Annotated in this window: 149 protein-coding genes, 1 rRNA gene and 4 pseudogenes; 72 read left to right on the top strand and 82 right to left on the bottom strand. The window is 66.5% G+C overall.

Going from position 1 to position 182514, the window contains the following annotated elements; translation table 11 throughout:
• From AC3FJ6_RS22800 to tnpC, 6 genes and pseudogenes are all read right to left on the bottom strand, one after another.
• Positions 1–380 (bottom strand): TetR/AcrR family transcriptional regulator (locus AC3FJ6_RS22800; RefSeq protein WP_488773335.1); only part of this gene is annotated, 380 nt, incomplete at its 3' end.
• 123 nt (positions 381–503) lie between these two features.
• On the bottom strand, positions 504–2150 hold the full coding sequence (gene actP, locus AC3FJ6_RS22795) for a cation/acetate symporter ActP (protein ID WP_488771344.1): 1647 nt from the start codon (positions 2148–2150) through the stop codon (positions 504–506).
• On the bottom strand, positions 2147–2530 hold the full coding sequence (locus AC3FJ6_RS22790) for a DUF485 domain-containing protein (RefSeq protein ID WP_488771345.1): 384 nt from the start codon (positions 2528–2530) through the stop codon (positions 2147–2149). The genes actP and AC3FJ6_RS22790 overlap by 4 nt, the downstream gene beginning before the upstream one ends.
• A gap of 31 nt (positions 2531–2561) precedes the next feature.
• Positions 2562–3782 carry an FAD binding domain-containing protein gene (locus tag AC3FJ6_RS22785; protein WP_488771346.1) on the bottom strand — a complete coding sequence of 407 codons (1221 nt, stop codon included), beginning with the start codon at positions 3780–3782 and terminating at the stop codon, positions 2562–2564.
• Positions 3779–4258: a VOC family protein gene (locus AC3FJ6_RS22780; RefSeq protein WP_488771375.1), complete on the bottom strand. Its 480-nt coding sequence runs from the start codon at positions 4256–4258 to the stop codon at positions 3779–3781. The genes AC3FJ6_RS22785 and AC3FJ6_RS22780 overlap by 4 nt, the downstream gene beginning before the upstream one ends.
• 194 nt (positions 4259–4452) lie before the next feature.
• Positions 4453–5162: pseudogene (gene tnpC / locus AC3FJ6_RS22775) on the bottom strand (IS66 family transposase); the annotation flags it as partial.
• A gap of 544 nt (positions 5163–5706) precedes the next feature.
• Between tnpC and AC3FJ6_RS22770 the strand changes: the two are divergent.
• Positions 5707–6951: an alkaline phosphatase family protein gene (locus tag AC3FJ6_RS22770; protein ID WP_488773861.1), complete on the top strand. Its 1245-nt coding sequence runs from the start codon at positions 5707–5709 to the stop codon at positions 6949–6951.
• 188 nt (positions 6952–7139) lie between these two features.
• On the top strand, positions 7140–7346 hold the full coding sequence (locus AC3FJ6_RS22765) for a hypothetical protein (RefSeq protein WP_488773860.1): 207 nt from the start codon (positions 7140–7142) through the stop codon (positions 7344–7346).
• A 538-nt stretch (positions 7347–7884) separates the two neighbouring features.
• Here AC3FJ6_RS22765 and AC3FJ6_RS22760 read toward each other — a convergent pair.
• A complete protein-coding gene (locus AC3FJ6_RS22760) occupies positions 7885–8817 on the bottom strand; it encodes a LysR family transcriptional regulator (RefSeq protein ID WP_488773859.1) in 933 nt (310 codons plus the stop codon).
• 112 nt (positions 8818–8929) lie between these two features.
• On the opposite strand from AC3FJ6_RS22760, the gene AC3FJ6_RS22755 reads away from it, so the two are divergent.
• From AC3FJ6_RS22755 to AC3FJ6_RS22745, 3 genes and pseudogenes are all read left to right on the top strand, one after another.
• On the top strand, positions 8930–10096 hold the full coding sequence (locus tag AC3FJ6_RS22755) for a mandelate racemase/muconate lactonizing enzyme family protein (RefSeq protein ID WP_488773858.1): 1167 nt from the start codon (positions 8930–8932) through the stop codon (positions 10094–10096).
• A gap of 33 nt (positions 10097–10129) precedes the next feature.
• Positions 10130–11122 (top strand): tripartite tricarboxylate transporter substrate-binding protein, encoded by a 993-nt coding sequence (locus tag AC3FJ6_RS22750; protein WP_488773857.1) that lies wholly within the window; start codon positions 10130–10132, stop codon positions 11120–11122.
• A 157-nt stretch (positions 11123–11279) separates the two neighbouring features.
• Positions 11280–12269 (top strand): annotated as a pseudogene (locus AC3FJ6_RS22745) (cation:dicarboxylate symporter family transporter); the annotation flags it as partial.
• Between the two features lie 92 nt (positions 12270–12361).
• On the opposite strand, the gene AC3FJ6_RS22740 reads toward AC3FJ6_RS22745, so the two are convergent.
• The 9 genes from AC3FJ6_RS22740 to AC3FJ6_RS22700 all read right to left on the bottom strand — a co-directional run bounded on the left by AC3FJ6_RS22740 (position 12362) and on the right by AC3FJ6_RS22700 (position 19754).
• On the bottom strand, positions 12362–12739 hold the full coding sequence (locus AC3FJ6_RS22740; protein WP_488773856.1) for a response regulator: 378 nt from the start codon (positions 12737–12739) through the stop codon (positions 12362–12364).
• 68 nt (positions 12740–12807) lie between these two features.
• The gene (locus AC3FJ6_RS22735; RefSeq protein WP_488773855.1) at positions 12808–13269 is read right to left on the bottom strand and encodes a nuclear transport factor 2 family protein; all 462 of its coding nucleotides are present in this window, start codon (positions 13267–13269) and stop codon (positions 12808–12810) included.
• Positions 13266–14054 (bottom strand): SDR family NAD(P)-dependent oxidoreductase, encoded by a 789-nt coding sequence (locus AC3FJ6_RS22730; RefSeq protein WP_488773854.1) that lies wholly within the window; start codon positions 14052–14054, stop codon positions 13266–13268. The genes AC3FJ6_RS22735 and AC3FJ6_RS22730 overlap by 4 nt, the downstream gene beginning before the upstream one ends.
• 10 nt (positions 14055–14064) lie before the next feature.
• Positions 14065–14601 (bottom strand): DUF3833 domain-containing protein, encoded by a 537-nt coding sequence (locus AC3FJ6_RS22725; protein WP_488773853.1) that lies wholly within the window; start codon positions 14599–14601, stop codon positions 14065–14067.
• On the bottom strand, positions 14598–15896 hold the full coding sequence (locus tag AC3FJ6_RS22720) for an MFS transporter (protein ID WP_488773852.1): 1299 nt from the start codon (positions 15894–15896) through the stop codon (positions 14598–14600). Before AC3FJ6_RS22720 ends, AC3FJ6_RS22725 begins: the two co-directional genes overlap by 4 nt.
• Positions 15893–16432 carry a chalcone isomerase family protein gene (locus AC3FJ6_RS22715; RefSeq protein ID WP_488773851.1) on the bottom strand — a complete coding sequence of 180 codons (540 nt, stop codon included), beginning with the start codon at positions 16430–16432 and terminating at the stop codon, positions 15893–15895. Before AC3FJ6_RS22715 ends, AC3FJ6_RS22720 begins: the two co-directional genes overlap by 4 nt.
• 1 nt (position 16433) lies before the next feature.
• A complete protein-coding gene (locus tag AC3FJ6_RS22710) occupies positions 16434–17591 on the bottom strand; it encodes a class I SAM-dependent methyltransferase (RefSeq protein ID WP_488773850.1) in 1158 nt (385 codons plus the stop codon).
• 115 nt (positions 17592–17706) lie between these two features.
• On the bottom strand, positions 17707–18465 hold the full coding sequence (locus AC3FJ6_RS22705) for a DUF1365 domain-containing protein (RefSeq protein ID WP_488773849.1): 759 nt from the start codon (positions 18463–18465) through the stop codon (positions 17707–17709).
• A complete protein-coding gene (locus tag AC3FJ6_RS22700) occupies positions 18462–19754 on the bottom strand; it encodes an NAD(P)/FAD-dependent oxidoreductase (RefSeq protein WP_488773848.1) in 1293 nt (430 codons plus the stop codon). Before AC3FJ6_RS22700 ends, AC3FJ6_RS22705 begins: the two co-directional genes overlap by 4 nt.
• A gap of 110 nt (positions 19755–19864) precedes the next feature.
• Here AC3FJ6_RS22700 and AC3FJ6_RS22695 point away from each other — a divergent pair, with 110 nt between their 5' ends.
• Positions 19865–20479: a TetR/AcrR family transcriptional regulator gene (locus AC3FJ6_RS22695; RefSeq protein WP_488773847.1), complete on the top strand. Its 615-nt coding sequence runs from the start codon at positions 19865–19867 to the stop codon at positions 20477–20479.
• Between the two features lie 182 nt (positions 20480–20661).
• On the opposite strand, the gene AC3FJ6_RS22690 is transcribed toward AC3FJ6_RS22695, so the two are convergent.
• The 4 genes from AC3FJ6_RS22690 to AC3FJ6_RS22675 form a co-directional block, all read right to left on the bottom strand.
• Positions 20662–20853 (bottom strand): J domain-containing protein, encoded by a 192-nt coding sequence (locus AC3FJ6_RS22690; protein WP_488773871.1) that lies wholly within the window; start codon positions 20851–20853, stop codon positions 20662–20664.
• Positions 20854–22232: 1379 nt separating this feature from the next.
• Positions 22233–22676: a cupin domain-containing protein gene (locus AC3FJ6_RS22685; protein ID WP_488773846.1), complete on the bottom strand. Its 444-nt coding sequence runs from the start codon at positions 22674–22676 to the stop codon at positions 22233–22235.
• A 410-nt stretch (positions 22677–23086) separates the two neighbouring features.
• The gene (locus AC3FJ6_RS22680; protein ID WP_488773845.1) at positions 23087–24187 is read right to left on the bottom strand and encodes a branched-chain amino acid aminotransferase; all 1101 of its coding nucleotides are present in this window, start codon (positions 24185–24187) and stop codon (positions 23087–23089) included.
• A gap of 90 nt (positions 24188–24277) precedes the next feature.
• Positions 24278–25201, bottom strand: coding sequence for a LysR family transcriptional regulator (locus AC3FJ6_RS22675; RefSeq protein WP_488773844.1), 924 nt, complete (start codon positions 25199–25201; stop codon positions 24278–24280).
• Positions 25202–25375: 174 nt separating this feature from the next.
• Here AC3FJ6_RS22675 and catA point away from each other — a divergent pair, with 174 nt between their 5' ends.
• The 5 genes from catA (at position 25376) to benD (ending at position 30090) form a co-directional block, all read left to right on the top strand.
• Positions 25376–26311: a catechol 1,2-dioxygenase gene (gene catA / locus AC3FJ6_RS22670; RefSeq protein WP_488773843.1), complete on the top strand. Its 936-nt coding sequence runs from the start codon at positions 25376–25378 to the stop codon at positions 26309–26311.
• Between the two features lie 101 nt (positions 26312–26412).
• Entirely contained in the window at positions 26413–27771 is a 1359-nt protein-coding gene (locus tag AC3FJ6_RS22665) for an SRPBCC family protein (protein ID WP_488773842.1), read from the top strand.
• Entirely contained in the window at positions 27768–28256 is a 489-nt protein-coding gene (gene benB, locus AC3FJ6_RS22660; protein WP_153947017.1) for a benzoate 1,2-dioxygenase small subunit, read from the top strand. The genes AC3FJ6_RS22665 and benB overlap by 4 nt, the downstream gene beginning before the upstream one ends.
• Before the next feature lie 38 nt (positions 28257–28294).
• Positions 28295–29317 (top strand): benzoate 1,2-dioxygenase electron transfer component BenC, encoded by a 1023-nt coding sequence (gene benC / locus AC3FJ6_RS22655; protein WP_488773841.1) that lies wholly within the window; start codon positions 28295–28297, stop codon positions 29315–29317.
• The gene (benD, locus tag AC3FJ6_RS22650) at positions 29314–30090 is read left to right on the top strand and encodes a benzoate diol dehydrogenase BenD (RefSeq protein WP_488773840.1); all 777 of its coding nucleotides are present in this window, start codon (positions 29314–29316) and stop codon (positions 30088–30090) included. Before benC ends, benD begins: the two co-directional genes overlap by 4 nt.
• A gap of 23 nt (positions 30091–30113) precedes the next feature.
• Here benD and AC3FJ6_RS22645 read toward each other — a convergent pair whose 3' ends face one another.
• On the bottom strand, positions 30114–35330 hold the full coding sequence (locus AC3FJ6_RS22645; protein ID WP_488773839.1) for a trifunctional serine/threonine-protein kinase/ATP-binding protein/sensor histidine kinase: 5217 nt from the start codon (positions 35328–35330) through the stop codon (positions 30114–30116).
• A 296-nt stretch (positions 35331–35626) separates the two neighbouring features.
• Here AC3FJ6_RS22645 and AC3FJ6_RS22640 point away from each other — a divergent pair, with 296 nt between their 5' ends.
• The gene (locus AC3FJ6_RS22640) at positions 35627–36610 is read left to right on the top strand and encodes a Bug family tripartite tricarboxylate transporter substrate binding protein (RefSeq protein WP_488773838.1); all 984 of its coding nucleotides are present in this window, start codon (positions 35627–35629) and stop codon (positions 36608–36610) included.
• A 30-nt stretch (positions 36611–36640) separates the two neighbouring features.
• Here AC3FJ6_RS22640 and AC3FJ6_RS22635 read toward each other — a convergent pair whose 3' ends face one another.
• Positions 36641–36886: a hypothetical protein gene (locus AC3FJ6_RS22635; protein ID WP_488773837.1), complete on the bottom strand. Its 246-nt coding sequence runs from the start codon at positions 36884–36886 to the stop codon at positions 36641–36643.
• 237 nt (positions 36887–37123) lie between these two features.
• Here AC3FJ6_RS22635 and AC3FJ6_RS22630 point away from each other — a divergent pair, with 237 nt between their 5' ends.
• Both AC3FJ6_RS22630 and AC3FJ6_RS22625 read left to right on the top strand, forming a co-directional pair.
• Positions 37124–41299 carry a chemotaxis protein CheB gene (locus tag AC3FJ6_RS22630; protein ID WP_488773836.1) on the top strand — a complete coding sequence of 1392 codons (4176 nt, stop codon included), beginning with the start codon at positions 37124–37126 and terminating at the stop codon, positions 41297–41299.
• A 75-nt stretch (positions 41300–41374) separates the two neighbouring features.
• Entirely contained in the window at positions 41375–42361 is a 987-nt protein-coding gene (locus AC3FJ6_RS22625) for a chemotaxis protein CheB (RefSeq protein ID WP_488773835.1), read from the top strand.
• A gap of 58 nt (positions 42362–42419) precedes the next feature.
• Here the strand turns inward: AC3FJ6_RS22625 and AC3FJ6_RS22620 are convergent, their stop codons facing one another.
• The 6 genes from AC3FJ6_RS22620 to AC3FJ6_RS22595 all read right to left on the bottom strand — a co-directional run bounded on the left by AC3FJ6_RS22620 (position 42420) and on the right by AC3FJ6_RS22595 (position 48594).
• Entirely contained in the window at positions 42420–43232 is an 813-nt protein-coding gene (locus AC3FJ6_RS22620) for a MetQ/NlpA family ABC transporter substrate-binding protein (RefSeq protein ID WP_488773834.1), read from the bottom strand.
• Between the two features lie 23 nt (positions 43233–43255).
• Positions 43256–44623: an LLM class flavin-dependent oxidoreductase gene (locus AC3FJ6_RS22615; protein WP_488773870.1), complete on the bottom strand. Its 1368-nt coding sequence runs from the start codon at positions 44621–44623 to the stop codon at positions 43256–43258.
• 5 nt (positions 44624–44628) lie between these two features.
• On the bottom strand, positions 44629–45879 hold the full coding sequence (locus tag AC3FJ6_RS22610; RefSeq protein WP_488773833.1) for an SfnB family sulfur acquisition oxidoreductase: 1251 nt from the start codon (positions 45877–45879) through the stop codon (positions 44629–44631).
• Between the two features lies 1 nt (position 45880).
• Positions 45881–47149, bottom strand: a complete 1269-nt coding sequence (locus AC3FJ6_RS22605; protein WP_488773832.1) for an SfnB family sulfur acquisition oxidoreductase — start codon at positions 47147–47149, stop codon at positions 45881–45883.
• 238 nt (positions 47150–47387) lie between these two features.
• A complete protein-coding gene (locus AC3FJ6_RS22600) occupies positions 47388–47531 on the bottom strand; it encodes a MarR family transcriptional regulator (RefSeq protein ID WP_228770844.1) in 144 nt (47 codons plus the stop codon).
• Between the two features lie 10 nt (positions 47532–47541).
• Positions 47542–48594, bottom strand: a complete 1053-nt coding sequence (locus AC3FJ6_RS22595; protein ID WP_488773831.1) for an alpha/beta fold hydrolase — start codon at positions 48592–48594, stop codon at positions 47542–47544.
• A gap of 397 nt (positions 48595–48991) precedes the next feature.
• On the opposite strand from AC3FJ6_RS22595, the gene AC3FJ6_RS22590 reads away from it, so the two are divergent.
• Together AC3FJ6_RS22590 and AC3FJ6_RS22585 are read left to right on the top strand one after the other, a co-directional pair.
• On the top strand, positions 48992–49231 hold the full coding sequence (locus tag AC3FJ6_RS22590) for a hypothetical protein (RefSeq protein WP_153947029.1): 240 nt from the start codon (positions 48992–48994) through the stop codon (positions 49229–49231).
• A 263-nt stretch (positions 49232–49494) separates the two neighbouring features.
• Positions 49495–50187, top strand: a complete 693-nt coding sequence (locus AC3FJ6_RS22585) for a response regulator transcription factor (RefSeq protein WP_488773830.1) — start codon at positions 49495–49497, stop codon at positions 50185–50187.
• A 27-nt stretch (positions 50188–50214) separates the two neighbouring features.
• Here AC3FJ6_RS22585 and AC3FJ6_RS22580 read toward each other — a convergent pair whose 3' ends face one another.
• From AC3FJ6_RS22580 to AC3FJ6_RS22515, 14 genes are all read right to left on the bottom strand, one after another.
• Complete coding sequence (locus AC3FJ6_RS22580) at positions 50215–51381, bottom strand: FAD binding domain-containing protein (RefSeq protein ID WP_488773829.1); 1167 nt, start codon at positions 51379–51381, stop codon at positions 50215–50217.
• Positions 51382–51439: 58 nt separating this feature from the next.
• Complete coding sequence (locus AC3FJ6_RS22575) at positions 51440–53713, bottom strand: xanthine dehydrogenase family protein molybdopterin-binding subunit (RefSeq protein ID WP_488773869.1); 2274 nt, start codon at positions 53711–53713, stop codon at positions 51440–51442.
• The gene (locus tag AC3FJ6_RS22570) at positions 53713–54201 is read right to left on the bottom strand and encodes a (2Fe-2S)-binding protein (RefSeq protein ID WP_488773828.1); all 489 of its coding nucleotides are present in this window, start codon (positions 54199–54201) and stop codon (positions 53713–53715) included. Before AC3FJ6_RS22570 ends, AC3FJ6_RS22575 begins: the two co-directional genes overlap by 1 nt.
• Entirely contained in the window at positions 54198–55430 is a 1233-nt protein-coding gene (locus tag AC3FJ6_RS22565; RefSeq protein WP_488773827.1) for a cytochrome c, read from the bottom strand. The genes AC3FJ6_RS22570 and AC3FJ6_RS22565 overlap by 4 nt, the downstream gene beginning before the upstream one ends.
• 251 nt (positions 55431–55681) lie before the next feature.
• Positions 55682–57415, bottom strand: coding sequence for a ubiquinone-dependent pyruvate dehydrogenase (gene poxB / locus AC3FJ6_RS22560; RefSeq protein WP_488773826.1), 1734 nt, complete (start codon positions 57413–57415; stop codon positions 55682–55684).
• Between the two features lie 138 nt (positions 57416–57553).
• Entirely contained in the window at positions 57554–63136 is a 5583-nt protein-coding gene (locus AC3FJ6_RS22555; protein ID WP_488773825.1) for an AAA family ATPase, read from the bottom strand.
• Between the two features lie 40 nt (positions 63137–63176).
• Positions 63177–63557, bottom strand: a complete 381-nt coding sequence (locus AC3FJ6_RS22550; protein ID WP_488773824.1) for a response regulator transcription factor — start codon at positions 63555–63557, stop codon at positions 63177–63179.
• Positions 63558–63800: 243 nt separating this feature from the next.
• Positions 63801–64895 carry a porin gene (locus tag AC3FJ6_RS22545; protein WP_488773823.1) on the bottom strand — a complete coding sequence of 365 codons (1095 nt, stop codon included), beginning with the start codon at positions 64893–64895 and terminating at the stop codon, positions 63801–63803.
• Positions 64882–65160 carry a XapX domain-containing protein gene (locus AC3FJ6_RS22540; protein ID WP_400394581.1) on the bottom strand — a complete coding sequence of 93 codons (279 nt, stop codon included), beginning with the start codon at positions 65158–65160 and terminating at the stop codon, positions 64882–64884. The genes AC3FJ6_RS22545 and AC3FJ6_RS22540 overlap by 14 nt, the downstream gene beginning before the upstream one ends.
• Positions 65161–65222: 62 nt before the next feature.
• Positions 65223–66839 (bottom strand): MFS transporter, encoded by a 1617-nt coding sequence (locus tag AC3FJ6_RS22535; protein WP_488773822.1) that lies wholly within the window; start codon positions 66837–66839, stop codon positions 65223–65225.
• Complete coding sequence (locus tag AC3FJ6_RS22530; RefSeq protein WP_153947040.1) at positions 66836–67270, bottom strand: DoxX family protein; 435 nt, start codon at positions 67268–67270, stop codon at positions 66836–66838. Before AC3FJ6_RS22530 ends, AC3FJ6_RS22535 begins: the two co-directional genes overlap by 4 nt.
• A 48-nt stretch (positions 67271–67318) precedes the next feature.
• Positions 67319–69265, bottom strand: a complete 1947-nt coding sequence (locus AC3FJ6_RS22525) for an amidohydrolase (RefSeq protein ID WP_488773821.1) — start codon at positions 69263–69265, stop codon at positions 67319–67321.
• A gap of 13 nt (positions 69266–69278) precedes the next feature.
• Positions 69279–70193 (bottom strand): alpha/beta fold hydrolase, encoded by a 915-nt coding sequence (locus AC3FJ6_RS22520; protein WP_254775882.1) that lies wholly within the window; start codon positions 70191–70193, stop codon positions 69279–69281.
• 249 nt (positions 70194–70442) lie between these two features.
• Positions 70443–71129, bottom strand: a complete 687-nt coding sequence (locus AC3FJ6_RS22515) for a hydrolase (RefSeq protein ID WP_153947043.1) — start codon at positions 71127–71129, stop codon at positions 70443–70445.
• Positions 71130–71719: 590 nt separating this feature from the next.
• Between AC3FJ6_RS22515 and AC3FJ6_RS22510 the strand changes: the two genes are divergently transcribed.
• A complete protein-coding gene (locus tag AC3FJ6_RS22510) occupies positions 71720–72379 on the top strand; it encodes a response regulator transcription factor (protein WP_487522699.1) in 660 nt (219 codons plus the stop codon).
• Positions 72380–72453: 74 nt separating this feature from the next.
• Here AC3FJ6_RS22510 and AC3FJ6_RS22505 read toward each other — a convergent pair whose 3' ends face one another.
• Complete coding sequence (locus AC3FJ6_RS22505) at positions 72454–73707, bottom strand: Hsp70 family protein (protein WP_488773868.1); 1254 nt, start codon at positions 73705–73707, stop codon at positions 72454–72456.
• Positions 73708–74256: 549 nt separating this feature from the next.
• Between AC3FJ6_RS22505 and panE the strand changes: the two genes are divergently transcribed.
• A complete protein-coding gene (gene panE / locus AC3FJ6_RS22500) occupies positions 74257–75180 on the top strand; it encodes a 2-dehydropantoate 2-reductase (protein ID WP_153947045.1) in 924 nt (307 codons plus the stop codon).
• A gap of 2 nt (positions 75181–75182) precedes the next feature.
• Here panE and AC3FJ6_RS22495 read toward each other — a convergent pair whose 3' ends face one another.
• Both AC3FJ6_RS22495 and AC3FJ6_RS22490 read right to left on the bottom strand, forming a co-directional pair.
• Positions 75183–77324 (bottom strand): putative bifunctional diguanylate cyclase/phosphodiesterase, encoded by a 2142-nt coding sequence (locus AC3FJ6_RS22495; RefSeq protein ID WP_488773820.1) that lies wholly within the window; start codon positions 77322–77324, stop codon positions 75183–75185.
• 339 nt (positions 77325–77663) lie between these two features.
• Entirely contained in the window at positions 77664–79241 is a 1578-nt protein-coding gene (locus AC3FJ6_RS22490; protein WP_488773819.1) for an EAL domain-containing protein, read from the bottom strand.
• A 233-nt stretch (positions 79242–79474) separates the two neighbouring features.
• On the opposite strand from AC3FJ6_RS22490, the gene AC3FJ6_RS22485 reads away from it, so the two are divergent.
• The 4 genes from AC3FJ6_RS22485 (at position 79475) to AC3FJ6_RS22470 (ending at position 83371) form a co-directional block, all read left to right on the top strand.
• Positions 79475–80698, top strand: a complete 1224-nt coding sequence (locus AC3FJ6_RS22485) for a cytochrome P450 (protein ID WP_488773818.1) — start codon at positions 79475–79477, stop codon at positions 80696–80698.
• 21 nt (positions 80699–80719) lie between these two features.
• Positions 80720–81076 (top strand): antibiotic biosynthesis monooxygenase family protein, encoded by a 357-nt coding sequence (locus tag AC3FJ6_RS22480; RefSeq protein WP_488773817.1) that lies wholly within the window; start codon positions 80720–80722, stop codon positions 81074–81076.
• A 145-nt stretch (positions 81077–81221) separates the two neighbouring features.
• The gene (locus AC3FJ6_RS22475) at positions 81222–82349 is read left to right on the top strand and encodes an extracellular catalytic domain type 1 short-chain-length polyhydroxyalkanoate depolymerase (RefSeq protein ID WP_488773816.1); all 1128 of its coding nucleotides are present in this window, start codon (positions 81222–81224) and stop codon (positions 82347–82349) included.
• Between the two features lie 89 nt (positions 82350–82438).
• A complete protein-coding gene (locus AC3FJ6_RS22470; RefSeq protein WP_488773815.1) occupies positions 82439–83371 on the top strand; it encodes a LysR family transcriptional regulator in 933 nt (310 codons plus the stop codon).
• Positions 83372–83462: 91 nt separating this feature from the next.
• On the opposite strand, the gene AC3FJ6_RS22465 is transcribed toward AC3FJ6_RS22470, so the two are convergent.
• Positions 83463–83789, bottom strand: coding sequence for a 2Fe-2S iron-sulfur cluster-binding protein (locus AC3FJ6_RS22465; protein WP_488773814.1), 327 nt, complete (start codon positions 83787–83789; stop codon positions 83463–83465).
• Between the two features lie 4 nt (positions 83790–83793).
• On the bottom strand, positions 83794–84399 hold the full coding sequence (locus AC3FJ6_RS22460; RefSeq protein ID WP_488773813.1) for an IMPACT family protein: 606 nt from the start codon (positions 84397–84399) through the stop codon (positions 83794–83796).
• 195 nt (positions 84400–84594) lie between these two features.
• On the opposite strand from AC3FJ6_RS22460, the gene AC3FJ6_RS22455 reads away from it, so the two are divergent.
• The 3 genes from AC3FJ6_RS22455 (at position 84595) to AC3FJ6_RS22445 (ending at position 87984) form a co-directional block, all read left to right on the top strand.
• Positions 84595–86580: a PhoX family protein gene (locus AC3FJ6_RS22455; RefSeq protein ID WP_488773812.1), complete on the top strand. Its 1986-nt coding sequence runs from the start codon at positions 84595–84597 to the stop codon at positions 86578–86580.
• A gap of 120 nt (positions 86581–86700) precedes the next feature.
• Positions 86701–87324 carry a DUF938 domain-containing protein gene (locus tag AC3FJ6_RS22450; RefSeq protein ID WP_488773811.1) on the top strand — a complete coding sequence of 208 codons (624 nt, stop codon included), beginning with the start codon at positions 86701–86703 and terminating at the stop codon, positions 87322–87324.
• Between the two features lie 120 nt (positions 87325–87444).
• Positions 87445–87984, top strand: a complete 540-nt coding sequence (locus AC3FJ6_RS22445; RefSeq protein ID WP_488773810.1) for a hypothetical protein — start codon at positions 87445–87447, stop codon at positions 87982–87984.
• A gap of 200 nt (positions 87985–88184) precedes the next feature.
• Here the strand turns inward: AC3FJ6_RS22445 and AC3FJ6_RS22440 are convergent, their stop codons facing one another.
• The 6 genes from AC3FJ6_RS22440 to AC3FJ6_RS22415 form a co-directional block, all read right to left on the bottom strand.
• A complete protein-coding gene (locus tag AC3FJ6_RS22440) occupies positions 88185–88949 on the bottom strand; it encodes a sulfite exporter TauE/SafE family protein (protein WP_488773809.1) in 765 nt (254 codons plus the stop codon).
• Between the two features lie 235 nt (positions 88950–89184).
• Complete coding sequence (locus AC3FJ6_RS22435; RefSeq protein WP_488773808.1) at positions 89185–90153, bottom strand: tripartite tricarboxylate transporter substrate binding protein; 969 nt, start codon at positions 90151–90153, stop codon at positions 89185–89187.
• Between the two features lie 124 nt (positions 90154–90277).
• Positions 90278–91699, bottom strand: coding sequence for an efflux transporter outer membrane subunit (locus AC3FJ6_RS22430; RefSeq protein ID WP_488773807.1), 1422 nt, complete (start codon positions 91697–91699; stop codon positions 90278–90280).
• Positions 91696–92895: an HlyD family secretion protein gene (locus tag AC3FJ6_RS22425; protein ID WP_488773806.1), complete on the bottom strand. Its 1200-nt coding sequence runs from the start codon at positions 92893–92895 to the stop codon at positions 91696–91698. Before AC3FJ6_RS22425 ends, AC3FJ6_RS22430 begins: the two co-directional genes overlap by 4 nt.
• The gene (locus AC3FJ6_RS22420; RefSeq protein WP_488773805.1) at positions 92892–94550 is read right to left on the bottom strand and encodes an MFS transporter; all 1659 of its coding nucleotides are present in this window, start codon (positions 94548–94550) and stop codon (positions 92892–92894) included. The genes AC3FJ6_RS22425 and AC3FJ6_RS22420 overlap by 4 nt, the downstream gene beginning before the upstream one ends.
• Before the next feature lie 105 nt (positions 94551–94655).
• Positions 94656–95600 carry a LysR substrate-binding domain-containing protein gene (locus AC3FJ6_RS22415; RefSeq protein WP_488773803.1) on the bottom strand — a complete coding sequence of 315 codons (945 nt, stop codon included), beginning with the start codon at positions 95598–95600 and terminating at the stop codon, positions 94656–94658.
• A gap of 156 nt (positions 95601–95756) precedes the next feature.
• Here AC3FJ6_RS22415 and AC3FJ6_RS22410 point away from each other — a divergent pair, with 156 nt between their 5' ends.
• From AC3FJ6_RS22410 to AC3FJ6_RS22390, 5 genes are all read left to right on the top strand, one after another.
• Positions 95757–96929, top strand: a complete 1173-nt coding sequence (locus tag AC3FJ6_RS22410; RefSeq protein WP_488773802.1) for a CaiB/BaiF CoA transferase family protein — start codon at positions 95757–95759, stop codon at positions 96927–96929.
• Between the two features lie 9 nt (positions 96930–96938).
• On the top strand, positions 96939–97781 hold the full coding sequence (locus AC3FJ6_RS22405) for an HpcH/HpaI aldolase/citrate lyase family protein (protein WP_488773801.1): 843 nt from the start codon (positions 96939–96941) through the stop codon (positions 97779–97781).
• A gap of 374 nt (positions 97782–98155) precedes the next feature.
• The gene (locus AC3FJ6_RS22400; protein WP_488773867.1) at positions 98156–99439 is read left to right on the top strand and encodes a TolC family protein; all 1284 of its coding nucleotides are present in this window, start codon (positions 98156–98158) and stop codon (positions 99437–99439) included.
• Positions 99423–100622: an efflux RND transporter periplasmic adaptor subunit gene (locus AC3FJ6_RS22395; protein ID WP_488773800.1), complete on the top strand. Its 1200-nt coding sequence runs from the start codon at positions 99423–99425 to the stop codon at positions 100620–100622. Before AC3FJ6_RS22400 ends, AC3FJ6_RS22395 begins: the two co-directional genes overlap by 17 nt.
• Positions 100623–100632: 10 nt before the next feature.
• Positions 100633–103755 carry an efflux RND transporter permease subunit gene (locus AC3FJ6_RS22390; RefSeq protein ID WP_488773799.1) on the top strand — a complete coding sequence of 1041 codons (3123 nt, stop codon included), beginning with the start codon at positions 100633–100635 and terminating at the stop codon, positions 103753–103755.
• A gap of 87 nt (positions 103756–103842) precedes the next feature.
• Here AC3FJ6_RS22390 and AC3FJ6_RS22385 read toward each other — a convergent pair whose 3' ends face one another.
• Positions 103843–105102 carry an MFS transporter gene (locus AC3FJ6_RS22385; protein ID WP_488773798.1) on the bottom strand — a complete coding sequence of 420 codons (1260 nt, stop codon included), beginning with the start codon at positions 105100–105102 and terminating at the stop codon, positions 103843–103845.
• Positions 105103–105213: 111 nt separating this feature from the next.
• On the opposite strand from AC3FJ6_RS22385, the gene AC3FJ6_RS22380 reads away from it, so the two are divergent.
• Positions 105214–106158 carry a LysR substrate-binding domain-containing protein gene (locus AC3FJ6_RS22380; RefSeq protein WP_488773797.1) on the top strand — a complete coding sequence of 315 codons (945 nt, stop codon included), beginning with the start codon at positions 105214–105216 and terminating at the stop codon, positions 106156–106158.
• Between the two features lie 26 nt (positions 106159–106184).
• Here the strand turns inward: AC3FJ6_RS22380 and AC3FJ6_RS22375 are convergent, their stop codons facing one another.
• The gene (locus AC3FJ6_RS22375; RefSeq protein WP_488773796.1) at positions 106185–106541 is read right to left on the bottom strand and encodes an ElaB/YgaM/YqjD family protein; all 357 of its coding nucleotides are present in this window, start codon (positions 106539–106541) and stop codon (positions 106185–106187) included.
• A gap of 359 nt (positions 106542–106900) precedes the next feature.
• Between AC3FJ6_RS22375 and AC3FJ6_RS22370 the strand changes: the two genes are divergently transcribed.
• Positions 106901–107362: a hypothetical protein gene (locus AC3FJ6_RS22370; protein WP_488773795.1), complete on the top strand. Its 462-nt coding sequence runs from the start codon at positions 106901–106903 to the stop codon at positions 107360–107362.
• 31 nt (positions 107363–107393) lie between these two features.
• Here the strand turns inward: AC3FJ6_RS22370 and AC3FJ6_RS22365 are convergent, their stop codons facing one another.
• Together AC3FJ6_RS22365 and AC3FJ6_RS22360 are read right to left on the bottom strand one after the other, a co-directional pair.
• On the bottom strand, positions 107394–107915 hold the full coding sequence (locus tag AC3FJ6_RS22365; protein ID WP_153947070.1) for a MarR family winged helix-turn-helix transcriptional regulator: 522 nt from the start codon (positions 107913–107915) through the stop codon (positions 107394–107396).
• Positions 107916–108138: 223 nt separating this feature from the next.
• The gene (locus tag AC3FJ6_RS22360; protein ID WP_488773794.1) at positions 108139–108879 is read right to left on the bottom strand and encodes an SDR family oxidoreductase; all 741 of its coding nucleotides are present in this window, start codon (positions 108877–108879) and stop codon (positions 108139–108141) included.
• 114 nt (positions 108880–108993) lie between these two features.
• Here AC3FJ6_RS22360 and AC3FJ6_RS22355 point away from each other — a divergent pair, with 114 nt between their 5' ends.
• The 3 genes from AC3FJ6_RS22355 (at position 108994) to AC3FJ6_RS22345 (ending at position 114185) form a co-directional block, all read left to right on the top strand.
• Positions 108994–109917, top strand: coding sequence for a LysR family transcriptional regulator (locus AC3FJ6_RS22355; protein WP_488773793.1), 924 nt, complete (start codon positions 108994–108996; stop codon positions 109915–109917).
• Positions 109918–109957: 40 nt separating this feature from the next.
• Complete coding sequence (locus AC3FJ6_RS22350) at positions 109958–112867, top strand: HD domain-containing phosphohydrolase (RefSeq protein ID WP_488773792.1); 2910 nt, start codon at positions 109958–109960, stop codon at positions 112865–112867.
• Between the two features lie 100 nt (positions 112868–112967).
• Complete coding sequence (locus AC3FJ6_RS22345; protein WP_488773791.1) at positions 112968–114185, top strand: bifunctional alpha/beta hydrolase/OsmC family protein; 1218 nt, start codon at positions 112968–112970, stop codon at positions 114183–114185.
• A gap of 22 nt (positions 114186–114207) precedes the next feature.
• Here AC3FJ6_RS22345 and AC3FJ6_RS22340 read toward each other — a convergent pair whose 3' ends face one another.
• Entirely contained in the window at positions 114208–115158 is a 951-nt protein-coding gene (locus AC3FJ6_RS22340; RefSeq protein ID WP_488773790.1) for a LysR family transcriptional regulator, read from the bottom strand.
• Positions 115159–115251: 93 nt separating this feature from the next.
• Between AC3FJ6_RS22340 and dsdA the strand changes: the two genes are divergently transcribed.
• The 5 genes and pseudogenes from dsdA to AC3FJ6_RS22315 all read left to right on the top strand — a co-directional run bounded on the left by dsdA (position 115252) and on the right by AC3FJ6_RS22315 (position 120292).
• Positions 115252–116580, top strand: a complete 1329-nt coding sequence (gene dsdA, locus AC3FJ6_RS22335) for a D-serine ammonia-lyase (protein ID WP_488773789.1) — start codon at positions 115252–115254, stop codon at positions 116578–116580.
• Between the two features lie 54 nt (positions 116581–116634).
• The gene (locus tag AC3FJ6_RS22330; RefSeq protein ID WP_488773788.1) at positions 116635–117615 is read left to right on the top strand and encodes a Bug family tripartite tricarboxylate transporter substrate binding protein; all 981 of its coding nucleotides are present in this window, start codon (positions 116635–116637) and stop codon (positions 117613–117615) included.
• A gap of 74 nt (positions 117616–117689) precedes the next feature.
• Positions 117690–119165: an amidase gene (locus AC3FJ6_RS22325; RefSeq protein ID WP_488773866.1), complete on the top strand. Its 1476-nt coding sequence runs from the start codon at positions 117690–117692 to the stop codon at positions 119163–119165.
• A 2-nt stretch (positions 119166–119167) separates the two neighbouring features.
• A pseudogene (locus AC3FJ6_RS22320) lies at positions 119168–119359 on the top strand (hypothetical protein); the annotation flags it as partial.
• 18 nt (positions 119360–119377) lie between these two features.
• Positions 119378–120292, top strand: a complete 915-nt coding sequence (locus AC3FJ6_RS22315) for an alpha/beta fold hydrolase (protein WP_488773787.1) — start codon at positions 119378–119380, stop codon at positions 120290–120292.
• 99 nt (positions 120293–120391) lie between these two features.
• Here AC3FJ6_RS22315 and AC3FJ6_RS22310 read toward each other — a convergent pair.
• The 3 genes and pseudogenes from AC3FJ6_RS22310 to AC3FJ6_RS22300 form a co-directional block, all read right to left on the bottom strand.
• A pseudogene (locus AC3FJ6_RS22310) lies at positions 120392–121204 on the bottom strand (YoaK family protein); the annotation flags it as partial.
• Positions 121205–121321: 117 nt separating this feature from the next.
• Entirely contained in the window at positions 121322–122275 is a 954-nt protein-coding gene (locus AC3FJ6_RS22305) for a tripartite tricarboxylate transporter substrate binding protein (RefSeq protein WP_488773786.1), read from the bottom strand.
• A gap of 107 nt (positions 122276–122382) precedes the next feature.
• Entirely contained in the window at positions 122383–123516 is a 1134-nt protein-coding gene (locus tag AC3FJ6_RS22300) for a TauD/TfdA family dioxygenase (protein WP_488773785.1), read from the bottom strand.
• 140 nt (positions 123517–123656) lie between these two features.
• On the opposite strand from AC3FJ6_RS22300, the gene AC3FJ6_RS22295 reads away from it, so the two are divergent.
• Positions 123657–124541: a LysR family transcriptional regulator gene (locus tag AC3FJ6_RS22295; protein WP_488773784.1), complete on the top strand. Its 885-nt coding sequence runs from the start codon at positions 123657–123659 to the stop codon at positions 124539–124541.
• 202 nt (positions 124542–124743) lie between these two features.
• Here the strand turns inward: AC3FJ6_RS22295 and mdcH are convergent, their stop codons facing one another.
• Genes mdcH through mdcA form a run of 7 tightly spaced genes read right to left on the bottom strand, consistent with a single transcriptional unit; the run spans position 124744 to position 130874 of the window.
• Positions 124744–125667 carry a malonate decarboxylase subunit epsilon gene (gene mdcH / locus AC3FJ6_RS22290; protein WP_488773783.1) on the bottom strand — a complete coding sequence of 308 codons (924 nt, stop codon included), beginning with the start codon at positions 125665–125667 and terminating at the stop codon, positions 124744–124746.
• The gene (locus AC3FJ6_RS22285) at positions 125652–126302 is read right to left on the bottom strand and encodes a malonate decarboxylase holo-ACP synthase (RefSeq protein WP_488773782.1); all 651 of its coding nucleotides are present in this window, start codon (positions 126300–126302) and stop codon (positions 125652–125654) included. The genes mdcH and AC3FJ6_RS22285 overlap by 16 nt, the downstream gene beginning before the upstream one ends.
• A gap of 1 nt (position 126303) precedes the next feature.
• Positions 126304–127146, bottom strand: coding sequence for a biotin-independent malonate decarboxylase subunit gamma (gene mdcE, locus AC3FJ6_RS22280; protein ID WP_488773781.1), 843 nt, complete (start codon positions 127144–127146; stop codon positions 126304–126306).
• A complete protein-coding gene (locus AC3FJ6_RS22275; RefSeq protein ID WP_488773780.1) occupies positions 127143–127997 on the bottom strand; it encodes a biotin-independent malonate decarboxylase subunit beta in 855 nt (284 codons plus the stop codon). Before AC3FJ6_RS22275 ends, mdcE begins: the two co-directional genes overlap by 4 nt.
• Complete coding sequence (locus tag AC3FJ6_RS22270) at positions 127994–128302, bottom strand: malonate decarboxylase subunit delta (protein ID WP_488773779.1); 309 nt, start codon at positions 128300–128302, stop codon at positions 127994–127996. Before AC3FJ6_RS22270 ends, AC3FJ6_RS22275 begins: the two co-directional genes overlap by 4 nt.
• Entirely contained in the window at positions 128302–129216 is a 915-nt protein-coding gene (locus AC3FJ6_RS22265; RefSeq protein ID WP_488773778.1) for a triphosphoribosyl-dephospho-CoA synthase, read from the bottom strand. Before AC3FJ6_RS22265 ends, AC3FJ6_RS22270 begins: the two co-directional genes overlap by 1 nt.
• Positions 129216–130874 (bottom strand): malonate decarboxylase subunit alpha, encoded by a 1659-nt coding sequence (gene mdcA / locus AC3FJ6_RS22260; protein WP_488773777.1) that lies wholly within the window; start codon positions 130872–130874, stop codon positions 129216–129218. Before mdcA ends, AC3FJ6_RS22265 begins: the two co-directional genes overlap by 1 nt.
• A gap of 261 nt (positions 130875–131135) precedes the next feature.
• Here mdcA and madL point away from each other — a divergent pair, with 261 nt between their 5' ends.
• On the top strand, positions 131136–131531 hold the full coding sequence (gene madL / locus AC3FJ6_RS22255) for a malonate transporter subunit MadL (protein ID WP_153947089.1): 396 nt from the start codon (positions 131136–131138) through the stop codon (positions 131529–131531).
• 14 nt (positions 131532–131545) lie between these two features.
• Positions 131546–132328 carry a malonate transporter subunit MadM gene (gene madM, locus AC3FJ6_RS22250; RefSeq protein WP_175459870.1) on the top strand — a complete coding sequence of 261 codons (783 nt, stop codon included), beginning with the start codon at positions 131546–131548 and terminating at the stop codon, positions 132326–132328.
• 13 nt (positions 132329–132341) lie between these two features.
• On the opposite strand, the gene AC3FJ6_RS22245 is transcribed toward madM, so the two are convergent.
• Positions 132342–133268 carry a LysR family transcriptional regulator gene (locus AC3FJ6_RS22245; protein WP_153947090.1) on the bottom strand — a complete coding sequence of 309 codons (927 nt, stop codon included), beginning with the start codon at positions 133266–133268 and terminating at the stop codon, positions 132342–132344.
• 236 nt (positions 133269–133504) lie between these two features.
• Between AC3FJ6_RS22245 and AC3FJ6_RS22240 the strand changes: the two genes are divergently transcribed.
• The 6 genes from AC3FJ6_RS22240 (at position 133505) to AC3FJ6_RS22215 (ending at position 138330) form a co-directional block, all read left to right on the top strand.
• Positions 133505–134437, top strand: a complete 933-nt coding sequence (locus tag AC3FJ6_RS22240) for a hypothetical protein (protein WP_488773776.1) — start codon at positions 133505–133507, stop codon at positions 134435–134437.
• A gap of 83 nt (positions 134438–134520) precedes the next feature.
• Positions 134521–134820 (top strand): EF-hand domain-containing protein, encoded by a 300-nt coding sequence (locus AC3FJ6_RS22235; RefSeq protein ID WP_488773775.1) that lies wholly within the window; start codon positions 134521–134523, stop codon positions 134818–134820.
• A gap of 62 nt (positions 134821–134882) precedes the next feature.
• Positions 134883–135596 (top strand): response regulator, encoded by a 714-nt coding sequence (locus AC3FJ6_RS22230; protein WP_488773774.1) that lies wholly within the window; start codon positions 134883–134885, stop codon positions 135594–135596.
• Positions 135596–136903 carry an ATP-binding protein gene (locus tag AC3FJ6_RS22225; protein ID WP_488773865.1) on the top strand — a complete coding sequence of 436 codons (1308 nt, stop codon included), beginning with the start codon at positions 135596–135598 and terminating at the stop codon, positions 136901–136903. The genes AC3FJ6_RS22230 and AC3FJ6_RS22225 overlap by 1 nt, the downstream gene beginning before the upstream one ends.
• A 110-nt stretch (positions 136904–137013) precedes the next feature.
• Positions 137014–137775: a DUF4410 domain-containing protein gene (locus tag AC3FJ6_RS22220; RefSeq protein ID WP_488773773.1), complete on the top strand. Its 762-nt coding sequence runs from the start codon at positions 137014–137016 to the stop codon at positions 137773–137775.
• Between the two features lie 114 nt (positions 137776–137889).
• Positions 137890–138330, top strand: coding sequence for a MarR family winged helix-turn-helix transcriptional regulator (locus AC3FJ6_RS22215; protein WP_249640907.1), 441 nt, complete (start codon positions 137890–137892; stop codon positions 138328–138330).
• A 15-nt stretch (positions 138331–138345) separates the two neighbouring features.
• On the opposite strand, the gene AC3FJ6_RS22210 is transcribed toward AC3FJ6_RS22215, so the two are convergent.
• Together AC3FJ6_RS22210 and AC3FJ6_RS22205 are read right to left on the bottom strand one after the other, a co-directional pair.
• The gene (locus AC3FJ6_RS22210; RefSeq protein WP_488773772.1) at positions 138346–139608 is read right to left on the bottom strand and encodes a YbfB/YjiJ family MFS transporter; all 1263 of its coding nucleotides are present in this window, start codon (positions 139606–139608) and stop codon (positions 138346–138348) included.
• 93 nt (positions 139609–139701) lie between these two features.
• The gene (locus AC3FJ6_RS22205) at positions 139702–140307 is read right to left on the bottom strand and encodes a TetR/AcrR family transcriptional regulator (RefSeq protein ID WP_488773771.1); all 606 of its coding nucleotides are present in this window, start codon (positions 140305–140307) and stop codon (positions 139702–139704) included.
• Positions 140308–140545: 238 nt separating this feature from the next.
• Between AC3FJ6_RS22205 and AC3FJ6_RS22200 the strand changes: the two genes are divergently transcribed.
• From AC3FJ6_RS22200 to AC3FJ6_RS22170, 7 genes are all read left to right on the top strand, one after another.
• Positions 140546–141316: a substrate-binding domain-containing protein gene (locus AC3FJ6_RS22200; RefSeq protein WP_488773864.1), complete on the top strand. Its 771-nt coding sequence runs from the start codon at positions 140546–140548 to the stop codon at positions 141314–141316.
• Positions 141317–141616: 300 nt separating this feature from the next.
• Positions 141617–142189 (top strand): hypothetical protein, encoded by a 573-nt coding sequence (locus AC3FJ6_RS22195; protein WP_249640910.1) that lies wholly within the window; start codon positions 141617–141619, stop codon positions 142187–142189.
• A gap of 98 nt (positions 142190–142287) precedes the next feature.
• Positions 142288–142491, top strand: a complete 204-nt coding sequence (locus AC3FJ6_RS22190) for a CsbD family protein (RefSeq protein ID WP_153947099.1) — start codon at positions 142288–142290, stop codon at positions 142489–142491.
• A gap of 400 nt (positions 142492–142891) precedes the next feature.
• Entirely contained in the window at positions 142892–143848 is a 957-nt protein-coding gene (locus tag AC3FJ6_RS22185) for a DUF535 family protein (RefSeq protein ID WP_488773770.1), read from the top strand.
• A 156-nt stretch (positions 143849–144004) separates the two neighbouring features.
• Positions 144005–144754, top strand: a complete 750-nt coding sequence (locus AC3FJ6_RS22180; protein ID WP_488773769.1) for a GntR family transcriptional regulator — start codon at positions 144005–144007, stop codon at positions 144752–144754.
• A 44-nt stretch (positions 144755–144798) separates the two neighbouring features.
• Positions 144799–146340: an acetolactate synthase large subunit gene (locus AC3FJ6_RS22175; RefSeq protein ID WP_488773863.1), complete on the top strand. Its 1542-nt coding sequence runs from the start codon at positions 144799–144801 to the stop codon at positions 146338–146340.
• 132 nt (positions 146341–146472) lie between these two features.
• A complete protein-coding gene (locus tag AC3FJ6_RS22170; protein ID WP_488773768.1) occupies positions 146473–147879 on the top strand; it encodes a DUF1996 domain-containing protein in 1407 nt (468 codons plus the stop codon).
• Here the strand turns inward: AC3FJ6_RS22170 and AC3FJ6_RS22165 are convergent.
• The 3 genes from AC3FJ6_RS22165 to AC3FJ6_RS22155 are packed head-to-tail and all read right to left on the bottom strand — an operon-like array spanning position 147876 to position 151331.
• A complete protein-coding gene (locus AC3FJ6_RS22165; RefSeq protein WP_488773767.1) occupies positions 147876–148742 on the bottom strand; it encodes an HTD2 family dehydratase in 867 nt (288 codons plus the stop codon). The two genes, AC3FJ6_RS22170 and AC3FJ6_RS22165, sit on opposite strands and share 4 nt — an antisense overlap.
• Positions 148743–148765: 23 nt before the next feature.
• Positions 148766–150139, bottom strand: coding sequence for an MmgE/PrpD family protein (locus tag AC3FJ6_RS22160; RefSeq protein ID WP_488773766.1), 1374 nt, complete (start codon positions 150137–150139; stop codon positions 148766–148768).
• A 22-nt stretch (positions 150140–150161) separates the two neighbouring features.
• A complete protein-coding gene (locus AC3FJ6_RS22155; protein ID WP_400394484.1) occupies positions 150162–151331 on the bottom strand; it encodes an acyl-CoA dehydrogenase family protein in 1170 nt (389 codons plus the stop codon).
• Positions 151332–151596: 265 nt separating this feature from the next.
• Here AC3FJ6_RS22155 and AC3FJ6_RS22150 point away from each other — a divergent pair, with 265 nt between their 5' ends.
• Positions 151597–152601 (top strand): tripartite tricarboxylate transporter substrate-binding protein, encoded by a 1005-nt coding sequence (locus AC3FJ6_RS22150; RefSeq protein WP_488773765.1) that lies wholly within the window; start codon positions 151597–151599, stop codon positions 152599–152601.
• A gap of 78 nt (positions 152602–152679) precedes the next feature.
• Here AC3FJ6_RS22150 and AC3FJ6_RS22145 read toward each other — a convergent pair whose 3' ends face one another.
• Complete coding sequence (locus AC3FJ6_RS22145; RefSeq protein WP_488773862.1) at positions 152680–153582, bottom strand: LysR substrate-binding domain-containing protein; 903 nt, start codon at positions 153580–153582, stop codon at positions 152680–152682.
• 135 nt (positions 153583–153717) lie between these two features.
• Here AC3FJ6_RS22145 and AC3FJ6_RS22140 point away from each other — a divergent pair, with 135 nt between their 5' ends.
• The 4 genes from AC3FJ6_RS22140 (at position 153718) to AC3FJ6_RS22125 (ending at position 160337) form a co-directional block, all read left to right on the top strand.
• Positions 153718–154632, top strand: coding sequence for an SDR family NAD(P)-dependent oxidoreductase (locus AC3FJ6_RS22140; protein WP_488773764.1), 915 nt, complete (start codon positions 153718–153720; stop codon positions 154630–154632).
• An 829-nt stretch (positions 154633–155461) separates the two neighbouring features.
• On the top strand, positions 155462–157384 hold the full coding sequence (locus tag AC3FJ6_RS22135; protein ID WP_153947107.1) for a PrkA family serine protein kinase: 1923 nt from the start codon (positions 155462–155464) through the stop codon (positions 157382–157384).
• Between the two features lie 72 nt (positions 157385–157456).
• Positions 157457–158734 (top strand): YeaH/YhbH family protein, encoded by a 1278-nt coding sequence (locus AC3FJ6_RS22130; RefSeq protein WP_400394709.1) that lies wholly within the window; start codon positions 157457–157459, stop codon positions 158732–158734.
• A gap of 64 nt (positions 158735–158798) precedes the next feature.
• Positions 158799–160337: a SpoVR family protein gene (locus AC3FJ6_RS22125; RefSeq protein ID WP_488773763.1), complete on the top strand. Its 1539-nt coding sequence runs from the start codon at positions 158799–158801 to the stop codon at positions 160335–160337.
• A gap of 49 nt (positions 160338–160386) precedes the next feature.
• On the opposite strand, the gene AC3FJ6_RS22120 is transcribed toward AC3FJ6_RS22125, so the two are convergent.
• Together AC3FJ6_RS22120 and AC3FJ6_RS22115 are read right to left on the bottom strand one after the other, a co-directional pair.
• A complete protein-coding gene (locus AC3FJ6_RS22120) occupies positions 160387–161541 on the bottom strand; it encodes a helix-turn-helix transcriptional regulator (protein ID WP_488773762.1) in 1155 nt (384 codons plus the stop codon).
• 386 nt (positions 161542–161927) lie between these two features.
• Entirely contained in the window at positions 161928–164168 is a 2241-nt protein-coding gene (locus AC3FJ6_RS22115) for a mechanosensitive ion channel family protein (protein ID WP_488773761.1), read from the bottom strand.
• 369 nt (positions 164169–164537) lie between these two features.
• Between AC3FJ6_RS22115 and AC3FJ6_RS22110 the strand changes: the two genes are divergently transcribed.
• Together AC3FJ6_RS22110 and AC3FJ6_RS22105 are read left to right on the top strand one after the other, a co-directional pair.
• Entirely contained in the window at positions 164538–164948 is a 411-nt protein-coding gene (locus tag AC3FJ6_RS22110; protein WP_400393055.1) for a hypothetical protein, read from the top strand.
• 277 nt (positions 164949–165225) lie between these two features.
• The gene (locus tag AC3FJ6_RS22105; protein WP_092597303.1) at positions 165226–165507 is read left to right on the top strand and encodes a DUF7696 family protein; all 282 of its coding nucleotides are present in this window, start codon (positions 165226–165228) and stop codon (positions 165505–165507) included.
• A 26-nt stretch (positions 165508–165533) separates the two neighbouring features.
• Here AC3FJ6_RS22105 and AC3FJ6_RS22100 read toward each other — a convergent pair whose 3' ends face one another.
• A complete protein-coding gene (locus AC3FJ6_RS22100; RefSeq protein WP_488773760.1) occupies positions 165534–167702 on the bottom strand; it encodes an alpha/beta hydrolase domain-containing protein in 2169 nt (722 codons plus the stop codon).
• Between the two features lie 192 nt (positions 167703–167894).
• Between AC3FJ6_RS22100 and AC3FJ6_RS22095 the strand changes: the two genes are divergently transcribed.
• Positions 167895–168521, top strand: coding sequence for a LysE family translocator (locus AC3FJ6_RS22095; RefSeq protein WP_488773759.1), 627 nt, complete (start codon positions 167895–167897; stop codon positions 168519–168521).
• 11 nt (positions 168522–168532) lie between these two features.
• Here AC3FJ6_RS22095 and AC3FJ6_RS22090 read toward each other — a convergent pair whose 3' ends face one another.
• The 3 genes from AC3FJ6_RS22090 to AC3FJ6_RS22080 form a co-directional block, all read right to left on the bottom strand.
• On the bottom strand, positions 168533–169207 hold the full coding sequence (locus AC3FJ6_RS22090) for a histidine phosphatase family protein (protein WP_488773758.1): 675 nt from the start codon (positions 169205–169207) through the stop codon (positions 168533–168535).
• A 144-nt stretch (positions 169208–169351) separates the two neighbouring features.
• Complete coding sequence (locus AC3FJ6_RS22085) at positions 169352–170350, bottom strand: Bug family tripartite tricarboxylate transporter substrate binding protein (protein WP_488773757.1); 999 nt, start codon at positions 170348–170350, stop codon at positions 169352–169354.
• A gap of 118 nt (positions 170351–170468) precedes the next feature.
• On the bottom strand, positions 170469–171152 hold the full coding sequence (locus tag AC3FJ6_RS22080) for a TetR/AcrR family transcriptional regulator (protein ID WP_488773756.1): 684 nt from the start codon (positions 171150–171152) through the stop codon (positions 170469–170471).
• 170 nt (positions 171153–171322) lie between these two features.
• Here AC3FJ6_RS22080 and AC3FJ6_RS22075 point away from each other — a divergent pair, with 170 nt between their 5' ends.
• The 7 genes from AC3FJ6_RS22075 to AC3FJ6_RS22045 all read left to right on the top strand — a co-directional run bounded on the left by AC3FJ6_RS22075 (position 171323) and on the right by AC3FJ6_RS22045 (position 180269).
• On the top strand, positions 171323–172129 hold the full coding sequence (locus AC3FJ6_RS22075; RefSeq protein WP_400393069.1) for an IclR family transcriptional regulator: 807 nt from the start codon (positions 171323–171325) through the stop codon (positions 172127–172129).
• A 76-nt stretch (positions 172130–172205) separates the two neighbouring features.
• On the top strand, positions 172206–174347 hold the full coding sequence (locus AC3FJ6_RS22070; RefSeq protein ID WP_488773755.1) for an acetate--CoA ligase family protein: 2142 nt from the start codon (positions 172206–172208) through the stop codon (positions 174345–174347).
• 36 nt (positions 174348–174383) lie between these two features.
• Complete coding sequence (locus tag AC3FJ6_RS22065; RefSeq protein WP_488773754.1) at positions 174384–175379, top strand: Bug family tripartite tricarboxylate transporter substrate binding protein; 996 nt, start codon at positions 174384–174386, stop codon at positions 175377–175379.
• Between the two features lie 32 nt (positions 175380–175411).
• The gene (locus tag AC3FJ6_RS22060; RefSeq protein ID WP_488773753.1) at positions 175412–176758 is read left to right on the top strand and encodes a DUF1254 domain-containing protein; all 1347 of its coding nucleotides are present in this window, start codon (positions 175412–175414) and stop codon (positions 176756–176758) included.
• Positions 176759–176819: 61 nt separating this feature from the next.
• Positions 176820–178169, top strand: a complete 1350-nt coding sequence (locus tag AC3FJ6_RS22055) for a DUF1254 domain-containing protein (RefSeq protein WP_488773752.1) — start codon at positions 176820–176822, stop codon at positions 178167–178169.
• Positions 178166–179143, top strand: a complete 978-nt coding sequence (locus AC3FJ6_RS22050; protein WP_488773751.1) for a Bug family tripartite tricarboxylate transporter substrate binding protein — start codon at positions 178166–178168, stop codon at positions 179141–179143. Before AC3FJ6_RS22055 ends, AC3FJ6_RS22050 begins: the two co-directional genes overlap by 4 nt.
• A gap of 136 nt (positions 179144–179279) precedes the next feature.
• The gene (locus AC3FJ6_RS22045; protein ID WP_488773750.1) at positions 179280–180269 is read left to right on the top strand and encodes a Bug family tripartite tricarboxylate transporter substrate binding protein; all 990 of its coding nucleotides are present in this window, start codon (positions 179280–179282) and stop codon (positions 180267–180269) included.
• A 58-nt stretch (positions 180270–180327) separates the two neighbouring features.
• Here the strand turns inward: AC3FJ6_RS22045 and AC3FJ6_RS22040 are convergent, their stop codons facing one another.
• Positions 180328–181956: a 3'-5' exonuclease family protein gene (locus AC3FJ6_RS22040; RefSeq protein ID WP_488773749.1), complete on the bottom strand. Its 1629-nt coding sequence runs from the start codon at positions 181954–181956 to the stop codon at positions 180328–180330.
• 484 nt (positions 181957–182440) lie between these two features.
• Between AC3FJ6_RS22040 and AC3FJ6_RS22035 the strand changes: the two genes are divergently transcribed.
• Positions 182441–182514, top strand: a 16S ribosomal RNA gene (locus tag AC3FJ6_RS22035); the annotation flags it as partial.

Here is a 182514-nt window from a genome sequence, read left to right as displayed (position 1 = left end):
TTGATGCCTTCGTGAGTCAGGCCGGCGAAGATAAAGAGCCGGATCCATTCCTCGCGCAGGATCACCGACGAATAGTCCAGATAGAAGGCGTACAGCCGTTCGGTCAGCGGCAGGGAGCGGTCCGTGATCTGGCGATCCCAGTCCGGACGCCATTGGAAAACCTCGTTGTAGACACGCTCGATCAGCGCGTCCTTGCTGGCGAAATACCGATAGAGAAGGGGCTGTGTGACGCCGATCTGCTTGGCAAGCTCACGTGTGCTGCCGCCGAAGCCATTTCGCGTGAAGTGTTCGATGGCCTTCTCGACAATCTGCTGCTCCCGCTCCTCAGGCAGCAGGCGCCGCGTGGATTTTTCGATGCCTTCGGTGGCGCTTCGTTCCATGGCTGTCTCTCTCGGGCCTGCTGTTCGGGTAATGGCCCGATTCTACCAATCACCCGATCAATAAGAAAAGGCGACGCCCCAGCGCGCTGGCTGCCGCCTCGAAGCGAGGTCGGCAGCCACGCGTCAGTGGCCGGACTTGGCCGTGATACCGAGTTCGCAGTCCACGCGCTGGTTCTGGTAGGCGTTGCGTTCCCACGCGCCGCGCGCTGAGCGATCGGTCACCGAGAACACGTAGATGCCTGCAAACGCCACCAGCATCGAGAACAGTGCCGGATACTCGTACGGATAGATGGCCGACGCGTGCCCGAGCACCTGCACCCATACCGTCGGGCTCAGGATCGTCAGCACCACGGCGGTAATCAGGCCCATCATGCCGCCCATGACCGCCCCGCGCGTAGTCAGGCCGCGCCAATAGATCGACAGCAGCAGCACGGGGAAGTTGGAACTGGCAGCAATCGAGAATGTCAGGCTCACGATGAACGCAATGGTCTGCTTCTCGAACAGGATGCCCAGCAGGATCGACAGCACGCCCAGTACCAGCGTGGTGATGCGCGACACACGCATCTCGTCCTTGTCCGACGCGCGGCCCTTGCAGATCACCGTGGCATACAGGTCGTGCGAGATGGCGGAGGAGCCCGCCAGCGTCAGGCCCGCCACCACGGCGAGGATTGTCGAGAACGCCACCGCACAGATGAACCCCAGGAAAACGCTGCCGCCCACGGCGTGGGCCAGGTGTACGGCCACCATGTTGATGCCGCCAATCACCGCGCCAGAAGGCGTGTGATAGAGCGGATCCTTGGCGACCAGCGCAATCGTCCCGAAGCCGATGATGATGATCATTGCGTAGCCCATGCCGACGATGCCGGTGGCATACAGCACGCTCTTGCGCGCGGCCTTGACGTTACTGACCGTGAAGAAGCGCATCAGGATATGAGGCAACCCCGCCGTGCCGAATATCAGCGCCAGACCGAGCGACACCGCCGAGACCGGATCGGAGACCAGACCGCCCGGGCGCATGATGGCTTCCTGCTTCCCGTGGGCGGCGATGGCATGGTCGAACAGGCTGTTCAGGCTGAAGCCAAAGCGGCTCATCACCATGAACGCCATGAACGCGCAGCCGGCCAGCAGCATGACCGCCTTGATGATCTGGATCCAGGTGGTGGCCAGCATGCCGCCGAAGAACACGTAGACGACCATCAGCACGCCAACCAGCACCACAGCCGACGTGTAGTTGAAGCCGAACAGCAGTTCCACGAGCTTGCCGGCACCGACCATCTGCGAGACCAGGTACAGCAGCACGATCACGATGGAACTCGACGCCGAGAACGCACGTATCGGCCGTTGCCGCAGCCGATACGACAGCACGTCGGCCAGCGTGTAGCGCCCCAGATTGCGTAAGGGCTCGGCAATCAGGAACAGGATGATGGGCCAGCTGGCCAGAAAGCCGATGGAATAGATCAGGCCGTCATAGCCGCTGGTAAACACCAGCGCCGAGATGCCTAGCAGCGAGGCGGCGGACATGTAGTCGCCGGCGATCGCCCAGCCGTTCTGCATGGCGGTGATCTTGCCGCCGGCGGCATAGTGGTCGGCCACGCTGTTGTTACGACGGGCCGCCCAGCGAGTGATGGCCAGCGTGGCCACCACGAAGACGACGAACATGGCGATGGCGATGCCGTTCAGGCCCTGGCCCACCGGCGGCGTGGCAGCCAGGGCGGGCGTGGCAACCGTCAGTACGGCGCAGAAGGCAAAAGAGGCGCGCGTGCGATTCATGACGGCTCTCCGTCGCGGATGTCCGCGATCATCCGGTCGTAGACCGTGTTGGTGCGATACACGTAGATGGCGACGAGCGCGAAGGTGAACGCGAACATGCCGAAACCGACGGGAATGCCGATGCTCATCGGCTGGTCCGGTACCAGCCGCATGGCGAGCAGGTCGGGACGGAAGGCCAGCGTCAGGATGAAGCCGAAGTACACCAGCAGCATCGCGGCGGTCAGTGACCACGAGAAGCGCCGCCGGGTGCGGTGCAGTCGCTCGAAATCGGCGCGGCCCAACATTGGATGCGGTGCCAGCGGGGCGTCGATGGCCTCCGGGTCTTCATGGGTGTTGTAAGGCGCGACGGGGGGCGCGGTCTGTGGGGCGGCTTGAGGCATGGTTGTCTCCTTGTGTTGTTGTCCTTGGCGGTCAGAACCGGCGCGACACGGCGGTCTCGCGCATGACCGCTTCCGGGGTTCGGTAGCGTTCGGCCATGGCGCGGTCTTCGTCGCTCTTCAGTTGGGCCTGCATGTAGGCGCCAAGGTGGCGGGCGTGCTCGACAATGGCCTGGCCCACCTGCACGCGTTCGGCGCTGTAGGCTTCGAGCCCGGCCTCGATGGTCGGCGCGTCCGACAGCGCGCGCGCGAGCGCCATCGCATCGCCGGCCGCCTTGGTGACGCCCATCCCGCAATGGGGCCGCGCCACGAAGGCGGCGTCACCCAGCAGGGCCACGCGACCAAACGCCATTTGCGAAACGGTGAGGTCATAGATCGGCTGGAACAGCGGGTGTGCAGTCCGCCTCACCACTTCGGCAAACTGGGGCGCTAGGAGGTCAGTCGCTGCGCTTTCCATGTCGGCGATGACCTCGGGACGGATCAGGCCCGGAGGAATGCCGGTGGACCAGCATTTGCCGTTGGCATCTGTGAGCAGATCGGCTAACTGGTTGGCACTGGTGGCGCGGTACCACACGAAGTTGAACCGTCGCTGGCCCAGCGTGGTGCTGTTGCGCTCGCCAGCCACCGGGTAGCCGAGAATCTGTTCATGCGGCGGCAGGCAGAACGCGAACTTGTCGAATATCGCGGCGTGCGTCGCCGGTGTCAGGTCGGTCTCGTCGACCAGTCCGCGCCAGGCGATATAGCCTGCGTATTCCAGCTGAGCGGCCGGCAGCAGTTGTTCCCGGATAGTGGACCGGAAGCCATCGGCGGCGATCACCATGTCGGCGCGGTGTATCGAGCCATCCTGCAGCGTGACTTCCGCATGGCCGGTGTGCGATGCCACCGCCGTGACATGCGCGCCGGTGCGATAGAGATCCGGAAACGCCTTACCCAGTACCTCGTACATCTTGCCCCAGGCGGTCAGCGTCTGGGGCAGCTCACGATCCGAAACCGCACTACCATCGCGAGCCAGCGTCACGCGGGTATTGACCGAGACGCCGATGCTGTCGTCGACGGTCACGCCGGCAGCGGCCAAAGCTTCGAACAGTTCCGGGTGCGTGACGATGCCGGCCCCACGACCGGTCAGCGCTTCGGGCGTGCGCTCGAAAATCTCGACTTCCCAGCCAGCCCGTGTCAAAAGGTTGGCGGCAAACAGCCCGCCTACGGAGCCGCCGATGATGATGGCCTTGCGTGGGGATGATGGGATGGGCGTCATGCTGTGGCTCCTGCTTCGGCTTGCGATTGCTGCGGCAGTGCCAGGCCTGCCACTTCTTCGGCGGGGTAGTTGAGTTCGATGGTGACGCCGGACGGGTCTTCGATGAATACCTGGTGCAAGCCCAGGCTGGGGACGGTGCGGTCGCGCCAGGCGATGCCCTCGGCGCGTAGCGTCTGCCACATGGCAGTGACGCCAGTCGCCAGGAAGGCAATATGGTCGACGGTGCCCGTGCCGGCTTCCGGCAACGCCTTGTCGCCGAGATAGGCAGTCAGCCCCGCCGGATTGCTCGGGTCGATGCCGATGATGTGCACGGTGCCGAAGTCCCGTTCGTCGTCGCCCATGTAGAGCCAGGCGCCGGGGAAGTCGAACGGCGGCCGGTACCCACGCCGGAACCCGAGAATGCGTTCGTAGAATGCGCACGACCGTTCGAGGTCCGCCGTGCGGATTGAATAGTGTGCGAGCTTGGTGATCGCCATGCTGTCTCCAGCAAATTATCGATCGATTAGTGATCGTGTGATAAATGTAGTGCGGAAGAGGGACGCAGCCAAGCTCCGGAACGGTAGTGTTTACCCTTGCTCACCGTCCAGCCGGCGCCTTCACGCGAAGGCGTCGGCGACTCTGCAGCGGACCTAGCATCTCTCTTGCGAGTTGGTACGTACGTTCAGCGCGGTCACAGAACCCTTGGCTCTGGGGACGCCAGGTCAGCCGCAACGGCCCAAGGCAGGAATTCGTCGTTCCGGTTGATCGGATGATCGACAATGCGCAGCACTTGACGCAGGTATGCCTCTGGGTCGAGGTCATTGATCTTGGCGCAGCCGATGAGGGGGTACATCGCGGCAGCCCGTTCGCCACCGCTATCAGCGTCAGCGATATACAGTTTTTTCGGCCCAAAGCGACAGCGCGAAGCGCGCGCTCTGCACTGTTGTAGTCGATCTCCAGGCACCCATCGTCCGCATAGCGTGTAAACGCCTCCCAACGCTTGAGCGTATAAAGGATGGCCACCGTAGTATCGGACTTGCGCGAGAGCTGGGCCGCCGTCTCTTCCAGGCAGGTCTTGAGCGTTTTTAGTCGCCGTACAGTCTCGCGTTGCCGGATCTCCCGGCGCAGGTCCGGTGGTTGCCTGCATCTCGCGTTCGATGTCATAGAGTTCGCCGATGCGCGTCAGCGCCTGTACGGTCTCAGCATTGGGCCTCACCGTATGCAGCTCGTAGAATTTGCGTCTGGCGTGAGCCCAGCAAGCGCCCTCTTGCACTCGCCCCATGTCATAGGCAGCGTGAAGCTAGCATAGACATCGGCTTGCAAGGTGCCGGCGAAGGACCTGAGATGGTGTATTGGATGTTCGCCCTTGCGATCGGGCGAATAGGCAAGCCATACCGCCGGTGACGCGCCATGGTCGATGACCGTAGCGCGCGCCACAATGATCGACGGGGAAGGGGTACCCATTTCCCTGGCAGAACTTCGCCGCGCCGCTTCCGGCAGAACGGAAAGCTGGCATCTCGACTTCTCCAGCATTGCAGCCCTCCCAAAAGCGGGTTAGCGCACCAAGCGCAAGAAACCGACAATTCTGCGAGAAGCCGTGCGAGGCCGAAGGCAGAATCGAGATCCCCGACACCGGTGCTCATAGACCTGCCCTTTGGCAGGTGGCCATGATTCCCTTCACCGTACGCGTTGGCGACTTCGCGCGAAACGGGGCGCTGGCTTGCCTCCTGTGTTATCCAGCGCACGCAGGGCGCAGGCCAAGCTTCGGTAAGCTAAAAATACCACCGTATGTTTGGATAACAGACTGCAAGTGCCACGCGGCCCGCGATCGTGTCCGCCCCTGCGGACCGTCGCATGCTCTTGTCATGCAGGCGTTGGGGCATTATCAGCGCCTGCCGACCATGTCGTAATATGAGCTCTGAGGCCGCCGATCGGAAGGCGAGAGATGACGAAAAAGCTAGTTGACCTCAAAATTTACTTCGTCAGCGTGCTAGCAACGGGTTTGATGGGCGTAGGATTGATCTTCCTGGGGGCGGGCACTAAAGAAGGCAGCGCCGATCCAGCGCCCCGGCCTTCAAGCGCGGTGATACCGTCGGGGGCGCTGCGTATACGTCACGTTTTCATTGTGGTGCTGGAAAACAAGGACTATAAGGAGACCTTCGATTCGAGCTCGCAGGCGCCATATCTGCAGAAGACCTTACCGGCAATGGGAGCCAAGCTAACGGAATACTATGGTACGGCTCATGCCAGTCTGGGTAACTACATCGCGATGATCAGCGGCCAGCCAGCGACGGCAGATACGCAGGAGGACTGCCCGGTCTTCAAGGACTTTGTTCAGACGGGGACTTCCTCAGATGGCTTTCCCGTGGGCAATGGCTGCGTTTATCCGCCCATTGTCAAAACCTTGCCCGATCAATTGAAGGCCAGGAACCTGACGTGGAAGGGATATATGGAGGACATGGGAAGCGATCCGGCGCGTGAGAGCACGACCTGCGGGCACCCGGTGATCGGCACCGCCGACCTTACCAACATGGCAGTTGCGCCGAGCGCAAAGGTACCGAGCGGCGATCAATATGCGACTCGCCACAATCCTTTTGTGTACTTCCACTCCATCATCGATTCGCCTGACTGCAATACGAATGTGGTGGCGCTAAACGAACTCGAAGCTGATTTAGCATACATAGAGACTACACCCAATTTTGTCTTCATCACGCCGAATCTGTGTTCGGACGGTCATGACGGCGACGGCACCGGGATGCCTGGCAGGGGCTGTGTGGACGGCAAGCCCGGCGGCCTAACCTCGGCCGACGAATTCCTCAAGACCTGGGTGCCTAAGATAATTGCGTCATCCGCTTACCGGCAGGACGGATTGCTGATTATCACCTTTGATGAGGGCGAGGCGTTCAAAGGAGATGCATGCTGTGGCCAGCAGATGGGCCCCAACGCGAAACGCCCGTCCTCACTGCGGAGCGTCCTCGCGCATACACTGATGCAACAAAGCTACGGCGGCGACCGGACCGGGGCGGTACTGATCTCCCCCTTCATTAAACCGGGCACGGTGAGCGACACTCCTTATAACCACTACGCCCTGCTCAAGAGTATCGAGAATATTTTTCAGGTAAACGAATACCTTGGCTATGCCAGCCAGCTCGGCCTCGTTGCTTTCGGTTCTGATATTTTCGCAGACTGACGCATAGCTCGAAGCTTCGGCCCGCGATATTGAGTCCAGTCAGAATTGTTCCGTAGCCTTGGCCGATGGCTGGGCGTAAGAACAGTTCGCTCCCCACTCGGGCGGCGAAGGGTAGTTTATGAAAATGCGCTGCGCGCAATTTTTCTCAGTTCATTCCCAGTCCATACGATGGATCTGTGTCGTTTCGCGTGACGGCGATCGTCTTCTTCGTGCGCGTACTGGCTCGTCGTGTTGATGGAATCGTGCCCGAGATTGTCGCGCACGGTTCGCAAATCCTTCTAGCTGTCCAGCATGTGCGAGGCAGCGGTATGTCGCAGCCAGTGAGCGGACGCTTCGCGAATATGGGCGGCATGCTCGACGTATTCCTCGCCCTTGTCTTCGGTCCAGTCGGCTGAGCGCTCGAAAACGTCCTTTATTGCGTTGTGAACGGTTTTGCGATTGACGCCTTCGCAGGGAGGACAATATGCCGCGACCAATGGCTTGAGACGTGGGACAACGAGCACCGACCTGGCGCGCGTGAAGCTTGTCCACTCCAGCAGGCGACCCCAGCGTGACCTAGCAACGACGCAAACAACCGCAAGAGCAGTCTTTCGAAAATGCGGCCGCAATGGCGCTTCATGACCGCATTCGGTCTTCGGCCCACGTTCCGCAGGCCGGCTCAGTCCAGTCGGCGGCTCGCGACCCGTCTGAGACATCCGACCGTCGAAACACCAGCGGCTGCTTCCGCCGACGAAACCGCCATTCGGACGGTTACTCCAGCCCTCCACCAGCGGCGATTCGTGGCCGGTCTCCGCCCTCGGCCCACCCGAACAGCTCTTGCGGAGCCCAGGGGCCAACTGACAACCCTTCTGCGACGGTCGCTCGCTACTAGCCATTGGCCGTTTTCGCGGTCTAAACGGACTTCGTTAAGTGCATGGCGTGCGGGTCGGGATGTCAGCTTGTACGGTCTGTCGCTGACTTTCTCTTGACGCCTGTCGCCTTGAGCCTTTCCGTAAGGAAATCGATGAACGCCCGAGCTCGCGCTGTCTGGTTTCGCCGCTGAGAGTAGTACACGAACAAATCGGCGGAAGGCAGCTTGTACTCTGGCAGCAGAATTCTAAGACGACCGCTTTCTACATACTTGGCCAGATCCCACTCAGAGCGGATCAAGATGCCGTGGCCATCGAGAGCCCATCCCAGGACGATGTCTCCATCATTGCTGGATAGAGCGCCGTCCACCTTTATGGTTTCCTGATGGTCATCGTGCTCAAAGCGCCAGACGCCGTAGGCACTGTCGTTCTGCCGATGGATGATGCAGCGATGGTGTGTGAGATCGGCAAGCGTTTTGGGGGTGCCGAACCGATCCAAGTAGCCCGGAGACGCGCAGACAAACCTTCGGTTTGACATGATTCGGCGGGCAGACAGTCGGCGGTCAGGGAGGGAGCCGAATCTGATGGCCAGATCAATCCCGCTTTCAACAAGATCGACCGGTCGATCAGTCACCTCCAGTTGGACTTCGACATGCGCGTAGCGTTTTGCAAACTCGGACACGAGAGGCGCGATCGTCGTGCGACCGAAGCCGAGCGTCGCATTTACGCGCAGAAGCCCCCTCGGCTCTGACCCACTGCTGGACACAACGTTCTGCATCTCCTGAAGGTCAGCCAGAATTCTCGTCGCGTACGACAAATAGGTCTCGCCCTCCGTCGTGAGGCTGATACTTCGCGTCGTCCTATTGACTAGGCGCACACCCAAGCGGCTCTCCATTTGCGCAAGGCGCTTGGTCGCTGCCGGCGGCGTCAAGTCGAGTTCGCGCGCGGCGCCAGAGAGCGTGCCCAGCTTGGCGATAAGGACGAAGAACTCAAGTTCCGAAGCGAGATCAGTTTTCACTTTGACTTAATAATGTTGTGACTCTGATTCAATTTTAGAACAGTCTCCCGCACCTATGCTACGCACTACCACGCCGCTGGACGTGCGTGTTTAGTGAATTTGGAGACACACTGTGAGAATCGTAGAAATCCGCGAGAAGACCTTTCCCATCAGCTCGCCCATCCGCAACGCCTACATCGACTTCAGCAAGATGACCCTCAGCCTGGTTGCCGTGATCACCGACGTGATCCGCGACGGGAAGCCGGTGGTGGGTTATGGATTCAACTCCAACGGTCGATATGGACAGGGCACCCTGATGCGCGAACGGTTCATTCCCCGCATCATGGAAGCAGATCCGGAATCGCTCGTCGACAGCACCGGAAACAACCTGGACCCGCACAAGGTGTGGGACACCATGTTCAAGAATGAAAAGCCCGGCGGCCACGGCGAGCGGTCTGTCGCCATCGGCACGATCGACATGGCGATTTGGGATGCCGTGGCCAAGATCGAGGGCAAGCCGCTGTTCCAACTGCTGGCTGATCGATACGGCAATGGCCAGGCGGACCGCAAGGTGTTCGTCTACGCGGCGGGCGGCTATTACTACCCGGGCCAGGACCACGGCAAGCTGAAGGACGAGATGCGCAGCTACATCGACCGCGGCTATACGGTCGTCAAGAAGAAGATTGGCGGCGCCTCGCTCGACGAGGACCTGCGTCGTATCGATTCCGTCCTGAGCGTGTTGCAGGACGGGCAAAAGCTTGCAGTCGACGCCAACGGCCGATTTGATCTCGATACCGCGATCCAGTATGCGAAGGCGCTCTCTCAATACGACCTGTTCTGGTACGAAGAGCCGGGCGACCCGCTGGACTTCGAGCTGCAGGCCACACTGCGCAACTACTACGACAAGCCTATGGCGACCGGCGAGGACCTGTTCTCGATGCAGGATGCTCGCAACCTCATCCGCTATGGCGGCATGCGTCCTGACCGCGACTGGCTCCAGTTCGACTGCGCTCTGAGCTACGGCCTGGTGGAGTACCTCCGCACGCTGGACATGCTCAAGGAGCACGGTTGGTCGGCGCGCCGTTGCATCCCGCACGGCGGCCATCAGATGTCGCTCAACATTGCGGCCGGCCTTGGCCTGGGTGGCAACGAAAGCTATCCCGATCTCTTCCAGCCGTTCGGTGGCTTCCCCGATGGCGTCAAGGTCGAGAAAGGCTATCTCACGATGCCAGATCTGCCGGGTATTGGCTTCGAAGGCAAATCCGATCTGTACAGCGTGATGCAGCAACTGTCGGCATAACCGGCAGACAATAAGACATAAACGGAGACAACCATGTGGATCAGACAAGCGGCCGCACGGGCCGCAACCCTTTGCCTAGTCAGTGGCTTGATGCTTGGAGCGGGTTACGCCTGCGCCGAATATCCAGAGAAGCCGGTTACCTTGGTTGTCCCGTTCGTGGCTGGTGGCCCGAGCGACAAAATTGCGCGCGACGTTGCCGAGGCGTTGCGCAAGACGCTTGGGACCACTGTGGTCGTCGAGAACACGGCGGGGGCGGGTGGCACCATTGGCACAGCCCGTGTGGCTCGCGCCGCGCCTGATGGCTATACGCTGCTTGTCCACCACATTGGTTTGGCTACCGCACCCGCACTCTACAAAAAGCTCGGATACAAGACCTCGGATCTTGCCTTTGTTGGCCTCATCAACGAGGCGCCTTCGACGCTCATCGGAAAGACAACGCTGACGCCGAACAACTTCGCGGATCTCCGGAAGTTCATCAGCGCCAGTGGCGCGAAGCTAAACCTGGCGAATGCGGGCGTGGGTTCGGCCTCACATCTTTGTAGCCTGCTGCTGCAAAGCATGCTCAAGAGCGACATGACGTTCGTCCCATACAAGGGAACCGCACCAGCAATGTCGGACATCATGGGCGGGCAGGTGGATCTGATGTGCGAGCAGGCGACCAACAGCACGCCGCAAATCGAAGCCAAGAAGGTGAAGGCATACGGAGTCACCAGCGCTCACCGCTCCGCAGTGCCCGCGCTGGCAGGCATTCCCACGCTTAGTGAGGCGGGGCTCCCCGGCTTTAACTTCACGGTCTGGCATGGTATCTACGCACCTCAAGCGACGCCGCCGGCTGTGCTCGAGAAGATCAACAAGGCGCTTCGCGCAGCGCTGAAGGACCCCGGCCTGATCAAGCGCGAGGAGGCGCTCGGCATCACGGTCATCGCCGATGATCGACGTTCGCCAGCAGGGCACAAGAAGTTCTTCGATGACGAGGTCGTCCGCTGGACGAAGGTCATCAAGGACGCAGGAATCCAGCCCGAGTGATGTAGCGACTTCGCTACTGTGGCGCCGAGCCTGCGCCAACTCTGGTTACTAATCTCAACAATCGCCAAGCGGCTGCAGCCATGCGGCCGCTGCAGGGCCACGTGCGTCCGAAGTCTGGCGATTGCATTTTCGAATCGCACAAGCAGGAGACAACGCAGTGCGGCCATCCACCCTCAAAAAACATCTCTCCAAGCTCTACGTCCAGGTCTTGATCGGCATCGTGGCCGGCATTCTGCTCGGTCATTTCGCACCGGGCATTGGGGAGCAACTGAAGCCGCTCGGAGACCTCTTCATCAAGCTCATCCGCATGTTGCTGGCTCCCATCATATTCGCGTCAGTGGTGGTTGGTATTGCGCGCATGAACGATATTCATGAAGCCGGGCGTGTCGGGGTAAAGGCCGTCATCTATTTCGAAATTGCGTCTACCGTAGCGCTGGCGATTGGCCTAATCGTGGTCAACGTGTTCAAGCCTGGTCACGGTATGAACATTGATCCCGCGCACCTCGATGGCGGCGCCATCAAGGCATACACGAGCGCGGCCGAACATCACTCGTTGCTCGATTTCCTGATGAGCATTGTGCCCAACACTGTCGTTGGTGCCTTCGCCAATGGAGAGATGTTACCCATTATCTTCTTCTCGATGCTGCTGGCAATCGCCCTGGCTCGACTCGGCCCGAAAGCGGCTCCCTTCGTTGACATGCTAGACATGTTCCTCCACGCGATGTTCGGTGTGGTCAGGATCGTCATGCATGTGGCGCCGATCGGTGCCTTCGGCGGCATGGCCTTTACGGTTGCAAAGTACGGCATCGGGACCTTGGCCTCTTACGGCGAACTGATGCTATGCCTGTACCTGACTTCCACCGCTTTCATCGTGCTGGCCTTGGGCACCGTGATGCGGGTATGCGGATTGTCACTCTGGAAGTTCCTTCGCTATATCAAGGACGAGATTTTCGTGACGCTAGGCACGGCATCGACCGAGGCAGTCCTTCCTCAGATGCTGGTTAAGCTGGAGAAGCTCGGATGTTCCCGGCCAGTGGTGGGCATGGTCCTGCCTACGGGATACACATTCAACGCAGACGGCACCGCGATTTATCTCACGATGGCGACGATTTTTGTGGCTCCCTGCGTGGAGAACCATGTTGGCATTGGGAGACGGGGCAAACTCCGTGATGGGTTTGGCTGACTGCGTGTTTTCAGATTGGCTGCCCGAGCATCAGCCATTGTCGAGTCATGAATGCCTTATATTCGACGACTGGTTTGGCTTTTCAGTAGTCGCGACACCGCGCCGATAATGTCTGAGGGAAGACAAGGCTTTGCAAAGACGGCGTCAAACAGGTGTGGATAACGGCGGCCGAACTCTGCCTGAGCAGCAGTCAATAGCACGACGGGAATATGGGCGGTGGTGGCGTGGGCTCGCAGCTCCTGCGCAAGTTCAAGCCCCGTCATAAGAGGCATCATAAAGTCCGTGATGATCAAGTCCGGATGAGTCTCTACCACCAAACGCAGACCTGATTCGCCATCGGCGGCGGTTCGCACTGAAAACCCCTCCGCCGAAAGCATGAAGGCCATCACATCGGCATTCATTGGCTCGTCGTCGATGACAACAATGGTGACCATGGTTCGGAAATTCGCCAGACGTCTGAGCGGGGCATGCCGGTACGACAGAGCCCACTCGGACGCATCTGTCATGCAGCTGTTGCTGAAAAGCGTTTGCACAGCCACGCTGCGGGAGCGCCGATGAGCGGCAACTGACGCCACAGTGTGGCAGCGTCCCAGAAGTCTTGATGGCGTGCTACAAGACCGTCGTCATCAAAGGAAAGCTGGGTGCAGCCAGGTACGTCGAAGGGATGCCGTCGCACTTTCCCCGTGAACCTCCAGGCAACAAACGCTTCACGCCCGCTGGTCGCGCGTGCCTGGATCGAAAAACGCGGCGTCTCGACACTCTCGAACATATGCTCAAAGACCGCCCGGATCGAGGCGACTCCGCAGACGTCGTTAAACGGGTCGCAGAAGCGCGCATGCGGCGCGTAATAGTGTTCCAGATGCGCGAGCGAGGCGGGCGATAGCCCCTCGTACCACGTCAATAACTGGGAGAGGGCATGGGGCGTCGGGGTATCTTGATCGGGCATGTCGGACGAAGCGTTCATGATGCACGGGTTAGTCGCTGCAGCAGGCCCAGGCTAAACCGGTAGGGCAGCAGACTGACGAGGCGAACCAGGCGCGTGAACCGTTGCGGGAATGCGATTTCGAATCGGCCTCGTTCCAACCCCTCGACAATCGCTTCGGCTGCGGCTTCTGGCGTCATGAGCGCCGGCATGCGGAAGGCGTTGCGTGCGGTCAGGCGCGATTTGACGAAGCCCGGGTTGATCAGATACACGCCGAGGCCGTGGGCACGGAGTTCCGCGTACAGGAGCTCTGCCAGGTTGATCAGGGCCGCCTTGGACGGTCCATATAGCGTGGCGTTGGGTAAGCCGACGTAGCCTGCGACGCTTGCCACGATGGCGATACCGCCCGAGCGCCGCAAACGCATCGCAGGCAGAACGGCGCTCAGCCCGTAATACACGCCGCAAACATTGGTTTCTATCGTGTCGTGCGCTTCTGGCGCATTCAATTCCCAAGGGCTTAGGGGGCGGTAATCCGCCGCGCAGAAGACCACCAGGTCGAGCCCTTGCCATGCTTCACAAAGCGCGTCGTGGGTCGCTTTCCAATCTTGAGGCTGGCGCACATCCATGGTCAGCACGACGCCATTGGGATGGCCTTCGACCACCGCCAGCAGTGCGCCGGCGCGACGCGCCGACACTGCGACCCATGCCCCTTTCGAAAGCAAATCCCTGGCGAGTGCCGCCCCGATCCCGCTCGAGGCGCCGACCAGCCAGACGCGCTTGCCATGCCAGTCGCGCAAGCGGGGGTTAAGGTGCCAACCGAGGATCATGTTCGTGCTCCTACGGCGCCGGGCGACGAAAAACGAGCGTTACCTGTCCGACTTCGAAGCCAAATTTGGTGACACGGGCGCGATTGATCATCGTTTGCGGGTCGATAAGGACCATCATGTCGTCGAACTGGACGTCGTAGACCTTCCCTTCGACCGGAAGGTGCAAGGTATAGCGCCACCGGAGGACATTGCCAGCAGATTCTCCTCTCGCCGTGCCAACGATATCCGGGGCTTCGCCACGCCAGTCGCCGTCGGGCCCACGTTGGAGCGTCCAGGTACGTTCCTGTGTTGTGCCATCGCTGTAGCGAAACGCCTCGTGCAGGACGAATTGATCCTGAGACATGCGACCGTCGAGGGCCACATGGAATCGTTTGACGATTTCGCCACTGCGTTTCTGGAACATTCCCCAGGCTTCGGTCTTGCCTGCAAAGAACTGGGTCACGTCCAAAACTGGCTGCTCCTGTGCATACAGGCTGACATCTGGCGTCGTGCAGGCCGTGCCGAGAATCGTAGCGGCGCCTAAGATCATCGCGACGAGCGGCTTCATTGGTGTTCCTTCGTGACGGTTGCGGTGGGCGAACTCCAGCGCAGTGCCATAAGGGCTCCGAACTTGAGCAGGCAGGGAAGGCCAGCGTAGGCAAGGGCGAGCGCCATGCCCGGCGCGCCGAGAGCGGGGGTGCCCGGCTGGTAGCCTAGCCAGGCTAGCCCTGGGAGCATCAGGGCCGCCAGGGCCAGGCATAGCTTGCCGGTCAGGGTCCAGATGCCGAAGTACGCGCCCGACCCCTCGCGATCAGGTATGCACTGGGCCAGCAGGACGGCCGGCAATGCAAGATCCGCCCCGAGTGCGAATCCCGATCCGGCGCAGGCCACGAGGAACGGTACGAGGTCTCCCGGCCCTAGCGTCGCGGTCCACACGAACGCCATGATCGCGAGGCTCATTGCGATGCCCCAGGCACGCTGGGGACCGACGCGCCGGGAAATCCGGACCCATAGCGGCAGCCCGATGGCCGCAGCCAGGAAATACAGACCAAGACTGGGAGCGACCCACTGCATGGCGCCCAGCCGGTCTTCGATAAAGAAAACTGCCAGTGAGGCCGGTATGGCGACAGATAGCCCGTTCAAGAAGTAGGGCACCAGGATCTTGCGGAACGAGCCGTTGCCGCGCACGGCACTCCATACACTCAGAATGGAGCGGTCTGCTCGCCAGCGCCCGGCGTTAAGTCGCGGCAGGCGTGTTGCCTGCCAGGGCGGTGCAAAGCGGAGCGCCCACAGTGCTCCAATTAGCAGAACGGAGAAAAGCACAATGAACGGGGACATGGCGTCCCCCTGCGCCGACGCTTCGCCTGCCAGTAGCCATGAGGGGCCCGCGCTGGCGATGAGGACGCCCACGAGGCCAGCGCCTTCGCGCCAGGCCGCCGCCCGAGTCAATACATCGCTATCGTCCCCTAGCTTGGCACCCCACGCGAGGTACGCAATGTTCATGAAGCTGTGGGCAGCGTATACCGCAACAACGGCGGCGGCAAACCAGACGGCCAGTGCCGTGCCTGCTGCTAGCGGCTTCCACAAGGCCGCAAACGCAGCGGCAAGACACACAGCACTGATCCACAAGGCCGCAGGAAGCCGGCCAGTGCGCGCCAGAGTATCTGCCCAGCGCCCGAAAAACGGGTCTTGTGCGGTATCGACAAGCCGGGCCAGAAACAAGATCAGGCCAGCCGTGGACAAAGGCATGCCAAGGCGAGAGGTGTAGTAGGCCGGGGCCTGCACGTATACGGGCAGCGCCACCATGGCGAGCGGGAGGCCCAGGGCACCGTAGGCGATGAGCTGCGTCGAGCGTATCGTCATCGGGCCAACCCAAGGAGCTTCTGGCGTAGTGCTGGATCCCGAGTCGAGGGCCCAAGCCAGATGGAGAAGAATGCACGGGCAAGCACCGGATCGGCGATTTGGCCGGTCTCGCGGTCATTGGCGAAGAAGCGCGCGCCCAGCTTTGGCGTGTACACGCCAGTCAAGCGATCCCCCGCACGCACGTTGACCAACACACGTGAAAGCGCCTGTCGCCACTGTTCAACGGTGGATTCGGACAACGCATTTCCGTAGATGCGCTGCATTTCTTCAATGCTGGTGTCCACCAGGCGTTGTGCACCGATGTCTCGCGCGTAGATGAGGCGCAACGCGAACGGCTCGTCGAGCACGCCCGCCGGGTCCCCGGGGATGGGAGGCTGGTCTCTCCAAAGCTGCGCTTCATAGATGCGCATCCCCAGCCACCGGTATTCACCTTGCCCGACCATATGCGCTTGCGGCAGGACGTCGCGCCAGGAGTCGGCCGCAATACCCGGGAGAGTTGCCAGCGCAAGCGTCCAGGCTGCCAGGTGCGGTCCCATGCTAGTCGCCGCGCGTGAGAAGGAACTGCATGACGTCGATGCGACCCGCATCGAATCCTGCCTCGCAGTAGCACAGATATAGCCGCCACATGCGTACGAATGCGTCGTCGAAGCCAAGCGTCAGGATTGCTCCGGTCTGGGCCTCGAAACGTTCACGCCATCGCCGAAGCGTTTCGGCATAGTCCTTGCCGAAGGCCAATACCTGACGGCTTGAAAACCCGGCTCGGCTGGCGGCTTGTGCAAATCTCTCCGGACTTGGCAGCATTCCGCCCGGAAAGATGTACTCGCGGATAAAGTCGCTGCCATACCGATACGCATCGAAGCGTGCATCGTCGATGGTGATCGATTGCACGACGGCCTGACCGCCCGGGCGAAGCCTGCGGCAGACCTGATCGAAGAAAACGGGCCAATAGGCCTGCCCCACCGCTTCAAACATCTCTATGGATACGACGGCGTCGTACTGGCCTTGCAGGTCGCGATAATCGCGCAATTCCGGCCTGACACGGTCGGTCATGCCCGCCTGCTCAATGCGGATCTGTGCCTGCGCCAATTGGGCGGCGGAAATCGTGACGCCGTGCACGTTCACGCCGCGTCTGGCCGCGTGCATGGCAAAGCCGCCCCAACCACACCCAATCTCAAGGACGTGCATCCCCGGCTGCAGCCCCAGCGTGTCGAAGATATGCGCGTACTTGGCTTCCTGTGCCTCTGCCAGGCGCCGTTCGTTGTGGCCGTCGAAGTACGCGGCGGAATAGCTCCACGTCTCGTCGAGCCACAGGGCATAGAAAGCATTGCCCAGATCGTAGTGCGCGTGGATATTGCGTCGGCTGCCGCGCCGTGTGTTCCTGCGGAAGAGCTGTCGCAGTTGATACCAGCGGCGGCCCAGCCATGCACCGTCAATGGCGCCTGACAAGACCGATTCGTTCTCAAGGGCCAGGCGAAGCACGGCGACCAGATCGGGGGTATCGATCCAGCCGGCACGATAGGCCTCGGCAAAACCGATGTCGCCGGCGCGCAGGATGGCCTCGCAGGCGCGCCAGTCTTGCAACGTCAGCCGAGCCCCCGGCGCTTCATGCGGATCGCCGTAAATCGCCTCCTCCCCGTCCGGCCGTAAGAGCACCAGATGGCCCACGGCCACGCGCTCGAGCGCGGCCAGGAACATCCGGGCAAATACGGACGTTCGTGACGGCAGCAGGGCTGGGATACAAGGTTGTAGCAGTGCACGTTGGTCAGGAAGGCGGGTCATATGAGCGGATATTGCCGGACAGGAGTGGGTGTTAGCCGACGGGAGGTACCGAAGGCGGGTGCTTGCCATGAAAGGGAACGGACATCCGCCACAATCGAAACGCCTGCCAGTGGATCCGCACGATGACGGCGATTGCCGCCCAGGGCTGCGTTGCCAAGGCCATCAGCATGCGCGGCAGGGTGAGCGGGAACTTGCGACCGCCTATCGAGGTGCGAAGCAACAGGCCACCGTCGTCGAAATAGTCAATGCCGGTATAGGCAGTGCTTTCCGTCTCGCGCACTTGAAACGCGTAGTGGCCCTGCATGGTGTTAAAGGGCGACACATGCAGAAGCTTGCGGGTCGCGAGCACTGTGCGCGCATGGATGGCACCGAGGTCCGGTGCCGTAACAAGATAAGCGTGATGATCGCCGAACGTGTTGTTCACTTCAGCGACAAGCGCCCGCAGTGCGCCAGCCTTGTCGTGGCAATACCAGAAGCTCACGGGATTGAAGGCATACCCGAAGATGCGGGGGGTGGTCTGCAACCAGATCGGTCCGTTATCGGGCAGCCCCAGGGCTGCCAGACGTGGGCGAATCCAATCGCTCAGGCTTGTGCCATCGCGCGGACCGTAGTCGCGCGTATGCAGGCTGAAAAGTCTCTGACGGTCCACCCCGAACCACCAGCGTTGGAAGGCTGGCAGCTGATCGATATCGACGCGCAGGCAAAAGACGGGGTAAACGAAGCGGTTCCGCGCCGGGCGCAGGCGGTCGTGCATGACGCGGCAGCGCAAGAGCAATGCAGGGGGCTTCATAGTTTTGACCAGGTCGGCAAGGCGCCAAAATCGCGAGCCACTCTCAGCGCCGATTTCAGGCCGTCTTCGTGAAAGCCGTAGCCTGTCCAGGCGCCGGCGTACCACGTCCGTCGTTTGCCTTGCAACGCGGGTAGTTGCCGCTGCGCTGCAATGGCAGCGAGGTCGAAGAGAGGATGCTCGTAGTGAAAGCGACGCAACTCCGTGCCGGGAGCCGGGTCCCGGTAGGCGTTGAGCGTCACCACGACGGGCGAGCGAAACGGCAGCGGTTGCAACTGGTTGAGAAGGTAGCTCACGCACACTGCACGCTCGGCATCGTCATGGCGGCGACCGAGGTAATTCCAGGCGGACCATACACGGGAGCGCCTGGGCAGCAGCGTTGCATCGGTGTGCAAGATAGCGACATTCGGGGCGTAGCGCACACTGCCAAGCACCGCTCGTTCATCTGGTGTCGCATCCGCCAGCATTCTGAGGGTATCCGGGGCGTGCGATGCGAGCACGATGGCATCGAACCGCGCAGAGCCTTCGTCGGTCATAACCGTCACGCCGGTTTCGTCCCGGCGTACCGCACGCACGGCAACGCCCAGCCGGATGTCGTCGAGATGCGCGGCGATGCGTCTGACATATTCGCGCGCGCCGCCAGCGACCGTGCGCCACTGCGGGCGGTTGCGAACTTGCAGAAGCGCGTGATTCAAGCAAAAGCGCAGGAAGGTGGCCGCCGGGAAGCGCAGGACGTCGGTTGTCGCGCACGACCAGATGGCGGAGGCCATGGGCAGCAGGTAATGGTGACGGAAGGGCTGTCCATATTGGCCGGCCGTCAACAGGTCACCCACTGAACAGCCGCTGCGCTCGGCGAACGTGAGATGGCGTTGGGCGGCACTGTTAAATCGCGCGATGTCGCGCAGCATGCCGAGAAAGGTTGGTGAAAAGGCGTTGCGTCGTTGGGCAAAGACGGTGCTCAAATTCGTGCCAGCCCATTCAAGACGTCCCTCATCGAGTGAGACCGCGAAAGACATATCGCTCGCATGAGACCGTACGCCAAGCGCCTCGAACATCCCTACCAGATTCGGGTAGGTGCGTTCGTTGAATACCAGGAAGCCGGTGTCTACCGGACAAAGGTGGCCATCAAGGGACACGTCCACTGTGTTGGAGTGACCGCCAAGATAGTTGCCCGCCTCGAAAAGCGTGACGGCGTGATCCCGTGCCAGCATCCAGGCGCTGGCCAAACCTGAGATCCCGGCGCCAACCACAGCAATTCGCCATCCCGTTTGAGTGACTGAAGAAGCGCTCACGAGCCACCTTCCTAGTTTTTTTGCAGTTATTGATGCGCCGTCTAACCGGGGTGCTACCATAGCCCTACTGTCTCGGAAAGAAGGTTACTGCATAGTAACGAAATTTACAAATGGGTATTCTGGGCAAGCTAAGCTTCAAGGACCAAACCTTCCGGTTGCGCGAGGACGCAATCCTGGATGCCACTACACGCATCCTGGCGGGGAAGGGGTTCGACCTGATGACGATGGACGACGTCGCGGGCGAGGTGGGAATTTCAAAGCCCATCCTCTACAAGCACTTCAAGTCAAAGGACGACCTTGTGGGGGCGGCAATGATTCGCTTGATCGACGGTGCGCTGGAATTTCTGGATGGATTGCCGAAAGAGCAAACTGCGGCGTTTCGCTTGCGTGCGCTCCTGGCGTGGGCGTTGCGAGTCCGCCTGGAGGGCGGATTGCCGTTCCTGCCTTCAACGAGCCCAAGCGTTCGCGATATGCTCACGCGCAATTTGCACTATGTGACGCGCGTGCTCAAGCTGAACGGCGTTCTGAAGGGGCTGGTGGGCGAAGCAAAGAAGGCAGGTGACTTGGACGCGGGGCTTCCCGATGACGTCATCCTTTTTTCCTATTACTCGCGTACGTGCGACCCGGCGGTCGACTACTTGCGCCTATATGGCAAGATGGACGACGAGCAAATCGTTTCCCATATGCTCGACGTGTGTTTTCATGGCATCGCCACGCGTCGATAATGCGGGTCGTCTCGCTTTCCACTGTGCCCTAAGCCGTTGCTTCTGCTTCGGCGCTTGACCGTCGTTCCAGTCGACGCCAGACGATTTGGGACGAGCGCCATTGGGCCAATCAAGAAAGCCGAACTAGGGTCGGCTCTTGTTCGAACAGCAGAGGCTCGTCAAATAATCTGCTGAGGGCATACCTATTTGTTGGGGAACCGGAAGCTCACAGCGATCTTGTACGCGCGATTTATTTCCGCCATTTTTTCTTCCGCGAGTTCTCTCAGTGCTGGCCCTAAATGCCCCACCCTGTCAGGATGGTAAAGAGACGCGAGCCTCCTATACGCTTGCTTTATTTCCTCTTCCGATGCGATCGGTGTGACGCCAAGCACCATCCAACACGACGAAGCCGGTGGGCTTCCACGTTTTAAACGGCGGCGTTTACTACGATGCCACACGCTAATCGCCGAAAATGCAAGGATGGACAGTCCGACGACGGCGTCGATAAGCCATGCAAAGGTTGGCGTGCCAAACATATGTGGATTGGAGGCCGCCTCAGATCCTCGTGGCGATGGTCCAGATGATAGTGAACCGTCTGCCCACCTATTTTGAGCAACCAAAACTCTCGCTGGATCGCTTGTATTTGCCGAGAAGCGTGGCGCGTCCATGATATCCCCCGAACTGCAAGTTTCCTGGCGTCGCATTGGCTCGGTCAGGGCCTGATCGCGTTGGTCCATGTCACTAACCTCTGCCACAGGCCGCAGATGTGTCCCCTTCTTGGCTTTTCGCGGACCTGGTCGTACGGCGGCCTGGCAAGGAAAATCACGAAACTCAGTTGAGCCATTTGGTTGGTGACAAGCATAGATATTGCCGGCAATGGCGGATTGACTCGACAAAGACACAGCAATCACAACTGACCATGACCCTGGCACGTGCTCCAGAGCCACGACGAGCAGAAGGTCTGTTATTCGCTTTAGCATGGCAGGCCGAATAGCAACACGTCACGTCGACTCGATGATTTGGCCATTGGCACGGATATGCCTCCTCGGGCCGCCTCGACTAACTAGTACGGAAAGATTCCGACCCGCAATTGCTCGTGATTTGTCCGGCAATACAACCGCGAATGTACGATAGCGAACGCTCGCAGCGGGTTGACCTACCCGACGGCGGCTTAGGGTCGGTCCGAGACCGGTCGCAGTTTCCTGAAGAGCGTTGCCCGAGGTTGGGAGAATCCTTCCGGACAAGGCAGGTTGCTTCTCCCGGTTCAGCGTGACACGAGGGAGCTTCCGCCCAACCGAGCAGGGAAAGTCTACGTCTGCAAAACCGCGACGCTTCGTGCGGTTCCGAACGCTCGTCGTGATGGGAAGCACCCTGTCAGTAGCGGGGCCAATAAGAGCGCGCTCAGAGACGCCAGTTTCGCGGAGCATCGCTGTGTCGATGGCTGGCCGCGTGGCGCTTGCGCCATGAGGTGCCGACGCTTGCAATGGAAAAGGCCTTGGGTGTCTCTGGCAGCGTCATTCTTTCCGAATCACGATGCGAATCTGAAACTGGCTCAGAGGATACTTGTGACCGGAAAATTGGTGTCCCGGATGCAACTGTGCTGCATCAGGCCAGCAACACCGCCGGATCACGTTTAATTTGTCGCACGCTCGACGCGTGACCAGATGGGAAATGGAGTTGCCCGAGACGGCCTTAGCCGCCGTGGCGGGGTGCAGCGATATTGCTCGAAAGTGTGCGCAGCGTAAAAGCGGGTGAGAAAAAGCGGGGCGGCGCATCACTCCACAATTGTCACACCGCATTCATTTGCAACACCTAGCAATGTCTGCAGGTCCACGGTGCCGGCGGGGACGGCTTCGTCGATTTGCGCAAACAGGCGTGACGCGTTGCCACCATGGCTCGTCACCGAGATCATTTCGCCGCCGCCTGGGCCGAACCGGAAGTAGTGGATGGTCTGGGCTGGCACATGGACAAATGTGCCAGGGCTCGCAGTCAGAACCTGTTTGCCGTATCCAATCTCTATCACCCCTTTGGTCACGTAAAACGATTCATCCCAATCGTGGCAATGAGGAGGGGGGCCGCTACCTTCCTGCCCTTGTTGCAGGAAGACTTCGTATCCCTGCGTGGCCGCACTGGACGCCAGGACCGTGATTTTTTCACCTACGACATTGAAGGCACGCGGATATGCCGCAGGAGTGACAGCAAACGGTTCCGGTTTCATGCTTGGCTCCCGTCAGGTTTCAATATCCCGGTCAGCGCGAGTCCGTGGGGGACATGTGCTGAGTGTAGGCGACGCATATTGCCAAGGACAGACGTGCCGCGCCTTGGGACGCCGATCGCGTGGCCCGCCCAGCGTCAAATCTGCGGACGACTGCGGTTATTCGGCTGTTCAAAGAACGACTCGTCATGGCCGTCCTCCGCCCCCCGGTCAGCGTGGTGTGCGGCTTGCCGGCATCGGAGGTGATGTCCGAGCCGGTTCCGGTTCCCGTATAGCCGCGCCCGGGCTTGCCGGCTTCCTACCTTAGCGGGGCTGCGGAGGGTGCGCTTCGGCCCTGTTTCGGGCCGACCGACTTACGACAAAATTTGTCAGAAGTTAATTTGCACGACTCAACCGTGCGCCGTGGCCGCCGGTCAGAACAGGCGGTCCAGCCAGCCGTGCGGGTCCGCCGCGCGGCCTTGCTGCAGGTCGACCAGTGCGCCCTTCAGGCGCGTCGTGATTTCGCCCGCCCCGCCGTCGCCAATGGTGAAGTTGTACGCGCGCCCCTTCACCTTGCCAATGGGCGTCACCACCGCCGCGGTGCCGCACGCAAACGCTTCGCGCAGGCGCCCGCTCTGTGCATCGGCCTGCCACTGGTCGATCGCGTACGGCTCTTCGCGCACGGTCAGGCCAAGGTCGCGTGCCAGGGTGATGAGCGAATCGCGTGTGATGCCGGGCAGGATCGTGCCGGTCAACGGTGGTGTCTGCAGGGTGCCGTCGTCGAAGACGAAAAAGACGTTCATGCCGCCCAGTTCCTCGATCCAGCGCCGCTCCACGGCGTCGAGGAAAACCACCTGGTCGCAGCCCTCGCGGGTGGCTTCCGCCTGCGCGAGAAGGCTCGCGGCATAGTTGCCGCCACACTTGGCCTCGCCGGTGCCACCGGGTGCGGCGCGCGTGTAGGTGTCCGACACCCACAAGGTGACCGCCGCCGAGGCGCCGCCCTTGAAGTACGCGCCCACCGGGCACGCGACCACGCAATACAGGTATTCGGCGGCAGGCTTGACGCCCAGCACCACTTCGGTGGCGATCATGAACGGGCGCAGGTACAGCGCCGAGCCTTGCCCGGAGGGAATCCACGCACGGTCCAGGCGGACCAGTTCCCGCACCGATTCCAGGAACAGCGCTTCGGGCAGCGCAGGCATCGCCAGGCGGCGGGCCGAGTTCTGGAAGCGGCGTGCGTTCGCATCGGGACGGAACAGCGCACCGCCGCCGTCCGGCAGCCGGTACGCCTTCAGCCCTTCAAAGATTTCCTGCGCGTAATGGAACACCAGGGTGGACGGATCGAACTGGATGGGGCCGTGCGGTCCGATCTTCGCGTCGTGCCAGCCCTTGCCCTCGGTGTAGCGGATGGTGGCCATGTGGTCGGTAAAGACGCGTCCAAACGCCGGGCTCTCCAGCAGGCGCTCGCGCTCGGCCGCCGGCAGGGGGCTCGCGCTCGGCGCAATCGACAGGTTGGATCCGACAGCGGTATTCATACAGTCTCCTAGGGATGCAGGGGGGGCGCCACGCGCCCAGACCCCGAATTTTGCGCCATGCGCGGTGTTTTGTGGTGAGAAACGACCATGTTACTGGCCCTTGTCCGTGGGCGGGACGTAGGCAATCCGCTCTTCCTCGTAAAGCCGATAAATCATTTCCAGCATTTCCTTGATGTCCCGCGATTCGTCCATGGCGCGCATGCTCATGATGATGGGCGACGTGAGCGTCGTGTCATCCAGCGCCATATAGCTCACGTCATCGCGCTTCAGCCCATAGACGCTGCTCGGCACGACCGAGATGCCTTCTCCGGCGGCCACGAGTCCCAATGCGATCTGCAACTCGCGCACCTCGTAGATGCGGCGCGGCGTGAGGGCGCGTTCCTGAAACGCCGATAGCACCTGGTCGGCATAGCTGGGTCTGGGCGCTTTGGGGAAGACGATCAGCGTTTCGTAGATCAGATCCCGAAGCGAAAGCACCGGTTTCGATACCGATAGCGAATGGCCGACCGGCAGCGCGACAATCATCTTCTCTTCGCGAAGCACGACGCGGCGGATGTTGGGGTCCTCATGCCGGATCCGGCCGAACCCGATATCGATCCGGCCGTCCTTTAGCGCGCGAAGCTGATCCATGGTCGACATCTCGTGCAGGCTCAGTTCGACCGACTTGTTCTCGTCCCGGAACCGCCGGATGATCTTCGGCAGCATGCCGTAAAGCGTGGAGCCCACAAAGCCGACCGAAAGGCTGCGCTCGATGCTTCCCACGCGCCGCGTCATCGATTCCAGCTCGTTCGTCTGGGCGATCAGATGCACCGCGTGGGAGTAGAAGAACTTGCCCGTCTCGGTGAGCTTGAGCGGCCGGGAGTTACGCTCGAACAACTGCACGCCCAAGGCTTCTTCGAGCTGCTGGATCTGGCGGCTGAGCGGCGGCTGCGCAATATGGAGCCGGCGTGCCGCGCGCGTGAAGTTCCGTTCTTCGGCCACCGCTACGAAATAGCGAAGATGCCGTAGCTCCATACAATACCTCCAGGATATAGCCCGATACTAAAACGGTGTTGGACTCCCCCGTTTTGCGCCTCTATTCTGCTTTTACGCTCAGTTTCGCCGCCAGATTATACCTTTCGAGTAGCTTCGGATTGGCTTGAAACGAGGGTTAACCCCACCAGAAAACACAGAAAGTCAGGAGCAGACATGAGTCCCAAAGTATTCGACACCAAGGAAGTGCAGGACCTGCTGAAGGCCGCTGCCAATCTGGGAAGCGACGCGGGCAATGCGCGCACCAGGCAGATCACGCACCGTCTGCTGAGCGACCTTTTCAAGGCCATCGACGACCTGGACATGACGCCCGACGAGATCTGGGCCGGCGTGAACTACTTCAACAAGCTTGGCGAGGACGGCGAGGCGGCGCTCCTGGCAGCCGGCCTTGGTCTCGAAAAGTATCTCGACATCCGCATGGATGCAGCGGACCGCGCGGCCGACATCCATGGCGGCACGCCGCGCACCATCGAAGGCCCGCTGTATGTCGCCGGCGCCCCGGTGCGCGACGGCGTCTCGCGGATCGACATCAATGCCGATGAGGCGGCGGGGCCGCTCGTCATCCGGGGCACGGTATCCGGCCCGGACGGCAAGCCCGTGGCCAATGCCGTGGTGGAATGCTGGCACGCCAATTCCAAGGGCTTCTATTCGCACTTCGATCCGACCGGCGCCCAGGACGACTTCAACCTTCGCGGCGCAGTGAGGACGGGCGTTGACGGCAAGTACGAATTCCGCACGCTGATGCCTGTCGGCTACGGCTGTCCGCCGCAAGGCGCGACGCAGCAACTGCTTGATGCACTGGGCCGCCACGGCAACCGCCCGGCACACGTGCACTTCTTCGTGACCAGCGACAAGTCGCGCAAGCTGACGACGCAGATCAACATCGAAGGCGATCCGCTGATCTGGGACGATTTTGCGTATGCAACCCGTGAAGAGCTGGTGCCGCACGTCGTCGAAAAGACCGGCGGCATTGCACTGGGCCTCAAGGCCGACGCGTACAAGGAAATCGCGTTCGACATTGCCCTGACGCCGCTGGTGCAAGGCAAGGACAACCAGCTCGTCAACCGCCTGCGTGCCGCCGCTACGGCGTAACCCCGCGCTGCGGCCTGGCTGACCAGGCCGCTCCCCCTTCCGCACGAATCCTCTGCACCAATGCCCGGCTTCGCCACGAAGCCGGCATAGGGAGACAACGCATGTCCGCAACCATCGACAAGGCACGACAACTGGACGATCTGCTGAGCAACGCCGTCCAGGACGACAAGGAGAACGGCGTGTTCCGCTGCCGCCGCGACATCTTCACCAACGCTGATCTGTACGAACTCGAGATGAAGCACATCTTCGAGGGCAACTGGGTGTACCTGGCCCACGAGAGCCAGGTCCCGAACGTCAACGACTACTACACCACCTGGATCGGCCGCCAGCCCATCGTCATCACGCGCGACAAGGCTGGGGAACTGCACGCGGTCATCAATGCCTGCGCGCACAAGGGCGCCATGCTCTGCCGGCGCAAGCACGGCAACAAAGGCAGCTTCACGTGTCCGTTTCACGGGTGGACGTTCTCCAATGCCGGCAAGCTGCTGAAGGTGAAGGACGAGAAAACCACCGAATATCCGGTGCAGTTCAACAAGGACGGCTCGCACGACCTGCGGAAGGTTGCGCGCTTCCAGAACTATCGTGGCTTCCTGTTCGGCAGCCTGAGCGCCGACGTGATGCCGCTGGAGGATTACCTCGGCGAGACCAGGATCATCATCGACCAGATCGTGTCGCAGGCACCGGAAGGGCTGGAAGTGCTGCGCGGCAATTCCTCCTACATCTACGACGGCAACTGGAAGATGCAGATGGAGAACGGTTGCGACGGCTATCACGTCAGCACCGTGCACTGGAACTACGCCGCAACGATGGGCCGGCGCAGGGTCGAGGGCACGAAGGCGGTGGATGCGAACGGCTGGAGCAAATCGGTCGCGGGCGTGTATGGCTTCGAACATGGCCACATCCTGCTGTGGACCAACACGATGAACCCAGAAGTTCGGCCGGTCCATCAGCATCGCGAAGAGATTGCGGCGCGCGTTGGCGAGGACAAGGCGCACTACATCGTCAACCAGACGCGGAACCTGTGCCTGTATCCGAACGTGTTCCTGATGGATCAGTTCAGCACCCAGATTCGCGTCGTCCGTCCGCTTGGCGTCGACAAGACCGAAGTCAGCATTTTCTGCTTCGCGCCGAAGGGCGAGAGCGCCGAAAGCCGCGCCATTCGCATTCGCCAGTACGAGGATTTCTTCAACGTGTCGGGCATGGGCACCAGCGATGACCTCGAAGAGTTCCGTGCCTGCCAGGCCGGTTACGCCGGCACGACGTCGATGTGGAACGACATGTCGCGCGGTGCGCCGTTGTGGGTGAACGGACCCGACGCGAACGCGAAGGGCATGGGGCTGAATCCGCGCATCTCGGGCGAGCGAAGCGAGGACGAAGGTCTCTTCGTGGTGCAGCACGAATACTGGATGCGGGTGATGCGCGAAGCCCTGCGCAAGGAACAGGCAGAGGCAGCGGTATGACGATCGACCATCAAACCATCTGCAATGCCCTGTACCGGGAGGCGCGCTTTCTGGATGACCGTCAGTGGGACGAATGGCTGGCGTGCTACGCGGACGACGTCACGTACTGGATGCCCGCCTGGGATGACGATGACAAGCTCACCGAAGATCCCCAGCGCGAGATTTCCCTGATGTACTACGCGGACCGTGGCGGCCTGGAAGACCGGGTGTTCCGTATCCGGACCGAGCGCAGCAGCGCATCGATGCCGGAGCCGCGCACGAGCCACAACGTCACCAACGTCGAAGTGCTGGCCGAACGTGATGACGAAATCGACGTTCGCTACAACTTCCACACGCTGAGCCACCGCTACAAGGTGACGGACCAGTACTTCGGCACGGTCTACCTCACCTTCCGCAAGGTGGGCGATCGCCTGCTGATTTCCAGCAAGAAGATCGCGCTCAAGAATGACTATATCCGCCAGGTGCTCGACGTCTACCACGTCTGAGCGCGCGGATCGGATCGAGACAGGACGCAGGAGGCAACATGTCCAGCTACAACATTGCACTGAATTTTGAAGACGGTGTCACCCGCTTCGTCGAATGCAAGGCCGGGGAAAAGGTCCTCGATGCCGCATTTCGCGCCAGGATCAATCTGCCGATGGATTGCTCCGACGGCGTGTGTGGCACCTGCAAGTGCCGCGCCGAGAGCGGCAGCTACGACCTGGGCGACGAATACATCGAAGACGCGCTGAGCGACGACGAGAAGGCGGGCGGGCTGGTCCTGACATGCCAGATGGTGCCGCAGAGCGACTGCGTCATCGCCGTCCCGGCATCGTCGGCGATGTGCAAGACGGGGCAAAGCAAATTCGCCGCGACGGTCACGAAGCTCGAACAGCACAACGACGCAGCCGTGGTGCTGGAACTGGACGTGGACAGCATTCCCCCGGTCTTCCTGGCTGGCCAGTACGTCAACATCGATGTTCCCGGTAGCGGCCAGCATCGGTCGTATTCGTTCTCGTCCCCGCCAGGCGCATCGAAGGTCAGCTTCCTGATCAAGAAGATACCCGGGGGCGTGATGAGCACCTGGCTGGAGTCGGCCCGCCCCGGGCACAAGGTGCAACTGACCGGCCCCCTGGGCAGCTTCTACCTCCGGGCCGTGGAACGTCCCTTGCTGTTTCTGGCGGGCGGCACGGGCCTGGCCCCTTTCCTGTCGATGCTCGAAGTGCTGGTTCACGCGAATTCGCAGCAGAAGGTGCACCTGATCTACGGCGTGACGCGAGACCTCGATCTGGTGCAGGTCGAGGCAATCGAATCCTACATCGACAGGTTGCCCAATTTCACGTTCAGCACCGTGGTCGCGGATGGGCAATCGAATCACCCGCGCAAGGGCTGGGTGACCCAGCATATGCCTGCGGAATGCCTGAATGGCGGCGATGTTGACGTGTACCTGTGCGGCCCCCCGCCGATGGTCGATGCCGTGCGCAAGTTCTTCGACGACAACGGCGTGAAGCCCGCCAGTTTCCACTACGAGAAGTTCACGCCCAACGCGGCGCCGGTGACGCCATGAGCGGCCGTCGATTCGAAGGCAAGGTGATGGTGGTCACCGGGGCTGCCCAGGGCATCGGGCGGGGCGTGGCACTGCGCGCTGCGGCGGAAGGTGCGAAGGTCCTGCTGGTCGATCGCGCCGACTTCGTCTCGGAGGTCGCGGCCGAGGCGGCGGGGGCTGACACGGCCGCCTTCATGGCTGACCTTGAGACCTACGAGGGGGCAGCCGCTGCGATGGATTTCGCGATAAAGGTATTCGGTCGCATCGACATCCTGATCAACGGCGTGGGCGGGGCGATCCGGATGCGGCCGTTTGCGCAATTCGAGCCCGCCCAGATCGATGCGGAGATTCGCCGTTCGCTCATGCCCACCTTGTACGGCTGCCACGCAGTCCTGCCGCATATGCTGGCGCAAGGCGGCGGCACGATCGTGAACGTCTCGTCGAACGCCACTCGTGGTATCCGCCGCGTGCCGTACTCGGCGGCGAAGGGCGGGGTGAATGCCCTGACACAGTCACTGGCCATGGAGTATGGCGAACACAATATTCGCGTGGTCGCGGCAGCGCCGGGCGGCACCCAGGCCCCGCCGCGACGCGTCCCCCGCAATGCGGCAGGAGACACCGAGCAAGAACGGCTCTGGATGGGTGAGGCGGTCAAGCAGGTCACCGAGTCGACCTTCTTCCGGCGATACGCAACGCTCGACGAGCAGATCTCGCCGATTCTCTTCCTCGCGTCCGATGAAGCCGGCTACATCACCGGTGCCGTGCTGCCGGTGGCAGGCGGCGACAACGGTTAGCTCCCGCCAGCATCAAAAAATGGTCATCGGCGTGGTGCCGCGCCTGTCCCCGCCGTGCCGTCGGCCGGCAGACTGAATCCGAATACCGCTCCCTTCGGACGGTTCGGCCACGCCTGCAATTTGCCGCCGTGGGCCTCCAGGATCGTGCGGCAGATCGACAGGCCCATGCCCATGCCTTCGGGCTTGGTCGTGTAGAACGCCTCGAACAGTTCGTCGGGATCGGGCGGCAGGCCAACGCCGACGTCATGCACGGTCACCAGCACCTCACCCGCCGGGTTGACCGCCGAACGGACCGTCAGCTCGCGCACATGCGCATCGATGCCGCGCATGGCCTCGATGGCATTGACGGCCAGGTTCAGGAACACCTGCTGAAGCTGAACCTTGTCGGCGGACACCATGGGCAGCGCCGGCAGCAGTTCGGTCCTGAGCATGACCCGGTGGCGCGTCAGCTCGCCGGCCAGAAGCGGCAGAGTCTCGGCGATCATCGCATTGAGGTCGATCCGTTGCGCCTGTGGTCCGGCCTTGCGCAACATGGCCCGCATGCCGACGATCACATCGCGCGCGCGCTGACCCTGCTGGACGATGCCGTGGAGCGATTCCACGGCCTCGGCGACGTTGGGTGTCTCGCGTTTGAGCCAGCGCAGGGCGACATTGGCTTCGATGGTCAGCGCGGCCACAGGTTGGCTCACCTCGTGTGCGATGGACGCCGTCAACGCGCTGAGCGTCATGACGCGGCTGACGTGCGCCAGTTCGGCCTGGGCCCGGTGCAACGCTTCGTCGGCTTCCCGGCGCTGCTCGCCAAGCCGGCTGTTCTCGATGGCGCTGGCCGCCTGGAACGCCAGCAGCTTGATCACCTCGATCCGTGCCGGCACGAACGCGCCCGGCGCCAGCCCGTTTTCCAGATACAGCACGCCCGTCAGCTTGCCCTGGTTCAGCAGCGGCAGGCACAGCATCGAGCGCGTCCGGCGCTGACGTATGTAAGGGTCGGCCGAAAAGGATGGCTGGGCCGCGGCATCGTCGATCACCACATGCTCGTGGCACTCCAGCACGTGCCGGACGATGGACAGCGGTAGCTCAGCGGCGTCGAGCGGCAAGTCCGTCAGCGCCACGGCGGTGGTGTCGTCGCGAACGGCAGCTTCGGCTGCCACGCGATGCCCCGTGCCGTGCGGCAGGATCAACAGCCCGCGTGATGCCCCCGCGTGCGCGATGGCCGTGCGCATCAGGGTGGCCAGCAACCGATCGAGGCGGGTTTCGCCGGATACCGCCTCGGAGATCGCCATGACCGTAGCCAGGTCCAGGTGTTGAAGCGGTGCGCCGATGGTGCCCATCAACGGCGTCGAAGCGGGAACGGCATTGGCATCGGCAGCCAGGGCGGGATGCTGCCGGTCGAGCTGCCAGACCTTGGCGTCGGCGCCCCAGTGCAGGTAGCCATGGCGCGCCTGTCGCAGATAGACCAGCGCCACGTTGTCGAGCCGCCGGCTCAGGTAGAAACGTGCCGCAAGCTCGTTGGCCAGCGCCTGCATGTGGATGAGGTCGCTGTCACGTGCCGATCCGATGGCGGCTTCGAAGCCACGCATCGCGTCGATGTCGCGCCCCTCCAGCCTGGCGATTTCCGCCTCGACCATCAGGGCCCGGTGCGCGAACGTGGCCGGACAGCGCCGGGCCCACTGGGCCAGCTGCCGATGGTGGCTGGCCAACACGGGAAGGTGGATGGCCAGGTCGTCCGCGACGGCGGGATTGCAGCATGTCGCGCGCGCCAGCGCCGCGTAGAAGTGATACTCGGCCTGTTCGAAATAGGCGGGAGACGTCCACAGCAGCGCGCGGGCCCGTTCGGCCGCATCCAGCGCCTGCGCCGCTTCGCCGGCCAGATAGCGCGCCTGCAGCTTGCGGATCCAGTACCAGCACGACGCAAGGCGCAGCCCCACGTCGCTGTCCAGCCGCGCCTCGAACGCTGCCTCGCTGAAATCCCTCGTGTCGAAGCGTCCGAACACGGGGGTTAGTCCGCGCAAGGTCCGCACCAGCTGGCGCTGCGCGGCAAGGCGGTCCGCCACCAGCGCGAAGCGCGGTCCCCACGCGAACACGCTGCCCGTATCCGCATCGTGCTGCACGCGCCCCAGCGGGTCGCCAACCGCCAGCGCGTGGGTCATCAGGTTGCTGTGGATGTAGGCGGCGTAGGTGAGGTCGCCGATCTGTGCCGTCAGCGCCAGCGCCTGGCGCAACAGGGCGCGTGCCACGCGCAGGGGTTGCGTCCAGTGCAGCAGGTTGCCGCCCGCCACCTGGTACACGCGGGCGCGCACCCGCTCGACGCCTTGCTGCTCGGCCACGGTCAGTGCCAGGCGCTGGAACGCGATGCCGGCCGTCCCGTCCGGCGCCGCCGCAGTGCGCAGCATCGCCAGCCATGCATAGGCCAGACACGATTCCTCGCTGTTCCCCAGCGAGATGCTCAGGTTGACCATGCGCAGGATGACCAGCGTGCGCAGGTGATCGTCGGTGTACCAGGCCGGCTGCAGCAGCGCTGTCAGCACGCGCATCGTGGCAAGCCCGCCGGTGTCCGTCATGGGCGGCAATGTGCTGAGGCTGGCGATGTCCCGGCCATCGAGCAGGCCTGTGAGCAACGCCTCTTCCTGCGCCACGACCGACGCAGCAGGCTGGGCGGTCCAGTCGATACCGGCGCGGCGCAGGTAGGCCAGGCCAATCGTCACGGCTTCCACGCGCCGCCCGCCCGTCAGCAGCAAGCCAAGCTGGAGTTGCGTGACAACCCCCAGCGCTGTCAGTGACGACGTGCGTGCAGCCAGCGCCGCCAGCCGCGGTTCGGCACGCGCGGAATCCCCGGTCAGGAATTCGCATTCGGCCATATGCCGCGTCAGCGAGAACGCGAGCGCTTCGCATCGCGCAAAGGCGTCGTCGCCAAGCAACGCGAGACCGGTTGAAAGATAGTGAAGCGCGGCGGTGTTGGCACAGGTGGACTTGGCGCGCAGCCCAGCGGCCAGGTTCAGTTCCGCGAGCCTGTCGCGTTCGTCCTGCGTGTCGATCTGGCTGGCCGCCCGGTTCCACTGGCCGACGATCGTAAAGACGTTGGCATCGATCTCTTCCGTTGGCGTGCGGTCCAGCAGCAGGCGGCCGAGGTGCAGATGGAACGCCTGCCGCTCCGGCTCGGGAATGCCCGCATAGGCGGCTTCGAGGATGCGGTCGTGCCGGAAGCGCAGCACGTGATCCTTGCGCGAGACCAGGCCCGCATGCACGGCTTCGCGGATCGCCGGGTCCAGTTCGCCGGGCTCGCGCGTCCAGGCGCGCGCCAGTGTTTCGACTGGGGTGTCGTTGCCCAGGCAGGCCAGAAGCTTCAGCGCCGCACGGGTCCGGGCGGATAGCCGGCCAATCCGCCCGACCATCAATGCCACGACATTGTCGGTGAAACCCTTTGCCGCAATCTGGTCAAGGTCCCAGGTCCAGCACGCTGCGTTGTGGTCGAAGCGCAGCAGGCCTTCGGTCGCCAGTTCGCTCAGGAACTGCGTGGCGAAGAACGGGTTGCCAGCCGTCTTCTCCATCACCAGGCGTGCCAGCGGCGCACTGGCCGTGGCGTCGCAATGGAGTGTTTCGGCAACGAGCCGATGCAGGTCCGATGCATCGAGACAGCCCAGTTCGATATGGGCCACGCTGGCACCATCGGCGCGCAACGCCCCGACGCAGTGCGTGACCGTGTGGCCATCGTCCACTTCCTGGCTGCGATAGGCGCAGACCACGAGCAGGTGCGTCGTGGCCGGATCGGTCAACAACTGGTGCAGCAGCGCCGTGGTTTCATTGTCGAGCCACTGGATGTCGTCGAAGCACAGCGTCAGCGGCCCGGCGGCACGTGCCAGGGCCGCCGTGAGGCAGTGCAAGGCGAGCTGCAGCCGTGGCCCGGCCTCGCGCGACTGCGTGTCGGGCACCCAAGGCACCGGACCCAGCATGGTTTCGAGTTCGGGCAGCAGCGATACCAGCAGCCCGGCGTTCGGTCCGAGGGCTTCGGTAATGACGGTGCGCCATGACGCCAAGTCGGCCGGATCGCGGGCCAGCCGTTCCTGGAGCAGGCCCCGCAGCGCCTGCGCCAGCGTGGCATAGGGCAGCCGCGCGCCGGCATCGGCCGGGCCCTCGGTCGAGGCATCGGCCGGGGCATCCGACTTGCCGGTGGCGCAAAGGCCGCCACGCCCGGCGACGGTTCGCGCGAACGACTGCATGACCGACGTCTTGCCGACGCCCGAATGCCCGGACACCATCACGATCTCGCTGCAGCCCGTGGCGGCAACGCGGTCGAAGGTATCCACCAGCGTTGCCACGGTCTGCTCGCGGCCATAGAGGTGTTCGCGCAGTGCGAAGACGTCCGAATGGTCGCCCTGGCCAAGCCCGAACGGCGCGATGTCGCCGTGCGCCTGCAGCGTCTGGCGACAGTGCCGCAGGTCGCGCAGCAGGCCGGCCGCTGTCTGGTAGCGTTCCCCGGGCGCCTTTGCCAGAAGCTTCATGACCAGATCCGACAGGATCGCGGGCACCGTGGCCACGCGGCTGGTCGGTGGCGCCGGCAAGCGCGCCAGGTGGGCGTGGACCCAGTCAAGGGGGTCCACGCCGGCGAAGGGAAGCGCCCCGGTCAGCATCTGGTAGAAAGTGATGCCGAGCGAATACAGGTCGCTGCGCGCGTCGATGGCCCGGTTCATCCGGCCGGTTTGCTCGGGCGCCATATAGGCAAGCGTGCCGGCGATTTCGCTGGCCTCAGGCAGCGGCTCGGCGCTGCGCGACGCCCGCGACGCGATGCCGAAGCCGATCAGCCAGGCGCGGGTGCGGTCCGCCGCCACCAGGAAGTGGGCCGGCTTCAGATCCTTGTGAATCAGGCCGCGCTGATGAAGCTTGCCAACGGCGCTGGCCATGGCGATGGCGATATCAAGGAACGCCGCTGCGGCCATCGGCGAGCCCAGCATCGGGGCGAGGGGCTCGCCGCCCGGGTCGTCAAGCAGCAGCACGGCGGTATCGCGCTCGCGCAGCAAGGTCAGCGGGCGGGCGGCCCAGTCCGCGTCGATGTCGTCGCGCAGCGCGTATTCGTGAACAAGGCGGTCGAGGGTGGCCGGTGTGCGATGCCCGTCGGCGGCCCAGACGCCGAGCGCGGGTGTCTTGCCGCCGTCCTCCCGCAAGAGCCAGCCGCGTCCGAACCGGCGGTCGCCTGCATCCCACGTGGAATCGAAACCGAGGCCGACACCGGCCCGGGGGAAGTACATGGAAGACATCGCTATGCTGACGAAGGGGCGGAGGTAACACCCGAGGATTCAAGAGGGGGGCGCTGCAGGCAGGCCAGATATTATCAAATAGCCGTGGGCGGCCAGGGGTATGATCTCGTCCGGAAAACCACCCGGTGACCTGACCTGGACCTCGGCGCATCGCGCGTTCCAGCCCTTCCCAGAAAAGCATGCGATTTGAACCTCCCGCGGCCACCGGACGCATCTTCACCCGGATCAGGCAGGCAGCGCCGGCCGGGCTGCGGATATTGCGTCGCACGATTGCCCGGCAAGCCGGGGTGCTGCTGGCTGCGGCATTCGTCACGGTTCATCCGGCGTGGGCCGCCTACCCCGAACAGCCGGTCACGATCATCGTGCCGTATCCGCCGGGCGGCCCGGCGGACCTGGTCGCGCGTCCGCTGGGCGCCGCATTGCAGAAGCGGCTTGGGACGCCAGTACTGCTGGAATACAAGCCGGGGGCAGGCGGACAGATTGCGCTGCGATATGTGCAGCGGGCCAGGAACGACGGCTATACCCTCGTGCTTGCCCTTGCCGCCTACGCCATCGGTCCGCTCGTCAGCCAGTCGGCCGGCTACGATCCCATCAAGGATTTCCAGCCGGTCTCGCTCGTGGCAAAGCAGCCGCTGGTGCTCTATGTCGGGCCGAATTCCCGGTTTCATTCGGTCGCCGACCTGATCCAGCGTGCAAAGTCGAATCCCGAGAGGGTGACCGTGGCGTCGTCGGGGTATGGCAATACCAGCCACCTGGCCATCGAGCTGCTTTCGCAGGCGGCCGGAATCCGGGTGATGCATGTCCCGTATCACGGCGGCGTCCAGTCCGTGGCGGCCGCCATGAGTGGCGATGTGGATGCCGTGTTCGCCGGTGCGGATAGCCTGAGATACGTCAGTTCGGGCAAATTGCGCGCGCTGGCCGTGGCCGCCGATGTCCGGCTGCCCATTGCTCCCGACACGCCCACCTTTGTCGAGGCCGGCGTGCGCAATATGTTCGTCACCGGCTGGTATGGCGTTCTGGCGCCGAAAGGCACCCCCGGGGACAGGATCGAGACCCTCGACCTCGCCATCCGCCAGGCGCTTGCGGAACTGACGCTCAACGAGATGCTGGCCGGCTACGGCTTCAAGGTGCTGCATGCCGGCCCGGCGGACTTCCAGACGTTTATCGAACAGGAGCTGGCGCGGTGGAAGCGGCTGATCGTGGACCGGCACATCGTCCCCGAGCAGATCGATGCCCCCGCGCAAAAGCCCACTGGCGGCACACGCCGGTAGCCGCGGGCGCCCCGGTTGGGCAGGCGGCGGCTATCGCCTTCGCCTGTGGAACCAGTTGTTACGCCCCAGTTCCTGTTCCACCACATGCATGTGGTGGCGTCCGATGGCGAGTGCTTCGCGCAATTCCCAAAGCAGATTCACGGAATTCAGTTCGTCCCGGTGGCGGTACTGGCAGAGCCGGACAATCTCGATCTGCCGCCGCACCAGTTGCCGGCAGCGGGTGACGTGTTGACGAGCGGTAGCAAGCTCTTTGAGGATGGATGAGGGATGCTGCATGATGGCCTCTGTACTCCTAAAGGTAGGCCTGCTGCGCTGCATCGGCAAGTGCTGATGATCGCCAGATACCGGCGCTTCCGCCCCTGGCGGCCGGGACGTGGGCGCCTGGCATGCGCCAACCCGCCGATCGCCTGGCCCGGCGGCGTATTTCCTGCGCCCGGGACGCTACAATGAGCCCCGATTGTGCCTTCGGATGCCTCGTCCAGCCGCTGCGACGAGTGTGGGATGGGAGGAATCATGGCGCGGAAGAAACTCAAGGAGAAGAAGGTGGGAAATCCGGCGGGCGCGGTAAAGAGTACGTTGCGTTTCCCTGTCGTTGGCATCGGCGCTTCCGCAGGCGGCCTGAGGGCCCTGCAGACGCTGTTCCAGCATGCGCCGGAACAGATGGACATGGCCTTCGTCGTGGTGCTGCACCTGGCGCCGGACCTCGAAAGCCAGGTCGCGGCCCTGATTCAGCGTGTCACGAACATGCCCGTCAGCGAAGTCCGTACCACGACGCCGATCCAGGAGAATCACATCTATGTGGTGGCGCCGGGCACCCATCTCGAGATGTCCGATGGCTGTCTCCGGGTCGTGGAACAGCCGAATACCTTTGGGCGGCCCTTTGCGATCGATCATTTCTTCCGTACCCTCGCCGATGCTCACGAGCGGCGGGCCATTGGTATCGTGCTGTCCGGCTCCGGGTCCGATGGCACGATCGGAATGGGCCGGATCCGCGAGGTCGGCGGCCTGACCCTGGCGCAGTCGCCGGACGACGCCGAACATCCGGAGATGCCGCGCGCCGCCATCCACGCGGGCTGGGTCGATATCGTATTGCCTGCGGCCGAGATGCCGCAGCGGCTCATGGAACTGTGGGAGAACATCCAGCGCATCGAGCCGCAGGATGCAGTGCTTGAAGACGACGACTTGCAGGAACCCGGCCAGTCGCCCAAGACGAGCGGGGAACGGGCGCTGTCCGAAATCCTGATGCATCTGCGTGTGCGCACGGGGCATGACTTCCGCTTCTACAAGCGCGCCACGGTGCTCCGTCGCATCGAGCGGCGCATGCAGTTCAATGGCCAGAGCGACCTGGCGGCCTATCGCGATTTCCTCCGGGCAACCCCGGACGAGGCCAGCGCGCTGCTGGGCGACATGCTGATCGGCGTGACGCAGTTCTTCCGGGATGGCGAGGCCTTCGAGTTTCTCGAACAGGAAATGATTCCGACGCTGTTCGACGGCAAGCTCAGCGACGACGATCAGGTGCGGGTGTGGGTGGCCGGCTGCGCCACTGGCGAGGAAGCGTATTCCATTTCGATCCTGCTGGCCCAGGCCCGCGAGACGGCGGCCTCGGCCCGACCCATCCAGGTGTTTGCGACCGATATCGACGTGGCGGCCATCGGCCGGGCGCGCACGGGGTCGTATCCGCTGTCCATCGCCAACGATGTCCCGCCGGCTCTCCTGCAGCGTTACTTCACCCGCGAGGGCGCGCACTACGCCATCAGCAAGGCGGTGCGCGAGCGCATCCTGTTCGCGCCGCACAGTCTGCTGCGCGATCCACCTTTCTCGCACCTGGATCTGATCTCTTGCCGAAACGTGCTCATCTATCTGGAACGTGCGGTCCAGCGGCAGATCCTGGAGCTGTTCCACTTCGCCCTTCGGCCCAACGGGCTGCTGTTCCTTGGGACGGCGGAATCGGCCGACGCCGCGGATGACCTGTTTGCGGTGGTGGACAAGAAGTGGCGGGTCTATCGCGCACGCGCGGTGTCGCAGCGCGCCAAGCCGCCGATTGGCTTCCCGGTCCTGACGCCGGCCGACACCAGCATGGCCGACGACCGGCCGGCCGTTACCATGCCGCTGCGTACCACGACCAGTTCGCCCCAGCGCAGTTTTTCGCTGACGGAGCTGCACCAGCGCGCGCTGGAGACGTATTCCCCGCCAAGCGTCATCATCGACCGCGAGTCGAACGTCGTTCACCTGTCCGACAATGCGGGCAGGTTCCTGCGGCATGTGGGGGGCGAACTGACCACGAACATCATGACGCTGGTGCTGCCCGAGCTGCGGCTCGACTTGCGCACGGCGATCTTCCGGGCGTTGCAGACCGGCACCAGCGTGGAGGCGCGCAAGGTCAAGTGGGATCATGACCCCGAAGTGTCGTGGATCAGCATGACGGTGCGGCCGTTTCACGACAAGGTTGCCAATGCCGACTTCCTGCTGGTCGTCTTCGATGAGGTGGCCGGTCACATGACCGAAGAGGAGCTGGCCGCCGCTTCCGGGCAGGACCCGGTCCTGGCGCAGCTCGAACTGGAACTGCAGCACAGCAGGGAGCAGCTGGCGACGATCATCGAGCAGTACGAGACGTCGGTGGAGGAGCTGAAGGCATCCAACGAGGAGTTGCAGGCCATCAACGAGGAACTGCGTTCGACCAGCGAAGAGCTTGAAAGCAGCAAGGAAGAACTGCAGTCGGTCAATGAAGAGCTGACCACGGCGAATGCCGAGATGCAGGCGCGGATCGAGGATACGGCCAAGGCCAACGATGACCTGCATAACATCATTGCCTCCAGCGAGATCGCCACGGTCTTTGTCGACAAGGAAATCCGGATCAAGCGGTTTACGCCGAACGCGACCGCCATTTTCAACCTGATCGACTCCGATCTTGGCCGCTCTCTGTTCCACATCACGCATACGCTGCGCTATCCGACCCTGGTCGATGACGTGAGGCAGTCGTTCCAGTCGCTGAGGCTGACCGAGCGGGAGATCCAGAGCGAGGCGGGGCGGTGGTATCTGATGCGGCTCCTGCCCTATCGCACGGCGGACGACCATATCGACGGGGCGGTGATCACGCTGATCGATGTGACGGATCGCCATCAGGCCGAGGAAGCCGCCCGTGCGGGGGCGCAGCGGCTGCGGCTGGTGGCGCAGTCCACCAAGGACTACGCCATCATCATCCAGGACCGCGAAGGGCTGATCGTCAGCTGGAACGCCGGGGCGGAGCGGATCTTCGGCTATACGGAAGACGAGCTCATCGGCAAGAGCGTGGAGGCAATCTACGAGGTCAACGATCGGCAGACATCGGTGCCCGCCCATGAGCGGGACACGGCCATGAAGGAAGGTCGGGCGGACGACGAGCGGTGGTATCGCACGAAGGACGGCCGACGGATTTACTGCAGCGGCGTGGTCACCCCCATCACGGACACATCGTTCAGCGGCTTCGCCAAGATTGTGCGCGACCTCACGGCCCGCAAGCTCCATGAGGATGCGAGCCGCGATGCGCTGGCCAAGGAGCAGGCCGCGCGCGAGCAGGCGCTCAATGCCAGCCAGCTCAAGGACGAGTTCATTGCCGTGCTTTCGCACGAACTGAAGCACCCGCTCAACCTGATTGGCGTCAAGGCGGAAATGCTTCCGCGACTGCCCGAGGTGCGCAATGTCGCCGCGGTCCGCGAAGCGGCCGGCGCCATCCGCCAGGCCGTGCGCAGCCAGGCGCAGATTATCGACGATCTGCTCGATCTTTCGCGCGTGCAGACCGGCAAGCTGGCCCTGGACGTGTCGCGCGTCGATCTGTCGGCGATGCTGGTGGACGTTGCGCGGACCTGCGAGCAGGATGTCGGCGACCGCGGCATCACCATGCGGCTGGCGCTGCCGGATCGTCCGGCCATCGCCCTGGTGGACCGCGTGCGCTGCGAGCAGATCATCTGGAACCTCGTCTCCAATGCCTTGAAGTTCTCGGAGGCGAATGGGCAGATCGATCTGCGGCTGTCTCGGGAAGGCGGGATGCTGCGTATCGAGGTGAGCGACAACGGTCAGGGCATCGATGCCGCCCTGCTGCCGTACGTGTTCGACATGTACCGGCAAGGCGGTCGCGACAGGGCGAAGGGCGGGCTCGGCATTGGTCTGGCGCTGGTGAAGCAGCTTGCCCGGATGCACGGTGGCAGGGTGACCGCCAGATCGGAAGGCCCCGGCCACGGTACGACCATGACGGTATGGCTGCCCGCCGCGCCCGCCGATAACGCATCGGACCCGGACGCCGCGGACGGCATGCAGAGCATTGCCGGCCTGCGGATTCTCCTGGTGGAAGGCGACCGGGACACGTCCGCCGCACTCGCCGAGCTCCTGGAAGTGGAAGGGGCAACCGTGAGCGTGGCAACGTCCGGTGCCGAGGCGCTGGAGATCCTGGCCGACGTGCCGATCGACGCCATCGTCTCGGATATCGGGCTGGCCGATATGGACGGCTACGCGCTCATGCGCAATATCCGCCAGGACGCCCGATGGGCGAATATCTGGTCGGTGGCCCTGACCGGACGCGATCACAAGGAGGATGCCAGAGCCGCCCGGGAAGCCGGATACAACAAGCATCTTGCCAAGCCGCTCGACTTCCAGGAATTGCTCGGCGCGCTGAGCGATCTGGTGCCCCGGCAGGACGGCGCCAAGCCCGACTGAGACGGCCGGCACAAGCCTTCCGCGCCTGTTGTGCCACGGGTGCGGAACTTGCTTTTCCCGTAAAAAGGAAAAGCCATGCGCAGAGATATTGTCGTTGTAGCTGCATCCCGGGGCGCACTTCCGGTCCTCAAGACGCTCGTCGAAGGCCTGACCAGGGACCTGGAGCTTGTCATGCTTGTGGTGCTGCACATTGGACGGCACCGCAGCATCCTGCCGGAACTGCTGTCGAAGTGGGGCTGCTTCCCGGCGCACCACCCCCAGCACGGCGAAGCAATTCAACACGGCAGAATTTACGTGGCGCCGCCGGATCGACACATGGTCGTGCGTGGCGACACCGTGTGCCTGCTGGAGACGGCACCGGAGAATTTCTGCCGGCCAGCCGCCGATCCGCTGTTCCGGTCGGCCAGCGCACAATACAAGGAGCGTGTGGTCGGCATTGTGATGAGCGGCGAACTCGACGACGGTGCGGCGGGCCTTGCGGCGATCGAGGCACGCGGCGGCTATCGGATCGTCCAGGATCCGGACGATTGCGAGGCGTCCTCCATGCCTCGCAGCGCAATCGCCGCGGCGGGGGCCGACGCCATTGTCGGGCAGGATGGGCTCGCCGATGCGCTGCGGGCTGCCGTCAACGGGGCGGCACGGCAAAAGGAGTCAATCATGAGCAACCTGACAGACCTGGATCGCGAGGAGCGGATTGGGGACAGCGGCGTTGCGGAACCCCGGCAACTGGACGCTATCGCGGATCGCTCGGCACTGACTTGCCCGACATGTCACGGCGTGCTGTGGCGGTTGCGGGACGATCGGCCATTGCGATACCGCTGTCACACGGGCCACGCCTTCTCCGCGCTGTCGCTCGACGCCGCGAACGCCCAGGAGACTGCCGATGCAATCTGGGGGGCGCTTCGGGCCGTCCATGAACGGATCATATTCGCCCAGGAACGGCAGCAATGGGCCAGGCGCGTGGGCAACCACACCGACGTGGCGATCGAACAGTCACGCATAGACGAGAACGAGAAACTCGCCGAGCTGTTGCGCGCGGCCGCCGGCACGCGCATGAGCTGAACGCGACACGCAACGCGTCAGCGGCTTGCAGCCAGCGTCCCGGCGAACACTCGCTGCGCTATTGCTGATAGGGCGGCGCGACGAATCCCGCAAAACGCTGTTGCGTCACGGCCTTGAAGTCGGCGGACCGGTAGGCATCGCGAATGTCGGACACGAACGGCTTGTTCAGGTCATCGGTCCTGACAGCCACCAGGTTCATGTAGTAGTCGGGCACCTTCTCCAGCGCCAGTGACGACGTCAGCTTGAGCCCGGCCGCGAGCGCGAAATTGCCATTCACGAAGGCGTAGTCCACGTCATCAAGCGAGCGGGGCAACTGGGCGGCCTCCAGCTGGATCAGCTTGAGCCTGTGCGGATTGCCGTCGATGTCGCGCTCGCTTGCCCGCACGGGATCGGTGCCGGGCTTGAGCGTGACCCAGCCGATCTGCGCAAGGATGGCGACGGCGCGCGCCAGATTGGTCGGATCGTTGGGCAGCGATACGGTGGCGCCGGGCTTCACTTCGCCCAGCGTCTTGTGCTTGTGGCTGTAAATGCCGATCGGCGCCGTGGGCACCTGGATCAGCGCCGACAGTTGAAGCTTGCGATCCGCCGAGAACTTCTTCAAATACACCGAGTTCTGGAAGGCGTTGGCATCGATGGCGCCGTCGGCCAGCGCGAGATTCGGCTGCACGTAGTCGCTGAACTCGACAATCGTCACCTTGTAGCCGCGCTTTTCCAGAATCGGCTTGATGCCATAGCGCACCTGGTCCGCGTAAGGCCCCGCCGTGGCGCCGAAGCGGATTTCCTTCCTGTCGGCGTCTGCGGCCTGCGATCCCTGCACGATACCGAACGCCAGCAACGCGGCGACCAGCTTGACCCCGGTCTTGATGAACATGTGGCTCCTTTTCTCTTGTGATATCAGAACTGGCGGAACGCGGCGGCGGCATGCCGTTGGGGCAGCCGGTCGCCGCTGGAAAACAGCTTGTGCCGTAGCGAACCCTCGGCATACGCGGTCTTGTAGCGGCCCCGATCCTGCAACGCGGGAACGACCAGGTCCACAAAGTCCTGGTGGCTTTCGGGCGCCACCGTGCGGCTTAGATTGAAGCCGTCGATGCCGGTCTCGTCGACCCATTCGGCAAGCGTGTCCGCTACCTGCGACGCGTCACCGACGATGGCCGGATAACGTCCGCCCAGCGTGAACAGGTCCAGCAGCTTGCGGCGCGTCCAGCCGTGCTGCGCGGCGGTGCGGGTGGCCGATTCGATGGCGTTGCCGCCGCCGTAGTCAACGGGATCGTCGAGGCCATAGCGGCCAAAGTCCACGCCGGTGCTGGCGGCAAAGTGGGCGAGCCCGGCTTCGCGGCTGGCGTAGTCGCGGTATTCGGCATGTTTTTCTCGGGCTTCCGCCTCGGTGCGGCCGGTGACCACCGCCGCGCCCATGAATACCTTCACGTCGTCCGGATGACGGCCGGCAGCCACAAGCTGCTCGCGCAACGCGGTCACCGTCTTGCGCGCCGTGTCCTTGCTGGGCGGCGAGATGAAGACGCATTCCGCATGGCGTGCCGCAAATCGCTGCCCCCGGCCGGAGCTGCCGGCCTGGAACAGTACCGGCGTGCGCTGTGGCGACGGCTCGGACAGGTGGTAGCCGTCCACCTTGTAGTACCGGCCGTGGTGGCTCACCTTGCGCACCCTGGCCGGATCGGCGAAGACGCGCGCGGCCTTGTCGCGCCGCACGGCGTCGTCCTGCCAGCTGCCTTCCCAGAGCTTGTAGAGCACCTCCAGATATTCGTCGGCGCGGTCGTAGCGTTCGTCATGGGCAAGCTGCGCGTCCAGTCCCATCGCGCGCGCGGCGCTGTCGAGGTAGCCCGTCACGATATTCCAGCCCACGCGGCCGCGCGTGAGGTGATCCAGCGTCGAGAACCGGCGCGCCAGCAGGTACGGCTGCTCGTACGTCAGGTTCACCGTGACCCCAAAGCCAAGATGCCGCGTGGCGGCGGCCATGGCCGGCACGATCAGCAGCGGGTCGTTCACGGGAAGCTGCACCGATTCCTGCAGCGACACATCGACGTTGTTGCGATATACGTCGTACACGCCAACGATATCGGCGATAAACAGGCCGTCGAACAGGCCACGCTCCAGCGTACGCGCCTGGTCGATCCAGTATTCGAGCGTGTTGTAGTCGGCAGACCGGTCCCGCGGATGCGTCCACAGGCCATGGTTGATATGCCCGACACAGTTCATGTCGAAGGCGTTGAGCAGGATGTGCCGCCGTTGCGAACCATCGTCCATCACCATCAGATGGCTCCATGCCGGGGCGGCAGCGTGTCGTTCAAGTGGAAGTTGCCGATGGCGTGGTATTTCCAGCGTACCGGGTCGTGCAGCGTATGCGTGCGGGCGTTGCGCCAGAAGCGGTCCAGCCCCTGGTTGTCGAGGGTGGCCGATGTGCCGCCGAGCTCGAACAGCCGCGTGCCCGCCAGCAGCGACGCGGTGGTGGTCGATGCGCGGGCGGCAGCCACTGCCAGCGATGCCTGCGCCACGCTTTGCTCGTCGGGCGCCGCCTGGGCGGCATTGGTGGCGCGGCCGGCCCGGCGCACCAGGGCTTCGGCCGCCCGCAGCCTGACCTGGACGTCGCCAACATGATGGATGGTCAACGGGTCCTGCGATGCGCTCGCCACGCCCGCATCGATCCACGGCCGCGCGTGGTCGCGCACATACGGCAGCGTGGCGGCAAACGCGCCCCGTCCGATACCCAGATCGATGGCCGCGTGCAGCAACTGGGCGAACGGGCCAATCGTCGTGGGCCGCTCGAACGATGCGAGGAAGGGCACCACCCAGTCGCCGTCGATCCGCACATTGTCGAAGGTGACCGACCCGCTGCCGGTCACGCGCTGGCCGAAGCCGTCCCAGTCGTCGGTGATGCTGACGCCCTCGGCCGTGCGGGGGACAAAGGCCAGCCATGTCACGTCGCGGCCGTCTTCCTGGGTCACCACCAGCGTGGGAATCCAGTGCGCATACAGTGCGCCGGTGCAGTAGAACTTCTGGCCGTCCACCCGGAAGCCGTCGCCATCGCGCGTCAGCCGGGTGCGTCTCCTGAAATCCTTGTGGCCGATTTCGGCCAGCGCATTGCCGAAACGGTCGCCAGCCAGCGCGCGCTGGTAAAAGAAGGCCTGCTGGGCAGGCGTGCCGCCTACGCGCAATACCTCCAGCGCGTAGAAATGGTTCTGCGGGATCTGCCCGAGCGATCCGTCCGCCGCGGCGATGATGGCAATGACCTCCGCCAGCGTCACACTGGAAACCCCCGCACCGCCGTGCGCGCGGGGTACGGTGATGCCCCACAGGCCGCTGGCGCTGAAGGCGTCCAGTTCGTCCCACGGCAACAGGCGCTCGCGGTCCCGTCTGGCGGCGCCGGGCGCGAATTGCGCGGCCAGCCGGTGCGCGATCGCAATGGCCTCGGCATCGTCCGCAACGACATGGGGCGCGGCGGTGGGCGCGGCGGCGGGGGCCACCCGGCCATCTGCGGGGGGCGGGGTCAGTAGCAACGACATGTCAGTTCCAGGAATGCCGCTTGGGCAGCGCGTTGTTCAGGTGATAGTTGCCGATCAGATGCAGCTTCCAGCGCACCGGGTCGTGCAGCGTGTGAGTGCGGGCATTGCGCCAGTGGCGGTCAAGGTTGTGTCTCGCCCGCGTGGCCGACGAACCGGCCAGCTCGAACAGCTTCTCGCTCGCATGGAGCGCGGCCTCGGTGGTCAGAACCTTGGCTTCGGCCACGGCAACCGACGCGCGGGCGCTCGATGCGTCGGTGAGCGGCTGTGCGGCGATCTCGTCCAGCGTGAGCCCGGCTTCGCGCAGCACGGCGCGGGCGCCTTCGATGTCGATGGCCAGCCGGCCGACGTCTGCGATCAGGTGGGGATCATCGCTGGCGCGTGCCACGCCGGCATCGACCCAGGGGCGGGCGTGTTCACGCACGAAGGCCACCGCATCGTCAAAGGCCGCCTGGGCGATACCCAGGTCGATGGCGGCCTGGATCAGTTGCGAGTTGGGGCCATAGAGCCCGGGCTTGCCGGCAAGTTGCCAGAGCGGGATCACGTCATCGGGCGCGATGGATACCTGGTCGAATACCACGGTGCCGCTGGCGGTGGTGCGCTGGCCGAAGGACGACCAGTCGTCGATCACGGTCAGGCCGGCGGCGTCGCGCGGCACCCAGACCTGCACGGGGCGGTCATCGTCGTCCAGCGCGCGCGTCGGCACGCGATGCGCGTACAACGCCCCCGTCGAGTAGTAACGCTTGCCGCTGAGCCGCAACCCCTGGGCTGTCCGCTGCAGGCGCGTGGTGCCGTCGAGGATGGTGCGGCTGCCCGCCGAACGCCGCTCGGGGCCGGCATTGCCAAGCCGCTGGCCGGCCAGTACTTCGGCATAAAAGCGTCGCTGCTGCGCATCGGTCCCGGCTTCACGCAGTACGCCAAGCAGGCCAAAGTGATTTTGCGGGATCTGGCCCAGCGACGCGTCGGCCGCGCTGAGGATTGCGAAGACCTCGGCCAGCGTCGCGAACGACACGTCGGCGCCGCCATGGGCCTTGGGCACCGTGATGCCGCCCAGACCGCTCTCGGACCACAGATCCAGCTCGTCCCACGGCAGCACACGTTCACGATCGCGGGCCGATGCACCCTGTCGATAGATGCCGGCCAGCGTATGCGCGGCTTCGATGGCTTCGGCGTCGGTGCGGATGCGTCGCACGCGGGACGGGTCGGGCAGGCGCGGCTCGCGCCGGCCTGTGGTGGCGGGCGCCACCGCGTGAATGTCGGAAAGGTCGGTCATGGCGTATCGATGGAATGCGCGGCGCGGGCTGGCGGACCGCCCGCCCTGTGCGGTGTCATCAGCCAGGGCCCCGGCGCGGCATGGTTCCGACACCATACTGCGGCGGGTCCGGTACACGAACGACGCGTTTTTTCTATCCAAACGCGACCGGAGCGCATAAGGCCATGCGCATTCCGTCGATGGGCGGCAATGCCGCGCGCAGGGTGGCCGGCCTGGTGGCGCGGCTGCGCCGTCCGCGCTAGCCCTTGCGCCGGCGGCCTGGCGCATCCACCCGATACTGGCCGGGCATGCCCTTCCAGGCGCAGCGGTCGCCACCGCCACCCAGTTCGCACGCCAGCGCCGACAGCATCATGGTGGCCAGTATCAGCAGTCGATGCAGCATGGTGGCCCGGTTACTTGCGGTCGATGTCGAGCACGGCCTGTGCAAACGCCGTGGGCGCTTCCTGCGGCAGGTTGTGGCCGATGCCGCCCGTGATGTCGCGATGCTCGTAGCGCCCCGTGAACTTGCTCTTGTAGGCGCTGGGCGCCGGGTGCGGCGCACCGTTGGCGTCGCCTTCCATCGTGATGGTGGGCACGCCGATGGTGGGCCCCGTGGCGAGCTTCTTCTCGATGTCGTCGAACTTCGACTCGCCCTCGACCAGGCCCATGCGCCAGCGGTAGTTGTGAATCGTGATGGCCACATGGTCGGCGTTGTCCAGCGACACGGCGCTGCGCGCGAACGTGGCGTCATCGAACTTCCACTGCGGCGACGCGAGCTTCCAGATCAGCTTGGCAAAGTCATGCGTGTACTTCGTGTAGCCCGCCGCGCCGCGGTCCGTGGCGAAGTAGAACTGATACCACCATTGCAGTTCGGCCTCGGGCGGCAGTGGCAGCTTGCCGGCAGCCTGGCTGCCGATCAGGTAGCCGCTGACCGAGACCAGGCCACGGCAGCGGTCGGGCCACAGCGCGGCCATGATGTCGGCGGTGCGGGCGCCCCAGTCGAAGCCGGCCACGACGGCGGTGCGGATCTTGAGTGCGTCCATCAGCGCAATCATGTCGACCGCGATGGCTGACGGCTGGCCGTTGCGCTTGGTCTCCGGCGACAGGAACGTGGTGGTGCCGTAGCCGCGCAGGTGCGGGATGATCACGCGGTAGCCACGCTGTGCCAGCAGGGGCGCGACATCGACGAAGGCGTGAATGTCGTACGGCCAGCCGTGCAGGAGCAGGGCCACCGGGCCGTCGGCCGGGCCCAGTTCGGCATAGCCGACGTTGAGCACGCCGGCGTTGACCTGATTGATGGTGGCGAACGACGTATGCGTGCCGGGCGTGACCGGCGCCAGTGGCGCGGCCTTCGACACGCCCGACTGCGCGTGCGCGGACCCAATCACGCCAAGCTGGGCGGCAGCCAGCGCCAGGCCGGCGGTGCCAAGAAAGTTGCGGCGCGGCAAATCGATGGTCTTGCTCATGTTTTCTCCTTTGCGTCTGACGCTAGCGTTCTACTTCGAGGGTGGCTTGTATTTCGCTTCTATCGGGCCGAAGCGCCCTCCCACATCGCGATGCCGAAGGGCTCGGTAGGGGCCTTCGACGGACGTCCCGTGCTGGAGGGTTGGCACGAGTCTAGGGAGGTGCCGCAAGCCGCATGTGTCGGCCTGCCCCGTTTTTGTATCGCTGTGTATGCAGACCCGGGCCGCTCGATATGCGGATACAAATCCGCCGCTCAAATCCGCGCCCATACGTCTTTGGTATGACCCCGGCATGCCGATGCGCTACGGCTGTCGGACCAACGGGCAATGCACACCGGGGCCGGGCATGCCTACCATGTGCGCACGGGGCACGCGGGTGTTGGCCCTGGGGAGAGACATCATGGATCAAGCCAATGGGCTCGAACTGGTCCGGCTGCGCGCGGCGGCGTCCGCGCTGAGCCAGGACGCACGGCTGTGGCGCTGGTTTTCCGACCAGATGGAAGAGCACCGGCTCATTTGCGAACGCAACCGGGACTGGTGGCATATCACCGTCGCCGGGCGCGAACTGGCCTGCGACCGATCCTTCGATGTCGCCGTGCGCGCGGCCTACGCGCTGAGCCGCGCGCTGGAAGCCGTGTAGCCGTCGTTGCAGGGGCGCCATGGGGCCCCTCTGCGGCGCCAGCACCACACAGTCGTTTGCAATTTCATCGAAAGCGTCGATAATTCCGCTTCGCGTTGGGCGGGCCGACGTCGATATCGCGCCGTTTCCCGGCAATTTCATCGAATCCTTGTGCATCTTCGGTCATCCGGCTGGGGCACGGTCCGTTCTGCTGCGTCACGCGCAGCGCCTGGGGTCGCCCCCGCAAGCCCCGGGCAGAACGTCCATGCATAGTGAGAACCACGATGAACAGCAGTGCCGCCTTGATGCGGGAACCGACCGACGACGGTGTCGTACTGGTCGTCGATGACGACCTCGACGTGCGGCGCGCCCTCTCGGGGCTGTTCCGCTCGGTCGGGCTCGCCAGCGAGTCCTTTAGCTCGGGCGAGGAACTGCTGGCCCACGAATTTCCGGACCAACCCACCTGCATCGTGCTCGATGTGCGCCTGCGCGGCGCCAGCGGGCTGGACCTGCAGGGTCATCTCAACCGCGCCGGCAAGAGCGCGTCGATCGTGTTCATCTCGGGCTACGGCGACGTGCCGATGACCGTGGCCGCCATGAAGGCGGGCGCCGTCAATTTCATTGCCAAGCCGTTCCGCGAACAGGATCTGCTCGATGCCGTCAACGAGGCATTGCAGCGCGACCGCGACCGCCGCCAGGCCAGCTCGCAGACCCAGTTGCTGCGGGAGCGCCTCGATACCCTGACCGGCCGCGAGCGCGAAGTCATGAAGCTGCTGGTCCACGGCCTGATGAACAAGGAAGTGGCGGACGAACTCGGCATCAGCCAGGCCACCGTCAAGATCTACCGCGGGCAGGCCATGCGCAAGATGCAGGCGCGAACCTTTGCCGAACTGATTCTGATGGCCCAGGCACTGGGCATGGTGACGCCGGGCACAGGCCCCGGCGGCGACGGCGGCCCCGACGCCGACGCGGACTGACGGGCGAGTCATGGCGGCCAGCACCGTTCAGGCGGGCTGCGCCGCGCCCATGATCCGCTGACCCAGTGCGATCCCCCACTTGACCAGGCGCCGGTCGGCCGGCAGCTGGTCCTGTTCCCATGCAGCCAGCGCCGCGTCGATACCGTCCGCACCCTCCGCCTTGTCAACGGCGCGCCCCTGCAGCGCCCGCGCCAGCGCCACGGCGTTGGCCGCGGCCTTGCCGGCCCCGGCGCCGGTGTGCGGGCGCGCCACGAACGCCGCGTCGCCCAGCAGCACCACGCGCCCGAACACCATGCGCGGGACCTCGTAGTCGTGAATCAGCTGCAGGAACGGATCGGGCGTGGCGGTGACCAGCCCCGCCAGCGCGGGCGCCAGCACATCCAGCGCGCCCATCTGGAGGTTGCGTATCTCGGCGTCGCGCATGGCGCCGGGCGGCAGGGAATAGTTGTGGCGCTGGCCCACGCGGTCCTGCAGCAGCGCATCGAGTTCCGGCCCCTGCGCGATCTTGCGATACCAGACCCAGTTCTGCCGGCGCTCGCCGGGCCGCACGCTGCCGTCTTCGCCCGGAATCCGGTACGACAGGAACTGGTGCGCCCGGCCGTCCTGGAACACGAAGCTGTTGCGCAGCAACGGCTCGCTGACGCTCGGGAGCGCCGTTTCGGACAGAACGCCGCGCCACGCCGCATATCCGGCGTAGGTGGGCCGGGCACCGGGCAGAAGCTGTGCGCGCACCGCCGACAGTGGGCCGTCGGCGCCAATCAGCAGGTCGCCTTCTTCGGCGTGGCCCGACGCGAAGCGCGCCGTTACCCGGCTGCCATGCTGCGCGAACGCCGTGAAGGTTTCGCCGGCACGCAGCGTGGCGGGGTCCACGGCGCGGCGCAAGCGCAGGTAGAGGCCGTTCCAGGCGATCTGGGTCTGCGGCATGTACGCGCGTCGCTCGGCGCCGTTCCGGTCCACGAACACGCGGTCGCGCGACGGCACGCCGAAATCGGCGCCCGGATCGATTCCGGCGAAGTCGAGCGCGTCGATAACCGCTGGCTGCAGCACCAGGCCGCCGCCACGGCTGTCCAGTTCCTGGGGAGACCGCTCGAAGACGACGACGTCCCAGCCGGCTGCCCGCAGGCAGACGGCGCTGAACAGGCCGCCAAGCGAGCCGCCGATGACGAGGGCGCGGGGGCGTGGTGGTGTGCGCATGGTTGACTCCGGGTGGAAACGAGATATGTGAAATGGGGACGGGGGACGGGAAAGCGGCTCAGGGCGCAATCAGGTGGCGCAGCCGCTCGCCGGCCAGCGGCATGTCGCGCAGGCGCTGGCCCGTGGCATCGAACAGGGCATTGCCGATGGCGCCGGCGGTCGGGCCCATTGCCGCTTCGGCCACACCCAGGAACGGGGTGCCGGGGCGATCCACCAGATGCACGCGCACCTGCGCGGGTACCGCGGAAAAGCGCAGGATCGGATAGCTGCCCCAGTCGAAGCTGCGCACGCCATTGGCGTCGAAGCGCAGTTGCTCGTAGAGCGTCCAGCTGGCCGATTGCAGGATGCCGCCCTCGATCTGGTTGCGCACGCCATCGGGATTGACGATCTGTCCACAGTCCACCGCCACGTCGGCGTGTGTCAGCCGAACTTGGCCCGTATCGCGTTCCACGGCCACTTCCACCGCCATCGCCACGTAGGCCATCAGGTTCTTGTACTTGCCGAAGGCGAAACCCACGCCGTGTCCGGGCTTGCGCTGGCGGCGCGGCCAACCGAACCGCTGTGCCGCCAGACGGATCACGTCGAGCGCGCGGGGGTCGTCCATGTGGCGGATGCGGAATGCCACCGGGTCGGTGTCCGCCGCACGTGCCAGGTCGTCCATGAAGGTCTCGATGGTGAACACGTTCATGTGCGCGCCCAGCGACCGCATGGCCGACGTGCGTAGCGGCATGGTCGGCGAGAAGTTGTTGACGATATGGCTCGCGGGCAGCCGGTAGAGCGGAATCGCGTTGCGGTCGCCGCCGCCCTCGGGTTGCAGCATCGGCGTGGACGGCGCCGGCTTGAACGGCCGCGCGAGCTGCGTGGCAGGCAGCAGCCGGCCGGCGTTGACCACCCGTTCGTTGTGGGAACTGCTCCACAGCGCATAGTCCCAATCGACGATCGTGCCGTCGGCCGACAGCGATGCCTTGACGTGCGTGACCATGGCCGGTGTGAAGTGGTCCCACATGTGTTCCTGGTCGCGCATCCATTGCACGCGCACCGGGCGCCCCGGCAGGGCGCGGGCCAGCAGCGCGGCGTGCGCGGCCACGTCGTCGGCGCCGTTGTGGCCATAGCAGCCCGAGCCCTCCACATGCACGCAGCGGACGGCATCCTTGGGCAGCGACAGCATCTCGGCCAGGCCGTCGCGCAGCGGGTAGACCCCCTGCGAATGGGTCCAGACGGTCAGTTTGCCGTCCTGCAGATGACCCACCGCGCACGACGGGCCGATCGATCCGTGCATCAGGTAGCGTTTCGTGCAGGTGGCCTCCAGTGTCTTCGCCGCCGGCGGCATCGGCGCCCTGGTGTCCGCAATCACGATGCGCTCCGTGGCGATCTGGCGCAACTGCGCCGCCACCTGGTCTGGCTGGGGCAGGGCGCGGCCCTTGCCCCAGCGGCACCCGGCCGACAGCGCGCGCTGGGCCTGCACCGCCTGCCATTCGCGCTGGGCCACCACGGCCAGCATGCTGCCGTCGCGCACGATGGCGATAAAGCCGGGCGTGGCGCGCGCGCCGGCTTCGTCCACGGACAGCAGCGGCGCCTCGTAGGCCGGCGGCAGGACCACGCGGGCATGCACCATGCCAGGCATCTTCAGGTCCTGCACGTAGCTGGGTCCACCGGTTACCTTGCCGGGGATATCCAGGCGCGGCATGGCGGTGCCGATCACGGTGAACGATGCCGGATCGCGTAGCGGCGACGTCGGCGTGGCCATCGTGTGCAGGTTCACATGCGGCAGCAGTTCGGCAAACGTGACCGAACGGCCATCGCGGGCCGCGATGCGCGCGTCGCGCGCGGTCAGCGTGGCCGGGTCCGCGCGCAGCACGCGCGCGGCGGCATCGGTCATCAGGCCGCGTACCTGGGCTGCGGCATGCAGCAGCGCGCTGCCGCTGTCGGCCATCGTATGGCTGCCGGCGGTCAGTCCTTCGTCCGGCAGCCGCACGGTGTCGGCCGTCAGGAACGTGATGCGGCGCGGATCGATCTGCAGTTCCTCGGCGGCCACCTGCAGCAGCGCGGTGCGAATACCGGTACCGAGTTCGACCTTGCCCGTATGGACGGTGACGGCGTTGTCAGGTGCCACGCGGATCCAGGCGTCCAGATACGGGTTGGTCTTCAGGCTGCCGGGCAGCTTTTCGAGCCCCTTGCCCACGTGAATGGCCGCGCCTTCGTCGGCCAGCACCATCTGCGCCAGCGCCTGCCTGCCCGGCAGTAGCGAGAAGCCCACCAGCAGCGAGCCGGACACAATGAAGGCGCGCCGGCCCGGATTGGCCACGTTCGCGATGTCGTCTACGGGATCCATCATGCGGCCTCCGTGGCGGGTTTGATGCCGGTCTTGCCGGCATCCGCCACTGCGCGAATGGCTGCGAGGATGCGCATATGCGTGCCGCAACGGCACAGGTTGGGCTCCATGTGCGCGCGGATCTCGGCATCGTCCGGATGCGGGTTGCGATCGAGCAGCGCCTGGGCGCGCATGATCATCCCGGCGATGCAATAGCCGCATTGCGCCGCCTGGTGATCGATGAACGCCTGCTGCAGCGCGCCGGGCTTGCGCGCGCTGCCAAGGCCCTCGATGGTCCGCACCGGGCGCTTGCCCACGGCCGACACCGGCAGCAGGCACGAGAAAGTCGGCTGGCCATCGACGATCACGGTACAGGCGCCGCATTGGCCCAGGCCGCAGCCGAACTTCGCGCCGTTGAGCCGCAGGTCTTCGCGCAAGGCATAGAGCAGCGGCGTGGCGGGATCGATGTCGAGGGAATGGGTGGTGCCGTTGACGGTGAGCTGGATCATTGCGGGGCATCTCCCTTGCGGATGTCGGTAACGGCCTGCGCAACGTCGTTCCACGGCGGCAGGCGGGAATAGGTGGCCCGCAGATAGACGGTCAGGTCCGCGATCTGGCGATCATCCAGGGCCTGGTGGAACGCGGGCATGAAGTGCAGGGCGTCCTCGCCTTCCCATGGCACGCCTTGCAGGATCATCTGGATGGCGTTGCGCGGCGTGGTGGCATGGATGGCGCTGCTGGTGGCCAGGCTTGGCCGGTCGCCGAATTGCTGCATGGGCGACCGATCGCCGTGGCACGACGCACAGGCGCCGGCAAACAGCACCTGGCCACGCTGGACGGCCTGCGTATCGACGGGTGCGCTGCCGGGGCCGGCCTGCCGGGGGGCGGGTTTGCGCAGGCCCAGCAGATAGGCGGCAATGGCTTCGGCATCGGCCTGCGGCACGGTGCCCAGTTCGCGGGTCACGGGCAGCATCGGCCCGGCCGCGGCCCCATGTGCCGACGAGACACCGGTGCGCAGGTAGGTCACCAGTTCCGGCGCTGTCCACGGCACGGGGCCATGCGCCAGGGCGGCCAGCGACGGTGCCTCCCAGCCGTCGATCACCCCGCCTTCGAACGCCTGGCTCCATTTCTCCCCGCCGATCAGGTTCAGCGGCGTGTGGCACGCAGCACAGTGGCCGGGGCCGTCAACCAGGTACCGCCCGAGGTTCCATTGCGCGCTGCGCGAGGTATCGGGGGCCTGCGGGCCGGGCCGCAGGAACAGCACGTTCCAGAACGCCACCAGCGGGCGGAAATTCAGCGGGAACACCAGCGCGTTGGCTGGCGTGCGGGCCTGTACCGGATCGCGCCGCATCAGGTACGCGTAGGCCGCCGCGATATCGTCGTCCGACATGCGCGTGAAATGGATATACGGAAAGGCCGGGTAGAGCTGGTGCCCATCGCGGGCGATACCACGGCGCATGGCGCGCGTGAATGCCTCGGGCGACCAGTTGCCGATGCCCGTTTCCGGGTCGGGCGTGATGTTGGTGGAGTAGATCGTGCCAAACGGCGTGGCCAGCGGCAGGCCGCCCGCAAACGGCTTGCCGCCCCTGGCGGTGTGGCATACCGCGCAATCACCCTGTGCCACCACCTGGGCGCCGCGCAGCACGCGTTGCCGGTCGAACGATGCCGGAGCCGGTGGTGCCACCGGCGCGATAGCCGGCTCCCACATCAGGTACGCGGCCATTGCGATGGCCAGCATGGCGGCAATGAGGAGGATGGATAACCATCGGCGTGGCAACGGCATCTGGGGGCTCCCGTGGATTCCTGTGTCTTGTTGACAGGCATCGTAGAAGTCAGGGCAGGGTGGCTTCAATTGCCGCGTGGTCGGTGACGCGCTAAACGAAGGTATGAGATGGGAGCGGTCAGGCGTGTGGTGGCGGGCGCAATGGCTGACTCCCCTCGGCCGTGTGGGCGAGGGGAGTCAGCCAGGTCAGGCGCGGCAGCGGGCGCCTAGCGCAGCAGGTTGGTTTTCGCCAGTTCGACCAGTTCGTCGGCGCGGCCGTTCATGACGGCCTTCAGCGCCCACAGGCTGAAACCCTTGACCTGTTCCGCCTTGAGCGCGGGCGGCATGGCCAGCTCCTGGGTGTTGGTCACGACGTCGAGCAGGGCCGGCCCATCGTGCGCCAGCATCGACGCAACGGCATCCGGCAATAGCCGCGGGTCTTCCACGCGCTGCGCGTGCACGCCCACCGCGCGAGCCATGGCAGCGAAATCCGGGTTCTGCAGCGAGGTGCCGCTCTCCAGAAAGCCCGATGCCTTCATCTCCAGCGCCACGAAGCCCAGCACGCTGTTGTTGAAGATCACCACCTTGACCGGCAGCCCCTGCTGCACGAGCGTGAGGAAGTCGCCCATCAGCATGGCAAAGCCACCGTCGCCGGACAGGCTCACCACCTGCCTGTCGGGGAAGGCGGCCTGCGCGCCGATGGCCTGCGGCAGCGCGTTGGCCATCGACCCGTGCGCCAGCGATCCGATCAGCCGGCGCCGGCCATTCATGTGCAGGTAGCGTGCCGCCCAGATGGTGGGCGTGCCCACGTCGAACGTGAAGATCGCATCGTCGGCGGCCTGCTCGCTGACCAGCCGGGCCAGGTATTGCGGATGGATCGGGCGCCGGCCGCTGTCGCCGGTGGCCAGGTCGTCCAGCTGCTTGCGTGCGTCGCGGTAGTGGCGCACGCTCGCATCGAGGAAGGCGGTGTCGGCCTGCGGGGTCAGGCGTGGCTGCAGCGCGTCGAGCGTGGCGGCCACATCGCCCACGAGGCCGAGATCCAGCCGCGTGCGACGCCCCAGGTTTTCCGGCCGTACGTCGATCTGCACCACGCGGGCTCGTTCGGGATAGAACTGGCGATACGGGAAGTCGGTGCCCAGCATGACCAGCGTGTCGCAGTTTTGCATGGCGTGGTAGCCGGAACTGAAGCCGATCAGCCCCGTCATGCCCACGTCGTAGGGGTTGTCGTATTCGATGAATTCCTTGCCGCCCAGCGCGTGCACCACCGGCGCCTTCAGTGTCTCGGCCAGCCGCACCACCTGGTCGTGCGCGCCGGCGCAACCGCGCCCGCACAGCAGCGTGGTGCGCTGGCCGCCACGCAGCAGTTCGGCCAGTGCGTCCAGCGAAGCGGCGTCGGGCACCACCACGGGCGCGGGCAGCGTCATCGACGCCGGTGCGGATATCCCTGCCGTCGCAACGGCCCGCAGCGCCACGTCACCGGGAATGACGATGACCGCCACGCCCCGACGCCCCACGGCCGCGCGAATCGCGGTCTCGAGCACGCCGGGCAGCTGCTCCACGCTGGACACCAGTTCGCAATAGTGGCTGCATTCGCGGAACAGCTGCTCGGGATGCGTTTCCTGGAAATAGTTGCGGCCGATCTCGGCGCTTGGAATGTGTGCGGCAATGGCCAGCACCGGCACGCGTGAGCGATGGCAATCGAACAGCCCGTTGATCAGGTGCAGGTTGCCCGGCCCGCAGCTGCCGGCGCACACGGCAAGGTTGCCGGTCAGGTGCGCTTCCGCGCCGGCCGCGAAGGCAGCGGTTTCCTCGTGCCGGGTGTGGATCCAGTCGATGTCGCCGCGCTGGCGCAGCGATTCGGTCAGTCCGTTGAGGCTGTCGCCAACGACGCCGAAGATGCGGCGAACGCCGGCGCCGTGCAGCACCGAGGTGATCAGATCGGCTGCATTTTCCGTGGCCATGCTGTGCTCCTTGTCCGGAAGGGATGCCTGTCAGATAAGCCAGGCAGCGAAAGATTCAACCTAGCCTACGTCGGGCAGATCCGCCAGCCTTGTATTCCGGTGGCCGCACTTTCGAATTCGCACGGTACGCCGGGGCGGCTACTGCTGGCGCGGAATCGAGAAGGCAAAGCGGCTGCCGTGCGGCGCCAGCGCCTCGGCGCGCAACTGGCCGCGATGCGCTTCGACAATCGACTTGCAGATGGCCAGCCCCATGCCCATGCCGTTGACCTTGGTGGTGTAGAACGGCTCGAACACCTGCTCGGCAAGGTCCGGCCCGATGCCGGTGCCGGTGTCGGCTACGCTGACTTCCAGCCACTGGTCATCGACCAGGCGCGTGGCGAGGTGCAGCAAGCGTGGCCTGTCGTGGATCTCGCCCATGGCGTCGATGGCGTTGACCACCAGGTTCAGGATCACCTGCTGCAACTGGATGTCGTCGCCAAAGGCATGCGCGGGTTCGGCATCGAGCGACAGTTTCAGTGCAATCTGGCGCCGCTCGAACTCGTTGCGCGAAATCGCCAGGATATGGCGGATGGCCTGGTGGATGTCCACCTGGGCCAGCACCGGCGCGGCGTTGCGCGTCAGCGCCTGCAAGCTGCGGATCATGTCGCCTGCGCGCTGGCCTTCGCTGCGGATCGCCTCCAGCCCTTCGCGCGCATTGGCGATGTCGGGCGTGGGCCGGGCCAGCCAGCGCAGGCTGGCGCCGGCATTCGACACGATCGACATCAGTGGCTGGTTCACCTCGTGCGCGATCGACGCGGTCAGTTGGCCCACCGTGGTGGCGCGCGCTACGCGGGCCAGGTCGGCCTGGGCGCTGCGCAGCGCGTCTTCGGCCTGGCGGCGCGCGGTGATGTCCGTCACCGTGCCCACGTAGTCCAGTTCGCCATCGTCGCCGGGCAACGGCTTGCCGATGGCGGCCAGGTAGCGGATCGATCCGTCGGACCGCACGATGCGGTGCTCCACGCGGACGGTGGCCTGCCGCGCGACATGGGTCTCGGTGACGTGCCGCACCATCTCGCGGTCCTCGGGATGCATGTGCGACAGGAAGACCGCGAACGGCAGGTCGTGCTGGTCGGGGTCGAGTTCGTAGATGCGGCGCAGTTCGTCCGAGCCCGTGAAGCGGTCGCGCTTCAGGTCCCAGCGCCAGCTGCCCGTGTGGCTGACACTTTCGCCCATGGCCAGCGATGCCTCGCTGGCGCGCAGTTCGCGCTCCACCTGCTGGCGGCGTTCGTTTTCGGCCAGCAGGTCGTCGTAAAGCCGTGCCGTGCGCAGCGAGATGGCCGCCTGCGAGGCGATCAGCTCCAGCACGCGCGTGCGGTCCAGCGTGAAGGCGTCGCGCACCAGGCGGTTTTCAAGGTAGAGCGCGCCGATGGCCTCGTTGTGGCGCAGCATCGGAATGCACAGCGCGGAGATGTCCGCCATGCCCGCCAGTTCCGCCGGCTCCGACAGCTCCGCCCGGTGGGCGGCCAGCCCGAAGTACGGGTCGGTCGCAAACGGGTTGGCGCCGGCCGACGTGCCGGCCATGGCGGCCTGTCCCGTGCGTACCGCCGTATGGAGCATGGTCACGGGCAGTGCGCTGGTGGTGACCGGGTCTTGGGTGACGCGCACATGAATGCCATCGGCCGTGGTGTCCGCGCTGGCCTCGACGACCGGCCCTTCGGGGCGCATGCGGATCAGCAGGCCGCGTTGGGCGCCGGCGTACTCGAGCACGATCGTCATCAGCTTGTCGATCAGGCGGTCGAGACGGATTTCCTCGCTCAGTGCCCGGGATGCCTTGATCACGCTCTCGGCATCGAGCGTCTGCGCGCTGGTGCCCAGATGCCAGGTACGCAGTGGCGTGGCCTCCACGATATCCGGATGGTCGGATTCCAGTTGCCGTGCCTTGCCGACGGCGCCCCAGCGCAGGTATGCGTCGCGCGCATGGCGACGATGCGCGGCGGCGGCCGATGCCAGCCCATGCGCGTCGCCGAGCCGCGCCGCGCGCTCGTGGGCCATGGCCGCAACCTGCACGAAGCCGTGCGCGGTGGCATGGGCGATGGACCGTTCGTAGCGCGACATGGCCGTCAGCGCGTCGCCTTCCAGCCGGGCCAACTCGGCCTCCACCAGCAGCGCCTTGTCGGCGAACGTCAACGGGTTGGTTTGCGCCCAGTCGCGCAGCTTGCGGGCGTCGGCACGCAGCATCTGCCAGGCTGCCGCATCGGGCGCGGCCGGCGATGCGTCGAGCTGGGCGGCAAGCGTCAGCGCACGCATCAGGTGGAAGTCGAGCTGATGGATATGGGCCGGCGCTGACCATGCGAACGTGGCCGCGTGGTCGAGACACCGCGCGGCCGCATCGACATGGCCAGCCAGCAGCAGGACGTTCGACCGATACACGGCCTGCCAGAACTCGAACGTGCTGAGGCGTTCCTCGGCGGGCGCCTGACCCGTCGGCACGCCGGCGGCCTGCCACGCAAGCGTCCGCAGCCCCTCGACGAACCGTTGTTGCAGCAGCAGGATGGCCTCCACGTCGCCGAACCGGGCGGCGCGTACGAACTGCAGGCCGCGCGCGATTTCGGCCTCGACCTCGTCGAGCGGATCGCCACGCGCCAGCATGACGGCCACGACATGACAGCACGCATAGCAGGCCGTGGTGATGTCGCCGTGTGCCACGCCCGCGGCAAAGCCGGCCCGTGCGCACTCGATCGAATAGGACAGCGGCTGGGTCCATACGCTGAGCTGGTCCAGCGGCAACAGGGTGCGCGCCTCGTGCCCGGCGTAGCCGGCACGTGTGGTCAGCCGTCGCGCCAGTTCCCCGTAGCGAAAGCCGTCGTGGTATGCCCCATAGCGATGGCACACCAGCACGCCGAGCCAGCCCAGCGACGCGGTGGCCGATGCGCTCATGCCACGTGCCAGCGTGAGCCGCATCATCTGGCACAGCGTGGCGAACGCCAGGTTCGGGTCCGTGAAGCTGGCCGGAATCTGCAGTGCCGCCAGCAGGCCCATGGCGGCGTCGATGCGGGCGTCGGCCACATCCGGCAGGGCAAGCAGGGCGTCTAGCTGCGTGGCGTCTAGCTGCGGCCGGATCTCGGCATATAGCGCATCGCACAGCGCATCGGAGGGATGCGGCGGCAGGTCGATGCCGAAGCCATGCAGCCCCTCGATGGCCTGCTGTACCGCCAGTGCATTCTCGGACCGTCGCATGTGAATTTCGATCTGCAGCCGGTATACGCCGGTCTGCCGCAATGGGCCGGTCGGCCGTTGGAGCAGTTCGGCGGCCAGCGCCAGCGCCTCGTCGAGCCGGCCTTGCAGGAACCAGCAGTGGGCCTGTTCCTCGCGCAGCGAGAACACCAGCCCGTCTGCGGCAGCGGACGGCATGCCCGGCCCGCACGCGCGGCGCAGGCCGCTGTCGATGTACTGCAGCGCCGCGGCGTAGGCGGCCGTGCTGCGAGCGCGCCGCGCGGCGTCCAGAAACAGCGTGGCAATCGCACGGGCGTCGTCGATCGACGTCTGCTGCGTCTCGCCGTGCATCAGCAGGTCTGCGGCACGGAACAGCAGGTCGTCGCGCCCATCGCGCCCGGTCGATTGCGAGAGCAGGCGTCCTGCACGCAGGCTGAGCCGGGCGCGTGCGGTCGCGTCGAGGCCGTCGTGTGCGGCTTCCTGGATGCGGTCGTGCGTGAAGAAGTACGCCTGCTCGGCCAGCATCAGCAGCCCCGCGGCGCGCGCCGGCGCCAGCCGCGCATGCAGTGCGCGTTCGGACAGGTCGAAGATGTCGCAAAGCAGTGCGACCGGAGAATGGCTGCCCAGGCACGCCATGCCGCGCAGGCAGTCGCGCGTTTCCGCCGGCAGCCGGTGCAGCCGCTGGAGGCACAGTTCGGCCACGTTGTCGGTGTAGCTGCGCTGCTCGATGGCCACCAGGTCGAACTGCCAGCTGTCGCCCTGGGGCGAGCAGTGGATCAGCCGTTCGTCGGCCAGCGTCCGCAGGAACTGCCTGACGAAGAACGGGTTGCCCAGCGTCTTGGCGTGGACCCGCTGCGCGAGGGTCTGCACGGCCGGCTCGGGCATGCGCAGGGCCTCGGCGAGCAACGTGGCGACCGATGCCACCGACAGGTTGGGCACGGCGATGTCCCGCACGGCGGACCGCTGGCGCAGTGCGGCCAGCGGCGACGCGTCAGCGGTGCGCGCGCTGCAGACCAGCAGCATGGGCAGCGGCGTCGAGGCATCGGCCAGGCGCGCCAGAAGCTGCAGCGACGGCTGGTCGATCCACTGGATATCGTCGATCAGCAGCACGAAGGGCAGGTCTGGCTGCGCAAACGCCTGCACCAGCTGGCGCATCGCGATGCCGACGTGCACATCGGCATCGGCGCCTTGCGCGGCGGGCGGCGCCGGAAAATCGGCGACCAGCAGTCGCAAGGCCGGCGCGATGCGCGCCGCAACCTGCCCGTAGCTGCCGAGGCCCTGCGCCAGCCGCAGTTGCCACATCCGCACCGCCTCTTCGGGCAGGCCGAGGATCTGATGAACCAGCATGCGGAAGGCATCGGCGAGGACGGCGTAGGGCACGGCCTGGCGGGACGGGTCCGCCTTGCCGGTCGCGCACCACGCGCGCCGCGCCTGCATGGTCTGGAGGAAGGCCTGCGTCAGGGTGCTCTTGCCTGCCCCCGATGGCCCGGCCAGTGCCGCCACGGCCGGTGTGCCACTGGCCTGCACTCTGGCGAACGCGTCGGTCAGGGCGGCAAGTTCGCCATTGCGCTCGTAAAGGCTGTCCGGCAGCGCCAGATCGGCGGAGATGTCGCGCTCGCCGGTTTCGAACGGTTCGATATGGCCATGCGAATGCCATGCATCGACGCACCGGGTCAGGTCGGCGTGCAGTCCGGCGGCGGTCTGGTAGCGGCGCGACGGGCTCTTTTCGAGCAGCTTGAGCACGATTCGCGACAGCATGGACGGCACGCCGGGTGCGATGGCATCGGGCGGCAGCGCCGTGCCGGCGACGTGGCCGTGAATCCATTCGCCAAGGTCATCCGGGTTCCTGACGCCAAACGGCAATTGCCCGGTCAGCAACTGGTAGACGATGACACCCAGCGCGTAGAGATCGCTGCGTGCGTCGATGGCATGCCGCGTGCGCCCCGTGTGCTCGGGCGACATGTACGCCGGGGCTTCGCCCGCCAGCATGGTCAGGGCGGGGCGGTCGGCATCGGGCTGCGAGGCGTGGATGGCAAAGCCGAAGCGGCCGATCCGGCAGCGTCCCGCGTCATCGACGAACAGGCTGCACGGCGTGATGGCGCGATGCACGAGGCCGCACTCGTGTACGGCCTTCAGCGCCGCGCTGGCACCGAGCGCGATCGACAGCACCTGCGCCACGGGCAGGCGCTGGCCCGCCAGGGCGGACACCGGGGTGCCGGCGTGGTCGTCGTAGATGGCCGCCACGCCCTGGCGGTAGCGGGTGAGCGCGCGCGGCACCAGCGCCCATTCCGCGCGCAGCAGTCCGCGCTGCGCGAATTCGGTCTCGATGCGCCGCGCGGCATCGGGCTCCGCGCGCGGGGACGCCGCGTGTGCCAGCATCAGCGTGCTGCCGGTGCGGGCATGCGCACCGCGCGAGAGTGCCACGATGCCATCCTGCACGCAGGCTTCGAAGCGGTATTCCGACAGGGAGAGCGCGTCTTGCGGGCCGTTCCGGAAGTGAGTCGGCAGGCTGGATTCGTCGGTCGTCATGGGGCGGCGCCGGAGAAAAATGGGAGACCTGGGAGCGGGCCTAGTTTCCGGGGCGGATGTGCAGGGCGTCCTCGATGCAGCCGATGATATCCGTATCCTGAAAGGGCTTGTTCAGGAAACAGGCCGCGCCGGCGTCGCGGGCACGCTGTTCGTAGCCTTCCTGTGCGAAGGCGGTCATGAAGATGACGGGCATCCTGTGCCCGCGGGCGCGCAGCGCCTCGCACAGGGCAAAGCCGTTCATGCCGGGCATCTGCACGTCGGTGATGACGCAGTCGATGCCGGCGATCGACGGGGATGCCAGAAGTTCCGAGCCGCCGCCATAGAGTTCCGCGGTCATGTCCAGCGAGCGCACCAGTCTGCCCATGGCATGCCGGACGGAGGCGTCGTCGTCGACAATGGCAATCACGGGGGTGGCAGTCACACGGAATCCTTGAGAAGTCTGGAGCGGTGACAGGGGCCACCGCTCGCGCACAGCATAATCCCGCCGGGCCATGCTCGACATCATACGGTGGTATTGCCGGTGCGCCGCCGGCAGCGGAAGCCGGCGCAGCAACCATGATCCGCGCGGAAACCCACAAGGATATTCGCTTCCGCCCCGCTCCGCCACGAATCGGAGCGAACCCATACCAAGGTATGAGTGACGCCCCGTGCGTGGCATCCGACCTCAGAAGTTGTGCCGCATGCCCAGGGCGAACGTCTGCGGGTCGGCCCCGGCGCTGACGCCCAGTTCGTTGATCGCGAAGTCGTAGATCGCGTTCTTCCTGTTGTTGATGCGGCTGTAGAAGACGAACAGCGCCGTGCGTTTGGACAGCGGATAGTCGTAGCCGACCGTGAACTGCGTGGCGCCGGTCTCCGGGCCGCTGCGGAAAAAGCCGATCGTATCGGTGGATGACCCCGTGCCGTTGGCGGCCAGCGCAACGCCCAGCCGCACGCTGCCCGGGCCCAGCTGCTGCACCAGCGACGCATAGTAGCCGTTGCGCTGCAGGTCGCCGGTGTCGGTGCGGTAGTGCAGGTGTTCGTAGAGCGCCGAAATGCGCGTGCCCTTGAACAGCTGGTAGGCCACACCTACCTTCAGTGCATCGTCGTTACGCCCGGCGGCCTGGTAGTGCTGGTGGATTTCGTAGGCAAGCGTGGCATTCAGCGGCCCCTGGTCGTAGACCACGGCGGCCGAATATAGCGCCGGGTTGCGCGCGACCGTGTTTTTCTCCTCCGGCAGGCCCCAGCCCAGCCAGACGCTGACGCCGGCCAGCTGCGGCGTGCGGTACTGCAGGATGTTCTTCTGGCGCCGGTCGAACGAGCTGGTGTCCTGCACGTTATCCGAGCTGGACGTCGAGCCGTTGCCGATCAGCGCCATGTAGCCGGCCGTGGTTGGATAGTACGGGTCGTACGCCATGGTCGACTCGGTATAGGGCGTATGCCAGTGCCCCATGAACAGCAGGCCGTAGTCGCCCTGCAGGCCGATGCGGGAATTACGCGTGGCGATGCCGCCCTGGCCGTTGTCGATCGACAGGTTGCTTTCGATCTGCCAGACGGCCTTGAGGGAACCGCCCAGCCCTTCCTCGCCGCGCAGGCCCCATACCGAGCGGTAATTGGTCTGGCGGACCACGCTGCCCAGCGACGTGCCGTCGGTGGCCGTGCTGGCACGCGAGTATTCGATGGCGGTGTTCAGCCGGCCGTAGATCGTCACGGAGTCGGCCGCCAGCGCCGATGCGGGTGCGGCCAGCGCCGCCAGCAACGCCAGCCCGTCAGTGCGCCGCATCGGTCTTTTCATCGGTCTTTGCCGTCAGCGTGGCGGGTCCGGGCGTGCCGGTGATCTTCGGCACGCACTCGGAATGGAACCACGAGAGGGTCACGGGCTCGCCGGCGATCATGCGCTTGATCGGCGGCACCACCTGTTCGCCGATCAGCATGCCCAGCAGGCCGATCAGCGCCACGGCCGGCGGCGCGGGCGAGCGCACCTGCATCAGGGCATAGATGATGCCGACCAGGATGCCGGCGCCAAGAGAGACAAGATAGATCTTCATGATGGTCTCGCAATACAACAACACAACAACACAACAAAACAACGAAACGGTGGATGCCGGGATCAGCGCGTGGCGCCCGGCAGCCCCACGCCCAGCAGGTGCCGCACGCGCGGCGGCTCGCTGGCCACATGGAACCGGGCCACGTCGCGCTGCAGGTCGGCATCGGCATTCGGCACGCGCCGATGCTGGCGCAGGTGTTCGGCCCACGACTCGACCAGGAACCATTCGGTCAGCAGTTCCGGGTTGGCCGGGTCTTCCATGACGCCCCAGTTGAAGGCGCCGTCGCGCAGACGTTCCTCGGACAGGTGATGGACAGCGCGCAGGAATGCCTCGCGGTTGGCCGCCGGAATGCAGTATTCGATCAGGATCATGACCGGGCCGCGATCGTGGGCGATGTCGTCGGCCATCTCGGGTTCGGGCCAGTGATGCGCCGGCCCCAGGTCTTCCTCGCCGCGCGGCAGGCGGATGCGGTTCAGCAACAGTGCCGCCACGACCAGGCCCGCGCCGGCAATCAGCAGCGCGTGCGGCGTGCCCAGTGCCTGGGCCACAAAGCCCCACAGCAGGCTGCCGCCGGCCAGCGCGCCGTTGAATACCATCTGGTAGACGGCCAGCGCACGGCCGCGCACCCAGTTCGGCAGGATGGCCTGTGCCGCGCCGCCCAGCGTGGTCAGCGCCAGGATCCACGCCGCGCCCAGTACCAACAGCAGCGGCAGCGCCAGCCACACCGGCGGGGCGAACGACAGCCCGGCCATGACCACGGCGGTTGCGATGGCCGACACCAGGATCACGCCATCGCCATCCAGGCGCTTTTGCAGCGTGGGCATCGACAGCGCGCCCAGGATGGCCCCTGCGCCAACCGCGCCGAGCAGCACGCCGTACAGCCCGGCACCGCCGTGCAGCAGTTGTTTGGCCACCAGCGGCAGCAGCGCCCAGACGCTGCTGCCAAACGCGAAATGCACGGCCGCACGTAGCAGTACGATGTGAAGCTTGCTATGGGCCCGCGTGAAGCGCAGCCCGGCGCGGAAGGCGCTGAAGAAATGCTCGCGCAGCGGATCGCTCGGCTGCACGGGGCGCTTCCACCAGATCAGCGCGCCGATCACGAACACATAGCTGATCAGATCGGCACAGTAGGTGGCGGCCGCGCCGAACCCGGCCAGCAGCAGGCCGCCCATGGCCGGGCCGATGGCGCGCGCGATATTGACGCCCAGGCCGTTCAGGGCCACGGCCTGGCGCAGCGTATTCGCCGGCACCAGTTCGGGCACGATGGACTGCCAGGTTGGCCCCATCATCGCCGCGCCGATGCCGCCGGCAAACGCCAGCGCAATCAGGATCTCGATCGTCAGCCCGTTCTGCCACGACAGGAAGGCCAGCGAACCGCTGACGGCTGCCAGCGCGATCTGGATCACGATCAGGAAGCGGCGGCGGTCCAGGATATCGGACAGCACGCCCGCCGGAATGGCGAGCAGGAAGACCGGCAGCGTGGCCGCCGCCTGGATGGTGGCGACGGCGGCCGGCGACGACGACAGGTCGGTGGCCAGCCACGCACTGGCCACATCGCGCATGAAGCTGCCGATATTGCCCAGGATCGTGGCCACCCAGAGGACGGCGAACGTCGACTGGGCCAGCGGCGCGAACGAGCCGGACGACCTGGCCGTGGAGGGTGCGGCAGCTTGCGTCATGCGCGACCCCGCGTGCGCAGGTCGTGCCAGGCGACCAGCAGGAAGCCGCCCACCAGGCCCAGGTGCTCGAAGAACGCATTCATCAGCATGAAGTAGGCATCGGGCGGGGCGCTCCAGAAGCGGTTGGCCATGAAGGTGGCGGCCAGCGTGAAGGCGGCCAGCGCCAGCGCGCCGACCCAGCGGTACACGCCGAGCAGGATCATGGCCGGCGCAGCCAGTTCCAGCGCGATCGTGGCCGCCGCCATCGGCACGGCGGGGCTGAGGCCAAAATGCTGCATCTCGGCCACCGCGCCGGAGAAGTCGAACAGCTTGACGAGCCCGCCTTGCAGGTACGCCGCGCACAGCAGCAGCAGGGCGATCCAGTGCATCCAGCGTGGCAGCCGGTGCGTGGTGTCGCCGGCCGCCGCCAGCGGGGAAGAGGTATAGGGCATGACGGGTCTCCGGTTCGATGCAATGCGGATGGCGGGATGCGGCCGGCGTCAGAACGCCCAGCAGGAGCAGCCCAGGGCGCCCCAGAAGCTGCTTTCGTCCGACGTCGGCACGCTGGACGTCCACGCCCTGGCATGCGCGTGGCCGTGCACGCCGCACGAACTGGCGCAGCCGCAGGCGGTGTTCATCGCCAGCTGCCTTGCCTTGGCCGTCGGGCGCGGCTGGTACTGGCTGCCATGGCGGGCTGGCGACCAGTCCGGCATGGCCGGCGGAATGTCGGGCGAATGGGTGCCGAACTCGTTGTCGCCATAGACCACCTTGCCGCCCAGCACCGTCATCACGGACGTGATGTCCTGGATGTCGTCGCCCGGCACGGCGAAGTAGTCCGCCGACAGCACGGCCAGGTCGGCCAGCTGGCCAGCCTTGATCTGGCCCTTCTTGCCTTCTTCGGACGAGAACCACGTGTTGGCTTCGGTCCACAGGCGCAGCGCCGTCTCGCGGTCGAGCAGGTTGGCTTGCGGATACATCGACATGCCGCCCACGGTCTTGCCGGTGGTCAGCCAGTACAGCGACACCCACGGGTTGTACGACGCGACGCGCGTGGCATCGGTGCCGGCGCCAACCTTGACGCCCTTTTCCAGCATCTTCTTGATCGGCGGCGTGGCTTCGGCAGCCTTGGCCCCGTAGCGTTCGACGAAATACTCGCCCTGGTAGGCCATGCGGTGCTGCACCGCAATGCCGCCGCCCAGTGCCGCGATGCGGTCGATGTTGCGGTCGGAGATCGTTTCGGCGTGGTCGAAGAACCAGTTGAGGCCGTTGAACGGCACGTCCTTGGCCACCTTCTCGTAGACGTCCAGCGCGCGGTCGATGGTCTGGTCGTACGTGGCATGCAGGCGCCACGGCCAGCGTTTTTCGGCCAGCAGACGGATCACCGGCTCCAGGTCGGCTTCCATCGACGGCGGCATGTCGGGGCGCTCGACGCGGAAGTCCTCGAAGTCGGCGGCCGTGTAGACCAGCATTTCGCCGGCGCCGTTGTGGCGGTACAGGTCGTCGCCCTGGCCCGGCTTCACCGTGGAAGTCCAGGCCTTGAAGTCGCTCAGTTCTTCCTTGGGCTTCTGCGTGAACAGGTTGTAGGCCAGACGCACCGTGAGGTTGCCCTCCTTGTGGAGTTCCTCGATGACGTTGTAGTCCTCGGGGTAGTTCTGGTAGCCGCCGCCGGCATCGATCACGCCGGTCACGCCCAGGCGGTTCACTTCGCGCATGAAATGGCGCGTGGAGTTCTTCTGGTACTCGGGCGGCAGCTTCGGACCCTTGGCCAGTGTGGCGTACAGGATGGTCGCGTTGGGCTTGGCCAGCAGCAGGCCGGTGGGATTGCCGCTCTTGTCGCGGATGATCTCGCCGCCCGGCGGGTTCGGGGTGTCCTTGTTGTAGCCCACGGCGCGCAGCGCGGCGCCATTCAGGATGGCGCGGTCGTACAGGTGCAGGATGAACACGGGCGTATCCGGCGCCGCGGCGTTCAGTTCCTCGATGGTCGGCAGGCGCTTTTCGGCGAACTGGTGCTCGGTGAAGCCGCCGACCACGCGCACCCATTGCGGCGCGGGCGTGCGGGCGACCTGGTCCTTGAGCATGCGCATGGCGTCGGCCAGCGACCGCACGCCGTCCCAGCGCAGCTCCATGTTGTAGTTCAGGCCGCCACGAATGATGTGCATGTGGCTGTCGATCAGCCCGGGAATGGCCCGCCGGCCATTCAGGTCGATCACTTTCGTCCTGGCAGCCGCGAGCTTCATGATCTCGTCGCGCGTGCCGACGCTGAGGAAGCGGCCGTCCTGGATGGCCACGGCATCGGCTTGCGGGTTGGACTTGTCAAGGGTGGTGAACTTGCCGTTGACCAGGATGAGATCGGGAGTCGGGTTCGGTGACATGGCGAAAAGCTCCGAAGAGGCTGCCGCGCCGAGCGCGGCGGCCGAGGCGATGAACTGCCGGCGGGTAACTGACATGATTTCAGGCGGCTCAGGCGTTCAGGAAGGCCAGCAGGTCGGCATTGACCTGGTTGGCGTTGATCACGCACATGCCGTGCGAAGCGCCGGGGTAGACCTTCAGCGTGGCGTTCTTGACGATCTTGGCCGACAGCCTGGCCGAATTGTCGATCGGCACGATCTGGTCGTCGTCGCCGTGCAGGATCAGCGTGGGCACGTCGATCTTCTTCAGGTCCTCGGTATAGTCCACTTCCGAGAACTCCTTGATGCACAGGTACTGGCCCAGGATGCCGCCGGCCATGCCCTGCGCCCAGAAGGCGTCGATGGTGCCCTGCGATACCTTGGCGTTGGGGCGGTTGAAGCCGAAGAACGGCGTGGCCAGGTCCTTGTAGAACTGCGAGCGGTTCTCGGCAACGCCCTTGCGGATGTTGTCGAACACTTCCAGCGGCAGGCCGTTCGGGTAGGCGGCGCTCTTGGCCATGGTCGGGGGCACGGCGCCGATCAGCACTGCCTTGGCCACGCGCTTCGTGCCGTGGCGGCCGATGTAGCGGGCCACTTCGCCGCCGCCGGTGGAATGGCCAACCAGCGTGGCACCCTTGATGTCCAGCGCGTCGAGCACGGCGGCCAGGTCATCGGCGTAGGTGTTCATGTCGTTGCCCTGCGCCGGCTGGTCCGAGCGGCCATGGCCACGGCGGTCGTGGGCGATCACGCGGAAGCCCTTCTGCACCAGGAACAGCATCTGGGCGTCCCAGGCGTCGGCGTCGAGCGGCCAGCCGTGCGAGAACACCACGGGGCGGCCCGAACCCCAGTCCTTGTAGAAGATGCGCGTGCCGTCCTTGGTGGTCACGTAGTGACCCTGCTTCGACTGGCGGCCCGCGGCCGGTGCGGCTTCCGCGGCAGCCGGCGTCAGCGCGGCCATCGATGCCACGGTGGCAGCGGCTGCGCCCATGGTGCTGCCGACCAGCAGCTTGCGGCGCGACGCGTCGTGTTGTTCGGCCTGGGATTGGGGGGCGATGTTGGACATGAGATATCCCTGCAAGAAGTAGTTCAGATTGTTTGAGTTATCGGCCCGGCGCATTTCCTGGCTATCCGCCGGCCGTGCTGCGATGGCATGAACTGTAGCGGCGCGAATGCGGTGACTGCCGCACTCGCGCTGTACATTTCATTCAAATAAATTGAATGCCGATGGCGCGGGTGATTAGCGTGCCGGCACCGGCGCGATGGATTCATGCGGCGTGCCGGTGCGCTGGGCGGCCTTGTGGACCATCGTGTAGGCGTAGTCCACGCCCATGCCGTAGGCGCCCGAGTGTTCCTTGACGAGCTTCATCACGGCGTCGTAGGTGTCGCGGTGCGCCCAGTCGCGCTGCCATTCCAGCAGCACCTGCTGCCAGGTCACGGGCACGGCGCCGGCCTGCACCATGCGCTGCATGGCGTAGTCGTGGGCTTCCTTGGTGGTGCCGCCCGAGGCGTCGGCCACCATGTAGATCTCGTAGTCGCCTTCCAGCATGGCGCACAGGGCGAAGGTGGTGTTGCAGACTTCGGTCCACAGACCGGCCACCACGACCTTCTTGCGGCCGTTGGCCTTCAGGGCGTCACGCACCTTCTGGTCGTCCCAGGAATTCATCGAGGTGCGTTCCAGCGTCTTGGCATTCGGAAACACGTCGAGGATTTCCGGGTACGTGTAGCCCGAGAACGATTCGCTTTCGACGGTCGTGATGGTGGTCGGCACGTTGAAGATCTTCGCGGCCTTGGCCAGGCCCACCACGTTGTTCTTCAGCGCCTGGCGGTCCATCGATTGCACGCCGAAGGCCATCTGCGGCTGGTGGTCGATGATGATCAGCTGGCTGTTCTGCGGGGTCAGTACTTCGAGCTTCGGGTTCGACATGATGAAAATTCCTTGAAACGAAGGTTGGGGCTGGGCGCGGACGGCGCAGCGTGCGCTGGCCCGTCCTGCACCGGGGTTGCATCGAAGTCGTCATGCCTGGGCACAGGCAAGATGCGACCCGACGCAAGACTAGACGGCACATGCGTCTGCAGCCATTGGCCCATCGTATTAGGCGATCGTGTCTACGGATTAGCGGTCCGCCGCGGCGTCCGCGCGCGAACTTGCAGGCGCCGGGCAGGCGGCGACGGGCGGGCGTGCGATCACGCCAGTGGACAGGACTGGACATGGGCGACGGGGGCAACAGGGGGCGACGGGATAACAAGGCACGCGCAGGGTAGGCGGGCGCGTGCGGCTTCGCCATACCCACTTGGTATAGGTCTTGGCGGGCCCGCCGACAAGCAGGGTTTTGCGGGGCGTTTTGGCGGCGCTGTCCACTCAGCCAATGGTATGGGTGGCGAAGCGGCGCGCGCTGTGCTGAAATGCTGGGCGCGCCCCGGCCCGTGTCGCCCCCGTGCGCGCGGATTTCGCCTGACTTGCCGCCCGTCGGGCGGCACCGCAACATGCCCTCAAGGACCTTGGAGAACAGAGCCGTGACATCCCAGAGCGGGGACCCCGCCGGTACGGGCGCCGACGACGACGCGATGGTGCTGATCGTCGATGACGACGCCATGCTGCGCGCCGGCCTGGGCAATCTGTTCCGGTCGGTGGGGATGCAGGCGGCGCTGTTTGGCTCGGCAGCCGAGCTGCTGGAATACCGCTTGCCTGATGTGCCGTGCTGCCTGGTGCTCGACGTGCGGCTGCGCGGCCCGAGCGGGCTCGACCTGCAGACCCGCCTGGCGCAGATGGGGGTGCATATCCCGATCATCTTCATGACCGGCTACGGCGATATCGCCATGACGGTGACCGCCATGAAGGCGGGCGCCGAGGATTTCATGGCCAAGCCGTTCCGCGACCAGGACCTGCTCGACGCCGTGTCGGCGGCCATCGAGAAGGACCGGCTGCGTCGCCGGGGCCTGCGCAAGGTGGAGGAGATTCGCGGCAACTACGCCACGCTGACGCCGCGCGAGGCGGAAGTCATGGGCATGGCCGTCTCGGGCCTGCTGAACAAGCAGATCGCCGGGGAAATCGGCATCAGCGAGGTGACGGTGAAGATCCATCGTGGCCAGGCCATGCGCAAGATGCGCGCCCGCACCTTTGCCGACCTGGTGCTGATGGCCCAGCAGATCGGCCTCTGCAAGGCCGAGCAGTAGGCCAATCGGTCGGCACGCCGGCAGGCCAGCAGGTCAGTCTGCCAGCGTCCCCGGGCACGCGCCGGGAATCCGGCTCAGCCGAACTTGCGGGCCGCGTCCAGCGCCAGCCCTGAACCGATACCGCCGAACAGGTCGCCTTCCACGCGCTGCGCGCCCGGCAGCAGCCGCGCCAGTTGCTCGCGCAGCATCGGTACGCTGCTGGAGCCGCCGGTGAACAGGATGGTATCCACCGCATCGGCCGGAACGCCGGCCGTCTTCAGCATGCCCTTTACGGTGCTGGCCGTCTTGTCGACCAGTTTCGAGATCGACTGGTCGAAATCGTCGCGCGTGACATCCAGCGTGGTATCGGGCGCGATGCGCGAGAGGTCCATGGTGGTGAGCGGCGCCTCGGACAGTGCAATCTTGGCGGCCTCCACCTGGATCGCCAGCCAGTGTCCCGCACGGTCCTTGATCAGACGGATCAGGCGGTCCAGCTTCTCGGTTTCGGCGGCATCGCGATAGTTGTCCATCACGATGGCCCAGGCGCGGCGCGTATAGACCAGGTTGATCGTGTGCCAGCTGGCCAGGTCGAAATACTGGCCCGACGGCATCGCCTTGCCGTTGCGCAACTGGCTGTTCAGGCCCAGCATCGGCATGACGCTGGCCAGGCTCAGTGCGCGGTCGAAGTCGGTGCCGCCGATGTGCACGCCGCCATTGGCCAGGATGTCCTCGCGGCGGTCGGTCTTCTTCGCGCGCGCCGGCGACAGGCGCACCAGCGAGAAGTCGGACGTACCGCCGCCGATGTCGGCTACCAGCACCAGTTCCTCGCTGCCGATGCCGGCCTCGTAGTCGAAGGCGGCCGCAATCGGCTCGTACTGGAAGGCGATGTCCTTGAAGCCCGCGTCGCGGGCAATCTCCGCCAGCGTGTCTTCGGCAAGCTGGTCGGCGGCGGCATCCTCGTCGATGAAGTGAACGGGACGCCCCAGCACCGCCGCGCTGAACTGGCGGCCGGCAGCGCGCTCGGCGCGGCCCTTCAGTTCGCCAATGAAGTGCGCCAGCAGCTTGCGGAACGGCATGGCCTGGCCCATGACCTCGGTGCTGTCGTCCATCATTGACGTGCCCAGCAGGCTCTTGAGCGACCGCATCATGCGGCCTTCGTAGCCGGCCAGGTAGTCAGCCAGCGCGGCGCGCCCGTAGCTGACGAGCGGATCCTCGGCGTGGAAGAAGATCACCGATGGCAGCGTGGACTTGTCGTCTTCCAGCGGCAGCAGCGTGGGGGCGCCGGGACGCAACCAGCCGACGGTGGAATTGGACGTGCCGAAGTCGACGCCGCAAGCGTTTGAGATCATGGGAATGCAGGGGTTCAGGTACAGCAGGATGCAGGCGGCGCGCTTGTCCGCTGCCATGTGGCGGGGCGGATCGGGTGCCGTTGCGTGGGGCGCTATTGTAGGGGTTTTCCTTGCATGGGGTGGAAACCCACAGCGCGGCATGCCATCGGGGATCACCCCATGCGGGTTTATGCCAACTGTTCTGCACACCGGCGTTGCAGTCTACTGAAGTCGCAGGTTGCAGTGTGACTGACCGGTACGACACCACCGGCCAGCCGTTTGGAAAACCGACTGGAGACAATACCATGGTGACCAAGCAGGACGAATCACGCATTTTCCGCGAACTAGTGGCGCTGGCCACGCTGGAGGCTCTGGGCGGCGCCATTGCACTAGGCTTCGTGTTCAATCTGCTCACATGACGCGACGCGACGAGGGGGGGCCGCCACTGACGGCCCCTTTTCCGTTTCCGGCCTGATCGGCAGGATCGGCAAGCCGCCGGCAGCCTTGCCGGAACCCCACTAGAATGGCGCATCGCCCGGCAAGGTGCCGGGCCAGACCTGGGAGTCGAGGATGCGTATTCTGGTGGTCGGTGCCGGCGCGACGGGCGGCTATTTCGGAGCACGGCTGTTGCAGGCCGGGCGTGACGTGACCTTTCTGGTGCGCGCACGGCGGGCTGGGCAACTTGCCGAGCATGGGCTGCGCGTCAAGAGCCCGCATGGCGATCTGCATATCGCCACGCCCCCGGTCGTACTTCCGGAGCAGATCGCCGCGCCGTACGACGTGGTGCTGCTGAGCTGCAAGGCCTATGACCTGGCCGGCGCCATGGATTCGATCACCCCGGCCGTGGGCCCGGACACCGTGATCGTGCCCCTGCTCAACGGCATGCGGCACCTGGACCAGCTCGATGCCCGCTTTGGCGCGGCCCGCGTGATGGGCGGCCGCTGCATGATTTCAAGCACGCTCGACGACCAGGGCACCATCCTGCATCTGTCGGCATTCCACATCCTGTCATTTGGCGAGCGCCCGTCGGGCAATAGCCCCCGCGCGCAGGCGCTGGCCGAAGTATTCGGCAACGCGGGCTTCGACGTGCAACGCAGCGACGCGATGCTGCAGGACATGTGGGAAAAATGGTTCTTCCTGGCCACGCTGGCGGCTTCCACCTGCCTGATGCGGGCCACCATCGGCGACATCCTTGCCGCGCCGCGCGGCCGCGAGACCATCGCGGCCCTGCTGGACGAATGCGCCGCCATCGCGGCAGCCAATGGCTATCCGGTGCGCGAGCCGGCGATGCAGCAAGCCAGGACCACGCTGTTCACGGAAGGCTCGCCCATCACGGCGTCGATGCTGCGCGACGTGGAGCGGGGCGCCGCCATCGAATCGGACCAGATCGTCGGCGACCTGCTTGCACGCCGGGGCAGCACCGACGCGCCCACGCTGGCCATGGCACTGACCCACCTGAAGGCGTACGAGGCCCGCCGGGCGCGCGGCGGCTGACGTCAGGCCCCGCCGCCGTCGATGCTGGCCTCGCTGTTCGCCGTGGCCGTGGCCGCGCGCGCGCGCAGCCAGGCCAGCAGTTCGGCTTCGGGCATCGGACGCGCCAGCAGGTAGCCTTGCATGGCATCGCAGCCGATGCCGATCAGCGTCTGCCGGTCGGCTTCGTGCTCCACGCCCTCGGCCACGACTTCGAAGCCGAACGAGCGCCCGAGATTGAGCACCGCACGCATCAGATCCTGGTTGCGGGGCGACTGTGCGATATCGGTGATGAAGCTGCGATCCACCTTCACGCATGCCGCGCCGAGCTGGCGCAGCGCCCCCAGCCCGGAGTAGCCCACGCCGAAGTCGTCGAGCGCAATCGCCACGCCGGCCTTTGCCATGTTGGCCAGCTTGCCTTGCACGGCCACCACGTCTAGCGCCACTTCCTCGGTGATTTCCACGGTCAGCAGGCCCGGTTCGATCCGGCAGGCCTCCAGCGTCGACAGCAGCAGCTTGTCGATCTCGACCTGTGCCATTTCGCGGGGCGACAGGTTGATGGCAATGGGAATGCGTGGCCCGCCCTGGGCTCCGATGGCCTGGGACAGGCGGCAGACCTTTGACAGCGTGGCGCGCAGCAAGGTCTCGGACAAGCCGGACGCCGCGGCCACCGACACCAGTTCCGGCGGTGGCACCCAGCCATGGCGCGCATGTTTCCAGCGAATCAGGGCCTCCAGGCTGCGCACCTGTGCGCCGCCTTCGGCAAAAATTGGCTGGAACCACACCTCCAGCGTGTCGTCGGCCAGCGCACGCGGCAGGTCGCGTTCGATGTCGCGCTGCATCTGCAGGTGTCGATGCAGGTCGTCGTCGAACACGTACACGCTGTTGCGGCCCGCCCGCTTGGCCGCGTAGAGTGCCGCGTCGGCGAACAGCAGCATGTCGTCCAGGCAGATGTCCGGGCCGCGGCAGATGCCGATGCTGATGCCCACCGCGCAGAATTCGTAGCCGTCCAGCGGCTGGCGCACGGCCTCGATCAGCCGGGCGGCCAGCGTCGACGGGCAATCGTCGTTGTCGATCGGATCGTAGAGCAGCATGAACTCGTCGCCGCCCATGCGGCCCACCAGCATGGCGGGGCCCGCCACCGCCTCCAGGCGCCGCGCCACCTCGCGCAGCACGCCGTCGCCGGCCTTGTGGCCGAACGCGTCGTTGATGAGCTTGAAGCCGTCCAGGTTCAGCAGCAACAGGCAGTGCCGGCCGCTCAACCCGTTGGCAAAACGCTTGTTGGCCCGTGCAAAGAAGCCGCTGCGGCTCAGCAGGCCGGTCAGCGGATCCAGGCTGGCGAGCGTCCACATTTCGTCGGCACGATTCACCGCATGGTCATGCGCGATACGCAGGGAATCCTGAATGGCAGTGGCCTCGTTCTTGAGCCGGATCGAATGCCGGATCTGCCGTTCACTTTCCAGCGTGCCCCGGATGAGCGCGGCCAGGTAGAGCAGGGTGGTGGCGGCCAGCCAGTACCTGTCGAAGTCACCAAACAAGACCAGGCAGGCGGCCGCCGACAGCAGCGGTGGCGTGATGAAACAGAGCGGAATGGGCGCGTACGCAAAGCCGTGGGTCACCGCGCCGGCCGTGATGCCGCAGACCACGGTCAGGTAGAACAGCGTCTGCGGCGACGTGTAGCCATCGCACAGCACCGGAATGGCAGCCCAGGTCAGCCCCGACAGCAGCGCCAGCGTGCAGTGGATGCGCAGGTGGCGTGCCACCGTGCGTGCCAGCCGCCCAGCGTCCGGCCGCGTGATGCCGGGCGCCGGGCCCACCGGCACCTGGCACATCCAGATGCGCAGCACGTTCCAGAGCAGCGATATCACGAACCACACCGCCGCCGTGGCGCCGCGCCCGGCGTGCCAGGCCACGGCCAGCACGCTCAGGCCCAGGATGATGTTGATCGGAATCGACAGCCGCACCGTGCGGCGCACCGCCAGCAGCTGGTCGTGGCGCGTCTGCCAGGGCAGGGCCGCCTCCACGGGATTGACGGGCCCGCTGGCCGCACCGCCGCCGATGCCCGCGGTATGTCTGCTGAGGTTCCCGCCGAGGCTTCCGCCGTTTGCCCCGTCGGCGGCGCGCAAGCCGGCCAGCGCGGCGCCCTGCGCACGATCTGTTTGTGTCATCGATTCATGCCCGCCGCCGATCGCGTGCCCCGTGCGCTGTGCGCCGCAAGGCTGGATGGCGGTCTTCCGCGTCCTGACTACCCGGTTCCTGTTTTTCTGATGTGTGCCCTGCGCCGCGACGTTTGCCATCGTCGACGACAGGTTCATGAACCGTGGTGCCCGTCAAACTCCGCCATGCCGGCCCTGTCCCCGATGCCGGCAGTGCGGAACCTTCGTTCCGTCAGGTGTTGATGGCTCAAGGCATGGTGGTTTGCTCGTCGATGGTGGTTCGCACGCGCTCGCGCGGAAGGAAACGGCGAGTATAGGTGCAAACTGGCGCGCGGACGCCGGCATCGGCGCTCAGGCTTCGACGGTGGTGCCCGCGTGCTGTTGCCAGAACGACAGGAATTCGGCCACCGGCATGGCCTTGCCGAACAGCCAGCCCTGGCCGTACTGCACGCCGCGTTGCCGTAGCGCCACGCGCTGCGCTTCGGTTTCGATGCCCTCGGCCACCATATCGATGTCCAGCGCACGGGCCATCCCGATGATATGGGGCCCGACCGACTTCGACGGGGCATCCGTCGTCATCGAGCCGACAAAGGCCTTGTCGATCTTGATACCGTCCACGTCCAGGTCATGCAGATAGGCCAGGCTCGAATAGCCGGTGCCGAAGTCGTCGATCAGGATGGGATGGCCGGCCTTGCGGAAGGCCGCGATCATCTCGCGGCAGGCGGTGTCATTGGCAAAGCCGCGCTCGGTGACCTCGATCCAGATCTGCCCGGCGCGCACGCCGGCGCGTGCCAGTGCCGCGCTGATGGCGGGCAGCGTGTCCTGTGCGCGGAAGTCGTCCGGCGAAAGGTTGATCGATACATGCATGGCCGGATCGGCGGCCAGGTGCGGTCCCAGGTCTGCCAGCACGGCCTCGATCACGCACGTGGTGATGGCATGGATGGCACCGACCGATTCCGCCATTGGAATGAAGCGGTCCGGCAGCGCCACCGAGCCGTCCGGCATGCGCCAGCGCACCAGCGCCTCGGCGCCGACGCAGTACCCGTCGTCGAGCGCCATCACGGGCTGGTAGACCGCGAAGAACGCCTTGCGGCGGATGGCGTCCTGCAGCAGGTACGCGGGACTGCGCAGGCGCCGGCCCCAGCGCAGCATCAGCCAGGCGGCCAGCGCGCTGACCAGCAGCGCCACGGGCAGGCCGACGACCAGCAGTTGCCGCCAGGTGCCGGTCATCGCGTCGAGCGGCTCGTAGGCCACCACGGCGAATGGCAGGTGTTGCGACTGCTTGACGTCCAGATAGCGGTCGCGCCGCACCTTGCCGTCGAGCTTCTCGGCCCATGCGCGCTGCAGCGTGGCCGTATCGGTGTCGCCCCAGATCGCCACGGCCTTGCCCGAGCGCGTGTCGATCATGCCAAGGCGAATCTGCGCATCGAGCGGCACGATATCAATAAAGAACTGCGCATCGACCACGGCCACGTGCCGCCCCACGCGAAACTGGACGGCCGGCGGCGGTTCCCCGGCGGCATCGATGCGATACAAGGCCCGCAGCGCCGGCAGCGCGGTCCAGTGCGGATTCTGGCCTTCGATGCTGCGCAGCGCCCCGGGCACCGATGACGACGCGCACAGCAACTGCTCGCCATCGAGGAAGACGATCTGCCGTGCGTAGCGGTGATGGAGGTCGGCCTCGCGCATGGCGTCCAGATGGGCCTGGGTGCATGGCGTGCCGCCGAACTGGTCGGCCTGGCGGGCGGCTTCGACGGCATCGCGCGCCACCACTTCCACACGCAGCAGTGCGCGTTCGGTGAAGGCGTCCACACGCTGGCGGAACAACTGCTCGGCCAGTTCGCGCGATACCCACGTGGTGAGCGCCACTGGGCCGCAGACGCCCAGCGCGATCGCGCAGAACATGAAGAGCCAGAGGCGCCGGGTCATTGGGTCAGGGTGGTTGGAGTGCGAGGCAGCATAGCAGAACGGTCTCCATGACATATCTGATATTGCGCATGCAGCGACTGGCTGTCAGGCTGCGGCGCGTCCGAGTCTGGCGCCAGCTTGACCGGGGTCACGCGCCGCGCGGGCCGCGCATTCGACATTTCACGACAGGACGAACCTTTTCCGGTCCCCGCGCTGCGAAGATGGCCGTATCGCCCATTCAGCCGGAAACCGTGATGGATTCGTCCCTTGATGCCTTGCACGCGCTGTGCTCTCCAGGCGTGGCGCGCGCCGCCCATGCCAGCCCCGCAGACCCCATTGCGGCGGTCACCCATCCGGACCCCTATCCCTGGTATCGCCGGCTGGCGCGCACGCGTGCGTTCCATTACGACGCGTCGCTGAAGCTGTGGGTGGCCGCCAGCGCCGCCGCCGTGGCGGAAGTGCTGGACCATCCCGACGCCCGCGTGCGTCCGCCTGGCCAGCCGGTGCCGCCTGCGCTGGCCGGCGGGCCGGCGGGCGACCTGTTCGGCCGCCTGGTTCGCATGACCGACGGCCCCGCCCACGCTGCCCTGAAGGCCATCGTGCTGCCCCATCTGGCCGGGCTAGACCTGGGCCTGGTGCGCGTGCGCGCCCATGCGCTGGCCGCGGCGCTGCCGCGCATGACCGGCGACGATGCGCACGAAGCCACGCGCTGGATGTTCACCTTGCCCGTGCTGACCGCCGCGGACCTGCTGGGCCTGCCGCTCGAACGCGACGCCGATGGCCATGTTTCCACGCGGGTAGCCGGCTTCGTTTCCACCTTTGCGATGGCGATGTCGCCGCTGGCCACGCCGGCCGAAGTGGAAGCGGGCGCGGCGGCCGCGCAATGGCTCACGCAATGGACGCGCGACTGTACGCCGTCGGCGCCTGCGGGAAGCCTGCTGCACGCGCTGTCGCAGGACACCGCGCTGGCGGGCATCGACACCCCGACGATGGTCGCCAACGCCGTGGGCCTGATGATCCAGGCGTGCGAGGCCACCGCTGGCCTGATCGGCAACACGCTGGTCCATCTGGGGCGTACCGGCCAGCCCGCCGGCCCGGACAGCTGCACCGATGGGCTGGTGGCACACGTGGCCCGCCTGGACCCGCCCGTGCAGAACACGCGGCGCTTCATGGTCGCCGACGCCATCGTGTGCGGCCAGCCCGTTCGCGCCGGCGATGCGGTGCTGGTGCTGCTGGCCGCCGCCGCGCATGACGCTGCCCCGCAGGCGGGCCCAGGGGCGACACCAGCGGCGGGCCGCCCCTGGACATTCGGTGCCGGGCGTCACGGCTGCCCCGGCGATGCGCTGGCCCAGGTGCTGGCCGCCTGTACCGTGCAGGCACTGCTGTCGCGCGGGATACAACCGGCGCGACTGGTGGATCGCGTACGCTATCGGCCATCGGTCAACGCCCGGATTCCGCAGTTTCACGTACAACCCTGAACCATAAGAAGGAGCCCCCCGATGATTGCCGTAATCTTCGAAGTCGAGCCTGCGCCCGGGCGCCAGGACACCTACCTGGACATTGCCGCCCACCTGAAACCGACGCTGGAAGCCATCGACGGCTTCATCTCGGTGGAACGCTTCCAGAGCCTGACGAACCCGGGCAAGCTGCTGTCGCTGTCGTTCTTCCGCGATGAGGCAGCCGTACTGGCCTGGCGCAATACGCTCGACCACCGCCAGGCGCAGGCGGCCGGGCGCGGCGGCGTGTTCGCCCACTACCGGCTGCGCGTGGCGCAGGTGCTGCGCGACTACGGTCTGCGAGAACGCGACGAAGCGCCGGCCGATAGCCGCGCCGTGCATGACGCGGGCGGCCGTTGACGGTCCTGCTTGACGGATTGACCGCATCCGGGCGGTCTCCGGACGCGCCGGTTCATGACAATCTGACATATTCGTCCCGTAGACTCGTGCATCATCGCAGCGGAGGTCTGGCCACGCAGCAGCGGAAACGAAAGGGCGATGCGGCATGAAACGGCGCACGGGCGGCACCAAATTGTGGGCAACGCTGAGCAAGCAGGCGACGCGCAGCGCACGCCAGTTCAGCCGCACGGTCACCAGGACCGTGACCGATCCGATGGTGCGCGCGGCCCGGCAACAGAGCCAGGCCGTCAGCAAGGCCATGGGCCGCGCCGTGGGCAAGGTGGCGCGCCAGGCCCTGACCGGCGTGGTGACACCGGCGCGCGTGCCGGTCAGCAAGAGCGGCGGATCCTGGGAGGAAGGCCTGTGGGGCTTCAGCCTGGGGATCGGCAGCGTGGGGCAGCGCCGCTACCGGGTGTTCGTTCCGCCCGGCGTCAGCGCGGCCCGGCCCGCGCCGTTGCTGGTCCTGCTGCACGGCTGCGGGCAGGATGCCGCCAGTTTTGCCGCGTGCGCCCGTGTGGCCACGGTGGCGCGCGACGCGCGCTGGGTCGTGCTGATGCCCGAGCAATCGGTACACGCCAATGCCCAGCGTTGCTGGAACTGGTTCCGTCCCGCGGCGCGCGGTGCATCGGAAACCGCGCTGCTGATGTCGATGATCGACCATGTCAGCCAACGCTACGCCATCCTGGCCCATCGCGTCTGCGCGTTCGGCCTGTCGGCGGGCGGCGCCATGGCGATGATGCTGGGCCTGCGTTATCCGGATCGCTTTGCGGCCATCGGTTCCCATTCGGGCGCCGCGCCCTTTAGCGCCATCAATGCCTCGCAGGCGCCAAAAGCCATGCGCGGCGACCGGGCGCCCGACGCCGTGGCGGCCCGCCTGGCGCTGGCCGGGCGCTCCCCACCCCCGCTGCTGTTGCTGCACGGCGATGAAGACAGCGTGGTGTCCTACGACAACGCCACGTCCACGGCGGCGATGTGGCTGGAACTGTTCCCACCGGGCACCCCGGCCCCCAGGGCACTGCCGGCCAGGCGCGTACGGCGCGGCACGCGGCGCGCGGTAGACGTGTTCGACTGGCAGGCGGGGCCGCGTCCCTATCTGCGCGTGGTGAAGGTGGAAGGGCTGCGCCACGCATGGAGCGGCGGCGCGCCCGGACAGGCGTTCTCGGACCCCAGCGGGCCCGACGCGCTCAAGATCGCGCTACGCTTCTTTTCGGTCAACGGGCGCCAGCGGGATTGAGCCCGATAAACGGGCGGTGAGTGCGGTCTTTCGAGGTCAGGTCGATCCAGCTGTGATAATCAGGCACGACTTTCACTTGTGCAGTGAAAATGATCAGACTCGACGACCTTCATCTTTTTGTACGAACCGCGGCGCTCGGCAGCTTTTCGAACGCTGCCCGCGAGGCCGATCTGCTGCCCGGCCAGGTCAGCGCAGCCATCCTGCGGCTGGAAAAGGAACTGGATATCCGGCTGTTCGCCCGATCGACGCGCAGCCTCCGGCTGACCGCGGAGGGCGAGCAATACCTGCCCTATGCCGACGAAGTGCTGGCGATGCTCAAGGAAGGCCGGGAGCGCATGCATGGCGAGCAGACGGCGCTGCAGGGCACCCTGAAGATTGCAGCGCCTTCCGACCTGGGGCGCAATGTCCTGTTGCCACTGCTGACGGCGTTCCAGGCATCGCACCCCAAGCTGGTGCTCCGGCTGTCGTTGTCCGACCAGGTCACCGATGTATTCCGGGACCCGGTGGACATCGCCATCCGCTACGGCGCCAACGAAGGCGCCACTTACGTGGCGCTGCCGTTGGCCGAGCACAATCGGCGCGTCCTGGTGGCTTCGCCGGACTACCTGAAACGCCATGGACGCCCGGCATCGCTGGATGACCTGTTCATGCACCAATGCCTGCCGTTTGTGCTGGGTGGCCGCCTGTACGATCGCTGGCACTTCCCTGCGGCCGGCATGCGGCGACAGATCACGATCAAGGGCACGCTGCTATGCGATGACGCGGAGATCGCGCGGCGCTGGGCCATCGACGGGCGCGGCATCGCGTACAAGTCGTGGATCGATGTCTGTGCCGACGTCGAGCAGGGTCGGCTGGAACTGCTGCTGCCCGAGCAGCCTGGCGAGCCGGTGCCGCTCAATCTGGTATGCCCGCATCGCCGGCAGTTTTCGCCGGCCGTGCGCTACCTGCACGCCATGCTGCGCGAGCGATTGCTGGAGATGAGCGAAAAGATGCGCGTCTACACGCGCTATACCGTCGGCTGAGCGTGGGCGCAGGGTCGCGGGAAACGCCGTCGGCGACTACCGCGTCACCCATTGAAGCCTGTAGGAAGGTGCCAGACGTCCGCTGGCGCGATCACCCCGCGCCCACCGGCTCGAACACCACATCGCCCGTCGGGCAGGCCACGCAGGGCAGGATGTAGCCGTCGTCCTTCTCGTCCGGACTCAGCCCCGGCCATTCGATCCGATACCGCACGCTGCCCGCGTGCAGCTTGCTCATGCAGGCGCGGCAGGTGCCGTTGCGGCAGGAACTGGGCAGGCTTACGCCATCGAGCAGGGCGCTTTCGAGCAGGCTCAGCGACGCCGGCGCGGTAAAGCGCACCGGGCCGGGCAGCACCTGCGCCGTGAATTCCCGGTTGTCGTCCAGGATGTCGGCTGGCATGCCGGATTGCGATTCGGCCATTGGGCTAGTCCTCATCGGCCGGAAACCCGGCTCGCCCGTGGGTGGCATCGCGCAGGGCTGCCTGCGCCTGCTCGCGCAGCGCGGCCGGCAGGCGGATGACCAGCGTGGCCAGCGCGCCATAGCGGGTCTCGGCCAACGTGCAGCCCGCATCGGCCGATTGATCGATCCAGCGGCGCACGCGCGGTTCGTCGGGGTAATCGACCAGCACGGTCAGCGTGGCGTAGGCGATGCGCTCGATCCGCTCCGCATCCTTGAGCGCGCCCGCAATGGCGTCGGTATAGGCCCGCACCAGCCCCCCGGCGCCCAGCTTGACGCCGCCGTAATAGCGCACCACGGCGGCCAGCACGCCGTCCAGGTCGTGATGGCGCAGCACCTCCAGGATCGGCCGGCCGGCCGTGCCGGACGGCTCGCCGTCATCGGACATGCCCGACTGGCCGCCGGCCAGCAAGGCCCAGCACACGTGCGTGGCCGTGGGATGCCGGGCGCGCAGGTCCGCGATCACGCCCATGGCCGCCTCGCGATCGGGCACCGGCACGGCCAGCGCGATAAAGCGGCTTTTGCGTATCTCGATGTCGGCGTGTACCGGGGCGGCTAGCGTGAAGGTCGGCAAGACAGGGCAGGGAATTCGACAGGCAGGAGGGCGAGTGTAGCGCAGCCGGCCGGGGCACCAAATGCGTGACAGTTTGCTGACCATCAAACATCTGTCATGAAAGGGCCTTACCATCCGGACGGGCAGATGTCGTTTCTGCCACCGCGCATCCCTTCAAAAGAACTGCCAGACACCACCAGAGCCCACTTCCATCCCATGTCCGACCAGACCGTCAATGCCCGTCGCCGCGCCCTGAAAATCCTGGGCGGCGCCCCGATGCTGCCCCTCGGTGCCGCTGCCGCCAGCCTGGCCGGCGGCATGTCCGCAATGGAGGCCGCCTTTGCCGCCGCGCCCCGCCGCAAGGCCGCTGCCTTTGCATCCGCCACGTTCAGCGGCATGGCCGCGCCCACGCTGGACAACGCCGCGGCCATGGCAACCACGACGGTGGGTTCGTCGCTGAAGGTGTCGTACACCGACGGCACCTGGCAGGACTACACGCTGGCCTACCAGCCGTTCTTCGTCACCGGCGACCTGGTGCCGGACGGCAAGGGCGGCAAGGTGCTGGCCGGCGGCTATTACGACATCCAGAACCGTCCGATCATGGACGGCTCGGTGCCGGGCAAGGCGCGTCAGTTCTATTCCGATGCCCCCGACGGCAGTTCGCTGCTGACGTTGCGCAACGCCAGGGTGCGCGGCGTCAAGGGCAACACGGTGTTCGCGGTGGTGCAGTTCGAGTACACCACGCGCGACCAGGCCGATGCCGAGATGCACGGCATGCTGCCGTCGCCCATCGCCGTGCTGACGCTGGACCAGGACCCCAAGACCGGCAAGCTGAGCCTGGTGCAGTATCACAATGTGGACACGTCAGGCGTGAATGGCCTGTGGATCACCTGCGGCGCAAGCCTGTCGCCGTGGAACACGCACCTGTCGAGCGAGGAATACGAGCCCGACGCGGCCAAGGCCGCCACCGACAAGAAGTTGCGCGGCTTCAGCCGTCACCTGTATGGCGATGCGGGCCGCGCCAATCCGTATCACTACGGCCACCTGCCGGAGGTGACCGTGCACCCCGACGGCACCGGGTCGATCCGCAAGCACTATTGCCTGGGCCGTATCTCGCACGAACTGGTGCAGGTGATGCCCGACGAGCGCACCGTGCTGATGGGCGACGACGCCACCAATGGCGGGCTGTTCCTGTTCATCGCCGACCGTCCGCGCGACCTGTCGGCGGGCAGGCTGTATGTGGCCAAGTGGCACCAGACATCGGGCACCGGCCCGGGCGCGGCCACGCTGTCGTGGATTCCGCTGGGCAGTGCCAGCAGCGACGAGATCCGCAGGCTCGTGGACGGCGGCATCCAGCTCACCGACATCATGGACGTGAAGTTCAAGGACCCGGAGGATGCGAGCTTCACGCGCATCCTGTTGGACGGCAAGCCGAACTGGGTGAGGCTCAAGCCGGGGCAGGAGAAGGCCGCTGCATTCCTGGAAACCCACCGCTACGCCGCACTGGTGGGCGGCAGCCTGGGCTTCACCAAGATGGAAGGCACGACCGTCAATATCGCGGACAAGAAAGCGTACTCGGCCATCTCGCGCATCGAGACCAGCATGCTGGCCGGCAACGCCGCCAATGCCGGCGACATCCGCGTGGAAGGCCCGTACTCGGGCGCGGTCTACGAACTCAACCTGCGCGGGGCGCAGTCGGACCGGGCGGGCGTGCGCATGGACAGCGAATGGGTGCCGGTCGACATGGCGGCCGTGCCGGCGCTGGTGTCGGAAGACCTGGGCGGCGGCCCGAAGAAGGCGCAGGACGCGCTGGGCAACTACGCCAATCCGGACAAGGTGGCCACGCCGGACAACCTCAAGTTCTCGGAGGCACTCCGCACGCTGTTTGTCGGCGAGGACAGCAACACGCATGTGAACAACTTCCTGTGGGCCTACAACGTGGATACGAAGCAGCTGTCCCGCGTGCTGTCGTGCCCGGCGGGCGCGGAATCCACCGGGCTGCACGCGGTGGACGAGATCCACGGCTGGACCTACATCATGACCAACTTCCAGCATGCCGGCGACTGGGAAAAGGGGCTGCACGACAAGGTGAAGGGCACGCTGGACCCGCTGGTGCGCGCCAACTACAAGGACCGCTTTGGCGCGGCGGTCGGCTACCTGACTGCCACGCCGTCGGCGCTGCGGCTGAACCGCCGCGCCTAAGCGCGGCACAAGACGCGCATCAGCGGCGCCTTGCGCTGTCTGACCACGCAGGTACGGCGGGCCTGCTACCCTGTGGGCTGGCGCCCGGCACATCGTCGGCGCACGTCCACAGGAATCCCCATGACACAGCCCGCCGCAGACCTGACCGCGCGCCGCATGGCGCCCGCCACCGACCGCAACCGCGCGCCTATCCTGGCCGTCTTGCGCGACGCCCTGCCGAAAACCGGCACGGTGCTCGAGATCGCCAGCGGCACCGGCCAGCATGCGGTGTACTTCGCGGCCGCGCTGCCCGGGCTCACCTGGCAGCCCAGCGATCCCGACGCCACGCACCGCGAATCGATCGCGGCCTGGACGGCCCACGACAAGGCCGCGAACGTGCGGCCGCCGCTGCCCATCGACGTGAGGCAGGAGCCCTGGGGCATCGACGCGGTGGATGCCATCGTCTGCATCAACATGATCCACATCGCGCCCTGGGCCGCCGCCGAGGCGCTGTTCGCCGGCGCCGGCCGGCACCTGTCCCCCGGTGGCGTGCTGTATCTCTACGGCCCCTACCGCCGCAACGGCGCGCATACCGCACCCAGCAACGAAGCGTTCGACCGGCAGCTGCGCGTGGCCGATGCCGATTGGGGCGTACGCGACATGGAAGCCGTCATCGCCCTGGGTGCGGCGCACGGCTTGACCTGTGCGGAACCGATTCCCATGCCGGCCAACAACTTCAGCCTGGTGTTCCACAAGGCCGGTTGAGGGCGGCGCGCAACGGAATGTGGCGGAAGCGTTAAGGATTGCCATAATCCTGTTGCGGTGCTTGAGCGGCCCCCACGGCATGCGTAGCCTTGGTCTCGTGGTGACAACCAGGAGGTCAGTATGTTTGCCGAAGCCGTAGCGGTAATCCAAGCTCAGGATGTTCGCAGCGTTTCGCGAAACAGCCACGCCACCAATGTGGCAGGCGATCTTTTGAAGGCAATGCGCGAATTGTCCGTATTGCCGCTGACAACGCTGACGCCTGCGGAAGTTATCGAAAGCCACTTCGCCGGCATGTCGATGGATGATCTGGTGCGCGAGTTGGCGGCGGGGCGGCTCTGTGGAGGGCGCGGCAGGGAGGCAAGCGACCTGGAATTTCCTGCATGGCAGTTCGTCACGCCGGCTCCGCAACTGTTGCCGCCCGTCATGCGGGCGGTACACGAAGCGGGCGCCGTGGATCCGCGCTACTTCTGGACTATCCGGTACGAGGGCCTCTTCGACTTGACGCCGGCGGAGCTACTTTGCGGAAAGCTCTTCGTGACCCGTCGCTCCGTCTCAATGGAACAGGCCGACTACCTCGCCAGATCTGATAAAGAACGTCAGCGGATCGTGCTGACACATCATGAGGCACTGCTGGCGGAGCGGGAGGGGCCTCACGCATGAATGTCACCCATTCCGCAAGCCTCGGTATCGAGATGCCAGCTCGCGCGCATCTGAAGGAAGTCCTTGCTGCCGGTGTGTGGCGGCGTGCGATCACGATACGCACGGTCAGATTCGAGGATATGCCAATTCACCGGCAACTGTGCCGCGATCCGTGCTATCTCCCGCAGGACGGCCGCTAGCAGTGCTGCGTGGCAGGCTGCCTACCCCCGCAGCAGCATCACCACCGCCGTTGCAATCAGGCATATCGCGAATGCTGCGCGCAGGCGCCGTTCCGGCATGCGGTGGGCCAGTGCCACCCCCCAGGAGATCGTCAGCATGCCGCCCAGCGACAGCGGGATGCCGCTGGTCCAATCCACATGGCCGGCGTGTGCATAGGTGAGCAGGGCCACTACCGCGCCGGGTGTGACCAGGGCCAGGGCCAGTCCCTGGGCGGCGGCCTGGCGCATGCCGAACAGGCCGACCAGGGCAGGGGCGGCGACCACGCCGCCGCCTACGCTGAAGAATCCAGAGAACGCGCCGCCGACCACGCCGACGGCCGGAATCCAGGATGCCGATACCCGTGCCTGCTGGTGCGTCGCGGCGCGGCCGGGCAATAGCCGCCAGAGAAAGTAGAGGGCCAGGCCGATCATGAACACGGCGAAGATGCGGCGCAGCAGTGCAGCGTCGATCGACGTGGCGAGCCTTGCGGACAGATAGGTGGACAGCATGGCGGACAGCCCCAGGACGATTGCCGTCTTGAGGTCGATGTCGGCGCGCTTGCGGTATTGCCAGAAGCCGATCACCACGTTGGGCGCGATCATGACCAGCGAGGTGCCTTGCGCCAGTTGCTGGTCCATGCCGTAGAGCAGGCCCAGCGCTGGAATGGCGATCAGGCCGCCGCCGATGCCGAACAGGCCGCCCACCCCACCGAGCAGCCCTCCAAGTCCGAAGATAAGCAGGGCGGACAACAACGAATGGTCAGGCATGGCGAATCAGGGGTGCGGTACGGAGCAGGCAAGCGCACGATGATACGCGGACATGGCGCAGACATTCGGGAAATCCTCGACACGATGCCGGTCGCGCAGGGCCCGGATCGGCGGCCGACGGTCCGCTCCCACGGCAAGAGAGCAAAGCGTCGTGCTACGGCTCAAGCCCGTTGAAGCCCGTTGAAGCCAATTGAAGCCAATTGAAGCGGTCCGGGCGAGCCGTGCCCGGCGCGGCTCAGTCCACCTGGGCCCCCGACTGCTTGACGATCTTTGCCCACTTGTCGATATCGGCGCGCAGCGTGGTGGCCAGTTGCTGCGGCGTGCCGCCGAGCGTTTCGGCGCCCTGCGCGGCCAGCTTGTCGCGCAGCGATTTGTCGGCCAGTGCGGCCTGCATGGCCGTGGACAGCTTCTGGACGACTTCCTTCGGCGTGCCGCGCACCGCGAACAGGCCGACCCACAGATCGCCGCTATAGCCGGGCACGGTCTCGCCGATGGCCGGGATGTCGGGCGCGAACGGCGACCGTTTGGCCGAGCTGACGCCCAGTGCGCGCACCTTGCCGGCCTTGATGTGCGAAAGCACCGACGGCAGGCTGGCAAACGCCATCGGCACCTGGTTGCCCAGCACGTCGTTCAGCGCCGGCGCCACGCCCTTGTAGGGCACATGCTCCAGCTTGATGCCGGCCATCGTGTTCAGCATCTCGCCCAGCAGGTGGTTCAGCGTGCCATTGCCCGCCGATCCATAGCGATAGAAGTCGGGCTTGGCCTTGGCCATCGCGATCAGTTCGGACATCGACTTGGCCGGGAAGGCCGGATTCACCACCAGCACGTTGGGCACCGTGGCCACCAGCGAAATCGGCTCGAAATCCTTGACCGGGTCGAACGGCACGCTGCGGTACAGCGACGGGTTGATGGCCTGCGTACTGCTGATGGTCATCAGCAGCGTATAGCCGTCGGGCGTGGCACGCGCGGCGGTCTGCGTGCCGATGTTGCCGCCGGCACCGGGGCGGTTTTCGACCACCACCTGCTGGCCGATCCGCTGCGACAGGTCCGCCGCGACCAGCCGCGCGACGATGTCGTTGGATCCACCCGGCGCCTGCGGCACGATCATCTGGACCGGCTTCGAGGGGTAGGTGTCTGCCTGGGCGTGGCCGATGGCGGCTGCCGCCAGTGCCACGCCGGCCAGGGCGCGAAGGGTACGGGTCATGCTGTCTCCTGATGAAAGCCGCCCGGCCGGTGTTCTGGGGTCTTGCCGGGTGTTGTGGGGCCCACTCTAGCCCAGCCCCGCACGCAGGAGAAATTCAATCGGCGACTGGCGCCATAAGCTTTTCTTATTGGCCGGTCCCGCCAGCCGGCTGCCAGCCGCCGCCCATCGCCTGGTACAGGGCCACGCTGGCATTGAGGCGGTCGGTGTGAGTCTGGATCAGGTTCAGTTCGGCACTGAACAGCTGGCGCTGGGCGTCCAGCTGCTCCAGATAGGGCGAGTACCCGGCGCGATAGCGGTTGATGGCATGGCGCAGGGCCGCCGCCAGCGCGTCGCGCTGCTCGCGCAGCCGCGCTTCCTGTTCGCCCAGCTTCTGCACCGCGGCCAGGTTGTCGTTGACTTCGCGGAAGGCGGTCAGCGCCACGCGGCGGTACGCATAGGCGGCCTCGTCGCGCTGTGCGGCGGCGGCATCGGCGCCGGCCACGATGCGGCCGCCCTCGAACAGCGGTGCCAGCACGCTGCCGCCGAGTGTCCAGATCCGGACCGGATTGGCCAGCCCCGTTGCATAGACCAGTCCGGCCGAGGCGGTCAGCGGAATGCGGGGCAGATAGGCCTTGCGGGCGGCGGACAGACTGGCATCGGTGGCGGCCAGCGTGTATTCGGCCTGGGCGATGTCGGGCCGCCGCCGCAGCAGTTCGGACGGCAGGCCCGCCGGCACGGGCGGCTGCTGCAGCGCCTGCAGCGGCAGGCCACGCGCGATGGCGCCCGCATCGGGATTGCCCACCAGTACGCCCAGCGCGTTTTCCTGCCGTGCCACGGCCAGTTCGGCCTGGGGTACGGCCTGGGCGGTCGATTCATATTCTGCCCGCGCCTGTTCGTATTCGAGCTGGGACGTGTACCCAGCCCGCGCCCGGTCGCGCGCCAGGCGCAGCGCGTCGGCGCGCGACGTCAGCGTCTGGCGCACCACATCGAGCTGGGCATCGAGCGCCCGCAGCGTGATATAGCCGCGCGCGGCGGCGGCCGATACGGACAGGATGGTGGTGTCGCGCGCCGCCTCGCTGGCCAGCAGGCTGTTGCGCGCGGCCCCCACCGAATCGGCGATGCGGCCGAACAGATCGACCTCGTAGGAAGCATCCAGCGCCAACTGGCCGGTGTTGGCGGTGCGGGCCGTGCCGAATGCGTTGATGCCGCGGGCGCGTGTGCCGCTGGCCGTGAAGTCCAGCGTCGGGAACAGCGCGGCGCGGGCGATGCGCGCCTGGGCATCGGCCTGGCGCACGCGTGTCACGGCGATGGCGATGTCGTCGTTCTGACCCAGCGCCTGGGCCACCAGCGCGGTCAGCGCCGGGTCGCCGTAGGTCTGCCACCATTCGCGCTCGATGGCGACGGTGGGGCCGGGGTCCACGCGCCAGGCGACCGGCGGCGCGACGGGCTCCGGCGCGGGCGGGCGCGGTCCCATGCAGCCGGCCAGCAGCAGGCCGATGGCGGGCAGCACGGCGCGGCGCGTCAGGCGCAGCGCGATGCAGGCGGCAGGAACAGGCGTGTGCGTCATCGCGTGGGTGGCGGATTGGTGCGGGTGTCGACTTCGGCCTGCACCGACATGCCCGGACGCAGGCGATCCGCCATCGGCTGATCAGGGTCGATGGCAATGCGCACCGAGATACGCTGCGCCACCTTGACGAAATTGCCGGTGGCGTTATCGGCGACAATCACCGCGAACTCGGAACCGGCCGCCGGCGACAGCCGCTCCACGCGGCCGGTCAGGCGCGCGTTGTCCAGCGCATCGACGCGGAACGTGGCCCGCTGGCCCGGCGCCATGCGGGCGGTCTGGGCTTCCTTGTAGTTGGCGATGACCCAGCGTTGCGGCGGCACCAGAAACATCAGCTGCGAGCCCGATGTCACGTACTGCCCCAGCCGCGCGCCGATCTGGCTGAGCCGGCCGTCCTGCGGCGCGATGACGACGGTGTTCGACAGGTCGATGTCGGCCAGCTGCAGGGCGGCCCGCGCCTGTTCGACGGCAGCCTTGAGGCCCTCGCGGCCCACGATGATGGCTTCCACGTCCTGCCGGGCGATCTCCACCGCGGCGCGCGACTGCTCGACGGCAGCCTCCGCCTGGCGCAGCGCCGCCCGGGTCTGGTCGCGTTCGCGCAGCGACACCGAACCGTCGGCCACCAGTTCGTCCACACGCTTCATGTCGGCCTGGGCGCGCAGCAGCTGGGCGCGGGCGTTGTCGGCATTGGCCAGCTGCGACTTCACGGTGGCCTCGCGGGCGCGCTGGGTCTGGTCGGCGTTCGCCAGGTTGGCAATTTGCGTGTTCAGCGATGCGCGCGCCTGTGCCACGCGTTGGCGATAGATGCGGTCGTCGATCCGCAGCAGCACCTGACCGGTCTTCACCAGGTCGAAGTCATGCACCGGCACCTCGGTCACATAGCCGCTCACCTGCGGGCTGATGATCGTGGTCTGGCCGCGCACATAGGCGTTGTCGGTGCTCTGGATCGACGGCGAGAACGGCGGCAGGCCCCAGGCGTACAGGATGATCAGCACGCTGGCCAGCGCCACGACGACGATCAGCGCGGTCAGCCGGCGCGATCCGCGCGGCGGCGCCCAGCCCTTGGGCGAAGCATCGACCTCCACCGGGTCGTCAAGCCGTTCGGGCTTGCCGGCCGGGGGCTGGGCGGGGGTGCGATCGGGCTGCGCTGGTGATTCGGGCGATTCGGGCGGTTCTGGCCGGTCGGGCGGTGGGGTCAAGTGCCTTTCTCCGTGGAGGGCGGGGTTGGCGATGGCTTCTTCTCTGGAATATGTCCCGGCACCACCCGGTTCAGGTACAGCGCCAGCAGCCAGACAAAGGTGACGGTGGACAGGATGCCGATCACCAGGAAGACGTCGTTGAACGCCAGCACGTTGGCTTCGCGCGTGACCTGCTGCGCCAGCGCCATGGTGCCTTCGGTCTGGCGCAGCACCGGGTCGGCCAGCACGCGGCTGTAGGCGTTGGCCAGCAGTTGCAGGCGCGCGGCGTCGAGCGGGTCGGACAGGCTGATGCCTTGCACCAGCGCATGCGAATGGAATTTCTCGCGCCAGGTCTGGAACGTCCCGAGCAGCGCCGACCCCGCCAGCCCGCCCAGCGACTGCGTGATGCTGAACAGCGCCGAAAAGCTGACGAAATGGCTCATGCCGCGCTGCAGCGCGCTGCCCATGCCGATCAGCAGCGTCGGACCCAGGAAATAGACTGCCGCAAAGGCGATCAGCGACTGCGTGAAATACATGTTCTGCGGCCGCGTCAGGTTCGTCGAGCCGGCATCGACGAACGCGCCGATCGCGATCAGGATCAGCGAAATGCGGATTGGCCGCCCGAGGTTCTGCGGATTCAGGGTCAGGGCGCTGGCCGCGATGCCGGCCACCGTGGCCATCGACACGACGATATACAGCGAGATCAGCTGGTCGTTGCCCATGCCCAGCGCCGTCAGCAGGCCCACCGCGCCATACGGCTGTTCGGACAGCAGGATACGCACCGACGTGGCCACCACGGCAAAGCGGATGATCGCCATGCTGCCCAGCCAGCGCGTATTGAGCAGCGGATTCACGCGGCTGTGCTCGATCCACAGCGCCGCCGCGATCAGGATCACCGCGCCGCACAGCGCGTAGCCCAGCCACGGCGCCTCGGTCCACCACAGGATGCGGCCCTGGCCCAGCACCGCGCACAGCAGCGCCATGCCCGGGGCGAACAGCGCGAAGGTGACGAAGTCGAGCGGCTCGAAGGCCTTGATCCGCTCGCTGGGCGGCAGCGGCAGCAGCGCCACCGTGACCAGCGACAGCAGCGACAGGCCGAATTCGAACTGGTACAGCGTCTGCCAGTTGCCGGCTTCGAGCATGCCCGTGGAAAACGTCCGCGCCAGCGGCGTGGCCAGCTGCGGCACGCCGAAGCCGATCACCACCGCACGCATGCGATGCCGCGCCGGCAGCGACTGGATGATGTAGTAGAGCGCCAGCGTGGACATGCCGCTGGCGGCGATGCCATTGGCGGCGCGCGCCAGCAGGGCGGTGCCGAAGGTGTGGGTCAGCAGGTGGGCGCCCGTGATCAGCGCGTAGGACAGCAGGAAGACCTTGGTGAACCGCTGCAGGCCGTACTGCTGGCGGAACTTGATCACCAGCATCGACATGCAGACATTGGTCATGACATAGACCGTGGACAGCCACGCGGCCTCGTCGCTGTACAGGCCGAACACCCCCTGGATGTTGTTGAGGTTGGCCACCACCAGCGCGTTGCCGAAGGCGCCGGTCAGCCCGATCAGCACGCCCACGCAGAAGTAGGCGACGCGCCGTGGCGTGGGGTGGTCCGGCGTGGCGGGCGACCCCGGCATCGACGGCCGTTCATGCGGCTTGAACGCGTAGCTGGCAGTTGCCATGGCTGACTGGTAGGCGACGAACGACGTGGGATGTGGCGATGATGCGGGAGGAACCGCCGCGTGGCAAGCGCGGCCCGGGGCGCCCTGCCGGGCGGTTGTCCGGGGTCAGCTCTTTGGCAATGCTTGCAATGCCGGCGGCGCCAACGAACCGCCTTCTGCAATTCTCTCCTTGACGATGTCGCGCAGGACGTCGGCAACGGCTTCCGCCGCGTTCGAACGTGGCAGCGCGCGCGGCCAGCACAGCGACAGCGTGCGGCGCAGTTCGGGCACGATACGCCGGCGCGGCACGGCGGCATCGCTTTCATCCAGCGACGAGGCCGGCAGGATCGTGCAGGCCAGCCCTTCGCGGGCGGCGGCCAGCAGGAACGGCAGCGAATCGAGATCGGCCACCACGTTCAGGGCGATGCCGGCCTGTGCGAAGCGCCGCTCCACCACCTCGCGCAGACCCTGCGATCCGCTTGGCAGTACCAGTGGCAGCGCGTCGAGCGCCTTGAGCGCCACCGTCTCGGTGGCCTTGCCGCGCGGCGCCGGGCCGGGTGGTGTGCCAATCAGGTAGAGCGGTTCGCTGGCCAGCGGCTCGGGCTCCACCGCGCGCGACGGTGTGTCGCGGAACAGGATCGCAAAGTCGAGCCGGTTCTGGTTCAGCAGTTCGGAGATATAGCCGCTCATGCTTTCGAAGAGCTGCAGCCGCACCTGCGGATAGCGTTGGCGTACGGCCCGCACCAGGGCCATGCCGAAGGCGGCGGCAGCGGTGGTGGGCAGCCCGATGGCCACGGTGCCCGAGACCTCGGTGCCGGCCACGCGTACGTCGGCCCCGGCAATCTCGATCTGGCGCAGGATATTACGCACATGCCGGTACAGCGTCTTGCCGGCCTCGGTGGGTCGCACGCCCTTGGCGCCGCGATGCACCAGCGGCACGCCAAACTCGTCCTCCAGCGCGGCCAGCTGCTGCGACAGCGCGGGCTGTGCCACGCACACCACCTCGGCGGCCCGCGTGAGGCTGCCGTGGTCGACGATGGCCACGAAATAGCGCATGGCGCGGATGTCCATGATGGTGGGTCTCTCCCCTTCGACTTATCAGATATGAAAACGCCAGAGTATTGATTCTACTTATGGTGCCTTCCGCATTCCCTATTTCACACGGCCGGCGCCGGCAGGTAGATTGTCGGCATCGCGCCATGCGCATCTTTCGCCCCCGACACTGCCATGTCCAGACCGCTTGAAGGCATCACCGTAGTCTCGCTCGAACAGGCCATTGCGGCGCCTTTCTGCACCCGCCAGCTGGCTGACCTGGGCGCGCGCGTCATCAAGATCGAACGTCCCGGCCCCGGGGATTTCGCGCGTGCCTATGACGGCCGGGTGCGGGGGCTGTCGTCGCACTTCGTGTGGACCAACCGTTCGAAGGAAAGCCTGACGCTGGACGTCAAGGCGCCCGGCGCAGGGCCGGTGCTGGAGGCGTTGCTGGAAAAGACCGACGTGCTGGTGCAGAACCTGGCGCCCGGCGCTTCCGCGCGGCTGGGGCTCGACTATGAAACGCTGTCGAAACGCTATCCGCGCCTGATCGTCTGCGATATTTCGGGCTACGGCGGCGATGGCCCCTATCGGGACAAGAAGGCGTACGACCTGCTGGTGCAGAGCGAGTCGGGCTTCGTGTCCGTCACCGGCACGCCGGAAGAGGGCGTCAAGGCGGGCGCATCGGTGGCCGACATCGCGGCTGGCATGTACGCCTACAGCAACGTGCTGGCGGCACTGATCGAGCGGGGCCAGACCGGGCGCGGCAAGCGCATCGACGTGTCGATGCTCGAATCGATGGTCGAGTGGATGAGCTTTCCGATGTATTACGCGTTCGAAGGCGCCGAGCCGCCGCCCCGCGCGGGCGCCGCCCACGCCACGATCTATCCGTACGGGCCGTTCCCGACCGGCGACGGCAAAACCGTCATGTTGGGTCTGCAGAACGAGCGCGAATGGGCGGTGTTCTGCAAGGTGGTGCTGCAGGAGCCCGATCTGGCCACGCAGGCTGACTTTGCCACGAACAGCCTGCGCAGCGCCAACCGCGCGCAGCTGCGCGCCCGCATCGTCGAGGCCTTCAGCCGGCTCAGTGCCGCCGAGGTGGTGCACCGCCTGGAAGAGGCCAGGATCGCCAATGCCAACGTCAATACCATGGCCGATGTGTGGCATCACCCGCAATTGGCCGCCCGCGCGCGGTGGCGCCAGGTGGACACGCCGGCCGGACCGATTCCGGCGCTGCTGCCGCCAGGCATGACCGATGCGCGGATGGATGCCGTGCCGGGCGTCGGCCAGCACACCGATGCCATCCTGGCCGAAGTGGGCTGCAGCGCGGCGCAGATCGCCAGCCTGCACGCCGACGGCGTGGTCTGAGGAGGCGGCATGAGCGCAACTCCTGCCCAGGCGCGCGTCCCGCGCAGCTATCTGTTTGTGCCAGCGTCGCGGCCGGATCGCATCGGGAAAGCCATCGCGGCCGGTGCCGATGCGGTGATTGTCGATCTGGAAGATGCCGTCGCACCCGATGCCAAGGCCCAGGCGCGCGACGGCTTGCGTGCAGTATGGGGCACACTCCAACAGCAGGCCGACGCGGCGGGCGTGGCGCTGCTGCTGCGCCTGAACGGCGCCGATACGCCGTATTTTTGCGACGATCTGGCTTTCTGCCGCACGCAGGCGGTCCAGGCCATCGTGCTGCCGAAGGCAGACAATGCGTCGCTGGCGGCACTTCGCGCAGGGTTGCCGGATATCCCCTGCCATGCCTTGCTGGAAACCGCCGCCGGGTTTGCCGATTTACCGGATGTGGCGCGGACGCCAGGCGTCACGCGCCTGCTGTTCGGCAGCATCGACCTGATGTTCGATCTCGACGTGGGCGACGACGACCTTCCGCTGCACTACTGCCGCAGTGCCCTGGTGCTCCATTCCCGGGCTGCCGGCCTGCCGGCTCCGGTGGACGGCGTCTGCACCGCCATCGGCGACGCCCAGGCGCTGGCTGCCGATACGTTACGTGGGCGTCGCTTCGGGTTCGGCGCGAAGCTGCTGATTCATCCAAGCCAGGTAGCCGGCGTGCATGCGGCGCTGGCGCCCACCGATGCCGAAGTAGCGTGGGCGCGCCGCGTGGTGGAGCAGGCCGCGGCCGCGCAGGGCGCCGCCATTGCGGTGGACGGGAAAATGGTCGACCGGCCGGTCCTTGATCGCGCGCAACGTATTGTCGTGGCGGCAGGCCGTTAATGTTTCGCTAATAAACCATCGGTGCAGCCATTTACGTCCGTACGGCGCCAATCGGTGTTTTCCCTGACCGGTGGGTTCGATGCAAATGTCGAAATTTATCGACAGGATGAAAGCAATTTGTAATGGGGTTGCTGTCAAATGCGCATGGGAGATCGTGCGCTGCCATGCATGCGGTATTAATGGACTGGACGCCGGGTAAAACAGAACGATAAAAGTCACTTACCCGGTCCACCATTCGGCTGGCACGGTCGTTTACTCCAGACCGCAAGTCGAATTGAGCCAGGCCGATCGTGCATTTTCCTGCTGTTTTCCGTGCCGCCGCGGCAACGCTGCTTGCCCTGGTGGTCAGTGCTGGTCACGCCGCCAGCGCGCCAATGCCGCCCGACGGCCCCTGTGTGCCACCACCCCCCAAGGCTGCCCTGACGCTGGCGCAGGCCCGGCTTGACGCGTTGCGCTGCAACCGCGACATCATCGCCGCCCGCCGTAACGAAGAGGCCAGCCAGGCCGACATCCAGATTGCTTCCCAGCGGCCCAACCCGGTGCTGAGCCTGGGCGTGGCCAATATCAACCCGCACCTTGGCGTGGGCGCTGGCAACCTGCGCAGCAAGACGGTGGATTCGACCGTTCGCGTGGACCAGGTCATCGAGACGGCCAACAAGGGCAACCTGCGTACCGAGGTCGCCCGCAAGGCCAGCGCCGCCGCGGGCGAGCAGACCCAGGCGGTGGTGGCCCAGCAGCTGGGCGCCGTGGACCAGGCCTGGTACGAAGCCGTGGTCAGCCAGACCCGCGTGGAGGTGCTGACCGAAACCGTCGGGCTCTACGGCCGGACCCAGCAGGCCAACGAGACGCGGCTCAAGGCGGGCGATGTGTCGCGCGCGGACGTGACCAAGCTCCAGCTCGAAACGCTGCGCGCCCAGAACGACCTGCGCGCGGCCATGGCCGACCACAGCAGCGACAAGGCCGCGCTGGCCGCCGCGATGGGCGTGCCCGGCACGCTGATGGACAACCGCCTGGTGGCGGACTGGCCGGCCCCCGATGCGCCGGTGCCGCCGTTCGATCCCGAAGTGCTGCAGCGCCGCCCGGACGTGACCGCCGCCGAAGCGCGGCTGGCCGCCGCGTCGTCGCAGCGCGACCTGGCCCGTGCCGGCCGCGTGCCCGACGTGACCGTAGGCGTGCAGTACGAGCACTATCCTGTTTCGGAGACCAACACCACCGGCAGCGGCAACAGCTACGGCGCGTTCGTGTCGATCCCGCTGTTCGTGCGCCACAGCTTCGGCGGCGAGGCGCGCCGGGCCGAGGTCGATTACTACGCGGCGCTGGACGACCGCAATCGCATCCTGCTCGAGGCCCAGAACGAGATCGGCCGGCTGCGTGCGCAGTTGGACGCCGCCCGGGCGTCGCTGCAGCAGATGCGTGAATCGGTGCTGCCGGCCGCCGAAAGCGTGGCCAACAGTGCCGAATTCGCCTATTCCAAGGGGGCCAGCGGCGTGCTGGACCTGCTGGACGCACGCCGCGCGCTGCGCCAGACCCGTGTGGATGCCGTGGAAGCGCAGGGCAACTATGCCAAGGCCCTGTCGGCCTACCTGACCGCGCTGCAATCCACCCAATCCGATATCAACAAGCTTCCCCAGGTTCGTACCGATGCGTCGCGCCCATAATTTCCCGTCTCTCTCCGGCCGTTTCCGCATGGCCGCCGTGGTGTCTCTGTGCGCGCTGGCGTTGGCCGGCTGTGGCAAGAAGGAAGTCCCGGAAAACGATGACGAGCCGAAGATCTCCGGCCAGACCATCACGTATCCGGCCAGCGTGAAGGCGCTTTCCGGGGTGGTTGGCCAGCCCGTGCAAAGCGGCGGCGACCGCATGCTGAGCATGCCGGGCCGCCTGGTCTGGAACGAGGACAAGACCGTGCGCGTGGCCACGCCGTTCGTGGGCCGCGTGATGGAGATCATGGTGCAGCCGGGTGCCACGGTGAAGGCCGGCCAGGCGTTGGCCATGCTGACATCGCCCGACTTCGGCGTGGCCCAGGCCGACGCCCGCAAGGCTGCGGCCGACAGCGCCGTGGCCGCCAAGGCACTGGCCCGCCAGCGCGAGCTATACCAGGCCGGCGTGATCGCCCAGAAGGACCTGGAGCAGTCGCAGGCCGACAACGCCCGTGCCGCCGCCGACCTGGCCCGCACGCAGGCCGCGCTGCGCATGTATGGCGCGGGCAGCGGCGACGCCGTGAACCAGCGTTTCGCGCTGCGCAGCCCGATCGACGGGCTGGTGGTGGAACGCAATATCAATCCCGGCATGGAAGTGCGCCCGGACCAGCAGCCCAATGCGCCGCTGTTCCTGATCACCGATCCCAGCACGCTGTGGGCCCAGCTCGACGCCGCCGAGGCGGACCTCGGCCTGTTCAAGCCCGGCATCAACGTCCAGCTGGTCAGCGCCGCTTATCCCGGCGAGACCTTCACGGGCACCGTGGTCAAGATCGCCGACTATGTCGATCCGGCCTCGCGCAGCGTGAAGGTGCGCCTGGTGGTGCCCAACGCCGACCGCCGCCTGAAGGCCGAGATGTTCGTGACGGCCAAGCTCCAGGCCGCGTCGTTCCAGGGGATTGCGGTGCCGTCCAAGGCCGTGTTCCTGGCCGACAACAGGAACTACGTGTTCGTGCGCACGTCGTCCACGCCGTTCGTGTTCGAGCGCCGCGAGGTCAAGCTGGGCGTGTCGCTGCCGGGCACGACCGAAGTGGTGGCGGGCCTGAAGGACGGTGACGTTGTCATCACGGATGGCAACCTCTACCTGCAGGACATCCTGCGCGATGCCACCGCGGTGAATGCCGCGCGTGCGGCCGCCAAGCAATAAAGGCGGCCCGATGATCCAACGTATCGTTAGCTTTGCGCTGCACCAGAAGCTGTTCGTCTGGCTCGGCCTGATCATCTTCGTCGCGGGCGGCCTGGCCGCCTTCAAGAACCTGCCGATCGAGGCCTTCCCGGACGTCTCGGACATCCAGGTCAACATCATCACGCTGTACCCGGGCCGGGCCGCCGAGGAGGTGGAGCGTCAGGTCACGATTCCGATCGAAACGGCACTGGCAGGCACGCCGAACTCGGTGCGGGTGTTCTCGCACACCCAGTTCGGCCTGTCGTTCATGATGGTGACCTTCAACGACAAGGCCACCGACGTCACCGCGCGCCAGCAGATCATCGAGCGGCTGCGCAGCGTGGACCTGCCCGACGGCGTGCAGCCGGAGCTGGCGCCGCTGTCCACCGCCATCGGCGAAATCTTCCGTTTCCGCCTGACCGGCAAGGGCTATACGGCGCAGGAACTGCGCACGCTGCAGGACTGGGTGGTCGAAAAGAACATGCGCCAGGTGCCGGGCGTGGCCGACGTGGTGACCATTGGCGGTTCGATCAAGCAGTACGAGGTGAACCCCAACCTGGGCCGCATGCGCGACGCCAAGATCTCGCTGTCGCAGCTGTTCACGGCGCTGCAGCGCGGTAACTCGAACGCCGGTGGCGGCGCGGTGGCCCATGGCCGCCAGCAGTACCTGCTGCGTTCGCTGGGCAGCTTCCGCTCTTCGGCGGACATCGCCAACGTGGTGGTGGCCGAGAACAACGGCACGCCGATCCTGGTCAGGGACATTGCCGAGGTGAAGATCGGCTCGGCGCCGCCGCAGGGCCTGATGGGCCAGGACAACGAGGACGACATCGTCTCGGGCATCGTGGTGATGCGCAAGGGCGAAAACCCGTCGGTGGTGCTTGAGGCACTGAAGCAGAAGATCGAACTGCTGGACTCGCAGATCCTGCCCAAGGGCGTGAAGATCGTGCCGTACTACGATCGCTCCACGCTGATCGACAAGACGCTGCACACGGTGTTCGGCAACCTGGTGGAAGGCGCGCTGCTGGTGCTGGCCGTGCTCTACCTGTTCCTGGCCAATGTGCGCGCGGCGGCAATCGTGGCGCTGGTGATTCCGCTGTCGCTGCTGTCGACGTTCATCGGCCTGACGTGGGTCGGCATTCCGGCCAACCTGCTGTCGCTGGGCGCGATGGACTTCGGGATCATCGTCGACGGCGCAGTGATCGTCGTCGAGAACATTTTCAAGCGGCTGGGCGAGCTCAAGGAGCAGCAGATCAAGGACAGCCGCGCGCGGCTTTACGCGATCCTGCAGGCCACCACCGAGGTGGGCCGGCCGACCGTGTTCTCGATGATCATCATCATCGCGGCGCACATCCCGATCTTCACGCTGCAGCGCCACGAGGGCAAGATCTTCGCGCCGATGGCGTACACGGTGACCGGCGCGCTGATCGGCTCGCTGATCCTGTCGCTGACCGTGGTGCCGCTGCTGTGCCATCTGCTGCTGACCAAGAACATCGCCCACGACGACAACTTCGTGGTGCGGTACTGCAAGCGCATCTACGAGCCGATGCTGGCCTGGGCGCTGGACAACAAGAAGAAGGTGGTGGGCATTGCACTGGGCCTGCTGGTGGCGACCGTGGGCGTGGGCAAGTTCCTGGGCAGCGAATTCCTGCCCGAGCTGGACGAAGGCTCGATGTGGGTCAGCTTCGACCTGCCGGCGTCGGTGTCGCTGGTCGAGGCGCGCGACCAGGCCCGCATCCTGCGCAACGTGATCCGCAAGACGCCCGAGGTGAACACCACGATTTCCAAGGTGGGCCGCCCTGACGACGGTACCGATCCCAAGCTGATCAACACGGTGGAGATCCTGGTCGACCTGAAGGCCGACAAGCAGTGGCGCGCGGGCTTCGACAAGCGCAAGATCATCAACGAGATCAACCACAACCTGCGTCAGCTGCCGGGCATCGAGCCGAATTTCTCGCAGCCGGTGCGCGACAACATCCTGGAAAGCATCTCGCAGATCAAGGGCCAGATCGTGATCAAGGTGCAGAGCGACAGCCTCGAGCACAACAAGAAGGTGGCCGACCAGATCCTGGCGAACGTGCAGTCGGTCAAGGGCGTGATGCGCGCGTTCATCGACCGCGACGGAGAGCTGCCGCAGTACGTGCTGGAATTCGATCGCGCCCAGGCGGCCCGCTACGGCATCAACGTGGCCGATGTGCAGGACCTGATGGAAAGCGCGCTGGCCGGCAAGGCCGCCACGGAACTGTGGGAGGGCGAAAAGCACTTCAGCGTGGTGGTGCGCCTGAAGCCGGGCGAGCGCGAACTGCCGAACCTGCCGAACATCTTCATGCAGACCGCCGACGGGGCGCAGGTGCCGCTGTCGCAGCTGGTGACGTTCCGGGCGGCGTCCGGCGCGATGAACATCAGCCGCGAGAACGGCCAGCGCACCACGTCGATCGGCATCTTCATCCACGACCGCGACATGGGCAGCGTGGTGAAAGACATGCAGGAACTGGTGAAGAAGAACGTGAACGCCGAAGACGTCAAGATCAGCTGGTCGGGCGAATTCGAGAACCAGGAACGCGCGATGGCGCGCCTGTCGATCGTGGTGCCGCTGTCGGTGCTGCTGATCTTCCTGCTGCTGTTCAATGCGTTCCAGTCGTTCAAGAGCGCGGCGCTGATCATCTCGAACATCCCGTTCGCGCTGATTGGCGGGGTGTTCGCGCTGTTCCTGACCGGCATTCCGCTGTCGGTGTCGGCGGCCATCGGCTTTATCGCGCTGTTTGGCCAGGCCGTGCTGAACGGGGTGGTGATGGTGACGTACTTCAACCAGCTGCGCCAGGAAGGCATGCCGGTGCGCCAGGCCGTGCTGACCGGTTCGATGGACCGCCTGCGCACGGTGCTGATGACGGCCATGCTGGCCATGCTGGGCCTGTTCCCGATGGCCGTCTCGCGCGCCATCGGCTCGGAAACGCAGCGTCCGCTGGCCATCGTCATCATCGGCGGCCTGATTACGGCCACGCTGCTGACGCTGATCGTGCTGCCGACGCTCTACGAGTGGATGGTGGGCCGGAACTGGCCGGACGAGGAAGGCCAGTCGAACAACGAGAACCGCCTGAACGACTCGATGGCGCATTGAGCAGGGCTCGAGAAGCCGAAACGAAGACCGGGGCAACGCGCCCCGGTTTTTTTTCGTCCCTGTGCGGCGCGGATGGCTGGCCCGGCTTCAGCGGCTGGCTGGCCGCGGAAAGAGCGGCGAGGCGCCGAGCGCCACCACGGCCGTCGTTGCCCAGACGACTGGCCACGATGTCAGCGCCAGCCAGTGCGGCAGCGCAAGCGGCGTGAGGAAGAAACCGAAGAACACTACCGTGTTGGCCATGCCGAGCGCGGTGCCCGCCCGGTCGGCGCCGGCCATGGCCGCCAGTTCGGTGTAGCCGACGCCGTGCCAGGCAGATACCGCGATACCGGCCAGCGCCAGCACCACCGGAAGCAGCGCCATCCACCGGCTGTCCGCCGCACTGCCATGCACGCAGCCGGCCAGCAGCAGGAAGGCAATCGCCGCGATCAGCGTGCAGGCACGCAGATAGGTTCGCCGATTGCCGTGCCGGTCGGTCCAGCGGCCGCTCCAGATGCGCGTGAGCATCGCGCCGGCCTGGATCGTGACCAGCGTGGTCGTGATCGTACCCAGCCCGGCCTGTGCGTAGTCATGCAGAAAGATCGAGGTGAAGGTCAGCACTGCGAATTGCGGCACGCAAAGCAGACCGATGGCCAGCACGATGCGCCAGATGCCTGCCCGGCCGAGCGGGTTCGGGCTGCGCAACTGCGCCACGGAGGTGGCCTGGAAGTCGGGCGGTTCATGGAGCCAGCACCAGGTCAGGAGGGCGGAGACGCCGCACAACAGCGCGAGCCACCCATAAGCCCAGGTAAAGCCGACGGTTGACGCCAGCCATGGCAGGGTCAGCGCCCCGATGCCGCCGCCCATCGGCACGGCAGTCTGGCGGATGCTCATGGCAAGCCCGCGTTCGCCTTCGTGAAACCAGCGCATGACCGCGCGCCCACTGGCACCGTTGACGCTGCCGCCCACCAGCCCGACCAGCGTCATGGCCACCACCAGCCATGACAGTGAGGGGATATGCGCGGCGGGCCCCGTCATGGGCGACAGCCAGAGGGCCATCGCCAGCAGCGCCGCGCTGGTGGCGGCCAGTCCGCCCAGCAACACCGGGCGATCGCCCCAGCGGTCGGCCGCCACGCCCCACGGTAGTTCGGACAGCGCGGTGCCCAGACCGATCGCGCCGACGGCCAGGCCGACTTGCGCGGTGTCCAGGTGGTAGCCCGTGCGCATCCAGACGGCTGTGGTCGGAATGCCGCCGACAGCGGCCAGTACGCTGGCGTTGGCCGCCACGCCGACGCCCAATACCTTCCAGCGATGGGAAGGTGTCAGGCGCCGGGCTGGCGGTACGGGAAGCGGAACGGTGTGCGAAGACATAGGTGACAGGTGATCCCGAAGCTGTTTGACGTGATCCAGTCTGTCACCGAGAATTCATCCTGAAAATCGGAAAATTCTTCACAGTTCGTTCGATAAAACAGGATGGTTGCGATGTCCCGAACCAATCTCGATCTGGCTGCGCTGCGCAGTCTGCTGGCCGGCATGGAACTGGGCAGCTTTGCCCGCGCGGCGGATCGCGTGGGCCGATCCACGTCGGCCATCAGCGCCCAGATCCGCAAGCTCGAGGAACAGGCCGGCACGCCGCTGTTCCGCAAGGCCGGGCGCGGGTTGGCGCTGACGGCCGCTGGCGAGGCGATGCTGGGTTACGCGCGCCGTCTGGTGGAGCTCAACGACGAAGCCGTCAGTGCGGTACGCGGGGTGGACCTGTCGGGCGGCATCCGCCTGGGGCTGCAGGAGGAATTTGGCGAAGGCTTGCTGCCTGAAGTGCTGGGCCGCTTCGCACGCGCCCACCCAAGGGTGCGCATCGAGGCGGTGGTGTCCCGCAATGCCGACCTGCTGGAGCGGATCGACAGCGGACGGTGCGATCTGGCGCTGGTGTGGGCCGACATGCATCCCGCCATATCGGACGATGTGGCCGGGTATGCGATGGGGCACCGGTACGTGGAACGGATCGACGACGTGCCGATGTGTTGGGTCGGCGCCGCAACCGGCGCGGCGACGATGCCTTGGCAGCCGGACGATGGCGAGCCGTTGCCGCTGGTGGCCTTCGACCGCCCGTGCCAGTTTCATTCGGCCGCGGTGGCCGCACTGGACCGTGCAGGCATTCCGTGGCGAATCACGTTTTCGAGCCCGAATCTTGGCGGGCTGTGGGCCGCCGCCGCTGCGGGGCTGGGCTTGACGGTGCGCTCGCGCTACGGATTGCCCGCGGGCGTACGGGCGCTGCAGGCCGGGGAACATGGCCTGCCTGCGCTGCCGTCGATGTCGCTCGCGATGGTGCGCGCGTCGGCCACGATGCCGCCCGAGGTGGAGCGGCTTGCCGACATCCTGCGCGCGGCGCTGCCCGGCACGCCGGTGCCGGACGCCCTGGCAGCCTGATTCAGCCAGCCGCCAGGGCCCGCGCGTCAGTCGTCGTAGCGGTCGCCATGACGGGTCGGCCGGCATAGCAACGCGCCCAGCAGGACGCCAATTCCCAGCGCCATGCCCAGCGCCTTGATCGGCTCCCGGTGCGTATAGTCGGTCACGCATTCCTGGCCGCGCGACACGCTGTCGCTGACCGATGCCTTGATCGATGCCAGCTTGTCCGTTCCCTGGGCGGCCTTCGCCAGGAAGGTCTGCTTGGCGGTTTCGATTGCCTCGCCGGTCAGGTTTGGCAGCTGGGCCAGCAGGTCATCGAGATCCTTCGCCAGCTGCCGGGTATCGGCCTGGAGCTTTTGCTGGGTGCTGGATACATTGGTGTCGTTGGGGTCAAAGGCGGCCATGGCGTCTCCTCGCTGGGTGCGTATGCGGAAATTTGCTGGCGCAGGTTTCATACCAGCGGCCAATGCACTGACGCCGCGCGGCTCGCTGCCATTTGACCCGGCAACTGGCAGCGCCGACTTACCGACGTTTGTAATTTGCGCCATGGCGCGCTGGGTGCACGCGACCATGGGCGCGTCCTTTGCCCCGCGGCATATGAGAGCAATCTGAATCTAGCCGCGATGAGACAAATACGATATCGGCTTTCTGTACGCTGCGGTATGGTTGTTTCGTGTGATGAAGTCCGCCCAAAACGGAGCGGGCCACCGACGGGCAACCTTCGTTTCAGGGGTCAATCATGAGGATTCTTCGAACTGCCGCAATGGCAGAACACTGCGCCAATGACGCCATCGATGCGAAGCCGCACCGGGGCAGGTCGCGGGCACCGGGCGATGCGGGCGGGCCGCCACCGGGCCGCTACGGCGTGGCGGAGTGGGCGCCCGTTCTGGCGATGGTCGGCGCAGGCGTGACGTTCGTGCTCTACATCATGACCACGATCAACGCGTCGATGGCAGACAAGCTGGTTGCCGTGACGCGGAGCATCGAGGAACTCGACAAGCGCATCCATGTGCGTTTCGACGAGATGGACAAGCGGTTCAACGGTCAGCTGGCAGCCATGGACCAGCGTTATGACGGCAGGTTCGCTGCCATGGACAAACGGCTCGAACGCCTGGAAGCGCGAGCCGACCGGACCGACGAGCGGTTGAACAAGGTCGAGGTGCAACTGACAACGATGGACGCCAAGCTGGATCGCGTCCTCGATCACGTCGCCAGGCGCCGCTAACTGCCGGCGCCGCCGTTGCCGGCAAGGCGCGCTATGCCTTGCCGGGGCCCGTGCAGATCCCGTGCAGCTTGCGCAGGCCAGCATAGAGACCCTGCCGCTCCTCGGGCGTGAGCAGCCGGATCACGGAAGCCTGACCGCGCCGCGCCAGTGGAATCACCTGTGCATGAAGGGCCGCCCCGGCTTCGCTGATCTTGCAGGACAGGCGCTTGCGCGGCGTCGTGCCCTCCGATTCCAGCGTGACGAGGCCACGGTCTTCGAGCAATCGCAGCGTGCGGCTGACCAGGGCCTTGTCCGACGTCGATTGCTTGACCAGTTCCGCGAAGGACATCGGCTCGCCGTGGGCCAATAGCGCCAGAATGCGCCATTCCGGCACGGTCAGGTCGAATTGCGTCGCATACGGCTCGGTGACGCTGCTGCGCAGGGCGGTCACCAGCTGGCTCAGCATGGTGGTCAGGAAGTCGTTGACGTTCAGCCCGGTGCCGGCTTCGTCGAGGTGTGACCAGGGATCGATGCCCTCGGTGGTAGCCGGAATGTGCTGGGTAGTGCTGGACATGTACGGGGCGTTAAAAAGGTATGCCGGGCAATTGCCCGGAAAACGCCTGCGATTGTCTCACACCGCTTGTTGTTCGCAACTTTGTGGCGCCGTACGTGTTGCGACTGCCCCGCATGCGTGCGGGCATGACGGTCAATGGCCCCTCGACCGCATGCGGCGGAGGGGCGATGCCGAGCGGAGCGTCGATGCCGGCGCTTGCGCGCCGAGCGACCGGCGTTAGGCGTTACGCCGCGAAGCCGCCGTCCACGTTCAGGCTGGCGCCGGTGACGAAGCTGGCTTCCGGGCCCGCCAGATAGGCGACCATGCTTGCGATTTCATCCGGGTGGCCGTGGCGCGGCAGGGCCATCAGACCATGCAGCGATGCGGCGAAGTCGGAGTTCTCGGGGTTCATGTCGGTGTTGACCGGGCCGGGCTGCACATTGTTGACCGTGATGCCCTTCGGGCCCAGATCGCGCGACAGGCCTTGCACGAGGCCCTTCAGGGCGGACTTGCTCATGGCGTAGGCGGCGCCGCCGGCGAACGGCATGCGGTCGGCGTTGGTGCTGCCGATGTTGATGATGCGGCCACCTTCGCCCATGTGCGACAGCACGGCCTTGCTGGCCACAAACACGGCGCGGACGTTGACGGCCAGCGTCTTGTCGAAGTCTTCCAGCGAGAAGTCCTCGACCGCGCCCAGGAACAGCACGCCGGCGTTGTTGACCAGGATGTCGATCTTGCCGAAATGCACGGCCGCATCGTTGATGGCGTCGGTAAGCGCGGCGGCGTCGGCTGCATCGGCGCGATAGGCCTTGGCGCGGCCGCCGGCTGCCTGGATCGACTCCACCAGCGCCTGTGCGGCGGCGCCGGAGCTCTGGTAGGTAAAGGCGACGGCGGCGCCGTCCCGGGCCAGGCGGCGTACCACGGCAGCGCCGATGCCCCGTGCACCGCCGGTTACGAAGGCAACTTTGTTCGAGAGCGAGGTCATGATCCGTTTCCTTGTTGAGAGAGGGTTGGTAAGCGAAGTATGGTTTGTGGTATCCCCTACCGGTAGTCATAAATCCGGATCAACTTTTTCAACCATTGGTATAAGCTTGCCGCCATGGAAGCCTTGAATCTGCTCGAATCGTTTATCCAGAGTGCCGAAACGGGCAGCTTTTCGGCTGCGGCCCGCCGGCTCGGCCTGACGCCCGCCGCCGTCAGCAAGAACGTGGCCCGGCTCGAGGACCACCTCGGACTGCGGCTGTTCCAGCGCAGCACGCGCAAGCTCACGCTGACCATGGGCGGCGAGCAGTTCTTCCGGCAGGTGTCCGACCCTTATTCCACGTTGCGCGATGCGTTTGCCAGCGCCGCGCAGGAAGACGGCAAGCCGGCCGGGGTGCTCAAGGTCAGCATGGGCGTGGCGTTTGGACGCGAATACCTGGTGCCGCTGCTTGGCGAATTCCTGTCGATGTATCCAGCCATCGTTCCCGATTGGCATTTCGAGAACCGGAGCGTGGACCTGATTGCCGGCGGCTTCGACGCGGCCATTGGCGGCGGCATCGAACTGACCGAGGGCGTGGTGGCGCGCGAACTGGCGCGGACCTACGTGGTGGCGGTAGCCTCCCCCGCCTACCTGGCAGGCAAGACCCTTCCGAAGCATCCGTCCGACCTGTCCGCGTTCGATGGAATCGTGCGCCGGTCTGCCTCCACCGGCCGCCTGCGGCTGTGGAACCTGCGCAACCAGATTGGCGAGGAAGCCCTGGCCGAGCCGCGTACCCGGCTGATCTTCGACGACCCCGAAGCCATGGCCCACGCCGCGATGCAGGGCCTGGGCGTGGCGCTGCTGCCGATGCCGCATGCCGCGCCGTGGCTGGAACGCGGCGACCTGGTGCGCCTGGTGCCTGGCTGGTGTGCTGACAACGGCCCTCTGGCGCTTTACTATCCCAACCGCAAGCTGCTGCCGCCCAAGACGCGCGTGTTCATCGAATTCGTCGTCGATGCCTTCCAGCGCAAGGGCCTGGCGCGCAGATTCGACGGACGCTGAACTGTCATTTCACGAAGCACCCCACATCGGGAGGGGCTGTATGGCAACGGCAGTGCGACGGAGCGTGCGGCTCCATTTCCATCTCTGGACGTGGTTCGGCTCGCTGGTGCTGCTGGTGGGGGCGCTGATTTGCAGCATCAACTACGTGATGACCAAGGACGCGCTTGAGCGGTCCGTCACGGACACCACCCAGCGCGTCAGCCGCGAGAGCCTGGAGGAAGTCGAGAACCTGTTGCAGCCGGCCCAGATGGCGGTCCGGCTGCTCACCCACAGTTCGCTGGCCGATGCCAGGTTGCTGGCGCAGCGCAAGCAGCGCATGGCGCTGATGCGCGACGCGCTGGAAAGCTCGCCGATCCTGCAGGCGCTGTATATCGGCTACGCGGACGGCAGTTTCTTCTATATGCGCCCGCTGCGCGACGAGGGCGAGCGCGGCGCCTACAAGGCGCCGCCGCGCGCGGCATTCCTGGTGCAAAGCGTGGACCGCGACAGCGGTCGCGCAGTGGGTCGGTACTATTACCTTGCGTCTGATCTGGCTCCGGTCGGCGAGGCTGATGCCGCCGACTTTGCCGGGCGCTACGACCCGCGCACGCGGCCCTGGTACGCCTCGGCCATGGCGTCCGGAACGCTGGTGCGCACCGATCCGTACATGTTCTATTCCGACCGCGAATCGGGCGCCACGCTGGCCTTGCGCACCGCTGACGGGCAGGCCGTGGTTGGCGGGGACTTCCGGCTGGACGCGCTGGGCCAGCTGTTGAACCACGAAACGCTGACGCCGCGCGCGGTGCTGGCGCTGCTGGACCGCAAGGGCAGGCTCGTCGCCATCAACCGTACGACGCCCGATTCCGTGGCCGCGCCCGATACGGTGATCATGGATCCGGCGGGTCGTCCCGAGGACTACGGCCTGGCCGTACTGACCGGCCTTGCCGCCAGGGTGGCGGCGCCCGGCGACCGGCAGGCCGTCGCGCACCCCATGCAGCTGGAACGTGCCGATGGCGAAGCCTGGTACACGTCGGTGGACTGGCTGGACCCCAAGGACCCCAATTCGCTGCTGCTGGTGTCCGCCATTCCGCAGACCGAGCTATTGCACGATGCCCGGCAACACGCCGCGTGGGGCATGGTCATGACCGGGCTGGTGCTGCTGCTGGCGTTGCCGGTCACCTGGCTGGTCGCGCGCAGCGTGGCGCGGCCGCTGCAGTCGCTGGCCGCCGAGGCCGACGCCATCCGCCGCTTCGATTTCGTGCGTCCCGTGTCGGTCCGCTCGCAAATTGACGAAGTGAACGATCTGGCCATGACGATGGACCAGATGCGCGGCACCATCCAGCGCATGCTGCACGTCATGGGGGCCGTATCGGCCGAGCACCGTCTCGACCGGCTGCTGCCGCTGCTGCTGCAGGAGACGCTGAGCGCCGCAGGCGGACAGGCCGGGGCGTTGTACCTGGCGGCCAGTGAGGACGAAGGCCTGCGCCCCGCCGTGGGCTTCGACCGCAGTGGCACCGAAGTGACCACGATGAGCGAGACGCTGGCGCACGACACCCTGGCGCTGGTGCGCACGGCCGTGCGCGAAGGCACGGCGCGCGCCGGCCATCTGACATCGGCCGACGTGGCCGCCGCGCGGCTCGATGTGCTGGCGGGCGCGGCGCCGGTACACGCCGCCGTCATTCCGCTGATCAACCGCCAGCAGGCGCTGCTGGGCGTCGTGCTGGTGCTGCGCGATACGCCGATCGAAGCCGCGCAGCTGGCATTTGCCAGCACCATGGCCAGCCTGTCGGCCGGCGCGCTGGAGGTGGGCGAGCTCACCACGGCGCAGCGCGACCTGTTCGATGCGTTCATCCGCCTGCTGGCCGGCGCCATCGACGCCAGGAGCCCGCACACCGGCGGCCACTGCGCGCGCGTGCCGGAACTGGCCAAGCTGCTGGCGCGGGCCGCCTGCGATGCCACCGAAGGGCCCTACCAGTCCTTCAACCTGACCGAAACGGAATGGGAGGCGCTGCACGTGGCCGCCTGGCTGCATGACTGCGGCAAGGTCACCACACCCGACTACGTGATCGACAAGGCCACCAAGCTCGAAACGCTGTATGACCGTATTCATGAAGTGCGCATGCGCTTCGAGGTGCTGAAGCGCGACGCGGAAATCGCCTGTCTGCAGGCCGTGGCCGATGGCGAAGATCCGCAGGCCGCGCGCGAGCGGCGCGATGGGCTGCTGCGCCAGCTCGACGAGGAGTTCGCGTTCGTGGCGGCGTGCAATGTGGGCGGCGAGCAGATGGAGGCCGGGGACCAGGCCCGCCTGCGGCAGATCGCCACGCGGACCTGGCGGCGCACGCTGGACGACCGGCTCGGCGTCTCGCACGAGGAATTGAGCCGCCGGAACAGCATGCCGGCCGTGCCGCTGCCGGTCATGGAGCCGCTGCTGGCCGACCGTCCGGATCATCGGATCGAACGTGCCGCAAGGGACCAGATCGCCGACATCAATCCGTGGGGGTTCCGGCTTCGCGCGCCCGCGTATCTCTACGACCGTGGCGAACTGCACAACCTGACGATATCGCGCGGTACGCTGACCGCGGAGGAGCGATTCAAGATCGAGGACCATATCGTGCAGACGCAGATCATGCTGTCGCGCCTGCCGTTTCCGAAGCATCTGCGTGACGTGCCGGAGATTGCGGGCGGACACCACGAGAAGATGGATGGCACCGGCTATCCGCGTGGTCTCAAGCGCGACCAGATGAGCCCGTTAGCCAGGATGATGGGTATCGCCGATATCTTCGAGGCGCTGACGGCTGCCGACCGCCCCTACAAGAAGGCCAAGACGCTGTCCGAAGCCGTGGGCATCATGACCCGGCTGCGCGACCAGCAGCATATCGACGCCGAGCTGTTCGACCTGTTCATCGCGGCAGGCATTCATCGCGCCTACGCCGAACGCTACATGGACCCCGCGCTGATCGATATGGCCTGAGACAGGTTCCAGGCGACCGCGCCGATGGCGCGCCCTCACGCGAAACCGGTGCGTGGACTATGCTTCGGGAGTTCGGGCAACGCGTGTCGAGGGGGCGGTGATGAGCGTCGAGAAAATCGAGATTCCCGGCAGTCAGGGCGGTACGCTGTCCGGCCGGATGGAGTGGCCCGATGGCCCGGTGCGCGCGCATGCGCTGTTTGCGCACTGCTTTACCTGTGGCAAGGCCAGCCTGGCGGCCACGCGCATCGCGCGGGCACTGACGGCCCAGGGCATTGCCGTATTGCGCTTCGATTTCACGGGCATCGGCGCCAGCGAGGGCGATTTCGCCAGCACCAATTTCTCGTCGAACCTCGCCGACCTGGAGGCCGTGGCCATGTATATGCGTGCGCGCGGCCAGGCGCCCACGCTGTTGATCGGCCATAGCCTGGGCGGCGCCGCCGTGCTGGGCGTGGCCCGCCGCCTGCCCGAACTCCGCGCCGTGGTCACGATCGCCGCGCCCAGCGATCCGCGCCATGTGCTGGGGCTGCTGGGAGACAACGTCGAGCGCATTCGCGCCGAAGGCGAGCTGGAGGTCAGGCTGGCGGGGCGTCCGTTCCGCATCGCGCGGCAGTTCATCGACGATGTTTCCCGTCACACGCTGCTCGACGAGGTGGCCCACCTTGGCAAGCCGCTACTGGTCCTGCAGTCGCCGACCGACGACACGGTGGAAGTGCAGAACGGCCTGGCGATCTTCGAGGCCGCGGCGCAGCCCAAGAGCTACGTGGCGCTGGACGGCGCCGACCACCTGCTGCAGAACCGCGCCGGCGCGGCGTATGCGGCCAGCATGATTGCGGCGTGGGCGCAGCATTACCTGCCCACGCTGACCGAGGACGTCCAGGCCGAGATTCCCGAGCCCGGCGTGGTGGTGGTGGCCGAGCGCCATCGGGGCCGATACCAGCAGACCGTCCGCGTGGGCGGCCATGCGTTCGTTGCCGACGAGCCCGCTGCGCTGGGCGGCGACGATGCCGGCCCGAATCCCTATGAGCTGCTCTTGTCGGCGCTGGGTGCCTGTACGTCGATGACGATGCGCATGTACGCCGAACGCAAGGCGTTGCCGCTGGAACACGTGGCCGTGCAGTTGCGGCACGAAAAGATCCATGCGAAGGACTGCGCCAACTGCGAGACCACCGTGGGCATGGTGGACCGGATCGAGCGGCGCATCGCGATCAGTGGCGAGCTGACTGCAGAGCAGCGCGCCTCGCTGATGGTCATTGCCGACAAATGCCCGGTGCATCGCACGCTGGAATCCGAGGTCCACATCGATACGATGCAGGCCTAGCCACCTGCGCTAGCCAGGCGCCCTAGCCGATTCCCAGCACACGCCGGCGCGCGGCGTCGAATGCCGCGCCCTCGGCCACCAGCCAGGCTTCCACTTCGGCCACCTGGGCGGTCTGCCCGTGCGCGCAGACAAAGTGGTACGACGCGTGGCTGCGCGCGTGGATGCCCCACAGGTCCACCAGGCGGCCCGATTCCAGGTCTTCTAGCACCAGCGCGGAACGTCCCATAGCGACGCCTTGCCCGGCCAGCGCGGCATTGATGGCCAGCTGCGACAGGTTGAATCGCTGGCCGGCCGATGCATCGGCCAGGGTCAGGCCGGCGTGGCGCAGCCAGCATTGCCATTCCTCGAACTCGCCGGCGCCATCCCACGGGGTTACGTCGTGCAGCAGCATGCCGGCGCGCAGGCCTTCGGGCGATTGCAGTTCGGGGTGCGCGTCGAGATAGGCGGGGCTGGCCACCGGGATCAGCCATTCCTCCAGGAACTGATGCGCCTTGAGGTCCGGATAGCCACCGGGATCGAAGCGCACGGCGGCCTCGGTGCCGTCGCGCAGCATGCGCGAGCGGTCGAGCGCGTGGAATTCGCCATAGACGCGCAAGCCGATGTCCGGATGCTGGCGGAAGAAGCCGCCCAGCCGGGGCGTAAGCCACACCATCGCGAATGACGGCGAGCACGACAGCGCGATGGGCTGCTTGTCGCGCGGCCTGCGCAACTGCGTCAGCGTGCCTTCGATGGCCTGGAACGACTCGCGCAGCACAAAGCGCAGGCGCTCGCCTTCCGGCGTCAGCACCAGCGCGCGCGGCGTGCGCAGGAACAGCGGCCGGTCCAGCCATTGCTCCAGCTGCTTGACCTGCTGGCTGACCGCGCCCTGGGTCACGCACAGCTCGGCGGCCGCCTGCGTGAAGTTGCAATGTCGGGCCGCCGCCTCAAAACAGCGCAGCCAGCCCAATAATGATGCAGAAAGCGTATTGGCCATTAGTCAGGCTAATGCTCGGATCAGTACAAATGGTTTGTCACGACGGTGTAATGGGACAAGAATGAAGTCACCCCTTCCGCTTTTCCCTGCTTCATGCCGACCGATCTTTCCACACTCCCGCAACAACTGCTCGCCGATCTGCAGGCCGCCCGCCCGGTCTTCTGGGGCAACCCCCACCGCAGTGACGCTGCGGCCGTACCCACCGTCGTGGAAGGGCGCGGCATTAGTCTAGCTGATGTGAAAACGGCCCGGGCGCGCTTCGACAGATTTGCGCCGCTGCTGGCGCGGCTGTTTCCCGAACTGCAAGGCAGCGCAGGGCGGATCGAATCGGACCTGCTGCCAGCGCCGGCCATGCAGCGTGCGCTCGGTCTGCCGGCCTCGGCCGGCGCGCTGTGGATCAAGGCCGATCACAGCCTGCCCGTGGCCGGTTCGATCAAGGCGCGCGGCGGCATTCATGAAGTGCTGGAGTTTGCCGAGTCGCTCGCGCTCGAACACGGCCTGGTGACGCGTGACGCCGACTATGGCGTGCTGGCCGAAACCCCGGCGCGCGCGCTGTTCGGCCGCTACCAGGTGGCGGTGGGCTCCACGGGCAATCTCGGGCTGAGTATCGGCGTGATGGCCTCGGCGCTGGGCTTCCGCGCGGCCGTCCACATGTCGGCCGACGCCAAGGAATGGAAGAAGGCCCGCCTGCGGGCGCGCGGCGTGGCCGTGGTGGAACACACGGGCGACTATGCCGCCGCCGTCGCGGCCGGCCGCCGCGAGGCCGACGCCGACCCATACAGCTATTTCGTCGACGATGAACGGTCGCTGTCGCTGATGCTGGGCTACAGTGCCGCCGCCCTGCATCTTCACGACCAGCTGGCCGGGGCAGACTTGAAGGTCGATGCCACGCACCCGCTGTTCGTCTACCTGCCATGCGGCGTGGGCGGCGCGCCAGCCGGCATCGCCTTCGGATTGCGCCAGCTTTATGGCCCGAACGTGCATCCGGTCTTTGTCGAGCCCACGCAGTCGCCGTGCTTCCTGGTGGAAATGCTGGCACCGGGCGCAACGGTGTACGACGTGGGCCTTACCAACCGCACCGAGGCCGACGGGCTGGCCGTGCCGCAGGCGTCGGCGCTGGCCGCGCAGGCCATGCGTGCGCTGCTGGCCGGGGTCTGCACCGTAACCGACGACACGCTGTTTGCCGACCTCCATCGCGTGCGCGAAGCCGAAGGCTTGCGCATCGAGCCGTCCGCCGCGGCTGGCTTCAGCGGCCCGGGCATGCTGACCGGCACCGAAGCCGGGCGCGCCTACCTGGCACAGCACCACCTGGACGGCGCGATGGCCCATGCCACCCATCTGGTGTGGACGACGGGCGGCCTGTTCGTGCCGCCCGAGGAATACGCGCGCTTTGCCGAGCGTGGCGCGGCGCTGGCCGCCTGATAGTCCCCTGAACCGAATCCCGATCTTTCGATTGCATCGTTGCGGAGCTTGATCATGACCCGTTTGCCTTCCCGAATTGCCCACGCCGTCGTTGCGTGCAGCCTCGCAGCCGGTGCCTCGCTGGCGTTTGCGGACACCTTTCCGTCCAAGCCGATCCAGCTGGTGATTCCGTTCCCGCCCGGTGGCGCCACCGACGTGATCGGGCGCCTGGTCGGCAAGAAGCTTGGCGACAAGCTTGGCCAGACCGTGGTGATCGACAACCGCCCCGGCGCAGGCACCATCGTCGGCGCCAGCTACGTCGCCAAGGCCGCGCCGGACGGCTATACGCTGCTGGCCAGCTCGGGCACCACGTTCACGGTGAACCCGGCCATCCACGCCAAGCTGCCGTACGACCCCGTGAAGAGCTTCGAGCCAATCGGGTTTATGGGCCGCACCGGTCTGATCCTGCTGGCCAACAAGGACCAGCCCGTCGGCAACCTGAAGCAGCTGGTGGCCGCCGCCAAGGCGCAACCGGGCAAGCTGACGTACGGCTCGTTCGGCAGCGGCACCACGGCCCAGTTCGCCGGCGAGATGCTGTTCAACCTGGCCGGCGTGAAGCTGCTGCACGTGCCGTACAAGGGCAGCGCGCCGGCCATGACCGACCTGATCGGCGGGCAGATCCCGTTCACGGTGGATACCGTGGCCGCCGCGATCCCGCAGGTGAAGTCGGGCAAGGTCAAGGCCATTGCGGTGACCACCGCCAGGCGGTCCGCGCTGCTGCCTGACGTGCCGACGGCCGCCGAAGCGGGCTATCCCGGCATCGACGCCGACACCTGGCTGGCGCTGGTGGCGCCGCGCGGCCTGCCGGCCGACGTGAAGCTGAAGCTGGAAAAGGCACTGGCCGACGTGATGGCCGACCCGGAGACGCGCAAGGCGCTGACCCATGCGGGCTTCGAACCGCTGGACGGCAACGGCGCGGCGGTGTCCGCATTGATTGCGAAGGAACTGCCGCTGATGCGCGCCACGGCACAGCGTGCGAACATTACGGCCGATTGAGACGGCCTCTGGAGACAGTCGTGAACGAAGCACAGAAGACGCTGGTGGCGCGCCCGGCCACCGAGCTACGGCGCATGATCGGCAGCAAGGAAATTTCGCCGGTCGAACTGCTGGACGCCTGCATCGCGCAGATCGGACAGGTGAACCCGTTCCTCAACGCGGTGACCGCCACCTGCTTCGACCGCGCCCGCGAGGAAGCCCGCGCCGCCGAACGGGCGGTGCTCGATGGCAAGCCGCTGGGCCTGCTGCACGGCCTGCCGCTTGGCGTGAAGGACCTGGAGGCCACGGCCGGCCTGCTGACGACGTACGGCTCGCCGCTGTACCGCGACAACGTACCGGCCGAAGACAATGTGCTGGTGGCGCGCCTGCGCGCTGCGGGAGCCATCGTGGCCGGCAAGACCAACATCCCGGAAATGGGCGCCGGTGCCAATTCGCGCAACGACGTCTGGGGCGCCACGGGCAATCCGTTCAATCCGAACCTCAACGCGGGCGGATCGTCGGGCGGCTCGGCTGCCGCGCTGGCGGCAGACCTGCTGCCGGTCTGCACGGGCTCGGACACCGGAGGGTCGCTGCGCATCCCGGCCGCCAAGTGCGGGGTGGTGGGCTTCCGTCCGTCGCCGGGCGTGGTGCCGAGTTCGCGCAAGCTGCTGGGCTGGACGCCGATCTCGGTGGTGGGGCCGATGGGCCGCACCGTGGCCGATGCCTGCCTGCAACTGGCGGCCTCCGCCGGGGTATCGGCCGGCGATCCGCTGACCTACCCGCTCGATCCGCTGTCGTTCCTGGCGCCGATGCCGGTGGACCTGGGCAGCCTGCGCGTGGCGTACACCGAAGACTTTGGCTGCTGCGATGTCGATGACGGCATCCGCCGCACGTTTCGCGAGAAGATCGCCGCGATGCGTCACCTGTTCCGCCGTTGCGACGCCATCGATATCGATCTGGGCGAAGCGCACCGCTGCTTCGACGTGCTGCGCGCGGAAAGCTTCGTGGCCGGCATGCGCGACGCCTACGCGCGCGACCCGTCGAAGCTGGGCCCGAACACGCGGGCCAACTACGAGATGGGCGCGCGCATGTCGCTGGTGGACAGCGCCTGGGCGCAAGCCGAACAGACGCGCATCCTGCAGCGGTTCCAGCAGTTGTATCGCGACTACGACGTGATCCTGTCGCCGACCACGCCGGTGTCGCCGTTCCCGTGGACATCGCTCTACGCCGAATCGATCAATGGCGTACGCCAGGAGAACTACTACCGCTGGCTGTCGCTGACCTACGTGGTCACGCTGACCACGCATCCGGCGCTGTCGCTGCCGTGCGGCCGCGATCACGCGGGCATGCCGTTCGGCCTGCAGATCGTGGGCGGTTTCCGCAAGGACCACGAGACGCTGGGCGTTTCCCACGCGATGGAGCAGGCATTCGCGGCCATTCCGTCGCTGCGCCGCCCGCTGCCGGACCTGGCCGCGCTCAAGCCGGCCGAGCCCGCGCTGACGTCGATCGTTACCGCGCCGCCGGTGCTCGACGCCACGGTGAAGCAGGGCAAGGAAGCGTCGGCGGTCTAGTCCCGTCGCGCGATGGCTGTCGCGGACGGCCAAAAGCCGACGCCGATGCGCGGGTCGATGCTATCGTGGCGTTTTCGCGGATGGCGGCCGCCTTGGGGCCACGTCTGATGGAAGCCGAGATCAACCCGGTGTTTGTGCTGCCGGTGGGCCAGGGCGTTCGCGCGGCGGACGGCGTGGCGGTGCTCGGCGCGTAACGGACAGGAGAGCGCAGGATGACGGATATGGCCGCCAGTGAAGCGGAATCGATCGACACCATTGCAGCCGCAGGCGCGCCGGATGCGCGCCAGGCGGCCGCGTTCGTGCACCGGCTGACGCAGACCGGGCATATCCATTCCACCGATGTCGACGGCTGCCGTATCGTCTGGCGCCGTTTTGGCGCGGGGCCGCATGTGCTGCTGGTGCATGGCGGGCACGGCAGCTGGCTGCACTGGGCGCGCAATATCGAGGCGCTGTCCGCGCGGCATACGGTCTGGGTGCCAGACCTGCCCGGCTTTGGCGCCTCGGGCGATCCGGCCGATGGCGAGATGGCGACGCTGGTGGCCACCGTAGCGGCCGGCTTCGCGCAACTGCCGGTGGAAGGGCCGGTCGATCTGGTGGGCTTTTCGTTTGGCGGGTTGACCGCGTCCTACCTGGCCAGCGCACTGCCCAACGTGCGTGGCCTGGCGCTGATGGGGCCCGGCGGCCACGGCGGCGTGCGGCGCCAGACCATCGACCTGGTGGACTGGCGGCGTGCCGGCGATGCCGCCGCGCTGACCGGGGCGATGCGTCACAACGTGGCGGCGTTCATGATCGCGGACCCTGACAAGATCGATGCGCTGGCGCTGCTGGCCTATACCGAGTCTTGCCGGCACACGCGTTTTCGCAGCAAGCAGATTTCGCGCGCGGGCGGCCTGGCCGCCGCGCTGGACCGCTTCCAGTCCCAGGCCCGGGCCGGTGGCGCCGTACTGATCGCCTACGGCGAACACGATGTGACCGCCGACCCGTCCGCCGTGCTGGCGGCATTGGTCGATGGCCGGCCACACCGGCAGGGCGTGGTGATCGATGGCGCCGGGCACTGGGTCCAGTACGAGGCCCACGACGCGATCAACGCCTTGCTGCTGGACTGGCTGGCACGCCAGGCGGCCTGAATCCGTGGACGCCACCGATGCGCGGCGCCGGGCGCGGGGGGCCGAACCTGATCAGTCTCGAGGTGGTGACGGTGGTCCGATGAACTGGCGTCGCGCGCCCCAGCGGCGCGCGCGCCTGACCAGGTGGTGTCGGTGGGCGCGCAGCAGCGCACGCGTCAGCACGTCGTCGGCCACCGGCATGATGGCGACGACCAGCAGCAAGGCCGCCAGCGGCAAGGTGGCCGAATAGCCGATGGCGCTGAAGGCCTGCGCGCCGACCAGTCCGCCCAGGAAGAACAGTCCCACCAGCACCGCCAGCAGCCGCAGCTTCTGCCGGTCGGCCATCACCGGCGGCGGTCCCGAGCGCGATCCGCCTGGCGCGCCGGATCGCGCCAGGCCATTCCAGTAGCACAGCTTGCCGAGTTCGATGCCGATATCGGTGACCATGCCGGTCACGTGGGTGGTGCGGATTTCCGCATTCGACAGCTTGGTGATCAGCGCATTCTGCAGCCCCATCATGAAGCACAGCAGCATCACCGTGGCGGGCACGAACAGCCATTCCATGTCGTCCAGGTGCGTGCCGAGCAGGCCGAAGCCCACCAGCAGCAAGGCTTCGAACAGCAGCGGAATGGCGTACTCGCTGCGCAGGCGCGCGCGGCGCGCCCAGTGGATCAGCATGGCGGAGCAGGCCGCGCCGCCGATGAACGACGCCAGCGCCCCGATGCCGTTGAGCACCATGCCATAGCGATGGAGCACCAGCTCGTCGGCAATGGAGGACACCACCCCTGACATGTGCGAGGTGTATTGATGGACCGCCAGGAAGCCGCCCGCGTTGGCGGCGCCGGCCACGAAACACAGCACCCTTGCCAGCCGGCGGTTCGACACCGGGTTGCGGCGGTGGGCGGTCAGACTGCGCAGATACCCGAGTGGCATGGCGGCAAGGGCGGGGGCGACGGAAGCCCCCATCATACGACCGCGCGGGCAGCGCGTGCATCCCGCTCAAGCACGGGCAGTTGCGCGCCGCATACAGGCCGGCGGCCAGCGGAGGCTTCAGGTCAGGCGCGTATGTGTCACCGCCACCACCTTGGCCCATCGCGTGATCTCGCCCTGCAGGAACTGCGTGAACTGTGCGGCGCTATTGCCAACCGGGTCGAGCCCCTCGCCGGTCAGCCGTTTGCGCATGGCCGGCGATGCCACGGCCGCTGCGGCGGCGGCTTCCAGTTCCCTGACCGTTTCGGGCGCCATGCCGGCCGGCCCGAGCAGGCCGTACCACGACCGGTAATCGAAATTCGGAATCACATCGGCAATCGGCGCCAGGTTCGGAAATGCCGGCAGCCGCTGCGGGCAGCTGACCCCCAACCCCTTGATCTTGCCCGCCTGCAGCAGCGGCTGCACGGTAGCCACATTGCCCAGCAGCAGGTCGGCCTGGCTGCCCACGACGTCGGCCACGGCCGGGCCGGCACCCTTGTACGGGACGCTGACGATATCGACGCCGGCCTCGTGCTTGAGCATCTCGCCGGCCAGGTGGTTGGCGCTGCCCACGCCGGCCACGGCCAGGCTGATCTTGCCAGGCTTGGCCTTGGCCAGCGCGATCAGCTCGCGCACGTTGTTTGCCTCCAGGCCGGAGCGGGCCACCAGGATCAGCGGGGAACTGGCAATCAGCGAAATCGGCGTGAAGTCCTTGATCGGATCGAACGGTTTTTTCTCGAACAGGGCCGGGTTGATGGCATGGCTGGTATAGCTGAGCAGCAGCGTGCCGCCATCGGGCTCGGCCTTGGCCACCGCCACGGCGGCGATATTGCCGGCCGCGCCGCCACGGTTCTCGACGATAAACGGATGCCTGAGGCGCTGTTCCAGGTCGGCCGCCAGCGAGCGGGCGACGATGTCGGTGCCGCCGCCCGGCGTGGCCCCGACCAGCAGCCTGGTCACGGACTGGGCGGCGTGAAGGTCGGGGGGCAACACCAGCGCCGCCGAGAGCAGCGCCAGAAAGTCGCGTCGTTGCATGGGTTGTCTCCGTTTCTCTTTATGAAGCCGGCGCCTCGTCAGGCGGGCGCCGTGAGGGGTACGTCACGGCAGCAGGCCGCCGGCCGCCGGCCGCCTTCTCTGCGGTATCAGGCGGTGGTCGCCGCCGGGCTGGCGGCGGCGCGGTCCGCAGGGCTTGCCGGCCAGGGCATCAACGGCATGCCCATCGTGGCGGCCTGGCGTTGCTCGAAGGCATCGAATGCCGCGCTGCGGGCGCTGCCACGCAGGCCGCCACGCACGGCGCCGGCGCGCACGTCGGTGAAGTAGACGGCCCAGTCGTCAGGCAGCGGCTGCGAACCGGGCACGGCCAGCCACAGGCGCAGCAGGTGGCGTTTGCGGTCGAATTCCTCGTAGTCCTCGAAATTGGTGCGCGAATGCACGGTCACGTAGTTGTTCAGCAGCTGCATGTCACCCTGTTCGAGCTGCATGGCAAAGCAGAGCTCGGGATCGGTCAGCAACGTGTCGAGCAGGTCCAGTGCCTCGATCTGCGCCGGGGTCAGGCGCGGCACGTCGTCGAAGTCGCGCTGCGCGGCCACCACGTTCTTGCGGTTGATGCGGAACGCGAAGGCCGTCGGGTGGCTGCCCAGGATCGGCAACGGGTAGTAGGGCGGCTGGGACGGGTCCTGCGCGCCCTGGTAGCTGTAGTAGAACGGCTGCTGCAGTACCGGGATCAGGTCGGGGCGGCGCTGGGCCACCGCGTCACGCAGGGCGATCGAGCTGACCACCTTGCTCTCGCCGCCCGATTTGGCGGCGCGGCGGCAGATCAGGCCCACGATATCGCCCGAATCGGTATGGAAGTCGAGCCCGGCGTTGGTGTTGTAGCCGCGGCCGTTGGTGGTCTTGTAGGCCGCACCCACGTCGCGCACATCGTTCATGAAATCGCTGGCCCGGTTCTGCGTGCGGGCCACGCCCATATGCAGGCCGATGCCCCAGTAGGCCAGGCGGGTGTCGTCCTCGCTCCATCGATCCACCGGAAAGCCCTTGACCAGGCACATGCCCCAGCGGCCCTGCGTCATGTCCACCGCGCGCGCCAGCGCCTGGCGGGCGCCGTCGTCGAGCGGGAAGTCGTCACGCGTCATGTCCAGCGGCGCCTTGCCGACGGCCTTGGCGTGGGCCAGGGCGTGATCGAAGCTGGCCACGTGGGCGGCCGTCAGGCGCAGGATCCAGGAGGTGTCGCGCTGGGCATCGGCGGCGCGCCAGGCTTGGGGGCGTTGTGCAGGCATCGGTATCGTCTTCTTTATCGGTTCAGGCCGGGGGTTTGAGTGGGGCCGTGACAGCCTTGCGCCACGTCGTGCAGCCAGTCTATGCTTGGCTGGCACCAAGAAAAAGTGATGTTGTTTGACGTCCTTGATAAGGAATCTTGATGAAGCTGGAGACCTTCGCCACGCTGGCGGCCGTTATCGAGGAAGGGTCGTTCGCGGCGGCGGCGGCCACCATGCACCTGACGCCAAGCGCGGTCAGCATGCAGATGAAGCAGCTGGAGCAATACCTGGGACAGCCGTTGTTCGATCGCTCCGGGCTGCAGGTGCGGCCCAATGCGTTGGCGCGCGAGGTGTCGGCGTCGATGGAAGGTGGGCTGCGGCACCTGAACACGCTGCGCCGGCGGGCCAGCGTGGCGGTGGAAGGCGCGGTGCGACTCGGCGTGATCGAATCGATGCAGCCGGTGCTGCTGCCCGGTACGTTGCGCTACCTGCGCGAACGCTATCCGCGCCTGACGGTCAAGCCGCTGCGGGGCCGCAGCACGGGCCTGATGGAGATGGTCAAGGCCGGCCAGCTTGACGCGGCGGTGGTGGCGCGCCCCGAATCGGGCCGCGTGGCCAGCCTGCGCTGGTATCCGGTGGCGACCCGCGAACTGATGCTGATTGCGCCGCCCGATGCCGGCAGCCGCAACGAATCGCCGGCCGATCTGCTGGCCCGCTACGACTGGATCCGTTATGACCGGGCTACCGTGTCGGGCGCGATGGCGGCGCGCCACGTCCACGGACTGCTGCCGGACAAGCGCAGCGCGATGGAATTCGACAGCGTGACGGCCATCGTGGCGATGGTCAGCGCGGGCCTTGGGGTGTCGGTGGTGCAACTGATGGACCCCACCGTCGTGGACCGCTACCCGGTGCGCCGCATCCGCCTGGGGCCGGACGCGCCGGTGCTGCAGATGTCGCTGGTGCTGCGCAAGGTGGACGAGGACAGCCGGCTGTTGCAGGCGCTGCGCGAGGCAGTCGAGGCCACGTTGAAAACGCCGCGCGACTAGATGCTGTGGTTTTTTGGCCTTTTGGTGGGGCGGGGGATGGGGCGTTGCGGGTCGACGTGCGATATGTCGGCAAGCAGGGCCTCGTTGCCCTCTCCCCCAGCCCCTCTCCCACGAGTGGGAGAGGGGAGCCGTCATGGATCGGCCGCAGGTGGGAGAGGGGGGCCGTCATCGATCGGCCGCCGGTGGTAGAGGAAAGCCGCGATCAGCTCGCTGCCTCGCGTGCCATCAGCAGCCGCACGCTGTCCGCGCGGGTTTCCGCCAGTGCCAGTGTTTGTGGAAACAGCGGCTGGCACAGGCGGGTCAGCACGTTGCCGGGCGGCATTTCCACCGCCAGCCGCATGTCGCAGGCGCGTGCCAGCAGCATCGTTTCATGCCAGCGCACCGGCAGCGCCATGTTGCGCGCCAGGTCTTCGGCAATGCGCGCCGGGTCGCGCAGTTCGCGCGCCGCGCTGGCGCTGAAGTAGCGCAGCGTCGGGCGGCGGCACGCGATGTCCGCAAAGGCCCGCTGCAGCGTCGCGGCGGCATCGTCCAGCAACGCGCAATGCGACGGCACCGCAATCGCCACCCGCTGCGCCGTGCGCGCGCCTGCCGCCAATGCCAGCGCCGCCACGCGCGCCATGGCCGCGTCCGATCCGGCGACGACCATCTGGGTGTCGGCGTTGTAGTTGGCGATAAAGACCGGCATGCCGGGCCGATGCACATCGGCGACCACGGCCTCCAGCGGCCCTTGTTCCAGCCCCAGGATCGCGGTCATGCCAAAGCCTGACGGATAGGCGGCCTCCATCAGCCTGCCGCGCTGTGCAACCAGCCGTACGGCATCGGCAAACGGCAGCACGCCGGCCGTGACCGCTGCCGCATAGGCGCCGATCGACAGCCCGGCCACGGCGTGGGCCTCGGCGCCATCGTCGAGCAGCGCGCGGGCGCTGGCTACGCCCGCCGCCAGCAGGCAGAGCTGTACCGATACCGTGGAAGCCAGATGCGCGGCATCGTCGTGCAGCAGGATGTCCGCGCCCAGCACGTCGCTGGCTTCGGCCAGCGTATGCGCCGCGGCAGGATGATCGGGCAGCGCATGGAGCATGCCGGGGCGCTGGGCGCCCTGGCCGGGAAAGGTCAGCAGGGTGGGCATGGCGCGCGCCAGGGGTCTTCGCAGAGCACGGGGCCGGTGTCGGTCTTCAGCAGCACGCGGCCCCCGGTACGCAGCCGTTCGCGCAGCGCAAAGGCGCCGTAGGGGGTGGCCACCTGGATGTCGAGCCGCACGGCATCGGTATCGATCAGCGATTTCAGTGTTGCCAGCGTGGCGCGCGATAGCGGCTCGGCGGCGTCCAGCAGCAAGTCGATATCGCTTCCGGTGTGCAGCACGTCGATGCCGGAAGCCAGCGTGAAGCCGACGGCGCCCGTCACGCCCCACGGTTGGGGCAATGCGCCCAGCTGCCGGGCGAGCGCATCCAGCGCGTGCAGCGCCGGAATCTCGTCACGGCGCGGATGCAGGCGCCAGAAGCCTTCACGCGCGATGTCGAATGGCGAGACCACCGTCGCGCACTGGTCGGCGTCGATCCAGCCGGCGTGCCGCTGCGCGCGGGTGCTGCCCCGGACCCCTATCGGGATACGCGGCGGGAGGCGCCCGGCCGTGTCGCGGTCGCGCCGCACCACCAGCGGCGCCTGCGCCAGCCAGTCCGCATCGGCCCAGTCCGGCAGCGATCCCTCGGCGATGAACGCCGCGGGATCGCGCAGCCAGATCAGGTCGTGCGGCCGGACGTGCATGTCAGTCCCGGTCCTGCCACTGGCTGGCCAGCAATGCGCGGGCCTGACGCGTGGCGCTGCGGTTTTCGCCGTGAAGGCGGCTGCGCAGGTTGCGCTGCGGATCGGCGTCGATGTCGGCCAGTGCCTCGGCAAGCTGGCCTTGCACGGCGGCCATGTCCTGCGCGGTGGGGGCGGCGGCGTCCTGCACGGCGACGGTGCGCCACAGCAGGCCTAGCGTGGCGTAGTTGTCGAGGTCGTAGGCCATCGGCGGCACGGTGGCGGCAAACGCCTCCAGGTCTTCGACACTGCGCAGCGTGATGCGCGCGGCGGCTTCCTTGCCCATCGCGTGGACCTGTACACCCGGGTCGCGCAGCGCCAGGATGCGGTTGGCCTGGTAGCCGTGCGCCAGGAACGCCCCCGACATCGCCTTGCCGACCAGCAGCGCAATCACGGGATGCCCTTGCAGCCGCGCCGTGGCATAGGCAGCGGCCGCGCTGGCCAGGGCCTGATGGATGCCAAACGCTTCCTCGCGGCGGCCATAGGCCTGGCTGGGTGTATCGACAATGGCGACGATGGCACGCTTGACCGGGAGATCGCGGTCGGCGGCCACGGCGTCATGGACGGCGCGCGCCAGCGACCAGCCTTCGAGCAGTCCTACCTCGCCCTGGCGCGCACGCGGGAACGGGCTGGCGGCATCGGGCACCACGGCGATCAGGCGGGCGGCGCGGCCGGCGGTCTCCACGTCGGCCACCTGGACCGATGCCGGATAGCCGGGCAGTCGCGCGGCGTTGCCGCTCAGGGCGGCCAGCCAGGTGTCGCCCCGGCTCGGGGCGCGGGGTGCCGATTGTGTGGGCGTGGCGCTCATTGACGGTCTCCATAGAGGCGGCGCACGGTGGCCGGGTCCGGTTGATGGACGGCGTCGCCAGCGATGTAGGCGGCGATGCGTTGCAGATAGTCGGCGTAGCGTTCGCTGCGCGGGGTGTCCTGCACGGGCGCGGATGCCAGTTCGGCCACCACGTCGCGGATCGCGGCGGCGTCGTCGTCGACATAGCGGTCGGCCAGGCCCGTGGCATGGCGTTGCTCGCCGCCGGTCAGGCCCCAGATGAACGGGCGGTCGCGCGAATCGTATTCGCCCACGCCGGCCTCCTGTTCGATCACGGCCGGACCGTTCAGGCCCAGGCGCGCCTCGCGCGTGACCACCAGCGCGCTGCACAGGCCGGCGGCAATCGACATGCCCCCGAAGCAGCCCACCTGGCCGGCGATCACGCCGATCACGGGCTGGTAGCGGCGCAGGTCCACGATGCCGGCATGGATTTCGGCAATCGCGGCCAGCCCCAGGTTGGCCTCCTGCAGGCGCACGCCGCCGGTTTCGAACAGGATGACGGCACGCGTGGGCACGCCGTGGCGGTTGTCGTCGGCGGCCAGTTCCAGCGCGCCGGCAATCTTGGCGCCACCCACTTCGCCCAGGCTGCCGCCCTGGAACGAACCTTCGATGGCCAGCACCACGGCGGGCTGCCCGTCGATCCGGCCCTTGGCGACGATCACGCCGTCGTCGCCCTGCGGCACGACGCCCTGGCGTTCCAGCCACGGCGAGGTCAGGCCATCGAACGGCCCGGCCAGTTCGCGGAAGGTGCCGGGGTCCAGCAGGGCGCGGGCGCGCTCGCGTGCGCCGAGTTCGACAAAGCTTTCGCGGGAGAGCAGGGCGGCGCGGGTCATGTCGGCTCCTTGTCGTCGAGGGCTTCGAACGCCTCGGCCAGGCGCATGCCCACCACGCCGGGCGTGGCGCCGAAGTCGTGGATGCGGATCTTCATCGCGGGGCGCGGCCCGGCGCCGAACACGCGGTTGAGCTGGGCATCCCAGACGCGGCCGTATCCGTTGATCGACGTGGTCACATCGATCCGGGTCTTGCCGGCTTCACCGGGCTCGATGATGACTTCCAGGTCGCCAGAGCCGACCACGCCCACCAGCACGCGGTGCGCGGCCGGGGCGCCTGCCGCATATTCGAAACGGAGCTGTTCCATCAGTGTTCTCCAGATGGCGCGGCCCAAAGCCCGCCAAGCCGATCAAGAAAGAGGGTGGCGGCCAGCAGGTCGGCGCTGCCGCCCGGCGAGGCACGGCGCGCGTGCATCGTGGCTTCGAGGTCGTGCAGGCGCCGGCGTCCGGCCAGCGTGCCGATGCCGCCGGCGTCGAGCACGGCCTCGGCGCCGGCCTGTACATCGGCCAGCCCGGCACGGCCGGCACGCGCCAGCACGCAGGTGTCGTCGAGCCGCGCCATGATGGCCAGCAGCGCGTTGACCTGCGCCGTGGGCTCGGCGTCGCCGCGCGCGCGGGCCTCGCGCAACGTTGGCAGGCCGATGCCCATCACGTGCGGAAAGCCGGCCTCGGCCTGTTCGCGCGCGCCGCCCACGCCGTAGGCGGCACGTGCCAGCTCGCCTTTGTTGCCAGTGTGGGCCGGACGATGGCGATCGGGCATGCGGGCGATGACCGCGGCCATCTGGGCGATGGCCTTCGCGCGCGGCACGGCGCCGCGCGTCTTGCCAAGCCAGCCGGCCGCACCGGCCAGCAGGCCCAGCGCCCAGATCGCACCGCGATGCGTGTTCACGCCGCCTGTGGCGCGCAGCATGGCCGTTTCGGCCTCGCGACCCAGTGCGCCCAGCCGCTCGCGCAGCGCCACGTCGATGCGGCGCGCGTGCTGCCCGGCCAGGGCCATGGCCGCGAAGCTGTCGGCCAGACTGTGCGCCGAAGCGATCATCAGTGTCAGCGACATGTCCGCATGGGTGCCGTTGCCGCGCGCGTCCACCAGGCCGGGCTTGGGCGCCAGCCGGGCTTCGTCGACCAGCACGGCGACGGCCAGGCCGCCAATGGCGCCGGCCAGGCGGGACGGCGCGACATCGCCATGGGCGGCCGGTGGGAGAGGGGCAAGCGCGGCAGTCATCACCAGCTCCTGAAGCGGGCCGGCGGGTTGTAGAGGCCGCCCGACCATTCCACCAGGTCGGCCATGCTGCGCGCGGCCAGCAGCGATCGCGTGGCCTGCGCGCGATGCACGCCCAGGTCTTCGGGCAGCGCGATCAGGCCGTCGCTGCGCATCAGGCGCGTGGTGGCCGGATCGTGCCGCATGCCGATCGGCGTGACGCCGGCCACGGCGGCGATCATGCGGCGCCGCTCTTCCAGCGAACGCGCCTTGTACAGGTAGGCGATGCCCTCCTCGGTCAGCACGTGCGTGACGTCGTCGCCGTAGATCATGACCGGCGCCAGCGGCATGCCGCTGTCCTTGGCCACCTGCACGGCATCCATCGATTCCACGAAGGTCGGCTTGCCGCCGGCCTGGAACGTTTCCACCATCTGCACCACGAGCTTGCGGCCCCGGGCCAGCGGGTCGTCGGTTTCGATCAGGTCCAGCCAGGCGGGCGTGGCATGGCGGCGGCCGCCCGGGTTGTGGCCCATGTTCGGCGCGCCGCCGAAGCCGGACAGCCGGCCGCGCGTGACCGTCGAGGAATGGCCGTCGCCGTCGATCTGCAGCGTGGAGCCGATGAACAGGTCCACCGCGTACTGGCCCGCCAGCTGGCACAGCGCGCGGTTCGAGCGCATGCTGCCGTCGCGGCCGGTGAAGAACACGTCGGGGCGCGCGGCCACGTAGTCCTCCATGCCCAGTTCGCTGCCGAAGCTGTGCACGCTTTCCACCCAGCCCGATTCGATGGCCGGGATCAGCGTCGGGTGCGGGTTCAGCGTCCAGTACTTGCAGATCTTGCCCTTCAGGCCCAGCTGCTCGCCGTAGGTGGGCAGGATCAGTTCGATGGCGGCGGTGTTGAAACCGATGCCGTGGTTCAGCGACTGGACGTTGTGGCGCTCGTAGATGCCGCGAATCGCCATCATCGCCATCAGGATGTGCACCGGCTTGATCAGCCGCGGATCGCGCGTGAACAGCGGCTCGCAGAAGAACGGCTTGTCGGACTGCACCACGTAGTCGATCCAGGAGCCCGGGATGTCCACGCGCGGCAGGCCGGCCGGGTCATCGACGATCTCGTTGACCTGGGCGATCACGATGCCGTCGCGGAACGCCGCGGCTTCCACCAGGGCCGGCGAATCCTCGGTGCTGGGGCCGGTGTACAGGTTGCCCTCGCGGTCGGCCTTGTAGCCGGCCGTGAGCACGATCTGCGGCGTCAGGTCGACATAGAGCCGCGAATACAGCTCGATATAGGTGTGGATGGCGCCCACTTCGAGCAGGCCGTCTTCCAGGAACTGCGAGATCCGCACGCTCTGGGCGCCCGCGTAGGCGAAGTCGAGCTTGCGGGCGATGCCGCGCTCGAACAGGTCCAGGTGTTCCACCCGGCTCACGCTCGGGATGATCATGTGCAGGTCATGCACGCGCGACGGATCGGCCTCGGCCAGCGCACGCGACAGGAAATCGGCCTGCTTCTGGTTGTTGCCCTCCAGCACCACGCGGTCGCCGGGGGCCGTGATGGTTTCGAGAAAGCGCACGATGTCGCCGGTGGGCACCACCTTGCCCGTGGCGATTTTCGCGCCCAGGTCCTGGCGGCGCCGCTTTTCGTTGCGGCGCGTGTCCCATTGTCGTTCCGGTATCGGATTCAGCATGACGTCTCCGGTGTGCTGCGGTCGTTACGGCAACGATAGGCCACGCGGCGGCGGGCGAACAATCAACGTCGGCGACGGACCGTTACGGCGGGCGTAACTAAACCCTTCACCCACGGTAACGGGACGATTAACCGGACCGTAACGATCGTGCGCCGCTGGTTGATTGATGCGGCGCGCCGCCGTTCCTAGAGTTGTCTGCAAATGTCCGCCCCACCGGGGACGCGGCGCCCGCCATACCAACCATACCAACTGGAGACAACCATGATCATCTACGGAACCGCTTTACTGGCCATCTGCCACCTGGTGGGCCTGTACCTGGGCGATTTGCTCGGCGCGGCCATCGGCGTCAAGTCGAATGTGGGCGGGGTGGGCATTGCCATGCTGCTGCTGATATTCATCCGGCTCTACCTGCACGACCGGGGGCTGATGCCCAGGGAGACCGAGGCCGGCGTGGGCTTCTGGGGGGCGATGTACATCCCCGTGGTGGTGGCCATGGCGGCCCAGCAGAATGTGGTGGCCGCGCTGCGCGGCGGACCGGTGGCCGTGCTGGCGGCCATCCTGGCCGTGGCGGCCTGCGCCTGCCTGATCGCGCTGCTCAGCCGCACCGGCGATCACGAGCCGCTGCCGCCGCTGCCGGCCGAAGCCGTTTCGCAATAAGCCGGGAGATCGCCATGACTATCGCTGCGCCGGCCATGATGTTCGACAACGTCCTGCTCCACAACGGCCTGGTAACCGCCTTTGCCACGGTCGGCATCGTGATGTGGGTGTCTTCGCAGATTTCAAGGCGGCTGACGAAAGGGCGGCTGCATGCGTCGGCCATCGCCATCATGATCGGCCTGGGGCTGGCCTATTACGGTGGCGTGGTCACCGGCAAGGAAAAAGGCCTGGCCGATTTTGCGCTGTTCTCGGGCATCGGCCTGATGGGCGGCGCCATGCTGCGCGACTTCGCCATCGTTGCCACGGCCTTCGAGGTGCAGGTGCGCGAGGCGCGCAAGGCGGGGATGGTGGGCGCCGTGTCGCTGCTGCTGGGGACCGTGGTGCCGTTCATCGTCGGCGCGCTGGTGGCGCGGGCGTTCGGCTACAGCGACGCCGTCAGCATGACGACCATCGGCGCGGGCGCGGTGACCTATATCGTGGGCCCCGTGACCGGCGCGGCGCTTGGCGCCAGTTCGGACGTGATTGCCCTGTCGATCGCCACCGGACTGATCAAGGCCATCATCGTGATGGTCGGCACGCCATTCGCCGCGGGCTTCCTTGGCCTGAACAACCCGCGCGCCGCCATGGTGTTCGGCGGGCTGGCCGGCACGGTCAGCGGGGTCTCGGCCGGACTCGCCGCCACGGACCGCCGGCTGGTGCCCTACGGCGCGCTGGTGGCCACGTTCCACACCGGGCTGGGCTGCCTGCTGGGGCCGTCGGTACTGTACCTGGCCACCAAGGCGATCGTGGGAGGCTGATCCCGGGGGTGGATCAGCAGGGCGGGCGGCCGCCGGACTGCGTCAGCATGCGACAGACGGCGGCCAGCGCCAGCAGGTTCGGGTCGCGCTCGCGGCGGCGCAGGAAGCTGAGCCCGATGGTCTGCTTCATGCCGTAGTCGGCCGTCAGCGGCACGAAGGCCACGTTGCGCGCGAACACGTCGCGCACGCGGCCCGGCAGCAGCGAGTAGCCGATGCCGCCGCCCACGAGGTTCATCAGCGAGAAAATGTCGCCCACCTTCATCACCACGTTGGGCGTGAAGTCGGCAATGCGGAAGGCCTCGGCAAAGCCACTCGACGTCACGAACCCGTCACCGAGCGACACGAACGGCTCGTCGCGGCACAGGCGCAGGTCCACGGCGGGCAGCTTCGCGTAGTGCGAGTCGGCCGGCGTGGCAAAGAAGATGTCGTCCTCGAACATCGGGATCGACTCGATCTCGGCACTCGGCTCGGGCAGCCCCATCAAGGTGGCGTCGATGGTGCCCTGGCGCAGCTTGTCGAGCAGGTCGGCGTTGGAGCCCAGCACCAGCTCGGTCTGCAGTTCGGGGCGGCGCATCTTGATGCCGATCACCACCTGCGGCACCGTCCGGATCGTCAGCGAATAGAGCGAGCCGATCTTGAGCTGGTCGGCCGAATAGCCGGCGGCCTCGCGCGTCACGCGTACGCCATCGGCCATGGTCTTGAGCACGTCGCGCGCCACATCGGCCAGCACGTGGGCCGCTTCGGTGGGCAGCAGGTTGCGGCCCTCGTGGCGGAACAGTGCGCAGCGCAACCCTTCCTCCAGCGAATGCAAGGCCCGGTGCACGCTGACGGTGCTGACCTCCAGCACCTCGGCGGCCTTGGCCAGGTTGCCCGTGTCCATGAACGCGAGCAACGCTTCGAGCTTGCGGAACGTGATGTCTTCGCTGATGCGTTCGGGCATGGTCTGGGGGCGGCGGGACGGAAGTCGGGACAGGTCCAGATGATCGCACACCGGGCCGGCGATGTGCATGGCGCACGCGGCGGGACAGCTTCCCGCGGCCAATCATGTCGTCCGGTTACACCGGACCGGCGTGACATATCCCGACATGAATGCCAGGGCGACAGCCAGCGATCCGCCTCCTAGAGTTCAGCCCGTCGACGCAACACCACGCGTCAATCGAACCGAGAGGACACACCATGGCCAACCGCCGCCTGATCGCCGCAGCCGGATCGCTGATGCTGCTCGCCAATGCTTCGGCCTTCGCCTGGAGCGGTGGTCACTTCCATGCCTATACGCCGCGCGGCGAATTCAGCGGCGGCCATGCGATGTCCTGCGGCGGCGGCAGCTGCACGCATGCCGGCGGCGCCGTGGGCCCCTGGGGCCGGACAGCCACCAACACCGGCACCGTGACGCGCAACGCACCGGGCCAGTTCTCGAATGCCGGCACGGCGGTCGGGCCGAACGGCCGTTCGGTGCAGCACGACGGCAGCACCAGCTGCGCGGGCGGCACCTGTGACCATACGGGCGACATGACCGGTTCCAACGGCCGCACGGCCAGCACCAGCGGCAGCGTCACGCGCGACGGCCCCGGGCTGTACCGCTCGTCGGGCACCGTGACGGGCGGCAATGGCAACAGCTGGAACCATTCGGCCGGGACGAACTGCGCTGGCAACACCTGCGATCGGTCCGGCACCGTCAGCAACAGCGATGACGGCAGCGTCACCCATTCCGGCAGCGCCACCCGCGTGGCGCCGGGCGTGGTGACGACCAGCGGCGGCAGCACCGTCTACCACGGGGCAACGGTCAGCACCGGCAGCACGGTCGTGGTGGGGGCGGCCCCGATCTATGTACCCGCACCTGCGCCGGTGGTCGTGGCGCCGGTGCCGGTGCCGGTGATAGTGCCGCCGCCCGCACCCGTGGCAGTCGTGGCACCGGCCGCTCCCGTCCTGCCGCCGCCTCCGCCGCCCGTGGTGGTGCCTGCGCCCGTGGTCGTCACACCGCCCCCGCCGGTGCGCGTGGCGCCCGTCGTGGTGGCCCCGCCGCCGGTCTATGTGGCGCCGGCCCGGGTGGCCGTGCTGGTGCCGGGCCACTGGGTGGGCCGCGTCTGGGTGCCGGCGCACTACGCCTGAGCGGCGGCGTTCGCCGCAACGATTTCAACCTCGCCGGCCGGGGGCAAGCCCGCCAGATGCCGGCAAACCAACGGAGTTGCATCATGAAGAAGATGATCACGGTAATGATCTTGTGTATTGTTTCTGCAGGGGCCGGTGCGCAAGGCCTGGCGGGCGGCGGCGGTGAAAACCGCATGGCACGTACCGAGCAGGTGCTGTCCGAACTCCAGACCCGCTTTGCCAACGCCAACACCACGCGGGACGGCAAGCTGACGCGCGCACAGGCGCAGGCGGGAATGCCGATGGTGGCGCGGCACTTCGACGAGATGGACGCGCACCACGCGGGCTATCTGACGCTGCCGCAGATCGAGGCGTTCATGGCCCAGCGCATGCGGTCGCGTTGAGGGGCATTGCCGGGGCCGGCAGGTCAGTCCAGGATCAGAAGCACAAGAACCGGAGGGACGGCATGGACCAGGGACACCGCATCATCGTGCTCGACGACGAGGCCGAGCTGCGCAACATGCTGCAGCGTTTTCTGACCGGCCATGGCTTTCAGGTGCGGGCCGTGGCCGATGCCAAGCAACTCAACCGCTACCTGCAGCGCGAGCCCTACGACCTGCTGGTGCTGGACCTGATGATGGAACCCGAGGACGGGCTCTCGATCTGCCGCCGGCTACGGGCCGAAGGCCAGACGCTGCCCATCCTGATGCTGACGGCCAAGGGCGACCCGGCCGACCGCGTGGTCGGCCTGGATACCGGCGCCGACGACTACCTGGCCAAGCCGTTCCTGCCCGATGAACTGGTGGCGCGTATCCGCGCGCTGCTGCGGCGCCAGAAGATCGCCGCGGGCGACCCGACGGTGACCAGCCAGACCCTGAGCTTCGGGGAATTCCGCTTCGATGTCGGCAAGCAGACGCTGACGCGCGGCGGGGCGCCCGTGGAAGTTCACTCGGCCCAGATGCTGTTGCTGCACGCGCTGGGATCGTCGCCCAACCGCGCGGTCAGCCGCGAAAACCTGCTGGCGCGCGCCCGGGGCCGCGACCACGACGCGCTGGACCGCAGCATCGACGTGCAGATCCTGCGGCTGCGCCAGATCGTGGAGGAAGATCCGTCCCGGCCCCGCTTCATCAAGACCGTCTGGGGCGTCGGCTACATGCTGGTGGCGGGCGTGGATGCATGATGCGTCGCATGCTGCCGCGATCGCTGCTGGCGCGCAACATCGTCCTGCTGGTGATCCTGGTCTTCCTGACGCAGGCCTGTTCGCTATTCGTGTTGCTGCACTACGTGCAGCGTCCGCGCGTGGAGCGGGCCGCCGCCGTGTTTTCTCATTACGTCATGCTGATGGACCGCGCGCTCGGCACCATGCCCGCCGGCGAAGCCCGCGCGGCCGTGGCGCGCATGGGCGGCCAGGCCGATCCGCCGCCCGACGATCCGCCCGGCGCCGACACGGCCCACCCTTTCCGCACCTGGCAGCGCGACGTGTTCATGCGCGCGTTGCGGCGCGACCTGGCGCAAGACACCGATGTGCGCTGGCGGGGCGGCGACGACGACGAAAAGCTGTGGATCCAGGTGCATGCCGCCGGATCGCCCACGTGGATTGCGCTGCCGATGACGGCCGACGCACAGGCCAGCGGCATCACGGCCGCCATTGCGCTGTCGGCGGCGCTTGCGCTGCTGGCGGCGTTGACCGGCTACCTGCTGCAGCGCCATCTCAACCGGCCGCTGCAGGACCTGGCGCAGGCGGCCAACCGCATCCATGCGGGCGAGATGCCCGAGGCCTTGCCGACCAATGGCCCCACCGAAATCGCGGAGGTCAGCCGTGCCTTCAACGATATGACCGAGGCATTGCGCCAGGCCGACAAAACGCGCGCGCTGATGCTGGCGGGCGTCTCGCACGACATCCGCACGCCGCTGACCAAGCTGCGCCTGGCCATGGCGATGACGCTGCCGCGCGGCACCGACGACGCATTCGTGGCGTCGGTGGAAGGGTATCTCGATCACATCGACATGATCCTGCAGCAGTTCATGGACTACGCCGGCAGCGGCGAGAAGGAGACGCCGCAGCCGGGTGACCTCAATGCGCTGGTGCGCCAGCTGGCGGCCGATTTCGCAGGGCTGGGGCACGAATTCGAGCTCGACCTTGGGCCGCTGCCCCCGGTGGTGTATCGGCCCACCAGCATGCTGCGCATGCTGATGAACCTGATGCAGAACGCGATCAAGTACGGCAAGACGGGCCTGTTCGTGCGCACCTGGCACGACGGCCGGCAGGCCCATGTGGCGATCTGCGATCGCGGCACGGGCCTGGGCGCGGCGGATCTGGAGCCGTTGCGCGCACCGTTCAGCCGGGGCTGCAATACGCATGGCGAGGGCGGCACGGGCCTGGGGCTGGCCATCGTCGATCGCATCGCGCGGCTGCACGGCGGCGCGCTGTCGTTCCGCGAGCGCGAAGGCGGTGGGCTCGAGGTGGTGGTGTCGCTGCCCGCGTGACATGGGATGAAATAGTTATCGCCTGGCCTGTTGCGCGGCTTCGTCCAATACTGGGTCTGCCGGCGCCGATGTCCGGCGCCAACCGCAACCACCAGCAAGGACCCCCTATCATGACGAACACTTTCCAGACGCTCTCGCGCACCGCCAGGCAACTGACCATCGCCGCCGTGGCTGCGGCATCGATGATGATGGCTGGCGGCGCGTCGGCCACGACGATGATCTCCGAAGCGTCGGTGCCGGCGTCGCTGTCGCACGTGCAGGCTGACGTGGTCTATGTGCGTGGCTTCGACGTGAGCGCCAGCCAGGTCAAGGTCGACAACACGATGATGCACCGGATCAAGGCAATGGCTGCTGGCGACGCTGGCGGCGGTGCCCAGGACCAGGCCGCACTGGCCGCGCGCAATGCCACGGCCGACGAGATCGTCCGCCAGCTTCAGGCCAAGGGGCTGCATGCCGTGCGTCTCGACGGCCCGGTGCCCGCCGATGCCAACGCCCTGATCGTGGAAGGCCGCTTCGACAGGATCGACGAAGGCAATCAGCGCCGTCGCACGATGATCGGTCTGGGCGCGGGCAAGAGCGATGTGTCGGCATCGGTCCAGGTGCTGTACCAGCCGGCACATGCCCAGCCGATTCCGCTGGCGCTGTTCGATACCAGCGCCGACAGCGGCCATATGCCCGGCGTGGCCGAGATGGCTGGCGTGGGGGCGGCGGCCAGCCACGTGGCCACGTCGGTGGCGGCCAGCGCCGGCTTGCACGGGGCGACCGAAGCCCGGCGCGACAGCCTTGCCGGCGAAGCGCAGCGCGTGGGCGATGCCGTGGTCAAGCAGGTGATGGCCATGCTGGGCCAGCCGGGCGGGGCCCCACGTATCTGAATCGTCCGTCTGAAACGGATCGAAACGAAGGGCGCCCCTGTGGCGCCGCTCGGCGTCCTTTTCTTTTTCTGACGCCTCAGATACATTGGCATTTCCTGATTTGCCTGAAATGCCGTGAAACACTACACACGCGAAAACTTCCAGCTAACGCAAAGTGTCGGCTTTCACCTGAACCGGGCACGCAACAGCCTGCTCATGGAGATGGATGCCGCGCTGCGCCCGCTGGACATTACCGCCCAGCAGATGGGCATCCTGCTGTCGCTGATGCGGGGGATGGCCAGCACGCCGCTGGAGGTCAGCCGGCTGCTGGGCATCGACACCGGCCTGATGACGCGCATGCTGGACAAGCTCGAAAACAAGGGCCTGCTGCAGCGCCAGCGCAGCGACGAGGACCGTCGCGTCATCCACCTGATCCTGACCGACAAGGGCAGGGACGTGGCGGCGCAACTGCCCCATATCGCGCCCGAAGTGCTCAATCATCGCCTGCGCAATTTCTCCGAGGCCGAATTTGGCGAGTTCATGCGCCTGCTGCAAAAGTTCGCGGACGGCAGCTGAGGCCGCCGTCCGGATTCATGCCTGGGCCCGCTCCGGGGCCGTCCGCCGCACGGTGAAGTCTGCCGCGAACGCGAAGGCCATGGCCACCGCGCCGCACGCGAAGATCATCGTGTAGTTCTCGTGCGTATGCGAGAACAGCCACGCATAGCCGTAGCCGCCCAGCGCCTGGAACAGCGCGAACGATGCCGTGGCGCGGCTCCACGCGGCGCGCTGGGCCGTGGGGTCATGCGGCAGCAGTTCCTGCACGCGGCCGAGCACCATCGGCACGATGCCGGGGGTGAATGCGCCGAGTACGATGGTGGCCGCCCACAGCGCCGCCGTTTGGTGCGACAGCGCCAGCAGGCTCACCGCCAGCCCCTGCAGCACCATGGCGATGCGGTAGCCGTTGCCGAAGCCCATCCGGCCGCCCAGCCAGCTGCTGACCACCGGACCCGCGATCGCGGCGATGCCGTACAGCACCCAGTATCCCGCGCCCACCGACGCGCCCTGGCCCAGGCCGCGCGCCACGTAATCCACCAGCAGCACCATCGCCGGCACAAGTCCCAGGGCATTGGCCGCGTACTGGATATAGATCACGCGCAACGCGCGACGATGCGACGCCAGCGCGCTGTCGGCCGCATGGTGGCCGGCCGGGGTGGCCGCCGGCATGCCCGGCGGCGTGTCGGTGGCAGGCCAGCCCGTCCAGCTCAGCGCGGTCAGCAGCAGCGACACGGCGCCAAGGCCGAACCACGTGGTACGCAGGCCGAACTTGAGCAGTTCCGGCACCAGCGTGCCCGATGCGGCGATGCCGATACCGAGCCCGAGGAAGATCATGCCGCTGACAAAGGCGCGCCGGGCCGGCGCGATATGCGGCAGGATGGCCGTGGCCACCAGCACCATGATGGCACCGCCCGACAGGCCCGACAGGAAGCGCCAGACAAAGAACCAGCCAACCGACAGCGGAAACGCGCACGCAAAGAATGCCGCCGTGACGGCCACCATCAGCCAGCGCAGTGCATGACGGTTGGACATCCGCGCGGCCAGCGGCCGCCCCAGCAGCGCGCCGGCCAGATAGCCGGCAAAGTTGGCGGCGCCCAGCGTGACCGTATCGGCCGCGCTGAACCAGTGGGCCTGGATCAGCGCCGGAATCAGCGGCGTGTAGGCAAAGCGGGCCAGGCCGATGGCCACGAGGCTGGCGGACAGGCCGGCAAACGCGGCATGGAGGGCGCGCGTGTCGAGCGATCGGCTGTCGGATGGGGCGCCCGGAACGGGAACGGCGGCGGGGGCATCTTGAGACATGGTTTTTCCTTCACGAATGTCGGGGCGAACGTCTCCGCCACGCGGCGCCGGGCCGCGTGGGAGCGTGTCGAAAATCGGGGGAGTGGGGCGGTTCTAGGCCGGCGGGCCGTCGGCCTGCAGGCCCAGCGACGCCAGTGCGGGGCGCACTGAGGCCTCCAGCAGCGCGCGCTCCGGCATGACGCGCGACAGCACGCGCATGCCAACCTGCAGCGACAGCAGCATGGCTGCGGCGTCGTCGGGGTCATGGACGGCGGCGATGGTGCCTTCGGCCTGGGCCGCGCGGATCACCCGCCCGAAGAACGCGCGCAGCAGCGACAGTTCCAGCGCCACGGCGGCCTTCAGTTCGGGGTCTTCGTTCGAGGCCTCCAGCGCCGTGTTGATCAGCATGCAGCCACGGTGCGGCAGCTCGGTGGCGCCGCGTTCGACGCTTTCGGCAAAGAACTGCACCAGCGCCTGCGCCGGCGGATAGCTGGCCTCGATGCGGTCGATACGTTCGCGCAGCGTGCGGTTCAGGTAGTCGTCCAGTGCCTGCATGAACAGCTGCCGCTTGTCGCCGAATGCGTTGTACAGGCTTGGCTGGGTCAGCCCCATGGCCTGGGTCAGCTCACGCGTGGACGTGGCGTGGTAGCCCTTGGCCCAGAACGTGGCCTGGGCTGCGGACAGCGCCGCATTCGCATTGAATTGTCGGGGTCGTGCCATGGCGGATCTCGTTTTGTATCGATCTGTATGAAACGTAGGGCTGATTATAGAGCGATCGATACAAAACGCAAGTTCGTTCCGGGCCGACCCCTTCGGTATTCGTGAAGGGGTCTTCTTGAAATGTGACTTTGCGGCGCCGCCCCGCCATCCCTTATAGTCTGCGGGTACCGCCTGACCGATAAGGAGAGAAAAGTACATGAGCAAGACCAACTGGATGGCGGTGGGCGCTGCGGCAGCAATGCTGCTGGCGCCGGGCGTCCATGCGCAGTCCACCGCCCAGCCAACCGGGCAGGCCCCGACGCAGGCGCCCGATCTGCATGTGATGATTTCTGGCGGCTTCACGGCCGCCTACCAGAAGCTGGCGCCCGGCTTCACCGCGCAGTACGGTGCCCGGCTAAACACCGAGCACGGGCCGTCGATGGGCAAATCGCCCGAGGCCATTCCGAACCGGCTGGCGCGCGGCGAGCATGCCGACGTGGTCATCATGGTGGGCTATGCGCTGGACGACCTGATCAAGAAGGGCGTGGTCGATCCGCAGTCGCGCGTGGAACTGGCGGACTCGCGCATCGGCATGGTGGTGCGCCAGGGTGCGACCGTGCCCGATATCCGCACCGTGGACGCCTTGCGCCAGACACTGACGCAGGCGAAGTCGATCGCGTATTCGGATAGCGCGAGCGGGGTCTACGTGGAGCGCGAGCTGTTCACGAAGCTTGGCGTTCCGGCGCTGGCTGCCAAGGCGAAGAAAGTGGAAAAGATTCCGGTCGCGTCGACGGTGGCCAATGGCCAGTACGAGATCGGCTTCCAGCAGGTGGCCGAACTGCTGCCCGTACCCGGTGTGACGTTTGTGGGCCGCATTCCCGAGGAAGTGCAGTCCGTCACGCGTTTCGCGGGCGGCGTGCCGGTCAAGGCAGAGCACCCCGCCGAGGCGAAGGCCTTGCTGGAATTCCTGGCGGCGCCTGCCGCGCAGGCCGTAGTGAAGGAAACAGGTCTCGACTCGGTGCCCCACTGAACGCGACGCCGTTTTTTAAGGGCTGCAGTCATTGCCCGGGGCCGGCTCATGCCGGCCCTTTTTCATGGGCCGCCACGTTATGCCGCATGGCTTGCCGGCCGTCCCGCTTTGACACTTGCATTAAGCAAATGTGATGCTGTGGGAATTGTCTTACGAATGTTTCAGCAGCGGCCTTCTGCTTCGACGGGGTGGCAAAACATAACCTGCAACTACAGCGGGGCCACAACGCAATCCAGCAGCTTGCAACGCGGAGATTGCCGGGCCCGATAAGTATCCACCTCGAGAAAGGAGCACGACATGATCGCAAAGAAGTGGCTGAGTGCAGCAGTATGTTCGTTGATGGTGGCCGCGCCGATGGGCATGGCCTATGCGCAGGCGGGTTCGAAGGCGGACTATGACGCTGCCGTGAAGCAGGCCGATGCCGACTACAAGACGGCCAAGAGCAAATGTGACGGGATGTCCGGCAATGCCAAGGACGTCTGCAAGGCCGAAGCCAAGCGCGACCACGACGTGGCCAAGGCCAACGCCGAAGCCAAGCGCGACGGCACCGAGAAGGCGCACGCCAAGGCGTTGAAGACCAAGGCCGACCGCGACTATGACGTGGCCAAGGAAATGTGCGACGACAAGAAGGGCAACGACAAGGACGTGTGCGTGAAGGAAGCCAAGGCATCGCACGAGCGCGCCCTGGGTGAAGCCAAGGTCGACAAGGCCGCCGCCACGGGTACCAGCACCGACGTGGCCGAGGCCCGCGCCGATGCCCGCAAGGACACGACCAACGCCGCCTACAAGGCCGACAAGGAAAAGTGCGACGCGATGTCCGGCGATGCCAAGGATAAGTGCCAGGCCAATGTGAAGGCCAAGTACGCCAAGTAACGACGCAAGCCAGCCCGCTGCGGGCAGACGCGCGAACCGGCACGTATGACGCCGCAACGCAATGATCCACAGTCCACTGACACACGAAGGAGCCAGATATGAACTGGGACCAGATCGAAGGCAAATGGGATCAGGCCAAGGGCAAGATCAAGGAAAAGTGGGGCAAGCTGACCGACGACGACATCACCGTCATCAACGGCAAGCGTGACCAGCTGGCCGGCCGGATCCAGGAACGCTACGGCTATACGAAGGAACGGGCGGAAGAGGAAATGAAGGCCTGGGAGCGGGACGTTCGCTGGTAAGCCAGCACGTCCCGGCCCACAAGGCCGGACCACGCGTCATGCGCGGACACGTGTGACGATCAACGGGCGGGGCCTTCGGGCTCCGCCTTTTTTCATTGATGGGCAATCGTTTCCTGCCGTGGGTTTGTTACAGGATTATCGCCAGCATGTAACAATGTCAACCTACAATATTTCAACGCGTTACGGAATATTACGAGCTGGGCCGCCTTCCCCACGAACAAATCCAACAAAGGCGGTCGGCCGCGTTGCGGCGGATACCGGCCGCGAATGCGAGGGTCGTCACTGCGTGATCAGGTCTCGAAGAAGATCGGCATGCCAACCAGGGGAGCAGTTAGTCGTGCATGGACCAGTTTCATGTCTGCAGAGCCTTCAGAGCCACGCAGGGGGATTTCTTCATCTTTTGCCGGCCGATTATGTGCGCTATCTCGGCACAGTCGCGTCGGTTTCAACGTTTTGCTATCCGACGGGCAGCCGCAAATGGCTGTCCCGGCGCATCAAGCTTGTCGCGCTGTCGGCCATCCGTCGCAGTACGGCACAGTTCTGGCTGCGCGAGGCGTCTTCGTGCGCGTTGCTGGAGCGGGTGATTGCCGCACGGCCGGTGGTGCTGGAAAAGCCGTTTCGGCCGCTTGGGGCCTACGGCCTGTGCTTTGGCGAGCGCGCGCGGCTGGTGCTGGAGCATTTTTCGCTCATGCACGATGCGCTACCGGCTGGCGTCTGCGACCGTATCTATCTGGGCGGCGGACTGGACTGGGCCTTCGGCGATGGCCGCTACACGCTGCGGCTGACCGACTCGGGGCCGAATCCCCGGGAAGGCGAACTCGGGCTCTACTGGATCGACAACGAAACGGGGGCCAGCCTGGCGCAACTGAGCTTTTACCTGCGACGTGCCGCCGATGGCGTGGAACTCTATATAGGCGGGCTGCAGGGCCCGATGAACGACGCCAGCCGGGACTGGATCCGCGCCGCCACCAAGGCGTGTGAAGGCCTACGGCCGAAGGATGCGCTCATGCAGGCGCTGCTGGCCCTGGCTGGTCAGATTGGCGCGCGCCGGATCGTGGCGGTGTCGCGCGCCAATCACGTGGGCCGCCAGCGCCACCGTCCCCGCGAAATCCAGGCGGACTACGAAAGCTTCTGGGCCGAATACCACGGCACGGCGCTATCCAGCGGCAACTTCGAACTGCCCGTGCAGCAACCCGAGCGCGACATTGCGGAAGTGGCGTCGAAGAAGCGTTCGGCGTGGCGGCGCAAGCAGGCGCTGGCGGCGTCGATCCGCCACGCGGTCGCGCTCGGCCTGTGTCCGCAGGCTGATGCGGCCAGCAACGATGGGTTTGCGCTGGCGGTCATCCCCGCGGCCTGAGCGCCGGTCGCCAATCTGGGTGTGCTGCGGCTCGCATGGCAGAACGGCCGGGGTGTAAACCCTAGTAGTCTAGCCAGCTAGACTTTTAATAGAGTCCGGTATCGGCCGGAAGCGCCGGTGCAGTCATGCGCCGGCCGGCCGCGCCATGTACCCCCGATGCCGGACGCCACCGACCTTCTTTCCCGCAGCCGCGAGCCCGTCTACCTGCAGCTCGCCACGATATTCCGCCGCCAGATCGAGAGCGGCGCCTGGCGTCAGGGCGAGCAGTTGCCATCGCTCGATGCCCTGTGCCGCCAGTACGGCGTGGCGCGCATGACCATGCATCACGCCATTTCCCAGCTCGATGCCGAAGGGCTCGTGGCGCGCTCGCGCGGCCGCGGCACCTTCGTCAAGACCGCCGGCCGTGCGCGCCGCCCGCTGGCGCTGCCGATCAGCTGGGACCAGGCCGTGGCGGTGGGTGACCAGCTATCCACCGAAGCCATGGTGGAATCCACTGCCGATGTGCACCTGCCCGACGATCTGGGCATGCCTTGCGCCGCCCGGCGCGCCGACGCCTACCATTTCCTGCGCCGCGCGCATCGCCTGGAAGGCCGGCCGTTCGCCGTGGGTGAGGTCTATATCGCCGCCGATGTGTTTGCGCGCGAGCCCGAGGCGTTCCGCCAGGGCGCGTCGGTGCCCGTGCTGGACCGCTTTCCCGGCCTCAAGGTCAATGCCGCCCGCCAGCGCCTGTCCATCGTGCCGGCTGGCGCGGAATGCGCCGGCGCGCTGGAGCTGGCCGTCGGCGCGCCCGTGGCCGAACTGCGCCGCTTTGCCTGCGTCGACGATGTGATCGTCTATTACGCGCGTATCGAATTTCCCACCGAGTACGTCTGCCTGGATTTCGACCTGCTCGCCAATCGTTGCTGACCACCGCCAACCGCATGGAACCCAAGATGGAGACACAAGACAAGATGAACGGCGCAGAGAGCCTGGTGAAGACGCTGCTGGCCTGCGGCGTGGATACCTGCTTTGCCAACCCCGGCACGAGCGAGATGCATTTCGTGGCCGCCCTGGACCGCATCCCCGGCATGCGCTGCGTGCTGGGCCTGTTCGAGGGCGTGGTGACGGGCGCCGCCGACGGCTACGCGCGGATGGCCGACAAGCCCGCCGCCACGCTGCTGCATTGCGGCCCCGGCCTGGCCAACGGCCTGGCGAACCTGCACAACGCCCGCCGCGCACAGACGCCGATCGTCAACATCATTGGTGACCAGGCCACCTACCATCGCCCGCTGGATGCGCCACTGACCGCCGATACCGAAGGCTGGGCTCGGCCCGTATCGGTGTGGACGCGCACCGCCACGCATGCCGCGTCGGTGGGTGCCGATGCCGCGGCAGCCGTGCAGGCCGCGCGCAGCGCGCCCGGCGGCGTGGCCAGCCTGATCCTGCCGTCCGACGTGTGCTGGGACGAGGGGGGCCAGGTGGCCGCGCCGCTGCCCCCGCTGGCTGTGCCGAAGGTGTCCCCGGACGCCGTGCAAAATGCCGCGCGCATCCTGCGCAGCGGGCAGCCGACGCTGATCGTGCTGGCCGGCAGCGCGCTGCGCGAAGGTGCGCTGGGCGACGCCCACCGCATCGCCGCTGCCACCGATGCCCGCCTGATCACGCCGATGTCGAACGCGCGCGTGACGCGCGGTCGCGGCCGGCTGGCGATCGACCGGATTCCGTACTCGGGCGATGCCGCGCGCCAGAAGCTGGCCGGCATCCGCAACGTGATCCTGGTGGGTGCGCCGCCTCCGGTCACGTTCTTCGCTTATCCGGGCAAGTCGCCGCGCCCGTATCCGGAAGACGCCACGATCCATGTGCTGGCCCGCGCCGAGGAAGACCTCGGCGAAGCCCTGGCGCGCCTGGCCGACGAACTGGGTGCGCGCCAGGCAAAGCTGCCTGCGTCGGCCGCGATGCCAGTGGCGGCCGCAAAGGGCGCGATCACGTCCGAGGCGGTGGCCCAGTCGCTGACCGCGCTGCTGCCCGAGCAGGCCGTGGTGGTGGAAGAAAGCGTGAGCTTCGGCCGTGCGTTCTATCCGGGCACCGTCCACGCCGCGCCGCATGACTGGCTGCAGCTGACTGGTGGCGCGATCGGTGCCGGCCTGCCGCTGGCCACGGGCGCCGCCATCGCCGCGCCGGACCGCCGCGTGGTGGCGCTGCAGGCCGATGGCTCGGGCATGTACACGCTGCAATCGCTGTGGACCATGGCGCGTGAAAAGCTCGATGTGACCGTCGTGCTGCTGGCCAACCGCAAGTACGCCATCCTGCTGGGCGAACTGGCTGGCGTGGGCGCCAACCCCGGCAAGACGGCGATGGACATGCTGGACATCGGCAATCCGGACCTCGACTGGGTCAAGATGGCCAACGGCATGGGCGTCGAAGCGGCACGCGCGGACAGCATGGACGCGTTCAACGACCTGTTCCAGCAGGCCAACCAGCGCAAGGGACCGTTCCTGATCGAACTGGTGATCTGAGCGGGCTGGTCACCCGCAGCGCGGCCCCGGACATGGGCCGGCGCTGACCCATGATGTTCCATGATGTTCCATTGCCCCGTGGATGGCCGCGCAGCAGCATGACCCTGCGTACTTCGTCCAAGGGGGCACATCATGAAGAAATCGAGAATGCAGTGGGCCGCGCTGTGCTGTGGCCTGGCGATGGCGGGCGGCGTCTCCGCGCAATCGGTGGCCGACGGCAATGCCACCATCATCTGCGATTATTCGCACACGCTGGCGGACGACCCGATCGTCTACCCGGGCAAGCCCGGTATCGCCATGATCCACGACTTCCTCGGCAACACGACGGCCAACGCCTTGTCGACGCCGGAGACGCTGCGCGCCGAACATGGCACGACCTGCGAGAACGCGGCCGACGCCACGGCGTACTGGGCGCCTGCACTGAAGACGCCCGATGGCAGGATCGTGCCGCCCACGTACCAGAAGACCTACTACACGAACGTGGCGGTGCCGTCGGGGCGCCGCGTGCGCGTGGAGCCGCTGCCGGCAGGACTACGGATGCTGGCCGGCGACCACAACGGCGCGCTGCCCAATCCAAGGATATCGTTCCTGTGTAACGGACGCGGCTATACCAACACGATTCCCACCGACTGCGTGCCCGATCCCGAGAAAGGCACCCAGTTCAATATCGGCGTGAATTTCCCGACGTGCTGGGACGGCCGGAATCTGGCTCCGCTCAAGGGCGTGATCGAAAACGTGGTGTATCCGGACAAGCAGGGCGTCTGCCCGGCGACGCATCCCATCCACATCCCGGAAGTGAACCTGAACCTGGCCTACATGATCGGCCAGGTGACCGACCTGACCGAGGCCCGGCTGTCGATGGACCCCACGCTGGACGCGTTTGGCAGGGTGGTGGCGCAGAACTGGGGCACGCTCTACACCGCGCACGCCGACTTCTTCAACGGATGGCGCGACGAATCGCTGCGCTACATGGCCGACTATTGCCTGAACGCGGGCCGGCTCTGCAACAAGCAGGTGCCCTACGCGTACAGCGAGTCGCTTGGCGATGCCACGGTACGCGGCGGCGACACGGCGGACAAGAACTATGGCAACGACCTGTCGCTGTACGCGCAGCGGGCCAGCGGCACCACGCCGGAGTCGATGATCTACATGAAGTTCCGCATCCCGCAGGGTGCGGCCAGCGTGCCGTCAAGCTTCACGCCCGACTATCAGCTGCGGATCTACGGCGGCAACACCACCGACACGACGGCCGCCATCATCCGCCTGTACCGCGTGTCGACGGACTGGACGGAGGACACCATCACGGCCAACAATGCGCCGCCCTGCGAGGGCACCATGACGGACATGTACCTGGACAACGTGATCCAGTACCGCACGTTCAAGGTCGGCAAGGCCATCAACGAAGCCATTGCGGAAGGCAAGGACACCATCGCCTTCTGCCTGCGCGGCAACGGCGATCGCATCTACACGTTCGGCAGCCGGGACACCGCCAACCCGCCGATGCAGCTGATGATGACCCTCAATCCGATCCACCACTAGGCGCGGCTTTCGGTCTCGGCCCAGCCCGCCATGGCCTGCCCGCCGGCATTGTCGCCGGTCCACAGCAGCACGCGGCCCGGCGTGCCGGCATCGTCGGCACCGCCCACGGCCACGGTGTCCTGGTGGAACAACGGCGCCAGTCCGCGGAAGCCGAAGCGCGTCACGCGCGCGTCGGGACGCTCGTGGCGCAGCAGTTCCAGCATCAGCATGGCCTGCAGCGGGCCATGCACGATCAGGCCGGGATAGCCTTCCACGTCGCGCACGTAGTCCAGGTCGTAGTGTATGCGGTGGGCGTTGAACGTCAGCGCCGAGAAGCGGAACAGCAGCGTGGGGTCGGCCTGCAGCGTGCGGCCGAACTGTGCGGTCTGCTCAAGTGCCGGGCGCGGCGGCTGGGGCTGCCCCTTCGGCGGCATGGCACGGTAGACGATGTCGTGCCGCTCGGTCAGCGCGGTTTCGCCGCCAACCGTGAACACGTGATCGACGGACACGAAATACAGTTCGCCGGTGCGGCCCGCCTTGTGCTGCACGTCGGTGATGGTCGAGGTACGGGTGACCGTCTCACCGACCCGCAGGCCACGGTGGAAGGACAGCTCGCTGCCGGCCCACATGCGGCGCGGCAACGGCACGGGTGGCAGGAATCCGCCCAGCGTGGGATGACCGTCCTGGCCGAGCGTGTGCTGCGGCGCGCGGGGCAGGAAGTACAGCCAGTGCCACAGCGGCGGCAGCGGCTGGCTGGCGATGGCTGCGCCATCGAGATCGAAGGTGGCCGCGAGCGCATGGACCGGCTCGGCCGCCAGGGTCTCGGTGCGCGACTCCGAACGGCCGATCCATTCGCGCAGTTGTTCGAGCGTAAGGGTGGTCATGGCAATGGGTAGTCGGTGGACGGTTAGCGGCTGGCGGGCAGCCAGTCGTTGACGTTGGCCTGCTGGTCCAGGCGCCAGACACGGTCGATGATGGTGCGCATTTCGGCCTCGCTGGCCCCGTGGCGGAACGCGCCCAGCTGGACGGCCTTGGCTTCGAGTTCGGGGCGCGACAGCGTGTTGTCCGGATCGCCCTTGGGCACATCGACCCTGGCCTCCAGCGCGCGGCCGTCGGTGGTGCGCACCGTCACCCGGCCGATCCACTGGCGCGGGTAGGCCGCGTTGATCTCGTCGTCCAGCGCCATCGTCACCTTGTTGCAGAATGCCGCGATGCGCGGGTCCTGCAGCGCGTGCTGCTCGAACTCGCCCAGGCCGGCATGCGTGTGCACGGCCACCAGGCCCAGCACGGTGCCCATCGAGAACTTGGCCTGATGGATCGTCACGGGATTGACCACCGGGCCGAGCACGTCGATGGCGCCCTGGTGCACGTGCGCGGTCACGGCGTCGATCTGTTCGGCCTGCAGGCCTTCGCGCTGCATCAGGGCCTTCAGCGCATCGGCCGCCGGGTGCGTGTGGCGGCACGAGGCAAAGAACTTGAACGACGTCTCGGCCGTGGCCCAGCGCGTGCCGAGCCCGTCGGTCAGCGCGGCGGGGTTGGCGTCGCTCGACATGCCGGCCGCCATGCCCTGCGCGCCTTCCAGAATCTGCTTCGCGCCGGTAAAGCCCGCGCGGGCCAGCCACGCCGACTGCAGGCCATCGGCGGCGGCCTTGGCGGTATGCAGTTGCTTGGAGTCCGCCGCATCGCGCAGGAATTCCCACAGCCCGGCGGCCTGCGTGCCAGCGGAGCCCAGCGCCTGGTTGATGCCTTCGGCGTCCAGCCCGTACAGCTTGGCAACGCCAGCGGCGGCGGCCAGCGTGCCAACCGTGCCGGTGGTGTGGAACACGCGGTAGTGTGAGCGGCCCATGAATTCGCCGATGCGGATGCCCGCCTCGTAGCCGGCGATCGATGCCAGCAGCACCTCGGCGCCGGTCTTGCCCTCGGCCTGCGCGGCGGCCACCACGGCCGGGAAGACCACGGCGGCCGGGTGCAGCACCGAGCCGTTGTGGACGTCATCCTGCTCCACCACGTGCGACGACGCGCCGTTGATCAGCGCGGCGAAGTAGGGCGACGTGCGGCGGCGGTCGACAAAGACCTCCGCATCGCCCGACTGCGGCCCCATGGCCGCGGCGAATTCCTGGATGCGGCGGATGGCCGGCGCGTCCTTGCCGGCGATGGCGGAGGCGATCCAGTCGAGAAACAGGTCCTTGGTCCGTTCGACCACCGGAGCGGGCACGTCGGTGAGCTTCAGTTGCGCCAGGAACTCGCAGAGCTGGCGCGTCGGATAGGTGTCGTTGGGCATGTTCGGCGTTGGAGTCAGGCGGTCAGAACGAACGCGGCAGTTCGAGCACGTGCTCGGCCACGTAGGACAGGATCAGGTTCGTGGAGATCGGCGCCACCTGGTACAGGCGCGTTTCGCGGAACTTGCGCTCGATGTCGTATTCGGCGGCGAAGCCGAAGCCGCCGTGCGTCTGCAGGCACACGTTGGCGGCTTCCCACGACGCGTCGGCCGCCAGCAGCTTGGCCATGTTGGCTTCCTTGCCGCACGGCTTGCCGGCGTCGAACAGCTGCGCCGCCTTGTAGCGCATCAGGCTGGCCGCTTCCACGTTGACGTAGGCACGCGCGATCGGGAACTGCACGCCCTGGTTCTGGCCGATGGGACGGTCGAACACGATGCGCTCGCGTGCATAGCCGCTGGCGCGTTCGACGAACCAGTAGCCGTCGCCGATGCATTCGGCGGCGATCAGGATGCGCTCGGCATTCAGGCCGTCGAGGATGTACTTGAGGCCGCGGCCTTCCTCGCCGATCAGGTTCCCGGCGGGGATCTCCAGGTTGTCGAAGAACAGCTCGTTGGTCTCGTGGTTGACCATGTTGCGGATCGGCTGGACGGTCAGGCCGTTGCCGATGGCCTCGCGCAGGTCCACCACGAAGACCGACAGGCCTTCGGACTTCTTTTTCACCTGGTCCAGCGGCGTGGTGCGGGCCAGCAGCAGCATCAGGTCGGAGTGCTGCACGCGCGAAATCCACACCTTCTGGCCGTTGATCACGTACTTGTCGCCGCGGCGCACGGCGGTGGTCTTGAGCTTGGTGGTGTCGGTGCCGGTGGTGGGCTCGGTCACGGCCATCGACTGCATGCGCAGTTCGCCCGAGGCGATGCCGGGCAGCCAGCGTTGTTTCTGCGCGTCGGAGCCGTGGCGGAGCAGGCAGCCCATCACATACATCTGGCCGTGGCAGGCGCCGGAATTGCCGCCGTTGCGGTTGATCTCTTCCATGATGACCGACGCGGCGGTCAGCGGCAGGCCCGAGCCACCATAGGCCTCGGGGATCAACGCGGACAGCCAGCCCGCCTGGGTCAGCGCCTGGACAAATTCCTCCGGAAAGCCGTTGTGTTCCTCGATGCGCTGCCAGTACGCGGAGTCGAACTGCTGGCAGAGGTCGCGTACGGCCTCGCGGATTTCGGGGTAAATCTGGTCTTGGTCCTGTGCAGCGTGCATGGCAATGTCCGTCTATGTCGGGGGTGAGGCCATTATTCCCGAGCTGCCGTGGCAGCAACATTCGCATTTGCTGAAGCGCGGCTTCTGTCCGGCTTAGGGATGGGGGCCGGGACCGGCTCAGGGTAATCCCGTGGCTTTTCCGGGGCCGTGTCCTCCCTTCGGCAAATCGGAATTGTGTGCCGCGCCCATTGCTTGCACCCTGCGGCTCACGATTCCAGAACAACCAGACGCGTGCCATACGCGCAGACCAGACAGGAGACAGTGAATGACGTTCTACCGGCAACTTTCAGCATCCGTGACCTGGGCCGCACTGGCGGTAGCCGCCGTGGCCGTTGCGGCGCCAGGCATCGCACGGGCGGCGGACGCCTATCCGTCGCGGCCGATCACGATGGTCGTGCCGTTCGCGGCGGGCGGACCGACCGATGTGGTGGCGCGCTCGGTGGCGGCGGCCATGTCGAAATCGCTCGGCCAGAGCGTGGTGGTGGAAAACCGGCTTGGCGCCGGTGGTACGGTATCGGCCGCCTACGTGGCCAAGTCCGCACCGGATGGCTATACGATCCTGATCCACCACAACGGCATGGCCACGGCCCCGGCGCTGTACTCGAAGCTGCCATACAAGCCGCTGACCGATTTCTCGTTCGTGGGGCAGGTGGCCGATGTGCCGATGACGCTGCTGGGCCGGCACGACCTGCCGGCCAATACGCTGCCGGAGCTGGTCAGCTACATCAAGCAGAACCAGAGCAAGGTGAATCTGGCCAATGCGGGCCTGGGCGCCGTGTCGCAGCTGTGCGGCATGCTGTTCCAGAAGGCGATTGGCGTGGACCTGCAGACGATTCCGTACCAAGGCACGGCACCGGCGCTGACGGCGCTGCTGGGTGGCCAGGTGGACATCCTCTGCGACCAGACCACGCAGACGCTGCCCCATATCAAGTCGGGCAAGGTCAAGCTGTACGGCGTGACCACGGCCGAGCGCATTCCGGCGCTGCCCGATACGCCCACGCTGCGCGAGGGCGGGCTGAAGGGCTTCGAGGTCAAGGTCTGGCATGGGGTCTATGCGCCGAAGAACACCCCGCCGGCCGTGATCGACAAGCTCAATGGCGCGCTGCGCACGGCGCTCAAGGACCCGGCCGTGGTGGCCCGCATGAAGGATCTGGGCGCGGTGATCGTGCCGGCGGACAAGCAGACGCCCGAAGGCCTGCACAGCTGGCTGGCGTCGGAAATCGACAAATGGTCGCCGATCATCAAGGCAGCGGGAGTCCGCGCGGATTGAGCGGTCCGGAGGGTTGTCTCGCCTCTCCCGCGTGTACTGACCCGCATCGTGGGAGAGGGGAGCCCCCCAAAAAACCAGCTACACCGGCTCTCGCGCCGCGTCGGCCAGATAGCGGATCAGGGTTTCCGCGAACTGCGGCAGCTCGCGGCCCGGACGGCGCACCAGGCGCAGCTCGCGCCGGGCCCAGTCGTCTTCCAGCCGGATAAAGCGCAGCACCTTGCGACTGGCGTAGCGCCGTGCGCAGCTGTTGGGCACGATGGCGATACCCGCGCCGGCCTCGACCATGCGGCACACGGCATCGAAACTGCCCACCTGGATGTGCAGGCTGATGCGCTTGCCCATGCCGCTGGCAATACGGTCCAGGAACGACTGGATGGCCGACGACTGGTTGAGTCCCACAAAGCGGCACGTGTCGAGCAGATCGGCGAAATGCAGCGCCTTGAAGGCCGGCAGCGGATGGTTGACCGGGGCGATCACGATCAGTTCGTCGCTGCAGAGCTGCATGGTGTCCAGGTCGGCCGTGGCCACCTCGCCGGCCACGATGCCCAGGTCCGCGGCGCCGTTGCCGACCGCCGAGACGATATCGGCGGACAGGTGTTCCTCCAGTTCGACGTCGACATCGGGGTTCTCGGACAGGAAGCGCGACAGGCCGTTGGCCAGGAAAGAATTGGTGGCCGTGGTGTTGGCCAGCAGCCGTACGCGGCCCTTGACGCCCTTGGCGTAGGGCCGCAGGTCCGCATGCAGGCATTCCAGCTGGCGGAACACCTCGCGGGCGTGGCGCAGCAGTTCGTCGCCGGCCGGCGTCAGGCGCACGCCCTTGACCTGGCGGATCAGCAGCTGGGTCTGGAAGGCCTCTTCCAGCTGCTTGATGCGCGAGCTGGCGGCCGGCAGCGACAGGAAGCTGCGTTCTGCAGCGCGGGTCAGGTTCTCGGTTTCGCCGACGTTGAGGAAGAGGCGCAGGTCGGTCAGGTCGTAGTGCATGGGTTCAGCGAGCGTGAAGCCCACTTTTGTCATTCGTGAATTCCAGAAACTCCGCCGACAATTTATCGTATCCGCGTTGGCAATAGAACGGGTGACGTTCCGGAACCCGGCAATCTCGCACGCAAGGAGTCGAAGATGAGTGGAATGATGGCAGGCAAGGTCGTGGTGGTGACGGGCGCAGGTGGCGGCATCGGCCGGGGCATCGCGCTGGGCATGGCCGCGGCCGGTGCGCGCGTGGTGGCGAACGACCTGGGTGTGTCGATGAGCGGGGAAGGCGGCGATGCCGGGCCGGCGCAGCGCGTGGTGGAGGAAATCCGCGCGGCCGGCGGCGAGGCCGTGGCCAATACCGACAGCGTGTCCTCGTGGGGGGGCGCGAATGCCATCGTCCAGTGCGCGCTCGACAATTTCGGCCGCATCGACGCCGTGGTCAACAACGCCGGCAACCTGCGCGACCGCATGTTCTTCAAGATGAACGAGGAGGAATGGCGCTCGGTGATCGACGTGCATCTGCACGGCACGTTCTTCGTGAGCCGCGCCGCGGCCAACTATTTCAAGGATCAGGAAAGCGGCGCCTTCGTCCACATGACGTCGACGTCGGGCCTGATCGGCAACCTGGGCCAGGCCAACTACTCGGCGGCCAAGCTCGGCATTGCCGCGCTGTCCAAATCCATTGCGCTGGATATGGCGCGCTTCAACGTGCGTTCGAACTGCATCGCCCCCTTTGCCTGGAGCCGCATGACCAGCTCGATCCCGGCCGAGACCCCCGAGGAAAAGGCCCGCGTGCAGCGCCTGCAGAAGATGGAGGCCGGCAAGATCGCACCGGTGGCGGTGTTCCTGGCCAGCGATGCGGCCAGCGAGGTCAATGGCCAGATCTTTGCCGTACGCGCCAACGAGATCATGCTGATGAGCCAGCCGCGTCCGGTGCGCTCGGTGCATACCAGCGAGGGCTGGACCCCTGAAACCGTCGCCGAGATCGCCATGCCGGCCATGCGTTCGAGTTTCTTCAAGCTGGATCGGTCGCCCGACGTCATCAACTGGGACCCGATCTGATCCGGACCCCCTGCTGTCGGCCTTCCTAAGGACGTTTCTCGACGTCGCCACCCTCTTCGCCACGCGCTGCGGTGCAGCAATTCGCCCGCGCGTGGCACGCATTCTGCTCATCCCCCGTTCACGGGGGCCTCACGCACTCTGACTGTGCGATGTGGGCCGGGCTCCAACGCTAAATCGGTGCATGCGTGCGTCTGCCCACTGGCACTCTAGGTCGGACAGTGCTGATGGGTGCGACGCGTGGTCGCAGCGGATGACGCGCTGGGCAGCCATGATGCGCGCAGGGGCATATCGCACAGGCAGCTTGAGGAAGACACCCGTCAGCAGTTGGCGGCGTGGGCCAATGCACGGCACCATGAAGCGGGTATTGCGCAGGTCGATATGCGGAAAGCGGTGCATATCGTGCATTTGGACGAGCAGGGCGGAAAGGTCATCCATCCCCAGCGGCGACATGGGTGTAGGAGCATTGCCGACAGCGCCTGTCAGATGTTTCTGGATTTGATTGATCGTTACACAACACGCTGTGCAGGACGCACTCGAAAGGTGTAATGTGTGTCACAAGCATGGTCGATGGCCCGTCGCGGCGGGGTGATGAAACGAGTGTGCAGTCGCAATGCGTGCATGGCTTGAGGGTGCATCGGAGCGACTGAACCGACAGGCAACTGAAGTCAACTCGGGATTCACGTTCACCGTTATTTGACTATGATGAAGTAAAGACTTCGCAACTTGGCAACTCCACCAAGCCGGGGTGGCGGAAAGCAAAGTTGCCGCGAAGTCTTAAGGGAGTAGAACTACCTTCGCCTCGGACGTGGGACTCTGACGGGAGTGAGGTATGGACATTTTTGGCCACTACGCCACGCGCTTCGAAGCTCGCAAGGAAGAGGAATACAGCATCCAGGAATACCTGGAGATCTGCAAGAAGGATCCTTCTGCCTACGCGACTGCCGCCGAACGCATGCTCGCCGCTATCGGACAGCCTGAACTGGTGGATACCCACCACGATCCGCGCCTGTCCCGACTGTTTTTCAACAAGGTTATCCGGGTCTACCCGGCGTTCCGCGACTTCTACGGGATGGAAGACACGATCGAACAGATCGTCTCCTTCTTCAAGCACGCGGCGCAGGGCCTGGAAGAGCGCAAACAGATCCTGTACCTGCTTGGGCCCCCCGGAGGCGGCAAGTCGTCGCTGGCCGAGAAGCTCAAGGCGCTGATGGAAGAGATTCCGATCTACGCGCTCAAGGGTTCGCCCATCCATGAATCGCCGCTCGGCCTCTTCTCGCCCGAAGAGGACGGCAAGATCATGGAGGAAGACTATGGCATTCCGGTGCGCTACCTGAATACCATTCCGTCGCCATGGGCCGTCAAGCGGCTGCACGAGTTCAACGGGGACATCACCAAGTTCCGTGTGGTGAAGCTGCGGCCGTCGGTGCTGGCGCAGATTGCCATTTCGAAGACGGAGCCGGGTGACGAGAACAACCAGGACATTTCGTCGCTGGTGGGCAAGGTCGACATCCGCAAGCTCGAAGACTTCCCGCAGGACGATCCGGATGCCTATTCGTATTCCGGCGGCCTGTGCCTGGCCAATCGCGGCCTGCTCGAGTTCGTGGAAATGTTCAAGGCGCCGATCAAGGTGCTGCACCCGCTGCTGACCGCCACGCAGGAAGGCAACTACAAGGGCACGGAGGGCTTTGGCGCGATTCCGTTCGATGGCGTCATCCTCGCGCACTCGAACGAGGCCGAGTGGCAGACGTTCAAGGCCGACAAGAACAACGAGGCTTTCCTTGACCGGATCTATATCGTCAAGGTGCCCTACTGCCTGCGCGTGTCCGACGAGGTGAAGATCTACGACAAGCTGCTGCGCAGCAGTTCGCTGTCGGCGGCGCCGAACGCGCCCAACACGCTGAAGATGATGGCGCAGTTCGCCGTGCTCACCCGGATCAAGGAGCCGGAGAACTCGAACGTCTTCTCGAAGATGCGCGTCTATGACGGCGAGAGCCTCAAGGACGTGGATCCGAAGGCAAAGTCGTATCAGGAGTATCGCGACTACGCCGGCATCGACGAAGGCATGAACGGCTTGTCCACCCGCTTCGCGTTCAAGGTGCTGTCGAAGGTATTCAACTTCGACAATACCGAGGTGGCGGCCAATCCGGTGCATCTGCTGTACGTGCTCGAACAGCAGATCGAGCGCGAGCAGTTCCCGCCGGAGCAGGAAGCCAAGTTGATGTCGTACATCAAGGAGTACCTGACTACCCCGTACGTGGAGTTCATCGGCAAGGAGATCCAGACCGCGTACCTGGAGTCGTATTCCGAATACGGCCAGAACATCTTCGACCGCTACGTGGTGTTTGCGGACCTGTGGATCCAGGACCAGGAGTATCGCGATCCGAATACCGGCGAGATCCTGGACCGCAATGCGCTGAACGACGAACTGGAGAAGGTGGAAAAGCCGGCCGGTATCTCGAACCCGAAGGACTTCCGCAACGAGATCGTCAACTTCGTGCTGCGGGCCCGTGCCAACAACGGGGGCAAGAACCCGGTCTGGACCAGCTACGAGAAGCTGCGGATGGTGATCGAAAAGCGCATGTTCTCCACCACGGAAGACCTGCTGCCGGTCATCTCGTTCAATGCCAAGTCGTCGCGCGAGGATCAGGAGAAGCACGAAAACTTCATCAACCGCATGGTTGAGAAAGGCTATACACCCAAGCAGGTTCGGCTTTTGGTGGAGTGGTATCTGCGCGTCAGGAAATCATCGTAACCGGTTCCGGACGCGGTCTTTATCCACGGCGCGCTTTTCCTGGCGTCTCTTACCACGGCGGACAGACGGCATATGGGTACGGTCATCGATCGGCGCGAGAACGGCGGCAACAAGAGCGCCGTCAACAAGCAACGCTTCATCAAGCGTTACCGCGAGCAGATCCGGCAGGCGGTGGCGAAGGCGGTGTCCGGCCGGAAGATCATGGACATCGAGCAGAGCGGGCAGGTGTCCATTCCGGTCAAGGACATCTCCGAGCCGATCTTCCACCACGGCCAGGGCGGCAAGCGGGAGTGGATTCATCCCGGCAACAAGAAATTCGTCCGGGGTGACAGCTTCGACCGCCAGCAGCAGGGCAGTGGCGGCACCGGGTCACGTGCCAGCGACAGCGGCGAAGGCGAGGACGATTTCGTCTTCACGCTGTCGCGCGAGGACTTTCTCAATTTCTTCTTCGAGGACATGGCGCTGCCGGACCTGGCCAAGCGCCACCTTGCTAAGATTGCCGAGGTGCGTAAGGTGCGCGCCGGCTTCTCGATCGACGGCACGCCATCGAACCTGTCGATCCTGCGCACCATGCGCAGTTCGCTCGGGCGGCGCATTGCGCTGTCCAGCCCCTACATGAAGCGGTTGCACGAACTGGAGATCGAGTACAACGAGGTGCTCGAGAAGGAAGGGCCATACTCCGAACAGGCCGAGGCGCTGATGGAGAAGATGCGTCACCTGCGTGCCCAGGTGGACCGCGTGCCGTTCATCGAAAAGCTCGACCTGCGCTACAACAACCGCGTGCTCAAGAAGCGGCCGCAGGCGCAGGCGGTGATGTTCTGCCTGATGGACGTGTCGGGCTCGATGGACGAAAGCCGCAAGGACCTGGCCAAACGCTTTTTCATGCTGCTGTACCTGTTCCTGAAGCGGAACTACGAGCGCATCGACGTGGTGTTCATCCGCCATCACACGGTGGCCAAGGAGGTGGAGGAGGAGGATTTCTTCCATTCCCGGGAATCCGGTGGTACCGTGGTTTCAAGCGCGCTGAAGCTGATGGTCGATGTGATTCATGACCGCTATCCGCCCAGCCAGTGGAACATCTATTGCGCCCAGGCGTCGGATGGCGATAACTGGGCAGGGGATTCGGAATTGTGCGGCCGCCTGCTGCGCGAGTCGATCCTGCCACTGGTGCAGTACTACGCATATGTGGAGGTGGCTTCGGAAGAGCCGCAGAACCTCTGGGAAGAGTACCTCACGGTAAAGAACCAGTTCGAGCACTTTGCGATGCAGCGCATCATCGGTGCGGACGAGATCTACCCCGTGTTGCACGACCTGTTCCAGAAACGCGCGGCCTGGCCGGCCGCCAGATAGCAGGGCATTCGGCAGCAAACCGGCGCTGCGCGCGGCGCGGGCCGGCATGTCACTGGGGAAGTCTATGGCCTATCTTTCTACGGGCTCGGAGTGGACCTTCGAGCTGATCCAGCGGTATGACCGTGAAATCGCCCGCATCGCCGGCGAGTTCGGGCTGGACACCTATCCGAACCAGATCGAGATCATCACGGCCGAGCAGATGCTTGACGCCTATGCGTCGGCGGGGCTGCCGGTCGGCTACAGCCACTGGTCGTACGGCAAGCACTTCCTGGCGTCCGAACGCGGCTACCAGCGCGGCTACATGGGGCTGGCCTACGAGATCGTGATCAACTCCAATCCTTGCATCGCGTACCTGATGGAGGAGAACACGATGCCGATGCAGGCGCTGACCATCGCGCACGCCTGCTACGGCCATAACTCGTTCTTCAAGGGCAACTACCTGTTCCGCACCTGGACCAACGCCGACGCGATCATCGACTACCTGCTGTTTGCCAAGAACTACGTGGCCGAGTGCGAGCAGCGATACGGCGAGCAGGAAGTCGAAATGCTGCTCGACTCCTGCCACGCGCTGCAGAACTACGGTGTGGACCGCTACAAGCGGCCCAAGAAGCTGTCGATCACCGAAGAGCAGGCGCGGCAGGCGGAACGCGAAAACTATCTGCAGATGCAGGTCAACGACCTGTGGCGCACGCTGCCCAAGCACCGGCCCCACGCCCTGCGGGAGGAAGAGGAGGCTGCCGAGTACGAGGTAACCTTCCCGCCGGAGCCGCAGGAGAACCTGCTCTACTTCATCGAGAAGAACGCGCCGAAGCTGCAGCCGTGGCAGCGCGAGATCGTGCGCATCGTGCGCAAGGTCGCCCAGTATTTCTATCCGCAGCGGCAGACCAAGGTCATGAACGAAGGCTGGGCCACGTTCTGGCACTACACCATCATCAACCAGCTGTACGAGGAAAAGCTGGTCAACGATGCGTTCATGCTCGAACTGCTGCAGGCGCATACCAACGTCATCTACCAGCCGCCGTACCACAGCCCGTACTACAGCGGCCTGAATCCGTACACGGTGGGGTTCCTGATGTTCCAGGACCTGCGCCGCATGTGCGAGAACCCGACGGAGGAAGACCGGCGCTGGGCGCCCGAGATTGCCGGCAGCGACTGGCGCCAGACGCTCGACTTTGCGATGCGCAATTTCAAGGACGAAAGCTTCTTGCTGCAGTTCCTGTCGCCGCGCGTGATTCGCGAGCTGAAGCTGTTTTCGGTGCTGGACGACGATCGCGAGGGCAAGCTGCGCGTGACGGCCATCCACGACGACGAAGGCTATCGCGAGATCCGCCGGCTGCTGGCGACCCAGTACGATCTGTCGAACATGGAGCCGAATATCCAGGTGACCAATGTCGATATCGGGGGCGACCGCTCGCTGACGCTGCGCCATCTGCAGCAGGATCGCCGTCCGCTGGCGCAGAACTTCGACGAGGTGATCCGCCACGTCACACGGCTATGGGGCTTTACGGTGCGGCTGGAAGTGGTCTACGAGGACGGCCGGCGCGAGCTCAAGTACGAGTGCAAGCCGGAGCGCCGCCACCAGCAGCATCGCAAGGCTGCCTAGCGTTCATGGCTGGGTCCCCGCCGGAAGGGCGGGGACTTCCCGGGAAAGATTATCGGGACCGTGCCTGGCCACGCGGCCGGGCCGGCGAGCAGGCGCCCGCGCGCTCCAGGTCCACGCCCGGCAACAAGTGCAGCAGGCGCACCAGTTCCGACTGGCGGTGCGTGCCGGTCTTGCGCAGCGTATCGCGGATGTGCACGCGTACCGTATGCGGTGACAGGAATTCGCGTTCGGCGATCTCGTTGAGCGTTTCGCCGGCCGCCAGGCGGATGGCGATGATGCTCTCCTTGCGCGAGAGGCCGAACAGCGACGTCAGCACGCCGGCATCCAGCACCGAGCGCGATTCGGAGTTGCCAAGCAGCATCATGGCCATCGGCAGCTGCCACGGGCCTTCGACCGGCTGGCGCGATACCAGCGGCATGACGATGATCGGCACGGGCTGGCCGCCCGAGGTGATATGCATCCACGAGCCCGCCGCGGCATCGCCATGGCGGCCGCCGTGCACGGCGCCGTCAAGCAGCCTGGTCAGTACCGATTGCAGCGATTCGGGATGCGCGCTCAGCACGCCGTTGTCGAGCGCCAGGTTGGAATCCGCCTGCACCAGGGCTTCGGCCCAGCTGTTGGCGTAGCGCACCCGCATGTCGGCCTGCAGCACCATCACGCCGAAATCCAGCGTGTCCAGCCCCGCGAGCCCCATTGACGCCAGCCCGCTCAGCTCGAAATTGCGGTGCTGCATGCGGGCCGCCCGTGCCCAGTGCGGCATTACCTGTGCCACGCGCTGGTTGCAATCGACCGCACGGCAGCTGTCGCAGCCGGGGGTTGCGCTCATCCAGACGCAGACATCGTGCGTGTCGAAGAGACGGATGCCATTGGCCAGGCCGTTGCAGTCGAACGGCGTCGGGCCTTCCGCATCCGGGCCCGGCAGCATGCCGGCGTCGGCGGTGGCGGCCGCCAGCGCGGCATGCGACGGCAGCGCCCGCATGCTTTCGGGCATGGTGCTGGTGCTGGTAAAGCAGCCGTGTGGTGTGACCCCCAGACGTGCCTTGCCGGCAAGCTTGTCCCATATCAGGTAGCTCGGGCTGGCGGAACAGGTGTAGTCGGAAAACAGGTCGAGCGCCGCGGGCATGGCCGCCACGTCCATGGCAGATTCATAGATGCAATCGACCAGACGATAGAAGACGTCGTCGGCAGACAAGTGTTCGCCCATTTCTTTTTTCCCCGGTGGCAAACGCCTTTTTCCTCAAGACCGCTGCGTCGAGGCGCGGTCATTCTTTTGTATGTCATCACAGTGCCGGGCCGGATTGACTGGGAGCGCGTGAACTCGGCAATGTGTACGGCGATGATCCTGCAAAAACACGGTGCCGGAATATCCCGCCAAGGGAGGGGTGTGCTTGCCGTTTTCCGGCGCCACGCCTGCGTTTCCGGCATCCGGGCACGCGGCAGTGGCCGCGTCGGATTGCTGAAGTTCGCGAGATAGTAATGCCGTGACACGCGTATTTCAAACGATTCACGGCCAAGTTCGCGCGCCGCCATGGCGCAAATGCGACAACGTCCCGTCAAGGCGCCCGGGTCTTCACATTTGGGTCGCGCAACTCAGGCTTTGCCTTTTGCCGAGGTGACTAATTCAGCGCCTGCGCCGGCGGCAGCCGTCAAGGCGGCTTCGCCCGTGGCGCCGTTGCCGCCGCCGTCTACCTGCACGGTCACGTAGGGCGCGGCCATACGGATGCCTTCGGCGTCGAAGTTGCGCTTGAGTCGCACGTTGAAGGCGCGCGAGATCTCGGCCTGGGTCAGCGGGCGCGTCTTGAATTGCGCAAGCACCACCTGGCCGTTCGGATCGAAGCGGTCCAGGCCCAGGATATCGAGTCCGGACAACAGGTTGCGGGAGTAGCGGTGGTCGCGGGCCACCTCGGCGCCGGTCTCGCGAATGATCTCCAGCGCGCGGTCGAAGTCGCTCTGGTAGGCGATGGAAACGCTGAATACCGCGAACGCGTAGTCGCGCGACAGGTTCTTGACCGCCTTGATCTGGCTATAGGGCAGCGTGTGTAGCGCACCCTTGCCATCACGCAGCCGCAGCGTGCGGATCGTCATGCCTTCCACAACCCCGGCGTGGTCGGGCAGTTCGATGGAATCGCCAATGGCGATCGAATCCTCGATCACGATAAAGAGCCCGGTGATCAGATCCTGCACCAGACTTTGGGCGCCGAAGCCGATGGCGAGGCCCACCACGCCGGCACCGGCCAGCAGCGGCGTGACGTTGACGCCCAGGTTGGCCAGCACCGCAATCATCGCGACCACCAGCAGGGCCACGAAAGACGCGTTACGCACGAGCGGCAGGATGGTCTTGGCGCGCAGGCTGGGCTGGGCGGCGCGGTTGTTGGTGGGAGACAGCGACTGGGTGATGGCCGTATCGATCAGCAGCCAGACCAGCCAGGCCAGCAGCACCACGCCGATCACGCTGAGCACGGATCGCGTGATATGGCGCCCCAGCACGGTCGAGTCGGCCAGCATCATCAGCGATGTCCCCCAGATGCGCGCATTGAGCTCCAGGAATGCCAGCCAGATGATCACGCGTACCAGCGCCACCCCGAAGCGGCCAAAGCGCCGCAGGTAGGCCGAGCGCCGGCGGTCGCGCAGCCGCGGCGCCCTTACCGACGCCTTGGGTGACCGGCCCGCCACCAGCGTGAGCAGCATGGCGCCCACGAACAGCGCCACGGTAATGACGGCGCGGCGCAGGAATTCGTCGGCACGCCCGGTGGCCATGATGGTGCCGATGACCGACGCCGCCACCACCGCCAGCATGGGCAGGTACCAGGCCTGGCCGGCCATGCGCAACAACTCCATCAGGGCCGGATGCTCCTGGCGGAATGCAAATGGGCGGAAGGCGATCAGTTGCCCGATGGCCCGGCGGAACCGCACCGTGAAGACCCCGATCAGCACGGCAGCCAGGATATTGGCGAAGGTACTGACCAGCGCGGACAGGTTCACGCCCAGCGCGGCAATGACCCGGGCGTCGGTATTGGCTTCGCCCAGCGCGGCCAGGGCGCCCGTGACGAACAGCAGGATCGGCGAATGCCTGAGCAGGTCGCGCACTGCATGGGAGCGGTGGCCCGACTGGAACAGCGCGAAGATGACCTGGCAGACCGCCGACATCAGCGCGCCGGCCACGATGGCATAGGCCACCAGCACCGCGCCCATGCTGGCGGGCGTCCGGCCGAAGACCTTGTAGGCCAGCAGCACCGTCAGCGCGAAGGCGACGATCCATGGCCCGATCCGGCGCAGGAAATAGATGCCGACATCGACCCACGATGGCACGACCGGTAACTGGGTGGGGCGTGCCGGACGCAGCCTGTTGCGGTGCAGCCGGCGCGACAGCTCGAACAGCAGCCAGCCCGTCAGCGCCCAGCCAGCCAGCACGATGCCGAACTCGCGCCACGATTCCAGGGCAGCCCGCGTATGGCCGATCGTGATCGCCTCGCGCATTTCCTCGCCGGCAAAGCGGATACGCCAGCGCCAGTATTGCCAGGGGCCACGATCGCGGTGCGGGGTGCTGTCGATGTCCTGCAACGCTTGCGCCACCGCGCCAATCAGTCCGGGAGCCGGGGCGCTGGCCGCTGCGGCCGGGGCAGAGGCATCCAGGCCCTGGCGCAGAGTCTGGAGCTGCGTGACCAGCGCGCGCCGTTCGGCATCGTTCTGTAGCGTGTCGATGACCTCGTCGAGCGACCTGGCCAGCGCCGCGCTGGCGGCCGGCGCCGACGCCGGCTTGTCGGCCGGGGCCTTGATGGCATTGAGCAGTGGCGAACCGGCGCCAAAGGCTGGGCCGCTCAGAAGCAGCATCAGCAGAAGGGCACGGCACCAGGCCATGGCCCGGGTCAGGGCAGTCAAAAGGGGGCGCGAGCTGTGCATGTAAGGGACGCGGGCGGAAAGGGTCGCCGTCAGATGGCCAGCATGCGCGTCACTGTAGCGCATTGCAGCAGGCCGCCGGCCAGGCGTCGGCCCGGCGGCGCTTCATGGCAGGTTTCCTGAATTCAAAAAAACTGAATAACTTGTCCGCGAATGCATCACTTTTGGCGGAAGCGGCAAGCCTATAGTTCTGTTCATGGACGGCGCGCAACGCAACGCAGACAGAAGCAGCGACGGCACAGCACACCGGGACCATTCATACAAACTGAATAAATCTGCAAAATCTTTTACGGAGAAGAAATCATGACCAAGACCACCGCCCTCAAGATCGCATCGACCCTGGTTCTGTCGCTGGCCGCCCTCGGCGCCGCTCAGGCAGAAACGGTATCGGCAGACAAGTATGGCTACACGTTCCGCACGACGGTTTCGGCCGACAAGTATGGTTATGAATTCCGCACGCACGACGTCTTCACCGACGGCGCCCGCGTCGGCAAGCCCGATACGTTCACCGACGGCGCCCGCACGGTAGCCGGTCTGGACAAGGCAGGCGTTTCGGCAGCCCCCGGACGCACCGCCGACCCGTACCTGGACGGCGCCCGCAATGCCGACCCGTACACCGACGGCGCGCGCTTCGTCGCCGGCCTCGATAACGTGGGAGTCTCCGCTGCCCCGGCCCGCACCTTCGATCCGTACCTCGACGGCGCGCGTGCATGATGGCTGTTACCCGAAACGAGCAAGGCGTTACGTAACCCGTAACGCCTTTTTTGTTTGTGGAACGTCGGGCGGAAGCCGTTGCAAGGGGCCGCAAACGCCCGTCTGAAGTGGGGTAACGATTCCAGGAACGCCCGTGCGGCGCGGCCTGGCGGGGCGCCGATTGAAACGCGGGTATGGAAACCGCGCCGGCCCGGCAATATTGGCATGTCGTTTGCAGATCCTGATCGGACAACACGATTTGAAACGCAGCGCCAGACTTGCCGACCGGGAGACCATCATGTTCCAGACCGTTGCCGCCCACCCCAATGCCGTGATCGTGCGCGATGCCGCCATCGTCGCCGCCATCGACGCCGCCATGCTGAGCCGCCGCGACGAATACAGCGGTCAGCCGATGGCATGGAAGATGTTCTGCGAAGCCTCGCACGTGGCCACACTGAACGACGTGCTGCGTTCCGCCTTTATCGAACGCGTGGCCAACGAGCGCGGCGCCGACGTGGCGCTGCGCCTGAAGGCCAAGGCCGAGTCGATCCGGGCGGAGGCAATCGCGCGCCTGATGTAGGCACCGCCACCGCCGCCCGATCCGCCTTACGGCAACACCGGGTTCGCCACCGCGCGGGCGATGATCGCGTCGGCATCGCGTTGCAGCAGGAGGCGTTGCCCCACCAGATCGTTGGCCGCAGCGGTCACCGCGGCCACATAGCCGGCCTGGTTGGTATAGAGCGACTCCAGCGACGGGCGCCCATCGCCGACGGCGATGCGTGCGGCTTCGGTCTTGTGGAACGGAATGAACGATCCGGTCAGGTTGGACAGGTCGACAATGCCCGCCGTGGCCACGTAGTTGAACTCCAGGCTGGTACCGATCGGTGCGCGGGCTTCCACGCTATGGATGCCTGCACGCGGAATGCCGGTGGACGGGTCGGTCTGCGGCACCAGGATCGCATAGTCGCGGTTCAGATAGGCGGGCGGCAGGATCGTGGCGATGCCCGATTCATCCTCGCGCCGGTACTGGGGCCCGAAGTCCAGCAGCGGATAGCCGTTGTAGCGCGCCAGGTACTGGAAGTCTGGAATCGTCGTCGATACGCCAGACACCGGCCAGCTTGTGCCCTTCATCGCCGGCAGCGTCAGGCTGGCGGGACGCACCAGCGTGCCGTCGGCCAGTGCCGGCACCTGGCTTGCTGGCGGCGTCGTGCCCTTGACCACCCAGTCCTCCAGGTCGATGAACAGCGCGCGGAACGTGTCGTTGTGGTGGATCACCGTGCCGGCCGGATAGACATTGCGCGTGGGGGCGAACGCGATGCTGCTGGCGCCGCCCGCGCCGCCGTGCTGGGTGCCCGTGTAGTAATAGATGCGGACGTTGTCGGGCTGCTTCAGGTCACGGAAACCGTTGGCATCGGTCAGCACCGGCGAGCCCTGCAGCTGCCAGAACTCCGTGCCCGACAAGCCGAGGAAGAACTTCGGGCAGGTGTTGCTGGCCGAGCATCGCGCCATCACACCGCCGGTCTTGCCGGAGACGTCGTCCACGTAGTTGGCATCGAGCCCGCGCGGCGCGGTCTGGCCGAACGCCGTGTGGTCGGTGCGCAGGCCGCCGCCGCCGCCCGGCACCGCAAAGCGCGTGTTGATGTTGGTCTGCCGCGCGGCCACATGGGCGTAGATGCCGTCGAACACCTTCGAGCCGTCCAGCGCCTGGTTGAAGCCCAGGTGCAGGAACGTCTTCATGGCATTGCCCGACTGCGACGTGCCTTGTCCGATGGCGTACCGGATGCGTCCGGCCAGCGGATTCGGCGTGCCGGCGCTATCCACGGTCCTGGTGCGGAAGAAGCTGACCGTATCGCGCAGCGCGGCCAGGCCCACGCCCATGACCTTGGGGTCCTTCGCCACGTAGACCAGTTCGTACAGGTATTGCGGATCGAAGCCGCCGCGCAGGCAGACGTTGGCGGGGTCGGCGGTGCCCGGGAACGGGTTGCCCGCATCGCATTTGGCGAATTTCCAGTCGCTGGCCGGGATGGCCACGCGTGGATCGGTCTCGTTGATGCGCCGGGTCAGCGAATAGCCGGGCTGCGTGTTGTCGAGGCTGGCGGGCGCGTAGGGCAGCATCGTGCCGTTGAACACGCCGCCCGGCAGCGACATCATCGGCGTGGCAGCGGTGGGGACCAGTTCCGAGCGATAGGTGCCGGTGATCGACGTGCCGTCGGCATTCTTTGCCACGGGTACCGTCACGGTCAGGCGCGCCGCGGTGGACTTGGGCACGTCGCCCTGCCAGGCCGAATAGAGCAGCACGTAGCCGCGTTCCAGGTACACCGCGTCGCTGGGCGAGGCGGTCGGGTTGGGCATCGTCAGGATGTTGCCGCGGTTCGGCGCGTCGTAACGCAGCACGCCGCTGGCCTTGCTCATGTCCTTCGGCTTGAGCATGACGAAGTCAGCCGAGTATTCGACCATGCCGTTGGCGTTGACCGGTGCCAGCGCCAGGTCCTGGATGACCGCGTTCCTGGGGTCCTTCGGATCGACTTCGCCGCTCACGGTGCCGGTGACCTGCTCGTACTGCCCCACGCTGCCGTAGGTGCCGGCGAAATCCTGCGTGCCGGTGATCTTCAGCGTCACGCCCGGCGTGCGGGCGGCCGGTGTACTGGTGCCGGCAGAGCTGCCGCCGTTGCCGCCATTGCCACTGTCGTCGCTGCCGCCGCAGCCCGCCAGCAGCGTTACCGTTGCCGCAAGGGTGAGCGCCGCCGCGTGCCGCCCATGTGCACGTGCATCCATCGATGTCTCCTCGTCTTTGTTTTCGAATGGCCGTCCCGTCCTGCGCGGGAGGGCGACTCGAATATAGGCCGGCAGCATTGTGCTGATAAATTGATTGTTTGAATGGATTGATCGATCCAGTCGAAAAGCGGTGGCTCGCCCGCCGTGCGGCCATGGGCTACCATGGCGTCTCACATTTCGCGGAGCGCCCGCATGCCACCGTTAGAAACGCTGCTGCCTTTCCTGGGGATCGCCGTGCTGCTGAGCCTGGCGCCCGGCCCCGACAATATCTTCGTCCTGTTGCAATCGGCGATGCACGGCACGCGCGCCGGGCTGACCGTGGTGCTGGGTCTGTGTACGGGGTTGCTGGTGCATACGGCCGTGGTGGCCGTGGGCCTGGCCGCGCTGCTGGCGGCATCGATGGTGGCGTTCACCGCGCTGAAAATCGTTGGCGCGCTCTATCTGGTCTATCTGGCGTGGCAGGCGTTTCGTGCGCCGGTGGGCGACATCGGCAAGGACGCCGCCGCGGCGCGCCCGGTCAGGAACATGTATCTGCGCGGCGTGGTCATGAACCTGACCAATCCCAAGGTGGTGATCTTTTTTCTGGCGTTCCTGCCGCAGTTCGTCAACGCAAAACAGGGGCACGTGGCCCTGCAGATCATGGTGCTGGGCTTTGCCTTCATCGCGGCCACGCTGCTGGTGTTTGGATCCATCGCGTGGTTCTCGGGCCTGTTCGGTCGCGTGCTGATGCGTTCGGCGCGGGTGCAGCGCGCCGTCAACTGGTTTGCGGGAACGGTATTCCTGGCGTTGGCTGGCAAGCTGGCGCTATCCCAACGCTGACGCGTTGCCGGTCAGGCGAACGTGATGGCGCGGCGCCGCTCGGGGTGTTCCAGATGCGGCACGTTGTTGAAGCTCAGCAGGCGCTGCGTGCCGCGCCCGACGATCAGTTCGCAGAAGCCGGTGTTGCGGAACTGCAGGTTCAGCTCGATGGCGGTCTGCGTGGGTGCGCCGAGCAGGTCGGCGATGGCGCGGCCAATGGCGCCCCCGGAGCTGACCACCAGTAGCGCATCCTCGCGCGCCGCGCCTTCCGTGGCCGTCGACAGCGCGGCCTGCATGCGCGCCCCGAACGCGTCCCAGCTTTCGGGCATGCCGGCCAGCTGGTCCTGCGTCCAGGCCGCGAATGCCGCGCGGAAGGTGCGCCAGTAATCCTGGTAGTCACCGTTCTGGTGGGCCCGGTGATCGGCGCCCTTGGTGAAGCTGCGGTAGAGCGATTCGCCGTCGTATTCGTTCAGGCCCGTGTGCGTGTCCACGGCGGTCCCGGCGGCGCCCATGCCGTTCAGGATTTCGGTGGCGGTGTCCTGCTGGCGCACCAGAGAACCAGCCACTACGCGCTTGAACGTGATATCCCGCCCCTTGAAATATTCGCCAAGCCAGCGGGCTTGCTGGCGGCCGACGTCCGACAGGCAATCGTAGTTGGCGGCGCCAAACGAGGCTTGGCCGTGACGGACCAGGAAGAGCGTGGCCATGATATGGGCATCTGCAGAGAGGATATGGCGCGATTCTAGTCGCGTGATGCCGGCGGGCCCAGCATGACCCGCAGGAATTCATGATGGCCATGGTTTCGCTGCATGCCGCACACACGGCGGCATGCAGCAGGCAAAGGCGCGAAGTCAGTCGAGCGTCACGCCGGTATCGGCGGTCAGCTTCAGCACCACCGGCAGGTAGGCCTTGTAGGCGCGTTCGGCCTCGCCCGGCGTGTTACCGATCGGCTCGGCGCCCATTTCGTCGATCTTTGCCTGCATCTCGGGCGTCTTGACCAGCGACGCCACTTCGCGGCCCAGCCGCTCGACGATGGCCTCAGGTGTCTTCGCCGGCGCCAGCAGCGTTGTCGGGCCGACGATCTTGTAGGCCGCATCGCCATAGCCGGCCTCAGCGAACGTCGGCACGTCGGGCAAGGCCCGGGCGCGCGTGGTGCCGGCCACGGCCAGCGGCCGCAGCTTGCCGGTGGCGATGTGCTGGCGCAGCGTGGTGACCGAACCGATCGTCACGTTGACCTGGCCGGCCAGCAGGTCGGTCACCATCGGCCCTTCGCCGCGATACGGCACATGCAGGATGTCAACGCCGTAGGTCTTGTCCATGTAGGCCTGGATGGTGTGTGGCTGCGTGCCCGGCCCCCACGATCCCATGCGCAGCTTGCCCGGCTCTTTCTTCGCGTAGGTAATCAGTTCGTTGACGGTCTTGACCGGCACGCCGCTGTTGACCGCCAGCACCGTGCGGGCCATCGCCACGTCCGAGACCGGGCGCAGATCGGTGCGCGGGTCGTAGGGCAGCTTCTTGTAGAGCGCCAGGTTGGCGGTGATCGGCCCGGGAATGGTCATCAGCAGCGTGTAGCCGTCGGGCGCCGCCTTGGCGACGAAATCGGTGCCGATAATGCCGCCCGCGCCGCTCTTGTTTTCCACCACCACCGGCTGGCCAAGCCGTTTGGACAGCCCGTCGGCCACCTGGCGCGCCAGCGTGTCGGTCAGGCCGCCGGCCGGGTAGGGCACCACCAGGCGGACCGGCTTGGTCGGATAGTCGCCCTGCGCAAGCGCGGCCAGCGGCAGCAACGACATCGCCGCGCAGGCGATGCGAGCCGCCCACCGCCGGCGCGGCAGCGTGGTTTGCTTCATGGTGTGTCTCCTCTTTTTGTGCCCGGTCTGCTTCCCAGACATGCCGCTATGGTTGCGGCTGATGCGGGCGGTTGGACGGATGAAGCGAGGGAAAGCGGTGCGGGGGTGGCCAGGCCCGTCAGGCTTCGATGCCCAGGTAGCGGCCCACCATGCGCGCCATTTCGCCGGGCAGGCGCTCGTCATCGAGTTGCAGCGGCCCGGGATTGTTCAGCACCGCATTGACGAGCATCCCGAACACCATCTGCATGGCAAACCGCACGCGCAGCTCGGCTTCGTCGGCCGGCCCGGACAGACGCGGCACCAGCAGGATCACGAGCCGCTCGATCAGCGCCTGCCCGTTCTTCTGGTGCGGCAGCCACTGCTCGGGATGCGTGGTGGCGTGCTTGAGCGATGCGCGAATCACGCCACGGTTATTGCGGCAGCCATTGACCATGAAGCGCATGGTCTTGTCGAGGATCTGGGCCGCCGGGGCTTCCTGCCAGCGATGCTCGGCCATGTAGCGCGCCACCGACGCATCGGATTCCTCCATCACCGACGCACGCAGCGCATCGAAGAACGCCATCTTGTCGCGGAACCGGCCGTAGAACGCACCCACCGACACCTGACAGGCGGCTGCGATCTGCGCGACCGACACGGCCGCGAAGTCGCGTTCGGCCAGCAACTGGCGCCCGGCCGTCAGCAGGGCCTGCTCGGTCTCCCGCGCCCGGCGCTGGCGCGGCGGTTGCAGGATCGACGACGTATCGACCCGGGGAAAGGCCGATACGGAAGTGGCGGTTTCGTTACTTGGGGAGGTGGCTTGCATGACGATTTTCCGTATGCGAATTCGGATTCGGTTTTGCACCTTACGATTCGGCCGCGTGCACCGTCAAGTCGGGGTTTACGCTCCTGATTTCCAATATATGGAAATGCGTTCCGCTTTTTGACACGATGCCGAATCGACGCCCACACTGGAATCCAGGAGACGACATGCCCATGAACACCCCGGTCGAACAATTCATTGCCGAACGCCGCCGCGAAGACCCTTCGTTCGGCGGGCTGCTGGCCAAGGGGTTTGCGCTGCTGCGCTGCTTCATCGACGATCCGCGCCCGCTGGGCAATGGCGAACTGTCGCAGCGGCTGCAACTGCCCCGCGCCACGGTGTCGCGCATCTGCCGCACGCTGTTCGAACTGGGATATCTCGACTGGGACCCCAAGCTCGACAAGTATTTCGTCGGGGCGCAGGTGCTGGCGCTGGGCTATCCCTACCTGGCCGGCCTGCAGGTGCGCCACCTGGCGCGCCCGCTGATGCAGGCACTGGCCAACCAGGTGGAGGGCGCGGTGTCGATGGGCGTGGCGCACCGGCTGGACGTGACGTACCTGGAGTCGTGCACGCACATGGAGGGCACGTCGGCGCGGCCGGCCGTGGGCGCCGTACGTTCGGTGCTGACCACGGCAATGGGGCGGGCCTTCCTCTGCACGCTGTCGAAGGGCGAGTTCGAGAAGCTGATGATGCTGGCGCGCACCGAGCGTCCGGAGGAATTCGGCGTCTGCTACGAGACCGTCTGCCACAACGTGGCGCACTACCCCAAGCGCGGCTTCACGCTCAATGAAGGCGATGCCGGCGAGGACATCCATGGCGTGGGCGTGTATTCGCGCATCACGTACCTGAACCGGCCGCTGCTGTTCAACTGCGCGCTGCCGGGTCTGCGCGTCAGGCGCGGCATGATGGAAAAGCGCGTGGCGCCGCTGCTGCGCGAGATGGTGCGCGCCATCGAGAACATGGCCGGCGTGGGACGCTAGCCGCCGGACGCGGGCCCGGATCGCCCGCACGACAGAACGCCGTGGCACGTACCGCGGTGTCATCAACGGAGACACCATGCTGGACCTGCAGCCCTTGTTGTGCCCGCGATCGATCGCGGTGATCGGCGCATCGACGCAGCCCGAAAAGGTGGGTGGCGTGCCGATTCGCCTGCTTGGCGAACTCGGCTACGGCGGCCGCGTGTTTCCGGTCAACCCGGGCGCCGATACCGTGCAGGGGCTGCGCGCCTATGCGACCGTGGCCGACATCGGCGAGCCCGTCGATCTGGCCATCGTGGCCGTGCCGGCACCCGCCGCGCCCGACGTGATGGCGCAACTGGGCCAGGCCGGCACGCGGGCGGCCGTGGTGTTCACGTCCGGCTTTGCCGAAGTCAGCGGCGGCGATGCCCTGCAGCACGCACTGGCCACGCAGGCCCATGCGCACGGCGTGCAGTTGCTGGGCCCTAATTGCCTGGGGGCGATGAACTTGCGCGAGCGCATGTTCGCCACGTTCTCGCCGATTCCGCTCAGTGGCGTGCCGCCGGTCGGCCACGTGGGGCTGGTGAGCCAGAGCGGCGCATTTGGCGCGTACGCATTTGCGCTGGCGCGCGAGGCGGGGCTGGGCCTGAGCCATTGGGTGACCACGGGCAACGAAGCCGGGCTGCAGGTGGCCGACGTGATCGAATGGCTGGCCAACGATCCGCAGACGCAGGTGATCCTGGCCTATGTCGAGGGCGCGCGCGATGGCATGCGCTTGCGCCGCGCGCTTGCCGCCGCCCGCGCTGCGGGCAAGCCCGTGGTGATCGCCAAGGTGGGCACCACGGCGGCGGGCGCCAGCGCAGCACAATCGCATACCGCCAGCCTGGCTGGCGAGGACGCCGTGTACCAGGCGGTGTTCGACGAATACGGCGTGCATCGCGCGCACACGCTCGAAGCATTCTTCCGGCTTGGCTATACGCTGGCGCGTGGCCGGCGGCCGGCGCAATGGCAATCGCCAACGGGCCTGGCCGCCGATGCGGTGGCGCCCGTGGCCATCGTCACGGTATCGGGCGGGGTCGGCATCATGATGGCCGACAGCGCCGAGACGCTGGGCCTGCCGTTGCCACCAATGCCGGATACCGCCGCGCAGGCGCTGCGCGCGGCCATCCCGTTTGCCAGTACCGCCAATCCCATCGACGTCACCGGCCAGGTGGTGGCGCAGCCGCAGGTGTTCGTCGATGCGCTGGCCAACGTGGCGCGCTGCGGCCAGTACGGGGCGGTGGCGGCATTTCTGGCCGGCGGTGTCAATGCGCCGCGCCTCTGGCCCGTGCTCCAGGACACCGTGTCCGCACTCGAAGCCGACCGCCACGCCGCACCGTTGCTGATCTCGGGCGTGATGGACGACGACAAGCGCGCCTGGCTCGAGGCGCGTGGCTGCCTGGTGTTCCGCGAACCCGCGCATACCATGGAGGCCGTGGCCGCGCTGGCGAAGGCGGCCGCCATGGAAGCGGCCGCAGACGCGCCTGTTGGCGCGGACAACAGCGCGCCTCTTCATCCCCCAGCCCTGCCGCCCGACGCCACCGCGCTGTCGGAAGCCGAGGCCATGGCATGGCTGGCCGCTGCCGGCGTGCCGGTGGTGCCGCACGGCGTGGCCCAGCATGCCGAAGCGGCGGTGGACCTTGCCGAATCGATCGGCTATCCAGTGGCCGTCAAGATCTGCTCGCGCCATATCCTGCACAAGAGCGATATCGGCGGCGTGGCGCTGAACCTGCGCGATGCCGGCGCCGTGCGCGCCGCGTTCGCCCAGGTGCGCCGGGCCGCAGCGCAGGCACGCGATGCCGACGGCAATGCGGTGCCGTTCGAAGGCGCCATCGTCGCGGGGATGGCGCGCGGCTGGGGCGAGATCATGGTGGGCGTGCGGCGCGATCCGGTGTTCGGCCTGGTGGCGCTGGCCGGCATCGGCGGCACGGCCGTGGAGATCTTCCGGCAGATGGCGTTCGGGCTCGCGCCGCTGTCGCGCCAGCGCGCTCGGGCCATGCTGACGCAGAGCCGCGCCGCCGCGCTGTGCAGCGGGCACCGTGGCCATCCCGCCATCGATCTCGATGCGGTGGCCGACGTGCTGGTCAACGTATCGCGCGCGGCAGCCGCGATTGGAGACCGGCTCGACACGCTCGAAATCAATCCGTTCATCGTCGGCCCCGATGGGCTGGTGGCGGCGGATGCCGTGATCACGCTGCGCTGACGCAGCATCCCATCCTGGACAATACGGAGACAGACCATGCGATCAGCAATTCGCAGGATGCGGCACGCCCTGGCCTTGTGCCTGGCGGCCGGTGTGACGGGCGGGATGATGTTGCCCGCGGCAGTGGCTGCCGACGCGTACCCCAGCAAGCCGATCCGGCTGGTGGTGCCGTTCCCGCCCGGTGGCGGCACCGATGTGGTGGGGCGCATGGTGGCCGCGCGCCTGTCGGCGGCGCTCAAGGGCACGGTGGTCGTCGAGAACGTGGCGGGCGCCACCGGCACCATCGGCGCGGCACAGGTGGCGCGTGCCGCGCCCGACGGCTATACGCTCCTGCTGGGCATCTCGGCCACGCACGCGATTGCCCCGGCGATCTTTCCGAAGCTGACTTACGACCCGCTGCGCGACTTCGTGCCCATCGGCCGCATTGCCTACGGCGGCAATGTGCTGGTGGCCAACCCGGCCTTTCCGGCCAAGGACGTGCGCGCGCTGATTGCCATGGCGAAGCAGCCGGGCGCGGACCTCGCCTATGGCTCCTGGGGCCAGGGATCGGGCGGCCATCTGGCCGGCGAGAGCCTGAACGTGTCCGCCGGCATCCACCTGCGGCACGTGCCGTACAAGGGCGTGGCGCCGATGCTGAACGACGTGATGGGCGGCACGGTGCCCATCGCCATGTCCGATCTGGCGGGCACCTTGCCGCTGATCCGCAGCGGCAAGGTACGTGCGCTGGCGGTGTCGGGCTCGGAGCGGTCGGCCGCGCTGCCCGATGTGCCGACGTTCGCCGAGTCCGGCATCGCGTTCCGTGTCGACAGCTGGTACGCGCTGTTCGCGCCGGCCAGGACGCCGCCGGCCATCGTCGACCGGCTGGAAAGCGCGATGCACGTAGCCATGCAGGACAGCGCGCTGCAGGCGCAGATCGCGGCCATGGGCATGCGCTACCAGCCCGTGTCGCGCACGCAGTTCACCAACCAGATGCGCGACGACGCGCGGGCATGGGCCGCGCTGGTCAAGTCGAGCGGCGCCGCGCTGGAATGAACCCGACATCCCCATCCACCCTGACCATCGCCATGAATCATCCTGCCTTTCCCCACCCAGCAGCTACCTCGGCCGACACCCCTTCCACCCTGGCTTCGCCGGTTCACGCCAGTCCGCAAGAGGCCCTGGTGGCCGCCGCCGCGCTGCCGCTGGTGATCTACGGCTACCCGTTGATCGAAACCCTGCGCACCTGCCGGCTGCAGACATCGGTGGACGCCCCCACGCGCTACGGCCGCGCACCGATGAACATGCTGTCGGCCAGCGCGCGCCAGTGGACGCACGAAGACCGCGACATCGTCACCCCCGCCAACGACCTGCTCTATTTTTGCGGATGGCTCAACCTGGCCGAGGGCCCGGCCACGATCCGCGTGCCCGCGCTGCCCGATGCCGACCGCTACTACGTGGTCGAACTGCTCGATGCCCATACCAACAACTTCGCCAACCTGGGTCCGCGCAACGTGCCGCGCGAAGGCGCCAATGTGGAGATCGTCGGACCCGGCCAGCGGGGCAGCGGCGTGCACGTGGTCGAGGCGCCCACCACGCTGGTCTGGATTATTGGCCGCGTGCTGGTGACCGGTCCTGACGACCTGGCGCGTGCCAACGCCTTCGAGCAGGGCTTCCAGGTAGTGCAAAGCGCCGGGCCGGCCCGGCCGGCCAGCGTGGCGCAGTGGCAGGACTCCGGCGATGCCGGCGTGGATTTCTTCCAGAACCTGTTCCGAGCGATGCGCGACTTCCCGCCCAACGCGCAGGAGCAAGGCCTGTTCACGCTGCTCCGCAAGGTGGGCCTGCGGCTGGAGGACGATGTGGAGATCGCCGCGCTGCGGCCGTCCGTCGTCAACGGCCTGCGCAGCGCATACGCCCAGGGCATGGCGCTGATCGAAGCCCATACCCGCAGCCAGGGGCACAAGGCGTGGGGCTACAGCATGCGGCTGGGGATCTATGGCGACGACTGGGTGCTGCGCGCCTGCACGGCGATGAAGGGGCTGGGCGCGCTGCGCGCGGACGAAGCCGTCTACGCGATGGCCGACTTCGACGCGGACGGCGAGCCGCTGCACGGCCGGCATCGATACGAACTGCGTTTTGCGCCCGGCATGCTGCCGCCGGCCGAAGCGTTCTGGTCGGTGTCGCTCTACGGGGAGGATCGCTATTTCTCGGCCAACGAGATCGGCCGCTATGCGGTGGGCGACCGCACACCGGGACTGCGCATGGAGCCGGACGGCACGCTGGTGATTCCCATCGGCCATGCCCGGCCGGCCGACGACGCCAACTGGCTGCCCGCACCCGATGGCCCGTTCTACCTGATCCTGCGGCTCTACCACCCGTCCGCCAGCTTTATCGCCGGCCAGTACACGATCCCCGCCGTGCGCCGGATCGGCTGAGCCCGGCTCGGAACACGCATCGCCATATCTCATATCTATAAGAGAAAGGAGACACCAGCCCATGCCGCAATCCATCACCACCGCCACGACCACCGCCACCACCACCGCCAGCCCCGGCCTGCCGCTTGCCCGCGAAGCCGTGATCTACACGCTGCCGCTCTACGAGATGGCCCGCATGCGCGCGGCCACCTGCCCGCGCCGCGACCGCGCCGGGCGGTTTGCCGGCGACGGCCCCGAATCGTCGCTGCGCTGGGTCAACCACCTGATCCACACGCGCGAACTGCTGGGCCCCCAGCATCGCCAGGTGGTCACGCCGAACAACGACACGCTGTACACCAATGCCTGGCTCGACCTGTCGCGCGAGCCCGTGGTGCTCGAAGTGCCCGACTTCGCCGGCCGCTACTACGTGCTGGGGCTGCTCGATTTCTATACCAATCCGTTTGGCTATCTGGGCAGCCGCACCACCGGCACCGGCGCGGGCCGCTTCCTGCTGCACGGGCCCGACTGGCATGGCGAAGTACCTGCCGGCATGCGGGCCGTGCCGTGTCCGACCAACGCGGTGTGGATGATCGGCCGGCTGCTGGTGGACGGCGATGCCGACCTTGCCGCCGGCCATGCGCTGCAGGACGCCATTGCGCTGAAGCGGCTCGACGGGGAACCGGCCGCGTTCGCGTTCGATGTGGGCATGCACCCGCGCGAGCATCTGGGCGATCCGCGGCGCTTCGCCGCCGTGGTCAACCAGATGCTGGCCGACAACCCGCCGCCGCCGGCAGAAGCCGACATGGTGGCCCGCTTCGCCGAAGCCGGCATCGGCCAGGGGCTCACGCCCACGCCGGCGCAGGTCGAGACGCTGGGCGCGGCACTGCAGGGCGTGCTGGCCGACCTGGCCGAGCCGCAAGCGTCGGACATGGGCGGGGGCTGGGCGATGTCGGTGGACGTGCGCGAGTCGTATGGCACGGACTACCTGCAACGCGCGCTGGTGGCGCGCAACTATATTGGTGCGCTGGGCGTGCAGGAGGCCATGTACGTGATGGCCGACCGCTGTGCCGACGGCGCGCCGCTCGACGGCGGTCACGCCTACCGGCTGCACTTCGCGGCCGACAACCTGCCGCGCGTGGGCGCGTTCTGGTCGCTGACCATGTACGACAAGGGCGACTGCATGCTGGTGCCGAACGACCTTGCGCGCTATTCGCTGGGCGATCGGTCTCCGTCCCTGAAGCGCGGCGCCGATGGCAGCCTGACGGTGTACCTGTCGACGCAGCCGCCGCAGGACCGCGCGCTGCTCGGCAACTGGCTGCCGGCGCCGGCCGGGGCATTCTATGTGGCGCTGCGCCTGTACGTGCCCCAACCGGACCACCTTGACCGCACCTATCGCTATCCCGCCATCGAGCGGATCAGGGAGGCATCATGACCCCATCGCAACTGACCCGCCGCCGCCTGCTGGGCGCGATGGCCCTGGCCGGCGTCGTGCCGCATGCCTTCGGCAATACCTGGCCCGGCAAGCCGGTGCGGCTGGTGTCGCCCTACGGGGCCGGCGGTTCGAACGATACGTCGGCGCGCGTGCTGGCCGAGGCGCTGAGCCGCAAATACGGCCAGCAGGTGGTGGTCGAGAACAAGCCGGGCGCCGGTACGCGCGTGGCCAGCGAAACCGTGGCGCACGCTCCCGCCGACGGCTACACGCTGCTGTGGGCCGCTGCGCCGTTCGCCATCAATACAGCAGCCGGTCTGTCGCAGCGGTTCGATATCCACAAGGATTTCATCGCCGTGGGGCCGCGCGTGCTGGGGCCAGTGTTCCTGATCGTCAACGCCAGTTCCCCGGTCAAGACCGTGGCGGACTTCGTGAAGATGGCGAAGCAGAAGCCGGAAGGCGTCACGTTCGCGTCGCCTGGCATCGGCTCGGGCCCGCACCTGACGGCCGAGCTGTTTGCCGCGCAGTCGGGGTTCAAGGCGCTCAACGTCCATTACCGCGGCGACGCCACGGCCTATACCGAACTGCTGGCCGGACGTGTCGATGCCACGCTGACGGCGATCACGACCGCGCTGCCCTTTATCCAGGCCGGCAAGCTGCGCGTGATCGCGGCGGCCGCCGATGCGCGCACGCCGGTCTATCCCGATGCGCCCACCTTTGCCGAGCAGGGCGTGCCCGGCGTGGTCGGCTACGGCTGGTTCGGCATCGTGGCGCCGGCCGGCACGCCGCCCGCCATCGTGCAACAGATCAACCGCGATGCCAGCCAGGCGCTGGCCGATCCGCCGATCAGTCAGAAGCTGCTGGCGCTGGGCCTGCAGCCGTCGCCGGGCAGCAGCGCGGACTTTGCCGCGTTCATCGACGGGGAGGTAAGGAAATGGGGCGCGCTGATCAAGGCGCGCGGCATCGTACTGGAGTGAGGGGAGGGTTGAGGAGGATGGCGGAGGGTTACCGGTCGGGCCCGGTGACCAAAGCCCTTTCCAAATTTGTCACAAAAACGTCACAATACCGGTCCGGTCCCCGCCATGTAGAGCGGGGCCGCATCCGGAGAGAGAAATGACGTTGTTCGCTTGCCGCCGCGCCCGGCATGTCCTGGCTGCCCTGGTCCTTTCCCCGCTGGCACTGGCCGCCGGCGCCGCGCAGGCCGCGTGGCCGGACAAGCCGATCCGCATGGTGGTGGGATTTCCGCCTGGCGGGCCGGTCGATACGCATGCACGCATCCTGTCCGAGAAGCTGCAGCCGATCCTGGGCCAGCCCGTCGTGCTCGACTACAAGGCTGGCGCCGCCGGCAATATCGGGTCGGACAACGTGGCCAAGGCCGCGCCCGACGGCTATACGCTGCTGATCGCCAATACCGGCCAGATGGCGATCAACGGATCGCTCTATCCCAAGCTGCCGTACAGCATGCCGAAGGACTTTGCGCCCGTGGCACGTACCGCGCTGATTCCGCTGGTGATGGTCGTCAACAACAACGTGCCCGCCAGGAACCTGAAGGAATTCATCGCCTATGCCAAGGCCAACCCGGGCAAGCTCAATTTTGCGTCGGGCGGCAATGGCGGCATTTCGCACCTGATGCCCGAGATGTTCAAGCAGGCGTCGGGCACGTTCATTGTCCATATCCCGTACAAGGGCAGCGCGCCGGCACTGACCGACGTGATGGGCGGCCAGGCCCAGATGATGGCCGACTCGATTCCGCTGTTCACCCAGCACATCAAGGCCGGCAAGGTGCGCGCGCTGGCGGTGACGTCGGGCAAGCGTTCGCCGGCGCTGCCCGATGTGCCGACCATGGAGGAGTCGGGCCTGAAGGGTTTCGAGGTGGTGGGCTTCTACGGTGTGCTGGCGCCGGCCGGCACGCCGAAGGAAATCGTCGACAAGCTGTCGGGCGCGCTGCGCACCGTGCTGGCGGACCCGGACACGAAGGCCAAGCTCGAAGCGCAGGGCGCCGAGCCGGCGTGGCAGTCGCCGGAGGCGTTTGCGGCAACCATCGTCAACGAGCAGAAACGCTGGGGACAGGCCGTCAAGGTATCGGGCGCCAAGATCGATTGATCGACGCCGGGTATCAGCCGGTGGCCTTGCGGGCGGTGCCGGCCTTGCCGATTCCTGTTTAGCCAAACAGGGATGACTGGGCGTCCGTCATGGCTGCCGTGCGCCTGGGCGTGGCGCGTGGCTTTGTCGCCAGCCCGGTATCGAGACCGGTAACGCTCGGCGTGGCGATCGGCGCCGTGACCGGCGCGACCGGTGCTGTCAGCACGAACGGGCGCGCCGAGGCCAGCGGCACGGCCGTCGCCCTGAGGCTGGCCACGTGCGGCGCCAGGATCAGGTAGGTATCCATATCGAAGCGCGCCGGCAGGGAGGTCAGCCCTTCAGCGTCGGCCAGCGTCGGCGCGGTGCCCAGGTAGCACCAGTCCTCGATCACGTGCCAGGGCTGGTCGGGTTGCTGGCCTTCGCGCCAGGCAATCGCCCCGTCGAATGGCCACTGGGCCACCGTCAATGCTTCGAGTGCCGCCAACGTGCGCAGGCGATGCGCGGCGCGCGATTCATGGCCGGTGCAGGCTCCCGCGCAACGGTGGACTTGCCGCGCAAAACAGGGGTGGCCGCGTCGGGCCGTCGCTTCGAGCATCAGCGTGACCAGGCAAAGCTGATGTTCCTCGGCCAGCGCCACCAGGCGTGCGCGTGCCGCGGCGCGGCTCGGAAACACACCATATAGCCGGGTATGCCGGCTGAAGTCGATCTGACGGTCCGAGCGCAGGCGCGGCGCGGGCAGGCCATCGACCATTTCCCAGGCGAACAGCTCGTCGTTATGGCGCAGCTGATGGTTATGCAACGGCCGCAGCGTCTTGACGAGGTGGGCCTCCAGCAGGAGCGCGCCAATCTCTCCCCCGGTCTCACGCCAATCCACGCGCCGCACGGCGCGTGCGATGCGCATTTCCTTCGGGTTGGTATGGTCGCCGGAAAAATGGGCGCGGATGCGCTGCCGCAGGTGGATGCTCTTGCCGACATATAGCAACGCGTCGTCGTCACCGTAAAACAGGTAGGCGCCGGGACGGTCCGGCACGTCGTCCAGCGCGGTCTCGCTCAGGCCGGCGGGCAGGCTGGCATGCTTGACCAGCGTCTTGACGGCCGACTCCACCAGATCGACCGAATACAGGCCGTGGATCTTCTGCCAGAACTGCCAGAGCAGCTCGGCGTCGGCCAGCGCGCGGTGGCGGCCCTTCGGTATCAGGTTGAAGCGGGCGATCAGCGCGTCGAGCCCATGGCGCTCCACCGAGGGGAACAGCGAGCGGGACAACCGCAGCGTACAAAGGACATCGGCACGAAACGTCACACCGGCCCGGCGAAATTCGTTCTTCAGGAAGCCGTAGTCGAAGCGGGCATTGTGAGCGACAAACAGCCGGCCCTGTAGCCGTTCGGCCAATAGTTCGGCTATCGACGCGAAGGTGGGTTGGCCGCGCACCATGTCGTCGGTGATCCCGGTCATCCCCTGGATAAACGGCGGGATGCTGGCCTGTGGGTCGACGAGGGTGTCCCACTCGTGAATGCCGTCGGGGCCCACTTCCACGACGCCGATCTCGGTGATCCGGTCGCGCTGGGCGTCTGGCCCCGTGGTCTCCAGATCGACAAAGGCAATCGGGCGGGCCAGGGCGGTGGCCAGCCCAAGGGCATCGAGCGCCCCCGCGTCCCGGCTGGCCAGGCGTTCGGGGAGATAGGTGGGCGGTTCCGGCAGCGTCGTCATCCGGCGATTCTACGGGATCGGAAAATTCTTTTGCGAAACCCCTTGCGCAGGCCGCCAATCCCATCTAATATTCGCCCCCTCGCAACACAAAGCGCGCTGCAAACGCAGCGGCGGCAACGGTTGCGGGGTTGGCAGGAGGTTGGCGTTGCGATGTTCGCGGCACCGGCCGGCAGAAAAAAGTTCTGCAAAAACTGTTGACGAAACGTTGAATGCTCTGCATAATCTCGTTTCTCCGCTGCGACGAAAGACGCAGCGACAGCGAACGGCAAAGCCGGTCGCTCGGGTTCTTTAACAAACAAACAACCGATAAGTGTGGGCGCTTGATGGCGAACGCCACGGAGCTTCGGCTTCGTGATGCTTCAAAAGTTATCAGTGCTCGCACAGTAAAACATGTTGGTTTGCGTCGCGAGACGTGAACCAGTCAGTTTTCTGAGAGTGAGCGACCGCTCGAAAGAGCGAGGTGCTTCGGCACCACACAGAGATTGAACTGAAGAGTTTGATCCTGGCTCAGATTGAACGCTGGCGGCATGCCTTACACATGCAAGTCGAACGGCAGCG

Source organism: Cupriavidus sp. 94F1, assembly GCF_057798875.1.
This window is presented reverse-complemented; position numbering and strand designations above follow the sequence as displayed.

Coding starts and splice junctions, on each gene's coding strand:
- AC3FJ6_RS22610 (WP_488773833.1), bottom strand. CDS start 45,879: ATGTCGTTGCTACTGACCCCGCCCCCCGCAGATGGCCGGGTGGCCCCC.
- AC3FJ6_RS22525 (WP_488773821.1), bottom strand. CDS start 69,265: ATGTCAGTTACCCGCCGGCAGTTCATCGCCTCGGCCGCCGCGCTCGGC.
- AC3FJ6_RS22130 (WP_400394709.1), top strand. CDS start 157,457: ATGGGTACGGTCATCGATCGGCGCGAGAACGGCGGCAACAAGAGCGCC.
- AC3FJ6_RS22205 (WP_488773771.1), bottom strand. CDS start 140,307: ATGGCACGACCCCGACAATTCAATGCGAATGCGGCGCTGTCCGCAGCC.
- AC3FJ6_RS22155 (WP_400394484.1), bottom strand. CDS start 151,331: ATGCACGCTGCACAGGACCAAGACCAGATTTACCCCGAAATCCGCGAG.
- AC3FJ6_RS22340 (WP_488773790.1), bottom strand. CDS start 115,158: ATGGCCAATACGCTTTCTGCATCATTATTGGGCTGGCTGCGCTGTTTT.
- AC3FJ6_RS22160 (WP_488773766.1), bottom strand. CDS start 150,139: ATGCCCAACGACACCTATCCGACGCGCCAGCTCTGCGAGTTCCTGGCG.
- AC3FJ6_RS22475 (WP_488773816.1), top strand. CDS start 81,222: ATGAAACGGCGCACGGGCGGCACCAAATTGTGGGCAACGCTGAGCAAG.
- AC3FJ6_RS22770 (WP_488773861.1), top strand. CDS start 5,707: ATGACGAAAAAGCTAGTTGACCTCAAAATTTACTTCGTCAGCGTGCTA.
- AC3FJ6_RS22090 (WP_488773758.1), bottom strand. CDS start 169,207: ATGGCCACGCTCTTCCTGGTCCGTCACGGCCAAGCCTCGTTTGGCGCC.
- AC3FJ6_RS22380 (WP_488773797.1), top strand. CDS start 105,214: ATGTCCCGAACCAATCTCGATCTGGCTGCGCTGCGCAGTCTGCTGGCC.
- AC3FJ6_RS22630 (WP_488773836.1), top strand. CDS start 37,124: ATGGCGCGGAAGAAACTCAAGGAGAAGAAGGTGGGAAATCCGGCGGGC.
- AC3FJ6_RS22600 (WP_228770844.1), bottom strand. CDS start 47,531: ATGCTGCATCGACTGCTGATACTGGCCACCATGATGCTGTCGGCGCTG.
- AC3FJ6_RS22355 (WP_488773793.1), top strand. CDS start 108,994: ATGGAAGCCTTGAATCTGCTCGAATCGTTTATCCAGAGTGCCGAAACG.
- AC3FJ6_RS22725 (WP_488773853.1), bottom strand. CDS start 14,601: ATGAAGCCGCTCGTCGCGATGATCTTAGGCGCCGCTACGATTCTCGGC.
- AC3FJ6_RS22750 (WP_488773857.1), top strand. CDS start 10,130: ATGTGGATCAGACAAGCGGCCGCACGGGCCGCAACCCTTTGCCTAGTC.
- AC3FJ6_RS22305 (WP_488773786.1), bottom strand. CDS start 122,275: ATGCAACGACGCGACTTTCTGGCGCTGCTCTCGGCGGCGCTGGTGTTG.
- AC3FJ6_RS22580 (WP_488773829.1), bottom strand. CDS start 51,381: ATGCGCACACCACCACGCCCCCGCGCCCTCGTCATCGGCGGCTCGCTT.
- AC3FJ6_RS22520 (WP_254775882.1), bottom strand. CDS start 70,193: ATGGGCGCAGCCGCTGCCACCGTGGCATCGATGGCCGCGCTGACGCCG.
- AC3FJ6_RS22300 (WP_488773785.1), bottom strand. CDS start 123,516: ATGCCTGCACAACGCCCCCAAGCCTGGCGCGCCGCCGATGCCCAGCGC.
- AC3FJ6_RS22635 (WP_488773837.1), bottom strand. CDS start 36,886: ATGCAGCATCCCTCATCCATCCTCAAAGAGCTTGCTACCGCTCGTCAA.
- AC3FJ6_RS22420 (WP_488773805.1), bottom strand. CDS start 94,550: ATGGCAACTGCCAGCTACGCGTTCAAGCCGCATGAACGGCCGTCGATG.
- AC3FJ6_RS22645 (WP_488773839.1), bottom strand. CDS start 35,330: ATGTACTTCCCCCGGGCCGGTGTCGGCCTCGGTTTCGATTCCACGTGG.
- AC3FJ6_RS22315 (WP_488773787.1), top strand. CDS start 119,378: ATGACGGATATGGCCGCCAGTGAAGCGGAATCGATCGACACCATTGCA.
- AC3FJ6_RS22530 (WP_153947040.1), bottom strand. CDS start 67,270: ATGCCCTATACCTCTTCCCCGCTGGCGGCGGCCGGCGACACCACGCAC.
- AC3FJ6_RS22470 (WP_488773815.1), top strand. CDS start 82,439: ATGATCAGACTCGACGACCTTCATCTTTTTGTACGAACCGCGGCGCTC.
- AC3FJ6_RS22070 (WP_488773755.1), top strand. CDS start 172,206: ATGCTGGACCTGCAGCCCTTGTTGTGCCCGCGATCGATCGCGGTGATC.
- AC3FJ6_RS22275 (WP_488773780.1), bottom strand. CDS start 127,997: ATGACCCGCGCCGCCCTGCTCTCCCGCGAAAGCTTTGTCGAACTCGGC.
- AC3FJ6_RS22535 (WP_488773822.1), bottom strand. CDS start 66,839: ATGACGCAAGCTGCCGCACCCTCCACGGCCAGGTCGTCCGGCTCGTTC.
- AC3FJ6_RS22190 (WP_153947099.1), top strand. CDS start 142,288: ATGAACTGGGACCAGATCGAAGGCAAATGGGATCAGGCCAAGGGCAAG.
- AC3FJ6_RS22360 (WP_488773794.1), bottom strand. CDS start 108,879: ATGACCTCGCTCTCGAACAAAGTTGCCTTCGTAACCGGCGGTGCACGG.
- AC3FJ6_RS22665 (WP_488773842.1), top strand. CDS start 26,413: ATGTCCGCAACCATCGACAAGGCACGACAACTGGACGATCTGCTGAGC.
- AC3FJ6_RS22450 (WP_488773811.1), top strand. CDS start 86,701: ATGACACAGCCCGCCGCAGACCTGACCGCGCGCCGCATGGCGCCCGCC.
- AC3FJ6_RS22265 (WP_488773778.1), bottom strand. CDS start 129,216: ATGACTGCCGCGCTTGCCCCTCTCCCACCGGCCGCCCATGGCGATGTC.
- AC3FJ6_RS22410 (WP_488773802.1), top strand. CDS start 95,757: ATGTCCAGACCGCTTGAAGGCATCACCGTAGTCTCGCTCGAACAGGCC.
- AC3FJ6_RS22445 (WP_488773810.1), top strand. CDS start 87,445: ATGTTTGCCGAAGCCGTAGCGGTAATCCAAGCTCAGGATGTTCGCAGC.
- AC3FJ6_RS22170 (WP_488773768.1), top strand. CDS start 146,473: ATGAAGAAATCGAGAATGCAGTGGGCCGCGCTGTGCTGTGGCCTGGCG.
- AC3FJ6_RS22570 (WP_488773828.1), bottom strand. CDS start 54,201: ATGATCCAGCTCACCGTCAACGGCACCACCCATTCCCTCGACATCGAT.
- madL (WP_153947089.1), top strand. CDS start 131,136: ATGATCATCTACGGAACCGCTTTACTGGCCATCTGCCACCTGGTGGGC.
- AC3FJ6_RS22330 (WP_488773788.1), top strand. CDS start 116,635: ATGACCCGTTTGCCTTCCCGAATTGCCCACGCCGTCGTTGCGTGCAGC.
- panE (WP_153947045.1), top strand. CDS start 74,257: ATGCGTATTCTGGTGGTCGGTGCCGGCGCGACGGGCGGCTATTTCGGA.
- dsdA (WP_488773789.1), top strand. CDS start 115,252: ATGCCGACCGATCTTTCCACACTCCCGCAACAACTGCTCGCCGATCTG.
- AC3FJ6_RS22220 (WP_488773773.1), top strand. CDS start 137,014: ATGACGAACACTTTCCAGACGCTCTCGCGCACCGCCAGGCAACTGACC.
- AC3FJ6_RS22390 (WP_488773799.1), top strand. CDS start 100,633: ATGATCCAACGTATCGTTAGCTTTGCGCTGCACCAGAAGCTGTTCGTC.
- AC3FJ6_RS22440 (WP_488773809.1), bottom strand. CDS start 88,949: ATGCCTGACCATTCGTTGTTGTCCGCCCTGCTTATCTTCGGACTTGGA.
- AC3FJ6_RS22495 (WP_488773820.1), bottom strand. CDS start 77,324: ATGACACAAACAGATCGTGCGCAGGGCGCCGCGCTGGCCGGCTTGCGC.
- AC3FJ6_RS22680 (WP_488773845.1), bottom strand. CDS start 24,187: ATGAATACCGCTGTCGGATCCAACCTGTCGATTGCGCCGAGCGCGAGC.
- AC3FJ6_RS22720 (WP_488773852.1), bottom strand. CDS start 15,896: ATGACGATACGCTCGACGCAGCTCATCGCCTACGGTGCCCTGGGCCTC.
- AC3FJ6_RS22230 (WP_488773774.1), top strand. CDS start 134,883: ATGGACCAGGGACACCGCATCATCGTGCTCGACGACGAGGCCGAGCTG.
- AC3FJ6_RS22415 (WP_488773803.1), bottom strand. CDS start 95,600: ATGGACATCCGCGCCATGCGCTATTTCGTGGCCATCGTCGACCACGGC.
- AC3FJ6_RS22710 (WP_488773850.1), bottom strand. CDS start 17,591: ATGTTCCTGGCCGCGCTCGAGCGCGTGGCCGTGGGCCATCTGGTGCTC.
- AC3FJ6_RS22735 (WP_488773855.1), bottom strand. CDS start 13,269: ATGAACGCTTCGTCCGACATGCCCGATCAAGATACCCCGACGCCCCAT.
- AC3FJ6_RS22105 (WP_092597303.1), top strand. CDS start 165,226: ATGTTCCAGACCGTTGCCGCCCACCCCAATGCCGTGATCGTGCGCGAT.
- AC3FJ6_RS22100 (WP_488773760.1), bottom strand. CDS start 167,702: ATGGATGCACGTGCACATGGGCGGCACGCGGCGGCGCTCACCCTTGCG.
- AC3FJ6_RS22200 (WP_488773864.1), top strand. CDS start 140,546: ATGCTGCTGGCGCCGGGCGTCCATGCGCAGTCCACCGCCCAGCCAACC.
- AC3FJ6_RS22625 (WP_488773835.1), top strand. CDS start 41,375: ATGCGCAGAGATATTGTCGTTGTAGCTGCATCCCGGGGCGCACTTCCG.
- AC3FJ6_RS22120 (WP_488773762.1), bottom strand. CDS start 161,541: ATGGGCGAACACTTGTCTGCCGACGACGTCTTCTATCGTCTGGTCGAT.
- AC3FJ6_RS22595 (WP_488773831.1), bottom strand. CDS start 48,594: ATGAGCAAGACCATCGATTTGCCGCGCCGCAACTTTCTTGGCACCGCC.
- benD (WP_488773840.1), top strand. CDS start 29,314: ATGAGCGGCCGTCGATTCGAAGGCAAGGTGATGGTGGTCACCGGGGCT.
- AC3FJ6_RS22065 (WP_488773754.1), top strand. CDS start 174,384: ATGCGATCAGCAATTCGCAGGATGCGGCACGCCCTGGCCTTGTGCCTG.
- AC3FJ6_RS22060 (WP_488773753.1), top strand. CDS start 175,412: ATGAATCATCCTGCCTTTCCCCACCCAGCAGCTACCTCGGCCGACACC.
- AC3FJ6_RS22785 (WP_488771346.1), bottom strand. CDS start 3,782: ATGACGCCCATCCCATCATCCCCACGCAAGGCCATCATCATCGGCGGC.
- mdcH (WP_488773783.1), bottom strand. CDS start 125,667: ATGCCCACCCTGCTGACCTTTCCCGGCCAGGGCGCCCAGCGCCCCGGC.
- AC3FJ6_RS22370 (WP_488773795.1), top strand. CDS start 106,901: ATGGCAGAACACTGCGCCAATGACGCCATCGATGCGAAGCCGCACCGG.
- AC3FJ6_RS22135 (WP_153947107.1), top strand. CDS start 155,462: ATGGACATTTTTGGCCACTACGCCACGCGCTTCGAAGCTCGCAAGGAA.
- AC3FJ6_RS22055 (WP_488773752.1), top strand. CDS start 176,820: ATGCCGCAATCCATCACCACCGCCACGACCACCGCCACCACCACCGCC.
- AC3FJ6_RS22615 (WP_488773870.1), bottom strand. CDS start 44,623: ATGGACGATGGTTCGCAACGGCGGCACATCCTGCTCAACGCCTTCGAC.
- AC3FJ6_RS22395 (WP_488773800.1), top strand. CDS start 99,423: ATGCGTCGCGCCCATAATTTCCCGTCTCTCTCCGGCCGTTTCCGCATG.
- AC3FJ6_RS22365 (WP_153947070.1), bottom strand. CDS start 107,915: ATGTCCAGCACTACCCAGCACATTCCGGCTACCACCGAGGGCATCGAT.
- AC3FJ6_RS22590 (WP_153947029.1), top strand. CDS start 48,992: ATGGATCAAGCCAATGGGCTCGAACTGGTCCGGCTGCGCGCGGCGGCG.
- AC3FJ6_RS22490 (WP_488773819.1), bottom strand. CDS start 79,241: ATGACCCGGCGCCTCTGGCTCTTCATGTTCTGCGCGATCGCGCTGGGC.
- AC3FJ6_RS22165 (WP_488773767.1), bottom strand. CDS start 148,742: ATGACCACCCTTACGCTCGAACAACTGCGCGAATGGATCGGCCGTTCG.
- AC3FJ6_RS22605 (WP_488773832.1), bottom strand. CDS start 47,149: ATGACCGACCTTTCCGACATTCACGCGGTGGCGCCCGCCACCACAGGC.
- AC3FJ6_RS22465 (WP_488773814.1), bottom strand. CDS start 83,789: ATGGCCGAATCGCAATCCGGCATGCCAGCCGACATCCTGGACGACAAC.
- actP (WP_488771344.1), bottom strand. CDS start 2,150: ATGAATCGCACGCGCGCCTCTTTTGCCTTCTGCGCCGTACTGACGGTT.
- AC3FJ6_RS22620 (WP_488773834.1), bottom strand. CDS start 43,232: ATGTTCATCAAGACCGGGGTCAAGCTGGTCGCCGCGTTGCTGGCGTTC.
- AC3FJ6_RS22075 (WP_400393069.1), top strand. CDS start 171,323: ATGAACACCCCGGTCGAACAATTCATTGCCGAACGCCGCCGCGAAGAC.
- AC3FJ6_RS22675 (WP_488773844.1), bottom strand. CDS start 25,201: ATGGAGCTACGGCATCTTCGCTATTTCGTAGCGGTGGCCGAAGAACGG.
- AC3FJ6_RS22480 (WP_488773817.1), top strand. CDS start 80,720: ATGATTGCCGTAATCTTCGAAGTCGAGCCTGCGCCCGGGCGCCAGGAC.
- AC3FJ6_RS22285 (WP_488773782.1), bottom strand. CDS start 126,302: ATGCACGTCCGGCCGCACGACCTGATCTGGCTGCGCGATCCCGCGGCG.
- AC3FJ6_RS22565 (WP_488773827.1), bottom strand. CDS start 55,430: ATGCTGGCCATCGCAATGGCCGCGTACCTGATGTGGGAGCCGGCTATC.
- AC3FJ6_RS22240 (WP_488773776.1), top strand. CDS start 133,505: ATGGCCAACCGCCGCCTGATCGCCGCAGCCGGATCGCTGATGCTGCTC.
- mdcE (WP_488773781.1), bottom strand. CDS start 127,146: ATGAGCGCCACGCCCACACAATCGGCACCCCGCGCCCCGAGCCGGGGC.
- AC3FJ6_RS22225 (WP_488773865.1), top strand. CDS start 135,596: ATGCGTCGCATGCTGCCGCGATCGCTGCTGGCGCGCAACATCGTCCTG.
- AC3FJ6_RS22295 (WP_488773784.1), top strand. CDS start 123,657: ATGAAGCTGGAGACCTTCGCCACGCTGGCGGCCGTTATCGAGGAAGGG.
- AC3FJ6_RS22085 (WP_488773757.1), bottom strand. CDS start 170,350: ATGAAGCAAACCACGCTGCCGCGCCGGCGGTGGGCGGCTCGCATCGCC.
- AC3FJ6_RS22455 (WP_488773812.1), top strand. CDS start 84,595: ATGTCCGACCAGACCGTCAATGCCCGTCGCCGCGCCCTGAAAATCCTG.
- AC3FJ6_RS22505 (WP_488773868.1), bottom strand. CDS start 73,707: ATGATCTCAAACGCTTGCGGCGTCGACTTCGGCACGTCCAATTCCACC.
- AC3FJ6_RS22485 (WP_488773818.1), top strand. CDS start 79,475: ATGGATTCGTCCCTTGATGCCTTGCACGCGCTGTGCTCTCCAGGCGTG.
- AC3FJ6_RS22325 (WP_488773866.1), top strand. CDS start 117,690: ATGATCGGCAGCAAGGAAATTTCGCCGGTCGAACTGCTGGACGCCTGC.
- AC3FJ6_RS22430 (WP_488773807.1), bottom strand. CDS start 91,699: ATGACGCACACGCCTGTTCCTGCCGCCTGCATCGCGCTGCGCCTGACG.
- poxB (WP_488773826.1), bottom strand. CDS start 57,415: ATGGCCACGGAAAATGCAGCCGATCTGATCACCTCGGTGCTGCACGGC.
- madM (WP_175459870.1), top strand. CDS start 131,546: ATGACTATCGCTGCGCCGGCCATGATGTTCGACAACGTCCTGCTCCAC.
- AC3FJ6_RS22585 (WP_488773830.1), top strand. CDS start 49,495: ATGAACAGCAGTGCCGCCTTGATGCGGGAACCGACCGACGACGGTGTC.
- AC3FJ6_RS22080 (WP_488773756.1), bottom strand. CDS start 171,152: ATGCAAGCCACCTCCCCAAGTAACGAAACCGCCACTTCCGTATCGGCC.
- AC3FJ6_RS22110 (WP_400393055.1), top strand. CDS start 164,538: ATGACCAAGACCACCGCCCTCAAGATCGCATCGACCCTGGTTCTGTCG.
- AC3FJ6_RS22400 (WP_488773867.1), top strand. CDS start 98,156: ATGCCGCCCGACGGCCCCTGTGTGCCACCACCCCCCAAGGCTGCCCTG.
- AC3FJ6_RS22685 (WP_488773846.1), bottom strand. CDS start 22,676: ATGAAACCGGAACCGTTTGCTGTCACTCCTGCGGCATATCCGCGTGCC.
- AC3FJ6_RS22145 (WP_488773862.1), bottom strand. CDS start 153,582: ATGCACTACGACCTGACCGACCTGCGCCTCTTCCTCAACGTCGGCGAA.
- AC3FJ6_RS22385 (WP_488773798.1), bottom strand. CDS start 105,102: ATGTCTTCGCACACCGTTCCGCTTCCCGTACCGCCAGCCCGGCGCCTG.
- benB (WP_153947017.1), top strand. CDS start 27,768: ATGACGATCGACCATCAAACCATCTGCAATGCCCTGTACCGGGAGGCG.
- AC3FJ6_RS22175 (WP_488773863.1), top strand. CDS start 144,799: ATGAACGGCGCAGAGAGCCTGGTGAAGACGCTGCTGGCCTGCGGCGTG.
- AC3FJ6_RS22040 (WP_488773749.1), bottom strand. CDS start 181,956: ATGACGACGCTGCCGGAACCGCCCACCTATCTCCCCGAACGCCTGGCC.
- AC3FJ6_RS22210 (WP_488773772.1), bottom strand. CDS start 139,608: ATGTCTCAAGATGCCCCCGCCGCCGTTCCCGTTCCGGGCGCCCCATCC.
- AC3FJ6_RS22405 (WP_488773801.1), top strand. CDS start 96,939: ATGAGCGCAACTCCTGCCCAGGCGCGCGTCCCGCGCAGCTATCTGTTT.
- AC3FJ6_RS22140 (WP_488773764.1), top strand. CDS start 153,718: ATGAGTGGAATGATGGCAGGCAAGGTCGTGGTGGTGACGGGCGCAGGT.
- AC3FJ6_RS22540 (WP_400394581.1), bottom strand. CDS start 65,160: ATGAAGATCTATCTTGTCTCTCTTGGCGCCGGCATCCTGGTCGGCATC.
- AC3FJ6_RS22345 (WP_488773791.1), top strand. CDS start 112,968: ATGAGCGTCGAGAAAATCGAGATTCCCGGCAGTCAGGGCGGTACGCTG.
- AC3FJ6_RS22730 (WP_488773854.1), bottom strand. CDS start 14,054: ATGATCCTCGGTTGGCACCTTAACCCCCGCTTGCGCGACTGGCATGGC.
- AC3FJ6_RS22375 (WP_488773796.1), bottom strand. CDS start 106,541: ATGGCCGCCTTTGACCCCAACGACACCAATGTATCCAGCACCCAGCAA.
- AC3FJ6_RS22235 (WP_488773775.1), top strand. CDS start 134,521: ATGAAGAAGATGATCACGGTAATGATCTTGTGTATTGTTTCTGCAGGG.
- AC3FJ6_RS22095 (WP_488773759.1), top strand. CDS start 167,895: ATGCCACCGTTAGAAACGCTGCTGCCTTTCCTGGGGATCGCCGTGCTG.
- AC3FJ6_RS22515 (WP_153947043.1), bottom strand. CDS start 71,129: ATGTCGAACCCGAAGCTCGAAGTACTGACCCCGCAGAACAGCCAGCTG.
- AC3FJ6_RS22690 (WP_488773871.1), bottom strand. CDS start 20,853: ATGGTGCTTGGCGTCACACCGATCGCATCGGAAGAGGAAATAAAGCAA.
- AC3FJ6_RS22780 (WP_488771375.1), bottom strand. CDS start 4,258: ATGGCGATCACCAAGCTCGCACACTATTCAATCCGCACGGCGGACCTC.
- AC3FJ6_RS22245 (WP_153947090.1), bottom strand. CDS start 133,268: ATGCCCGAACGCATCAGCGAAGACATCACGTTCCGCAAGCTCGAAGCG.
- AC3FJ6_RS22695 (WP_488773847.1), top strand. CDS start 19,865: ATGGGTATTCTGGGCAAGCTAAGCTTCAAGGACCAAACCTTCCGGTTG.
- AC3FJ6_RS22715 (WP_488773851.1), bottom strand. CDS start 16,432: ATGGGACCGCACCTGGCAGCCTGGACGCTTGCGCTGGCAACTCTCCCG.
- AC3FJ6_RS22125 (WP_488773763.1), top strand. CDS start 158,799: ATGGCCTATCTTTCTACGGGCTCGGAGTGGACCTTCGAGCTGATCCAG.
- AC3FJ6_RS22150 (WP_488773765.1), top strand. CDS start 151,597: ATGACGTTCTACCGGCAACTTTCAGCATCCGTGACCTGGGCCGCACTG.
- AC3FJ6_RS22545 (WP_488773823.1), bottom strand. CDS start 64,895: ATGCGGCGCACTGACGGGCTGGCGTTGCTGGCGGCGCTGGCCGCACCC.
- AC3FJ6_RS22350 (WP_488773792.1), top strand. CDS start 109,958: ATGGCAACGGCAGTGCGACGGAGCGTGCGGCTCCATTTCCATCTCTGG.
- AC3FJ6_RS22435 (WP_488773808.1), bottom strand. CDS start 90,153: ATGACCCGTACCCTTCGCGCCCTGGCCGGCGTGGCACTGGCGGCAGCC.
- mdcA (WP_488773777.1), bottom strand. CDS start 130,874: ATGCTGAATCCGATACCGGAACGACAATGGGACACGCGCCGCAACGAA.
- AC3FJ6_RS22045 (WP_488773750.1), top strand. CDS start 179,280: ATGACGTTGTTCGCTTGCCGCCGCGCCCGGCATGTCCTGGCTGCCCTG.
- AC3FJ6_RS22050 (WP_488773751.1), top strand. CDS start 178,166: ATGACCCCATCGCAACTGACCCGCCGCCGCCTGCTGGGCGCGATGGCC.
- AC3FJ6_RS22555 (WP_488773825.1), bottom strand. CDS start 63,136: ATGACGACCGACGAATCCAGCCTGCCGACTCACTTCCGGAACGGCCCG.
- AC3FJ6_RS22115 (WP_488773761.1), bottom strand. CDS start 164,168: ATGCTGCTTCTGAGCGGCCCAGCCTTTGGCGCCGGTTCGCCACTGCTC.
- AC3FJ6_RS22705 (WP_488773849.1), bottom strand. CDS start 18,465: ATGAAGCCCCCTGCATTGCTCTTGCGCTGCCGCGTCATGCACGACCGC.
- AC3FJ6_RS22790 (WP_488771345.1), bottom strand. CDS start 2,530: ATGCCTCAAGCCGCCCCACAGACCGCGCCCCCCGTCGCGCCTTACAAC.
- AC3FJ6_RS22575 (WP_488773869.1), bottom strand. CDS start 53,713: ATGGATCCCGTAGACGACATCGCGAACGTGGCCAATCCGGGCCGGCGC.
- AC3FJ6_RS22740 (WP_488773856.1), bottom strand. CDS start 12,739: ATGGTCACCATTGTTGTCATCGACGACGAGCCAATGAATGCCGATGTG.
- AC3FJ6_RS22270 (WP_488773779.1), bottom strand. CDS start 128,302: ATGGAACAGCTCCGTTTCGAATATGCGGCAGGCGCCCCGGCCGCGCAC.
- AC3FJ6_RS22180 (WP_488773769.1), top strand. CDS start 144,005: ATGCCGGACGCCACCGACCTTCTTTCCCGCAGCCGCGAGCCCGTCTAC.
- benC (WP_488773841.1), top strand. CDS start 28,295: ATGTCCAGCTACAACATTGCACTGAATTTTGAAGACGGTGTCACCCGC.
- catA (WP_488773843.1), top strand. CDS start 25,376: ATGAGTCCCAAAGTATTCGACACCAAGGAAGTGCAGGACCTGCTGAAG.